General features: G+C 41.6%; 225 protein-coding genes and 1 other annotated feature (2 of these 226 cut by a window edge). Of the genes, 208 read left to right on the plus strand and 17 right to left on the minus strand.

What is annotated here, in order from left to right:
- A protein-coding gene (gene pyc, locus AC0VYV_RS09270) for a pyruvate carboxylase (RefSeq protein ID WP_430247086.1) crosses the window boundary here: on the plus strand, window positions 1-3,069 show its 3' portion. The gene continues 372 nt to the left of window position 1, outside the view; only the last 3,069 of its 3,441 coding nucleotides appear in the window; its start codon lies beyond the left edge, outside the window; it ends in the stop codon at window positions 3,067-3,069.
- Window positions 3,070-3,102: 33 nt separating this feature from the next.
- On the opposite strand, the gene AC0VYV_RS09275 is transcribed toward pyc, so the two are convergent.
- Entirely contained in the window at window positions 3,103-3,996 is an 894-nt protein-coding gene (locus tag AC0VYV_RS09275; protein ID WP_430247087.1) for a COX15/CtaA family protein, read from the minus strand.
- A 386-nt stretch (window positions 3,997-4,382) separates the two neighbouring features.
- Here AC0VYV_RS09275 and cyoE point away from each other — a divergent pair, with 386 nt between their 5' ends.
- The 5 genes from cyoE to AC0VYV_RS09300 all read left to right on the plus strand — a co-directional run bounded on the left by cyoE (window position 4,383) and on the right by AC0VYV_RS09300 (window position 9,286).
- Entirely contained in the window at window positions 4,383-5,324 is a 942-nt protein-coding gene (cyoE, locus tag AC0VYV_RS09280; protein WP_194221298.1) for a heme o synthase, read from the plus strand.
- A 108-nt stretch (window positions 5,325-5,432) separates the two neighbouring features.
- Complete coding sequence (gene coxB / locus AC0VYV_RS09285) at window positions 5,433-6,458, plus strand: cytochrome c oxidase subunit II (RefSeq protein ID WP_194221299.1); 1,026 nt, start codon at window positions 5,433-5,435, stop codon at window positions 6,456-6,458.
- Window positions 6,459-6,484: 26 nt separating this feature from the next.
- Window positions 6,485-8,323 (plus strand): cytochrome c oxidase subunit I, encoded by a 1,839-nt coding sequence (ctaD, locus tag AC0VYV_RS09290; RefSeq protein WP_430247088.1) that lies wholly within the window; start codon window positions 6,485-6,487, stop codon window positions 8,321-8,323.
- A complete protein-coding gene (locus AC0VYV_RS09295; RefSeq protein WP_430247089.1) occupies window positions 8,320-8,937 on the plus strand; it encodes a cytochrome c oxidase subunit 3 in 618 nt (205 codons plus the stop codon). The genes ctaD and AC0VYV_RS09295 overlap by 4 nt, the downstream gene beginning before the upstream one ends.
- A 4-nt stretch (window positions 8,938-8,941) precedes the next feature.
- The gene (locus AC0VYV_RS09300; RefSeq protein WP_194221302.1) at window positions 8,942-9,286 is read left to right on the plus strand and encodes a cytochrome C oxidase subunit IV family protein; all 345 of its coding nucleotides are present in this window, start codon (window positions 8,942-8,944) and stop codon (window positions 9,284-9,286) included.
- Between the two features lie 47 nt (window positions 9,287-9,333).
- On the opposite strand, the gene ytvI is transcribed toward AC0VYV_RS09300, so the two are convergent.
- A complete protein-coding gene (gene ytvI, locus AC0VYV_RS09305; RefSeq protein ID WP_430247091.1) occupies window positions 9,334-10,392 on the minus strand; it encodes a sporulation integral membrane protein YtvI in 1,059 nt (352 codons plus the stop codon).
- A gap of 154 nt (window positions 10,393-10,546) precedes the next feature.
- Between ytvI and AC0VYV_RS09310 the strand changes: the two genes are divergently transcribed.
- Window positions 10,547-10,912, plus strand: coding sequence for an Asp23/Gls24 family envelope stress response protein (locus AC0VYV_RS09310; RefSeq protein ID WP_430247092.1), 366 nt, complete (start codon window positions 10,547-10,549; stop codon window positions 10,910-10,912).
- A 42-nt stretch (window positions 10,913-10,954) separates the two neighbouring features.
- Here AC0VYV_RS09310 and safA read toward each other — a convergent pair whose 3' ends face one another.
- Window positions 10,955-11,584 (minus strand): SafA/ExsA family spore coat assembly protein, encoded by a 630-nt coding sequence (gene safA / locus AC0VYV_RS09315; RefSeq protein WP_475367226.1) that lies wholly within the window; start codon window positions 11,582-11,584, stop codon window positions 10,955-10,957.
- 218 nt (window positions 11,585-11,802) lie between these two features.
- Here safA and AC0VYV_RS09320 point away from each other — a divergent pair, with 218 nt between their 5' ends.
- The gene (locus tag AC0VYV_RS09320) at window positions 11,803-12,534 is read left to right on the plus strand and encodes a YugN family protein (RefSeq protein ID WP_430247094.1); all 732 of its coding nucleotides are present in this window, start codon (window positions 11,803-11,805) and stop codon (window positions 12,532-12,534) included.
- A gap of 130 nt (window positions 12,535-12,664) precedes the next feature.
- Window positions 12,665-13,747: a CAP domain-containing protein gene (locus AC0VYV_RS09325; RefSeq protein ID WP_475367227.1), complete on the plus strand. Its 1,083-nt coding sequence runs from the start codon at window positions 12,665-12,667 to the stop codon at window positions 13,745-13,747.
- Here AC0VYV_RS09325 and AC0VYV_RS09330 read toward each other — a convergent pair.
- Window positions 13,734-14,228, minus strand: coding sequence for a PaaI family thioesterase (locus AC0VYV_RS09330; protein ID WP_430247096.1), 495 nt, complete (start codon window positions 14,226-14,228; stop codon window positions 13,734-13,736). The genes AC0VYV_RS09325 and AC0VYV_RS09330 overlap by 14 nt on opposite strands.
- A gap of 147 nt (window positions 14,229-14,375) precedes the next feature.
- Between AC0VYV_RS09330 and ylbD the strand changes: the two genes are divergently transcribed.
- The 3 genes from ylbD (at window position 14,376) to AC0VYV_RS09345 (ending at window position 15,512) form a co-directional block, all read left to right on the plus strand.
- The gene (gene ylbD, locus AC0VYV_RS09335; RefSeq protein WP_226612721.1) at window positions 14,376-14,765 is read left to right on the plus strand and encodes a YlbD family protein; all 390 of its coding nucleotides are present in this window, start codon (window positions 14,376-14,378) and stop codon (window positions 14,763-14,765) included.
- 11 nt (window positions 14,766-14,776) lie between these two features.
- Complete coding sequence (locus AC0VYV_RS09340; RefSeq protein ID WP_226612723.1) at window positions 14,777-15,010, plus strand: YlbE-like family protein; 234 nt, start codon at window positions 14,777-14,779, stop codon at window positions 15,008-15,010.
- 109 nt (window positions 15,011-15,119) lie between these two features.
- Window positions 15,120-15,512 (plus strand): hypothetical protein, encoded by a 393-nt coding sequence (locus tag AC0VYV_RS09345; protein ID WP_430247097.1) that lies wholly within the window; start codon window positions 15,120-15,122, stop codon window positions 15,510-15,512.
- A 23-nt stretch (window positions 15,513-15,535) separates the two neighbouring features.
- On the opposite strand, the gene AC0VYV_RS09350 is transcribed toward AC0VYV_RS09345, so the two are convergent.
- Window positions 15,536-16,339 carry an ATP-grasp domain-containing protein gene (locus AC0VYV_RS09350; RefSeq protein ID WP_430247098.1) on the minus strand — a complete coding sequence of 268 codons (804 nt, stop codon included), beginning with the start codon at window positions 16,337-16,339 and terminating at the stop codon, window positions 15,536-15,538.
- Between the two features lie 297 nt (window positions 16,340-16,636).
- On the opposite strand from AC0VYV_RS09350, the gene AC0VYV_RS09355 reads away from it, so the two are divergent.
- Window positions 16,637-17,077 carry a YlbF/YmcA family competence regulator gene (locus AC0VYV_RS09355; RefSeq protein ID WP_194221313.1) on the plus strand — a complete coding sequence of 147 codons (441 nt, stop codon included), beginning with the start codon at window positions 16,637-16,639 and terminating at the stop codon, window positions 17,075-17,077.
- Window positions 17,078-17,099: 22 nt separating this feature from the next.
- Here the strand turns inward: AC0VYV_RS09355 and AC0VYV_RS09360 are convergent, their stop codons facing one another.
- Window positions 17,100-17,420: a hypothetical protein gene (locus AC0VYV_RS09360; RefSeq protein ID WP_194221314.1), complete on the minus strand. Its 321-nt coding sequence runs from the start codon at window positions 17,418-17,420 to the stop codon at window positions 17,100-17,102.
- Between the two features lie 115 nt (window positions 17,421-17,535).
- Between AC0VYV_RS09360 and AC0VYV_RS09365 the strand changes: the two genes are divergently transcribed.
- Window positions 17,536-17,811: a YlbG family protein gene (locus tag AC0VYV_RS09365; protein ID WP_098443273.1), complete on the plus strand. Its 276-nt coding sequence runs from the start codon at window positions 17,536-17,538 to the stop codon at window positions 17,809-17,811.
- Window positions 17,812-18,051: 240 nt separating this feature from the next.
- Window positions 18,052-19,281, plus strand: a complete 1,230-nt coding sequence (locus tag AC0VYV_RS09370) for an MFS transporter (protein WP_430247099.1) — start codon at window positions 18,052-18,054, stop codon at window positions 19,279-19,281.
- 44 nt (window positions 19,282-19,325) lie between these two features.
- Here the strand turns inward: AC0VYV_RS09370 and AC0VYV_RS09375 are convergent, their stop codons facing one another.
- The gene (locus tag AC0VYV_RS09375) at window positions 19,326-19,712 is read right to left on the minus strand and encodes a DUF7147 family protein (RefSeq protein ID WP_283152286.1); all 387 of its coding nucleotides are present in this window, start codon (window positions 19,710-19,712) and stop codon (window positions 19,326-19,328) included.
- A gap of 114 nt (window positions 19,713-19,826) precedes the next feature.
- Between AC0VYV_RS09375 and AC0VYV_RS09380 the strand changes: the two genes are divergently transcribed.
- The 3 genes from AC0VYV_RS09380 (at window position 19,827) to coaD (ending at window position 21,525) form a co-directional block, all read left to right on the plus strand.
- On the plus strand, window positions 19,827-20,147 hold the full coding sequence (locus tag AC0VYV_RS09380; RefSeq protein WP_430247101.1) for a hypothetical protein: 321 nt from the start codon (window positions 19,827-19,829) through the stop codon (window positions 20,145-20,147).
- A 293-nt stretch (window positions 20,148-20,440) separates the two neighbouring features.
- A complete protein-coding gene (gene rsmD, locus AC0VYV_RS09385; protein ID WP_276511842.1) occupies window positions 20,441-21,028 on the plus strand; it encodes a 16S rRNA (guanine(966)-N(2))-methyltransferase RsmD in 588 nt (195 codons plus the stop codon).
- 2 nt (window positions 21,029-21,030) lie between these two features.
- Window positions 21,031-21,525 (plus strand): pantetheine-phosphate adenylyltransferase, encoded by a 495-nt coding sequence (coaD, locus tag AC0VYV_RS09390; RefSeq protein ID WP_194221319.1) that lies wholly within the window; start codon window positions 21,031-21,033, stop codon window positions 21,523-21,525.
- Between the two features lie 14 nt (window positions 21,526-21,539).
- On the opposite strand, the gene ylbJ is transcribed toward coaD, so the two are convergent.
- Window positions 21,540-22,769: a sporulation integral membrane protein YlbJ gene (ylbJ, locus tag AC0VYV_RS09395; protein ID WP_430247102.1), complete on the minus strand. Its 1,230-nt coding sequence runs from the start codon at window positions 22,767-22,769 to the stop codon at window positions 21,540-21,542.
- 137 nt (window positions 22,770-22,906) lie between these two features.
- Here ylbJ and AC0VYV_RS09400 point away from each other — a divergent pair, with 137 nt between their 5' ends.
- Both AC0VYV_RS09400 and AC0VYV_RS09405 read left to right on the plus strand, forming a co-directional pair.
- Entirely contained in the window at window positions 22,907-23,695 is a 789-nt protein-coding gene (locus AC0VYV_RS09400; protein ID WP_475374777.1) for a patatin-like phospholipase family protein, read from the plus strand.
- Window positions 23,692-24,720: a SepM family pheromone-processing serine protease gene (locus AC0VYV_RS09405; RefSeq protein ID WP_303531176.1), complete on the plus strand. Its 1,029-nt coding sequence runs from the start codon at window positions 23,692-23,694 to the stop codon at window positions 24,718-24,720. The genes AC0VYV_RS09400 and AC0VYV_RS09405 overlap by 4 nt, the downstream gene beginning before the upstream one ends.
- Before the next feature lie 56 nt (window positions 24,721-24,776).
- Here the strand turns inward: AC0VYV_RS09405 and AC0VYV_RS09410 are convergent, their stop codons facing one another.
- Window positions 24,777-25,994: a nucleotidyltransferase gene (locus AC0VYV_RS09410; RefSeq protein WP_475374778.1), complete on the minus strand. Its 1,218-nt coding sequence runs from the start codon at window positions 25,992-25,994 to the stop codon at window positions 24,777-24,779.
- Between the two features lie 186 nt (window positions 25,995-26,180).
- Between AC0VYV_RS09410 and AC0VYV_RS09415 the strand changes: the two genes are divergently transcribed.
- From AC0VYV_RS09415 to AC0VYV_RS09430, 4 genes are all read left to right on the plus strand, one after another.
- Entirely contained in the window at window positions 26,181-26,717 is a 537-nt protein-coding gene (locus AC0VYV_RS09415) for a YceD family protein (RefSeq protein WP_194221324.1), read from the plus strand.
- Between the two features lie 46 nt (window positions 26,718-26,763).
- Complete coding sequence (gene rpmF, locus AC0VYV_RS09420; protein ID WP_048309912.1) at window positions 26,764-26,937, plus strand: 50S ribosomal protein L32; 174 nt, start codon at window positions 26,764-26,766, stop codon at window positions 26,935-26,937.
- Between the two features lie 134 nt (window positions 26,938-27,071).
- On the plus strand, window positions 27,072-27,842 hold the full coding sequence (locus AC0VYV_RS09425) for an enoyl-CoA hydratase/isomerase family protein (protein ID WP_475373705.1): 771 nt from the start codon (window positions 27,072-27,074) through the stop codon (window positions 27,840-27,842).
- Window positions 27,843-28,033: 191 nt separating this feature from the next.
- The gene (locus tag AC0VYV_RS09430; protein ID WP_475367236.1) at window positions 28,034-28,597 is read left to right on the plus strand and encodes an RsfA family transcriptional regulator; all 564 of its coding nucleotides are present in this window, start codon (window positions 28,034-28,036) and stop codon (window positions 28,595-28,597) included.
- 29 nt (window positions 28,598-28,626) lie between these two features.
- Here AC0VYV_RS09430 and AC0VYV_RS09435 read toward each other — a convergent pair whose 3' ends face one another.
- A complete protein-coding gene (locus AC0VYV_RS09435; RefSeq protein ID WP_194221327.1) occupies window positions 28,627-29,100 on the minus strand; it encodes an N-acetyltransferase in 474 nt (157 codons plus the stop codon).
- Between the two features lie 230 nt (window positions 29,101-29,330).
- On the opposite strand from AC0VYV_RS09435, the gene AC0VYV_RS09440 reads away from it, so the two are divergent.
- The 46 genes from AC0VYV_RS09440 (at window position 29,331) to AC0VYV_RS09665 (ending at window position 80,355) form a co-directional block, all read left to right on the plus strand.
- Window positions 29,331-30,668, plus strand: a complete 1,338-nt coding sequence (locus AC0VYV_RS09440) for an acetyl-CoA carboxylase biotin carboxylase subunit (protein ID WP_475373706.1) — start codon at window positions 29,331-29,333, stop codon at window positions 30,666-30,668.
- Between the two features lie 24 nt (window positions 30,669-30,692).
- A complete protein-coding gene (locus AC0VYV_RS09445) occupies window positions 30,693-30,905 on the plus strand; it encodes a biotin/lipoyl-binding carrier protein (protein WP_194221329.1) in 213 nt (70 codons plus the stop codon).
- A 53-nt stretch (window positions 30,906-30,958) separates the two neighbouring features.
- Window positions 30,959-32,491: an acyl-CoA carboxylase subunit beta gene (locus tag AC0VYV_RS09450; protein ID WP_475373707.1), complete on the plus strand. Its 1,533-nt coding sequence runs from the start codon at window positions 30,959-30,961 to the stop codon at window positions 32,489-32,491.
- 115 nt (window positions 32,492-32,606) lie between these two features.
- Complete coding sequence (locus AC0VYV_RS09455) at window positions 32,607-33,488, plus strand: 2-dehydropantoate 2-reductase (protein ID WP_475373708.1); 882 nt, start codon at window positions 32,607-32,609, stop codon at window positions 33,486-33,488.
- 18 nt (window positions 33,489-33,506) lie between these two features.
- Window positions 33,507-33,890, plus strand: a complete 384-nt coding sequence (locus tag AC0VYV_RS09460) for a DUF3397 domain-containing protein (RefSeq protein WP_194221332.1) — start codon at window positions 33,507-33,509, stop codon at window positions 33,888-33,890.
- A gap of 102 nt (window positions 33,891-33,992) precedes the next feature.
- Window positions 33,993-35,615, plus strand: a complete 1,623-nt coding sequence (gene bshC / locus AC0VYV_RS09465; RefSeq protein ID WP_475368898.1) for a bacillithiol biosynthesis cysteine-adding enzyme BshC — start codon at window positions 33,993-33,995, stop codon at window positions 35,613-35,615.
- A gap of 261 nt (window positions 35,616-35,876) precedes the next feature.
- Entirely contained in the window at window positions 35,877-36,308 is a 432-nt protein-coding gene (gene mraZ, locus AC0VYV_RS09470; RefSeq protein WP_194222283.1) for a division/cell wall cluster transcriptional repressor MraZ, read from the plus strand.
- Between the two features lie 34 nt (window positions 36,309-36,342).
- Window positions 36,343-37,272 (plus strand): 16S rRNA (cytosine(1402)-N(4))-methyltransferase RsmH, encoded by a 930-nt coding sequence (gene rsmH, locus AC0VYV_RS09475; RefSeq protein ID WP_475368899.1) that lies wholly within the window; start codon window positions 36,343-36,345, stop codon window positions 37,270-37,272.
- Between the two features lie 35 nt (window positions 37,273-37,307).
- Window positions 37,308-37,676: a cell division protein FtsL gene (gene ftsL, locus AC0VYV_RS09480; protein ID WP_404682299.1), complete on the plus strand. Its 369-nt coding sequence runs from the start codon at window positions 37,308-37,310 to the stop codon at window positions 37,674-37,676.
- A gap of 20 nt (window positions 37,677-37,696) precedes the next feature.
- On the plus strand, window positions 37,697-39,904 hold the full coding sequence (locus AC0VYV_RS09485; RefSeq protein WP_475373709.1) for a penicillin-binding protein: 2,208 nt from the start codon (window positions 37,697-37,699) through the stop codon (window positions 39,902-39,904).
- Between the two features lie 62 nt (window positions 39,905-39,966).
- Window positions 39,967-41,886 (plus strand): stage V sporulation protein D, encoded by a 1,920-nt coding sequence (locus AC0VYV_RS09490; protein ID WP_430247110.1) that lies wholly within the window; start codon window positions 39,967-39,969, stop codon window positions 41,884-41,886.
- 97 nt (window positions 41,887-41,983) lie between these two features.
- The gene (locus AC0VYV_RS09495; RefSeq protein ID WP_430247109.1) at window positions 41,984-43,447 is read left to right on the plus strand and encodes a UDP-N-acetylmuramoyl-L-alanyl-D-glutamate--2,6-diaminopimelate ligase; all 1,464 of its coding nucleotides are present in this window, start codon (window positions 41,984-41,986) and stop codon (window positions 43,445-43,447) included.
- Window positions 43,444-44,802, plus strand: coding sequence for a UDP-N-acetylmuramoyl-tripeptide--D-alanyl-D-alanine ligase (locus AC0VYV_RS09500; RefSeq protein ID WP_475368903.1), 1,359 nt, complete (start codon window positions 43,444-43,446; stop codon window positions 44,800-44,802). The genes AC0VYV_RS09495 and AC0VYV_RS09500 overlap by 4 nt, the downstream gene beginning before the upstream one ends.
- A 12-nt stretch (window positions 44,803-44,814) precedes the next feature.
- Window positions 44,815-45,789: a phospho-N-acetylmuramoyl-pentapeptide-transferase gene (gene mraY / locus AC0VYV_RS09505; RefSeq protein WP_194221340.1), complete on the plus strand. Its 975-nt coding sequence runs from the start codon at window positions 44,815-44,817 to the stop codon at window positions 45,787-45,789.
- The gene (murD, locus tag AC0VYV_RS09510) at window positions 45,789-47,129 is read left to right on the plus strand and encodes a UDP-N-acetylmuramoyl-L-alanine--D-glutamate ligase (RefSeq protein WP_475368904.1); all 1,341 of its coding nucleotides are present in this window, start codon (window positions 45,789-45,791) and stop codon (window positions 47,127-47,129) included. Before mraY ends, murD begins: the two co-directional genes overlap by 1 nt.
- A gap of 67 nt (window positions 47,130-47,196) precedes the next feature.
- Window positions 47,197-48,297, plus strand: a complete 1,101-nt coding sequence (gene spoVE, locus AC0VYV_RS09515) for a stage V sporulation protein E (protein ID WP_194221342.1) — start codon at window positions 47,197-47,199, stop codon at window positions 48,295-48,297.
- Between the two features lie 376 nt (window positions 48,298-48,673).
- Window positions 48,674-49,456 (plus strand): cell division protein FtsQ/DivIB, encoded by a 783-nt coding sequence (locus tag AC0VYV_RS09520; RefSeq protein WP_475368905.1) that lies wholly within the window; start codon window positions 48,674-48,676, stop codon window positions 49,454-49,456.
- A gap of 479 nt (window positions 49,457-49,935) precedes the next feature.
- Complete coding sequence (ftsA, locus tag AC0VYV_RS09525; protein ID WP_194221344.1) at window positions 49,936-51,216, plus strand: cell division protein FtsA; 1,281 nt, start codon at window positions 49,936-49,938, stop codon at window positions 51,214-51,216.
- A gap of 30 nt (window positions 51,217-51,246) precedes the next feature.
- The gene (ftsZ, locus tag AC0VYV_RS09530) at window positions 51,247-52,389 is read left to right on the plus strand and encodes a cell division protein FtsZ (protein ID WP_194221345.1); all 1,143 of its coding nucleotides are present in this window, start codon (window positions 51,247-51,249) and stop codon (window positions 52,387-52,389) included.
- A 738-nt stretch (window positions 52,390-53,127) separates the two neighbouring features.
- Window positions 53,128-54,420: a homoserine dehydrogenase gene (locus AC0VYV_RS09535; protein ID WP_430242808.1), complete on the plus strand. Its 1,293-nt coding sequence runs from the start codon at window positions 53,128-53,130 to the stop codon at window positions 54,418-54,420.
- Entirely contained in the window at window positions 54,420-55,475 is a 1,056-nt protein-coding gene (gene thrC, locus AC0VYV_RS09540) for a threonine synthase (protein ID WP_430242805.1), read from the plus strand. Before AC0VYV_RS09535 ends, thrC begins: the two co-directional genes overlap by 1 nt.
- Complete coding sequence (gene thrB / locus AC0VYV_RS09545) at window positions 55,472-56,395, plus strand: homoserine kinase (protein WP_475367249.1); 924 nt, start codon at window positions 55,472-55,474, stop codon at window positions 56,393-56,395. Before thrC ends, thrB begins: the two co-directional genes overlap by 4 nt.
- A 175-nt stretch (window positions 56,396-56,570) precedes the next feature.
- Entirely contained in the window at window positions 56,571-57,488 is a 918-nt protein-coding gene (spoIIGA, locus tag AC0VYV_RS09550) for a sigma-E processing peptidase SpoIIGA (protein ID WP_430242800.1), read from the plus strand.
- Between the two features lie 34 nt (window positions 57,489-57,522).
- Window positions 57,523-58,242 carry an RNA polymerase sporulation sigma factor SigE gene (gene sigE, locus AC0VYV_RS09555; protein WP_194221350.1) on the plus strand — a complete coding sequence of 240 codons (720 nt, stop codon included), beginning with the start codon at window positions 57,523-57,525 and terminating at the stop codon, window positions 58,240-58,242.
- Window positions 58,243-58,325: 83 nt separating this feature from the next.
- Window positions 58,326-59,105: an RNA polymerase sporulation sigma factor SigG gene (gene sigG, locus AC0VYV_RS09560; protein WP_194221351.1), complete on the plus strand. Its 780-nt coding sequence runs from the start codon at window positions 58,326-58,328 to the stop codon at window positions 59,103-59,105.
- Between the two features lie 70 nt (window positions 59,106-59,175).
- Window positions 59,176-59,445: a YlmC/YmxH family sporulation protein gene (locus tag AC0VYV_RS09565; protein WP_098443312.1), complete on the plus strand. Its 270-nt coding sequence runs from the start codon at window positions 59,176-59,178 to the stop codon at window positions 59,443-59,445.
- 93 nt (window positions 59,446-59,538) lie between these two features.
- The gene (gene pgeF, locus AC0VYV_RS09570) at window positions 59,539-60,366 is read left to right on the plus strand and encodes a peptidoglycan editing factor PgeF (RefSeq protein ID WP_475374779.1); all 828 of its coding nucleotides are present in this window, start codon (window positions 59,539-59,541) and stop codon (window positions 60,364-60,366) included.
- Window positions 60,367-60,373: 7 nt separating this feature from the next.
- Entirely contained in the window at window positions 60,374-61,051 is a 678-nt protein-coding gene (locus tag AC0VYV_RS09575) for a YggS family pyridoxal phosphate-dependent enzyme (protein WP_430242794.1), read from the plus strand.
- 27 nt (window positions 61,052-61,078) lie between these two features.
- Window positions 61,079-61,513: a cell division protein SepF gene (locus AC0VYV_RS09580; protein ID WP_194221354.1), complete on the plus strand. Its 435-nt coding sequence runs from the start codon at window positions 61,079-61,081 to the stop codon at window positions 61,511-61,513.
- 19 nt (window positions 61,514-61,532) lie between these two features.
- Entirely contained in the window at window positions 61,533-61,796 is a 264-nt protein-coding gene (locus tag AC0VYV_RS09585) for a YggT family protein (protein ID WP_194221355.1), read from the plus strand.
- Window positions 61,796-62,569, plus strand: coding sequence for a YlmH family RNA-binding protein (locus AC0VYV_RS09590; protein ID WP_475368907.1), 774 nt, complete (start codon window positions 61,796-61,798; stop codon window positions 62,567-62,569). Before AC0VYV_RS09585 ends, AC0VYV_RS09590 begins: the two co-directional genes overlap by 1 nt.
- A gap of 91 nt (window positions 62,570-62,660) precedes the next feature.
- The gene (locus AC0VYV_RS09595; protein WP_475367250.1) at window positions 62,661-63,173 is read left to right on the plus strand and encodes a DivIVA domain-containing protein; all 513 of its coding nucleotides are present in this window, start codon (window positions 62,661-62,663) and stop codon (window positions 63,171-63,173) included.
- Between the two features lie 74 nt (window positions 63,174-63,247).
- Window positions 63,248-63,457 (plus strand) — a binding site (T-box leader).
- 109 nt (window positions 63,458-63,566) lie between these two features.
- Complete coding sequence (ileS, locus tag AC0VYV_RS09600) at window positions 63,567-66,323, plus strand: isoleucine--tRNA ligase (protein WP_303531210.1); 2,757 nt, start codon at window positions 63,567-63,569, stop codon at window positions 66,321-66,323.
- Window positions 66,324-66,457: 134 nt separating this feature from the next.
- Window positions 66,458-66,919 carry a signal peptidase II gene (gene lspA / locus AC0VYV_RS09605; protein WP_283152264.1) on the plus strand — a complete coding sequence of 154 codons (462 nt, stop codon included), beginning with the start codon at window positions 66,458-66,460 and terminating at the stop codon, window positions 66,917-66,919.
- Window positions 66,919-67,833, plus strand: coding sequence for an RluA family pseudouridine synthase (locus AC0VYV_RS09610; RefSeq protein ID WP_194221360.1), 915 nt, complete (start codon window positions 66,919-66,921; stop codon window positions 67,831-67,833). Before lspA ends, AC0VYV_RS09610 begins: the two co-directional genes overlap by 1 nt.
- Window positions 67,834-68,025: 192 nt before the next feature.
- The gene (gene pyrR, locus AC0VYV_RS09615) at window positions 68,026-68,568 is read left to right on the plus strand and encodes a bifunctional pyr operon transcriptional regulator/uracil phosphoribosyltransferase PyrR (RefSeq protein ID WP_194221361.1); all 543 of its coding nucleotides are present in this window, start codon (window positions 68,026-68,028) and stop codon (window positions 68,566-68,568) included.
- A gap of 163 nt (window positions 68,569-68,731) precedes the next feature.
- Window positions 68,732-70,048, plus strand: coding sequence for a solute carrier family 23 protein (locus tag AC0VYV_RS09620; protein ID WP_430242781.1), 1,317 nt, complete (start codon window positions 68,732-68,734; stop codon window positions 70,046-70,048).
- Between the two features lie 142 nt (window positions 70,049-70,190).
- Window positions 70,191-71,087 (plus strand): aspartate carbamoyltransferase catalytic subunit, encoded by an 897-nt coding sequence (locus tag AC0VYV_RS09625; protein WP_475367252.1) that lies wholly within the window; start codon window positions 70,191-70,193, stop codon window positions 71,085-71,087.
- Complete coding sequence (locus AC0VYV_RS09630; protein WP_475368908.1) at window positions 71,087-72,367, plus strand: dihydroorotase; 1,281 nt, start codon at window positions 71,087-71,089, stop codon at window positions 72,365-72,367. Before AC0VYV_RS09625 ends, AC0VYV_RS09630 begins: the two co-directional genes overlap by 1 nt.
- A complete protein-coding gene (locus AC0VYV_RS09635) occupies window positions 72,367-73,455 on the plus strand; it encodes a carbamoyl phosphate synthase small subunit (protein ID WP_475374885.1) in 1,089 nt (362 codons plus the stop codon). Before AC0VYV_RS09630 ends, AC0VYV_RS09635 begins: the two co-directional genes overlap by 1 nt.
- Complete coding sequence (gene carB, locus AC0VYV_RS09640; protein ID WP_475367254.1) at window positions 73,448-76,657, plus strand: carbamoyl-phosphate synthase large subunit; 3,210 nt, start codon at window positions 73,448-73,450, stop codon at window positions 76,655-76,657. Before AC0VYV_RS09635 ends, carB begins: the two co-directional genes overlap by 8 nt.
- Complete coding sequence (locus AC0VYV_RS09645; protein ID WP_475368909.1) at window positions 76,654-77,421, plus strand: dihydroorotate dehydrogenase electron transfer subunit; 768 nt, start codon at window positions 76,654-76,656, stop codon at window positions 77,419-77,421. The genes carB and AC0VYV_RS09645 overlap by 4 nt, the downstream gene beginning before the upstream one ends.
- A complete protein-coding gene (locus tag AC0VYV_RS09650) occupies window positions 77,418-78,359 on the plus strand; it encodes a dihydroorotate dehydrogenase (RefSeq protein WP_475368910.1) in 942 nt (313 codons plus the stop codon). The genes AC0VYV_RS09645 and AC0VYV_RS09650 overlap by 4 nt, the downstream gene beginning before the upstream one ends.
- Window positions 78,332-79,057 carry an orotidine-5'-phosphate decarboxylase gene (pyrF, locus tag AC0VYV_RS09655; protein ID WP_283152256.1) on the plus strand — a complete coding sequence of 242 codons (726 nt, stop codon included), beginning with the start codon at window positions 78,332-78,334 and terminating at the stop codon, window positions 79,055-79,057. The genes AC0VYV_RS09650 and pyrF overlap by 28 nt, the downstream gene beginning before the upstream one ends.
- Window positions 79,041-79,688 carry an orotate phosphoribosyltransferase gene (gene pyrE, locus AC0VYV_RS09660; RefSeq protein ID WP_475368911.1) on the plus strand — a complete coding sequence of 216 codons (648 nt, stop codon included), beginning with the start codon at window positions 79,041-79,043 and terminating at the stop codon, window positions 79,686-79,688. Before pyrF ends, pyrE begins: the two co-directional genes overlap by 17 nt.
- A 10-nt stretch (window positions 79,689-79,698) precedes the next feature.
- The gene (locus tag AC0VYV_RS09665) at window positions 79,699-80,355 is read left to right on the plus strand and encodes a class I SAM-dependent methyltransferase (RefSeq protein WP_475368912.1); all 657 of its coding nucleotides are present in this window, start codon (window positions 79,699-79,701) and stop codon (window positions 80,353-80,355) included.
- A gap of 42 nt (window positions 80,356-80,397) precedes the next feature.
- Here AC0VYV_RS09665 and AC0VYV_RS09670 read toward each other — a convergent pair whose 3' ends face one another.
- Window positions 80,398-82,095, minus strand: a complete 1,698-nt coding sequence (locus AC0VYV_RS09670) for an Rqc2 family fibronectin-binding protein (RefSeq protein ID WP_430242760.1) — start codon at window positions 82,093-82,095, stop codon at window positions 80,398-80,400.
- A 115-nt stretch (window positions 82,096-82,210) separates the two neighbouring features.
- Here AC0VYV_RS09670 and AC0VYV_RS09675 point away from each other — a divergent pair, with 115 nt between their 5' ends.
- The 17 genes from AC0VYV_RS09675 (at window position 82,211) to spoVM (ending at window position 99,462) form a co-directional block, all read left to right on the plus strand.
- Complete coding sequence (locus tag AC0VYV_RS09675; RefSeq protein ID WP_475367262.1) at window positions 82,211-84,895, plus strand: calcium-translocating P-type ATPase, SERCA-type; 2,685 nt, start codon at window positions 82,211-82,213, stop codon at window positions 84,893-84,895.
- Window positions 84,896-85,001: 106 nt separating this feature from the next.
- Complete coding sequence (locus AC0VYV_RS09680; RefSeq protein ID WP_475367263.1) at window positions 85,002-85,877, plus strand: YicC/YloC family endoribonuclease; 876 nt, start codon at window positions 85,002-85,004, stop codon at window positions 85,875-85,877.
- 69 nt (window positions 85,878-85,946) lie between these two features.
- Window positions 85,947-86,207, plus strand: a complete 261-nt coding sequence (gene remA, locus AC0VYV_RS09685) for an extracellular matrix/biofilm regulator RemA (protein ID WP_159782328.1) — start codon at window positions 85,947-85,949, stop codon at window positions 86,205-86,207.
- Between the two features lie 22 nt (window positions 86,208-86,229).
- Complete coding sequence (gene gmk, locus AC0VYV_RS09690) at window positions 86,230-86,841, plus strand: guanylate kinase (protein ID WP_194221376.1); 612 nt, start codon at window positions 86,230-86,232, stop codon at window positions 86,839-86,841.
- A gap of 2 nt (window positions 86,842-86,843) precedes the next feature.
- Window positions 86,844-87,050: a DNA-directed RNA polymerase subunit omega gene (gene rpoZ / locus AC0VYV_RS09695; RefSeq protein ID WP_202407214.1), complete on the plus strand. Its 207-nt coding sequence runs from the start codon at window positions 86,844-86,846 to the stop codon at window positions 87,048-87,050.
- Between the two features lie 136 nt (window positions 87,051-87,186).
- Entirely contained in the window at window positions 87,187-88,395 is a 1,209-nt protein-coding gene (gene coaBC / locus AC0VYV_RS09700) for a bifunctional phosphopantothenoylcysteine decarboxylase/phosphopantothenate--cysteine ligase CoaBC (RefSeq protein ID WP_475367264.1), read from the plus strand.
- On the plus strand, window positions 88,392-90,794 hold the full coding sequence (gene priA, locus AC0VYV_RS09705) for a primosomal protein N' (RefSeq protein ID WP_475367265.1): 2,403 nt from the start codon (window positions 88,392-88,394) through the stop codon (window positions 90,792-90,794). Before coaBC ends, priA begins: the two co-directional genes overlap by 4 nt.
- Window positions 90,795-90,815: 21 nt before the next feature.
- Window positions 90,816-91,292 carry a peptide deformylase gene (gene def / locus AC0VYV_RS09710; RefSeq protein ID WP_226612799.1) on the plus strand — a complete coding sequence of 159 codons (477 nt, stop codon included), beginning with the start codon at window positions 90,816-90,818 and terminating at the stop codon, window positions 91,290-91,292.
- Window positions 91,293-91,294: 2 nt separating this feature from the next.
- Window positions 91,295-92,233 (plus strand): methionyl-tRNA formyltransferase, encoded by a 939-nt coding sequence (fmt, locus tag AC0VYV_RS09715; RefSeq protein WP_475367266.1) that lies wholly within the window; start codon window positions 91,295-91,297, stop codon window positions 92,231-92,233.
- A gap of 1 nt (window position 92,234) precedes the next feature.
- A complete protein-coding gene (gene rsmB, locus AC0VYV_RS09720) occupies window positions 92,235-93,569 on the plus strand; it encodes a 16S rRNA (cytosine(967)-C(5))-methyltransferase RsmB (RefSeq protein ID WP_475367267.1) in 1,335 nt (444 codons plus the stop codon).
- 77 nt (window positions 93,570-93,646) lie between these two features.
- A complete protein-coding gene (locus AC0VYV_RS09725; protein WP_430242744.1) occupies window positions 93,647-94,405 on the plus strand; it encodes a Stp1/IreP family PP2C-type Ser/Thr phosphatase in 759 nt (252 codons plus the stop codon).
- Complete coding sequence (gene pknB, locus AC0VYV_RS09730) at window positions 94,399-96,453, plus strand: Stk1 family PASTA domain-containing Ser/Thr kinase (RefSeq protein ID WP_475373715.1); 2,055 nt, start codon at window positions 94,399-94,401, stop codon at window positions 96,451-96,453. The genes AC0VYV_RS09725 and pknB overlap by 7 nt, the downstream gene beginning before the upstream one ends.
- 10 nt (window positions 96,454-96,463) lie before the next feature.
- Window positions 96,464-97,351, plus strand: a complete 888-nt coding sequence (rsgA, locus tag AC0VYV_RS09735) for a ribosome small subunit-dependent GTPase A (RefSeq protein ID WP_430242739.1) — start codon at window positions 96,464-96,466, stop codon at window positions 97,349-97,351.
- 2 nt (window positions 97,352-97,353) lie between these two features.
- Window positions 97,354-98,001 carry a ribulose-phosphate 3-epimerase gene (rpe, locus tag AC0VYV_RS09740; protein ID WP_226612806.1) on the plus strand — a complete coding sequence of 216 codons (648 nt, stop codon included), beginning with the start codon at window positions 97,354-97,356 and terminating at the stop codon, window positions 97,999-98,001.
- A gap of 74 nt (window positions 98,002-98,075) precedes the next feature.
- Entirely contained in the window at window positions 98,076-98,627 is a 552-nt protein-coding gene (gene thiT, locus AC0VYV_RS09745; RefSeq protein WP_226612808.1) for an energy-coupled thiamine transporter ThiT, read from the plus strand.
- Window positions 98,624-99,280, plus strand: a complete 657-nt coding sequence (locus tag AC0VYV_RS09750; protein ID WP_430242733.1) for a thiamine diphosphokinase — start codon at window positions 98,624-98,626, stop codon at window positions 99,278-99,280. Before thiT ends, AC0VYV_RS09750 begins: the two co-directional genes overlap by 4 nt.
- Before the next feature lie 98 nt (window positions 99,281-99,378).
- Entirely contained in the window at window positions 99,379-99,462 is an 84-nt protein-coding gene (spoVM, locus tag AC0VYV_RS09755; protein ID WP_048309835.1) for a stage V sporulation protein SpoVM, read from the plus strand.
- A gap of 47 nt (window positions 99,463-99,509) precedes the next feature.
- On the opposite strand, the gene rpmB is transcribed toward spoVM, so the two are convergent.
- Window positions 99,510-99,695 (minus strand): 50S ribosomal protein L28, encoded by a 186-nt coding sequence (gene rpmB / locus AC0VYV_RS09760; protein WP_098443343.1) that lies wholly within the window; start codon window positions 99,693-99,695, stop codon window positions 99,510-99,512.
- A 396-nt stretch (window positions 99,696-100,091) separates the two neighbouring features.
- Between rpmB and AC0VYV_RS09765 the strand changes: the two genes are divergently transcribed.
- From AC0VYV_RS09765 to rnc, 11 genes are all read left to right on the plus strand, one after another.
- On the plus strand, window positions 100,092-100,457 hold the full coding sequence (locus AC0VYV_RS09765; protein WP_194221387.1) for an Asp23/Gls24 family envelope stress response protein: 366 nt from the start codon (window positions 100,092-100,094) through the stop codon (window positions 100,455-100,457).
- Window positions 100,458-100,479: 22 nt separating this feature from the next.
- A complete protein-coding gene (locus AC0VYV_RS09770; RefSeq protein WP_475367269.1) occupies window positions 100,480-102,156 on the plus strand; it encodes a DAK2 domain-containing protein in 1,677 nt (558 codons plus the stop codon).
- A 107-nt stretch (window positions 102,157-102,263) separates the two neighbouring features.
- Window positions 102,264-102,926, plus strand: a complete 663-nt coding sequence (sdaAB, locus tag AC0VYV_RS09775; protein WP_194221389.1) for an L-serine ammonia-lyase, iron-sulfur-dependent subunit beta — start codon at window positions 102,264-102,266, stop codon at window positions 102,924-102,926.
- Between the two features lie 20 nt (window positions 102,927-102,946).
- A complete protein-coding gene (sdaAA, locus tag AC0VYV_RS09780; protein WP_194221390.1) occupies window positions 102,947-103,834 on the plus strand; it encodes an L-serine ammonia-lyase, iron-sulfur-dependent, subunit alpha in 888 nt (295 codons plus the stop codon).
- Window positions 103,835-103,844: 10 nt separating this feature from the next.
- On the plus strand, window positions 103,845-105,875 hold the full coding sequence (recG, locus tag AC0VYV_RS09785; protein WP_475367270.1) for an ATP-dependent DNA helicase RecG: 2,031 nt from the start codon (window positions 103,845-103,847) through the stop codon (window positions 105,873-105,875).
- A 122-nt stretch (window positions 105,876-105,997) separates the two neighbouring features.
- Window positions 105,998-106,555, plus strand: coding sequence for a transcription factor FapR (gene fapR, locus AC0VYV_RS09790; protein ID WP_430242724.1), 558 nt, complete (start codon window positions 105,998-106,000; stop codon window positions 106,553-106,555).
- 17 nt (window positions 106,556-106,572) lie between these two features.
- Window positions 106,573-107,568: a phosphate acyltransferase PlsX gene (gene plsX / locus AC0VYV_RS09795; RefSeq protein WP_430242722.1), complete on the plus strand. Its 996-nt coding sequence runs from the start codon at window positions 106,573-106,575 to the stop codon at window positions 107,566-107,568.
- A 2-nt stretch (window positions 107,569-107,570) separates the two neighbouring features.
- On the plus strand, window positions 107,571-108,512 hold the full coding sequence (gene fabD, locus AC0VYV_RS09800; protein WP_475374780.1) for an ACP S-malonyltransferase: 942 nt from the start codon (window positions 107,571-107,573) through the stop codon (window positions 108,510-108,512).
- Window positions 108,513-108,515: 3 nt separating this feature from the next.
- Entirely contained in the window at window positions 108,516-109,256 is a 741-nt protein-coding gene (fabG, locus tag AC0VYV_RS09805) for a 3-oxoacyl-[acyl-carrier-protein] reductase (protein WP_194221395.1), read from the plus strand.
- Between the two features lie 67 nt (window positions 109,257-109,323).
- Window positions 109,324-109,557 (plus strand): acyl carrier protein, encoded by a 234-nt coding sequence (gene acpP / locus AC0VYV_RS09810; RefSeq protein WP_048309824.1) that lies wholly within the window; start codon window positions 109,324-109,326, stop codon window positions 109,555-109,557.
- Between the two features lie 115 nt (window positions 109,558-109,672).
- Window positions 109,673-110,464 (plus strand): ribonuclease III, encoded by a 792-nt coding sequence (rnc, locus tag AC0VYV_RS09815; protein ID WP_194221396.1) that lies wholly within the window; start codon window positions 109,673-109,675, stop codon window positions 110,462-110,464.
- A 46-nt stretch (window positions 110,465-110,510) separates the two neighbouring features.
- Here the strand turns inward: rnc and AC0VYV_RS09820 are convergent, their stop codons facing one another.
- Window positions 110,511-110,735 carry a DUF1128 domain-containing protein gene (locus AC0VYV_RS09820; RefSeq protein ID WP_194221397.1) on the minus strand — a complete coding sequence of 75 codons (225 nt, stop codon included), beginning with the start codon at window positions 110,733-110,735 and terminating at the stop codon, window positions 110,511-110,513.
- Between the two features lie 245 nt (window positions 110,736-110,980).
- Here AC0VYV_RS09820 and smc point away from each other — a divergent pair, with 245 nt between their 5' ends.
- The 86 genes from smc to hfq all read left to right on the plus strand — a co-directional run bounded on the left by smc (window position 110,981) and on the right by hfq (window position 204,878).
- A complete protein-coding gene (smc, locus tag AC0VYV_RS09825; RefSeq protein ID WP_475374781.1) occupies window positions 110,981-114,544 on the plus strand; it encodes a chromosome segregation protein SMC in 3,564 nt (1,187 codons plus the stop codon).
- A gap of 18 nt (window positions 114,545-114,562) precedes the next feature.
- Complete coding sequence (gene ftsY / locus AC0VYV_RS09830; RefSeq protein WP_194221399.1) at window positions 114,563-115,558, plus strand: signal recognition particle-docking protein FtsY; 996 nt, start codon at window positions 114,563-114,565, stop codon at window positions 115,556-115,558.
- A 101-nt stretch (window positions 115,559-115,659) separates the two neighbouring features.
- Complete coding sequence (locus AC0VYV_RS09835) at window positions 115,660-115,989, plus strand: putative DNA-binding protein (protein WP_194221400.1); 330 nt, start codon at window positions 115,660-115,662, stop codon at window positions 115,987-115,989.
- A 12-nt stretch (window positions 115,990-116,001) separates the two neighbouring features.
- Window positions 116,002-117,351 carry a signal recognition particle protein gene (gene ffh / locus AC0VYV_RS09840; RefSeq protein WP_194221401.1) on the plus strand — a complete coding sequence of 450 codons (1,350 nt, stop codon included), beginning with the start codon at window positions 116,002-116,004 and terminating at the stop codon, window positions 117,349-117,351.
- 83 nt (window positions 117,352-117,434) lie between these two features.
- Complete coding sequence (gene rpsP / locus AC0VYV_RS09845) at window positions 117,435-117,707, plus strand: 30S ribosomal protein S16 (protein ID WP_098443358.1); 273 nt, start codon at window positions 117,435-117,437, stop codon at window positions 117,705-117,707.
- 82 nt (window positions 117,708-117,789) lie between these two features.
- Window positions 117,790-118,017: a KH domain-containing protein gene (locus AC0VYV_RS09850; protein ID WP_430242706.1), complete on the plus strand. Its 228-nt coding sequence runs from the start codon at window positions 117,790-117,792 to the stop codon at window positions 118,015-118,017.
- 378 nt (window positions 118,018-118,395) lie between these two features.
- Window positions 118,396-118,812, plus strand: coding sequence for a YlqD family protein (locus AC0VYV_RS09855; protein ID WP_475374782.1), 417 nt, complete (start codon window positions 118,396-118,398; stop codon window positions 118,810-118,812).
- A complete protein-coding gene (rimM, locus tag AC0VYV_RS09860; RefSeq protein WP_430242700.1) occupies window positions 118,809-119,324 on the plus strand; it encodes a ribosome maturation factor RimM in 516 nt (171 codons plus the stop codon). Before AC0VYV_RS09855 ends, rimM begins: the two co-directional genes overlap by 4 nt.
- 1 nt (window position 119,325) lies before the next feature.
- Window positions 119,326-120,057, plus strand: a complete 732-nt coding sequence (gene trmD / locus AC0VYV_RS09865; RefSeq protein ID WP_194222285.1) for a tRNA (guanosine(37)-N1)-methyltransferase TrmD — start codon at window positions 119,326-119,328, stop codon at window positions 120,055-120,057.
- A 127-nt stretch (window positions 120,058-120,184) separates the two neighbouring features.
- Window positions 120,185-120,529 (plus strand): 50S ribosomal protein L19, encoded by a 345-nt coding sequence (gene rplS / locus AC0VYV_RS09870; RefSeq protein ID WP_098443362.1) that lies wholly within the window; start codon window positions 120,185-120,187, stop codon window positions 120,527-120,529.
- A 172-nt stretch (window positions 120,530-120,701) separates the two neighbouring features.
- Window positions 120,702-121,265 (plus strand): signal peptidase I, encoded by a 564-nt coding sequence (lepB, locus tag AC0VYV_RS09875; protein WP_430242697.1) that lies wholly within the window; start codon window positions 120,702-120,704, stop codon window positions 121,263-121,265.
- Window positions 121,266-121,315: 50 nt separating this feature from the next.
- Entirely contained in the window at window positions 121,316-122,164 is an 849-nt protein-coding gene (gene ylqF / locus AC0VYV_RS09880) for a ribosome biogenesis GTPase YlqF (RefSeq protein WP_194221406.1), read from the plus strand.
- A gap of 51 nt (window positions 122,165-122,215) precedes the next feature.
- The gene (locus AC0VYV_RS09885) at window positions 122,216-122,995 is read left to right on the plus strand and encodes a ribonuclease HII (RefSeq protein ID WP_475374783.1); all 780 of its coding nucleotides are present in this window, start codon (window positions 122,216-122,218) and stop codon (window positions 122,993-122,995) included.
- 65 nt (window positions 122,996-123,060) lie between these two features.
- Window positions 123,061-123,237 carry a hypothetical protein gene (locus AC0VYV_RS09890; RefSeq protein WP_303531272.1) on the plus strand — a complete coding sequence of 59 codons (177 nt, stop codon included), beginning with the start codon at window positions 123,061-123,063 and terminating at the stop codon, window positions 123,235-123,237.
- 289 nt (window positions 123,238-123,526) lie between these two features.
- The gene (gene sucC, locus AC0VYV_RS09895) at window positions 123,527-124,687 is read left to right on the plus strand and encodes an ADP-forming succinate--CoA ligase subunit beta (protein WP_194221409.1); all 1,161 of its coding nucleotides are present in this window, start codon (window positions 123,527-123,529) and stop codon (window positions 124,685-124,687) included.
- A 16-nt stretch (window positions 124,688-124,703) separates the two neighbouring features.
- Complete coding sequence (gene sucD / locus AC0VYV_RS09900; protein ID WP_194221410.1) at window positions 124,704-125,612, plus strand: succinate--CoA ligase subunit alpha; 909 nt, start codon at window positions 124,704-124,706, stop codon at window positions 125,610-125,612.
- Between the two features lie 84 nt (window positions 125,613-125,696).
- Window positions 125,697-126,593: a DNA-processing protein DprA gene (gene dprA / locus AC0VYV_RS09905; RefSeq protein ID WP_475374784.1), complete on the plus strand. Its 897-nt coding sequence runs from the start codon at window positions 125,697-125,699 to the stop codon at window positions 126,591-126,593.
- A gap of 71 nt (window positions 126,594-126,664) precedes the next feature.
- Window positions 126,665-128,737: a type I DNA topoisomerase gene (gene topA, locus AC0VYV_RS09910; RefSeq protein WP_430242685.1), complete on the plus strand. Its 2,073-nt coding sequence runs from the start codon at window positions 126,665-126,667 to the stop codon at window positions 128,735-128,737.
- Between the two features lie 15 nt (window positions 128,738-128,752).
- Complete coding sequence (trmFO, locus tag AC0VYV_RS09915) at window positions 128,753-130,057, plus strand: FADH(2)-oxidizing methylenetetrahydrofolate--tRNA-(uracil(54)-C(5))-methyltransferase TrmFO (protein WP_427391991.1); 1,305 nt, start codon at window positions 128,753-128,755, stop codon at window positions 130,055-130,057.
- Between the two features lie 61 nt (window positions 130,058-130,118).
- Window positions 130,119-131,024, plus strand: coding sequence for a tyrosine recombinase XerC (xerC, locus tag AC0VYV_RS09920; RefSeq protein ID WP_475367274.1), 906 nt, complete (start codon window positions 130,119-130,121; stop codon window positions 131,022-131,024).
- 20 nt (window positions 131,025-131,044) lie between these two features.
- Window positions 131,045-131,584: an ATP-dependent protease subunit HslV gene (gene hslV, locus AC0VYV_RS09925; RefSeq protein ID WP_098443372.1), complete on the plus strand. Its 540-nt coding sequence runs from the start codon at window positions 131,045-131,047 to the stop codon at window positions 131,582-131,584.
- A gap of 30 nt (window positions 131,585-131,614) precedes the next feature.
- Window positions 131,615-133,009, plus strand: a complete 1,395-nt coding sequence (gene hslU / locus AC0VYV_RS09930; protein ID WP_475367276.1) for an ATP-dependent protease ATPase subunit HslU — start codon at window positions 131,615-131,617, stop codon at window positions 133,007-133,009.
- A gap of 21 nt (window positions 133,010-133,030) precedes the next feature.
- Window positions 133,031-133,807, plus strand: a complete 777-nt coding sequence (gene codY / locus AC0VYV_RS09935; protein ID WP_194221417.1) for a GTP-sensing pleiotropic transcriptional regulator CodY — start codon at window positions 133,031-133,033, stop codon at window positions 133,805-133,807.
- Window positions 133,808-134,104: 297 nt separating this feature from the next.
- Window positions 134,105-134,836: a 30S ribosomal protein S2 gene (gene rpsB / locus AC0VYV_RS09940; protein ID WP_098443375.1), complete on the plus strand. Its 732-nt coding sequence runs from the start codon at window positions 134,105-134,107 to the stop codon at window positions 134,834-134,836.
- A 100-nt stretch (window positions 134,837-134,936) separates the two neighbouring features.
- Window positions 134,937-135,818: a translation elongation factor Ts gene (tsf, locus tag AC0VYV_RS09945; RefSeq protein WP_430242671.1), complete on the plus strand. Its 882-nt coding sequence runs from the start codon at window positions 134,937-134,939 to the stop codon at window positions 135,816-135,818.
- A gap of 73 nt (window positions 135,819-135,891) precedes the next feature.
- On the plus strand, window positions 135,892-136,617 hold the full coding sequence (pyrH, locus tag AC0VYV_RS09950) for a UMP kinase (protein ID WP_194221419.1): 726 nt from the start codon (window positions 135,892-135,894) through the stop codon (window positions 136,615-136,617).
- A gap of 1 nt (window position 136,618) precedes the next feature.
- Entirely contained in the window at window positions 136,619-137,176 is a 558-nt protein-coding gene (frr, locus tag AC0VYV_RS09955) for a ribosome recycling factor (protein ID WP_194221420.1), read from the plus strand.
- A 91-nt stretch (window positions 137,177-137,267) separates the two neighbouring features.
- On the plus strand, window positions 137,268-138,035 hold the full coding sequence (locus AC0VYV_RS09960; RefSeq protein WP_194221421.1) for an isoprenyl transferase: 768 nt from the start codon (window positions 137,268-137,270) through the stop codon (window positions 138,033-138,035).
- A gap of 21 nt (window positions 138,036-138,056) precedes the next feature.
- On the plus strand, window positions 138,057-138,863 hold the full coding sequence (locus tag AC0VYV_RS09965; RefSeq protein ID WP_194221422.1) for a phosphatidate cytidylyltransferase: 807 nt from the start codon (window positions 138,057-138,059) through the stop codon (window positions 138,861-138,863).
- A 31-nt stretch (window positions 138,864-138,894) separates the two neighbouring features.
- Window positions 138,895-140,043, plus strand: a complete 1,149-nt coding sequence (dxr, locus tag AC0VYV_RS09970) for a 1-deoxy-D-xylulose-5-phosphate reductoisomerase (protein ID WP_475374785.1) — start codon at window positions 138,895-138,897, stop codon at window positions 140,041-140,043.
- 15 nt (window positions 140,044-140,058) lie between these two features.
- Window positions 140,059-141,312 (plus strand): RIP metalloprotease RseP, encoded by a 1,254-nt coding sequence (rseP, locus tag AC0VYV_RS09975; protein ID WP_475367277.1) that lies wholly within the window; start codon window positions 140,059-140,061, stop codon window positions 141,310-141,312.
- Window positions 141,313-141,354: 42 nt separating this feature from the next.
- A complete protein-coding gene (locus tag AC0VYV_RS09980; protein ID WP_475368918.1) occupies window positions 141,355-142,974 on the plus strand; it encodes a proline--tRNA ligase in 1,620 nt (539 codons plus the stop codon).
- Window positions 142,975-143,054: 80 nt separating this feature from the next.
- A complete protein-coding gene (locus AC0VYV_RS09985; RefSeq protein ID WP_475374786.1) occupies window positions 143,055-147,344 on the plus strand; it encodes a PolC-type DNA polymerase III in 4,290 nt (1,429 codons plus the stop codon).
- 158 nt (window positions 147,345-147,502) lie between these two features.
- Window positions 147,503-147,973: a ribosome maturation factor RimP gene (rimP, locus tag AC0VYV_RS09990; protein WP_430242657.1), complete on the plus strand. Its 471-nt coding sequence runs from the start codon at window positions 147,503-147,505 to the stop codon at window positions 147,971-147,973.
- Window positions 147,974-147,992: 19 nt separating this feature from the next.
- On the plus strand, window positions 147,993-149,102 hold the full coding sequence (gene nusA, locus AC0VYV_RS09995; protein ID WP_430242654.1) for a transcription termination factor NusA: 1,110 nt from the start codon (window positions 147,993-147,995) through the stop codon (window positions 149,100-149,102).
- 24 nt (window positions 149,103-149,126) lie between these two features.
- The gene (gene rnpM / locus AC0VYV_RS10000; protein WP_475368920.1) at window positions 149,127-149,390 is read left to right on the plus strand and encodes an RNase P modulator RnpM; all 264 of its coding nucleotides are present in this window, start codon (window positions 149,127-149,129) and stop codon (window positions 149,388-149,390) included.
- Window positions 149,391-149,696, plus strand: coding sequence for a YlxQ family RNA-binding protein (locus AC0VYV_RS10005; RefSeq protein ID WP_194221429.1), 306 nt, complete (start codon window positions 149,391-149,393; stop codon window positions 149,694-149,696).
- Between the two features lie 15 nt (window positions 149,697-149,711).
- Window positions 149,712-151,796 (plus strand): translation initiation factor IF-2, encoded by a 2,085-nt coding sequence (gene infB, locus AC0VYV_RS10010; RefSeq protein WP_475368921.1) that lies wholly within the window; start codon window positions 149,712-149,714, stop codon window positions 151,794-151,796.
- A complete protein-coding gene (locus tag AC0VYV_RS10015) occupies window positions 151,793-152,068 on the plus strand; it encodes a DUF503 domain-containing protein (protein ID WP_226612841.1) in 276 nt (91 codons plus the stop codon). Before infB ends, AC0VYV_RS10015 begins: the two co-directional genes overlap by 4 nt.
- 20 nt (window positions 152,069-152,088) lie before the next feature.
- The gene (gene rbfA, locus AC0VYV_RS10020) at window positions 152,089-152,439 is read left to right on the plus strand and encodes a 30S ribosome-binding factor RbfA (RefSeq protein WP_098443391.1); all 351 of its coding nucleotides are present in this window, start codon (window positions 152,089-152,091) and stop codon (window positions 152,437-152,439) included.
- A 65-nt stretch (window positions 152,440-152,504) separates the two neighbouring features.
- Window positions 152,505-153,401 (plus strand): tRNA pseudouridine(55) synthase TruB, encoded by an 897-nt coding sequence (gene truB, locus AC0VYV_RS10025; RefSeq protein WP_475368922.1) that lies wholly within the window; start codon window positions 152,505-152,507, stop codon window positions 153,399-153,401.
- 18 nt (window positions 153,402-153,419) lie between these two features.
- Window positions 153,420-154,352 (plus strand): bifunctional riboflavin kinase/FAD synthetase, encoded by a 933-nt coding sequence (gene ribF / locus AC0VYV_RS10030; RefSeq protein ID WP_475368923.1) that lies wholly within the window; start codon window positions 153,420-153,422, stop codon window positions 154,350-154,352.
- 131 nt (window positions 154,353-154,483) lie between these two features.
- Complete coding sequence (rpsO, locus tag AC0VYV_RS10035; RefSeq protein ID WP_048309782.1) at window positions 154,484-154,753, plus strand: 30S ribosomal protein S15; 270 nt, start codon at window positions 154,484-154,486, stop codon at window positions 154,751-154,753.
- A gap of 138 nt (window positions 154,754-154,891) precedes the next feature.
- On the plus strand, window positions 154,892-157,009 hold the full coding sequence (locus tag AC0VYV_RS10040) for a polyribonucleotide nucleotidyltransferase (RefSeq protein ID WP_303531297.1): 2,118 nt from the start codon (window positions 154,892-154,894) through the stop codon (window positions 157,007-157,009).
- Between the two features lie 194 nt (window positions 157,010-157,203).
- The gene (locus AC0VYV_RS10045; RefSeq protein WP_475367281.1) at window positions 157,204-158,160 is read left to right on the plus strand and encodes a polysaccharide deacetylase family protein; all 957 of its coding nucleotides are present in this window, start codon (window positions 157,204-157,206) and stop codon (window positions 158,158-158,160) included.
- A gap of 83 nt (window positions 158,161-158,243) precedes the next feature.
- Complete coding sequence (locus AC0VYV_RS10050) at window positions 158,244-159,485, plus strand: M16 family metallopeptidase (RefSeq protein ID WP_430242634.1); 1,242 nt, start codon at window positions 158,244-158,246, stop codon at window positions 159,483-159,485.
- 147 nt (window positions 159,486-159,632) lie between these two features.
- Window positions 159,633-159,875, plus strand: a complete 243-nt coding sequence (locus AC0VYV_RS10055) for a YlmC/YmxH family sporulation protein (RefSeq protein WP_194221437.1) — start codon at window positions 159,633-159,635, stop codon at window positions 159,873-159,875.
- Window positions 159,876-159,980: 105 nt separating this feature from the next.
- Entirely contained in the window at window positions 159,981-160,883 is a 903-nt protein-coding gene (gene dpaA, locus AC0VYV_RS10060; RefSeq protein ID WP_475367282.1) for a dipicolinic acid synthetase subunit A, read from the plus strand.
- Window positions 160,880-161,473 carry a dipicolinate synthase subunit B gene (locus AC0VYV_RS10065; RefSeq protein ID WP_194221439.1) on the plus strand — a complete coding sequence of 198 codons (594 nt, stop codon included), beginning with the start codon at window positions 160,880-160,882 and terminating at the stop codon, window positions 161,471-161,473. The genes dpaA and AC0VYV_RS10065 overlap by 4 nt, the downstream gene beginning before the upstream one ends.
- A 132-nt stretch (window positions 161,474-161,605) precedes the next feature.
- A complete protein-coding gene (gene asd / locus AC0VYV_RS10070) occupies window positions 161,606-162,652 on the plus strand; it encodes an aspartate-semialdehyde dehydrogenase (RefSeq protein WP_430242630.1) in 1,047 nt (348 codons plus the stop codon).
- Between the two features lie 19 nt (window positions 162,653-162,671).
- On the plus strand, window positions 162,672-163,925 hold the full coding sequence (gene dapG, locus AC0VYV_RS10075) for an aspartate kinase (protein WP_194221441.1): 1,254 nt from the start codon (window positions 162,672-162,674) through the stop codon (window positions 163,923-163,925).
- Window positions 163,926-163,948: 23 nt separating this feature from the next.
- The gene (gene dapA / locus AC0VYV_RS10080) at window positions 163,949-164,815 is read left to right on the plus strand and encodes a 4-hydroxy-tetrahydrodipicolinate synthase (protein ID WP_475367284.1); all 867 of its coding nucleotides are present in this window, start codon (window positions 163,949-163,951) and stop codon (window positions 164,813-164,815) included.
- A gap of 154 nt (window positions 164,816-164,969) precedes the next feature.
- Complete coding sequence (locus tag AC0VYV_RS10085; protein WP_194221443.1) at window positions 164,970-165,719, plus strand: ClpP family protease; 750 nt, start codon at window positions 164,970-164,972, stop codon at window positions 165,717-165,719.
- On the plus strand, window positions 165,716-165,943 hold the full coding sequence (locus tag AC0VYV_RS10090) for a YlzJ-like family protein (protein ID WP_194221444.1): 228 nt from the start codon (window positions 165,716-165,718) through the stop codon (window positions 165,941-165,943). The genes AC0VYV_RS10085 and AC0VYV_RS10090 overlap by 4 nt, the downstream gene beginning before the upstream one ends.
- Before the next feature lie 111 nt (window positions 165,944-166,054).
- Window positions 166,055-168,406 carry an FtsK/SpoIIIE family DNA translocase gene (locus AC0VYV_RS10095; RefSeq protein WP_475374787.1) on the plus strand — a complete coding sequence of 784 codons (2,352 nt, stop codon included), beginning with the start codon at window positions 166,055-166,057 and terminating at the stop codon, window positions 168,404-168,406.
- A 332-nt stretch (window positions 168,407-168,738) separates the two neighbouring features.
- The gene (locus tag AC0VYV_RS10100; protein ID WP_430242620.1) at window positions 168,739-169,836 is read left to right on the plus strand and encodes a BMP family lipoprotein; all 1,098 of its coding nucleotides are present in this window, start codon (window positions 168,739-168,741) and stop codon (window positions 169,834-169,836) included.
- A gap of 137 nt (window positions 169,837-169,973) precedes the next feature.
- Window positions 169,974-171,503, plus strand: a complete 1,530-nt coding sequence (locus AC0VYV_RS10105) for an ABC transporter ATP-binding protein (RefSeq protein WP_475374788.1) — start codon at window positions 169,974-169,976, stop codon at window positions 171,501-171,503.
- On the plus strand, window positions 171,500-172,558 hold the full coding sequence (locus tag AC0VYV_RS10110) for an ABC transporter permease (protein ID WP_194221447.1): 1,059 nt from the start codon (window positions 171,500-171,502) through the stop codon (window positions 172,556-172,558). The genes AC0VYV_RS10105 and AC0VYV_RS10110 overlap by 4 nt, the downstream gene beginning before the upstream one ends.
- Complete coding sequence (locus tag AC0VYV_RS10115) at window positions 172,558-173,520, plus strand: ABC transporter permease (RefSeq protein WP_194221448.1); 963 nt, start codon at window positions 172,558-172,560, stop codon at window positions 173,518-173,520. The genes AC0VYV_RS10110 and AC0VYV_RS10115 overlap by 1 nt, the downstream gene beginning before the upstream one ends.
- 565 nt (window positions 173,521-174,085) lie before the next feature.
- Window positions 174,086-175,363: an EF-P 5-aminopentanol modification-associated protein YfmF gene (gene yfmF, locus AC0VYV_RS10120; protein WP_475367289.1), complete on the plus strand. Its 1,278-nt coding sequence runs from the start codon at window positions 174,086-174,088 to the stop codon at window positions 175,361-175,363.
- A gap of 2 nt (window positions 175,364-175,365) precedes the next feature.
- On the plus strand, window positions 175,366-176,652 hold the full coding sequence (gene yfmH, locus AC0VYV_RS10125) for an EF-P 5-aminopentanol modification-associated protein YfmH (protein WP_194221450.1): 1,287 nt from the start codon (window positions 175,366-175,368) through the stop codon (window positions 176,650-176,652).
- A gap of 83 nt (window positions 176,653-176,735) precedes the next feature.
- Entirely contained in the window at window positions 176,736-177,446 is a 711-nt protein-coding gene (ymfI, locus tag AC0VYV_RS10130; RefSeq protein ID WP_475373722.1) for an elongation factor P 5-aminopentanone reductase, read from the plus strand.
- 69 nt (window positions 177,447-177,515) lie between these two features.
- Window positions 177,516-177,767: a DUF3243 domain-containing protein gene (locus AC0VYV_RS10135; protein ID WP_430242604.1), complete on the plus strand. Its 252-nt coding sequence runs from the start codon at window positions 177,516-177,518 to the stop codon at window positions 177,765-177,767.
- Window positions 177,768-177,933: 166 nt separating this feature from the next.
- Window positions 177,934-178,716 carry a YmfK family protein gene (locus AC0VYV_RS10140; protein WP_194221453.1) on the plus strand — a complete coding sequence of 261 codons (783 nt, stop codon included), beginning with the start codon at window positions 177,934-177,936 and terminating at the stop codon, window positions 178,714-178,716.
- Window positions 178,717-178,733: 17 nt separating this feature from the next.
- A complete protein-coding gene (locus AC0VYV_RS10145; RefSeq protein ID WP_430242600.1) occupies window positions 178,734-179,663 on the plus strand; it encodes a helix-turn-helix domain-containing protein in 930 nt (309 codons plus the stop codon).
- A gap of 212 nt (window positions 179,664-179,875) precedes the next feature.
- A complete protein-coding gene (pgsA, locus tag AC0VYV_RS10150; RefSeq protein ID WP_194221455.1) occupies window positions 179,876-180,454 on the plus strand; it encodes a CDP-diacylglycerol--glycerol-3-phosphate 3-phosphatidyltransferase in 579 nt (192 codons plus the stop codon).
- A gap of 201 nt (window positions 180,455-180,655) precedes the next feature.
- Window positions 180,656-181,885 carry a competence/damage-inducible protein A gene (locus tag AC0VYV_RS10155; RefSeq protein WP_430242597.1) on the plus strand — a complete coding sequence of 410 codons (1,230 nt, stop codon included), beginning with the start codon at window positions 180,656-180,658 and terminating at the stop codon, window positions 181,883-181,885.
- 11 nt (window positions 181,886-181,896) lie between these two features.
- Window positions 181,897-183,465 (plus strand): DEAD/DEAH box helicase, encoded by a 1,569-nt coding sequence (locus AC0VYV_RS10160; protein ID WP_194221456.1) that lies wholly within the window; start codon window positions 181,897-181,899, stop codon window positions 183,463-183,465.
- Between the two features lie 192 nt (window positions 183,466-183,657).
- The gene (gene recA, locus AC0VYV_RS10165) at window positions 183,658-184,704 is read left to right on the plus strand and encodes a recombinase RecA (RefSeq protein WP_404682215.1); all 1,047 of its coding nucleotides are present in this window, start codon (window positions 183,658-183,660) and stop codon (window positions 184,702-184,704) included.
- Window positions 184,705-185,084: 380 nt separating this feature from the next.
- Window positions 185,085-186,647, plus strand: coding sequence for a ribonuclease Y (rny, locus tag AC0VYV_RS10170; RefSeq protein ID WP_475374789.1), 1,563 nt, complete (start codon window positions 185,085-185,087; stop codon window positions 186,645-186,647).
- A 105-nt stretch (window positions 186,648-186,752) separates the two neighbouring features.
- Window positions 186,753-187,547, plus strand: a complete 795-nt coding sequence (locus tag AC0VYV_RS10175) for a TIGR00282 family metallophosphoesterase (RefSeq protein WP_226612874.1) — start codon at window positions 186,753-186,755, stop codon at window positions 187,545-187,547.
- Between the two features lie 99 nt (window positions 187,548-187,646).
- The gene (gene spoVS / locus AC0VYV_RS10180; RefSeq protein WP_044391806.1) at window positions 187,647-187,907 is read left to right on the plus strand and encodes a stage V sporulation protein SpoVS; all 261 of its coding nucleotides are present in this window, start codon (window positions 187,647-187,649) and stop codon (window positions 187,905-187,907) included.
- Between the two features lie 87 nt (window positions 187,908-187,994).
- Window positions 187,995-188,918: a dipeptidase gene (locus tag AC0VYV_RS10185; RefSeq protein ID WP_194221460.1), complete on the plus strand. Its 924-nt coding sequence runs from the start codon at window positions 187,995-187,997 to the stop codon at window positions 188,916-188,918.
- 109 nt (window positions 188,919-189,027) lie between these two features.
- Window positions 189,028-190,779: a 2-oxoacid:acceptor oxidoreductase subunit alpha gene (locus AC0VYV_RS10190; RefSeq protein ID WP_475368924.1), complete on the plus strand. Its 1,752-nt coding sequence runs from the start codon at window positions 189,028-189,030 to the stop codon at window positions 190,777-190,779.
- The gene (locus tag AC0VYV_RS10195) at window positions 190,766-191,632 is read left to right on the plus strand and encodes a 2-oxoacid:ferredoxin oxidoreductase subunit beta (RefSeq protein ID WP_194221462.1); all 867 of its coding nucleotides are present in this window, start codon (window positions 190,766-190,768) and stop codon (window positions 191,630-191,632) included. Before AC0VYV_RS10190 ends, AC0VYV_RS10195 begins: the two co-directional genes overlap by 14 nt.
- A gap of 187 nt (window positions 191,633-191,819) precedes the next feature.
- Window positions 191,820-192,860: an L-threonine 3-dehydrogenase gene (gene tdh / locus AC0VYV_RS10200; RefSeq protein ID WP_194221463.1), complete on the plus strand. Its 1,041-nt coding sequence runs from the start codon at window positions 191,820-191,822 to the stop codon at window positions 192,858-192,860.
- Window positions 192,861-192,902: 42 nt separating this feature from the next.
- Entirely contained in the window at window positions 192,903-194,078 is a 1,176-nt protein-coding gene (locus AC0VYV_RS10205; RefSeq protein ID WP_475374790.1) for a glycine C-acetyltransferase, read from the plus strand.
- A gap of 303 nt (window positions 194,079-194,381) precedes the next feature.
- The gene (miaB, locus tag AC0VYV_RS10210) at window positions 194,382-195,914 is read left to right on the plus strand and encodes a tRNA (N6-isopentenyl adenosine(37)-C2)-methylthiotransferase MiaB (protein ID WP_283152218.1); all 1,533 of its coding nucleotides are present in this window, start codon (window positions 194,382-194,384) and stop codon (window positions 195,912-195,914) included.
- Window positions 195,914-196,330 (plus strand): YlbF/YmcA family competence regulator, encoded by a 417-nt coding sequence (locus AC0VYV_RS10215; protein ID WP_404682209.1) that lies wholly within the window; start codon window positions 195,914-195,916, stop codon window positions 196,328-196,330. The genes miaB and AC0VYV_RS10215 overlap by 1 nt, the downstream gene beginning before the upstream one ends.
- Window positions 196,331-196,576: 246 nt before the next feature.
- Window positions 196,577-197,095, plus strand: coding sequence for a DUF6886 family protein (locus tag AC0VYV_RS10220; protein ID WP_475373729.1), 519 nt, complete (start codon window positions 196,577-196,579; stop codon window positions 197,093-197,095).
- Window positions 197,096-197,113: 18 nt separating this feature from the next.
- Window positions 197,114-197,863, plus strand: a complete 750-nt coding sequence (locus AC0VYV_RS10225; protein WP_475374791.1) for a phosphotransferase family protein — start codon at window positions 197,114-197,116, stop codon at window positions 197,861-197,863.
- Window positions 197,864-198,114: 251 nt separating this feature from the next.
- Complete coding sequence (locus AC0VYV_RS10230; protein ID WP_194221469.1) at window positions 198,115-198,666, plus strand: outer spore coat protein CotE; 552 nt, start codon at window positions 198,115-198,117, stop codon at window positions 198,664-198,666.
- A 456-nt stretch (window positions 198,667-199,122) separates the two neighbouring features.
- Window positions 199,123-201,720: a DNA mismatch repair protein MutS gene (mutS, locus tag AC0VYV_RS10235; protein WP_475373731.1), complete on the plus strand. Its 2,598-nt coding sequence runs from the start codon at window positions 199,123-199,125 to the stop codon at window positions 201,718-201,720.
- Window positions 201,721-201,736: 16 nt separating this feature from the next.
- A complete protein-coding gene (gene mutL / locus AC0VYV_RS10240) occupies window positions 201,737-203,620 on the plus strand; it encodes a DNA mismatch repair endonuclease MutL (protein WP_430242574.1) in 1,884 nt (627 codons plus the stop codon).
- Between the two features lie 42 nt (window positions 203,621-203,662).
- Window positions 203,663-204,598, plus strand: a complete 936-nt coding sequence (gene miaA / locus AC0VYV_RS10245) for a tRNA (adenosine(37)-N6)-dimethylallyltransferase MiaA (protein ID WP_475367297.1) — start codon at window positions 203,663-203,665, stop codon at window positions 204,596-204,598.
- A gap of 46 nt (window positions 204,599-204,644) precedes the next feature.
- Complete coding sequence (hfq, locus tag AC0VYV_RS10250; protein WP_048309744.1) at window positions 204,645-204,878, plus strand: RNA chaperone Hfq; 234 nt, start codon at window positions 204,645-204,647, stop codon at window positions 204,876-204,878.
- 87 nt (window positions 204,879-204,965) lie between these two features.
- On the opposite strand, the gene AC0VYV_RS10255 is transcribed toward hfq, so the two are convergent.
- Entirely contained in the window at window positions 204,966-205,946 is a 981-nt protein-coding gene (locus tag AC0VYV_RS10255; RefSeq protein WP_226612891.1) for a tyrosine-type recombinase/integrase, read from the minus strand.
- Window positions 205,947-206,074: 128 nt separating this feature from the next.
- On the opposite strand from AC0VYV_RS10255, the gene AC0VYV_RS10260 reads away from it, so the two are divergent.
- The 7 genes from AC0VYV_RS10260 (at window position 206,075) to AC0VYV_RS10290 (ending at window position 212,945) form a co-directional block, all read left to right on the plus strand.
- Window positions 206,075-206,260, plus strand: coding sequence for a cold-shock protein (locus AC0VYV_RS10260; protein ID WP_475367298.1), 186 nt, complete (start codon window positions 206,075-206,077; stop codon window positions 206,258-206,260).
- 15 nt (window positions 206,261-206,275) lie between these two features.
- Window positions 206,276-206,632, plus strand: coding sequence for a hypothetical protein (locus AC0VYV_RS10265; protein WP_226612892.1), 357 nt, complete (start codon window positions 206,276-206,278; stop codon window positions 206,630-206,632).
- Window positions 206,633-206,722: 90 nt separating this feature from the next.
- Window positions 206,723-207,649 (plus strand): stage V sporulation protein K, encoded by a 927-nt coding sequence (gene spoVK, locus AC0VYV_RS10270; protein WP_475374886.1) that lies wholly within the window; start codon window positions 206,723-206,725, stop codon window positions 207,647-207,649.
- Between the two features lie 55 nt (window positions 207,650-207,704).
- Window positions 207,705-208,967 carry a GTPase HflX gene (gene hflX / locus AC0VYV_RS10275; RefSeq protein ID WP_242057377.1) on the plus strand — a complete coding sequence of 421 codons (1,263 nt, stop codon included), beginning with the start codon at window positions 207,705-207,707 and terminating at the stop codon, window positions 208,965-208,967.
- Window positions 208,968-208,979: 12 nt separating this feature from the next.
- A complete protein-coding gene (locus AC0VYV_RS10280) occupies window positions 208,980-210,248 on the plus strand; it encodes a methionine gamma-lyase family protein (RefSeq protein WP_475367299.1) in 1,269 nt (422 codons plus the stop codon).
- A 280-nt stretch (window positions 210,249-210,528) separates the two neighbouring features.
- Entirely contained in the window at window positions 210,529-211,866 is a 1,338-nt protein-coding gene (gene glnA / locus AC0VYV_RS10285; RefSeq protein ID WP_194221477.1) for a type I glutamate--ammonia ligase, read from the plus strand.
- A gap of 308 nt (window positions 211,867-212,174) precedes the next feature.
- Entirely contained in the window at window positions 212,175-212,945 is a 771-nt protein-coding gene (locus tag AC0VYV_RS10290) for a sulfotransferase domain-containing protein (RefSeq protein ID WP_475367300.1), read from the plus strand.
- A gap of 210 nt (window positions 212,946-213,155) precedes the next feature.
- Here AC0VYV_RS10290 and AC0VYV_RS10295 read toward each other — a convergent pair whose 3' ends face one another.
- A complete protein-coding gene (locus tag AC0VYV_RS10295) occupies window positions 213,156-214,829 on the minus strand; it encodes a CoA-disulfide reductase (protein ID WP_475374792.1) in 1,674 nt (557 codons plus the stop codon).
- A 323-nt stretch (window positions 214,830-215,152) separates the two neighbouring features.
- Here AC0VYV_RS10295 and AC0VYV_RS10300 point away from each other — a divergent pair, with 323 nt between their 5' ends.
- The 10 genes from AC0VYV_RS10300 (at window position 215,153) to AC0VYV_RS10345 (ending at window position 222,616) form a co-directional block, all read left to right on the plus strand.
- Complete coding sequence (locus AC0VYV_RS10300) at window positions 215,153-215,911, plus strand: C40 family peptidase (protein WP_475374793.1); 759 nt, start codon at window positions 215,153-215,155, stop codon at window positions 215,909-215,911.
- Window positions 215,912-216,117: 206 nt separating this feature from the next.
- Entirely contained in the window at window positions 216,118-216,555 is a 438-nt protein-coding gene (locus AC0VYV_RS10305; RefSeq protein ID WP_475374794.1) for a hypothetical protein, read from the plus strand.
- 46 nt (window positions 216,556-216,601) lie between these two features.
- Complete coding sequence (locus AC0VYV_RS10310; RefSeq protein WP_475374795.1) at window positions 216,602-217,066, plus strand: NUDIX hydrolase; 465 nt, start codon at window positions 216,602-216,604, stop codon at window positions 217,064-217,066.
- A gap of 132 nt (window positions 217,067-217,198) precedes the next feature.
- Window positions 217,199-217,732 carry a dihydrofolate reductase family protein gene (locus tag AC0VYV_RS10315; protein WP_475374796.1) on the plus strand — a complete coding sequence of 178 codons (534 nt, stop codon included), beginning with the start codon at window positions 217,199-217,201 and terminating at the stop codon, window positions 217,730-217,732.
- A gap of 195 nt (window positions 217,733-217,927) precedes the next feature.
- Window positions 217,928-218,161 (plus strand): hypothetical protein, encoded by a 234-nt coding sequence (locus AC0VYV_RS10320; protein ID WP_475374797.1) that lies wholly within the window; start codon window positions 217,928-217,930, stop codon window positions 218,159-218,161.
- Window positions 218,162-218,216: 55 nt separating this feature from the next.
- Entirely contained in the window at window positions 218,217-218,468 is a 252-nt protein-coding gene (locus AC0VYV_RS10325) for a DUF4083 domain-containing protein (RefSeq protein WP_475374798.1), read from the plus strand.
- A 538-nt stretch (window positions 218,469-219,006) separates the two neighbouring features.
- Window positions 219,007-220,818, plus strand: coding sequence for a dihydroorotate dehydrogenase (locus AC0VYV_RS10330; RefSeq protein ID WP_475374799.1), 1,812 nt, complete (start codon window positions 219,007-219,009; stop codon window positions 220,816-220,818).
- Window positions 220,819-221,050: 232 nt separating this feature from the next.
- Window positions 221,051-221,455: a VOC family protein gene (locus tag AC0VYV_RS10335; RefSeq protein WP_475367308.1), complete on the plus strand. Its 405-nt coding sequence runs from the start codon at window positions 221,051-221,053 to the stop codon at window positions 221,453-221,455.
- 156 nt (window positions 221,456-221,611) lie between these two features.
- A complete protein-coding gene (locus AC0VYV_RS10340; RefSeq protein WP_475367309.1) occupies window positions 221,612-221,875 on the plus strand; it encodes a hypothetical protein in 264 nt (87 codons plus the stop codon).
- Window positions 221,876-222,094: 219 nt separating this feature from the next.
- A complete protein-coding gene (locus AC0VYV_RS10345; protein ID WP_475373735.1) occupies window positions 222,095-222,616 on the plus strand; it encodes a GNAT family N-acetyltransferase in 522 nt (173 codons plus the stop codon).
- Window positions 222,617-222,642: 26 nt separating this feature from the next.
- Here the strand turns inward: AC0VYV_RS10345 and AC0VYV_RS10350 are convergent, their stop codons facing one another.
- Entirely contained in the window at window positions 222,643-222,864 is a 222-nt protein-coding gene (locus AC0VYV_RS10350; RefSeq protein ID WP_475373736.1) for a hypothetical protein, read from the minus strand.
- Window positions 222,865-223,624: 760 nt separating this feature from the next.
- On the opposite strand from AC0VYV_RS10350, the gene AC0VYV_RS10355 reads away from it, so the two are divergent.
- From AC0VYV_RS10355 to AC0VYV_RS10375, 5 genes are all read left to right on the plus strand, one after another.
- Window positions 223,625-225,061, plus strand: coding sequence for a DUF11 domain-containing protein (locus AC0VYV_RS10355; RefSeq protein WP_475368945.1), 1,437 nt, complete (start codon window positions 223,625-223,627; stop codon window positions 225,059-225,061).
- 220 nt (window positions 225,062-225,281) lie between these two features.
- Window positions 225,282-225,836 (plus strand): GNAT family N-acetyltransferase, encoded by a 555-nt coding sequence (locus AC0VYV_RS10360; RefSeq protein WP_430242527.1) that lies wholly within the window; start codon window positions 225,282-225,284, stop codon window positions 225,834-225,836.
- A 57-nt stretch (window positions 225,837-225,893) separates the two neighbouring features.
- A complete protein-coding gene (locus AC0VYV_RS10365) occupies window positions 225,894-226,529 on the plus strand; it encodes a Type 1 glutamine amidotransferase-like domain-containing protein (protein WP_475367312.1) in 636 nt (211 codons plus the stop codon).
- Window positions 226,530-226,592: 63 nt separating this feature from the next.
- Window positions 226,593-226,964, plus strand: a complete 372-nt coding sequence (locus AC0VYV_RS10370) for an iron chaperone (RefSeq protein WP_475373737.1) — start codon at window positions 226,593-226,595, stop codon at window positions 226,962-226,964.
- Between the two features lie 518 nt (window positions 226,965-227,482).
- Complete coding sequence (locus AC0VYV_RS10375) at window positions 227,483-228,772, plus strand: hypothetical protein (protein ID WP_475374800.1); 1,290 nt, start codon at window positions 227,483-227,485, stop codon at window positions 228,770-228,772.
- 250 nt (window positions 228,773-229,022) lie between these two features.
- On the opposite strand, the gene lexA is transcribed toward AC0VYV_RS10375, so the two are convergent.
- Complete coding sequence (gene lexA, locus AC0VYV_RS10380; protein WP_194222291.1) at window positions 229,023-229,646, minus strand: transcriptional repressor LexA; 624 nt, start codon at window positions 229,644-229,646, stop codon at window positions 229,023-229,025.
- Window positions 229,647-229,797: 151 nt separating this feature from the next.
- Between lexA and yneA the strand changes: the two genes are divergently transcribed.
- Together yneA and AC0VYV_RS10390 are read left to right on the plus strand one after the other, a co-directional pair.
- Window positions 229,798-230,118, plus strand: coding sequence for a cell division suppressor protein YneA (gene yneA / locus AC0VYV_RS10385; protein ID WP_194221497.1), 321 nt, complete (start codon window positions 229,798-229,800; stop codon window positions 230,116-230,118).
- Between the two features lie 3 nt (window positions 230,119-230,121).
- Window positions 230,122-230,686, plus strand: partial view of a YneB family resolvase-like protein gene (locus AC0VYV_RS10390; RefSeq protein ID WP_475367315.1) — the 5' portion only. The gene runs 86 nt beyond the window's last position; the window shows 565 of its 651 coding nt (coding positions 1-565); its start codon is at window positions 230,122-230,124; the stop codon falls past the right edge of the window.

The raw sequence follows: 230,686 nt of genomic DNA on the forward strand, positions 1-230,686 counted from the left end.
CAAGCCATATTAGCAGGGCTTCCAGTCATTCCAGGAACGGATGGCCCTGTAGAAGGACTTGATGAGGTTAAGGCGTTTGCAGATGAGAATGGGTACCCTCTTATGATTAAAGCTGCCCTAGGAGGCGGCGGAAGAGGCATGCGAATCGTCCGAAGTGAAGAATCTTTGGCGGAGGCTTATGATCGTGCTAAATCTGAAGCAAAAGCAGCCTTTGGGCGCGATGAAATTTATGTGGAGAAATTTGTAGAAAATCCGAAGCATATCGAAGTTCAAATTCTTGGAGATAAGCATGGTAATACAATTCACCTCTATGAGAGAGACTGCTCGGTGCAGCGTCGTCACCAGAAAGTTGTCGAGGTAGCACCAAGTGTTTCACTGACACAGGAGTCTAGACGAGACATTTGTGAAGCTGCAGTGAAATTGATGGAAAACGTACAGTATGTCAATGCAGGTACTGTTGAATTTCTTGTTAACCAAGAGGGAGAGTTCTATTTTATTGAAGTAAACCCTCGAGTTCAGGTAGAACATACCATTACAGAAATGATCACGGGAATTGATATTGTTCAATCTCAAATTATGATTGCTGAGGGTGAACACATTCATGGTGATCGACTCGGTATACCGAAACAAGATGACATTGACTGTCACGGGTACGCTATTCAATGTCGTGTAACGACGGAAGATCCTGAAAATAATTTTATGCCTGATACAGGGAAGCTAATGGCGTACAGATCAGGTGGCGGATTCGGCGTTCGTCTTGACGCAGGGAATGCTTATCAAGGTGCTGTCATTACTCCTTATTACGATTCACTTCTTGTGAAGCTATCGACATGGGCACTTAATTTTGACCAAGCCTCATCTAAAATGGTCAGAAACTTAAAAGAATTCCGTATTAGAGGAATTAAAACGAATATTGCTTTCCTTGAAAATGTAATGAAACACGAGAACTTCCGATCAGGCGAATATAATACATCTTTCATCGATTCATCACCAGAGCTATTTGTGTTTCCAAAGCGAAAAGATCGTGGAACAAAAATGCTTTCATACATCGGGAACATTACAGTTAACGGTTTCCCGGGTCTTGATATAAAGAAAAAACCTGCGTTTACGAAACGGAGAGTACCGCATTTAAAATACAGTGAGCCTATACCAAAAGGAACGAAACAAATTCTTGATGAACAAGGTGCAGATGGTCTTGTTAAATGGGTGAAAGAACAGAAGAAAACGTTACTTACCGACACGACATTCCGTGACGGTCATCAATCTCTTCTTGCGACAAGAATGAGAACGACTGATTTATTGCATATTGCAGAGCCGACTGCCCGCATGCTACCCGAACTGTTCTCAATGGAAATGTGGGGCGGGGCTACCTTCGATGTCTCATTACGATACTTAAAAGAAGATCCGTGGGATCGCTTAATTAAGCTTAGAGAGCAAGTGCCAAATGTGATGTTCCAGATGTTGTTACGAGCATCAAACGGAGTAGGATATAAGAATTATCCAGATAATCTCATTCGAGAATTTGTTCAAAAGTCTGCTGACGCAGGAATTGATGTATTTAGGATATTTGATAGTTTGAACTGGGTGGACGGCATGACAAAAGCGATTGAAGCGGTTCGTCAAACAGGAAAAATTGCTGAGGCATCAATTTGCTACACAGGTGACATCTCAAATCCGGATAAGTCGAAGTATAACCTTGAATATTATCAACAGCTCGCAAAAGAACTTGAAGACGCCGGTGCTCATATTTTAGGAATTAAGGATATGGCAGGGTTACTCAAGCCTCAAGCGGCATATAAACTTATTTCAACGTTAAAAGAAACTGTCTCTATACCTATTCATCTTCATACGCACGATACGAGCGGTAACGGGATCTATACATACGCGAAAGCCATTGAGGCTGGTGTAGATATCGTAGACGTAGCCGTAAGTTCCATGGCTGGCTTAACATCTCAGCCAAGTGCCAATTCTTTGTATTATGCAATGGATGGTTCAGAGCGACAGCCGGATATTAGTATTAAAGCGTTAGAAGAATTGTCTCATTACTGGGAAGATACACGTAAATACTATAGTGGATTTGAAAGTGGTATGACCGCTCCACACACGGAAGTATATGAGCACGAAATGCCTGGTGGCCAATATAGCAATCTTCAACAGCAGGCAAAAGGCGTCGGTCTTGGAGAGCGCTGGGATGATGTGAAACGCATGTATCGAAGAGTTAATGAAATGTTTGGAGACATTGTAAAGGTTACGCCTTCTTCTAAAGTTGTAGGCGATATGGCTCTTTATATGGTTCAAAATAATTTAACCGAAGATGATGTGTATGAGCGTGGAGAATCTCTAGATTTTCCTGATTCAGTTGTAGAACTCTTCCAGGGATACCTTGGCCAGCCGTATCAGGGCTTTCCTAAAGAACTTCAGCAAATTATTCTTAAAGGTAGAGAGCCGATTACTTCAAGACCTGGAGAGTTTCTAGAACCTGTTAACTTTACGGACTTAAAGGAAACTCTTTATCACAAATTGAATCGTCAAGTAACTAGCCATGATCTGATCTCTTATGCTCTTTACCCGAAAGTCTATCTAGAGTATGCAGAGGTTCAAGAGATGTTTGGGGATGTATCCGTTCTAGATACACCAACCTTCCTTTATGGCATGCGACTTGGAGAAGAAGTTGAGGTCGAGATCGAACAGGGGAAAACGCTTATCGTCAAGCTTGTCTCGGTTGGAGAGCCTAATCTAGAAGGCAAGCGCACCCTTTACTTCGAATTAAATGGTCAGCCGCGTGAAGTTGTGATTAAAGACGAAAATATCAAAACGGCAATTGCGGCTAAACCAAAAGCGGATCGCACTAATCCAAATCATATTGGAGCAACGATGCCGGGAACTGTCATTAAAGTTCTAGTTGAAAAAGGAGAAAGAGTAAACAAAGGTGATCACCTCATGATCACAGAAGCGATGAAAATGGAGACAACCGTCCAGGCACCTCGTAGTGGCACAGTGGAACATATTCATGTGGCTAATGGAGAGGGAATTGAATCGGGAGACTTATTGCTAGAAATGAATGAATAAGAAAAAAGCTGCGCAATTTTGCGCAGCTTTTTTCTATTGCCTGCCACTTCGAAGTGAAAGCATAACAAGGTAGAGAAGAACTGTAAATAAACCAGATATAAAGAGTCCGTGGAAAAGCGCGAGAAACAAATTCAGGTTTGAAACGACTACTAGAATACCGCTCAACGCCTGTAAACAAATGAAAACAAAAGCTAAAATAATACCAGTTCGCATCGTTCCTTTGTTTTTAAACTCTCGTAATCCTATGATGAGAATGTAGAGTAACCATACAAAGATGAGTACGGCTGCCGTTCGGTGTAACATCTGAATCCCCTGTGGTCCAGAGAAAGCGAACAGCTGACCATCGCTACAAAATGGAACTTTGTCACAGGCCATACTGGCGCCTGTATGGCGTACGAGGGCTCCTGTATAAACGACTATATATGAATAGATTGTAATCGCGTATAAATGAAAACGAATACGTTTAGGAACATGAGGCGTTCTTTTATTCCCAGACGCTTCAAAAACGAGTATAGTTAGCAAAACAACACTCGCAAAACTAGCAAGTGAGAAACCAAAATGAGAAGCAAGAATAATATCTGATTGGCCCCATACTACAGCGGCAGCGCCTAACAAACCTTGAAACACGATTAAGAAGACAGAAGCAATCGCTAAAAATTTTGTTTCTCGAATGTGTCCGATTTTTCGCCAAGCCCATATGGCAAGAATAATCACGAGCAGACCGAGGGCTGCTGAAACAATCCGATGACTGACTTCGATGATCGTTTCTATCTCTGGTGCTTCAGGTAGAACCTTTCCATAGCATAAAGGCCAGGAGTTCCCACAGCCATCACCCGACCCTGTTTTCGTTACAACTGCACCCATTAAGAGTACGAGAAGCATTCCAAGTGACGTAATAATCCCGAATAATTTCAACAATTTATTCACAAATAACACCTTCTTATCTAATTGTGTGTAAATCATAGTACAATGAATGTGTGAAGAGGCAAGCACATCTTTGCACGAATGAAAGGATGAGCTCCCATTATGAAACGACGTATACAAAACAATTAGATTCGTTTATAATGGATAAGGATTGCGGATACTGCTTCCTTTCACAAAACCAACATTATCTTACCATAGCTGTTAGCGAGTTTTAATAGCAAGATGTGAAGATTGAATTACATTTTGTTTAACAGCATGTGAGTAACCTGGAGGGGTAGACGTGATACAACATAATGATCAGGGCTTACACAGTCTTCTAATAAGATTGTCTAACATGAACGATAGAATGACTGATTTACTTCAGTCAAATGAAAAAGGAGGTGTGTAGATTGAGTAAAGCTAGAACTGCATACGAAGCATCTAATCGCGTTATGGAGCCAGGCCCGCTATCAGAAGCAAATCCATCTGGTACGTGGAAAGATTTTCTGACACTTACGAAATTAGGCATTGTATTTGATAATTTAATTACAGCTTTTACTGGCTTATGGGTGGCATCAGTTGCTGCAGGATTTGATCTATTCGCTAATCCAATGGTACTCATTCTAACGATGTTGGGAACAGCTTTTGTTGTTGCCGGGGGAACATCTTTGAATAACTACATTGACCGTGATATTGATCAAGTGATGGCGAGAACGAATACGCGTCCCTCAGTTACAGGTAAAATTCCTGCTAACCAGGTATTATTTGTAGGTCTTGGCTTAGCCATTGTAGGTACGATAATGCTATTGATTGTTGAGCCAATGGCTGCTTTATTGGGTCTTTTAGGACTTGTTATATACGTTGTGTTATATACAATGTGGACAAAGCGTACAACTTCTTTAAATACAGTAGTCGGGTCATTTTCAGGTGCACTTCCGCCGCTTATTGGCTGGGCTGCAATTGATCCTAACTTAAGCCCTGTAGCATGGGGAATGTTTTTAATCATGTTTATCTGGCAGCCTCCACACTTCTTAGCACTCGCTATGAAGCGTGTAGATGATTATCGTGATGCTGGAATTCCAATGCTACCTGTTGTAGCAGGTTTTCCAATGACGAAGCGCCAAATCGTTTTATATACGGCTGCTTTAGTACCAGTGTCACTATTGCTATACAGCTTTGGACCAGTGTACATCACTGTCGCAGCAATCCTTGGTTTTGGATGGCTAGCGATAGGAATTGCAGGATTTTTCATGAAGGACGATATTAAGTGGGCGAGAATTATGTTTGTTTATTCGCTTAACTATATAACAATCCTGTTTATTGTTATGATTGCAGTAAATATTAATCCTTAAAAGGATGATTAATGTATGGTCAGACAAGGTGGGTAGGATGCCCTCCTTGTCTTCCTATAACTCAATTTTGAGTAAAAGCTACTAAAGAAAGTGAGGTTTAAGGTGCAAATGAAACGTTGGAAAAATGTTTGGCGTTTTTTACCACTGCTATCGGTAATTGCGTTAGCGCTTACGGGTTGCGGTAACGAACAACTAACAGCTATGCTCCCTAAGGGAGAAGGGGCTGAAATGCAATTTAATCTCATGATGTTAAGCCTTTACATCATGATCGGGGTTTTCGTTGTAGTAGCACTCATTTATACAGTTGTGCTTGTTCGTTTTAGACGACGTGGTGAAAGCGACAATGAAATTCCAGAACAAACGGAAGGTAATGTCGTTCTTGAGATTCTATGGACTGTAGTTCCTATTATCCTTCTTTTGATCCTTGCCGTTCCGACAGTAATGACTACGTTTGCATTAGATGAGGGCACTGAAAAAGTACCTGAAGGTGCAACCGTTGTCAAAGTAACAGCTCATCAGTATTGGTGGGAATTTGAGTATCCTGATCTTGAAGTGAAGACTTCTCAAGATTTACACATTCCAACAGGAGAAAGAGTTTATTTTGAACTCGTTTCTAAAGATGTCACACACTCTTTTTGGGTTCCGACTCTAGGTGGAAAAATGGATACGAATACAGCTACAGAGAATAAAATGTGGCTAAATGCTCAGGAACCAGGTACATATTATGGGAAGTGTGCTGAGCTGTGTGGACCATCACACGCTTTGATGGACTTTAAAGTAATTGCTCAAGAAAAAGAAGATTTTGAAGCATGGGCAGAAAACATGAAAGAAGCTGGTTCACAGGCAGCTTCTGATCAAGCAGCTCAAGGGGAAGAAATCTTCGCAAACAGCTGTATTGGCTGTCACGCCGTCGGCAGTGAAGGCGGTAACACAGGTCCGAACTTAACAAACTTTGGTGACCGCGAGAAAGTAGCGGGCGTTCTCGAGCATACAGATGAGAACATTAAGGGCTGGATTAGCGATCCATCGGAATACAAACCTGGTAATAACATGCCTGCGTTTGGAGATCAGCTAAAAGATGAAGAGCTTGATGCTTTAGTTGTTTACTTGCAAGGACTAAAAGTTGAAGAATAGTCATCGGAAATAAGGAGGTTTAATACGTGTCAGCACATGCTTATAAAAAGAAAAATCCTGTATGGGATTGGCTTACTACCGTTGACCATAAGAAGATCGGGATTCTCTATCTCGCTTCCGGTGCTTTCTTCTTTCTACTCGGTGGTTTAGAAGCAATCTTACTGCGGGTGCAGTTGCTTTATCCAGAATTTGATTTTGTGGGAGCTGAAACATTTAACCAGCTGCTTACGATGCACGGGACGACAATGATCTTCCTGGCAGCCATGCCGCTCATATTTGGGTTTATGAATGCGATCATTCCGCTTCAAATTGGAGCGCGAGACGTAGCGTTTCCATTCGTTAACTCATTAGGCTTTTGGCTATTTACAGCGGGTGGTATCCTACTGAACCTTGGTTGGTTCATGGGTGGAGCACCGGATGCTGGTTGGACCGGTTATGCACCACTATCAACAACAAGTCCAGGGAACGGAGTCGATTTTTACGTTCTAGGGCTTCAGATCTCAGGTATCGGAACGTTAATCGGGGGAATTAACTTCCTAGTTACCATCATAAACATGCGGGCACCGGGTATGACATTTATGCGTATGCCGTTGTTCACATGGTCTAGTTTTATTACTTCTGGTCTTATTCTTTTTGCCTTCCCTGCTCTAACAATTGGTCTAGCGCTACTCATGTTTGACCGTTTGTTCGGATCGCAGTTCTTCGCAGCTGAAGCGGGAGGTAACCCGATTATTTATGAACATCTATTCTGGATCTTCGGGCACCCGGAAGTTTACATTCTAGTTCTACCTGCATTTGGTATGTTCTCTGAAATCATTGCAACATTCGCAAGAAAGCGTCTGTTTGGTTATTCAGCAATGGTTTTCGCAACAGCTCTTATTGGTTTCTTAGGCTTTATGGTATGGGTTCACCATATGTTTACAGTGGGACTAGGACCAATTGCCAACTCTATTTTTGCTGTTGCAACAATGTTAATCGCAGTTCCGACTGGGGTTAAGATCTTTAACTGGCTCTTTACAATGTGGGGAGGAAAAGTGAGCTTCCCAACCGCAAACTTATTTGCAGTAGGATTTATTCCTTCTTTCGTACTTGGTGGTATGACAGGGGTAATGCTAAGCGTTCCACCTGCTGACTATCAGTACCACGATAGCTACTTCGTTGTAGCTCACTTCCACTATGTAATTGTTGGTGGGGTAGTGTTCGGTCTATTTGCCGGTATGTACTACTGGTGGCCGAAGATTTTTGGAACAGTATTGAACGAATTTCTCGGAAAGCTTCATTTCTGGTTATTCTTTATCGGTTTCCATTTAACGTTCTTCCCGATGCACTTCCTCGGACTTATGGGAATGCCGCGTCGAGTTTATACGTATCTTTCTGGTCAAAGTCTTGATGAAGCGAACTTCGCAGCAACGATGGGTGCTTTCTTAATGGGACTTGCAACAATCATTATGGTTTGGAACATTATCCAAACTTCTGTTAAAGGTAAAAAAGCTGGAAATGACCCTTGGGACGGTCGTACGCTTGAATGGGCGATTTCATCACCAGCTCCAGAATATAACTTTGCACAAACACCGCTAATACGTGGTCTTGATGCATGGTGGTTAGAAAAACGAGCAGGTAATAAAGCTATGGTTGCCGCGGAACCTTTAGATGATATCCATATGCCGGATTCTTCTATTCTTCCACTTGTTCTTTCTCTTGGGTTGTTTATTGCGGCTCTTGCAGCGATCTATTCAAACTGGATAATTGCAATAGGTGGACTTGTGATCACGGCATTAGCGATGATCCTTCGCTCTGTCATTGATTATCACGGATACCATATCCATAAGGAAGATCTGCCTGATGAAGGGAGGGAAGGCAAATGAAATCGAACGAAGCAATGACTAAGTTGCCTGCCAATCCAGAACGGGCTACGTTAGATGGTAAAAATAAATTTCTTGGTTTCTGGTTCTTCCTTGGAGGCGAAACCGTGCTTTTCGCCTCGCTTTTTGGGGTATACTTAGGACTAAGGAATGCAACAAACGGTGGCGTTACATCGAATGAACTGTTTGAACTTCCACTTGTTTTTATTGCGACAATGCTTTTATTATCAAGTAGTTTAACATCGGTGTTTGCTACGATGGCACTTAAAACAAATCATTTTAAGCGTATGATTGGCTGGTTTGTGGTGACTGGACTTCTAGGTCTTGCTTTCCTAGGTCTTGAAATTTATGAATTTAATCACTATGTACATGAATACGGTCATACGATTAAAAGCAGTGCATGGGGATCTGCTTTCTACACGCTTGTAGGTACTCACGGAGCTCACGTATTAGTGGGGATTTCCTGGATTACGATTCTTATTATTCGTAATCTAAGAAGAGGAATGGACCTGTATACAGCACCGAAGTTTTATCTCTTTGCTCTTTACTGGCACTTTATTGATGTTGTATGGATCTTCATCTTTACAGTGGTTTACCTAATGGGAAAGGTGGGTTAATTTAATGGCACATCATGAAGGTCACGATACTCTGTCAGAGCACGATCAAAGTCATCTCGACATTCATCACGAGATTGCTCATGAGAAGGAATTTAAGCAACAACTTGTTTCCTTTGCCATGATGATTTTCCTTACGATGATTGCGTTCGTAGCAGTAGCTAGCGATGCGATATCTGATGCTTTTACAGTTGTTTTTATCATGATCCTAGCTGGTATCCAACTCGTATTTCAGCTATACATGTTCATGCATTTAAGCCACAAAGGGCATCAGTATCCTGCATGGGGAATATTCTTTGGAGTATTCGTAGCTGGCACGTGTGTTGTCGCCCTAATGGGTATGATTTGGTAAAATGATCCAAAAGAAGCTGTTTCCATATGGAAACAGCTTCTTTTTCGTTAAACTTTGAAATTAATTTTAATTAGCCCTGCTTCTCTTGCAGAGTTAAAGGCAATGAGAAGGATTGGCCCGATGATGAAGCCCATAATACCGAGGAGTTTCAAACCAATGTACATGGATATTAACGTAGACAACGGAGATAGTCCGATATGTCTTCCCATTACTTTTGGTTCTACTGTTCGACGAATGACTAGAAGCACAACCGCTAGAATCGCCATTTGACTTCCAGTGGCTATATCGCCAGTTATTAAATAATAAATCGCCCAGGGTCCGAGTATAACGATCGAACCAATAATCGGTATAAAATCAATGACCCAAATGATAAACGCCATTAGAAGGGCAACCTTCGGCGTAATGAATAAGAGTCCAATTAAACTAACAAAGAAAATGATGATGCTGACAAGAAACTGAGCTTTAAAAAAACCAAAAATGACGTAGGAAAGGCGCCCGGTCATGAATTGCACTTTTTCTGCCGTTTGTTGTGATAAGTAAGAATAAGATTGCTTCTTCAGTCTCGGAAGATCCATCAAGAATAAGAAGAGGGCAATTAAGTATACAACAATGCTAACTAAATAATTTGGAATTCCTGTGACAATGATGGTAATGATTTTTAAGTAATCAATGCTACTGATGGTATCCTTTGTATTTTCAAGAAATCGATCAACCTGATTGGTGAATTCTTGAACAAATTCAGGAGGAAAACTTTTGGATACGGCCTCCATGTTGGATTCCATACTATCCCACATCTGGGTGATGTTTTGTATGTACAGAGGGGAGTTCTCGACTAGCACTATTCCTTCAGTAATCACTTTTGTAATAAGGAAGTAGCCTAGTAATGAAATGAAAATAACAAATAATGTAAAGACAATAATCACTGGAAAGTACCGTTTTATTTTCGTATTCTTTTGAATCAGTTTAACAGCTGGATCAAGAGCTAGAGCACTGAAAAACGCGAGAATAAGCGGAATGGAGACGGGTAAGATCCAGAAAGCAAGCACTGCTAAAATCGCAATGACAAGTAAAATTAATATAAATCGCTTTGTGAGGAACTTTGGCAATCTTGTTCTCCTTTCTAAGTCAAACCATCTTCTTATATTATAGTACGGACGATTACGCTTTACCAGTAGAGAGAAATGAATTATTAGACGAATATTTCATTTTCAGCTATTCATATAATATTAAGAGTGTATGCAAGAGGGGGGAAGGATCATCATGAGAAAATCATTCCATCAAGGAAGCCTAACCATCTCAGAGAGCGTCATTGACTTTATTTTAGAAGTAGCGATTAATGAAACGCCGGGCGTGAAATTTATTCAAGCACCTGTTAAAAAGACATTGAGAAAGATGGTTGGGAAAGGGAAGAAGTCCTCTTTTCAATTTGATAGTTACCAGGAAGACGCGGGTTTATCACTTAAAGTAGAAGTGGCAATTGGTTTTGGAGAAATCATTCCCTATACATGCTTTGTTCTTCAAGAGAGAATTAAAAATGATATAGAAAAAATGACGGGGTTACACGTGGAAGAAGTGAATGTGCTTGTATCAGCCTTATCTATTACAGACGAGGACCTTAAAGAATAAATCCATATAGAAAAGCCTCTCTAGACAAAGAGGCTTTTCTGATTACTTTGAGGTGAACATTTGTGTCCAGTAATGACCGTATGAACCACCTGAGATGTATCCGACGCCAATCTGTGTATAACCAGAATTTAAAATGTTTTTTCGGTGTCCTTCGCTATTCATCCACGCTTGAACGACTTCTTCAGGTGTTGCTTGTCCAGCGGCAATGTTTTCTCCGGCACTTCGATAGGAAACGCCAAAATTCTCTAGCATAGAGAAGGGAGAACCGTACGTAGGCGACTGATGAGAAAAATAATTTTTATTTCTCATATCTGCTGATTTGTATCTGGCTACTCTAGCCACTTCCCAATTCCACGTTAGTGGCGACAATCCATTTTTCGCACGCTCTGCATTTGTTAAATCCATCACTTGTTGTCCAACGTCTTTAGACTTTCGAATCGATGGATTTGCTGTAGGTACGTTGACACGATCGCCCGGATAAATAAGATCTGGATTATCGAATTGAGGATTTGCACTGATTATCTCAGTAAGTCCGATTTTATAGCGTTTGGAAATTTTCCACAGCGTGTCACCAGATTTTACTGTGTATGTACTCTGTGCATGTGCATAAGTTGGTGCTAATAGTGAAGTTATGAGAAGAAATACCATTAAAAAAGATACTGATTTTCTCATGAAATCATCTCCTTTCTAGCGTAGTTTCACCAGAAGCGACCGATTTCACTCAGATTATTATTATTTGTTTTGATTTCATGTAATTTCTTTTCGATTGGACAGGATAATAATGTATGGATTATCCATGTGAAAACGAAGTAAACATTGCAACCACACTGCCCCTTATACTATTATTAAAGAGTGGACATGTTGTGAATTACAAAGGAGGCAAACGAATTATGAAATTTGACAAGACTGGTCTGGAATCTACGATCGTTCAATTTTCCATTCTAGATCATATTATGCATGAAAACGGTTTAGTTCTTGCTGGTCAATGGGATTATGAACGAGTTACATACGATTATAAATTTGAGGATATGACAAATGGTGACGTTTACTATCTTCGAGTTCCTGGTGTAGCTATCGAGGGAATGGTTGAATCTTCTTATGCCGTGATCAAGCTTGGTAAGCCTTACTTAGGAAAGCACTATTATCCTCACGGTGTGGAGTATGACGAAGAATTTCCTGATACGATTATTAACACATGTAACAAAAAGCTTGAAACCCTTCGTGATCAGCTAGGATCGGCACTTCAACGAAGCATGGTATCTGTTGGAGATATTGCTAAATATGTTACTCCGAGTAAGCCTTCTGATAGCGTTGCCGAAGCGGCTGCGACTATGAAGAATGAAAATGTCACGATTGTTCCCGTTTGTGATGGTGAAAATCTGGTTGGAATTGTGACAGATCGAGCAATTGCGGTTGGTGGTTTTGCTGATAATCAAGCCGGCATGACTAAAGTTGAGGAACTCCTCGAAAAGCCATCTATGACTTTGGCGCCAGATATGAAGCCTGAGCAGGCTGCTGAGTTAATGAATGAATCCCGTCTAACAGAGGTTATTGTAGTCGACGGAGAGCGTTTTGTCGGAATCGTATCTTACTTCCATCTAAAAGAAAAAATAAACGCTTAAATGAGAAGAGCCAGGTGCTCTTCTTTTTTTACTTTTAAGGTGATTAATCTAAGCGCCATAGAGGCTAACCGTTGCGGTGTACAACAGAGATAAGGCATAATAGATACAATGAAATGGAGGCGAACGAATCATGAAAAATATACTTCGCTTCACTTTGCTGATTGTTGTCATCGTGATCGGGATAGATGTTTATGACAAAATTGAGTGGAGTCATTTAGGACAGGAAGTTGAACGTATCATTAATGAAGAAAAGTTTGTTCTTGAAGAAACTACGGAAAAGTCTCCAACTCAACAAGACGAAGTGAAAAAAGATGAGCCGTTGCCAGAGCTTAAAGGACTGGAGAAATGGGTAGGAGAAGGACAAGAAACGATTGAATCTAATTTGGGGAAACCAGACAGAGTGGATCCCTCACCGTTTGGGTATGACTGGTGGATTTATGAGCAGTCCCATTCTGCTTATTTACAGGTTGGTATTGAAAATGAACAGGTAGTGACGATTTTCTTTATGGGGAATGTTGACGCTGGTGAACGATACCCAATGGGTGAGAAAGCGGCTGATATATTTAAAGAAGAGAAGCCTCTAAATGAAATCCCTGTTAAGGTAGATCAATATGATTATCGGTTTCAGCTTACTGAAGAAGAAAAACAGCTTAAGCCTTTAATTAAAATACATGAGGATTTATACGCACAGTATTATTTTGATAAGTTTAACGGTAGTTTACGTGCTGTTAGGATTGCAGAGCCGAGTGTACTAGTAAAGCAAAGACCTTATGCGGTTTCTTATCGTGGCGAACTGCTTGAAACGGAGTCGCTATCACAGGGTGAATGGGATCAAGTCGAAGATGCAATGGAAAAACAAATTTTTTCGATGACAAACGTGTTGAGAAATTTATCTGACAAGCAATCGTTAAGCTATAATAATGAAGTTTCAGAAGTTGCCTTTGGACATAGCAAGGATATGGGAGAAAATGATTACTTTTCTCATACTTCACCATCGGAAGGGGAGCTTTCCGATCGCTTAAAGAAGGGCGACGTTCTCTATAGCTATGCCGGAGAGAACATCGCTGCAAGATATCCAGATGCTGGAGCGGCGATGATTGGCTGGTTAAACAGTAAAGGTCATCGTGAAGCTCTATTGAATGAAGACTTCACTGAAATTGGTGTAGGGGTTTATCGTGAATATTACACACAGAATTTCATTAAACCTTTCTAGGAATAACCATGAAGTTTCCGGTAGCAGTAGCGATTAATTTCAGATCATCACGGTAGACGTTTGCTTTCACAACCCATCTTACGTCACCTTTAAACACTACATGAGATTGGCACCTTAACTCATGACCATCCCCTTTCGCCAGAAAGTGAATGTTCATTTCAGAAGTCACTGCTGCTTTGTCAGAAGGGAGCGATTGGTGAACAAGTGAGCCCATTGCAATATCAATTAATGAAGCGGTTATTCCACCATGAACGATATGCAATGGGTTATGAACAAGTTCTTGATTCGGAATAATACTTTCATAAGTGTCTTCATCAAGTTTTTTACTCCTAATCCCCATGAACCCAGCTAGATAGGTTTTATAATGATCTTGCTGTTTTTTTAGCACACCCTCAAGCAGGAAGCGTAGGGAGTGTTTTTCTTGCTCATTTGCTTCATCTAAAATTTGTGAAATTAACGTATGTATTGATTCGTTTTCCATATAATCTACCTTCCTTTTCCAGTGTGCGATTATTTTTAGTTTACCAGTAATGGTCGAATACACCAATAAATAGGCGCACAATTGTTAAAAGTCTAATTATGATGTAGTAAGACCATTTTGGTTTGTATGGAAATGGAGGTGGCGAATTTGCCTGAAGCAAAAGAAAAAGGAACTCAAAAGGTTCAGGAATTTAAGACATTCGTCAAAGCTCATCCTCATGTGCTAAAAAAAGTGAAGCGAAAGGAAAAAACGCTTCAAGAGCTATTTGAGGAATGGATGCTTTTTGGTGAAGACGATGCTAGCTGGTATGAAGAAGAAATGGATGAAAATCAGGAAGAAGTTACAGAAGAGAAAAGCATTGGTGGCATGTTATCAGCATTAAAACAAATGAATTTTGAAGAAGTTCAAAAAGGGATCGAACAATTTAGTGGAGCTGTTTATTCTATTCAAGAAGTTTTATCACAATTTCGTTCGAAACCAAAACCACAATCTCCGTATTCTCAATCACACTCCCCGTTTCCCTTTCGACATGACTAGGAGGAGATCACATGCGTGAAGAAGTACAGGAGTTTCTCGCTAACCGGCAGGATCTGGTGCTATTTCTACGTAATCAGCCTAGCTGGTATCGGCGTTTAAGTAGAGAACCGTTCGCACTGAAAGAATTTGAAGAAGCCTCTAAAACATTTTATGGTCAGACGTTCCCACAACGGGTTGATCGCTTTCAAAATCAATTAAATATGGTGAATATGATGCTAGCGTTAGTGACCCAATTAAAAAATTAGGGTCTTTTTTTATGGTTGCGTAGGCTGGTTTTCTCAATTGATTTAATCATATCTTCTTATTTTTTATTATTCTTAGGGCACACTTATGTTTAAAGGGGTGTGATTGAAGATGTTGTTGAAGCGTGGTAAAAGACAGCTAATGATCATTGTGTTGATGATTGGCTGTTGTGTTCCGGTAGTTGGATTTAGTCAAGCTTTACAGGATAACGTCGCAGCTAAAGAAAACACTGAGCCTGTTGTCGTTAATCACAGAGTGAAAGATCATAACGTCTTTATTGAATGCTTAATTCCTAATTTTTCATTTGATAAAGAGAATACAGAAAAAGAGTACCATGGACATCTTAATGTATATCTTGACGGTGTGAAGCATCAAACTGTAGAACGTGCAGCTTTTGTTATTCGTAATTTACCGGAAGGCAAGCATACGATTCGTTTAGATATTATGAGAGAAGATGGAGGAAGGTATTTATCCTTGAAAGAAATGAAAGTGGAAATAAAATAAGCCTCTTTTCAGGAGGCTTTTGCTTAGGAGATTTGTTTGAAAGGTGTTGTCGGCGGTACGATAGGTGGAAACTGCTCCTGTAAATAATTAAATATCACGTTCTCTACATGGATACCCTGTTGAACAAGCGCCTGGTTTCCAAACAAACAATTGAATTCAAGAAAGTAGTACTTTCCGTTTGCATACACAACGTCAAATCCTGCGTGGTTGATTCCGAGAGCTTTGGCTGTTCGATCAACGAGCTCGAGTGCTTCGTCAGGAATTTGGTGGAAAGACAGCTTTCCTCCCTGAGCGACGTTATTAAGGAATGACTCTCCTCCAACACGCCAATAGGCCGATACAACTGTATTACCTACATATACAACTCGGAGGTCTTTTTCTATTGGTAAATATTCTTGTACATAGAGAACGTCGTTACGCTCTGCATAAGTTAGAAATTCTTCTTCAGAACGGATAAGGAACACGCCATTTCCCATAGAACTGCGTACTTCCTTTGCAACGAAAGGGAAGGGGAATGTATTTAAAATACGTTCAATTGTGTCTTTAGAGCGACCTGCAATTTCGGTGTAAGGCATTAGATCTGGTGAAAGTGACCAGAAGGCTCTTGTCATTTCCACTTTATCAAATCCAAGTTGAATAGATTGGATGGATGGAAAGATTTTTTTATTTAGACCATAAACAAGAGAGTTCACTTGCCACTTTTCTGGAAATAATAGCACATCAGCTTTTCTAATTTCATCAATTTCTTTAAACATATGATCGGGTTTAACATAAGTAATACCTGACATGCCTAGCGTACGAAACGGATTGAACGTAATAAGTTTCACAGTTTTCTTTTTCTTCCTCTCTAAAATAACCATGCTAGCTTATTGTTGAACTCTCGATTATTAGCATTTTGGAGTGCGAATGAATTTGCTCGAAACGTTAAAAAAGGCATAGATACGCCAATAACGAAGGGATCCACAATCTAACATAGCTAATACGAAAACATATAAATCTAGAAAATTATAGAGCTTACACCAAAAAAAGTCAATAACCAAATCGTGGATATTCACTTTACTAATATAGTAGAGGACTGGTCAGAAGGTTCCATGAAGTGGTAAGATAAGTGTGGAGGTGTATGTATGATTGCTACTCTAGATAGTGTAATGATTTTAGACCAGGCCGAAGAGCTTGGATTTTTGATAAAAGATTCAGAAGTAGCTCATGAATATCATGAGGCAAAGAAGGAATTATCAAAGAATAGGGAAGCGCAGCGTTTGATTAAGCGTTTCACAGAAATGAAGGAACTTTATGATGAGGTTCAACGTTTCGGGCGTTATCATCCGGACTTTATGACGATTACTGTGAAAGTACGTGAAGCGAAGAGAGACATGGATCTTCACGAAGCGGTAGCGGCATTTAAGCAAGCGGAAACGGAGCTCGAAGGCCTTCTAGTAGAGGTTTGCTCTCTATTAGCTGGTGAAGTGTCTCCTTCAATCAAAGTTCCATCTGGAAATCCTTTCTTTGATAATCAATCATGTGGGGGAGGCTGTGGCTCAGGCGGCAGCTGTGGATGTGGATAACCAGAGCTTTTGCTCTGGTTTTTCAATTTCGGTAACGTATACAGTCAGGACATAAGTTTCCGCAGCAAAACATCTTTTCTTGTGGTACAAGAAAGCGGACTCGATAGACAAGAAGATTTCTTTCTTCTCGAACGAATGAATATTCCATTCTCAATTGCTTCCCTCTCATGCATTTTGCCGCCTCTAATTTAATCAAGGTTTCAATCTCAGCTTTTATGATATCCGAATTTACTGTAAGATAAAGAAAGGGAATACCTGTGATTGTTTTTTTTGAAACAGACTTTACGGTATTTGACGTGGCTAGTTGATTTAGAAATGGACTCCAAATTTCATCAAGGTTCATTGAAGAACATCCTTTCATAAACGCAGTCTACTGTTATCCTAACTGAATCATAATAAAATGACCATCACTCTGTTCATCGAACGAGTAGATTTCATAAGTAAAGGGGAAGCGCGTCATGTTTGTAGAACGAGTTGGCCTGGCAGTCTATATTCAGTCATTGAAGCATGCCAAGCAGTTAAGAAGGTTTGGAAATGTTCACTACGTTTCCTCAAAACAAAAGTATGTCGTGATTTATATTAATCTCGATCAATTGGAAACAACGAAAGAGCGCTTGAACTCTCTCCATTTTGTAAAGCGAGTGGAGCCTTCCAAACGTCCAGAAGTGCAGACGGAATATCAAAATGCAAAGCCAGATAAAGCAAAGCAATATGATTACAAGATGGGACTTTAAAAAGCCAATCCTAAAGGATGGCTTTTTTATTTTGGTTCATCACAGCGCGACCTTTCACATGGAAGAGTCAAAAACCAAGCAACGGGACATAAGCCTTAAGAAATCTCTGTTGTTCATCCAGCGCTTTATGGAAAACCTCTTCTTTACCGTACCCTTATCCTATTGAAGAAAATCTAGCTTTAATGGTTGATTATTTCGAAGTCCGAAGGATATAATGGTCGGATTAAAGGAAGTGACAAAATGGATAATTGGAAACGTAATGTCTGGATTTTGTTTGCTAGTCAATTTTTAGTTCTTGGTGCTATGACTATGATTATGCCGTTTCTACCTTTGTACGTTCAGGAACTTGGTGTAGAAGGAGAAAGTCAAATTAGTCTTTGGTCAGGTGTTATTTTTGGTGCGAATTTTTTAACTGCCTTTTTATTTTCACCATTCTGGGGACGTATGGCAGATCGACATGGACGGAAGCTTATGCTACTTCGTTCAGGCTTCGGTATGGCTATCGTGATTATTTTAACCGGATTTGCCACAGGTCCCTGGTCTTTACTTGGCTTACGTTTGTTAAATGGAGTTGTTTCAGGATTTATACCTGCCGCTATTGCACTAGTAGCGACAAACACACCGAAGGAACACGTCGGATACGCGCTCGGAACTTTAAATTCTGGAGCTGTAGCTGGTGCTATTTGTGGTCCGTTATTTGGTGGATTAATGGCTGAAACGCTAGGATTTCGAATGATCTTTAATATTACGGGTGTTGTGATTTTACTGGCGGCATTCGTTGTGTTGTTTCTTGTTAAAGAAGAGACAAAACCAGAACCATCAGCCAAAAAGGAAAAAAGCAATGCGATTAAAGATTTCAAGAAAGTAACTGTTCATTCACCAATGTTATCGTTAATGTTAGTAGGTTTTCTCGTGCAGTTCGCGCTTCTTGGAATGAATCCACTTATTCCACTCTTTGTACAACAGCTTACTTCAGGAGGAAATGTGGCTTTATTTGCAGGGATCGCTGCTTCTGTTATGGGTATTGCCAATATGTTAGCTTCTCCTAAACTCGGAAAAGTGGGAGATCGAAAGGGTTCACACCATGTTCTTTATTATTCATTAATAGGAGCGGCGATTTTCTCTATTCCGCAGGCGTTTGTTCAGGAGCTGTGGCAATTAATAGCTCTGCGCTTTTTGTTAGGGTTGTGTATTGGAGGATTGCTGCCTTCCGTAAATTCACTAGTGAAAACACTGTCACCTGCCGGAATGGAAAGTAGAACGTATAGCTTTTCTAATAGTGCCGTCTATTTGGGTAATTTACTTGGACCAGTAACTGGCGGAGCGATTGTAGCGGTTGTTGGGACAAGAGGTCTCTTTTTATTTGCAGGTATTATATTATTGATAAGTGTAGCCTATGTGAAAAGAAGAGTACTTCCAATTCTTGATCGGAAACGAGCGGTATATGAATCCAAAGAAATAACATCTTAACGTACAAAAGCAGGGGTCATTGGCCCCTGCTTTTGTTAATGAAATTATTGAAGTGGGGGAATCAGGTTATTTAAACGAAGAATACCGATGATGTAATTAAAGTATAGATCCTTCTCATTAAACTCACTTGAAGGCTTAATTTCCATTGGTATGATCGAAACGTCCAATTCCTTGCTTAAGTCTTCGAAGAGCTTTAAACGTTGCACAGAAGGCTCTTTAGAAGGGATTCCTTCTAAAGATATGTACAATGGCTGAAGGTTACCTTCTCCGGCCGGTTTTAAAACGACGACAGGCGATACGACTTGGCGGTCATTTTTGAGTGTTTTTAGTAATAACAAACGGTGAACACGATGGGAATTAGTTCTTGCAAGTTCAACTAATTCATAAATATCAGAATAGCCTTCTCCTAGTTCAATAAAGCGTTGAATCATAATGTTGTTCTCCTTTCAGTCACTTCAGAAATCCATTCATAATGTAGCATGAATTCATTATGATGGAAAGGATAAAGCGTTTGCATTAGAATGATAAGAAAGGAGGTTAACTCTATGGTCTCGATTCTGCTTCTAGTTAGTTTAGTAGGGGGATTGCTCTATTTATACTGGAAAGGACGAAATGCTAAAGAGGAAACCATCGATAAAAAATTGATTCAAGGGCTTATTATTGCGGATATTTTAGCAGCTCTAGTTTTACACGGTGTTATTACAGCTGCAGAGGCTGAAATGCTTTCTAATCAATCACTATCTGACGTTGAAGATTATTTGTTTAGTCACACTAGCATTAATGAAGGAACTTTTGGAGATTGGATTCAGCATGATTGGGATGGCATTCAGGCGATCGACATGCCACTTGATTTAGATCCTGGATAAGAAAGATCTTTCTTCTTAATTGATCGAGCAAAAGAGATTAAATATTACTTCATAAAAAAACCCGCAGGAAATCCTGCGGGTGCCTTAAGCTGTGAAGCCAAGGCAAATGGGAGAGGAGAAACCGGAGGAAGAACTTATGGGGAAACGTAAGTCTTTCTCCGCGGTTGGCAGCACCATTTCGTATGAACGATGCTACTACGTTTAGTATCACCATCACCTTTTCGTTTATACATTGATTTTAGCTTTCCCTTTTTTTGTGGTAGGATAAGTAGGAATATGGAAAGGATAAGGTTGTGAGAGAGATGCGTATTATTGCAGGAGATTGTAAAGGAAGGCATATTAAACCTGTTCCAGGAACCTCTACAAGACCAACGACAGATAAAGTAAGAGAGTCGATTTTTAATATGATTGGCCCTTTTTTTGATGGCGGAATGGCGCTTGATTTATATGGAGGCAGTGGGGCGCTAGGAATTGAAGCGTTAAGCCGTGGGATTGAGAAATGTGTGTTTGTTGATCGCGAGAATAAAGCGATTGAAACGATCAAGTGGAACCTAGAACAAACGAAGTTTACGGAATCCGCGGAAGTTTTTCGAAATGATTCAAAGCGAGCGTTAAAAGCGCTTCAAAAACGAGAAGTAGCTTTTTCACTTGTTCTTTTGGATCCTCCTTATCATAAAGAGCAAATTCTTCACGATCTTGAAAAGTTGACAGCGTATGATTTGTTAGAGGAAAATGCAACAATCGTTGTCGAGCACAAGAAAGAAGTGACATTACCAGAAGAATTTGCGGGTTTACGGATGATTCGTGAGGAAACGTATAGTGGTAAAACGACGATTTCAATTTATACATATGAACAGTCGGGTGTTGAGAAGGAGGAATAGTCATGGGAAAAATTGCAGTGTGTCCAGGCAGTTTTGACCCGGTGACATTTGGTCATCTGGATATTATTAAACGAGGCGCAAGAGTTTTTGACAACATTAAGATTGTTGTTCTAAATAATCAAAGCAAATCAACGCTGTTCTCAGTCGAAGAACGGGTCGAGCTATTGAAAGAAGCGACGAAAGACATTCCAAATGTAACAGTAGATTCGCATAACGGGCTATTAATTGAATATGCGAAACGCGTAGGAGCATCAACGATTTTACGCGGGCTGCGTGCCGTTTCAGATTTTGAATATGAAATGAAAATTGCTTCAATCAATCGCAAGCTTGAAGATGAAATTGAAACTTTCTTTATGATGACAAACAATCAATATTCATTCTTAAGCTCAAGTATAGTGAAAGAGATAGCAAAATACCACGCCCCTGTATCAGACCTTGTTCCTGAGATTGTTGAAAATGCCCTGAGAGAAAAGTATGGAGAATCCCCGTTAGGCTAACGGGGGTCTTTTTTCTACTTAAACCCCTTTCGCTTCGTTTGGTTAAATTGCTGTGTGAATGACACGATGAACGTTAGTAGGAAGAATAGTGTAATCCAGGGACCTGTTTGCTCAAGAAATGAGTAAACTGATTCAATAATGGACGGTGTATCTTCTCGATTCAAAACAGGAAGCGATCCATTTCCTGAAGATAAGTAGTTTAAATAGAGTGGTTTCCAGATGACGAGCGTTAGGAAAGCCGCAAAGAAGCCATGAAGTAATCTGGCGAAAAAAAAGGGCTTAAATCGAATATCGGTATCTGCCAAAATACTTGCAACCTGTGCTTGTACGGAAAGACCGTTAAAAGCAAGAATGAAGCTCGTAATCATAGCCTGCGCAACTAAAGTAGCTGAACTTTCACTTGCGAGCTGGCTACCTAGTGTGATTTCAAACATTCCGGAAAGCAGAGGAACATCAAGCTCTGGTGGAAGCTGAAGGAGAATCAGGATAGACCTAAGTGCTCCAGCAAGTAATGGTGCAAGACCAATGACGGAAAGCAGTTCATTTAATACTGAGAATAGAATGATAAACCCACCAACCATTAATAATGTTTTGATAGAAGAATGAACAGCGTCACCCATCATTTTACCGAATGGACGCTTGTCATTCATTCGTGTGTCATGAAGTGCAGAGAAAGCTAAACTAAGTCTCGACTGATGTGATCGTATGGTAACAGTTGGATGGTGATCTTCCGGGTGATGAAAACGCATGACTAGTCCAACCATGATATTCCCGCCATAGTGAGCTGCAGCAAGAATAACGCCAAGTGCAGGATTATGGAAAAATCCAACCCCAACTGCAGCAAAGATAAAGAGCGGATTCGAACAGTTCGTAAATGAAACGAGCCGCTCGCCTTCGATGGCTGTAATGTCATTGTTTTGGCGAAGGTGTGCTGTGTATTTCGCTCCTGCAGGAAATCCTGAGGCAACTCCCATAGCAAAAACAAAGGCACCTGATCCTGGTACACGAAATAGTGGTCGCATCAAAGGTTCTAATAGAATCCCTATAAATCGCACAACCCCAATACCAATCAACAGTTCAGAAATAATAAAAAAGGGTAATAAAGAGGGGAATACAATATTCCACCACATTGATAATCCACTTTTGGAGGCTTCTAGAGTGTGTTCTGGAAATAAAATAACGGCGAGAGCAACGATCGTAACTGACGTTGCAAGCAATAATGTTTTCACTACTTGAACGTTCACAAGTACATTCCTCCCACTATTTGATCGTCTTAAGTTAATTCAATTATTCATCAAACCTGTCCGATAATTAAAATATACGTATGTGAGGCACAATTAGACCATATGATTAAGCAGGTATAGACAGGGAGGCGTTCTCAATGAACCGTCCTAAAATCGGATTAGCTCTCGGTTCCGGAGGAGCGAGGGGATTCGCTCATTTAGGGGTGCTAAAAGTACTTATTCAAGAAAAAATACCAATTGATTACATTGCAGGAAGCAGCATGGGCTCTTTAGTAGGGGCAATTTATGGATCGGGACACGATGTCAATACAATGGAGAAAATGGCATCGCTTTTTCGACGAAAATATTATTTGGATTTCACCGTACCAAAGATGGGGTTTATTGCCGGTAATAAAGTGAAGAGTTTAATTGAAACACTAACGCAGGGAAAGCAAATTGAGGATATGCATCCTCCACTTGCGATTGTGGCGACGGATATTATTAAAGGAGAGAAAGTAGTCTTTCGTTCTGGTCCTGTTGCACAGGCTGTTAGAGCCAGCATCGCTATTCCGGGAATTCTTGTCCCTGAAAAAATAGGTGATAGGCTTCTTGTTGATGGTGGTGTGATTGATCGTGTTCCCGTATCTGTAGCAAGAGAAATGGGGGCAGATCTTGTGATTGCTGTTGATGTTTCAAACGTAAAGAAAGAGCCTGATGTTACATCAATTATTGACGTGATTATGCAAAGTATTGATATTATGCAAAATGAAATGGTAAGGCTTCATGAAATTAATGCAGATGTCATGATTAAACCTGGCTTAGAATCATTTCAATCAAGAGCATTTACGAATGTGATGGATATTATTAAAATTGGAGAGGAAGAAGCCTACCGCCACCTTGATCAAATTCATCAGGCGGTGAAGGTGTGGAAGGAGAAAAATAAATGAACCGAGGCACAAAGAGATTCACCTATGTGTGGGCGATTATCATTGTATTGGTTGCTGCCGTTACATTCATTGATCTCCCATATTATGTAACGACACCGGGAGAAGCAAGAGTGTTAGATGAAGTAATCAATGTTGAAGGTGGCTCACAAGATGGTGGAGAGTTTATGCTCACGACTGTCCGAGTCGGAGAAGCAAACTTAGTTCAATATATATGGGCGCAATTTAATGAGTATCATGAATTGATCGCAGAAGACTTAATTAAGCGTGAAGGTGAATCGGACGATGAGTATCACCAAAGACAGCTTGATGTGATGGCTAATTCACAAACGAGTGCCACAATCGTTGCTTATGAAGCCGCAAAGAAAGAGATAAAAGTCACGAAAAATGGTGTCCTAGTAACGGGTATAATAGAAGGCATGCCGGCAGATGGGAAATTAGAACTGGGTGATTTGATTGTTGAGGTTGAAGGGAAAAGGATTGAGGAAACGGAACAGCTGCTTGATGAACTAGGGTCCTATGAGGAGTCAGATACGGTTAATATGACGATCAAAAGAGGCGATCAAGAAAAGCAGATAGAGCTAGGTTTCTCGAAATTCCCTGAAGCATATGGAACAGAAGATGATAAAGTTGGCGTTGGTATCACTGGTCCAGTAACAGCAACGTCAATTGAAACAGATCCCTCTATTAATATCAATACAGATGAAATTGGCGGACCATCAGCCGGGCTAATGTTCACGTTAGAAATTTACAATCAGTTAACCAAAGAAGATTGGACAAAAGGGTACGACATTGCCGGAACAGGTACGATTAATGAAAGTGGAGAGGTTGGACCTATCGGCGGGATTAAACAAAAAATCGTGGCAGCTGATGGATCTGGAGCTGAAATATTCTTCGCCCCAGTGGCTCACTCCAACTACGATGATGCTATGGAAGCGGCAGAAGATATCGATACAGATATGAAAATTGTCCCAGTCGAAACATTCCAGGATGCTATTGACTACCTAAAGCAATTAGACGTGAAGTAAAACGTGAGCGTTGGATACTTATAAAAATCACCCTGCCATAATAGCAGGGTGATTTTTTAATCGATCATAATTGGGACGGATTGATGCTCTTTCTGTAGAAACGCTTCTTGATGGAAACCTGAATAGCCGAGCGCATAAACTTGACTAGCGCGTCTCTCAACTGTAAGAAAAGGATGATCAAACTGGTTGATGTTCGATACAAGAGGAACGGGAAGAGAGTTTTTCTTTTCATTAAGGAATGATCTTCCAGCTTTCGTCATACCAAGAATTCGAACGTAAGGAGCATCCTTGTTCTCCAAAGCAGGCAACATATCATTTTTACTTGTTTGTGTTAGAATATGGAGCGCTAAGCGTTGGATTCTTGTCCATGTATACCGTTTCGTTTTCACGAGTTCCATGAAGGATTGAAACGTTTGGGCTTGCTTCGCCATTGTAGCTAGACGATTCTCAAGTCCTTCCTCCGCTTCATAAATGGAGGAAAGGTGAACATTACTAGAAGTAAGCAGCTTATAGCGAAGCAAATGATAAAGGTTATGCCATCCCTGAAAAGAATCATATGTCCGTTGGTAGTTTGTTAATTCAGAATAAGTTGGTTCTGGCACGTAAGCCTGAATTTGATCAAGAGAACTGCCTTTAAATAATTCTCGTCGAATGCCAGTCGCACTTGCTATTCTTTTATCAACGAAGTCTTGATCATGGTAGCCTGCCTTTGTACGAAGTAACGTTAATGGTTCGATGAGGGCATTCTGTGCCTGTATGGCTTTCACATAATGGTAGCCTAATATATTGTTGGGCTGTGATAGGTCAAGAACGTGAGCGTGTCCTTCAAGGCTTTCAAAAGCTAGTGAAGAAGCTTTCGGATAGCTGTTACCTTGTCCCATATAATATTTAATGCGTTCGTTGTAGTCTTTCTCGTGCATTTCGATAAACGATGCAGTCTCTTGAAACTCTTCGATGTCTCCAGATTCACTTCCGAAACAAACGTAATCGACTCCGAGTGAATTTAAGATTGAGATAGCACCCTTCGCAAAAATTTCCGCTTTTTGGGTAGCATATACGTAAGGTAATTCTACTACAAGATCAATTCCGTTTTTTAAGGCCATTTGTGTTCGTGTCCATTTATCAACGAGTGCTGGTTCTCCTCGCTGAAGAAAAGATCCGCTCATGACTGCAACGATTACATCAGCGTTGGCCGCTTTTTTTGTTTCGTTTAAATGATGCAAATGTCCATTGTGAAAAGGGTTATATTCCACAATAACTCCAGCAGATGTCATTCGGCTGCTCCTCTCTGTCCGTTGTATAAGGGACGTACATTTTTATTAGTTGAATTCAAGGTTTTTCCTCTGGTATGATAAACATTATACCAAGATTAACGATGAAACAACTGGTGTAAAGAAAAAATATTGACATTTACGTATTTTGTAGCTATAATACTTTTGTTGCCTTGAGGTGATATACAGATGAAATGGTCAATTGAACAATTGAAGTCCTTTAAACTAAAAGGCCTTACAATTGACGAAGAAGTAAATGTAGAGGAACTGAAGGAACGTAATCCAGATATTCGTGAGATTACACCAGTTCATGTTACCGGAGAAACATCGTTTCATGGTAATAAGGTTACCTTTCATCTTACAGTGAAAGGCAAAATGGTTCTTCCATGTGCCAATACACTAGAGGATGTTGATTTTCCGTTCGTAATTCGCCCAATGGAGACATTTGTGCTTGAAGCAAACACAAGTGGCGTTGATTTTGAGGTGGAAGATGAAGAAATTCATCAAGTTTCGGGAAATACGGTTGACTTAGTTCCGTATATTAAGGAAAATATACTTTTGGAGATTCCGATTCGAGTTGTGAAATACAGCTCTGAATCTGATGAAATGCCAAAAAAATCCGGAAATGGATGGGAAGTCATTACGAAAGAACAACCGAAAGAAAAGGTTGATCCTCGTATGGCCGGTTTAGCTGATTTTTTCAACAAGGAAAATGAAGATAACTAAGCCTTACTTCCGTAAGATCAGTTAACTTTTTAAGGAGGTGGAAACAATGGCAGTACCAGCTAGAAGAACTTCTAAAACGCGTAAAAATAAGCGTCGTACTCATTATAAATTAGAAGTACCAGGAATGGTAAAATGCCCTAATTGCGGCGAATTCAAACTTTCTCACCGTGTTTGTAAAGAGTGTGGAAATTACAAAGGTGAAAACGTAGTAAGCAAGTAATCTTGCGAAGCAGAGAGAGAAATCTCTCTGCTTTTTTTTACGCTTTAATTATTCGATTATTTAAAAATATTTAACTACGAATAGTAAAAAGAATGAGCGCTCAATAATTTGAACTATATAAGGTGGGATGATGGATGACGAGTGTGAGAGTGGAGAGTCGTAACGAAGCAGCAATTCTTACGATTAATCGCCCTGAGCAAAGAAATGCGATTAATTACGAGGTGATGGATCAATTAATGGAAGCAATTGATAAGGCTGAATCAGATCCAAATGTAAAATACCTCGTTGTAACCGGAAGCGCAGATAAGGTATTTTGTAGCGGCGGGGATGTAAGGGCTTTCAAGGAACTTTGCACTGAAGAGCAGGCGTATACGATGCTTCGGAAAATGGGTGATGTGCTAGACCGCTTGTTTTTCTGCAAGAAACCAACTGTGGCTCTATTGAATGGCCATGCTGTTGGAGGTGGGCTTGAACTTGCTATTGCGTGTGACTTTCGGATAGCGAAAAAGAATATTCAAGTAGGTTTCATCCAGGGATCGATCGGGCTAACGACAGGCTGGGGCGGATCGACGTATGCTCTAACAAGAATGAATCATGGGGAAGCGATGAAAATGCTCATGAGTGCTGATCGCTATTCTGACCAAGAAGCCCTTGCAAATGGATGTCTTACATATGTAACCACACACCCTTCTTTTCAAGACGATGCTTATCAATACATAGAAAATCTGTTTAAGCGTTCTCCTTTGATTCTCTCTACTTACAAGTCTTATTGGTTAGCTAGTCTAGATCAAAATCTGATTCGAGATAGAGTTGAGAAAGAAATAAGAAGCTGTGCGATTCTATGGGCGACCGAAGAGCACCATCAAGCTGTGGCAACATTCTTGAATAAAAGTGGTAGTCGTTAACTCCGTAGTATCCTATGCCTTAAAGTTAACACAATTAGCTATCATAGCTCTTTTTATAGACGTTTTAGCGATTAAATTAATCTGAAATTGACCAAATAGATAAGAAAATAGATTCTTTCATGAATAGAAGAGTCTACTACCTCTAGTAAATGCATAAGATGACTGTAAAACGGTTATTGGGGGGATTGCGCTTGGTACCAATTCGCCAGGATGCATGGTCAAAAGACGAAGATGTGTTGTTAGCCGAAGTCGTTTTACGTCATATAAGAGAATTCAGCACACAACTAGCTGCATTTGAGGAAGTAGGGAGAACACTTTCTCGAACGCCGGCTGCGTGCGGTTTCCGATGGAATTCCTTGATTCGAAAACAGTACGAAGCAGCGATAACTTTAGCGAAGAAACAGCGTAAGGAACAGAAAAAGAACCAATCGCAGTCGAAACGTGAATCGGTAGAAGAGGATCGAAGCATTGATTTAATTGACGAAGCGATCAGTTTATTAATCACATCCAAAACGCACCTTGCCGAATCAAATCAACATGAAGCTTCGTTACAAGAAGCTATGGCCGAAAACCTGCAACTCAAACAGCATCTTCATCAACTAGAGAAAGAATATATGTCAGTACAGGAAGATTACCAATCTTTATTAGAGATCATGGAAAAAGCGAGAAAAATGGTTATTTTCCAAGAAGAAGATCAAGGGAATTTACGATTTCAGATGGATGCAAATGGGAATTTAGAGAAAATAAAGAAATAGGAGCAGCCCTGGCTGCTCCTATTTCTTTATTATTCTTGTTCGGAAACGCCTTCTGGGTACCAAACATACGGATTTTCGCCTCGATCACGATCAGGTTGATACGTAACGGCTTCAAACCCCATTTTCTCCCAAAATTCACCTGAACCTTGTCTCGCATTTGTTTTCACTGGAACATTAAATGTTTTTGCGAAATTAACAAGAGTCGAACCATAATCTCGATTATGATACTGCGGAAGCACTTCAAGCTTCCAAAGTTCCAGGTAATCCTGTGGTGGATCGAAGTAACGATCATACTTTCCATCGATTCGATAAAGGCTCATTCTAGCTACTAGTTTGTCAGCGTAGTAGATACCATAGAATGGCGATTCACTATCGTTTTCGATGATATTATCCTGAAGATCCTCCATCATGGAAAGTTCCTGAATGCCGAACTCTTTAAATTTCTTAAACTCCTCAAGAGTTTTGTAATTGATTACAAGTGGACGAACTGTTAAGTCTACCATAGCGGCCCCCTCCGTCAAATGTGCTTATTTAATCTCTAAGATGAATAGAAGTATAAACTCCTTCTCATTTATATTATAACCGAAAACACGAAACTTTTCCTCATTTCAAAAAACAAAGTATAAAAGGAATAATTTGAATATTTATTGAAACGTGAAGCGGAATTAATGATATGATAAATGTAAGGGTTTTCAAAAACCTGGTTCATGATTGTAATGAGAGGGGCGATAGTTTGAAAAAAATCCTAATTGCAAACCGTGGCGAAATTGCTGAACGAATCATTCGAACATGCAGCAGACTAGGAATAGAGACGGTTGCTGTTTATTCTAGCGCTGACAAAGATCTTCCATACGTAAACCAAGCAACAACGGCTCATCACATTGGAGATCCACCAGCAGCTAAATCCTACTTAAATCAGGATGAAATTCTTCGAATCGCGCAAGAAGAGAAGGTGGATGCTGTCCATCCCGGATATGGCTTCTTGTCTGAGAACGCCTCTTTTGTAAGAAAGATTGAAGAGAGAGGGATAACCTTTATCGGACCATCTGCTGATGTGGTTGAGGCAATGGGTGATAAAATCACCGCGAGAAAAACAATGCAAGAAGCAGGGGTACCGGTCGTTCCGGGCAGTGGTGAAATTGAGGATGTGACAGAAGCGATCGCATTTGCAAATGAAATCAACTATCCGATCATGTTAAAAGCAGCTGCAGGCGGAGGCGGGATTGGCATGCAGCGCTGTGAAAATGATCAAGAGCTAGAAAAAGCATTCGTATCAAGTCAGAACCGTGCTAAAGCCTATTTTGGCAATGGAGCGATGTTCGTCGAAAAATTCATTGACGATGCGCGCCATATCGAAGTGCAAATTGTGGGAGATGACAATAACAATATCGTTCATCTGTTTGAAAGAGATTGCTCGATACAGAGGCGTAATCAGAAGGTGCTTGAAGAAACGCCATCACCTTTTTTGTCTGAAAAGACTCGTGTTCAAATAGGTGAAGCCGCTTTATTAGCTGCTAAGCATGTTCATTATACAAATGCTGGGACAGTAGAATTTGTGATGGATCAGAATGAAAACTTTTATTTTCTAGAAATGAACACCAGGTTACAAGTAGAGCATCCGATCACGGAAGAAACTGTTGGAGTAGATTTAGTTGAATGGCAGCTCCTTGTTGCAAAAGGTAAAGACTTACCTTTGAAGCAAGAAGATATTGTGCCAACTGGTCATAGTATTGAATTTAGGCTATATGCAGAAGACCCAACATCGTTCATGCCATCACCTGGCAAAATTGAAACGCTAAAGTTTCCTGAAATAGAAGGGGTTCGGATTGATGCAGGCTACGAAAGTGGTTCAAGCGTTTCCCCGTTCTATGATCCGATGATTGCCAAAATTATTGTGTCAGGCGCTACTCGTAAAGAAGCGATCGACAAAGGAGAGGCTTTCTTTAAGGATTTCTCATTAACTGGGATCAAGCATAATGGTCCGTTGTTTACCCAATTACTAGGTGAGCGTCATTTTCAAGAGGGGAACTATTCGACGTCTTATTTAGCTCGTCATCTTATTAAAAAATAATCAATGAGAAAAGGAATGATGAAAATGCAAGAAATAAAAGCATCAATGGCTGGAACGGTATTAAACGTAATGGTAGGAGAAGGAGATTCAATTACAGCAGGTCAGGAGCTTGTGATGCTTGAATCGATGAAGATGGAAATTCCGATTGAAGGTGTAGAGGAAGGAACGGTCACAGAGGTGAAAGTAAGCGTTGGTGATTTTGTTAACGAAGGTGATGTTCTCGTTACCGTTAAGTAAGGAAGCTAGCTGAACGAGCGCTCGATCTAATCATAAACAAAGGAGGATTCAAAATGAATCATCTTGAAGAACTTTTAGCCACTAAAGCTACAGAAGTAGAAGGTGGTGGATCTGACAAATACCATCAAAAGCTAAAGGAATCGAATAAGCTTTTTGTGCGTGACCGACTTAAGCTTCTATTTGATAACGGTGAATATACGGAAGATGGTAAATTCGCGAACTATCATGCGAAAGATCTTCCTGCAGATGGAGTTGTCACCGCGATTGGCAAAGTGAATGGAGAAAAGGTTTGTGTGATGGCCAATGATTCTACAGTTAAGGCAGGATCTTGGGGTGCGAGAACGGTTGAGAAGATTATTCGCATTCAAGAAACAGCAATGACCTTGAAAGTACCTCTCTTGTATTTGGTCGATTCAGCCGGAGCTAGAATTACAGATCAGCTTGAAATGTTTCCAAATCGACGTGGGGCTGGAAGGATTTTTCATAATCAAGTGAAAATGTCTGGAATGGTACCACAAGTTTGCTTGCTGTTTGGACCTTCAGCTGCCGGCGGCGCATACATACCAGCTTTCTGTGATATTGTCATTATGGTCGATAAAAACGCGTCAATGTATCTTGGTTCACCTAGGATGGCTGAAAAAGTAATAGGGGAAAAAGTAACGTTAGAACAAATGGGTGGTGCACGAATGCACTGCAGTACAAGCGGGTGCGGTGACGTTCTTGCTGCAAACGAGGAGGAAGCGATTGAACTTGGAAGGAACTACCTTAGTTATTTTCCGGGGAATTTCCATAAGCGCACACCTCATCTAGAAGGTAAGCTACCTTCGCTTGAAAAGTCAATCAGTGATATCGTACCTGAAAATCAAAATGCGCCGTTTAACATGTATGACTTAATTGAGGCACTCGTGGATAGTGAAAGCTTTTTTGAAATGAAGAAGCTCTTTGCCCCAGAGTTGATTACTGGTTTTGCTAGAATAGATGGACGAGTAGTTGGATTGATTGCCAATCAACCAAAGGTTAAAGGCGGCGTTCTTTTCGTTGATTCTGCAGATAAGGGTGCGAAATTTATTCAGCTCTGCGATGCCTATCATATTCCTCTCGTGTTTCTTGCGGACGTTCCTGGATTTATGATTGGAACGAAAGTTGAAAGTGCTGGGATTATTCGCCACGGCGCTAAATTGATTGCGGCAATGAGCTCGGCTACGGTACCAAAGATCTCGGTAGTCGTGAGGAAAGCTTATGGAGCGGGGTTGTATGCGATGGCAGGCCCTGCATTTGAACCTGATTGCTGCATAGCTCTTCCGACTGCACAAATTGCCGTAATGGGACCTGAAGCTGCAGTCAATGCTGTTTATGCTAATAAGATAAATGCGATTGAGGATCCTAAGGAACGTATGGAATACGTCAAAGAGAAGCATCAGGAGTATAAAGAACACATTGATATTTACAAACTTGCTTCTGAATTGATTGTGGATGACATAGTTCCCGGAAGTGAGCTGCGTGAAGTTTTAGTGGATCGATTAAGCTACTATGAATCAAAAGAAGTGGCGGCGCCAGATAAGAAACACCCTGTTTATCCTGTATAAAAGTCGTAAAATCCCTTAACTTAACTGTTAAGGGATTTTTTACTCATCATTGACGAGAACCTGTGCTAAACTTTAAGAAGAATATCATGTGTTAGACAAGAGGGTGACGTGAAAGTTGAATATTACGGTTATCGGAGCTGGATCAATCGGTTTACTGTTAGCATCAAAGTTTGCGATGGAAGAGCACGTCGTTACAGTCGTATGTCATCGAAATGAACAAGCTGATCTGCTCAATCGAGGGATTATATATAAACAAGGAGAAAATATACGCGTAGCGCATGTTCGATCCACGCATCTTCTGGCGGGGGGCGAAACGGATTTACTCGTTGTTGCAGTTAAATCTAATCAAGTTCCCTCTGTTATAAAGATGATTCAAAAGGTATACCGGGATAACCATTTACCTGATATCCTTTTTGTACAAAACGGCATGGGGCACCTTTCTCATTTATCATTACTACAGCATAATATTCTAGTTGGAGTTATTGAGCATGGCGCAAAGAAGGTAGATGAGAGAACGGTCGAACACACAGGAAGCGGCGTTATAAGAGTGAGTGCATTTAGTGGCCTGCCTAATCCGCTTGCAAACCTCTCAACCAGGGATTTTCCGATTTATTATGAAAGTGACTGGTACCAGATGCTTGCAAAAAAACTTATTGTGAACTGTGCGATTAATCCTCTCAGCGGAATTTATCACGTAACAAATGGAGAGCTGCTCCAAAATCCAAGGTTTTATAGTGTGATGCGAGAATTAGTTAAGGAGACCTGTCGCGTACTTCAATTAGAGTATGAAGATGCTTGGAATGATACACAGCTTATATGCAGGCGAACGAGCTCGAATACGTCATCTATGCTTGCAGACTTAAAGGCGGGAAGAGTGACAGAGATCGATGCGATCACAGGCTTTATTCTTAAAGAAGCTGAATTAAATGGCCAATACGTTCCTTATTCTAGGTTTGTCTACGACAGTGTGAAGGGTCTTGAGATGTTAAATAGATAGAGAAAGGAGTCTCATGAAATGGAAAACCTCTTATCATGGATTGTAGCAACGGCCGTAACGATTCCGCTGCTTGCCTGGTACCTGGTCTATATTATTACGGTAAAAACGACGCGGAAGAAAAAGTTCTCCTTTCGTCTTGCGGTAGATGTTTCAACGATCTTTTTTATCTTAAGCGTTCACTTTATTCTCGTTGAATTACTTGGTCAATCATTTCTTTGGGTCATTTTACTAATGATTATTGGGGCGGCTGGTGCATTTACCGTGCTTCATTGGAAAATGAAAGATGATGTCGAGATTCACAAAGTGATAAAAGGTGCGTGGCGTTTTAATTTTCTATTGTTTTCTACAGGGTATATTGTTTTAGTGCTTATTGGGTTAGTTCACCGAATTCTATCGGTCTAACTTATAAGCTTTTTTTTTGGTAGCAATGAGGAAGTTTGATATACTAACAAAGGATTAAATAGGCGGAGTTCCGCATTTGTGTCAAGAAAGGAAGAAATATAAATGAAACTCAAAGAAACATTCCTTCCAGGATCAAATGTCATTGCGACAGATTACATTGCTGAGAAAAAAGGAATCTCAGCTTTTTTTGACTATACATATCAGCATGATTCCTCATATGAAAAGCGATACGAAGAGTTAATGGAACGTCATCAAGATCGTGCGAATTTAACGGAACACTTGATGGAGTTTAATGAGCAATTTGAAGCAGAAGGACCGGCGCTTGCAAATATCGAGCGTTTACAACAGCCAGAAGCGGTAACTGTTGTTGCAGGGCAACAGGCTGGGGTGTTAACTGGTCCCCTTTATACGATCAATAAAGCGATATCGGTCATTAAATTAGCAGCAGAGAAAGAACGAAAGCTAGGTGTACCTGTTATACCTATCTTTTGGGTAGCTGGAGAAGATCATGATTATCATGAAGTCAATCATATTTATTCGTATGATGAAGGGCGAGAGCGCAAAGAGGCAGTGCCTCAAAAGCAAATGACAAAGCAGGCATTGTCTGATATATCGCTTGATCATGATGCGATTAACTCTTGGACGCGTGACATGCTCAAACGATTTGGCGAAACCTCTTATACGAAACAGATTCAAGGGTTTCTAGAACGTGTAACTGAGAAATCTAATACGTACGTTGATCATTTTTGTTACATCATGACAAAGCTTTTTTCAAAGCATGGACTTGTGCTCGTAGATTCAGGTAACCGAGATTTTCGCCGTCTACAGACTGACGCGTTTAAACAAATGATTCATCAAAATGAAACAATCAATGAAGGTGTTTTAACCCAGGCGGCTCATCTTCGTGAAGAGAATTATCCAATTGGTGTCGATCTTGATGACCTACAAGCAAATTTATTCGTAAAGGTAAACGGCGAACGGATATTACTAGAACGAATAAACGGAAGATTTGAGGGGAAAACCGCTTCCGTTTCCTACTCAAAAGAAGAGCTGCTTGAATTAGCGGAACATCAGCCGGAAGATTTAAGTAACAATGTTGTGACGCGACCGATCATGCAAGATTTAATGTTTCCTGTGCTAGGTTTTGTGGCTGGACCAGGTGAACTTGCTTACTGGGCTTTACTGAAGCCAGCCTTTCATACTTTCGGAATAAAAATGCCTGTCATCGTGCCGCGACTGACATTTACGTTTGTAGAGCGACATATTCAAAAGTATGTCGATGATCTCTCTTTATCAGATGATGAAATCCTAAAGTCAGGGATTGATCACTCGAAAGAATCCTACGTGCGTCATTTAGATGATGTAGGGATCGGGGCTGCATTTAAAGATGCTAAGTTGAAAGTGGACGACATTCATCAAAATCTTCGCGAATTAACAGAATCCGTTGATCATGGACTTAATCGCTTTGCTGAAAAAAATGGCCAATTTCTTCAAAGACAGCTTGATCTTCTTCAGCAAAAACTTTATCAATCACTCGAGTATCAGCATGAAAATACGCTGGATAAATTCGATGAAGTAGGCTTTGCGTTAAAACCTAACGGGGCGCCTCAAGAGCGGAAGTGGAACGCAGTCTATTATTTAAATTGGCATGGTTTGGATTTTGTGGATCAAGTGATGGAACTTGAGCTTCCGTTTAATGATAAGCATAAGGTGATTTATCTTTAAGGGATAGAAGGAAAGCTGCCGGAGGATTCTGGCAGCTTTTTTGATTTGGCCAATATAACCTCTGTATGGCATGATTTCAAGCGGGTGACAGGCACCCGCGGAATGGCGAGTACCCTTTTTGTTTGAAAACCAAATATTTTTAAATAAAAATCCCGCTGAACAGCAGGATTTTTGTTTTGTGGTACGAATTATTTTTTTAGTGGTGAAAAGTGGGGAGTTGTGGTAACTTAGAGGTAGAAAGTGGGAGAGGTGGAGGAAGCCATGTTTATGGGGGAATATCAGCATACTGTTGATGAAAAAGGCAGAATGATCATTCCCGCTAAGTTTCGTGAAGAACTTGGTGAAACCTTCGTCCTCACTCGCGGGTTAGATAAATGCATCTTCGGCTACCCAATGACAGAATGGGAAGTTCTTGAAGAGAAGATGAAGACACTCCCTTTTACAAAGAAAGATGCTCGTGCTTTTACCCGATTCTTTTTCTCAGGTGCAACTGAATGCCAACTGGATAAACAGGGCAGGGTAAATATTGCCGGAACATTACGCCAGTATGCAGGGCTTGAGAAAGAATGCGTTGTGATTGGTGTTTCAAATCGATTAGAAATTTGGGACAAAGCCGTTTGGGAAGAGTACTTCAATGCATCAGAAGAGTCTTTCTCTGAAATCGCGGAAAGTATGATGGATTTCGATTTGTAGAAGGTCAATATGGAATGAAGGTTAAGGTGTAGCTATGTTTGAACACATTACAGTATTAAAAGAAGAAGCAGTGAACGCACTAAATATTAAAGAAGATGGCATTTATGTTGACTGTACGCTTGGCGGCGGCGGTCATTCAAAAGCAATCCTGGATAAGCTTACCACAGGACACCTCTATGCTTTTGATCAGGATCAATGGGCAATAGATAACGCCAAAACAACACTTGCAGGCTATGAGGACAAGCTGACAGTTATTGAACGAAACTTTAGCTTCATCAAAGAAGCCCTCTCTGAACTTGGTGTTGATGGCGTTGATGGCATTTTATTCGACCTTGGTGTTTCCTCTCCGCAGCTTGATAAAGGTGAGCGGGGGTTTAGTTATCAGCATGATGCTCAGCTCGATATGAGAATGGACCAATCTTCCAGTTTATCGGCGTATGAAGTGGTGAATGAATGGCAGTATGAGCGCCTCGTCTCGATTTTTTTCAAATTTGGTGAAGAAAAGTTTTCAAAACAAATCGCTCGCAAAATTGAAAAAGCAAGAGACTTAAAACCGATTGAAACCACATTTGAACTCGTTGATATTATTAAGGACGCTATTCCAGCACCTGCGAGAAGGAAGGGAGGGCATCCCGCCAAAAGAATTTTTCAGGCTATTCGAATAGCAGTGAATGATGAGCTTAAAGTATTTGAAGAGGCTCTTAAAGATGGGATGTCTATTTTGAACTCTGGTGGCAGAATGAGTGTGATCACGTTCCATTCTCTTGAAGATCGTATTTGCAAAACGACTATGAAGGAAGCGGCTTCTGGTCCAGAACTTCCGCCTGGAATGCCGATTATTCCAGATGCCTACCAGCCTGATATCAAGCTTGTAACAAGAAAGCCGATTCTTCCGTCAGAAGAAGAACAAGAAGCAAACAGACGCGCACGATCCGCAAAGCTTCGTGTAGCAGAGAAAGTGTAAAGATAAAAATATAAAGAGGTGCAAGGGGGAAAATGATGAGTAACCTGGCGTATAAGTATCAGCAGCAGCAAACGCAAAAAAAACAAGTTGAAACAAAACAGCAAGCTGTCCATGTGGAACGTGGACGAATCACTAAAGGAGAGAAGTTGCTCTGGATGATGCTTGTACTAACGTTCGTGGCGGCGTCGATCTTTATGGTTTCTAACTACGCTAAGATTTATAATTTGAATACTGGACTGCAGCAAGCGGAAGCAGACCAACGTGCTCAAGTGAAACAGAATGAAGAGCTTCAGGTTAAAGTGACAGAATTAAGTGCGCCTGGTCGAATTGTGAACATTGCCGAAGAAAAATTAGGCATGGAACTGAATGATCAAAATGTAGAAGTGATCAACAAAGGATCATAATTTCGGAGGTTTGCACTGTCATGAAAGAAACAAACAAGAACTCACATATTAATGTTGGAGCAGCGATTTTAATGTCACTATTTGTCCTGCTCTTTTTTGCTTTTATTGGACGGTTTTTCTACATCGAGTGGACACAGGCGGTATCAGGTTCAGACGGTGAAAAAGTGGACTTAATGGAGCTTGGAAAAGATAAGTGGACTAGAAGCAAAATCCTCGAAGCGGATCGCGGTACGATCTTTGACCGAACAGGTGAGAATGCTCTAGCTACCGATATTCCTTCCTTTACGCTAAGAGCGATTTTGGATAAAGAATATGAGGACCATGTAGAAGACATCGATAAAACAGCTGCTGCGCTTGCACCTATTATCGAGATGGAAGAATCTGATGTAAAAGAAATTTTATCAAGAGACGATCCTTTTCAAGTAGAATTTGGTGCATCGGGTAAAGATTTAAGCTTAACTCAAAAAGAAAAAATAGAAGAAATGGATTTACCAGGAGTTGGATTCATCCCAACGAAAACAAGACTCTATCCGAACGAAGAGTTTGCTTCACATCTTCTTGGTTTTACAAATGAAAACGAAGATGGCGTGCAGGAAGGTCTACTAGGATTAGAAAAGAAATTGAATAAATATCTCGTGCCGCAGGAAGGGAAAGAAACGTATCAAAGTGATCGTGAAGGATTCAGACTTCCTTATGGTAACGAGAATATCACCCCTTCCAAAAGTGGAAACGATGTTTATTTAACAATTGATCAAAAAATCCAAGTGTTAATGGAAAATGCTTTGAACGAGGCACAGGAGAAATTCAACCCTGAACGAATGACGGCGATTGTTGCAGATCCAGATACAGGTAAAATCCTAGCGATGGGCAATCGTCCAACGTTTGATCCAAACTTAAGAAACGTTTCTAATTACACGAATATGGCTCTTACGGCATTTGAGCCAGGTTCGACTATGAAAATTTTCACTGTGGCATCAGCCATTGAAGAAGGTGTATACAATGGAGACGAGCTCTTCCAGTCAGGTCAATATTCAGTGCCTGGTGGTCGAGTGAGTGATCATAATGGTGGTGAAGGATGGGGTGCAATTAGTTTTGATGAAGGTATTCGACAATCCTCTAACGTTGCAGCTTCTATCCTTGTTAAAGAAAAGCTAGGCTATGAGAAGTATAAGGGTTACTTAACTAAATTCGGATTGGATTCGAAAACAGGTATTGATCTCCCGGGGGAGTCTTCTTCAAGAATTACTTATGGCGGAGAGCTTGAACGAATTACGACTGGATTTGGACAAGGATCTACGATAACGCCAATCCAGCAAGTACAAGCTATAACTGCAATAGCTAACGGCGGTAAGATGATGAAGCCATATGTCATAGAAAAAATAGTTGATCCTGAATCAAACGAAGTGAAGCTGAATCACGAACCTGAAGTAGCTGGAGAACCTATTTCTAAAGACACTGCTAAACAAACGCGAGATCTTTTACGTACGGTAGTGACGGATGGCACAGGTACCCCATATAACATTGAAGGTTACGAGATTGCTGGTAAAACCGGTACAGCTCAAATTTCACAAGGTTCAAAGGGCTATATGAGTGGATATGGAAATAACATCTTTTCGTTTATAGGTATGGCACCTGCAGATGATCCGGAATTAGTAGTCTATGTTGCTGTTGACCGCCCACAGCTTGAATATCCTGAACTTGGAAGTGACCCTGTTTCTCTTATCTTTAACACGGTTATGAAAAATAGTCTTCAATATTTAAATATTGATCCGATGGAAAAGAAAGAAGAAACGTCCAAAGAAAGCTCAAAGAAAGAGAGCGGTCAGGTATTAACAGAAGTGACGGGCATGAATGCAGACGAAGCGAAGAAAGAACTTGAAGCGAAAGGCTTATCGGTTACAGTACTTGGTGATGGAGAGGTCACAGGTCAATCTCCTCATGCAGGTACGAAAATACTCGATAATGAACGAATTATTTTGCGGGCAGAAGGTAGTGCGAAAATGCCTGATATTACTGGGTGGTCTCTAGCTGACGTTATGAAGTTAGTCGAGCTAATGGACCTTAAACCGAACGTCATGGGAGCTGGATATGTTACGAAGCAAGGGATTAATAAAGGAAGTAATATCAAAAAAGACGATTATCTAGTCGTTGAGCTGAAGTCTCCTTCTTCTGAAGAAGAACCAGAACAAACGGAAGCTGAGGAAGATGCTGAGCCAATTACAGACTAGCAGGTCTATCTAAACCGTGTTGAACATATAGTGGAACGAGCATAATCAGGGAGGATGAGTTTATGCGCGTTTCCACTGTTACTGTTCGAAGGAGACTTGTGATGGCGCTTGTCATCGGTCTATTTGTATTTGCGGTTGTCGTCGTGAGGCTTGGTTATGTGCAGCTTGTGATGGGAAATTGGCTAAGCGAGAAAGCGAAAGATTCTTGGAGTCGAAATATTCCGTTTGAACCGAGTCGAGGCGAAATCTTGGATCGTAACGGAGTGCCTCTTGCAACGAATATTAGTGCCCCTTCTGTACTAATCGTTCCAAGACAGCTTCAAAATCCTGCGGCTACTGCTGAAGCTCTTGCTGCTTCCCTTAATACGAGTAAAGAAAAGGTTTATGAAACGATCACCCAGAATCAATCAATGGTTTGGATTCGTCCTGAAGGTAAGAAAATGTCGAATGAAAAGGCAAATGAAATTCGGAAATTGAATCTTTCAGGTGTTTACATTGCTGAAGATAACAAACGTCACTATCCAAACGGCGACTTTCTAGCTCACGTGCTAGGGTTCAGTGGTATTGATAATCAAGGTTTGACAGGTATTGAGCTCTATTATGATGAAGAGTTAAGCGGTGAAAAAGGACAGGTTGAGTATTATGCAGATGCGAAAGGTAAGCGGATGCCTTCTCTTGCAGATGATTATACAGAACCTGTAGATGGGCTCGATCTACGCTTAACAATTGATTCAAAAATCCAGACAATTATGGAACGAGAGTTGGATATTGCGGAAGCTACCTACCATCCGGATGGAGCGGCAGCCATTGCAATGGATCCCAATACAGGTGAGATTCTCGGGATGACTTCAAGGCCGGATTTTAATCCAGAAGAATTTCAGCAAGTCTCTCCTGACGTCTGGAATCAAAATAAGCCTGTATGGAGTACGTATGAACCAGGATCAACATTTAAGATTATTACGCTAGCTGCTGCTCTTGAGGAAGGGGAAGTTGATCTTGAGAAAGATCATTTTCACGACCCTGGAAGCATTGAAGTGGCTGGAACAAAATTAAGATGTTGGAAAGCTGGAGGTCATGGAAGCCAAACGTTTTTAGAAGGTGTGCAAAATTCCTGTAACCCTGGTTTCGTTCTTCTCGGGGAGCGTCTGGGCAAAGAAAAGCTCTTTTCATATATTGATAAATTCGGCTTCGGTGACAAAACCGGCATTGACCTACAAGGTGAAGCAAGTGGAATATTATTTGATGTTGATAATGTCGGTCCACTAGAGCTTGCAACAACCGCCTTTGGTCAGGGTGTATCCGTTACGCCTATTCAGCAGGTGACAGCTGTTTCAGCTGCTGTGAACGGAGGGACCCTCTATGAACCATACATTGCAAAAGAATGGTTAGATCCTGAGACGGGAGCAGTTGTAAGTAAAAACTCGCCAACTGCGAAAAGACAAGTCATTTCAAAAGAAACATCAGAAGAAGTAAGGCATGCGCTTGAGACGGTCGTTGCGCTTGGAACTGGAAAAAACGCTTATGTAGATGGCTATAGGGTAGGTGGAAAGACAGGAACGGCTCAAAAAGCGAAAGACGGCGCTTATTTAAAAAATAATCATATCGTCTCTTTTATTGGTTTTGCTCCGGCGGATGATCCTCAAATTGTTGTCTATGTGGCGATTGATAATCCGAAAGATACGCTCCAATTTGGTGGAATCGTAGCCGCTCCAATTGTAGGTAATATTATCCAGGATAGTTTGACGGTTATGGGTGTGGAAAAAAGGGAAGACCAAATTGAGAAAGAAAAGACATGGCAGGATGAAGAGATGATTGAAATGCCGGATTTAGTAGGTTTATCTACTGAAGATATTCATAAAGCAATGTATAATTTGAAAATTGATTCAAGTGGTGAAGGGGATATCGTTGTGGCTCAGGCCCCTGAACCTGGAGTGAAATTACCGGCTGGGTCAGAAATTCGACTTTATATGGGTGACAAATAAGCGACCGGTGAGTACAATAAGTAGTGAACAAGCCAAGGCGTATGCTCTTGGCTTGTTTTCTGAAAATATGTCAGCGAACTAGAAAGGTTTGAAAGAGATGAAATTACAAGAACTTCTCCATGCATTACTTACATATAAGCAAGTTGGAAAAGGGAACCCGGAAATAGCAACGATTGAAAGTGATAGTCGAGCAGTTGAAGCTAATAGTTTATTCGTTTGTATCCCTGGTTACACAGTGGATGGACATGATTTTGCTGAGCAGGCTGTACAACAGGGAGCAGTTGCACTTATATCTGAAAAGGAGCTAGACGTTTCTGTTCCAGTTATTATTGTTAGAGATGCTCATCGTGCGCTTGCAGAGCTAGCTAATTATTTCTATCATAATCCAACGAAATCATTTTCTTTAATTGGTGTAACGGGAACGAATGGCAAAACGACCGTCTCTCATTTAATTGAGCAGATTCATCGTAATGAACAGCAAACGACAGGATTAATCGGCACTATTAATATGAAAATAGCAGATGAAGAATTCGAGACGAAAAACACCACACCTGAACCATTGCTACTTCAAAAGCAATTTGCCAAAATGCAGGAAAGCAATGTTCAAACGGCTGTTATGGAAGTTTCTTCTCACGCGTTAACATTAGGTCGCGTTAGAGGCTGTGATTATGATGTAGCGGTCTTTACGAATTTAACTCAAGATCATCTTGATTATCATGGAACAATGGAGGAATATCGTCAGGCAAAAGGTCTTCTTTTTTCACAGTTAGGTAATACATATGATACAGGGAGAAAAAAGGTAGCCGTTTTAAATGCGGATGATCAAGCGAGTGAGCAATATGAACAAATGACTTCAGCGCACATTTTAAAATATGGGATTGATAATAACGCTGATATTATGGCTAATAACATCTCGTTTTCCGCTAACGGGACAAGTTTCCACCTCGTTACTCCTGAAGAAGAACGAGATGTGAAACTAATGTTAACAGGCAAGTTCAGCGTCTACAATGCGCTTGCAGCTATTGCAGCTTGTCTTTCAAATGGATTATCACTTGATCGTATTTTAGAGAGTCTTGAACAAATTGCAGGTGTTCCGGGACGGTTTGAACTTGTTGATGAAGGACAAGAATTTCCCGTTATCGTTGACTATGCGCATACACCGGATAGCCTTGAGAATGTGCTGTTAACGGTTAAAGAGATGTCAAAAGGGAATGTATTTGCTGTTGTTGGCTGCGGGGGAGATCGAGATCGTACGAAACGACCGCTCATGGCAAAGATTGCGACAGAATTAGCAGATACAGCGGTTCTTACTTCAGATAACCCGAGGAGTGAAGATCCTGAACAGATATTAGATGATATGGTGGAAGGTGTAAGTGGACATTATATCCGCATTACAGATCGAGCAGAAGCTATTCATCATGCTGTTACTCACGCTGTGGAAGGCGATGTTGTCCTTATTGCAGGTAAAGGACATGAAACTTATCAAATCATCGGGGATCAAGTGCTCGATTTTGATGATCGACAAATAGCACGTCAGGCAATAAAGGAGCGGAAGAGATGAACTTTTCATCTAAATTACTAAACAATATTAGTCAGGGACCAGTTGAACATGAACTGGTCTTTGAAGGTGTGGCGACGGATACGAGGAAAGACTGTACGAATAAATTATTTATTCCGATCGTTGGCGAAGTATTCGATGGTCATCGTTTCATTGATGCAGCCATTGCAAATGGGGCAACTGGAACGCTTTGGGATAAAAGTAAGCCATTTCCTCAAGATCTTGTTGGGAAGATAAATGTTTACGAAGTTGACGACACAACCGTTGGATTTCAGGAGCTTGCGAAGCAAGTTCTTAGAGAACAAAATCCATATGTTATCGGTGTAACCGGCAGTAATGGGAAAACAACAGTGAAAGATATGCTTGAAGCGGTTCTCAGTCCTAAATATAAAACGTATAAAACACAGGGCAACTTGAATAATCATTGGGGACTCCCGATGACAGTTCTTGCTATGCCTGAAGAAACAGATGTATTGATCCTTGAAATGGGGATGAGCGGAGCAGGTGAGATTTCCCTTCTTACCCAGATCGCTACACCGGATGTGGCGATCATTACGAACATTGGAGAGTCTCATTTACTTCAACTTGGCAGTCGAGAAAATATCGCCAAAGCGAAAATGGAAATAGCAGAGGGACTTAAGTCAAATGGTCATCTCGTGATTGATGGAGATGAGCCTCTTCTTGCTCCACTTCAGAAGAACGCGATTTCTTGCGGATACGATGAAACAAATGATCTTCAAGTTGATCAAGTAGTAAAGCTGGATAATGGGTATTCGTTTACGTTACTAAATGAAAAAGAGCCGTTCGAAATTGCATTATTAGGTAAACATAATATTAAGAACGCGCTCTACAGCATTGCTGCAGGAAGAAAACTTGGAATGACAGATGACCAAATTCGAAAAGCACTATCTTCCTTAACCCTTACTGGGATGAGACTTGAGAAGTTTAGGAGTTCAACCGGTGCATTAATTATTAATGATGCCTATAATGCCAGCCCAACATCCATGAAAGCTGCGGTTGAAACCCTTGCAGAATTGGAAGGATTTCATAAGAAAATCGCCATTCTTGGTGATATGTATGAGTTAGGTGATCGAGAAGAATCTCTCCACCGTAACATAGCAACGGCGATTCAACCGTCTATTACGGAAGTGATTACAGTTGGAGAAAAAGCAAAGTGGATTTATGATGGGATCGTGGAAGATGAAGCACAGCAAGTGCCTGCTGTTTCCTTTGACAATAAAGAAGATGCCGCATCATATCTATCGGGCCAACTTGATGATAAAACAGCCGTTTTGTTAAAAGCTTCAAGAGGGCTAGGGCTCGAAACCATCGTAAAGGCATTAGAGAATGAATCTTAAGGAGGCAGTACAGTGATTGAAAGATTATTAATTTTTAGCTTATTAACATCATTTATTATTGCGGTGCTAGTATCGCCCGTATTTATTCCATATTTAAGAAGGCTTAAATTTGGACAGAGCATCAGAGAAGAAGGACCTAAGTCACACCAAAAGAAATCTGGCACTCCGACAATGGGCGGACTGATCATTATTCTGTCTATTATTCTCGGGACTATTATTATCGCTCTTAAATATGATGAAATTTCAACCCAAATTTGGCTGCTTTTATTTGTAACAGTTGGATATGGACTGATTGGCTTTTTGGATGATTTTATTAAAGTCGTGAAAAAGCGTAACCTTGGATTAACATCAAAACAAAAACTATTAGGTCAGCTCCTAATTGCGATCCTTGTTTATTTTGGATTAAGAACCGTTGGATTTGATACAGCGATTCATGTTCCAGGGACAGAGTGGAGCTTTGACATTGGCATTGGATATGTCATCTTACTTTTTGTCATGCTAGTTGGCGCGTCAAACGCTGTCAATCTGACAGATGGACTGGACGGGCTTGTAGCAGGAACGTCGGCTATTGCCTTCGGTGCATTTGCCATTCTTGCGGCGTCAGTATACATGTATGATGTGGCTATTTTCTCCGTCAGTGTCGTTGGCGCAGTACTAGGATTTCTTGTTTTTAATGCTCACCCTGCGAAAGTATTTATGGGTGATACTGGATCACTTGCGCTTGGGGGAGCTCTTGCAGCTGTTGCCATTATGACGAAGCTTGAGCTTCTTCTCGTCATTATTGGTGGGGTGTTTGTCATTGAAACCCTATCCGTTATTATTCAGGTAACTTCATTTAAAACGACAGGTAAACGTGTGTTTAAGATGAGTCCTCTTCATCACCACTATGAGCTTTCTGGTTGGACGGAATGGCGTGTTGTCGCTACATTTTGGACAGTTGGTTTACTATGTGCAACGTTTGGAATCTATCTTGAGGTGTGGATGTAATGAAAAAAGTAAATTATGAAAATAAGTCTGTTCTTGTTTTAGGAATAGCGAAAAGTGGATTTGCGGCAGCGAAGCTCCTACGATCTCTTGGCGCTAACGTAAAGGTGAATGATCGCGAAGAAGTGAAAAACAATCCTAAAGCAATGGAACTTCAAGAATTAGGGTTCACCGTTGTAGGCGGTGGGCATCCTCTTGAACTTCTAGATGGCGTCGATTTAATTGTGAAGAATCCCGGGATTCCTTATGAAAATCCACTTTTAGCAGAAGCTCAAAAGAGAGAGATTCCAATTGTGACAGAAGTTGAAATCGCAGGTGAAATATCAGAAGCTCCGTTTGTTGCCATAACAGGTTCGAACGGGAAAACAACGACAACTACTCTGATTGGACAATTATTAAGAGATACAGAGTCTAATCCGATTGTGGCAGGCAATATTGGAACAGTTGTATGTGAGGTAGCTGCGGAAGCTACACCTAATCAAACGCTTGTGACAGAACTCTCTAGTTTTCAGCTTCAAGGAACAATGAACTTCCATCCTCATATTTCAGTACTTCTAAATATTTATGAGGCACACCTTGATTATCATGGAACTAAAGAGGCTTATGCCGCAGCTAAGGCTCGTTTGTTCCAAAATCAAACCGAGGAAGATTTTGCTGTTTATAATGCTGACGATGAACTTGTCACTGGTTTTGCTGAGGATTCTAATGCTTCACTCGTTCCTTTTTCAGCCACAAAAAAACTAGATTCAGGCGTATGTATTGATGAAGAGTGGATCGTGTTTAAAGAGGAAAAAGTGATTAAGATTGAAGATCTATCAATGAAGCAGAACGTGGAAAATACGCTTGCTGCTATAGCTGTAGCGAAGTTGTCAGGTGTTTCAAATGAAAAGATCCATCAAGAACTAACAAACTTTCACGGTGTGAAACATCGTCTACAGTTCGTAGGAGAAGTTAACGAACGAAAATTTTACAATGATTCTAAAGCAACGAATTCAATTGCTACTAAAAAAGCGCTTGATTCCTTCAAAAAGCCCGTGATTCTTCTCGCTGGAGGTCTTGATCGTGGGAACGGGTTTGACGATTTAATTCCGTATTTCCAAACAAAAGTGAAGCACTTAATTACGTTTGGTCAGACTGCCTCTAAATTAGAAAAAACAGCTTCATCAGCAGGACTGGATTCTGTGACAGTTGTCGATAATGTAGAGGAAGCTGTTACAACAGCTTATAATCTTTCCGAAGCGGAGGATGTCGTTCTTCTATCACCAGCTTGTGCAAGCTGGGATCAATTCAAAACGTTTGAAGAACGTGGAGACATCTTTATTGAGGCAATGCATAGACTCTAATGAGAGGTTGTCTTGCTTATCCGGTGAGTTCGGTTAGGTAAAATCGACAAAACGGAGTGTGGGTCTATTGCCGAAAACAAAATCAACGCCAGACCTGGTCTTTTTAACTGCAACACTAGTGCTGTTAGCAATTGGATTAATCATGGTTTACAGTGCCAGCGCTGTATGGGCCTCTTATAAATTTGACGATGCATTTTTCTTTGCAAAAAGACAGCTTCTTTTTGCGGGGGTAGGTGTTGTGGCCATGTTCTTCGTGATGAACGTTGAGTATTGGACATGGCGCACCTGGTCAAAAGTAGGCGTGCTCATCTGCTTCATTCTACTTGTTCTAGTCCTGATCCCAGGAGTTGGACTTGTTCGAGGGGGAGCGAGAAGCTGGCTTGGTGTTGGTGCGTTTTCAATCCAACCATCTGAATTTACAAAACTTGCAATGATTGCTTTTCTTGCTAAATATTTATCCGAAAATCAAAAACGCATTACGTCATTCAAAAAAGGACTAGTGCCGTCGCTTGGTATTGTGTTCATAGCTTTCGGTATGATTATGCTCCAACCGGATCTTGGAACTGGAGCGGTTATGGTTGGTACGTGCGTTGTAATGATTTTTATCTCGGGGGCAAGAATAGCCCACTTTGTTTGGCTTGGTATGCTTGGTTTAGCCGGCTTTGCCGTCCTGATTTTATCAGCGCCCTATCGGATTGCGCGAATCACCTCCTACCTTGATCCGTGGAGTGACCCACTCGGTAGTGGTTTTCAAATCATTCAATCGCTGTATGCCATTGGCCCGGGTGGCCTGATGGGGCTTGGGCTCGGCCAAAGTAGACAGAAATTTTATTATTTACCTGAACCGCAAACAGACTTTATCTTTGCAATTTTATCTGAAGAACTCGGATTTATCGGTGGAAGCTTTGTGATTCTATTATTTTCGCTTCTTCTGTGGCGAGGGATTCGAATTGCACTAAGAGCGCCTGATTTGTTTGGTAGTCTTCTTGCTGTTGGTATCATCGGCATGCTTGCGATTCAAGTAATGATCAATATTGGCGTTGTAACTGGCCTAATGCCTGTAACCGGGATTACCCTTCCTTTCCTTAGCTACGGGGGCTCTTCCTTAACGCTCATGCTTGTAGCAATGGGAGTGTTACTCAATATCAGTCGATACGCAAAATTTTAAGCAGATTATGAAAGAGCGCTCACTAGTGAGCGCTCTTTTTCTATTATTTTCATGATTGATTCAAATTACGAGGGAACCCTTTTCATTTACCTATTTATTATATCGCTTTGTTAGCTTATACTAGTGATTCTTAAGTATTGGCTCATTCTATTTGTCAGCACAGAGCTGAAATAAACAATGTAAAGTAATATAGCTTATTATTAAGAACAATTCTCTGGGATGAATTTCCTTCTAGAGGCTAATAACACCTTAACTTATGCTATAATGATTGAAATGAGGACAAACAGCTGGGTCATGCCGTTCGGTTGCCATGATAAGCGTTAGTAACATCGTAAGTATAGACAGAAGTTCATTTACCGGAGACGGAGGCAAGACAATGGAAGATCGCAAAGTTGTAACAATTGAAGATCGGATTCCCACGTTGAAAGCACAGCGTAAGCAGCGCGCTAACAGAAGATTAATCGTCTATTTATCAATCTTCTTCTTTCTCATTTTGCTGATCATTTACTTCCAATCTTCCTTAAGTCACATTCGGAACGTTGAGGTTTCTGGCAATAATTATGTTTCAGAAAAAGAAATTATTAAGTTAAGTGAGCTTAATAATAGCGTGAGTTTTTGGAATTTAAATGCTAAAAATGTAGAAGAAAAGGTAGAAAAATCAAAAGAAATTAAAGAAGTAACTGTGACTAGACAGTTTCCTGCAACTGCTAAAGTGGATATTGTGGAGAATGCTCGAGTCGCGTATTTAAAAAAGGGAAGTGAATATTTCCCGATTTTGCAATCAGGTGCTATTCTTGATGCACTCCCTAAAGGTGAAACGCCAGTGAGCGCTCCTATTTTGATGCAATGGAACGAAAGTACAGAGCTATCAGAAATGGCAGGCGAGCTCAGGAAAGTAGAATTAAGTATTATTAATCGTATTTCTGAGATTCATTATACGCCGAATGGGGATAAAGCTTTTAACTTAACTCTCTATATGACAGACGGATATGAAGTGAAAACAAGCATTAGCGATTTTTCTGAGAAGGTGAATAGCTACCCGTTAATAGTTGAGAAGCTTAAAGATAAAGCCAAAGGTATTCTTTATCTAAATGAAGGTAGTTGGCTTGAGCCTTATGAGGACGTTTCAACTGAAGAAGAGGAAAAGAAAGAGTCTTGACGATAAAATGCATAGATAATCCCTGTTCTAATGGACAGGGAATGCTCTTTGTTCACGAAGGTTTATGAGCAGGGCAATTTATGTTTAATAACTCATTTTCATGTAAAAATGAAAGAAAACAGCAAAATTCTTTCCAATCACGAAAACAGTGACTTTTCTACTGCTTTCACATGGTGTAGACTAATACTTATGCACTGCTTTGTACATCTCTTCATTAAAAAAGAAATGAACCGAAGAGAGTAGGGGAGTGTTACCCAAAAAAATAAGAGGAAATCTCGTATAAAAGAAGGGAAATAAACGGATTTGTGGAATAGAGTCCTTATATCACATTCTTCCCGGGACTTCATGAAGCGAGCCTTGAGGAAGTTTAATTCAAGAGATTATTGTGTATATAAAGGTGTTGGACATTTTTTCAACCCTATTATAGAGAAACTATTAATACCTGAACATGGTAGCATTTTGAAGGAGGTGCCAGGAGAATGAACAGCAATGAGATTTATGTGAGTCTAGACATCGGTACATCCAATGTGAAAGTAATCATTGGCCAGATGACGAACGATTCTTTAAATATTCTTGGAGTCGGCAGCGCGCCTTCTGATGGAATTCGTAAGGGATCGATTGTGGATATAGATGAAACTGTTCGTTCAATTAAGCAGGCAGTAGAAAACGCAGAAAGAATGGTAGGTTTATCGGTTCGTTCTGTGATTGTGGGGATTAACGGCAATCACGTACAGTTACAACCCTGTCATGGGGTAGTGGCTGTATCGAGTGAGGATCGTGAAATTCATGATGAAGATATTGCTAGAGTAATTGACGCAGCACAGGTTGTTTCTATCCCTCCTGAGCGAGAAATTATTGATGTGATTCCAGGACAGTTCGTAGTTGATGGACTGGACGGCATTACAGATCCACGTGGAATGATTGGTGTTCGCCTTGAAATGGAAGGAACAATCATTACAGGTTCAAAAACAGTATTACATAATTTACTAAGATGCGTTGAAAAAGCGGGTCTTGAAATTGCTGATATTTGTCTACAACCGCTAGCGTGTGGGTCAATGGCTTTATCAAAAGATGAGCGTAATTTAGGTGTAGCACTAGTTAACATGGGCGCTGGATCTACTACGATTTCTATCTTTGAAGAAGGCTCACTGAAAGCCACTTCTGTACTTCAAATCGGTGGCGATCACGTAACCAAAGATATTTCGATTGGTCTTAGAACAACGACTGAAGAAGCTGAGCGAATTAAGATTAAGCACGGCAATGCTTTCGTTGATCTTGCTTCAGAAGAGGAAGCTTTCACAGTATCGACAATAGGAAGTTCGGCTGAACAAGAATTTAATCAGTACGAATTGGCTCATATTATAGAACCTCGGATCGAAGAGATGTTAGAATTGATAGAAGACGAAATTAAGCGAATGGGAATTCGTGAATTGCCGGGCGGATTTGTTCTAACCGGTGGTATGGTCGGAATGGACGGAGTTCTTGAACTTGCTCGTGAAATTCTGCAGCACAATGTACGTGTTGCGGTCCCTGACTATATCGGCGTACGCGAACCGCAATACACAACTGGCATTGGTCTTATCCAGTTCACGTATAAAAACGTGAAGATTCAGGGGAAAGAAGTGGCAGCATCACTCAACCCTGAAGAAGAAGTGAAGCCCAAGCGTAGAACAAAAGCCGAACCTCAACCAGGTGAGAAATCTTCTTCACCAGGTATGAAAGAGAAAGTGAAGAATTTCTTTAATCTATTTGTTGAATAAAGGGCTATTACAAGATTAGGAGGACCTGAGATGTTAGAGTTTGATATGAATATGGAACAATTAGCACAGATAAAAGTAATCGGTGTCGGCGGAGGCGGAAGCAACGCTGTCAATCGTATGATCGAGAATGGTGTCCAAGGTGTTGAATTTATTGCTGTTAACACGGATGCACAGGCATTGAACCTTGCTAAAGCAGAAGTTAAAATGCAAATTGGTGGTAAATTAACAAGAGGTCTTGGTGCAGGAGCTAATCCGGAAATCGGAAAGAAAGCTGCTGAAGAAAGCAAAGAACAGATTCAGGAAGCGCTTAGCGGTGCTGATATGGTATTCGTTACCGCAGGAATGGGTGGCGGAACTGGAACAGGTGCTGCACCTGTCATTGCTGAAATTGCCAAAGAACTTGGTGCACTAACAGTAGGAGTTGTCACACGTCCATTTACCTTTGAAGGTAAGAAGCGTTCGACACAAGCCGTTACTGGGATTGCTATGCTTAAGGAAAAAGTCGATACGTTAATTGTTATCCCGAACGATCGTCTACTAGAAATCGTTGATAAAAACACTCCAATGCTTGAAGCGTTCCGTGAAGCGGATAACGTTCTTCGTCAAGGTGTTCAAGGGATATCAGATCTTATTGCAGTACCGGGTCTTATTAACCTTGACTTCGCAGATGTTAAAACCATTATGACTGAACGTGGTTCTGCATTAATGGGAATTGGTATTGCGACAGGGGAAAATCGCGCTTCTGAGGCTGCCAAAAAAGCTATTTCCAGTCCACTCCTAGAGACATCTATTGATGGTGCAAAAGGTGTGCTTATGAACATTACGGGCGGATCTAATTTGAGCCTGTACGAAGTAAATGAAGCAGCTGACATTGTTTCATCAGCTTCTGATGAGAATGTGAACATGATTTTCGGTTCTGTAATTAACGAAGATTTAAAGGACGAAATTCTTGTTACAGTGATCGCTACTGGCTTTGACGAGAACGAAAATAAGAAGAAGACGGTTCCACGTCCTTCTGCACAATCGAAGCAAAGCGCTCCGATACAACAGCAGAAGCATGAAGAGGAAGAAGTTCAGCCGGAGCCATCTAAATTCGGTACAAGAACGGAAGAGTCTAACGATACGCTAGATATCCCTACGTTCCTTCGTAACCGCAAACGTAATAGAAGATAACTCAGAAAACCAGCTCTTTTTAGAGCTGGTTTTTTTATTTGAGAAATTTCAGTTAGTCGTTTATTTAATCTCTTCATTTCTTCTCTCTCCAGCGCTTGTCGAACCTGGTCACTTCCGCTTTTTGTGTAATCCAGCTCCAGTGGTCAGGTCCTCGAGGCGCTTCACCGTTCGCTTAGAACACAAAGGGCGTGTTCCAATCGAAAGGCTCCAGCGCTTGTCGGAGCTAGTCGACCACTTCCGCTTTTTATAATCCAGCTCCAGTGGTCAGGTCCTCGAGGCGCTTCACCGTTCGCTTAGAACACAAAGGGCGTGTTCCAATCGAAAGTTTCCAGCGCTTGTCGGACCTAGTCGACCACTTCCGCTTTTTGTGTAATCCAGCTCCAGTGGTCAGGTCCTCGAGGCGCTTCACCGTTCGCTTAGAACACAAAGGGCGTGTTCCAATCGAAAGTTTCCAGCGCTTGTCGGACCTAGTCGACCACTTTCGCTTTTTGTGTAATCCAGCTCCAGTGGTCAGGTCCTCGAGCCGCTTCACCGTTCGCTTAGAACACAAAGGGCGTGTTCCAAACGAAAGGTTCCAGCGCTTGTCGGACCTAGTCGACCACTTCCGCTTTTTATGTTAATATAAATAAAATTTATTTATTTCTGAAAACGGTGTTGTGTTCGTGGGCAATCACACGTATAATGTCCATTATATAAAAACAAGTGTCCTCACCAGAAGGACAAAGGAGTGGAGAGTATATGAAGGATTGCGTATCTGTAGGATTGTTAGGACTTGGCACAGTAGGTAGTGGTGTTGTACATATGATTGATTCCCACCAGAAAGAGTTACAGCAGCGAGTGGGTTGTCAGGTGAAAGTGGCAAAGGTGCTTGTAAGAGATATGGATAAAGAAAGAAGCGTTGATCTAGATTCAAGCGTTCTTACTCAAGATCCTGAAGATGTTATCAATAATCCAGAGGTCGATGTTGTGATTGAAGTAATTGGTGGGATTGATCAGGCGAAAGAGTTCATTCTTGCTTCACTTAAGAATCATAAGCATGTTGTAACAGCGAATAAAGACCTGATGGCGATCCATGGAAGAGAACTACTAACTGCTGCAGTTGATCATGAAAGTGATCTTTTCTATGAAGCTAGTGTAGCAGGAGGCATTCCTATTCTTAGAAGTTTAGTAGAGGGATTATCTTCTGACCGCATCACTAAGTTAATGGGAATTGTGAATGGAACAACAAACTACATTTTAACTAAAATGACAAAAAACAATGTCCCATATGAAAGTGTCTTAAAAGAAGCTCAGGACCTTGGATTTGCAGAGTCGGATCCTACTGCTGATGTAGAAGGGTTAGATGCTGCTAGAAAAATGGTGATTCTTGGGACGCTTGGCTTCTCCATGAAGGTTGGATTAGATGATGTAAAAGTAGAAGGCATCACACGTGTTGATGAAGAAGATATCGCTTATAGTAAGAAGCTAGGTTACACAATTAAATTATTAGGCATTGCGAGCTCAACAGACGGATCTATTGAACTTTCGGTTCAGCCAACATTGCTTCCTTCAAGACATCCATTAGCGTCCGTTAACGATGAATATAACGCGGTGTATGTCTATGGTGAAGCGGTAGGAGAAACAATGTTCTATGGCCCTGGTGCTGGTCAATTACCGACTGCCACTGCGGTTGTATCCGATCTCGTAGCTGTTATTAAAAATATGCGGTTAGGTGTGAATGGAAAAAGCGTTATTCTTCCACAGCATGAGCGTAAGTTAACAAGCGATGAGCAAATTAAAAGCAAACATTTTATCAGATTAATTGTAAAAGACGAACCGGGTGCATTTTCAAAAATTTCTCATCTATTCCAAGATCGTGGATTAAGTTTAGAGAAATTGATTCAAGAGCCAGTTGTGAATAATGGTACGGCAGAGCTTGTCATCATTACACATGAAACGAATCAACGAGCATTTGAAGAAGTTCATAATCGTTTAAGAGACTTGGATGTAGTCGTAGAAGTGAAGAGTCGTTACCGAGTGGAGGGAATGTAATGAGCTGGAATGGTTTGATTAAGCAATATAAAGAATATTTACCTCTAACAGAGGAGACACCTCAGCTCACGCTAAATGAGGGGAATACACCGCTGCTAAAGCTTGAGCAACTTTCAAACGAACTAGGTATTTCCCTTTATGTGAAAATTGAAGGAGCAAATCCGACTGGTTCATTTAAAGATCGCGGCATGGTAATGGCTGTAGCTAAGGCGAAGGAAGAAGGCAGTGACGCTATTATATGTGCTTCTACAGGCAACACAGCAGCTGCGGCCGCAGCTTATGGGGCAAGAGCAGGGTTACGCTGCATTATCGTTATACCTAAGGGGAAAGTAGCACTAGGTAAGCTTGCCCAAGCCATGATTTATGGAGCAGAAATTTTTGAGATCGATGGGAATTTTGATGAGGCGCTCAGAATGGTGCGCGATATTGCGGAGACTGAGCCTATTGCTCTTGTTAACTCTGTTAATCCTTACCGATTAGAAGGTCAAAAGACAGCGGCTTTTGAAGTATGTGATCAGCTTGGGGAAGCGCCAGATGTGCTTGCGATTCCAGTTGGGAATGCTGGGAACATTTCTGCATATTGGAAAGGGTTTAAAGAATATGTCTCAGAAGATAGTCGACCGCAAATGCGTGGATTTGAGGCTGAGGGGTCCGCTGCGATCGTTCAAAAGAAAATCATTCCAAATCCAGAGACAATCGCTACAGCCATTCGTATAGGGAATCCAGCGAGTTGGCATCTTGCAGAAGAAGCTGTGATTGAATCGAAAGGTAAAATCGATAGCGTAACAGATGATGAAATTTTGCATGCGTATCAAGAGCTTGCCAAAAAAGAAGGCGTTTTTGCTGAACCAGCTTCGTGTGCTTCGGTAGCTGGAGTAATGAAGCAGGTTGCCTCAGGAGAGATTAAGAAGGGATCAAAGGTTGTTGCCGTATTAACGGGGAATGGATTGAAAGATCCTTCCACTGCAATGGACCTTGTTGTTGCAAAACCACGTGTTGTTGCAGCAGATAAAACACAGTTTCTTGAGGAGCTCAAGGGATGTGTGAGCCAGTGAATAGAGAAGAAGGCCTTTACTTGAAAGTTCCAGGTAGTACTTCAAATCTTGGACCAGGATTTGATTCAGTAGGTCTTGCAATCAATCGCTATTTGCACGTAAAATTAGAACCCTCTTCAGAATGGTCCTTTCATTACGTTGACTTTGATGATGTATTTCCAGCAGGTAAAGATAATATGATTTATCAAACAATCGAGCAAATCGAAAAGAAGTATGGGAATGGAAAGAAACCTTCTCCTTATACTGTGACAATGACGAGTGAACTTCCTTTAGAGAGGGGACTTGGGAGCAGCGCTGCAGCCATTGTCGCTGCTGTCGAAATCGCGGACTTTACAATGGGTCTTCATCTAACGATTGAAGAAAAAGTACAGATTGCTACAACATTTGAAGGCCATGCTGATAATGTTGCCGCGTCCCTTTATGGAGGACTAGTTATTGCAACTGGAGAGGAAGGTATAGGAACGATTTCACATCAAGTAACTGATTTAGAGATGATCGCACTAATTCCACATCGTAAATTGAAAACAACGGATTCTCGATCAGTGTTGCCCGATATGCTCCCTTTTCAAGAAGCTGTAGAGGCAAGCAATATCGCAAATGTTTTTGTAGGCGCTGCTCTTCAAAATGATTGGAAATTGGCGGGTAAGCTAATGGAGCGTGATCTTTTTCATCAACCTTATCGAAAACATCTAGTGCCAGACTTAGAAAAGGTTCGTGCGATTGCTATGGATAATGGAGCGTATGGAGCTGCTTTAAGCGGTGCTGGTCCAACATTAATTGTCTTTCATGCCAAAGCATCGTCGAATGAACTTCGCTTAGCGCTAGAAAAAGCTTTTCCTGAGTATTGTTGTGAATTGCTTATACCTGCGTCAACAGGGATAGAAATAACGTACGGAGCTTATCAAAATCAATCCATTTAATTGAGAAGTCGTCCTCTAGAAGGGCGGCTTTTTTTATGTTTTTGGACGGATGATCGCCTGACAAAACTAGTGATAATTATCCAAAATAACCTCGCTCTAACCGGCACAATCTGACAGTTTTATAAAGAAACTTAGTCTATACTTAGTATCAAAATCGCAAGGGGGGAGGCGTTCGGTGGCAGTATACCTTGATGTGATCTGGTTGCTAAATTTTTGTTTCGATTACATGCTACTTGCGCTAACTGGGATACTGCTGAAGAAACAAGTGAAAAAGAGACGGCTTGTTACTGGTGCATTAATCGCTTCGTGTTATGTGCTTTTTCTTTTTGTTCCTGCCCTAACATTTATGGTAAACCCATTCATGAAGCTGCTCTACTCCTTACTTATTGTTGTGGTAACGTTTGGCTTTACAAGGTTTCGTAGCTTTTTTCAATGTTGGCTTCTCTTCTATTTTGTCACGTTTATGATTGGCGGAGGAATGATGGGGGCGCATTATTTCTTTCAAAAAGATATGACAGTGTATAACGGAGCGGTCGCTACACAAAGTACTGGATTTGGGGACCCCATTAGCTGGCTTTTTGTGATAGTTGGTTTCCCTATTGTTTGGTTTTTTTCAAAAAGAAGAGTGGATCATCTTGAGACAACACGAATTCATTTTGATCAACTAGCAGAAGTTAGTATCCGAATTGATGATGTGACAATTTCAGCTAAAGCACTTGTCGATAGCGGCAACCAGCTACAAGACCCTTTAAGCGGCTCACCTGTTATGATCCTCGATATGACGGTGCATGAAGCGAACTTTCCACCATCGTTTATTCAGAAAGCCAAAAACATCACAGAATTCCAGGAAGAAGGAGAGGAGGATCGTTGGGAACATCGGTTACGTATTGTTCCGTTTCGGGCAGTCGGACAAGATCATCAATTCTTGTGTGCTGTAAAGCCGGATGAAGTATTGATCTCGATGGAGGGGCGTTCATTAACTGTCAAAAAAGTACTTGTTGGATTAAGCTTTCATACGATTTCAGGAGAAAAAGATTATACGTGTATCCTTCATCCGAAAATGCTGACAGGACATAAGGCGACTGCGTCATAGAAGAGAAAACAAGACGACCAAGGAGGAGTTCGAGATGGGGAAAATGAAAATTAAGTTAGTTCTATGGTGGCAGCGGATCCTAATGAAGCTTGGTATTAAACCTGATGAGATCTATTACATAGGAGGGAGCGAAGCATTACCTCCTCCTCTATCGAAAGATGAAGAGGCCCATTTATTAATTCAATTACCTAAGGGAGATAAAGCAGCAAGGTCGATTTTAATTGAGCGTAATCTTCGCCTGGTCGTTTATATTGCACGGAAATTTGAGAATACGGGGATCAACATTGAAGATTTAATTAGTATTGGTACGATTGGTCTCATCAAAGCAGTAAACACATTTAATCCTGAGAAAAAAATCAAGCTTGCAACCTATGCATCAAGGTGTATAGAGAATGAAATATTAATGTTCCTTCGACGGAATAATAAAATACGCTCAGAAGTTTCATTTGATGAGCCGCTTAATGTGGACTGGGATGGGAATGAGCTCCTTTTGTCTGATGTACTAGGGACAGATGAAGATATCATTACGCGCGGGATAGAAGCTCGCGTCGATCGTAGATTACTTGTGAAGGCATTAGAAACACTTAATCCAAGAGAAAAACAAATTATGGAGCTAAGGTTTGGTCTTGCTGGAGAAGAAGAGAAAACGCAAAAAGATGTTGCCGATTTACTTGGCATTTCTCAATCATATATTTCAAGGCTCGAAAAGCGCATCATTAAACGACTTCGAAAAGAGTTCAATAAAATGGTCTGAGCTTCTTAGCATAATAGATGCATAAAATTCCCACTCGCGGAGATACTTTACTTTGACAGCATCTCCGATGAGGAGGGAATGAGTTGACACGAAACAAAGTCGAGATTTGTGGAGTAGATACATCCAAACTTCCAGTACTTAAAAATGAAAAAATGAGAGTACTCTTTAAGCAGATGCAGGAAGGGGATATTTCGGCACGTGAAGAACTAGTGAATGGTAATTTAAGACTTGTTCTAAGCGTGATCCAGCGATTTAATAATCGAGGAGAATACGTGGATGATCTATTTCAGGTGGGCTGCATTGGCCTGATGAAATCCATAGATAACTTTGATTTAGGGCAAAACGTGAAATTCTCTACTTATGCAGTGCCGATGATCATCGGTGAAATCAGAAGATATCTCCGTGACAATAATCCGATCAGAGTGTCACGATCTTTAAGAGATATCGCTTATAAGTCTCTCCAGATTAGAGATAAATTAATGACGAAGAATTCCAAAGAACCAAATCCGACTGAAATTGCCAAAGAGCTTGGGGTGACGAAGGAAGAAGTAGTCTTTGCACTTGATGCGATTCAGGATCCTGTTTCATTATTTGAACCTATTTATAATGATGGAGGCGACCCCATTTTCGTTATGGATCAAATCAGTGATGATAAACAGAAAGACATCCAGTGGCTTGAAGATATTGCTTTAAAGGAAGCCATGACAAGATTAAATCAGCGAGAGAACATGATCTTACAAATGAGATTCTTCCAGGGTAAAACGCAAATGGAAGTAGCAGATGAGATTGGAATTTCGCAGGCACAGGTGTCCCGACTCGAGAAAGCGGCGATACACCAAATGAATAAAAATATCCAAAGTTAGAACGAGACCTGGGAAACAGGTCTTTTCTTTTGCCTTCTTTTCATATAATGAGATGAAAGGTGGGTGCGCGATGATAAAAATATCAGAATTTCAGGTGAAAGATGTTGTGAATGTCTCGAATGGACGTAAGCTTGGTCACATCGCTGATCTGGAAATTAATTTAACGACAGGAAAAATAGAAGCGATTGTGATTCCAGGGGCAGGTAAAATGATGGGATTGTTTGCGCGAGAAAGTGATGTCGTTATTCCATGGCGCAACATAGTGAAAATTGGGTCAGATGTCATTCTAGTAAGACATCATGATACAGCTGATGGCGAATCGTTTCAGAAAGAATCATAAGGAAAGAAAGATCTAACAATCTATATCCCTTAGGCACAACATATTATGATAAAATAAGGTATAAACTGTATCATGGTATAAAGGGGTGCAACTGTGGAAAAAGAACCATTTCAACCATCAACACATAAAACATCACTGGCACTGAAATTTCCAGATCAAGCTGAACGGAACGATAACCTGATAGCAGGTTTTTCAACCCGTAGAAACGGAGTTAGCCAGACTCCGTTTTCTAGCTTGAATCTTGGATTCCACGTACCAGATCGAGCGAGAGATGTACTAATAAATCGCGAAACCCTTGCCTATGATATCGGACAATCCCTTGATCGATGGATCGTTGGTGAGCAAATTCATGGCGCCGACATTGCGAATGTAACAGCAGCGGATAAGGGACGAGGAGCAACGAATCATCAAGATGCCGTTCCGAAAGTGGACGGGCTATATACAGATGATCCCGAAGTTCTTCTAACCGCTCTTTATGCCGATTGCGTACCGCTCTATTTCTATGCGCCATCAGCTAAAAGAGTGGGGATTGCCCACGCAGGCTGGAAAGGAACTACGAAGAATATTGCAGGAGAGATGATTCGTGCGTGGAACAATGATGGAATCCAAACCGACGATATTTATGCTGCAGTCGGCCCTTCAATAGGGAAATGTTGCTACGAGGTTGATGATGGCGTTATCGAACACATTAAAGCGCTAGTAGGAGATCAGGATCTGTTTTTTGATGAAAAAGCAACAGGGAAATACCAGCTTGATTTAAAAGCCGTGAATCGCGAGCTCCTCCTTCGGTCAGGGATTAAGGCGAGTCAACTATCAGTTAGTGACTATTGTACAAGCTGTAGCAATCTGTTTTTCTCTCACCGAAATGAAAATGGAAAAACAGGAAGAATGATGGGATACATAGGACTCGGGGAGGTATAGCGTTATCGTGAATGTAAGAGAAAGTCTAGAAACAATCAAAGGAAAAATTAACGCAGCAGCAGAACGGTCATGTCGTGATCCTCAGCATATTCATGTTGTAGCGGTGACGAAATATGTTAGCGTCGAACGTACAAAAGAAGCATTAGAAGCTGGCGTTACTCACTTCGGTGAAAGTCGTGATGAGGGGCTATTGAAGAAAGTAGAAGCTATTGGCACATTGCCTTCGTGGCACTTTATTGGCACACTACAATCTCGTAAAGTAAAAGACATTCTTCCATTTGTAAATTATATTCACTCCCTCGATCGTATATCTCTAGCTAAAGAAATACAAAAGAGAGCTGATGGTGAAGTAAACTGTTTTGTGCAAGTTAACGTGTCTGGTGAAGAATCTAAGCATGGATTATCGCCAGGTGAGACGCTACCTTTTATTGAGTCACTTAATGAATTCTCATCTATTAAAGTCGTAGGATTAATGGCTATGGCTCCGCATACAGATAATACAAATGAAATTCGAGATGTTTTCAAGAAACTTCGTGAGCTTGGAGAACGTGTCCAAAGCCTTTCACTCCCACATGCTCCATGCAATGAGCTTTCAATGGGGATGTCAAATGATTATGAAATTGCTGTTGAAGAGGGCGCGACATATGTTCGCATTGGATCGTCACTTGTCGGAAATGAAAAATAAAATAAGCTCTCCAGGAGGTGCAGGGAATTGGGTATCAAAACGAAATTCAAGCAGTTCTTTGAACTTGATGATGAAACGATAGAGTTGGATGAGCAGCAGGAGCAAGATTCATATATGGAAGAAGAAGAGCCTGAAGTAACTCGAGCGAATCGTAAGCAGTCTAAACAAAATGTGGTAAGTCTTCAAAGCGTTCATAAGAACTCAAGAGTTGTGCTAGTTGAACCAAGAGTGTATGCTGAAGCTCAGGATATCGCTGATCACGTGAAAAATCGGAAGTCTGTTGTGATGAATCTTCAACGTATTCCACAAGATCAGGCGAGACGCATTGTCGATTTTCTAAGTGGAACAGTCTACGCTGTTGGTGGCGATATTCAGAAACTCGGTCCGGATACGTTTATATGTACACCGGACAATGTTGAAATTTCAGGTAACATTACAGATGAAATTTACGAAGACCAGTAATTAAGAAAGGGTGAAAAGTTTGAACATAGTTTCAATCTTACTTTCAGCAGTACAAATTTATACGTGGATCCTCATCATTTACATCTTTATGTCATGGATTCCAAATGCAAGAGAATCTTCTATTGGACGAATGATTGCTTCTATAGCAGAACCATATCTAGCTCCGTTTCGTAAGATTATTCCTCCAATCGGTGGAATGCTTGATATTTCTCCGATCGTAGCCATTTTCGCACTTCAGTTTGTGCAATATGGAATTATTGCGGTCTTTAGATTCATAGGCTAATGTCTATTTACGAACACTATCGTCCAGAAGAAAGAACATTTGTCGATCGCGTTTTACAATGGCAGGATGAGGTTCAAGAAAGGTATGCTCCCAGGTTAACCGATTTTCTTGATCCAAGAGAACAGGATATGGTGAGGCAAATCATTGGAAATCACTCTGACGTGGGCGTGTTTTTTTCGGGTGGAGTTGAAGGGTCTGAGCGTCAGAGGGCTCTTCTTGTTCCTCCTTACTTTGAACCAACAACGGAAGATTTCGAGATAATCGCTTTTGAAATTACATATCCAGCCAAATTCGTATCACTTACTCATCCAGATTTGCTTGGGGCAATGATGGGTCTTGGAATTAAGCGTGAGAAGTTTGGAGATATCCTTGTGCAGGATAGTGCTGCGCATTTAATCGTAGCGAAGGAAATTGCTGATTTCGTGAAAATGAATTTAACACATGCAGGGAAAGCGTCCATATCTCCTAACGAAATTCCATTAACGAGCGTAAGCGTCGAAGAAGCTTCCTGGCAGGAGCAGTCAGGCACAGTAACAAGCCTTCGTTTGGATACGGTACTTGCTGAAGTATACAATCTATCACGAGGTAAGGTTGCTCCGATGATTGAACATGATCGAGCGAAATTAAATTGGAAGATCGTCAGTCAACCTTCTGCTGAAGTGAAAGAGGGAGACTATTTATCGTTACGAGGTTCAGGTAGAAGTAAGATTATTTCTGTTGATGGCAAAACAAAGCGGGATAAATGGCGAATTACGTATCAAATTCGTAAATAGTTTGTCATAAATAGAAGGAATATCCAAATGATTGTCGAAATACGAGTAAGCCGGGTATATGAAAAAAGAGAGTAAATCGGAGGTGGCTGAATTGCCTTTAACACCATTAGATATTCATAACAAAGAATTTACACGCGGATTCCGCGGTTATGATGAAGATGAGGTCAATGAGTTTCTTGATCAGGTAATCAAAGATTATGAAACGGTAATCAGAGAAAAGAAAGAATTGAATGAGAGAGTGAAGCTTCTAGAAGAACGACTTGGGCACTTCTCAAACCTTGAAGAAACGTTAAATAAGTCGATCCTAGTAGCACAAGAGTCAGCGGAAGAAGTGAGACAAAACGCTAAGAAAGAATCCCAGCTCATCGTAAAAGAAGCTGAGAAAAATGCCGACCGCATTATTAATGATTCGCTTGCTAAAGCGCGTAAAATCTCCATGGATAATGAAGAGCTGAAAAAACAAGCAGCGGTTTATCGCACGCGTTTTCGTATGCTAGTTGAAGCCCAGCTAGAGATGCTAAATAATGAAGACTGGGATGGCTTAGTGGCTCGATTTGATGAGGAAGAAGATCAGCAACAGGAGCAAATCGAAGAAAAAGCATAAAGCACTCATTTATTTTTTGTCATTTCCTTGACTTCTTATTTTTATTTACACTATACTTCTATTAATAGCAATAACGATCGACGAAGATGGGAAGAGTATCTGATTCTTACTTAACAAAGCGAGCCGGGAATGGTGTGAGCCGGTGTTAAGCAATCAGAGAAGATCGCCCCTGAGTCCCGTGCTGAACGATAAGTAAGCCTCGGCGAATCATTCACGTTACGAATGCAAAGTGAGCGCAAAGCTTAATTTGGGTGGTACCACGGGAAAACCTTCTCGTCCCTTTTCGGGGACGAGAAGGTTTTTTTATTTTGTAGCACACTTTGAAGAAACAACTCCCGAGTGGCTGAAGATCGTTACGGTTGTTGCTCGTTATAAGTTGAAGGAGGAAACCTCATGAGCTATAAAGAAACGCTCTTAATGCCAAAAACAAAATTTCCGATGAGAGGAAATTTACCGAATAAAGAGCCCGACATGCAAAAAGAATGGGCAAACATTAATCTCTATGAAAAAGTACAGGAAAGAACGAAGGACCGCCCCCTATTCGTCCTACATGATGGCCCTCCATATGCCAATGGTGACATCCATATGGGTCATGCAGAGAACAAAGTTTTAAAAGATATCATCGTTCGATATAAATCAATGAACGGTTTTAATGCTCCATATGTTCCTGGTTGGGATACGCACGGACTTCCAATCGAGCAGGCGTTAACGAAAAAAGGCGTCGATCGTAAGAAGTTAACGGTTGCTGAATTTAGAAAGAAATGTGAAGAATACGCATTAAAACAAGTTGATCGTCAGCGTGAACAATTCAAGCGACTTGGAGTTCGTGCTGATTGGGATAATCCATATATTACGCTTGATAAAGGCTATGAAGCACAGCAAATTAAAGTGTTCGGAGAAATGGCAAAACGCGGTTATATTTATAAAGATAAAAAAACCGTTTATTGGTCTCCGACATCTGAATCAGCATTAGCAGAAGCTGAGATCGAGTATCAAGATAAGCGCTCTGCATCGATTTACGTTGCGTTTGATGTAAAAGATGGAAAAGGTGTTCTTGATGGCGATGAGAAATTTATCATCTGGACAACAACACCGTGGACAATTCCTTCAAACCTTGCCATTGCGTTGAATGAGAAGTTTGAATACAGCGTCATTGAAGCGGATGGTACGAAATATGTTGTAGCAACAGAGCTTGTTGATCAATTAAAAGAAGAATTTGAGTGGAACAACGTAAGTGAAGTGAAGCGCGTAAAAGGTAGCGAACTTGAATACGTGACGGCTCAGCATCCAATCTACGATCGTGAATCTCTTGTGATCCTTGGTGACCACGTAACGCTTGACGCAGGTACAGGTTGCGTTCATACAGCCCCGGGACACGGTGAAGATGACTATATGATCGGAAGAAAGTATAAGCTAGACATCCTTTGCCCTGTAGATGAGAAAGGTGTTTTCACTGACGAAGCTCCTGGCTTTGAAGGTATGTTCTATGACAAAGCAAATAAACCAATTACTGAAAAACTTGAAGAAGTTGGCGCGCTAGTGAAGCTTACATTCTTCACTCACTCTTACCCACACGATTGGCGTACGAAGAAACCAATCATTTTCCGTGCAACAGAGCAGTGGTTTGCGTCGATCAAAGAGTTCCGCCCTGAACTTCTTCAAGCTGTAGCAGATGTGAAATGGTTCCCATCATGGGGTGAAATTCGCCTTCATAATATGGTGAAGGATCGTGAAGATTGGTGTATTTCTCGTCAACGTGCATGGGGCGTTCCAATCCCAGTGTTCTATGGCGAAAATAATGAGCCAATCATTACAGATGAGACAATTGCTCATGTATCAGAATTGTTCCGTAAGCATGGATCAAACATTTGGTTTGAGTGGGATGCAAAAGAACTTCTACCTGAAGGATTTACTTCAGAGCATAGTCCAAACGGTGAATTCCGCAAAGAAATGGATATCATGGATGTTTGGTTTGACTCAGGTTCTTCTCACCAAGCTGTTCTGGAAGAAAGAAGCGACCTTGCAAGACCTGCTGATTTGTATCTAGAAGGTTCTGATCAGTACCGTGGCTGGTTTAACTCGTCCCTTTCAACAGCTGTAGCCGTAACAGGGAAAGCACCTTATAAAGCGGTTCTCAGTCATGGATTTATTCTTGACGGTGAAGGAAAGAAAATGAGTAAGTCACTTGGAAATACAATGGTACCGAATGATGTTATGAAACAATTGGGTGCGGATATTCTTCGTCTATGGGTATCATCGGCGGATTATCAAGCTGACGTTCGCGTATCGAATGATATTTTAAAACAAGTAGCTGAAGTGTACCGAAAGATTCGCAACACGTTCCGCTTTATGCTTGGGAACCTTGAAGGATTTGACCCAACAGAGCATCAAGTGGCGTATAAGGATTTAGGTGAACTTGATCAGTATATGCTTGTGAAGCTAAATAATCTCGTATCGAAAGTGAAAAAAGCTTATGATGAGTATCAGTTCTTAACGGTTTATAATACGATCCATAACTTCTTTACAATTGAAATGAGCTCGTTCTATCTCGATATCGCGAAAGACACGCTTTATATTGAACATGCAGATCACCCGAACCGTCGTGCGATCCAAACGGTTCTTTATCAGACAGCTGTTGCGCTTACGAAACTTCTTTCGCCTATCATTCCGCACACTGCTGAAGAAGTATGGCAGTTTGTCCCTGGTGAGAAGGAAGAGTATGTACAGCTTTCCGATATGCCAGAAGTGAAGAATTTTGAAGGTACAGCTGATCTTGAAGAAAAATGGGATCATGTGATGGAGCTTCGTGACGAAGTTCTAAAAGCACTAGAAGAAGCGCGTAACGAGAAGAAAATTGGTAAATCGTTAACCGCTCAGCTTCATATTTATGCTGATAATGGTACGAAGGATTTGCTTGAAGGCGTAGCAAATCTTGAGAAGCTCTTTATCGTATCAGGTGCTACAGTGGCCGGTACGAAGGCTGAAGCACCAGCAGAAGCGAAAGTATATGAAGAACTAGCGATCTCCGTTTCACCTGCTGAGGGAGAAACGTGTGAGCGCTGCTGGCAAGTGAAAAAAGACGTTGGCGCTAATAGCGAATACCCAACTCTTTGCGCTAGCTGTGCTGAAACAGTTAAAAATCATTACTAATTAATGAAATATATCGAAAAGACGCTTTGCGATGCGAAGCGTCTTTTCTTTGTTGTTAGCTCAGTTTCGATTGTCTGCTGAAGCAAGCTGTGCTAAACTTTCATAGGAAGTAACATTTGATCGGAGGAGCGCTCGTGTGGAAATATCTCATAGCCATAGGCATCATTGTTCTAGATCAGTGGACGAAATGGCTTGTTGTGAAGTACATGGAATATGGTGAAAACATTACATTAATCAATGATTTTCTTTATCTAACTTCTCATCGAAACCGGGGCGCCGCCTTCGGAATCCTTCAAGGACAGATGATTTTCTTTTATATCATTACCATTTTCGTCATTGGAGCGGTTATTTATTATATGAGACAATATAAACATAGCCGTTTCGTTAGCGTCACCCTAGCACTCATACTTGGTGGTGCAATAGGGAACTTTATAGATCGAGTCCTTCGTGGAGAAGTAGTAGATTTTGTGAACACATTTATCTTCTCTTATGATTTTCCGATCTTTAACGTTGCCGATGCCTCCCTTGTTGTAGGTGTTATTCTTATCTTTATCGGAACCATTTTTGAAAGTAAGCAGGCTAAAGGGGAAAACTAATGGAAAAATTCACATTTAAAGTAGCAGAAGAAGAGAAAGGTGAGCGAATCGATAAGCTCATTACTTCTTATGAAAATGACTGGTCGCGTAGCCAGGTTCAAGCTTGGATTAAAGATAAAAATATTCAAGTGAACGGCGAAGACGTGAAAGGCAATTATAAAGCAACAGCAGGCGATGAGATCGAAGTAACCGTTCCTGAGCCTGAAGAATTAGAAATTGTAGCAGAAAATCTGAACCTTGAGATTGTTTACGAGGATGCGGATGTTCTTGTCGTGAACAAACCACGAGGAATGGTTGTTCACCCAGCTCCAGGACATGCTAGCGGAACGCTTGTTAATGGGTTAATGTATCAAGTTAACGATCTAAGCGGTATTAACGGTGTTGTCCGTCCTGGTATCGTCCATCGGATTGATAAAGATACTTCAGGATTATTAATGGTCGCAAAGAACGACAAAGCCCATGAATCACTTGTAAAGCAGCTTCAAGCTAAAACCGTTAACCGACGTTATACTGCCATCGTTCATGGCAACATCCAGCATGACGTAGGGACAATTGATGCACCAATCGGGCGAGATAAGCAAGATCGTCAGAAGATGACGGTAACGGATGAAAATAGCCGAGATGCGGTTACGCATTTTCATGTTCTAGAACGTTATAAGCAGTTTACTTATGTTGAGTGTAAGCTTGAAACTGGTCGTACGCATCAAATTCGAGTTCATATGAAATATATCGATCATCCCGTTGCAGGTGATCCTAAATATGGCCCAAGAAGAAAGTCGCTTCCGATTGATGGTCAGGCTCTTCATGCCGGTGTTCTAGGCTTCAGTCACCCTGTAACAGAAGAGTGGCTTGAATTCTCTGCTCCTATTCCAGAGGATATTGAACGTTTATTAAAGCGACTTAGACAAGATTAAGGTTGACTTGAGAAGAGATCTTTGCGATACTCTTTATAGACAATAGCATACCCTTTAAAGACAGTCCCGTGAGGCTGCAAAGGAAAAACGGCTATGTACGATCGGTACATTTGTATGCCCAAAACCCTTTTGCCCTCATGGCAAAAGGGTTTTTTAATGCCACAGACCGATAAAGAGAGAGGGGCGATCATCATGGAAAACAAACGCATTTTGCTCGATGATCAAGCGATTCGAAGAGCGCTTACGCGAATTGCACATGAAATCCTAGAGCGTAATAAAGGCATTGATAATACAATGCTTGTTGGGATTAAAACAAGAGGCATTTATTTAGCTGAGAGATTAGCTGAACGAATCGAACAAATTGAAGGATCAGCGATTTCAGTAGGAGAAGTTGATATCACCATGTATCGCGATGACCTTACTCACAAAAACGAAGATCAGGATCCCCTAATAAAAGGCACAAGCATTTCAAAGGATGTAACAGATCAAAAAGTGATACTTATTGACGATGTCCTTTATACAGGCAGAACCGTTCGTGCTGCAATGGATGCCTTAATGGATCTTGGACGTCCATCACAAATTCAACTGGCGGTGCTAGTTGATCGTGGACACAGAGAATTACCAATTCGTCCCGATTATGTAGGGAAGAACGTACCAACAGCAAAAGAAGAAATCATTGAAGTTGCTCTTACAGAAGTAGATGACTTTGACCAAGTTAGCTTATCACAATCATAAATCGTGCTCCCTTTAAATCCGTCCAGAGAGACGGCCAAGGGAGGAGACGCGTTCCGTTTAAGGACACGCGTGTACCTCCTTGCGGCCATGCAAGGAGTTTTTTTATACCTTAGGGTTAAGAAAAACGATGGCCGGGACACGCACAACCAAGGAGGAATACATCATGAAAAAAGTATTAGGAATTCGAGAGGTACCCAAACCTTCAAGCTGGCTCACATTAAGCTTACAGCATTTATTCGCCATGTTTGGCGCAACGATATTAGTTCCATTTCTCGTCGGACTTGATCCGGCGGTCGCCCTTGTCTCAAGTGGACTTGGGACGCTAGCTTATCTTGCCATAACGAAAGGTCGCATCCCAGCATACCTGGGGTCGTCATTCGCCTTTATTGCACCAATCATTTCAGCCGTCTCTTTACACGGACCTGAGGGAGCCATGATCGGAAGCTTTTTTGCCGGGATTGTCTACGGTCTTGTCGCAATTGGGATTCGAGCGCTTGGGTTAAACTGGCTGTTAAAACTTCTTCCACCGATCGTAGTTGGCCCCGTGATCATGGTCATCGGACTAGGTCTTGCAGGAACGGCGATTGACATGGCGATGAATAACCCTGCTACGGAAGCCTATAGCGGCACGCACTTTACTGTCGCGCTTGTTACGCTAGGGATTACCATTCTCGCTTCCATGTTTTTAAGAGGATTTTTCAGCCTGATTCCGATTTTAATCGGCATTGTATCTGGATACACATTTGCTTACTTCATGGGTATTGTTGACCTTACTCCAATTAAAGAAGCTTCATTCTTTCAAATGCCGGATTTCATCATCCCGTTTGCGGATTACAACCCGGTTGATGTCTTCTCATGGGAAATCTTATTCATCATGGTACCAATTGCAGTTGTCACGATTGCAGAGCACATTGGCGATCAGATGGTTTTAAGTAAAGTTGCCGGCAAGAATTTCTTGAAAACTCCAGGTCTCCATCGTTCCATTCTTGGAGACGGAGTAGCCACAATGATCGCATCTTGCCTTGGTGGACCGCCGAATACGACATATGGGGAAAACATCGGTGTGCTTGCGATAACACGAGTATTCAGCGTATTCGTCATCGGAGGGGCTGCTGTCCTTGCCCTTATGTTCGGCTTCATTGGAAAAGTAACAGCTCTTATCTCAACGATTCCAACAGCTGTCATGGGCGGCGTGTCGATCCTTCTCTTCGGAATTATTGCATCATCTGGCTTGCGCATGCTGATTGATAACAAAATTGATCTTGGTGAAAAGCGCAACTTGATTATCTCCTCCGTAATCCTAGTCATCGGTGTAGGTGGGGCATTCATCCAGGTTAGTGACAACTTGCAAATTGCAGGAATGGCGCTTGCGACCGTCATTGGTATTACGCTGAACCTCATTTTGCCTGGCGGAAGCTCACAGCAATCGGTTGAGAAAATGTTTGAAGAAGATCTTGAAAATAACGAACCAGCTGCATAGCATCATCCTTTAAAAAGGTACAGAGAGACCTAAAAGGGTGGGAAAGAGATGCGTTTACTTAAACGCGTCTATCCTTCTGCACCCTGACAACCCTCAGGGTGCTTTTTTTCGAGAAAAATATTAACGAAACGGAGTGAGTGATGTGAAGCATTTACTTGATATGACCTCTCTTACATTAGATGAAATTCATGAAATTTTACTGCAGGCTGAACGTTTTAGAAATGGAAAAAGTATTCAAAGACAGGAGCCAGTGTTTATAGCGAATCTTTTCTTCGAACCGTCAACCCGAACAAGGTTTAGCTTCGAGGTAGCAGAGAAGCGACTCGGATATGAGGTGTTGAATTTTGAAACGTCATCATCAAGCGTTCAAAAAGGGGAGACGCTATACGACACCATTAAAACCCTTGAATCTATAGGGGCAAGTGCTGTAGTCGTAAGGCACAAAGATGAGAAGTATTTCGAACCGCTACTTGAGAAAACGTCCATGTCCATCATTAATGCAGGCGATGGATGCGGGCATCACCCAACCCAATCGCTGCTAGATCTCCTCACGATTCGTCAAGAGTTCAAGCGATTTGAAGGTCTTAACGTTGTGATCGCTGGTGATATAAAGCACAGCAGGGTAGCACGGTCAAATGCGAACGTATTAAGTAGGCTTGGCGCAAAAGTGAGTTTTTCGGGCCCACGTGAATGGCAAGATGAAACAATGAATGAATACCCATACGTCACAATGGATGAAGCGGTTGAACAGGCGGATGTCCTCATGCTACTCCGCATTCAAAATGAACGCCATGCAAGAAGAAGCGATACTGATTCCTACCTTCAGTCATTCGGCCTAACTGTAGAGCGAGAAAGACGTATGAAGAAACACAGCATTATCATGCATCCTGCGCCGGTCAATCGAGGCGTTGAAATTGAGACATCATTAGTGGAATGTGAACGCTCAAGAATTTTTAAGCAAATGGAAAACGGTGTTTATGTACGAATGGCCTGCTTGAACTTGGTCCTACAACCTACTAAGAAAGGAATGGTCGTGTAATGCTAATCCAAAACGCGAAACTACTTAATGAATCTGGAGAATTGATGGAGCGCGATGTTCTTATCAATCAAGAAGGTGAAATTGAAACAATCGCACAGAGCATTGAAAAGGGGGAGTACGAAACCTTTGATGCGAAAGGGAACCTCCTAGTTCCAGGGCTCGTTGATCTGCACGTGCACTTAAGAGAACCGGGAGGAGAGCATAAAGAAACGATTGAAACAGGTACTAAAGCAGCGGCGAAAGGCGGATTTACAACAATCGCAGCGATGCCGAATACAAGACCTGTCCCAGACAATGAAGAAACGATGCAAACGTTAATGAATCGAATCAAAGAAACGGCAAGTGTTCGCGTCCTACCATACGGAGCGATTACAACGAGACAGCTAGGTCAAGAGCTTACGAATTTTGAAGGGTTGAAAACAAACGGTGCGTTTGCTTTAACAGATGATGGCGTTGGTGTTCAAGATGCTGGAATGATGCTAGAAGCGATGAAGCGCGCGGCAGCTAGTAACCTAGCAATTGTTGCCCACTGTGAAGAAAATACGTTGATCAACGGAGGAAGCGTTCATGAAGGTCATTTCTCAAAAGAGAATGGACTAAATGGTATTCCATCGGTTTGTGAAGCGGTACATATTGCAAGAGACGTTCTGCTCGCTGAAGCAGCAGGCGTTCATTATCATGTTTGCCACATTAGTACGAAGGAGTCCGTTCGTACCGTACGCGATGCGAAGAGGGCTGGCATTAACGTAACAGCTGAAGTAACACCACATCATCTCCTTTTATCAGAAGATGATATACCGGGACTTGATACGCATTACAAAATGAACCCACCTCTTCGATCAAAAGAAGATCGAGAAGCCCTTATTGAAGGCCTGCTCGACGGTACAATTGACTTTATTGCAACGGATCATGCCCCTCATTCAGAAGGTGAAAAAGCACAGTCAATGGAAAAAGCGCCATTCGGCATAGTAGGACTGGAAACGGCTTTTCCGCTGTTATACACCCATTTTGTTGAGAAAGGGACCTTCACACTTAAGCAACTTGTGGATTGGTTAACGGTGAAACCTGCCCGTGCATTTGGACTTGAATACGGCACTCTAGAAATAGGCGCACTTGCAGATATGACAATCATCGATTTAACAGAGCAAATGGACATTAATCCAGAGTCATTTGTTTCGAAAGGAAAGAATACCCCATTTAATGGATGGACTTGTAAAGGATGGCCAACGGCAACAGTTGTAAATGGCAAAATCGTGTTTGAAAAGGGGAGCGATCAATGATGAAAAGACAGCTGATATTAGAAGATGGATCCGTTTTTGTAGGGAAAGCATTCGGTAGTGACATTGAGAAAAGTGGTGAGGTTGTTTTCAACACAGGCATGACGGGCTATCAGGAAATTTTGTCCGATCCATCCTATTGTGCTCAAATCGTAACGCTCACGTACCCGCTAATTGGAAACTATGGCATTAACCGCGATGATTTCGAATCGATTAATCCTTCTGTACACGGTCTTATTGTGAAAGAAGCAACAGAAGTACCGAGCTACTGGAGAAATGAAATGACGCTTGATGAATTGCTTCGTGTGAAAGGCATTCCTGGACTTGAAGGAATTGACACAAGGAAGCTGACAAAGCTGATTCGCTCGAATGGAACGTTAAAAGGAAAAATGTGTAGCATGGATGTTGATCCAGAGAAGATTGCGCGTGATCTAAGAGATACGCCATTGAAAAGGGACCAGGTACAGCAGGTATCCATTAAAGCACCTTATGCAAGTCCAGGTCGTGGATTCCGCATCGTTCTTGTCGATTTTGGAATGAAGCACGGCATTTTAAGAGAACTAACAAAACGGAAATGTGATGTTGTTGTTGTCCCATACAATACGTCGGCAGAAGAAATTCTGCGCCTAAACCCTGATGGCGTAATGCTAAGTAATGGCCCTGGCGATCCAAAAGATGTTAATGAAGCAGTGGACATGATTAACGGCATTCTTGGTAAAATTCCGCTCTTTGGCATTTGCCTAGGTCACCAACTATTTGCCCTTGCTTGCGGAGCGGATTCAGAGAAAATGAAATTTGGTCATAGAGGATCCAATCACCCCGTAATGGATTTAACAACAAAACGCGTCGCGATTACTTCGCAAAATCATGGCTATACGATTGCGGCTGAAACGTTAGAGAATACGGACCTTGAAGTCACACATGTTGCCGTAAACGATGGTTCCATTGAAGGCGTCAAGCATAAGAATGAACCAGCTTTTAGTGTGCAATACCATCCAGAAGCATCACCTGGACCAGAAGATTCCAATGAACTTTTTGACGACTTTATCTCGATGATTACAACATTCAAGGGGGGAAAAACATATGCCTAAACGTACAGATATTAAGAAAATCCTTGTGATCGGATCTGGACCAATTGTCATCGGGCAAGCAGCAGAATTTGACTACGCAGGAACGCAGGCGTGTCAGGCGTTAAAAGAAGAGGGCTATGAAGTTATTCTAGTAAACTCAAATCCTGCAACAATTATGACGGATACCACAATCGCGGACGAAGTATACATCGAGCCACTAACGCTTGATTTTGTTAGCCGTATTATTCGAAAAGAACGACCAGATGCTCTTCTTGCAACACTTGGAGGGCAAACTGGACTGAATATGGCAATGGAATTATCAGAAGCGGGCGTTTTAAAAGACTATGAAGTAGAACTCTTGGGTACGAAACTTGATGCGATTCAGCAGGCAGAGGATCGTGATTTGTTTCGTACGCTCATGAATGAGTTAAACGAGCCAGTACCGGAAAGTGATATTATTCATAATCTCGAAGAAGCTTATCGATTTGTGAAGAGAATTGGATACCCGGTTATCGTACGTCCTGCCTATACGCTCGGTGGTACAGGCGGTGGAATCGTAAACAACGATGAAGAATTAGAAGAAATTGTTTCAAGTGGTCTAAAATACAGCCCGGTTACGCAGTGTCTTCTCGAAAAAAGTATTGCTGGGTTTAAAGAAGTCGAGTATGAAGTGATGCGAGATGGTCAAGATCAAGCGATCGTTGTATGTAACATGGAGAACATCGATCCTGTTGGAATCCATACAGGTGACTCCATCGTCGTAGCGCCGAGTCAGACCCTTTCTGACCGAGACTATCAAATGCTACGTAACGTAGCGCTAAAAGTCATTCGCGCACTAAAAATTGAGGGTGGCTGTAACATTCAGCTTGCGCTTGACCCATACAGCTTCCAATATTACATCATAGAAGTAAATCCCAGAGTTAGTCGTTCCTCCGCTCTTGCATCTAAAGCAACTGGCTATCCAATTGCCAAGCTTGCAGCGAAAATCGCGGTGGGGCTCTCTCTTTCGGAAATGAAAAACCCTGTTACAGGCAAAACATATGCAAGCTTCGAACCAGCTTTAGACTATGTTGTATCCAAGATTCCAAGATGGCCATTTGATAAATTCGAAAGTGCGAATCGTAAGCTAGGAACGCAAATGAAGGCAACAGGTGAAGTGATGGCAATTGGTCGTACGCTTGAAGAATCACTACTAAAAGCGGTTCGCTCTCTGGAATCGAACGTTAGTCATCTTACTATTCCTGAACTAGCTGACCTTGATGAAGAAACGATGGAGAAAAGAATTCGCTTTGCGGATGATGAGCGCATCTTCGTTGTTGCAGAAGCATTCAGAAGAGGAAAAACGATAAAAGAAATTCATGATTGGAGCAAAATTGATCATTATTTCCTCGTCAAAATGCAAGGGATCATTGAGCTTGAAAACAAGTTGAAAGAGAACAAAGGAAATCTCGATCTTTTGCTTGAAGCAAAGCAAAAAGGCTTCTCAGATCACATCATTGCAGCACTATGGGATCAAACGGAGCTTGAAATCTATGAACTACGAACGCGAGAAGCCATCCGTCCCGTTTACAAAATGGTTGATACGTGTGCGGGCGAATTTGAATCTGAAACGCCTTATTACTACTCCACTTATGAAGATGAGAATGAATCACTTGAAACACCAAAAGAGAGTGTGCTCGTCCTAGGTTCGGGGCCAATTCGAATCGGCCAGGGGATTGAATTTGATTACGCAACGGTGCACAGTGTTTGGGCCATTCGTGAAGCGGGTTATGAAGCCATTATCATTAATAATAACCCGGAGACTGTATCTACTGATTTCAGCATCTCAGATAAGCTTTATTTTGAACCATTAACTGTTGAAGACGTGATGCATGTGATTGATCTTGAGAAGCCTAAAGGCGTAGTCGTTCAGTTCGGAGGTCAGACGGCTATAAATCTAGCAGACGAACTATCAGCTCGAGGCGTGAAAATCCTTGGAACATCTTTAGAAGATATGGATCGAGCGGAGAATCGCGATAAATTCGAAATGGCTATGGCAGAGCTGAACATACCTCAACCAGAAGGGAAGACAGCTACTTCCGTTGATCAAGCAGTGGCCATTGCTGAGCGAATTGGTTATCCTGTCCTCGTTCGCCCATCCTATGTACTCGGCGGAAGAGCAATGGAAATTGTGTATAAGGAAAGCGAACTGCTTCATTACATGGAAAATGCCGTTAAGGTTAATCCGCAGCACCCAGTCTTAATCGATCGGTATTTGATGGGGAAAGAAATTGAAGTTGATGCGATCTCTGACGGAGAAACCGTATTTATTCCAGGTATTATGGAACACATCGAGCGTGCTGGGATTCACTCTGGGGATTCGATTGCAGTATACCCTCCGCAGAGCTTATCTAGTGAAGTGAAACAAACGCTCATTGATCAGACAATCGCTCTTGCGAGAGGTTTGAAGATCAAAGGTCTCCTTAATATCCAATATGTTATTCAAAATGAACAGGTGTATGTACTTGAAGTAAATCCCCGCTCAAGTCGGACGGTACCATTCTTAAGTAAAATTACTGGGGTACCAATGGCGAATCTAGCAACAAAAGTGATTCTAGGAGCATCGCTTGAATCACTTGGTTACGAAACAGGGTATGGAACAGAGCGAGACGATGTATATGTAAAAGTGCCGGTCTTCTCGTTTGCTAAACTGCGCCGCGTTGATATTACGCTCGGGCCTGAAATGAAATCAACAGGCGAAGTGATGGGTCGCGATTACACACTGGAGAAAGCTCTATATAAAGGGCTAGTTGCTTCCGGTATGAAGATTCCAACTCACGGCTCAGTGTTATTCACAATCGCGGACAAAGATAAAGAAGAAGCGATCGATCTTGTGAAGCGTTTCAATGCGATCGGCTATCACATTCTTGCGACAGAAGGAACAGCTCACATCATACGTGATCTTGGGATCCCAGTGACAGTCGTCAATAAAATTGGGGCAGAAAAGCCGAATTTACTACACGTCATTCGTGAAGGTCAGGCACAATTTGTTATTAATACGCTCACTAGAGGAAAGCAGCCGGCTCGTGACGGCTTCCGCATTCGAAGAGAGTCAGTTGAAAACGGAGTTGTGTGCTTTACATCTCTTGATACAGCAAGAGCTCTGCTTCGCGTTATTGAAACAATGACCTTTACAAGCACAAGCATGCCGAAGTTTCACGAAAAAGAAGTGGTTCGTTCATGAGGCAGTTAAAAACAGAGCTCGTGTCTCAAAAAGAAATTGCAGCTTCGATTTATGAAGCAGTTGTTTTCCATAAGGAAATTGATGAAAGCTTCCAACCTGGACAATTTGTTCATGTAAAAGCTGGCTTCGGGTCAGATCCACTTCTCAGAAGGCCGATTAGCATTTGTCATATTGATCCTAAAAGGCATGAGTTGACGATGATCTATCGTGCAGAAGGAAAAGGAACGAAAGTTTTATCTGAAATGGTGCCGGGTGTTGAAGTTGACCTCCTCGGCCCGCTCGGTAAAGGGTTTCCGGTTGAGAAAACAATGGAGGGAGATACGGCTTTGCTTGTAGGAGGCGGTATCGGCGTGCCTCCCCTTTATTATCTTTCGCAGGAATTAACGAAGCGCGGTGTCAATGTGAAGCACATAAATGGCTTTCAAACGAGTTCAGTTGTTTTTTATGAAGAGAAGTTTAAAACGTTAGGTCCTGTCACGATTACAACAGCGGATGGAACTCATGGGGAAGCAGGGTTTGTAACAAATCAGCTTGATATGGAAGCAGATTATCTCTTTGCCTGTGGGCCATCTCCAATGTTAAAAGCGCTAGAAAACTATCGCGCGAAAAAGGGTGTGTACCTCTCCCTTGAACAGCGAATGGGCTGTGGAATTGGTGCCTGTCTTGCATGCGTTTGTCATGTACAGGGGGATGAAACAGGCTTTGCTTATCGAAAAGTATGTAGCGACGGTCCGGTATTTCAAGCAGGGGAGGTTGTCCTATGAGCCGATTAGGAATTCAGCTGCCAGGCCTTGACTTAAAGAATCCGATTATGCCAGCTTCTGGGTGCTTTGGATTTGGTAGAGAATACAGTCAATTCTATAAACTGGATCAGCTTGGAGCCATTATGGTAAAAGCGACCACCAATGAGCCTAGATTCGGAAACCCTACACCTCGTGTAGCAGAAACGACGTCAGGCATGTTAAACGCTATTGGTCTCCAGAACCCGGGCCTTGAGCGTGTCATGGCAGAAGAATTACCATGGTTATCACAATTTGATGTGCCAATTATTGCGAATGTCGCAGGATCTACAATTGAAGATTATGTGGCCGTAGCTAAACGAATTTCTAAAGCACCGAACGTTCACGCGCTAGAGTTAAACATTTCTTGCCCCAATGTGAAGGAAGGCGGACTTGCATTTGGAACGGTACCAGAAACAGCATATGACGTAACCAAAGCTGTAAAAGACGTATCGTCAGTTCCTGTTTACGTCAAGCTCTCACCGAACGTGACAGATATTGTACAAATGGCAAAAGTAGTTGAACGTGCTGGAGCGGATGGGTTGACGATGATCAACACGCTTCTCGGAATGCGAATTGACTTGAAAACCGGTAAGTCAATCCTTGCGAATGGGGCTGGTGGCTTATCTGGTCCTGCTATTAAGCCTGTTGCCATTCGTATGATTCATCAAGTAAGTCAACAGGTGAATATCCCGATTATCGGAATGGGCGGGGTCCAGACGCCTGAAGATGTGATGGAATATTTTCTTGCTGGAGCGAGCGCTGTGGCGGTTGGAACAGCAAACTTCGTTGACCCATTCACATGCCCTAACATTATTGACTCTTTACCACCATTGCTGGATGAGTTAGGTGTTCACCATATTTCAGAGCTTACGGGAAGGAGTTGGAAAACGGAATGGAATCTTCAATCATCCTCGCATTAGATTTTTCTAGAAAAGATGAGCTAGATGATTTCCTTGCGCTATTTGAGCAGGAAAAGCTTTTCGTTAAAGTTGGTATGGAAGCTTACTATCAACATGGACCTAAGCTAGTAGATGAATTAAAACAGCATGGTCATGATGTTTTTCTTGATTTGAAACTTCATGATATTCCAAATACCGTCCAAAAGGCGATGAAAGGATTAGCCGGTCTTGGTGTTGATTTGATCAATGTTCATGCTAGTGGGGGATCGCGTATGATGAAGGCGGCAATAGAAGGGCTTGAATCAGGTACGAGCTCAGGGCAAAAGCGCCCGCTTTGCATCGGCGTTACGCAATTAACAAGTACGTCAGAAGAGATGCTTCGAAAAGAATTGCAAATCACTGGAAATATGAAGAATAGCGTTGTTTCTCTCGCCAATCTTGCAAGAGAAAGTGGGCTTGATGGTGTTGTGAGCTCAGCTCTCGAGGTTCCGATGATAAAAGAAGCTTGTGGCGATCGTTTTCTAACTGTAACTCCTGGAATTAGACTCGAAGGGGATATGGCTGGTGATCAAAACCGCGTCTGCTCACCAAAGAAGGCACGGTCTCTAGGAAGTGATTTCATTGTCGTAGGACGCAGCGTAACTGGAGCGAAGAATCCATTAGCGGCATATGACATACTAAAATCTGAATGGAGGAATTCATATGAAATCAATCGCTAAAGCCTTATTGGAAATTGAGGCAGTGAGTCTACAGCCGAATAATCCTTTTACGTGGTCCTCAGGCTTATTGTCACCAATTTACTGTGATAACCGTTTAACACTTTCATATCCAAAGGTAAGAAAAGAAATTGCCCAGGGGCTTGCTACTATGGTGAAGGAAAAATACCCTGATGCAGAAGTGATTGCTGGAACAGCAACAGCTGGGATTCCTCATGCTGCGTGGGTAAGCGACGTATTAGATTTACCAATGGTTTACGTTCGGGGAAGCGCAAAGGGGCATGGAAAAGGGAATGTTATTGAAGGAAAAGTAGATGAAGGCCAAAAAGTTGTGGTAATTGAAGATTTGGTTTCAACTGGTGGCAGTGCCATTGATGCTGTGAAGCAATTACAATCTTCCGGAGCGAATGTTCTTGGTGTGGCCGCGATCTTTACATATGGGATGAAAAAAGGGGCAGAGCAGTTCGCTGCTGAAGGAATTGCCTGGGATACCCTTACCAATTTCGATGAATTGTTAACAAGCGCCGTTGAAACAGGTATGATTGAGGAAAGAGAGGTTCAATCACTGCTTCACTGGCGCGACAATCCATCTTCAACAGAATGGTTGGAGCAGTTGAAAGATCTCTCCGTTTAGGAGGGGTAAGATGAGAAAAATGCAAGGAGAAGAGTTCGATTCGCTCGTATCCTTTTTTGATGATATGGCTCGAACAAAATGGCTTGGAGCTGTTCACGATGAATTAAAACAAGCTTCAGGATCATGGGAAGGGAAGTCCGTTCTAGATGTAGGGTGTGGAACAGGAAGACTCCTTCTTCGTGGCGTCGAGGAAGCGAGTATGCTGACAGGTGTTGATTTATCATCGGAAATGGTGAAGGCAAGCAAACAGAATTTCTTCTTTTTAAATCGAGCGAATAAAAGTCACTTTTCAGAAGATGACGCATGCAATCTTTCGTTTGACGATGACACGTTTGATTTGTCTCTATCAACGTGCGTTATGTTCCTTTTACCAGAGCCAGAAGCAGGTATGAAAGAAATGATGCGGGTTACAAAAGAAAGCGGTAGGATTGTTATGTTAAATCCATCTCTTCAAATGAACCAAATGGCTGCATTCGAGTATGCAAAAAAGCATGGAATGAGCGGTTTTGAACAAACATCACTGTTAAAGTGGTCGAACGTTTCAACGAAAAGACATCGCTATACACCAGAACAACTAAGCGAGAAGCTGAAAGGACTTGGTGCGAAGGAAACGAAGCATGTAGAAGTGCTTGATGGGCTAGCGATTATTACGGTTGCAAAATTATAATAAAAAGGTTCCCGCTCGTTATATGAGCGGGAACCTTTTTTGTTACTTCTTCATCCTAAATATCAAATCCTGATCTGGTGTTACATAAAGAGTGTTTTGTTGATCATACGTCACAAACCCTGGCTTGGCGCCATTTGGTTTTTTGACATGACGTACTTCGGTATAATCAACCGGCACTGAACCAGATTCGCGTGCTTTACTGAAATAGGCGGCAAGGTTGGCGGCTTCAAGGAGCGTTTCCTCCGTGTATTCTTTACTTCGAATCACCACGTGAGATCCCGGAATATCCTTCGTATGAAGCCACGTTTCTCCTCGAGCAGCAAGCTTATTCGTTAAATACTCATTTTGCTTGTTGTTCTTCCCAACGAGTATTTCCGTACCATCTGACGAGACGTAAGCGTCAAGCTGAGGTTTCGTTGGTTTGGATTTCTTCTTTTTACGACGTTTCTTAATGTATCCTTCTTCTTCAAGCTCTTCACGTATCTCCTCTATGTCACGTGGGGAGGCCGAGGTTAATTGTTGAATCAGCTGTTCCAGATACGCAATTTCTTGATGGGCCATGCTGATTTGTTCTTCAAGAACAGATATCGAATTCTTCGCTTTGCTGTATCTTTTGAAATAGGCTTGAGCGTTTTCAGATGGCGTTTTCTGAGGATTCAACTCAATGAGAACTGTTCCACCATCTTCATCATAATAATTGATCACTTCTACCTTTTTATCCCCGCGCTTCACCATATGCATGTTTGCTGTCAACAGTTCGCCAAGTAGTTGATACGTATCGGCTTCCTGTGCCTGCTGAATCGTACGAGTGATCTTTTGAATTTTCTTCTCGTTTTTCTTTAATTCATTTGAAAGAAAACGCTCTAGATCATTCGACTGCTGCTTTACGCGATCTCTGTCAGCTTTTCCATAGTAGAAGCGGTCGAGCAGTTCGCTAGCAGATTCAAATTCTCTTTTTTCTCCTGATAAGTGAGACAGCTCAACAACAGAGAAGAATTCTTTCGCTTCTGTTACCATTTGTGGCTTGTAGTGATGCTGCTCTAGCTCTTGGAAGACATCAAAGAAAGCTTCCGGTAGAGTTGTACGGTTAGCTAGTCCTGCCCTGTGAATCACTTCTTTTGCGATCAGTGGTGAAAGTCCACCGAAAGCTTGAACGAGCTGCTGGCTTAGTTTACCTGCATTGAAATCAATTTGTCTTAGAAAATCGTCTCTCGTTAAGCCGAACGGAGAAATTTTGTTCTGTGCAGGAGGTGCAATATAATCCTGCCCTGGAAGAACCGTTCGGTGTCTGTTTACAGACGGTGAAAGATGCTTAATGCTATCTAAAATCATATTTGATTCGTTAAGTAAAATAACGTTACTATGACGCCCCATAATTTCAGCTACTAACGTTCTTGTTGTTAAGTCACCAAGATCATTACGTGCTTTAAATGTGACGTGAATGATGCGTTCATTTTCGATTTGTTTAATCTCTTCTACAATACTACCTTCTAAGTGCTTACGAAGAAGCATGCAGAACATTGGAGGCTCCTTTGGATTTGCATAGGATTCCTGTGTTGTTTGAATTCTTGCATAAGATGGATTCGCCGATAATAACAGCTGATGATTTTTACCACCTGAACGAATAACAAGTAATAAATCAGTTGCATAAGGCTGATAGATCTTCGTAACTCGTCCACCTTTTAACAATTCATTTGTTTCGTGTGCAACGGCTCTCATTACCATACCGTCAAAAGACATATTGTTCACCTACATTCCTATCAATAGACATTATTCTTAGTATAGCATTTTTTTGAGCTTGTCTGAATATAGATGAATTATTAGGGAGATTACGTGCAGGATCGGGGTGGGGAAAATGAACTGGTATAACATGACAAAAGCGGAAGTGAAAGAGGAATTAGAGACAAGCGATGAAGGGATTAGCTCAAAAGAAGCGGTGCAAAGAAGAAAGACATTTGGATTAAATCAGCTCGATGAAGTAGAAAGGCCATCAATGATTTTAATCTTCTTAGCCCAATTTAAAGATTTTATGGTCGTTGTGCTTCTTGCAGCTACGTTGATTTCCGGTTTACTTGGAGAGTATCTCGATGCCATTGCTATTATCCTAATCATTTTAATGAATGGGATACTCGGCTTTGTTCAAGAGCGAAAGGCAGAGAAGTCTCTCCAAGCATTAAAACAGTTGTCATCTCCAAAGATGAGGGTCCTTCGTGATGGAGAATGGACAACAATTCAAGCTTCAGAAGTTGTTATCGGAGATATGGTACGAATGGAAAGTGGAGATCGAATTGGAGCAGATGTGCGATTCTTTTCTTGTCAGGGCTTGCTTATTGAAGAATCCGCCTTGACGGGGGAGTCATTGCCAGTGAACAAGCATCCAGAGCCGATCCCGGATGAACATCCAGGGCTAGGGGATCAGCACAATATGGGATTCATGGGCACGCTCGTTACAAAGGGAAAAGGGATTGGCATTGTAACAGCAACAGGAATGAAGACCGAAATGGGAAAGATCGCTCACTTAATTCAATCAGCGGATACGATGGAAACGCCTCTTCAACATCGACTCGAACAGCTGGGTAAAATTTTAATCGCAGCAGCGCTTATGCTTACAGCGTTAGTCGTGGTCCTTGGGATCATTCAAGGACGCGATGTGTATAGCATGTTTTTAGCTGGTGTATCGCTTGCTGTGGCAGCAATTCCTGAGGGATTGCCAGCGATTGTGACCATTGCGCTTGCGATCGGCATGCAGAGAATGAGTAAACGGAAAGCGATTGTTCGTAAACTACCGTCTGTTGAAACACTTGGATGTGCGACAGTCATTTGTTCTGATAAGACAGGAACACTTACACAAAATAAAATGATGGTTACAAAACTGTGGGCTGGAGGGGAAACGTGGGATGTGACCGGATCGGGTTATTCTCCTTACGGTGACTTTTTTAAAGGAAATACGCGTGTTTACTCAGATGATGAGCGGTCTTTAAAGCAACTTCTGACGTTTGGTCTTCTCTGTAGTAATGCAAGAGTGATAGAGAAAAAGGGTGAATATGTACTTGATGGAGACCCAACTGAAGGAGCGCTTGTTGCTGCTGCGATGAAGGCTGGGTTAACAGAGGATGTAAGAGAAGAAGAGTTTACCATCATTCAAGAGTTTCCATTTGATTCTAATCGGAAAATGATGAGTATGATTGTGGAAGATTCTTCTGGTAAACGCTATGTTATTGCCAAAGGGGCACCAGATATTGTTTTAAAGCAATGTGAATCAGTTCTATGGAGTGAGAAGAAAGCGCCATTACGCAAAAGCTATGAGAAACAAATTCAAGAGCAGCTTGATACGTTTGGTAGTTTAGCTCTAAGAACGATTGCAGTTGCTTTTAAACCGATACAAAATGAAGAGAATATGCTACATAGCGTTCAGGCTGAATCTCGTTTAACATTTGTCGGTTTAGAAGGTATGATTGATCCTCCACGGGAAGAAGTAAAGCAAGCTGTTGCAGATTGTAAAACAGCAGGCATCAAAACGATCATGATCACAGGGGACCATGTGACAACCGCAAAAGCGATTGCTCTTAACCTGGGGATTCTACCAGAGCGTGGCAAAGTAATGGAAGGAAGTAAGCTATCGACATTGACAGTAGAAGAACTCGAAAATCAAGTTGAAGACATCTATGTTTTTGCTCGTGTGTCGCCTGAACATAAATTAAAGATTGTAAAAGCCCTCCAAAATAAAGGGCATGTTGTCGCAATGACAGGGGATGGAGTAAATGATGCTCCGGCTATTAAGGCATCTAATATCGGCATTGCAATGGGACAAACAGGAACGGATGTTGCAAAAGAATCGTCATCGCTCATTTTAAGTGATGATAATTTTGCTACGATACGAGACGCAGTTGAAGAAGGAAGAAACATATACGAGAATATTAGAAAATTCATTCGCTATTTATTAGCATCTAATGTAGGCGAAATTCTCGTCATGCTATTTGCTATCTTGCTCATGCTGCCGCTTCCTCTCGTACCCATTCAAATACTATGGGTGAACCTCGTCACAGACGGGTTGCCAGCAATGGCTCTTGGACTTGATCCTGCAGAGGGTAACGTCATGAAGCGAGACCCACGCAAGCCGAAAGAAGGCGTATTTGCAAGGGGGTTAGGTTGGAAAATCATTTCTAGAGGGATTATGATCGGAGCATGTACATTAGCAGCGTTTATGATCTGTTACAATGAAAATCCAAATGACCTCGTTCAAGCGCAAACTGTAGCTTTTTCAACGCTCGTTCTTGCGCAATTAATCCATGTTTTTGACTGTCGAAGCGAACGGTCGATTTTTCACCGAAATCCATTTGAGAATAAAGCGTTGGTTCTTGCTGTCCTATCTTCCGTTGGCTTGCTTCTGGCAGTAATCTACTATGAACCATTACAACCGATTTTCCATACAACTTATTTATCAATGAGAGAATGGATGTTAATATTAGTCTTCTCAAGCATTCCAACATTTCTTCTGGCTGGAACAACACTCTTTAGAAGAAAACATAGCAGAGGGTAGCCCCCTCTGTTTTTCTGTTGTAGCACGTATAGTCGAGAGAGATATCCCTTTGTTTCGGTTTGATGAAGTGGTACAATTGGTTAGAATAGCTAATGGATGTGATAATATGGTTAAGAGCATGACCGGGTTTGGCAGAGCGTCAAATGTATATGAGGGTGTTCAAGTAACAATCGAAATGAAGTCTGTGAATCACCGCTACTTTGATGGAACATTTCGCATGCCAAAAGCAGTCTTTCATCTAGAGGGTAGGATGAAGCAGGCGATTCAGAGCTATGTCAGTCGTGGCAAAATCGAACTTTATTTAACCATCGATGGAGCTGATTTCCAATCATCTAATGTTCAAGTAGATTGGCACTTGCTAGATCAATACATAACGATTTTGAAACAAGCTACAGAACGCTATCATTTGAAAGAAGATTTGTCAGCTTCTACCATGATGAATCTGAATGTTTTTCAAGTGAATGAAAAGGAGCATAACATCGATCAGCTTGAGGAATCGATTTTTTATACGCTAAATCAAGCTATTCATAAGCTCGTTGAGATGCGTCAGATCGAAGGAAAGGCACTTGATCAAGATATACGCCAAAAACTTGCGAACATGAATGATCAAATGACTTCTATTTCACACCTTTCTCATGAAGTAACAACAGTTTTTAAGAACAGGATCCGCACAAAGCTTGAAAGTTTTAAAGAATTAGATGAAGTGGATGAAGCCCGGATATTATCTGAAGTAGCTTTTCTTGCAGATAAAGCGAGTATAGATGAAGAAATCATCAGGCTCCGTAGTCATCTGGCCCAATTCCATGATATTCTTAGTAGTGATGGTGTCGTTGGAAGGAAACTTGATTTCTTAGTACAGGAAATCAATAGGGAGCTGAATACGATCGGTTCCAAGTCTCAACACCATAAGATCAGCCAGCATATTGTTGATCTTAAGAGCGAAGTGGAAAAGGTTCGTGAACAGGTTCAAAATATTGAATAGCCTGAACGCTTTGTTTAAAATCACCTTACTGGTGTAAAAATAGAATCGTGATTCCTGGGAGGAACGACCATGAGTATTAAATTAATCAATATCGGATTCGGAAACATTGTGAATGCGAATCGAATTGTCTCAATTGTTAGTCCAGAATCGGCACCAATCAAACGAATCATTACTGTTGCAAGGGACCGCAATATGCTTGTGGATGCAACATACGGACGAAGAACACGAGCTGTTATTATCTCTGATAGCGACCATGTTATTCTTTCGGCAGTCCAGCCTGAAACAGTAGCTCAGCGTCTAGTAAACAAAGACGAGCTTTCAGACGAGTAGCATCAATTAAGTGGAGGTAAGTATGGAAAAAGAACGTGGATTGTTAATTGTTCTATCAGGCCCATCTGGTGTCGGAAAAGGAACAGTCAGAAAAGCATTCATGCAAAATGCGGCTGAAGTACAGTATTCGATTTCTGTTACAACCCGTAAACCGCGTGAAGGTGAAGTGAACGGCGTCGATTATTTCTTTAAATCTCATGAAGAATTTGAAGAGATGATCGAAAATAATAAGCTACTCGAATATGCCCATTACGTTGGCAATTATTACGGTACGCCTGTTGACTATGTGGAAGAGACATTGCAGTCAGGTAGAGATGTGCTACTTGAAATTGAAGTTCAGGGAGCAAAGCAAGTACGAAAGCATTTTCCTGAAGGAGCTTTCATTTTCTTAATGCCTCCTAGTTTGACAGAACTTAGAAATCGCATCGTAAACCGCGGTACGGAATCAAATGATTTAATTGATAACCGTATGGGCGTAGCGAAAGAGGAAATCGAATTGATTGATGAATACGATTATATCGTTGAAAATGATCAAGTTGAATTAGCTTGCGAGCGAATTCGTGCTATTATTACAGCAGAGCACCTTAGACGTGATCGTCTTGCACATAAATATAAGAATGTAACGGAGGTTTAATTATGATTTTATACCCATCGATTGACTCACTAATGGATCGCATTGATTCAAAGTACACACTTGCAACACTTTCAGCTAAGCGTGCACGCACGATTCAACAAACTGGTAATGTTTATGTTGATCGTCCAAAGTCCGTTAAGGCTGTTGGCAAAGCGCTTGAAGAAGTGCTTGATGGCAAACTACTTGCTGATGGAATGATAGAAGACTGATTAAGAAGTAACAACCTATGAGAATAGGTTGTTATTTTTTTCTTGATTCTATAGAGAGAATTCCATTACGATCGCTATAATTATCAAGGTTGCGATATTTATATTATGTTAACTAATAAGATGGAAGGTGAATCTGGTGAGTTTCAAAGGGAAGAAAATTTTGCTTTGTGTGAGCGGTGGAATTGCGGTGTTTAAAGCAGCGGCACTTACGAGCAAGCTGTATCAAACAGGCGCAGAAGTAAAAGTGTTAATGACAGATTCAGCGACTGAATTCGTAACGCCGTTAACATTCCAAACGTTATCACGAAATGATGTGTATCGAGATACGTTCGAAGAAAAAGATCCAGCTTCAGTTGCTCATATTGATCTGGCAGATTGGGCCGATCTCGTCTTGATTGCCCCTGCAACAGCGAACATGATTGGTAAGCTAGCTAATGGAATTGCAGATGACATGATGTCCACCACATTACTTGCTACAGAGGCACCTATCTTTGTAGCCCCTGCCATGAACGTTCATATGTACGATCATCCAGCGGTGAAAAAGAATATGGATGTACTTCGCTCCTTCAACTGTCATTTTCTTGAGCCAGGAGAAGGTTTACTCGCGTGCGGTTACGTTGGCAAAGGTCGGATGGCGGAACCAGAAGACATTCTCTCAACGCTCGAAACATATTTTCAAGAGGATGTAGGGGACTTGTCTGGAAAGAAAGTTATCGTTACAGCAGGCCCAACTCGTGAAGCGGTTGACCCCGTTCGTTACTTTACAAATTATTCATCCGGGAAAATGGGCTTTGCTCTAGCCGAGCAGGCCGCGAAACGTGGCGCAGATGTCACGCTTGTAGCAGGTCCTGTTACGTTAACGACTCCTGAACGAGTTGAACGTATAGATGTGATAACAGCTGAAGAAATGTACCAATCTGTCCTGTCAGCTTCTGCGGATGCTAATGTGATCATTAAGGCAGCTGCAGTTGCTGATTACCGTCCTTCTATGGTCTCTACTGAGAAAATGAAGAAGTCAGATGATGATATGGTCATTGAAATGGAGCGAACAAAAGATATTTTATGGACCCTTGGACAGCAGAAAAAGGATCAAATACTCGTCGGCTTTGCTGCTGAGTCAGAGCGGTTAGATGAATATGCTCTAAAGAAGCTAGAAAAGAAAAACCTTGATCTTATCTGCGCGAATAACATTAAAGCGGTGGGAGCAGGTTTTGACAAAGATACAAACGTGATGACGCTCCTTAGAAAAGATGGTGAGCGAGTAGATCTTCCATTACAGTCAAAACATGAAGCGGCAAATCGTATATTGGATGAAGTGATACGTCTGGACGTGACACATTCATGATCGCTAAAGTTATCGTTGACGTACCAGCAAATCAAACTGATCGCATGTTTGATTATGCTATTCCTGAAGAATGGGAGGAAATGATCGAGCCTGGAATGAGGGTTGTCGTTCCTTTTGGACCAAGAAAAATTCAGGGGTTCGTTATCTCTGTCGTAAGTGAATCAGAACATGCAAAATTGAAGGAAATAAGTGAAGTGAAAGATGTTACACCAGTGTTGACAAAAGAATTACTTGATCTTGGATTCTGGCTAACTGAAAAAGCACTTTGCTATGCCGTATCGGCTCTTCAAGTTATGTTACCTGCAGCGATGAAAGCGAATGTAACGAAATCAGTTGTGCTCGGAAGCCGTTCGAATGAAGCGGCACCATGGCATCGTATGCTCACTTCTTCAAACGTTGTGAAGTGGGAAGACTTTCTTTCCCACTTTAGCCATAAGGAGTTAAATCGAGCTATCAAAAATGATGAGCTCGAAGTACGATATGATGTGAAAGAGAAAACGGCACCGAAAACAATCCTTTCTGTTTCCGCGGCTCTTAGTGAGGCTCAACTTCAAAGCGAAAAAGAACAAATGGGTAACCGTGCGTTGAAACAGCAGGAAATTATTCAGCACTTTATTCAATATGAAGGCGCGGTTTCTTATAAAGAGCTCATGGATATGCTCGATACTACCCGGTCTACAATCAAATCGCTTGTATCAAAAGGGATATTAAAGGAAGAAGAAGTGGAGCTTTATCGTGATCCTTATAAGGGTCGAGAGTTTACACCTTCAACTGCTCTGGAGCTAACTGATCTCCAAGAACAAGCGATTACGCCAATTCTTCATAGCATTGAAAATCGTCATCACGAGACGTTTCTCATTCATGGCGTAACAGGGAGCGGGAAAACAGAGATCTATTTGCAATCGATTCATCGTGTGCTCGAACAAGGTAAAGAGGCAATTGTCCTCGTCCCTGAAATCTCATTAACACCACAAATGGTGACCAGATTCAAAAGTCGATTCGGTTCAGAAGTCGCTGTTTTACATAGCGGTCTTTCTCGAGGAGAAAAGTACGATGAATGGCGTAAGATTCATCGGAAAGAAGTGAAAGTAGTTGTTGGAGCACGTTCGGCGGTTTTTGCGCCTTTTACGAATCTTGGCATCATTATTATTGATGAGGAGCATGAGAGTAGCTACAAACAGGAAGAAAACCCAAGGTATCATGCGAGAGATGTAGCTATTAAGCGCGGAGACCACTACGCGTGTCCCGTCGTACTAGGCAGTGCTACACCGTCACTCGAATCTTATGCAAGAGCGTCCAAAGGTGTCTATACTCTCCTTGAATTATTAGAAAGGGTAAACAAGCAGGCAATGCCTGCTGTGTCTATTGTCGATATGAGAGAAGAATTGCGAGCCGGCAACAGGTCGATGTTTTCGAATGATCTTTATGACAAATTGAAAGACCGCCTGGAAAAAAAGGAGCAAACGGTTCTCTTTTTAAATCGAAGAGGATATTCAACATTCATCATGTGTCGGGACTGTGGGTATGTGGCGGAATGTCCTCATTGCGATATTAGCTTAACGTATCACAAAATCAATGGAACAATGCGATGCCACTATTGTGGCCATGAAGAACCCTTTCCAAGCCGCTGTCCTGAATGTGAAAGCGAGCATATTCGCTTCTTTGGGACAGGCACTCAGCGAGTGGAAGAAGAACTAACGAAAATTCTTCCGGAAGCTCGGGTAGTTAGAATGGACGTTGATACGACAAGGAGAAAAGGAGCGCATGAGAAGCTCCTGAACCAATTTGGAGAAGGAAAAGCCGATATTCTACTTGGTACTCAAATGATCGCAAAAGGTCTTGATTTTCCGAACGTAACGCTCGTTGGTGTTTTAGCGGGTGATGCAATGCTCCATCTACCTGATTTTCGTGCTTCTGAGAAAACGTTCCAACTTCTCACGCAAGTTAGTGGTCGTGCCGGGCGTCACTTGCTTCCGGGAGAGGTAATCGTTCAATCATACACGCCCGAACATTACAGTATTGAAATGGCAGCTGATCATGACTACCAGTCGTTTTATAAGCGTGAGATGCTAACAAGAAAACAATTTGGCTATCCGCCGTTTTACTTTCTTGCCATGGTGAACGTCTCACACGAAGAGCTAACGAAAACGGTTGATGTGACTGAGAAAATTGCGGGCTATTTAAAGGATCATTTATCCAAAGCTAGTGTGGTTCTCGGTCCTGTTGCTTCACCTATCCCGCGGATCAAAGATAGATATCGTTATCAATGCATGATAAAATACAAAACTGAACCGAACTTACATCATCATTTAAAAGAAATCCAAAAGCACTTTTCGAAGGAAATTAGCCGCGGAGGACTGCAGCTGTCCATTGATACCCAGCCTTATATGATGATGTAGAATGTGAAAGGGAGTATATGAGTGGCTATTAGAGATATTGTATTGCACCCGAATGAGGTGCTTGAAGTGGAATGCGCGCCTGTCGAGCATTTCGATAAAGAATTGCATCAGTTGCTTGATGATATGTTTGAGACAATGTATCAAGCAGATGGAGTGGGTCTAGCTGCTCCGCAAATTGGCATTAAACAGCAAGTCGCAGTTGTTGATACGAGAGAAGAAGAAGCATTAGAATTAATCAATCCTAAGGTCGTGAAGGCTTCTGGTAAAGAGGTGGATCTTGAAGGTTGTTTAAGTTTTCCTGGACTGTTTGGAGAAGTAGAACGCCCGTATACGATCACACTAAAAGCCCAAAATCGTTTTGGACGTGAATTCAAACTGAAAGCAGAGGGGTTCTTTGCGAGAGCGATTCAGCATGAAATCGACCATCTTCATGGCGTGCTCTTTACTGAGAAAGTTATTCGGTATGTCGATCCTGAACAGGAAGGAGAGAGTGAGTAACGATGACGAAAATTGTATTTATGGGTACACCGGATTTTTCAGTTCCTGTCCTTGATATGCTTGTAGAGGAAGGTTATAGCATTGTTGGCGTAGTGACACAACCAGATCGTCCAAAAGGCAGAAAAAGAGTGCTTACACCTCCTCCTGTTAAGGTGGCTGCAGAAAAGCATGGACTTCCGGTGTTACAACCTGAGAAAGTGAAAGACCCTGCACAGCTTCAGCCTATTCTAGAATTAGAACCTGATTTGATTGTAACGGCTGCATTTGGACAAATTCTACCAAAACAGCTGCTTGATGCTCCGAAGTACGGTTGTATTAATGTTCATGCGTCATTGCTACCTGAGCTTCGCGGAGGCGCACCGATTCATTACTCCATCCTTCAGGGGAAAAAAGAAACAGGCATTACGATCATGTATATGGTTGAGAAATTGGACGCAGGCGATATCCTAACACAGTCCGTTGTCCCTATTGAAGAACGTGACAATACTGGAACACTTCATGATAAATTAAGTGCTTCAGGCTCTGAGCTTTTGAAAGAAACGTTGCCACAGCTTCTAAACGGTGAATTAACTCCTGTAAAGCAAAACGATGAAGAGGCTACTTTTGCCCCTAACATTAAACGAGAGCAGGAGAAGATCGACTGGACGAAGACTGGTGAAGAAATTTATAACCAGGTACGTGGATTGCATCCATGGCCAGTCGCGTTTACAGAGTATGATGGAAAAGTGATGAAGATTTGGTGGGCTGAGAAAGTAGAGAGTGCTGAGAAGGCAGATCCAGGTTCTGTTTTATATACGGATGCAGATGGTCCGGTCGTAGCAACAGGCAACTCAACAGCAATCAAGTTAACGGAGATTCAACCATCAGGCAAAAAACGTATGACATCCGCACAGTATTTACAAGCAAGAACATTCGAGAAAAATGAGAGATTTGGTGAATAGTATGACAAATGTAAGAGAAGCAGCACTTGATGTAATTGAAAAGATTAACAAAAACCAGGCATACAGCAATTTATTGCTGAATGAAACGATTAAGAAGCATAAGCTAAGCCGGAAAGATACAGGCTTATTAACAGAAATCGTATACGGTACGATCCAGCGAAAGAATACACTGGATTTCTACTTAGATGATTTTCTAACAAATCGTAAGAGAATCCAGACGTGGGTCATTTCTCTCTTGCAACTTTCTCTTTATCAAATGGTTTATCTTGATCGTGTACCAGATCGCGCCATCATCCATGAGGCAGTTGAAATAGCAAAAAAACGTGGACACAAAGGTATTAGTGGAATGGTGAATGGGGTACTTCGCAATACCCAAAGAAAAGGACTGAAGAATCCTGAAGATATTGAAGATGTTGCGGAACGCATTTCCATTGCGAAAAGTCATCCGCTATGGCTCGTCAAACGCTGGATTGATCAGCTTGGTGTTGAATCGACAGAGGCGATGTGTGAAGAAAATCTCCTTTCTCCATATGTGACAGCGCGTGTGAATATGGTACGAACTTCTGTTGATCAAGTTATCGAAGACTTGAAAAAAGAGGGTGTGGAAGCTGTAGAAGGTAGTCTTTCAGTAGATGCCATCAAGGTGATCCAGGGGAAAGTGCTTGATACTGAAGTGTATAAGCGCGGTGATTTAACCATTCAAGATGAAAGTTCGATGCTTGTTGCAAGAGCGCTTGGAATTGAGCCAGGTCAAAAAGTCCTCGACGCATGTGCGGCACCAGGTGGTAAATCTACTCATATTGCAGAAAGATTAAATGGATCAGGACATGTGAATTCGCTTGATTTGCATCCTCATAAAGTTAAATTAATTAAAAAACAGGCACAGCGTCTTAATCTCCGCGCTATTGAAGCAGAAGCCCTCGACAGTAGAAACGTTGCAGATCGCTTCAAGGCAAAGTCATTTGATCGTATTCTTGTTGATGCGCCGTGCACAGGCTTCGGAGTGCTAAGAAGAAAACCAGACATTAAGTGGTCAAAGAAAGAAGATGACATTGAGCGGATTACAAGTGTTCAGAAAGGCATCCTTGCCTCTCAAGCTTCTCTTTTAAAACCAGGTGGAAAATTGGTTTACAGTACGTGTACAATAGAAAGTGTAGAAAACCAGGAAGTGGTAAAACAGTTCCTTGAAGAGCATCCTGATTTTTCACTAGATGAATCATTCTCAAACCGCTTACCAGAAAAAGTAAGAACATATTGTGAAGATGGACAGCTACAGCTACTACCACAGTATTTTGGTACGGATGGATTTTATATCGCGTGTTTAGTTAAAAAATAATGCTGAGTGCTGGTGAATCGTCTTGTAATAGGCGATTCTTCCCGCATTCTTGTGATAAGAGGAGACGGGGTAATCACATGCAAGCAATAGCATTAACTGATCAAGGACAAGTAAGGGCATACAATGAAGATAGCACGAAGGTTGTGCACAATAGTCTAAATGAGTATCTTGTAATTGTTGCAGATGGGATGGGCGGTCATCAGGCAGGTGACGTTGCCAGTGCTCTAGCAGTTGAATCGATGGAGATGAGTTGGGAAGAAGAGAAAGCTGGATTTCGCCCGGGAAGAGCGGAAGCATGGCTATTACATACCATTCGTAAAGCGAATGAAACAATCCTAGCTTTTTCTAAAGAAAAACCTGAATATTCCGGAATGGGAACGACTCTTGTAGCAGCTGTGTGTACGAATGAGTTTATTACAATTGGTCATGTAGGCGATAGCCGCGCATATTTATTCGGCGATCGTGTTCTTGATCAAAAAACAAGTGATCATTCACTTGTGAATGAACTCGTAAAAAGTGGTCAGCTCTCAGAAGAAGAAGCAGAAGATCATCCTCGTAAAAATGTACTATTACGTGCGATTGGAACAGATGAAAACGTTAAGGTAGATGTGCATACCTTTGAATGGGATGAGAATCAATCAGCCCTTTTTTGCTCAGATGGTTTAACGAACAAAGTTTCTGATCGTGAATTAGAGGAAGTTATGAACTCTGACCGATCTCTTCATGAGAAGGGAACAGAACTCATTCGCTTAGCAAATGAAGCAGGCGGAGAAGATAATATCACAGTTGCGATTATTGAGAATTCCTCTAATTCTGGAAGTGAAGGCTCATGCTAGGAAAGCACATAAATGGACGTTACAAACTGCTTGAAGTCATTGGTGACGGCGGAATGGCAATCGTCTATCGAGCTTTAGATTTAATTTTGGATCGTACAGTTGCTGTCAAGCTGCTTCGGCCCGAATTTTCTCAAGATGATGATTTTATAAAGCGATTTCGAAGAGAAGCAGAATCTGCAACGAGTCTAGCTCATCCTAATATCGTTTCCATCTATGATGTAGGGGAGGAAGAAGACTTCTACTATATCGTCATGGAATATGTACCGGGAACAACGCTTAAGCAAAAAATTCGCAACCGTGGAGCACTGCCGATTGAGGAAGCCATTGATATTATGAAGCAAATGACGTCCGCAATTGAGCATGCACATGAGAATCACATCATCCATCGAGATATCAAACCTCATAATATTCTAATAAACGACTACGGAGAAGCAAAAGTAACGGATTTTGGAATTGCGATGGCCGTGACATCTGCAACAATCACGCATACTAACTCCGTTCTTGGTTCTGTGCATTACTTCTCACCTGAGCAGGCGCGTGGCGCTGTAGCAAATGAACGGTCAGATATTTATTCTCTTGGTGTCGTTCTTTATGAAATGGTCACGGGTGTTCTTCCCTTTTCGGGTGATTCCCCCGTATCTGTTGCCCTAAAGCACTTACAAGATCGTTTTCCTAAACCAAGCCTAATTAACACTTCTCTTCCGAAAAACGTGGAACATATTATTATGAAAGCTATGGCAAAAGATCCTGTTCAACGCTACCAAAACGCTGAAGAGCTTTATGAAGCGCTTGAGATGTCGCTAAGTCCAACTAAAATTTACGATAAAGCACCTGAGCAGGATGATGCAGATGCTACAAAAGTGTTGGCACCAGTTACTCCTGGCCGCCTTGGTGACAAAATGCAGGAGACAAGGCCTCAAGAACCTGTACAAAAGACAGAGTCTGATGATCCGCCACCTAAAAAGAAGAAGAAGGCCGGTAAGATTGCTGTTATTGTTTTAGTGATTCTCCTCCTCTTAGGTGGTGCAGCCGCGCTTGCATTTACTTTTATCCCTGATCTCTTCTCAGTAAGTGATGTGGAAGTTCCTGACGTATCTGGAATGACTTATGAAGAAGCAAGATCTGCCCTAATCGAACAAAAGCTGGATGTAAAAAAAGAAGAGCAATTTAGCGAAGACGTAGAGGAAGACGATGTTATTAAACAGGATCCTACATCAGGTACGATGGTGAAGGAAGATAGCGCCGTTACTTTATATGTCAGTGAAGGTGCTGAAAAAACAGAGCTTGATGATTTTATCGGTAGATCAAAAGATGAGGTTGAACCGTTATTGAAAGAGCAAGGCTTTAAAGGTGTGAAGTATGAAGGTGAATACCGAGATGACCCTGAAGGTGAGATCTATGATCAAAATCCTGAGGCTGGGAAGCTGGTGTTACCAACAGAAGATCGAATTATCATATGGTATAGTTTAGGGCCCGAACCATTTCCATTAGAGGATTTAAAGGAAAAGACAAAAGCAGAAGTGGAAAGCTATGCAGATGATAAAAAGCTAAATCTCTCTTATAATGACCCTGAATTTAGTGAACTTGTTGAAGAAGGTAAAGTCGTCTCTCATTCACCAGGCACTGCTGCGGAAGTGAAAGCTGGAGATGAGATTACAATTACTTTATCAAAAGGTCCAGAACCAGAACCTGAGCCAGAACCCGAACCAGAACCCGAGCCTGATCCAGAACCGGAACCAGAGCCAGAGCCGGAGCCGGAACCGGAACCTTCGCCGGAAGATGAGGCAATCGTTGTTCCAAATTCGTTTAAAATCGATGTGAAAAAGGGAGAAGAGCATTTAATTGAGATTCTCTACAAGGATTCAACGACAGAAGGAGAAGAAATCTCTGAAACGATCACAGAAACGAAAGAGATTAAGTTTGATTTAACCATTTACCCCGGTGAGGAAGCATCATATAAAACATATGTCGATGGGAAAGAAAAAAAGGGAAATTCAAAGACCATTACGTATGACGAAGCGAAACAAAAATATGGAAAAAATGAGTAAGGAGTCCTACATGGCAGATGGAAGAATAATTAAAGCGCTTAGTGGCTTTTATTACGTGCAGGATGAAGAGAATAAGGAAATTTATCAGTGCAGAGGAAGAGGGAATTTTCGGAAGCGAAAAATCACGCCACTTGTTGGTGATTTTGTAAGGTATGAAGCCGAGAACAAAACGGATGGCTATGTATTGGAAATAAAGGAGAGAGAAAACGAATTGGTTCGACCTCCTATTGCTAATGTTGATCAGGCATTTCTTGTTTTCTCAGCAACACAACCTACGTTTAACACACAGCTTCTTGATAAATTTCTTGTGCACATTGAAGCTAGTGATATTCAGCCGATCATCTGTATTACTAAGATTGATTTGGTTGCAGAGGTGGAAGAAAGTGAGATCATGGCCTATGCTGATGATTATCGTGAGATTGGGTATGACGTCATCGTTTCTTCTGCTCAAAGCCTTTCAGGCGTTTCAGAAATCGAGCCTTATTTCCAAGAAAAGGTAACGGTGTTTGCAGGACAGTCAGGAGTAGGGAAGTCTTCCTTATTAAACGCTATTAATCCTGACCTTGAACTAGATACAAGCGATATATCGACTCACCTTGGTCGAGGAAAACATACGACGCGACATGTAGAACTTATTCCTTTCGGCTCAGGCCTTGTTGCAGATACTCCTGGATTTAGCTCATTGGATTTTAGAGGAATTGAAGCCGATGATCTTTGGCTCTACTTCCCTGAGATCAGAATGAAAAGCAGTGAGTGTAAATTTCGCGCTTGCACCCACCAATCAGAGCCGGGGTGTGCAGTAAAAGTAGCCGTCGAAAAAGAAGAAATTCAAGCGTATCGCTATGACCATTATTCTTCTTTCTTCCAGGAAATTAAGGACCAAAAACGGAGGTATTAATTATGATAAAAATCGCCCCTTCTATTTTGGCATCAGACTTTGCCAGATTAGGTGAAGAAGTAAAAGACGTAGAAGCAGCTGGTGCTGACTATATTCACGTAGATGTGATGGACGGTCATTTTGTTCCGAACATTACGATTGGTGCACCAATCGTACGAGCTCTTCGTCCAGTGACATCACTACCGCTTGATGTTCATCTTATGATAGAAAATCCTGACCAATATATCGAAGAGTTTGCTGAAGCTGGAGCGGATATTTTGACCGTTCATGCAGAGGCTTGTCCGCATCTCCACCGCACTATTCAGCTCATTAAAAGTAAAGGTGTGAAGGCGGGTGTTGTTATTAATCCTGCGACGCCTGTTGATTCCATTAAGCACGTGATTGAGGATGTAGATCTAGTCCTATTAATGACGGTCAATCCAGGCTTTGGAGGTCAAGCTTTTATTGAGAGAGTTCTTGCGAAGATTACGGAAACGAAGCAGCTAGCAGATTCTCTTGGTGTAGCTCCAGAAATCGAAGTAGACGGTGGTGTGAACGCGGAGACGGCTCGTGCATGTATTGAAGCGGGTGCCACTGTTCTCGTAGCAGGTTCAGCCATTTATAATCAATCTGATCGGAAAGCAGCCATTGATCAGATACGTCAATCATAAAACAGCGGGGCTTCTCCCGCTGTTTTTTAATAAGACTTTATACAAAAGTTTAGGTTATGGAGGAATTATGATTCATGAAGAAAGATAATCGACTTCTTTTGCTTGTAGAAATAGCTTTAATGGCTGCGGTTGGAGTGATTTTAGATTTATTATCACTCAGGCTCTGGCCAAATGGCGGCTCTGTGTCGCTAGCTATGGTACCTATTTTTCTAATTGCTTATCGAAGAGGACTTGGTGCCGGTTTAACGACAGGGCTTTTAGTTGGTATTTTACAACCTCTAATCGTGCCGCCTTTTTATGTGCATCCTATTCAATTTCTACTAGATTATCCAATTGCATTTATGGTTGTCGGTATGGCGGGGATTTTTAGTGTTAAAGTTGACGAGCCGAAACGGAAGCGAATCACAATGATCATTCTTGGCTGTTTAACCGGATCATTACTTCGACTTGTGAGTCATTTTATATCTGGTGTGATCTGGTTCGGCGAAATGGCACCAGAAGGTACCCCTGTGGCCTTATACTCCTTTCTTTATAATGCATCTTATTTGTTACCAACTGCCGCTGTATCAATTGTCGTCTTGGCTCTGCTCTCACATCAAGCACCTAAGCTGGTGCATGAGCAATGAGGAAGCCTATTTATATTGTTGCGGGAGGACCGGAAGAAGACCTTCCAACCCATCTTCTGACTGAAAGAAATGTAAGGTGGATTGGGGTCGACCGAGGCGTCTATACGCTTCTGAAAAATAACATTATTCCTGAACATGGATTTGGGGATTTTGACTCGGTAACCAATGAAGAAAGAGAATGGATGGAGTCACACGATTTAGCGTTTACCGTCTATCCTTCTGAAAAGGACCACACAGATTTAGAAATCGCTCTTGATTGGGCCATCGATGAAGGTCCTGAAGAGGTTACAATGTTTGGGGTAACAGGTGGCAGGCTTGATCATAGCTGGATGAACGTTCAGATGTTAATTAAGGGCGTGAAGTCAGACGTGAAGCTTGCCATTGAGGATAAATTAAATCGAATGGAAATGAAAGAGCCAGGCACATATACTGTCCAAAAGGATCATCGTTTTCCCTATATGTCTTTTCTCTCCTTTACTCCTGAAGTCAAAGGCTTAACGCTAATTGGATATCGTTATCCCCTTACGAATAGACATATTTCATGGGGGTCAAGTTTATGTATTAGCAATGAACTGATCGAGGAAAATGGGTCTTATTCATTTAATCAGGGCATACTATTGGTGGTAAGAAGTTCGGACGCCGAGCAGGTTTAGGTACTATTTTAATTTCGGCGAATATAATAGTAATGCATCTTATATTCTCATATTGTTCATCCTGGGGTCCATCTTTGACTTTCTGAGGAGGGGGAAATATGAAGTTCTATACGATTAAATTACCAAAGTTTCTCGGTGGTTTTGTGAGAGCAGTGCTAGGGTCTTTCAAAAAAAATGAATAGTTTAGAAACAAAAAAAAGCACCCGTTTGGGTGCTTTTTTGCATGTTACTATGCGCGTTCGATTTTGCCTGATTTAAGAGCACGAGCAGATACATAAACTTTCTTAGGTTTACCATCTACCATGATGCGTACCTTTTGAAGGTTAGCACCAAATTTACGTTTAGTTGTATTCAACGCGTGAGAACGTTTGTTACCAAACGAAGTTTTGCGTCCAGTGATTGCACATTTAGCCATTGTTTCTACCTCCTTACTGTCCTACATTGCACAAGAAGTGCAGGATAAATCCTCCACTATAGTATCATGTAGGTGTAGTGAATGCAAGATGTTTAACACGTCTTATCAAGAAAAAAACTTAACAGTAAAAGCTTATCATATTAGAGGTTTTATACGATGAACTTTTATTATGACTAATAGTGTAGTAAAATAACGGTAGCTGTGCATAGGATTTATTTTATTTATTATTTTGGCTATGTAAGCTTATAGTGTTGAATTCTCGATTTTGGCTCATTTGCGTGAAACACTCATTTTACTCATCGTTCAGTAACTCAGCCATTATTTTATGAACAGAATCTATACGAGGATAGAAGTAGTCAAAAGATCAGTACCCAAATCGCTAAGGGAGGAAATATAATGGCAATTGAAATGAAAACCCAATACGGACAGATTGATATTTCGACGGAAGTAGTCGCTGCGATTGCAGGTGGCGCTGCGATTGATTGTTATGGTATCGTTGGAATGGCTTCACAAAAGCAATTGAAAGATGGTATTACAGAACTATTGGGAAAAGATAACTTTAGCAGAGGGATTGTCGTTCGCAAAGAAGAAGACGACGACCTTAACATTGACATGTATATTATCGTGAGCTATGGTACTAAAATTTCTGAAGTAGCCCACAATGTGCAAACAAAAGTGAAATATCAACTTGATCAAATGCTTGGGCTATCAATTGATTCAGTAAACATATACGTCCAAGGGGTTAGAGTAACGAACCCTTAAACGGAGTTAGGAGGAAAAGTCTGTGACGATTCAAAAGATTGATGGGAAGCGTTTTGCGCAAATGGTCCTTGAAGGAGCAAACAACCTTTCAAAGAATGCCAAGATGGTAGATGCGCTTAATGTTTTTCCAGTGCCGGATGGAGATACTGGTACAAACATGAACTTAACAATTACGTCTGGAGCAGCTGAAGTAAGATCGAGCAGCTCAGATAAAGTAGGAGATGTCGCATCTCTTTTTGCAAGAGGATTATTAATGGGCGCACGGGGAAACTCTGGCGTAATTCTTTCTCAGCTATTTCGAGGATTTTCGAAATCGATCGAAGGAAAGTCTGAGATCACAAGTGTTGAACTAGCCGCTGCTCTTGAAAACGGGGTGGATTCTGCCTATAAAGCCGTTATGAAACCAGTGGAAGGTACAATTCTTACAGTAGCTAAAGACGCTGCTCGAAAAGCAGTGAAGTCTTCAAAGAAAATATCAGACGTGGTTGAATTAATGCAGGTAGTAGTTAAAGAGGGGAAAGAATCCCTCAATCGTACTCCTGATCTTCTTCCAGTTCTGAAAGAAGTCGGTGTCGTTGACTCAGGTGGCCAGGGACTTTTACTTATTTATGAAGGGTTTCTAGCGGTTCTAGAAGGAAAAGAAACGCCCGATTCATCCGTTGATCAAGAGAAAATGGACGAACTCGTTAGAGCTGAGCACCACAAAAGTGCGCAGGGTCATATGAAAACGGAAGACATTGAATTTGGTTACTGTACAGAGTTCATGGTTCAATTCGAAAATGAGAAGCTTGCGAAATCGCCATATGATGAGGAAGCATTCCGAAACGAACTCGATAAACATGGGGATTCGCTTTTGGTTGTATCTGACGAAGATCTCGTTAAAGTACATATGCATACAGAGTACCCGGGAAATATTATGACGTATGCACAGAATTACGGGAGCTTAATTAAAATTAAGATTGAGAATATGCGTGAGCAGCATTCTACAATCTTAAAAGAAGAACGCCCCGAGCCTGTTAAGCAGGAGAAGCCGGCTGAACGAAAAAAATACGGAATTATTACGGTTTCCATGGGAGACGGGATCGCTACTTTGTTTGAAAGCTTAGGTGCGAACTATGTGATTCCAGGTGGCCAGACGATGAACCCAAGTACTGAAGATATCATTAAAGCGATTGAAGAAGTTTATGCTGAGAATATTATTATCTTACCGAATAATAGTAATATTGTGATGACTGCACAGCAGGCAGCTTCAGTTGTAGATGAGAATGTCATCGTGATTCCTTCTAAAACAGTTCCTCAGGGTATTTCTAGTCTTCTTGGCTTCAATCCATCGGTTGATCCTGAAGCTAATGCGGAAACAATGAAAGAAAGCCTGTCAGCTGTTAAGTCAGGACAAGTTACGTTTGCGGTTAGAGATACTAAGATTGATGGTATCGATATTACGAAGGATGATTTCATGGGAATCGCAGATGGCAAAATTATTGTTTCTGAAAAGGAACGTCTTGAAGTCGCGAAGTCGCTTCTGTCTTCTATGATTACCGAAGATGATGAAATCGTTACGATCATATATGGTGAAGATACAGATCAAGAAGAAGCTGAAAGTATTGTTGCTTATATTGAAGAGCAGTTTGATGAAGTAGAAGTAGAACTTCACGAAGGTAAACAGCCGATATATAGCTATATCATGGCAGTGGAATAAATGTTTCATATTTGCAGAAAAAGAAACGTGGCTTGAGCCAGGTTTTCTTTTTCTGTAAAGAACATCTTTTGTGAGATAAAGTGTATATGGTGAAAGGTGGCATCAATGTGAAGTTTCGCAGTGTTTTTGACATTATTGGTCCTGTTATGATTGGTCCTTCAAGCTCCCATACGGCTGGAGCAGCAAGAATTGGTCGAGTTGCTAGACATTTGTTTGGTCGTGAGCCAAAGACGATTACAATTTCTCTTTATGGTTCATTTGCAAGAACGTACAAAGGACACGGTACGGATGTTGCCCTAGTCGGTGGCGTGCTTGATTTTGATACTTACGATGAGCGAATAGTGAATGCGCTTACAATTGCAAAAGAGAAGAAAATCAAAGTTCGTTTTACTGAAGAGGATGCCTTAACAGATCACCCTAATACTGCTCGAATTCATCTCACTGATGAGAAGGGTGAACTTGAGCTTGTCGGGATCTCGATAGGTGGAGGTAAAATTGAAGTCATTGAGTTAAATGGGTTTGCGCTCGGTCTTTCAGGGAACAGTCCAGCTATTCTTGTAGTCCATAATGATCGTTTCGGTGCCATTGCAGGTGTATCTAATACGTTAGCAAAGCATGAAATTAATATCGGTCATATGAACGTTTCACGAAAAGAAAAGGGCAAGGAAGCATTGATGACGATTGAAGTGGATCAAAATATCCCTCAAGTTGTATTAGATGAGGTTGAGTTGTTACCGAATATTATTCAAGTCGCAAAAATTAGCGATTAAGATATAGAGGAGGAATGGGTATGTTTCGTAACGTAGCAGAACTAGTAGAATTAGCGCAATCGAAAAATAAACCAATTTCTGAAATTATGATTGAACAGGAAATGGACTTCAGAGGAAATACCCGAGAAGAAGTTTATGCTCAAATGAAAAATAACCTTGTTGTTATGGAGCAAGCGGTTGAACGGGGAATTAATGAGGATGTTCGCTCTCATTCAGGATTAACTGGCGGAGATGCAGTGCTGCTTCAAAATTATATGAAGACAGGGAATTCACTATCCGGACAAACAATGCTTGATGCGGTAAGTAAAGCGATCGCTACGAATGAAGTGAATGCAGCGATGGGAACCATTTGTGCGACGCCAACAGCAGGGTCTGCAGGAGTGGTACCTGGGACACTCTTCGCAATTCGGGAGAAAGTGAATCCTACAGAAGAGCAGATGGTGAGATACCTCTTTACTTCAGGAGCATTTGGGTTTGTTGTAGCTAATAATGCTTCCATTTCAGGTGCTGCAGGTGGCTGTCAGGCTGAAGTAGGATCAGCAACTGGGATGGCTGCGGCAGCGATTGTAGAATTAATGGGTGGTACTCCTGAACAATCTTCTCATGCGTTTGCGATTGCACTTAAGAACATGCTTGGTCTTGTATGTGACCCTGTAGCTGGACTTGTCGAGGTTCCTTGCGTTAAGCGAAATGCCATGGGCGCTTCCAACGCACTAGTTGCAGCAGATATGTCTCTTGCGGGCATTACAAGTCGCATTCCTTGTGATGAAGTGATTGATGCAATGTACAAAATTGGGCAATCTATGCCTTCTACTCTTCGAGAAACGGCTCAAGGAGGACTTGCAGCAACGCCAACTGGCCGAGAGTTAGAAGCGAAAATATTTGGAGTATCCCTTGATAGGAAATGAGTGAAGATCAATGGACGATCGGATTACACAGATAAAAGGAATTGGTGATGAGAAAGCAGCGTCTCTTTCATCAATCGGTATAAACAGAATACAAGATTTAATTGAATATTTTCCATTTCGCTATGAAGATTATGAGTTGAAAGATCTCGCTGATGTGAAACATGAAGAGCGAGCTACACTTGAAGGGAAAGTTCATAGTGAACCGGTAGTTCGCTTTTATGGAAAGAAAAAATCACGATTGTCCGTAAGGCTGTTAGTAGGGAAATTCCTCATAACAGCCGTTTTTTTTAATCGTGCTTTTCTAAAAAAGCAGTTTACGTTAGGACAGATTGTTACCGTTACTGGCAAATGGGATCAACATAAAATGACGCTTTCAGCAAATGAAATCACGTTCTCCAGTCATAACCCAGACGGTACAATTGAGCCGATCTATCCTGTAGGTGGAGACGTGACGGTGAAGGCAATGAAGCGATATATCCAGCTTGCTTTGAATCAGTTTGGAGAACAAATTGAAGAAAACCTTCCACCTCAAATGCTTGAAAGGTATAAGTTGATGCCAAGGAAGGATGCCATCTTAATGATGCATTCGCCTCCTTCTCATGAAGGACTTAAGCAAGCGAGACGTCGTTTTGTTTATGAAGAACTACTCCAATTTCAGTTAAAAATGCAGATTTTCCGAAAAAGGGAACGTGAAAGCACTGAAGGAGCTTCTCAAGTTTTTGAAAAAGAAAAATTAGAGGAGTTTGTTCAAAGCCTTCCTTTTCCATTAACAGGCGCACAAAATCGCGTAGTAGGAGAGATATTGAAGGATATGGAAAGCTCCTATCGCATGAATCGCCTGCTCCAAGGTGATGTAGGTTCTGGTAAAACTGTAGTAGCGGCTATTGGCTTATATGCATCTTACTTAGCTGGTCACCAGGGGGCGTTAATGGTTCCGACGGAAATTCTAGCAGAACAGCATTACGAATCATTTCAGGATCTCCTAGGTAACAGACTAAAGGTGGAACTATTAACTGGGTCTGTGAAAGGTAAGAAGCGTAGAGAGATACTTGAACGACTCGCGGTTGGAGAAGTGGATCTATTAATTGGGACACATGCGTTAATACAAGATGAAGTGGTATTTCAAAATCTTGGCCTGGTTATTACGGATGAACAGCATCGGTTTGGAGTAGGACAGCGCAGAGTGCTAAGAGAAAAGGGATTAAGTCCGGATGTTCTTTATATGACGGCAACACCTATCCCAAGGACGCTTGCTATTTCGGTATTTGGTGATATGGATGTTTCGACGATAGATGAAATGCCTGCAGGGCGTAAACCAATTGAGACATATTGGGCAAAGCCAGGAATGCTACCGCGTGTAATCGATTTTGTGAAAAAAGAATTAGATCAAGGCAGACAGGGCTATGTGATCTGCCCGCTTATTGAAGAATCAGAGAAGTTGGATGTACAAAATGCGATTGATGTTCATTTTCAAATGCAAACAGCATTGCCTGACTATCAAGTAGGTTTAATGCATGGACGTCTAAGCTCAGATGAAAAGGAAGCCGTAATGGAGGAATTCAGTACGAATGACGTCCAGCTTCTTGTATCTACAACGGTTGTTGAGGTTGGGGTAAACGTCCCAAATGCGACAATTATGGTAATCTATGATGCAGAACGATTTGGCCTTGCTCAACTTCATCAACTGAGAGGTCGAGTAGGTCGTGGAAGTGAGCAATCTTATTGCATATTACTAGCAGATCCGAAATCTGAAGTAGGCAAAGAGCGAATGCAAATTATGACAGAATCGAATGATGGCTTTGTTCTTTCTCAGCGTGATTTAGAACTTCGAGGACCTGGAGACTTTTTTGGACGTAAACAAAGTGGTTTGCCTGAATTTAAAGTAGCCGACCTGGTGCATGATTATCGCGTGCTAGAAGTAGCTCGAAATGATGCAGCTGCTCTCGTAGAGTCCACCGCATTTTGGGAAGATGGGACATACCGCAGTTTACGAGACTATCTGACAGAGCAGGGCGTTTTAAGTGGAGAAAAATTGGATTAGCTTGCATAATCAACATGCTCGGTATATACTACCTTTTAGGACCTAGTCATAAGACTGAGATAAAGAGGATCAACTTGATCCTCTTTATCCGTTTATTAATGCTAGATAGGCGGCGGTAGTATATGAAGAGGAGTAAGAAAGATCGGCAAAGTCAGCTAAAGGATACGATTGAGAGCACTCCCTTTATCACAGATGAGGAGCTTGCTGATAAATTTAATGTAAGCATTCAAACCATCAGACTAGATCGTCTTGAGCTCTCCATTCCAGAATTAAGAGAGCGAATTAAGTATGTAGCACAACAGCAGCTTGATGAGGTGAAAGCACTTCCGATTGATGAAGTAATCGGTCAGGTGGTCGATTTACAGCTTGATGAAAGTGCGATTTCCATATTGGACATTCGCCCTGAACACGTTTTTTCAAGAAACAAAATCGCAAGAGGACATCACCTTTTTGCGCAGGCGAATTCACTTGCTGTTGCTATAATTGATGATGAGCTTGCACTGACAGCAAAAGCAAATATTCGCTTTTCAAGTCAGGTGAATGAAGGAGAGCGAGTTGTTGCGAAAGCTGTAGTGACAGATCAACGGAAAGACCGGACAACGGTTGAAGTGAATAGCTTCGTCCAGAATGAGAATGTCTTTTCTGGTGAATTTGTCATGTATCGCTCGACTAAATCCTGAAGGGAAGTTGTTTGAAAATGAGACTTGCAATTGACGCAATGGGTGGAGACAACGCACCTGATGCCATTATAGATGGTGTATATGAAGCGATTGAGGCATTCAATGATTTGTCAGTAACGATTGTGGGTGATGAAACTAAAATCAACCCGCTATTAAAAGGAAATAAGGATCGAATAACGGTATTACATACGGAAGAATACATCTCATCAGACGATCAACCAGTAAAAGCTGTTCGACGAAAGAAAAACGCTTCGATGGTTTTAGCCGTGAACGAAGTAAAGGAAGGTCGGGCAGATGCCGCTATATCAGCTGGTAATACTGGTGCGTTAATGGCAGCAGGATTGCTCTACGTTGGCCGTATTAAGGGGATTGATCGTCCAGGATTAGCTCCTACGCTCCCAACAATTGACGAAGCTGGTTTTGTGCTACTTGATGTTGGCGCCAATATGGATGCGAAACCAGAACACCTTCTCCAATATGCTCATATGGGCTCGGTTTATGCAGAGAAAGTGCGAGGTATCGAGAACCCTCGCATAGGTCTTTTGAACATTGGAACAGAAGAAGGTAAAGGGAATGAGCTAAGCAAACAGGCCTTTTCCCTGCTTCAAGAAAGTGGATTGAACTTTGTTGGAAACGTAGAGTCAAGGGACATTCTTGGTAATGAAGCGGATGTCGTCGTCTGTGATGGGTTCTCAGGGAATCTAGTATTAAAGACGATTGAAGGAACGGCTCTCACAATGTTTAAGATGCTAAAAGAAGAGCTTACAAGCTCATTTACAAGTAAATTAGCAGCGGGAGTATTAAAACCGAAGCTGAAGAATTTAAGCACGAAGCTAGATTATTCAGAGTACGGTGGCGCAGGCTTATTTGGTCTGAACGCTCCTGTGATTAAAGCGCATGGATCTTCTAATGGAAGAGCTGTTTTCAGTGCGATTAAGCAAGCTAGAACGATGGTCACTGGAAATGTTGTGACCGCCATTCAATCATCTCTTGTTAAAGAGGAAGGAGAGTAATTATGGGAAAAACAGCCTTTTTATTCCCCGGCCAAGGTTCACAGGCAGTCGGGATGGGACAGGATTTTATGGAAGCTTATTCTGTATCAAAAGATGTATTTACAGAAGCGGATCATCGCTTAAACTTTGAATTAACTAAATTGATTATGAACGGTCCAATTGAGACGCTAACGAGAACGGAAAATGCACAGCCCGCTCTTGTGACAACGAGCGTAGCAGTTCTTGAAGCTCTTCGCGAAAAAGGCATTACAGCTGATTATACGGCTGGTCATAGTCTTGGGGAATATTCTGCCCTCGTCGCTTCAGGTGCTCTATCCTTTTCCGATGCCGTTTTTGCGGTTAGAAACCGGGGGCTTTATATGGAAGAAGCAGTTCCTTCAGGTGAAGGGGCAATGGCAGCGATTATGGGAATGGAGCGAGAAGAGTTACAACAAGTAGTTGACGAGGTATCGGCTTCTACTGATACTGTGCAGCTTGCAAACCTAAATAGTCCTGGACAAATTGTCATTTCAGGCGCAAAAGCGGGTGTTGAGAAAGCTTCAGAAGTAGCAAAAGAGAAGGGCGCTAGGCGGGTGATTCCACTTCAAGTAAGTGGGCCGTTCCACTCTAGTCTTATGAAGCCTGCTGCCGATCAGCTATCTGGCATACTTGAAACAATTGATATAAAGGATGCATCGATTCCAGTCATTGCTAACGTTACGGCTGAACCATCTACTTCTGCTGAAGAGATTCAGAACCACTTAGTGGAGCAAATCTATTCACCCGTTCTATGGGAAGATACGGTAAGAAAACTAATGGACCTTGGTGTTGATACGTTTATTGAAATTGGTCCAGGTAATGTCCTTTCCGGTCTTGTCAAAAAGGTTAACCGTCGTGCATCTGTTCATGCAGTCGGAACTCCAGAACAACTTGATCAACTCATTGCTAAGTTAGGAGAGGAATAAACGATGGCTGAAAATAAAACGGCTCTAGTAACAGGAGCCTCCCGGGGTATCGGACGCGCAATTGCATTAGAACTTGCTAAAGAGGGCATGAACATAGCTGTCAATTATGCAGGAAGTGAAGCGAAAGCAAATAGCGTTGTAGACGAGATTAAAGCAGCTGGTGGAAATGCGATTGCGATTAAAGCAAACGTAGCAAGCATGGAAGAAGTTCAGGGCATGATTAAGGAAGTTGTTTCAACTTTCGGAAGTCTTGAGGTGCTTGTGAATAATGCCGGCATTACACGTGATAATCTCATTATGCGCATGAAGGAAGAAGAGTGGGATTCCGTTATCGACACAAACTTAAAAGGTGTCTTTAACTGTACGAAGTCCGTTACTCGTCAAATGATGAAACAGCGCTATGGTCGCATTGTAAACGTAGCATCTGTCGTGGGTGTAGCTGGGAATGCAGGTCAAGCTAACTATGTAGCAGCGAAAGCAGGCGTAATCGGTTTAACGAAAACAACTGCTAAAGAGCTTGCTAGTCGCAACATTACGGTTAATGCGCTTGCGCCTGGTTTCATCGAAACTGATATGACAGACGAACTTTCTGATGAAGTGAAAAGCGGAATGAAAGGTCAAATTCCACTTGGAAGACTCGGTGCAGCTGAGGACATCGCTAAAGCAACGAAATTTCTCGTTTCTGACGATGCCAATTATATTACAGGTCAAACGCTTCATATTGACGGCGGCATGATCATGTAACTTTTTCAACAACATCTAGTTTTTTTGTTTTATATATCCTATAATAGCTTGAGGGGAGGTGAGTCTAATGGCAGATACACTAGAGCGTGTAACAAAAATTATTGTTGATCGTCTTGGAGTTGAAGAATCTGAAATTAAACCAGAAGCTTCTTTCAAAGACGACCTTGGTGCCGATTCCCTTGATGTAGTGGAATTAGTCATGGAACTTGAAGATGAATTTGATCTTGAAATTTCCGATGAAGATGCTGAGAAAATTGTAACAGTTGGCGATGTAATTGATTACATAAACAGCCATCAATAATCTTCAGGATCACCCTGAAGTTGTGGAATAAACCTCGCTAGCCTGGGGGTTTATTCCTATTAATCTTTAAAGCTCCAGAGTACAAAGAGGATAGTGATAAGTCGTGGAGGTATCTATGTCCAAATCAAAACATTCACCAAAAACGAGAGCCAGACGTTTCAAACCTAAGCATTCACGACAACTCGTGGTTGGAGAGGCAATCAGATCGCAATTCACTGCTTTTCAAAAGGAAATTGGTGTATCGTTCGAAAATGAACAGCTTCTTTTTCAAGCTTTTACCCATTCATCCTATGTGAATGAGCATCGACTGCATCCGCAGATGGATAATGAACGTCTTGAATTTCTTGGAGATGCCGTACTTGAGCTTACGATATCAAGATACTTATATGAAAAGTACCCGAATATGAGTGAAGGCCAGCTAACTAAGCTAAGAGCCGCAATTGTTTGTGAACCATCACTTGTTCAGTTTGCAAATGACATGAATTTTGGACATCTCGTGCTTCTTGGCAAAGGAGAAGAGATGACGGGTGGTAGAATGCGCCCTGCCCTTCTTGCTGATGTATTCGAGTCATTCGTCTGTGCTTTGTATCTTGATCAAGGTCTTGAAGTCGTCTTTGAATTTCTTGAGAAGTTTGTTTATCCCAAAATTAACGCCGGTGCTTTTTCTCATGTGATGGATTATAAAAGCCAGCTTCAGGAAGTTATTCAGCGTGAAAGCCTTGGCGTGATTGATTACGTTATTACCGATGAAAAAGGACCCGCACATAACAGAGAGTTCTCCTCGAAAGTTATGTTAAATGGAAGTGATCTTGGTGTTGGGGTCGGACGCTCAAAGAAAGAAGCCGAACAAATGGCCGCTCAAAAAGCACTTATAAACTTAAAAGATCGTAATGAAAAAGAATCCTGATCCCAGGATTCTTTTTCATTAGATTCATTCTCTTTTAACTAACGATTTAGGATGCGCGCAATTTGCCTAGTTCAGCTAAGATTGCCTGCATTTCTGCAACACTAAGTGATTGTTTTTTGTTTAACATCACATAGATTTCATGAATATCTTCATAAGAAGATAAATCGAATGATTCTGGCTTAATCATGCCAGAATTGATCACCTGCATTTTTTCTTTAATGCTCTCGACCATAAATGCTAGATTTTCTTCTGATTTAATGGAAAGATCCATTCGTAACACCTGCCTTATTCATTTGACTTAATTAATGACGACATGTCGCCATGCTATGTACCATTTCCCAATCAAGTAACAATGAGAGCATCATTGTCTTGCTTTAGGGTTTTCCTTATTGTAACATGTCTCAGCTCAGTATCGTAGAGGTCATTGTTTTATGATAAAATAAGACAGTTAGTGATGAAAGTAAACCAAACGTTTTGATTCGCATACATAGATGAAACAGATGAGGGGGAAAGATGATGTTCCTCAAACGATTAGATGTAGTCGGCTTTAAGTCATTCGCCGATCGTATTTCAGTTGAGTTTGTCCCAGGAGTAACATCAGTTGTCGGCCCGAACGGGAGCGGCAAAAGTAATATAAATGACGCCATTCGCTGGGTACTTGGTGAACAATCAGCCAAGTCACTTAGAGGCGCTAAAATGGAAGATATCATTTTCGCAGGTAGCGATACGAGAAAGGCGGTAAACTTAGCAGAAGTAACGCTTACGCTTGATAATACAAATCAATATCTACCGATTGACTATAATGAGGTTAGTGTCACGAGGCGTGTATATCGATCGGGAGATAGCGAGTATTTATTAAATAACCAGACATGTCGTTTAAAAGATATCATTGAGCTCTTCATGGATTCTGGGCTAGGGAAAGAATCATTTTCCATTATTGGTCAAGGTAGAATTGAAGAGATTCTTAGTAGCAAATCTGAAGAACGTCGCAAGATTTTTGAAGAAGCTGCGGGCGTGTTGAAATATAAAACCCGCAAGACGAAGGCGGAAACTCGTTTAAAAGAGACAGAAGATAACCTCCATCGCGTCGAGGATATTCTTTATGAGCTGGAGGATCAAGTTGAACCACTCCGCATGCAGGCATCGATCGCCAAAGATTACTTGCAAAAGCGAGAAGACTTGGAAAAGATTGAAGCGGCACTAACGGTTCATGAAATTGAAGAGTATCATCAATCATGGAAGCAAAAGAAAGCTGAATTGGATTCGTTAAAGCAGAGAGAAAGCAGTCTCGGCGATTCCATTAAGGTTAAGAAAGAAGAGCTAACGAATATTAGATTAAAGCTTGATCAGTCTGAGAGTAATTTAGAAGCTTATCAGCAGCAGCTCCTTGATACGAGTGAAGAGTTAGAGAAGCTTGAAGGAAAGAAAGAAGTGCTTAAGGAACGGAAAAAAAATGCGCATCAAAATCGCACTAATTTGAGTGAGCGTATGACGTTTTTACAAGAGAAAAAAAGTTATTATGAGAAAGAAATTGAGCATCACTATAAACGCTTTGATCAGCAAAAGAAAGAATTAAGTGACTTAAAGGCCAGTCTTAGAAAAGAAACAGAGCTTCTTTCTGATATTGAGCAAGACATTGAACAAGAACTTGATCGTATGAAATCGGATTACTTCGAGCTACTTAACGAACAAGCGTCGATTCGAAACGAAAACCGCTATCTTCAAGATCAGCTTTCTGTTCTTAATCAGCGTAAGGAGCGACTGGATGGAGATAATCATAAATACATTGAAGAACGAAGCGCTGTGGACGAAAAGAAGGAGGAACGTTCTGCAAAATTAGCCGAATCCAAGAAGCTACTTGAAGCTCACGTGTCTCGGTTCTATAAAAGCAAGCATGACGTGGAAGAGAAAAAGAAAGAGCTTGGTGAGAAAGAATCTAAGCTTTATCAAGCTTATCAATATATTCAACAATACAAGTCTAAGAAAGAAATGTTAGAAGAAATGCAGGATGATTATGCTGGTTTCTTCCAGGGTGTTAAAGAAGTACTCAAAGCTCGCGAAGACCTTACTGGGATTGAAGGGGCAGTTGCGGAACTAATAACAGTACCTAAAGATGTAGAAACAGCGCTTGAAACGGCCCTTGGCGGTGCGATGCAGAATGTCGTTGTTCGTGATGAGGCTGCAGGAAGACAGGCGATCTCATTCTTGAAGAAGAACCGTTCCGGAAGAGCCACTTTCCTTCCGCTGTCAGTCGTGAAATCAAGAAAAATTTCGAACTATGATTTAGATCGTGCTAAGGAAAATGAAGCTTTCGTAGGCGTGGCTTCCGAACTCATCACATACGATCCGAAGTATCAGGCCGTGATGGAGAACTTATTAGGCTCTGTTCTCGTAGCTAAAGACCTAAAGGGTGCAAACGAACTTGCAAAAATCATGCAATATCGAACGCGCGTCGTAACCCTTGAAGGTGATGTTGTTAATCCAGGTGGCTCTATGAGCGGAGGTAGTGTGAAGCAAAAATCATCATCGCTTCTAAGTCGTCAGCGAGATCTTGAACTACTGATCAACAAACTTGACGATATGCAGAAGAAGACCGCTGTAGCCGAGCAGGAGATCAAGCAGGATAAAGCAATATTAGCGGATCTTGAAGAGAACCTTGATGAAATGCGCGAACGAGGAGAGAATCTTAGACTTGAAGAACAGTCTCTTCTTGGTGATTTGAGAGCAATTGAAGGAGACGAACGGAACACAAACGAACGTCTGCAGCTGTACGATCGAGAGAAGAAAGCGATCGATGAGGAAGTAGAAACTCATCAGAAGCGGCACGTTTATTTGACCGAACGTCTTGAGGTGATTACTCAACAAGCAGAAGAACTTGAAGGTAAGATCGAGAACCTGACTGCTAAGAAACAAACGCAGCAAACGTCTCGTGAGACAATACAAACTGAGATCACAGACCTTAAAGTGAAAGTGGCGGAGCACCAGCAATCATTCCAGAATCAGAAAGAGACGCTGGACCGCTTAACGTCTGAACAAAATGAAACGAATGCTCAGCTAACCGAAACAACCGAAGAATTTACGCTCCTATCAGAAGCTATGTCTTCCAATTCTAATGGTGAGGAGAAGCTTGACCAAAATATCGTCTCATTCCGATCTGAGAAAGAGAAGCTTCTTACAACACTACAGAATGAACGTGAAGTGAAGTTATCTTTACAACAGGAGATTGAATCTGTCAGTAGCAAGCTCGATCTATTAATCGCAGAGGAAAAGCAGCTTTCAGGATTAATGCAGGCCGTTGAGGTGCGGATTAACAGACTTGATGTAGAACTTGAGAACAGGTTAGCTATTTTAAGTGAAGAGTATGGACTGACTTATGAAGCGGCGAAAGAAAAGCACATTCTTACACTGGAACCTGAAGATGCTAAGCGTAAGCTAAAGCTCATTAAGCTAGAAATTGATGAGCTTGGTACCGTTAATCTTGGTGCGATAGATGAGTATGAACGAGTGAATGATCGCTATACGTTTCTTAGTGAACAGCAAGCGGATCTTCTTCAAGCGAAAAAAACATTGTATGATGTGATCGAGGAAATGGATCAAGAAATGAAAAAGCGCTTTGAAGATACATTTACTAAAATACGAGCGCAGTTCCAAATTGTCTTTAAGGAATTGTTTGGTGGAGGTAAAGCAGATCTCGTACTAACAGATCCGGATAATCTTCTTTCAACAGGCGTGGATATATTAGCACAACCGCCAGGGAAGAAACTTCAACATTTAGCGCTTCTATCGGGAGGAGAACGAGCTTTCACGGCCATCGCTCTCTTATTCTCGATTTTAAAAGTTCGACCTGTTCCGTTTTGCGTCCTGGATGAAGTAGAAGCAGCGCTAGACGATGCGAACGTCAATCGATTTGCGAAATATTTAAAGCAATTTAGTGAAAAAACGCAGTTTATTGTGATTACACACAGAAAAGGTACAATGGAAGAGTCTGATGTTCTATATGGCGTTACAATGCAAGAGTCAGGTGTATCCCGACTCGTTTCCGTTAGACTTGAAGAATCGAAGCAATTAATATCGCAATAATGAGTAGGGGGATTAAACGTGAGTTTTTTTAAAAAGTTAAAAGACAAGTTCACAACACAAACAGATGAAGTAAGCGGAAAATTTAAAGACGGTCTTGAGAAAACAAGAACGTCTTTCTCAACAAAAATGAATAACCTCGTAAAAAACTATCGCAAAGTTGATGAAGATTTTTTTGAAGAGCTAGAGGAGCTTCTTATCAGTGCCGATGTGGGTGTTGCGACTGTAATGGATCTCATTGACGTATTAAAAGATGAAGCGAGAACGCGTAACATTAAAGATACGAAGGAACTGCAAAGCGTTATTTCAGAAAAGTTAGCAGAACTTCTTCATAAGTCTGATGAAGATGGCTCTCTTAATGTACAAGAAGAAGGTTTAACGGTTTTCTTGTTCGTTGGAGTTAATGGGGTAGGAAAGACAACTACTATTGGAAAGCTCGCACATAAGTTTAAACAAGAAGGAAAGAAAGTGGTTCTTGCAGCGGGGGATACGTTCCGAGCAGGAGCAATTGAGCAATTAGAAGTATGGGGTGAACGAGCTGAAGTTGATGTGATTAAACACCAAGCAGGCTCAGATCCAGCAGCAGTTGTATTCGATGCTGTTCAATCTGCTAAATCACGAAACGCAGATATATTGCTTTGTGATACAGCGGGGCGTCTTCAGAACAAAGTAAACCTTATGAATGAGCTAGAAAAAGTAAAACGTGTGATTCAACGTGAAGTGCCATCAGGTCCACATGAGGTGATTCTCGTTCTAGATGCCACTACAGGACAAAATGCGATGAGTCAGGCGAAGCAATTTGGACAATCAACAGACGTGTCTGGCATTGCGTTAACCAAGCTTGATGGAACAGCAAAAGGTGGAATCGTGCTTGCCATTCGACACGAACTTGATATCCCTGTTAAACTCGTAGGCCTAGGGGAGAAAATGGATGATTTGCAGGAGTTTGATCCTGATACATTCGTATACGGACTCTTCTCCTCTATCATTGAAGAAGAGGAAGAAAACGAAGAATAAATTCTAAATTATTTGTGTTAAGAAAAAATCTTGACAAATAAAATGACGCATAGTAATATAATTAACGTAAAGGTGATTACCTTAACAAGGGGCTGTTAACAATGCTAGAGAAAACGATGAGAATTAACTCGTTATTCGACTTTTATCAGTCGCTTTTAACACCGAAACAGCGTAATTATATGGCATTGTATTACCTTGATGATTATTCACTTGGTGAAATCGCAGAAGAATTTCAAGTTAGCCGTCAGGCTGTCTATGATAACATTAAGCGAACTGAACAAATGATAGAAGAATATGAAGCAAAACTGTTGCTATTCGAGCGTTATATCAAAAGGCAAGAGCTGTTAGAAAAGCTTAGAGAAGCGATCGCGAGTGAGAATGAACACTCGAAGGCGCTGCCGTTGATTACATCGCTTGAAAAACTGGATTAGGAGGCGGCGAACATGGCATTTGAAGGGTTAGCCGACCGACTGCAAGACACCCTGCAGAAGATACGCGGTAAAGGGAAAGTAACGGAAGCTGACGTCAAAGAAATGATGCGCGAAGTAAGGTTAGCCTTGCTTGAAGCCGATGTTAACTTTAAAGTCGTAAAACAGTTTATCAATAAGGTCAAAGAGCGCGCCGTCGGACAGGAAGTTATGAAAAGCCTGACGCCAGGGCAGCAGGTCATTAAAGTCGTTAATGAAGAGCTGACAGCGCTAATGGGTGGCGAACAGAGCAAAATTGCTGTTTCAAGTCGCCCGCCGACTGTTATTATGATGGCCGGACTACAGGGTGCAGGTAAGACGACTACTGTCGGGAAGCTTGCAAACCATTTACGTAAAAATCACAACCGTAAACCACTATTAGTAGCGGCGGATATCTATCGTCCTGCTGCGATTAACCAGCTTGAAACGCTTGGTAAACAACTTAGTATGCCGGTGTTCTCGATGGGCGATCAGGTTAGTCCGGTTGAGATTGCTACTAAAGCAATCGAAAAAGCAAAAGAAGAGCATCTTGACTATGTCATTATTGACACAGCCGGTCGATTGCATATTGATGAAAATCTAATGCAAGAGCTAAAAGATGTTAAAGAAGCTGTTACGCCTGACGAAGTTTTCCTTGTCGTTGATTCAATGACAGGACAGGACGCTGTGAATGTAGCCGAAAGCTTTAATGATGCGCTTGATATAACAGGTGTCATTCTAACAAAGCTTGATGGTGACACGCGCGGTGGTGCTGCACTTTCGATCAAGTCTGTAACAGATAAACCGATCAAGTTTGCTGGTATGGGTGAGAAGCTCGATGCACTTGAACCGTTTCATCCTGAGAGAATGGCATCGCGAATTCTCGGAATGGGAGACGTTTTAACGCTCATTGAAAAAGCCCAGACTTCAGTAGATGAAGACAAAGCAAAAGAACTTGAGAAAAAGATGCGAACGATGAGCTTTACGTTCGATGATTTCCTTGATCAGCTTGGTCAGGTTCGAAGCATGGGACCGCTTGATGAATTGATGGACATGATTCCTGGAATGAATAAAAAAGCCATGAAAAATGTCAGTGTTGATGAGAAGCAAATTGGCCGAGTTGAAGCCATTATTCAATCCATGACAACTCGCGAGAAAGAAGAGCCTGATCTCATCAATGCGAGTCGCAAAAAAAGAATTGCCGTCGGTAGTGGAACATCTGTGCAAGATGTCAATCGTCTCTTGAAACAATTTGACGAGATGAAGAAGATGATGAAACAGATGACCAACATGTCTAAAGGCGGTAAGAAAAAAGGTAAGGGCATGAATTTCCCATTCATGCAATAAAAATGAAGTAAATTTTCTCTTTACAAGAGTATAAATTTATGATATTATATTTATTTATGTGAATATTTTTGGAGGTGAAACACATGGCAGTTAAAATTCGTTTAAAGCGTATGGGTGCTAAAAGAGCTCCTTACTATCGCGTAGTTGTTGCTGATTCACGTGCACCACGTGACGGACGCTTCATCGAGGAAATCGGTACTTACAATCCGGTTGCTAATCCAGTTGAAGTGAAAATCAACGAAGAGAAAGCTCTTGATTGGATGCTTAAAGGCGCTAAGCCTTCTGATACAGTACGTAACTTATTCTCCACTGCAGGTCTTATGGAGAAGCTTCACAACGCAAAAAACACAAAGTAATTTAACACCTTAGAGGAGGCTTTCTTGAAAGCCTCCTTTGGTGTATCTAGGTCCATCATTTTTAAAAAGGTGGTAGAGTATAATGGAAGCCCTGGTTGAAACAATTGTAAAAGCTCTTGTCGATTATCCTGATGATGTTCGTGTTGAAAAAGAAGAGACAAGCAGTTTGGATATATACAAGCTTCACGTTCATGCAGAGGACACAGGAAAAGTGATTGGGAAGCAGGGAAAGGTCGCTCGATCAATTCGTACGGTGATGAACGCCGCTGCTGTTCAGTCCAATAAACGTGTACAGTTGGAGATACTTTAGGGGGAGATGAAACTCCTCTTTTTTTGTTTTGGCTCACTCGAATGAACCTTTCAATTCACGTGCCTTTCACCAGATTCATAATCCATATCTAACGTTTATAAAAACTCTCATTGTTCGTAAGGGTTCTTTTTTTATGATAAGCTATATTATCTTATAGTGATGATATCTCGATTTTTGGCTCAATTGAATGAAATATCTGTTTCACTTGCCTTAGCCAAAAATCAATAACATTTATTAACATAGCCTTATGAGAACGTGGATTTAACATCAAATACGAAGGCTTTCCCTTTCAAAAGACTTGGCCAGAAGCCAGGTTTTTCTATTGCATCTATTTATCATGTGAAAATCAGGTCCTATTTACATATGGAGGGCAGCGAGATGAAAATCATTGTAACGTATGATGTGAAACAAATTTTAACTGAAGAAAGCCGGGCTTCCTATCTAGATGAATGGCAAAAAGAACATGCCTCTCTTCTGCGGGAATGTGATCATCTTCAATTTGAAATGAAGCGCCTGCAAAAAAAACGCCCTTCTGATCAAAAGTGGATAGCTGATCAATTCGATAAAGAAATTCGGACAAGATCTGAACGAATGTCATTCCTTGATTTCAAAATGGATCAACTTGATCAGTTGACTTTAGGTTCTGAAATTCACGATGGTGAAATTCAATCCATTCAGGAAGTTCAAATTGGTGACGAGTGGCATGGAAGAGAGCAAAAAGGTAAAATAGTCGTAAAAGATGGGGTTGTGCAAAGCATCTTCCCTGACTCAAAAGGAAAGGATATTATGATATGACAGAATGGCTTAATGTAGGAAAGATCGTGAATACACATGGCGTGCGAGGTGAAGTACGCGTTATTTCTAGAACTGATTTTCCAGAGGAGCGTTATGCAATAGGCAACAAGCTGTACTTGTTTAAGGATGATGAGCCTGTATCTTTAACAGTTTCATCACATAGAAAGCATAAGCAGTTTGATTTGCTTACATTTGAAGGGTTTCACAATATAAACGAAGTACAGCACATGAAAGAAGGTATTCTGAAAGTAAAGGAAGATCAAGGCGGCAAGCTATCAAAAGAAGAATTCTACTACCGTGATATTATCGGGCTTGAAGTTCATACTGAAGATGGCGAATATCTTGGTAAGGTAAAAGAAATTCTTTCACCAGGAGCAAATGATGTTTGGGTTGTTCAAACTGCTGGCGGGGGTAAGGATCTTTTGTTACCATACATCGAGCAAGTGGTGAAACGGGTCGATTTAAGTGAAGGGAAAATTACCGTTCATTTAATGGAAGGACTTCGTGATTAGCATGAAGATTGATGTGCTTTCGCTGTTTCCTGAAATGTTCTCAGGTGTATTTAATCATTCGATTCTAAAGCGTGCTCAGGATAATGGGGCTGTGACTTATAATGTGACCAATTTTCGTGACTATAGTTCGAATAAGCACAAAAACGTTGATGATTATCCTTACGGCGGGGGAGCGGGTATGGTGTTGACGCCTCAACCGGTTTTTGATGCTGTCGCCGATCTTTCAGCAGGAAAGCATCCGCGCGTCATTCTGATGTGTCCTCAGGGAGAAAGGTTTACACAAAAGAAAGCGGAAGAGCTTGCGAAGGAAGATCATCTTATTTTCATTTGCGGTCATTATGAAGGATATGATGAGCGTATTCGAGAAAATCTAGTAACGGATGAGATCTCCATTGGTGACTTTGTCTTAACAGGAGGAGAGCTTGGAAGCATGGTCGTTATTGACAGTGTTACAAGGCTTCTCCCTGGAGTACTAGGTAATGATACATCAGCTCCTATGGATTCGTTTAGTAGTGGTTTACTAGAGCACCCTCACTACACACGCCCTGCTGAGTATGCTGGGTTAAACGTGCCTGATGTGCTTCTATCAGGAAATCATGAGGCTATTCGTAAGTGGCGTCTTAAGGAATCGTTAAGGCGCACGTGGAATAGAAGACCGGATCTTCTTAGAGAGAAAGACTTGACGAAGGAAGAAGAGAAATTTCTTCAAGATATTAAGCGAGAAAAAGAGTGAATTCATTCTTGTAATCTAAAAAGTGCTATGCTATGATAACAGTTGTGGCATTAGTCACGTTATTACGATGTTCCGCTGTAATGAAAGATTATTTATATGAGCATCTGTGTGGAAGGAGGGTTACTTGATGCACAAGTTAATCCAGGATATCACAAAAGACCAACTTAAGTCGGATCTTCCTAATTTCCGACCAGGAGATACTGTGAAAGTTCACGTTAAAGTTGTCGAAGGTACTCGTGAGCGTATCCAGTTATTCGAAGGTGTTGTGATTAAACGACGTGGTGGCGGAATCAGTGAAACATTTACAGTTCGTAAGATTTCTTACGGAGTAGGTGTTGAGCGTACATTCCCTGTACATTCACCGAAAGTTGCTAAGCTTGAAGTTGCTCGTCGCGGTAAAGTTCGCCGTGCTAAGCTATACTACTTGCGTGCACTTCGTGGTAAAGCCGCTCGTATTAAAGAAATTCGATAAAGTTAGACGCGAAAGGGAGCTTGCATTGTCAGGCTCCTTTTTTCTATTGAAAAAAACTCATGTGAAATAAGTAACTTTCTATGATAAAATAAAGCGGGTTATAAAGGTTTGTAGGAAAGGCTAGAGGGGAAAGAAATAGGTAAAAAAGACCCTTTCATTAGGAGGAACGAGCATGAAAAGCACCAAATCAGCAGAGAAGAAAGATTCCTGGGAGTGGATACGTGCGCTCATCATTGCTTTTATACTAGCAGGAGCCGTTCGCTATTTTATTTTTGCTCCCATTGTTGTTGATGGCGAAAGCATGATGCCGACATTACAGGATCGTGATCGGATGATCGTGAACAAAATCAGCTATAATATTGGTGATGCTGAACGTTTCGATATCATTGTATTCGAGGCACCTGAAGGTAAAGATTATATTAAACGAGTGATTGGTCTGCCTGGAGATAAAGTGGAATACAAAGGTGATATGCTTTACGTAAATGGTGAAGCGGTTAAGGAGCCCTATCTAGAACCATATAAAGATGATTTGTTAGAAGGGAACTTAACGTACGATTTTGATTTAACTGGTGTAACTGGTGAAGCTACAGTTCCAGAAGGACAATTGTTTGTGATGGGGGACAATCGCCAGCATAGTAAAGATAGTCGTTCCATTGGCTTCGTTCCTGTTGAAAAAGTTGTCGGAGAAGCAAACGTTATTTTTTGGCCCTTAAATGATATACAAGTAATGGAGTGAGGATCTAGAATTTTTTGATACCTCATGATTTGAGAATAGGTGGAGATGGCATGACGATTCAATGGTTTCCCGGACATATGGCAAAAGCACGCCGGGAGATTACCGAGAAGCTTAAAATGATTGATGTTGTAATTGAACTAGTGGATGCACGCATCCCGCTTGCTTCAAGGAATCCGATGATTGATGAAATAGTTTCTTCAAAGCCAAGACTAATTTTGCTTAATAAAGCAGATATGGCGGATGATCAGAAAACAACTGAATGGAAACACTATTTTCAATCGCAAGGACATAAAGCATTGGCAATTGATTCGCAAACCGGTAAAGGCGTGAAAAGTATTCCTGCAGCAGCAAGAGAGCTAATGAGTGATAAGATTGATCGGATGATCGAGAAGGGCATGAAGCCGCGTGCGGTTCGGGCCTTAATCTTAGGAATTCCTAACGTTGGGAAATCTACCTTGATCAACCGTTTAGCGGGGAAGAAGATTGCTAAAACAGGAGATCGACCAGGTATTACGAAAAAGCAGCAGTGGATCAAAGTAGGCGATGAAATGGACCTTCTCGACACGCCAGGTATTTTATGGCCTAAGTTTGAAGATCAGATAACCGGATATAAACTGGCTGCTACCGGAGCGATTAAAGATGAAATCCTGGATTTTCAGGATATTTCGGTATATGTGCTCAAATTCATGAGTGAATATTATCCTAATCGCTTGAAGGATCGCTACCACCTTGAGGATATACCTGAAGATGTTGTAGAGTTGTTTGATGAAATTGGGAAAAAACGTGGCTTTTTAATGAGTGGCGGCTGGATTGATTACGATAAAACAGCTGAGACCGTGCTTCGTGAGCTTCGAAGTGGTAAATTGGGCGATGTGACACTTGAAACGCCAGAAAGGTAAGGCCATGAGCCTTACCTTTTTTAAATGAACTGAAGAGAAAGAGGAGATTCAATGAGTGAAAAACTAAAGTCAATTAAAGAAATTACCCAGATGTTGAAGCAAGGGCAATATACTAACGATGATTGGGAAGCATGGAAACAGGATACACGCAAAGGTGTGATGAGCTTAATTGCTAGAGAAGGAAAGAAAGAGCAAGAAAAAATAAAAATACTTCAAATGCATGAAGAGATGAGCGTCTTAGAAGCTCATTACAGAGAACAAGGTCGTCTTGCTATAGCGGGAGTCGATGAGGTAGGAAGAGGCCCTTTAGCAGGCCCTGTGGTTGCTTCAGCGGTCATATTAAACCCTGATGTACCTATTCTTGGGCTGCAGGATTCAAAAAAACTGTCTCATGCGAAACTCAATGACTTGTTTGATCAGATACATAAGGATGCTATTTCAATTGGAATTGGCGTTGTTAGTTCAAGTGAAATTGATGAATTAAATATTTATCAAGCAACCAAAAAAGCAATGCAACAAGCCGTTGAGGGATTGAACGTCCAAGCTGATTTCTTACTAGTGGATGCCATGCACATCCCACTACAAATCGATCAGGAATCGCTCATTAAAGGTGACGCGAGAAGTGTTAGTATTGCAGCAGCCTCAATCGTTGCGAAGGTGACACGTGACCGCATGATGGTAAAATTAGCAGAAACTTATCCTCAATATGGATTTGAGCGACATGTGGGGTATGGAACGAAAGAACATCTCGCTGCTCTTGATCAATATGGTGTCACGGATGCACATCGAAAATCATTTGCTCCTGTAAGAGATCGCTTAGGCTTGGTATAAATGGTGTATGAATAGGCTGAAACAGTTGATACTATACCTATTCTAGTGTGAAGGAGCAATCATTTGTGAAAGATCCAGGACGTCCAGACAAAAACGACTCGTTTTATGAAGAAGCCGGAGAGGAATTTGGAGTTTACACACCTGCGGCCGCAAGAGAATTAACGATTACGGATCATAAAAAAAGAGAGCAAGAGAACTCACCTAAAAAAGCAGGAAGAGACGAACGGGAAGAGGGGAGATAGCCCCTCTTCTTTTTTTGTAATTTTAGTCATCAATCTTGTTTCATCAATAAAAAGTTGAAAGTTTCGAGTATCGGTGAGACTCACGCAGCGTTTTTTGCGAAAAGTGGCAATTTTTACATCTAAGAAAGAGCGAAACAATCGCCATACAGCTACTTTCCTGTATAAATTGGAACAATATTTGCAAGAAAGAACAGAGACTTTATGCAAAAGGGTAGACAATCGGTGTGAATTTTCTATACAATGAAAACGTCGTCAAAGATTTGATTGACTAGGATAGGAGGATGAGAGAATGAATATCCATGAATATCAAGGAAAAGAAGTCCTAAGAAGCTACGGGGTATCAGTCCCTAATGGACAAGTCGCATACTCCGCGAAAGAAGCTGTGGACGTTGCAAAACAATTAGACAGCAAAGTTTACGTTGTAAAAGCACAAATCCACGCAGGTGGTCGAGGAAAAGCTGGCGGTGTTAAAATTGCCAAGAACCTTGAGGAAGTTCGTACATACGCTGAGGAGATCCTCGGAAAAACACTAGTTACTCATCAAACGGGACCAGAAGGCAAGGAAGTAAAGCGCTTACTTATTGAAGAAGGTTGCGATATTAAACAGGAATATTACGTTGGTCTAGTACTTGACCGTGTAACGTCAAGAGTGGTCATGATGGCATCTGAAGAAGGCGGAACTGAAATTGAAGAAGTGGCTGAACACAGCCCAGAGAAAATCTTCAAAGAAGTGATCGATCCAGCTGTAGGTCTTCAGGGTTACCAGGCTAGAAGACTAGCATTTAATATTAATATCCCGAAAGAACAAATCAATAAAGCAGTGAAGTTTATGCTTGGTTTATACAAAGTTTTTGTAGAAAAAGATGCTTCAATTGCGGAAATCAATCCTCTTGTAACAACTGGGGATGGGAACGTAATGGCTCTTGATGCTAAATTAAACTTTGATCCAAATGCGCTCTATCGCCATAAAGATATCCTTGAACTTCGTGATCTTGATGAAGAGGATTCAAAGGAAATCGAAGCATCAAAATATGAGCTTAGCTACATTGCTCTTGATGGTAATATCGGCTGCATGGTTAACGGTGCAGGGCTTGCAATGTCTACGATGGATATTATCAAGCATTACGGCGGCGACCCCGCTAACTTCCTTGACGTTGGGGGCGGCGCAACAGCTGAGAAAGTGACGGAAGCCTTCAAAATCATCCTATCAGACAAAAATGTTAAAGGTATTTATGTAAACATTTTTGGTGGGATCATGAAGTGTGACGTTATTGCTGAAGGTGTTGTAGAAGCTACGAAGCAAGTAGGTCTTGAAATTCCGCTTGTTGTTCGTCTTGAAGGCACAAATGTTGATCTTGGAAAGCAAATCCTGAAAGATTCTGGATTAAATATTACCGCTGCTGAGTCTATGGCTGACGGCGCGGAAAAAATCGTTTCATTAGTGAAGTAGAAAGGCGGGACTAGGAATGAGCGTATACATTAATCAAGATACAAAAGTCATCGTTCAAGGAATTACAGGATCAGTTGGTTTATTTCATACACAGCAAATGCTTGAGTATGGTACGAAAATTGTTGGTGGTGTAACGCCAGGTAAGGGCGGTACTGAAGTGGAAGGCGTTCCCGTATTTGATACAGTTGAGCAAGCTGTTCAAAAAACTGGTGCTAATGCTTCTGTCATCTATGTTCCGCCTGCTTTTGCAGCAGATGCGATCATGGAAGCGGTAGACGCTGAAATGGACCTTGCGATTTGTATTACGGAAGGTATTCCTGTCATCGATATGGTGAAAGTAAAGCGTTATATGGAAGGAAAGAAAACACGTCTTGTAGGACCGAACTGTCCTGGTGTGATTACTCCTGATGAATGTAAAATTGGTATTATGCCTGGATACATTCACAAAAAAGGTCACGTAGGAGTGGTTTCTCGTTCTGGTACATTAACGTATGAAGCTGTTCATCAGCTTTCTGAATCAGGAATCGGTCAATCCACTGCTGTTGGAATCGGCGGAGATCCTGTTAACGGAACGAACTTTATCGATGTCTTGCAAGCTTTCAACGAAGATGAAGATACGTACGCCGTCATTATGATCGGCGAAATCGGTGGTACGGCAGAAGAAGAAGCGGCAGAATGGGTGAAAGCAAACATGACAAAGCCTGTCGTTGGATTTATCGGTGGCCAAACGGCGCCTCCAGGAAAGCGCATGGGTCATGCCGGTGCAATTATTTCTGGCGGTAAAGGGACAGCTGACGAGAAGATCAAAACAATGGAGTCGTGCGGAATTAAAGTCGCACCTACACCTGCTGTAATGGGCGAAACGCTCATCTCTGTTCTTGAAGATAAAGGATTACTAGAGAAGTGCACAACACATAAGGCTTAATGGTAATAGCTCCCGTTCGGGAGCTATTTCTCTTATACATAACGAGAAATAATACATTTTAATGCTGATAGGGGAGAGGCATGGTTGAGAACGTTTAGAAGCCGGTTAATTCAGTTACATCAGTGCCGAGGAACTGACTGGAAAGTGCTGCGTTCATTTCTTACATTTGACCCAACGCTTCAAAGCATATATGATATGTCTGCTACTCAGTTAAGACAATTTCACATACCAGGAGAGCATGCGAGCTTATTATATGAAGATCTTCATATGAAAAAACCATGGAGGTTTTCTCATATTAAAGCAGGGGAAATTCGGGCTATTACGAGATTTGACGAAGCATACCCTGAAAGGCTTTCGCATATTTATGATGCACCGTGGGTTATATATTGTATCGGTAACACCGCGCTTCTTAATGAACAACGAGCCCTTAGTGTCGTCGGATCAAGAAATCATTCGCGTGATGCGGAAGCGATGATGAAACTTATTTTAACGCCAATCGTAACGAAAGGTTGGACGATCGTAAGTGGTCTTGCTCTCGGTGTTGATACTCTTGCACACCGGATCGCGCTTGATCACGATGCAGAAACGATTGCCGTCCTTGGAAGCGGGTTTAAGCATATCTACCCTAAAGAAAATCAGCTGCTTGCTTCAATAATTGCCAAAAACGGTCTTCTGCTTTCAGAATATCCACCAGATAGGGGACCAGAAAAACATCAGTTTCCTGAGCGGAATCGAATTATTAGCGGATTATCGCTTGGAACGTTTATTGTAGAAGCAAGAAAACGAAGTGGTTCGTTGATTACTGCTGATCAAGCGATGGATCAGGGACGAGAAGTTTTTTGCTTACCAGGCAGGATGACTGACTCGTACTTTGAAGGAACAAATCGACTTATTCAGCAGGGGGCTAAGCTAGTATTAGAGGCAAAAGATATACTTGATGAATTACCGAATTTTCATGAAAATGAAACTAGCACTATTTGACAAACGAGTTTTGACTATTTAATAATAAGGAAGATTTTAAAATTTACCTCAATGGGGGGAGGAAACGTATTGTGGCAGATTATCTAGTTATTGTTGAATCTCCCGCTAAAGCAAAAACAATTGAAAAATATTTAGGAAAGAAATATCAGGTGAAAGCCTCATTAGGTCATGTCATTGACCTGCCAAGAAGTCAGATGGGCGTTGATGTGGAAAACAACTATGCTCCTAAATATATAACAATACGCGGGAAAGGCCCTGTCCTTAAGGAAATTAAAGATGCAGCCAAAAAAGCGAAGAAAGTCTATCTCGCAGCTGACCCCGATCGCGAAGGGGAAGCGATTGCGTGGCATCTAGCTCACAGTTTGAAGATTGATGAGCAAACTGAATGCCGGGTCGTATTTAACGAAATTACAAAAGATGCGGTAAAGGATGCTTTCAAGCAGCCGAGACCAATTAACATGGATTTAGTGGATGCACAGCAAGCGCGTCGAGTACTTGACCGTCTTGTTGGGTATAACATCAGTCCATTATTATGGAAAAAAGTGAAGAAAGGCCTAAGTGCTGGACGAGTTCAATCCGTTGCAGTTCGCCTTATCATTGAAAGAGAGAAAGAGATTCAGAATTTCCAGGCAGAAGAATATTGGAAAATCAAAGCTTCTTTCGAAAAAGATGGAGAGCAATTCGAAGCTGGGTTTTACGGAGTGGATGGAAAGAAAACAGATCTTCAATCACGTGAAGACGTCGACAACGTGTTAAAGCGCATTGAAGGAGATCAGTTTGAGATCCAATCCGTTCAAAAGAAAGAACGTAAGCGAAACCCAGCCCTTCCATTTACAACATCTTCTCTTCAACAGGAAGCAGCAAGAAAGTTAAACTTCAGAGCGAAGAAAACAATGATGCTTGCTCAGCAGCTTTACGAGGGGATTGCGATTGGTAAACAAGGTACAGTCGGTTTAATTACGTACATGAGAACTGACTCAACACGCATCTCTGAAACAGCGAAGGATGAAGCGAAGGAATACATTCAAGGTAAATATGGAGACACATACTTATCAGCTAAAAAGCCTGCTAAGAAACAATCAGGTAAATCCCAAGATGCTCACGAAGCGGTTCGACCGACATCGGTTATGCGTGATCCATCTGAGATGAAGGCTTACTTAAAGCGCGATCAGCTCCGTTTATACAAGCTCATCTGGGAGCGTTTTGTAGCCAGTCAGATGGCACCGGCTATTATGGACACGATGAGTGTTGATCTTGAGAACAACGGAACGATCTTCCGTGCGACTGGTTCTAAAGTGAAATTCAAAGGGTTTATGAAGGTGTACGTTGAAGGAAACGACGACAATAAAAAGGAAGAAGATAAAATGCTTCCTGACCTTGAAGAAGGCATGGATGTTTCTACGTCAGAAATTGATCCTTCTCAGCACTTCACACAGCCACCGCCGAGATATTCAGAAGCTCGCCTTGTTAAAACAATGGAAGAACTCGGTATAGGCCGCCCTTCTACTTACGCTCCTACGCTTGATACGATTCAACGTCGAGGGTATGTGGCGTTAGAAGATAAGAAATTTGTGCCAACTGAGCTCGGTGAAATTGTATTAGAACTGATTTTGGAGTTCTTCCAGGATATCATCAATATTGAATTCACTGCTGGATTAGAAAATGATCTTGACAAAATTGAGGATGGCGATGCAGAATGGATTTCTGTCATCAATGAATTTTATCAAAACTTCGAAAAGCGGCTGAAAGTAGCCGAGGAAGAAATGAAGGAAGTCGAGATTAAAGATGAACCCGCTGGAGAAGATTGTGAGAAGTGTGGTTCACCTATGGTCATCAAGATGGGACGCTATGGGAAATTCATGGCTTGCTCAAACTTTCCTGATTGCCGTAATACAAAACCAATCCTTAAAGAAGTTGGCGTTACCTGTCCGAAGTGTAAAGAAGGTAATGTTGTAGAGCGAAAAAGTAAAAAGAACCGTCTTTTCTATGGTTGCGATCGTTTTCCTGAATGTGATTTTCTTTCATGGGATAAACCAATCAAGAGACCATGTCCTAAATGCGGTGATTTACTTGTCGAGAAGAAAACGAAGAAAAAGAAAGAAATCAAATGCGTAAACTGCGATTTCGTTGAAGAAGAAAACTAGTAAGGGGTTATGGCAATGAGTAAACATGTGACGGTAATCGGTGCCGGACTTGCTGGAAGTGAAGCAGCGTGGCAACTTGCAAAGCAAGGAGTGGACGTTCATCTCTATGAGATGCGTCCTAAGAAGCAAACGCCTGCTCACCATACCGATAAATTTGCTGAGCTAGTATGTAGTAATTCACTAAGAGCGAATACGTTAACAAATGCAGTCGGCGTTTTAAAGGAAGAAATGCGTCGAATGGATTCAGTTATCATTAAGTCTGCTGACGAATGTGCCGTTCCGGCTGGTGGTGCACTGGCTGTGGATCGTCATGAATTCGCTGCGAAGGTAACGGAGAATGTTAAAAACCATCCAAACGTAACGGTTTTTTCGGAAGAGTGTACAAAAATCCCTGAAGGGCCAACAATTATAGCGACAGGCCCGCTAACTTCTAAGGATCTCTCAGATCAGTTAAAGGCTTTAAGCGGAGAAGAGTACCTATACTTTTATGATGCTGCTGCTCCTATTATCGAAACGGAAAGCATTGATATGGAGAAAGTGTATAAGAAGTCACGCTATGATAAGGGAGAGGCAGCTTACTTAAACTGTCCAATGACGGAAGAAGAATTTAATACGTTCTATGAAGCACTTATTTCAGCTGAAACGGTTCCGCTTAAAGAATTTGAGAAGGAAATTTTCTTCGAAGGATGTATGCCAATTGAAGTAATGGCCCAGCGCGGGCAGAAGACGATGACGTTTGGTCCTCTTAAACCTGTGGGTCTTGAGGATCCTAGAACAGGAAAGCGTCCTTACGCTGTCGTTCAACTAAGGCAGGATAATGCTTCTGGTACCCTATATAATATTGTTGGATTCCAAACGCATCTCAAATGGGGACCGCAAAAAGAAGTGATTCGCTTAATTCCTGGACTTGAGAACGCGGACATCGTACGTTATGGCGTAATGCATCGAAATACGTTTATTAACTCTCCGAACTTATTGAAAGCTACTTACCAATACAAAGATCGCGAGAATCTATTCTTTGCAGGTCAAATGACAGGTGTGGAAGGGTACGTAGAATCAGCGGCATCTGGACTAATCGCTGGATTTAACGCTGCTCGACTAATGAAGGATGAAGAGCCGCTAGTGTTTCCTGAAGAAACTGCGCTTGGTAGTCTAGCGAATTATATTACGACGGCTAATCCGGATAACTTCCAACCGATGAATGCTAACTTTGGTTTGTTCCCACCGCTTGAAACGCGAATTAAAGGCAAGAAAGAGCGTAATGAAACGATCGCTAATCGAGCGTTAGAAACAATTCAGAATTTTGTAAAAAGATTGTAAATTCCTATTGCTAAGGCTTCTAAATTGTGATACGATTTAGAAGCCTTTTGAGGTGATAACGATGAATAACAACCAACAAGCTCATATTCAATCATTTTCTGAGTATCTTCAGATTGAGAAGAATTGTTCACCACATACGATCTCAGGTTACTTACAGGACATTGAACATTTCAAGTCTTTTATGAAGCAGCAGACTATCGATGTCTTTGCTGCTGTTTCTTATGCAGATGTCAGAATATATTTGACTGAGCTTCACGAGCGAGGTTACGCAAGAAAAACAGCAGCGAGAAAAATTTCAACGTTACGAAGCTTATATCGATTCCTTTTACGCGAAAACATTGTTGAGATTAATCCATTTACAATGAGCTCACTACCGAAGCAAGAGAAGCGCCTTCCGCAATTTTTGTATGAAAAAGAGCTCAATGTATTGTTTGATACGCCCGATACGTCGAAGCCGCTTGGTCAAAGAGACAGAGCTTTGCTCGAAGTATTGTACGGGTGTGGCATTCGCGTTAGTGAATGCGTTGCGCTTAATTTAGAAGACATTGATTTTGCGATTGGTACCATTTTTGTAATCGGTAAGGGGCGTAAGGAAAGATATGTACCAATTGGTAGTTTCGCTATAGATGCAATAAAAGAGTATTTAGAGGATGGACGAGTAAAACTCGGTTCGTCCGGAAAAGAGCCGACAAAAGCCCTGTTTTTAAACTTTAGAGGTAGTCGCGTGACAGCAAGAGGCGTACGAACAATTTTAGATAAGATTGTGAAAGACGCTTCGCTGCATGTACATATAAGTCCCCATGTGATGAGACACACATTCGCAACACATTTACTGAATGAAGGGGCAGACTTACGATCTGTTCAGGAGCTTTTAGGACATTCCGATTTATCATCTACTCAGATCTATACCCATGTGACGGGAGATCGATTGCGAAATATATACATGAACCATCACCCAAGAGCTTAATAGCTCGGGAGGAGGAACTTATGGGAGACTTTCATTCAACGACGATATTTGCAGTACAGCATAATGGAGAGTGCGCAATGGCCGGTGATGGCCAGGTGACATTTGGCAATGCCGTAGTCATGAAACATACGGCTAAGAAAGTAAGAAGGTTATTTCATGGGAAGGTGGTTGCTGGATTTGCAGGATCAGTTGCGGACGCATTCACTCTTTTTGAGAAATTCGAAAGCAAACTGGAAGAATTCGGCGGTAACCTACAGCGTGCTGCTGTTGAACTCGCAAAAGAGTGGCGCAGTGACCGTGTACTAAGAAAGCTTGAAGCCATGTTAATCGTTATGAATAAGGATGAGCTTCTGCTTATCTCAGGTACTGGTGAAGTGATCGAACCTGATGATGGCATTCTTTCCATTGGTTCAGGTTCTAACTACGCACTTTCAGCAGGTAGAGCTCTTAAGCGATACAGTGATAACAAAACCGCTGAAGAAATTGCGCGGGCCTCTATGGAAATTGCATCAGAAATTTGCGTGTACACAAATGATCAAATTATCGTAGAAACCATTTAGTATATAAACTGTATCTTTGGAGGAGATCGTATGTCTAATCCATTAACACCGAGACAAATTGTTGAAAAGCTTGATCAGTATATAGTTGGTCAGAATGACGCGAAAAAGGCTGTTGCCGTGGCATTGAGAAATCGTTACCGTCGGGGTCTTTTAAGCGATAAACTGAAGGATGAAGTGAATCCAAAAAATATTTTAATGATTGGGCCAACAGGCGTTGGTAAAACTGAAATTGCGCGACGACTGGCTCGTCTTGTCAATGCTCCTTTCATTAAAGTAGAAGCAACGAAATTTACTGAAGTGGGTTATGTAGGCCGAGATGTGGAATCAATGGTTCGCGATCTCGTTGAAACATCAATCAGACTTGTCAAAGAAGACCGAATGGAACAGGTGAAGGGCAGAGCGGAAGAAAATGCGAATAAACGCATTGTGGAACTGCTCGTACCGTCTAATAAGAAGCAGACACAATACAAGAATCCGCTTGAAATGTTATTTGGTAATCAGGGGCAAGAAGAAACAAATACCCAGGCTAGTTCAGAAGATCAGTCGATTGCTTCAAGACGAAAGCAAATAGCTCAACAGCTTGCGCTAGGTGAACTCGAAGATCGGATGATTACTGTTGAAGTGGAAGAACAAAACAATTCCATGATGGACATGTTCCAGGGAGCTGGCATGGAGCAAATGGGTATGAACATGCAGGATATGCTCGGAAATATCATGCCTAAAAAGAAGAAAAAACGTAAGCTTCCGGTGTCAGAAGCACGAAAGGTCTTAACGCAGGATGAAGCAGCAAAACTTGTGGATATGGATGAAGTCGCACAGGATGCAGTTTCAAAGACGGAACAAACGGGTATCATCTTCATTGATGAAATTGACAAGGTCGCGGGGAAAAGTCAGCAGTCAGCTGATGTATCCAGAGAGGGCGTTCAAAGAGACATATTGCCAATCGTAGAAGGTTCAACGGTAACAACGAAGTACGGTCCAGTAAAAACAGACCATATTTTGTTTATGGCCGCGGGGGCGTTTCACATGTCGAAACCATCTGATCTAATTCCTGAACTGCAAGGCCGATTCCCAATCCGCGTTGAGTTATCAAGTTTAACCGTAGACGATTTTAAACGTATATTAACAGAGCCTGATAATGCTCTTGTGAAGCAATACACAGCTTTATTAGAAACAGAAGGTATTAAAGTTGAATTTTCTGACGATGCTATTCTTAAAATTGCTACGATTGCAACCGAAGTGAATCAGGACACTGACAACATTGGCGCAAGAAGACTGCACACAATTTTAGAAAAGCTTCTTGAAGATCTTTCATTTGAAGCACCGGACATTAATCTAGACAGCATCACGATTACACCAGAGTATGTTGAGGAAAAGTTAGCTTCTATTGCGAAGAACCGTGACCTCAGCCAATACATCCTATAATACATGCAGGAGGACAAAACTATGAATTTACTTGAAAAAACAAGAAAAATTAATGGAATGCTACAAAAATCTGAGGGGCCAGTTAACTTTACAGACATGGCTGAAACACTACGAGACGTCATTATGGCAAACGTATATGTCGTAAGCCGCAGAGGTAAGCTACTTGGAATCGCAATTAACCAAGAAATCGAAAACGAACGCATGAAGAAAATGTTTTCTGAGCGTCAGTTCCCTGAAGAATATACACAAAACCTGTTCAACATTGCAGAAACTTCTTCGAATCTGGATATCACAAGCGAGTACACAGCTTTCCCAGTAGAAAACCGTGACCTCTTTGAAAAAGGTCTTACAACAATTGTACCGATCGTTGGTGGTGGAAGCCGTCTTGGTACGCTCATCCTGTCACGTCTAAGCGACTCATTCTCAGATGATGATCTTCTATTAGCTGAATATGGTGCAACAGTAGTAGGAATGGAAATTCTTCATGAAAAAGCGGAAGAAATTGAAGAAGAAGCAAGAAACAAAGCGGTTGTACAAATGGCGATTTCTTCTCTTTCTTATAGTGAACTTGAAGCAATCGAGCACATCTTTGAAGAACTTGAAGGTAATGAAGGACTTCTAGTTGCAAGTAAAATTGCTGACCGCGTAGGCATCACTCGCTCTGTTATCGTAAACGCTCTTCGTAAGCTTGAGAGTGCTGGTGTTATTGAGTCTCGTTCTCTAGGAATGAAAGGAACTTACATTAAAGTTCTTAACGATAAATTCCTTGTAGAGCTTTCAAAACTTAAGACACAGTAATTCGTCTAAAGCTCCGAGATCTCTCGGAGCTTTTTTAATAGAATGTTGCCGATTTCAACAGTCCTTTTGCAAACGATGGAGTTGAATCCTAACCGTTTAAGCGTACTGTGAGAGTGAGTTTGTGTAGGTATTCATGGAATTTAAGATTTAAACTTGCGACTTGTCACTTGATATGATATATTAATCAACGGTGTTAATCACACACGCTTGTTGATTTGGAAAGTGGTGCTGCAGACGCAGTTTTTTCCGAAATAGATGCAAGCGGAGGATAAAAAAACCATTAGGAGGAACACAATCATGGCAGTAATCTCTATGAAACAGCTTCTTGAAGCTGGGGTACACTTCGGTCATCAGACTCGTCGTTGGAACCCGAAAATGAAACCTTATATCTTCACTGAAAGAAACGGTATCTACATTATCGATCTTCAAAAAACAGTGAAGAAAGTCGAAGAAGCTTATAACTTCGTTCGTGACATCGCTCAGGACGGTGGTAAAGTTCTTTTCGTAGGTACAAAAAAGCAAGCGCAAGATTCCGTTAAGGATGAAGCGATCCGTGCTGGTCAATACTACATCAACCAACGCTGGTTGGGTGGAACGCTTACGAACTTTGAAACTATTCAAAAGCGTATTAACCGCCTGAAGAGCCTTGAGAAGATGCAAGAAGACGGTACTTTTGAAGTATTACCTAAGAAAGAAGTTATGCTTCTTAAAAAAGAAATGGATCGCCTTGAAAGATTCCTTGGTGGTATTAAAGATATGAACGGCGTTCCAGACGCAATGTTCGTAATCGACCCTCGTAAAGAGCGTATTGCTATTGCTGAGGCTCGTAAGCTTAATATCCCAATCGTTGCGATCGTGGATACAAACTGTGATCCAGATGAGATCGACTATATTATCCCTGGTAACGACGATGCAATCCGCGCTGTGAAACTTCTTACTGCTAAAATGGCTGACGCTGTTATCGAAGTTAGCAAAGTAGAAGAAGAAGCAGAAGTTGAAGCGGTAGAAACTGAAGAAACATCTGTATAAGAACACAAAGGGGTGATAAAGGGGAACTCTAACCCCTTTATCACCTTTTTTTAACCCAAAAGGGTATGATTACATATCATAATTCAAGGAGGAATTACTAATGGCAGTAACAGCTCAAATGGTAAAAGAATTGCGTGCACAAACTGGTGCAGGTATGATGGATTGCAAAAAAGCTCTAACAGAAAACGACGGTGACATGGACAAAGCAATCGACTGGCTTCGTGAGAAAGGTATTTCTAAAGCAGCTAAGAAAGCTGACCGCGTAGCAGCTGAAGGTCTTGCAACGATCGCTGTTGAAGGTAACAAAGCAGTAATTGCTGAAATTAACTCTGAAACTGACTTCGTTTCAAAGAACGAAAGCTTTATTTCACTAATCAATGATATTTCGCATCACCTCCTTAGTACGAATCCTGAGTCTGTGGACGCAGCTCTTGAAAGCAAAATGGAAAACGGACAAACCGTTACTGAATTCATTAACGACAAAATTGCTAAAATCGGCGAGAAGATTTCTCTTCGTCGTTTCCAAATCATTGAGAAAACTGACGCTGACGCATTCGGCGCATACCTACACATGGGTGGACGCATTGGTGTTCTAACACTTCTTGAAGGCACAACTGACGAAGAAGTTGCGAAAGACGTTGCTATGCACACTGCAGCAGTTAACCCTCGTTTCGTATCTCGTGATGCTGTTCCAACTGAAGAAGTTGAACGCGAGCGCGAAGTATTGAAGCAACAGGCTCTTAACGAAGGTAAGCCAGAGAAAATTGTTGAGAAAATGGTAGAAGGCCGTATCAACAAATTCTTCGAAGAAATTTCTCTAGTTGATCAGCCGTTTGTTAAAGACACTGATCAAAAAGTTGGTAAGTACGTTGAATCTAAAGGCGCTACTGTAAAAGGCTTCATCCGCTACGAAGTTGGCGAAGGCATGGAGAAACGTGAAGATAACTTCGCTGAAGAAGTTATGTCTCAAGTGAAGAAGTAAAACAATGATAGGGAACACGTTGTGTTCCCTATTTTTCAAGAACAAATACTGATAAACATGCTGGAGGGTTAAAATGAGCGGAGCCAAGTATGAACGCGTTGTGTTAAAATTAAGCGGAGAAGCTTTGTCGGGTGGAGAAGGTCAAGGGATTTCACCGACAATCGTACAGTCAATCGCATCTCAAGTGAAAGAAATTCACGAAATGGGTGTGGAAGTGGCTGTCGTCGTTGGCGGAGGAAACATCTGGCGTGGTAAAGTAGGCAGTGAGATGGGAATGGACCGTGCTACTGCTGATTATATGGGGATGCTTGCAACAGTTATGAATTCACTAGCTATGCAGGATAGCCTTGAGAATATTGGAGTTGAAACACGTGTTCAAACTTCAATCGAAATGAGACAGGTAGCTGAGCCATATATTCGTCGTAAAGCGATTCGACACCTTGAGAAAAAACGCGTTGTCATTTTTGCGGCTGGTACGGGTAATCCATACTTCTCAACAGATACGACTGCTGCATTGCGTGCGGCAGAAATTGAAGCAGATGTTATTTTAATGGCGAAGAACAACGTAGACGGAGTTTACACAGCCGATCCTACAGTTGACGCTACTGCGAAGAAGTATGATACCCTTTCTTACCTTGATGTACTTAAGGAAGGCTTAGCTGTAATGGACTCCACAGCTTCTTCACTTTGTATGGATAATGACATTCCACTTGTTGTCTTTTCCATTATGGAAGAAGGAAACATTAAGCGCGCCATTTGCGGCGAAGAAATTGGAACAGTTGTAAAGGGGAGAAATTAAGATGACGAAAGAAATCTTGAAAAACGCTGAAGAACGTATGCAGAATGGAATTTCAAGCTTGAAGCGTGAGCTAGCAACACTAAGAGCTGGAAGAGCAAATGCTTCTCTACTTGATAAAATTCAAGTTGACTACTACGGTGCTCCAACACCAGTTAACCAGCTTGCTGGTATTTCTGTTCCGGAAGCACGTATGCTACTAATCCAACCTTATGATAAGACTTCAATCGGCGAGATCGAAAAAGCAATTCTTAAATCAGATCTTGGCTTAACACCTTCAAATGATGGGAATGTTATTCGTCTAACGATTCCAGCTCTAACAGAAGAGCGTCGTAAAGATCTTGTGAAACTCGTTAAGAAGTATGCGGAAGAAGGCAAAGTCGTGCTTCGCAACATTCGCCGCGATGCAAATGATGAGTTAAAGAAACAAGAAAAAGATGGCGATATTACAGAAGACGAGCTTCGCCGTGGCAACGACGATGTCCAAAAGCTTACTGACAAGTATGTAGCTGAAGCTGACAGTGTTGCGACTGATAAAGAAAAAGAAATCATGGAAGTCTAATTCAATAACATGTAAAATAAGATAATAAAAGGACCCTCTTTTCCCACAGGGGGTTTTTTTGTTAAGTAAGTGACACAATGGAGGATTTGCAATGCTTGGGAAGTTCTCGAACTGGATGAGAAAGAATGAAGATGAGGAACATTTAGAAATTAACACATCTGCAAATATCCCAGGACATATTGCGATCATTATGGATGGCAATGGACGCTGGGCGAAGAAGCGAGGTCTCCCGCGTGTGGCTGGCCACCGTGAAGGCGTTAAGGTTGTAAAGAAAATCGTAAGAAAGGCGAATGATCTGGGTGTTCAATATTTAACCCTGTATGCCTTTTCGACCGAGAATTGGAAACGACCAAAGGAAGAAGTAGACTTTTTAATGAAGCTCCCTGAGCAATTTCTACTTAGCCACCTGCCAGAATTGATCGAGCAGAACGTTCAAGTTAGAATTATGGGAGAACGAGAACAGCTGCCCCCCCATACGTTCAAAGCCATAAGCAAGGCAGTGAAAGAGACGAAAGACAATACCGGACTCATTCTTAACTTCGCGCTTAACTATGGTAGTCGTCATGAAATGAAAACAGCGATGCAGCGGTTATTAAGTGATGTAAGAAAGGGGATACTGACGGAAGAAGAGATTACGGAAGAGAAGATTTCTTCGTATTTACTCAGTAGCCAGTACCCGGACCCGGATTTATTAATAAGGACAAGCGGAGAAATTCGCTTAAGTAACTTTATGCTCTGGCAGTTAGCTTATACTGAACTTTGGTTTACGGAAGTTCTTTGGCCTGATTTTACAGAGCACCATTTTATTGAGGCCGTACAGGAATACCAGCGAAGAGGAAGACGTTACGGCGGGGTGTAAGTGTAGGAGGACATTAACGTAATGAAACAACGTGTTATTACGGGTGTGATTTTTGGCGCCCTTTTGTTAGGAATGATTATTGTAGGAGACTGGCCATTTATCATTTTGATGGCGCTTGTTGCCACTGTTGGAATGGTCGAACTGTTACTAATGAAGAAAATCACATTGGTTTCACTTCCTGGATTACTTGCTATCGTCGGAACGTGGATTCTTGTTATGCCTGACGACTGGATTGCGTCATTGACGTCGTCTGTATTCACCAAGATTGACCTCTTGTTCTTCGGCTTGCTTATTTTGCTTGCTATGACTGTCCTTACGAAGAATAAGTATAGTTTTGATGAAAGTTCATTTATTATGATGGCTTCGTTATATGTCGGTCTAGGTTTCTATTATTTTACAGCGACACGGTACCTGGGAGAAAATAATTTAGATGGTATGATTCATTTATTTTTCATTATTTTTCTTATATGGGCGTCTGACTCTGGCGCATATTTTGTAGGACGATCGCTCGGAAGGAAAAAGCTATGGCCTCATATATCTCCGAACAAAACGGTTGAAGGTGCAGTTGGCGGCGTTGTAATGGCAGTTCTTGTTGGCGTTGTTTTTCAATTGATTTATCCGGTGTATGATTCCATGATAGTTGTTTTGATCGTCTCCGTTCTAACTTCTGTTTTTGGACAGATAGGTGACCTTGTTGAATCAGCATTCAAGCGTCATTACGGAGTGAAGGATTCAGGCAGTATCTTGCCAGGGCACGGAGGGATACTTGATCGATTTGATAGTCTAATATTCGTTCTCCCTCTTCTGCATTTACTTAACCTGGTTTGATGAAACAGAGTAGATTGGAGGAACGGGTCGTTTGAAGAAAATAAGCTTATTGGGAGCATCTGGTTCTATCGGTATTCAGACTCTCGACATTGTGAGAATGCACCCTGACATGTTTTCTCTTGTAGCTGTTTCAGTAGGGAAAAATGTTCAAAAAGCGGTGGAAATAGCAGAGGAATTTAAGCCAAAGCTATTATCTGTTCAAAAGAAAGAAGATGCTGACTCGCTCAGAAGAACAATTTCAAGAAAGACAAAGATTGTCTATGGAGATGAAGGATTGCTAGAAGTAGCCTGTCATCACGATTCAACCGTTCTTGTAAATGCTATTCTCGGCAGTATCGGACTTTCTCCGACCCTTTCAGCGATTGAACAGGGAAAAACGATTGCTATTGCAAATAAAGAAACGCTTGTAACTGCTGGGCATCTCGTAACAGAGGCAGCCAAACGACATGGATCTGCCCTTCTGCCAGTAGATAGCGAACATTCAGCATTGTTTCAATGCTTGAATGGTGAAAAACAAGATCAAATGGAGCGCCTCATTCTTACAGCATCAGGTGGAAGCTTCCGTGATAAAACACGTGAAGAACTTGTAGGAGTTAGTGTGAATGATGCCTTAAATCATCCGAACTGGTCCATGGGTGCTAAGATTACCATTGATTCAGCTACAATGATGAACAAAGGCCTTGAAGTGATTGAAGCGCACTGGCTGTTTGGAACACCTTATGATCAGATTGATGTATTGCTTCATAAAGAAAGTATTATTCACTCGATGGTAGAGTACATAGACGGTAGTGTCATGGCCCATCTAGGTACTCCGGATATGCGAATTCCAATTCAGTATGCACTTAGCTATCCTGATCGACTTGAAATCAGAAATGCAAAACGGTTAAACTTATGGGAAGTTGGTAAGTTACATTTTGACAAGGTTGATTACGACCGCTTCCGCGCATTAAAGTTAGCTTATGAAGCTGGCCGCGCCGGTGGTTCACTCCCAGCCGTCATGAATGCGGCAAACGAAACGGCCGTTGCAGCATTTCTGGAGGGAAAGATCGATTTCTTAACGATCGAAGAGCTCGTAGAACAGGCGATGGAAAACCACAGTATCGTTCAAAATGCATCGCTTGAAGAAATTCTTGCTGTAGATTCTGAAACAAGATTACGAGTTCAGTCATTAATTAAATAAAGGTGGTAAGTGGATATGAATACTGTGATTTCGATCATTATCATATTCGGAGCACTTGTCTTTTTCCATGAATTGGGTCACTTGCTCCTGGCAAAACGTGCAGGAATCTTGTGCCGAGAATTCGCCATAGGCTTCGGACCGAAAATTTTCACAATCAAGAAAGGTGAGACGGTTTACACGATCAGACTTCTGCCGCTCGGTGGATTTGTTCGAATGGCCGGCGAAGATCCTGAAATGATTGAATTGAAACCTGGACAGCGTGTTGGGCTTCTGTTTAATGATCAGAATAAAGTTGAAAAGATTGTTATCAATCAAAAATCAGCTTACCCTAATTTAAAAGAAGTAACGGTTGAAGAAGCCGACCTTGAGCGTGGGCTTTATATTAAAGGATACGAAGACGAAGATGAACCAGCTACGGTATTCTCAATTGATGAAACATCTCATTATGTGATGGATGGATCTGAGTTTCAGATTGCGCCGTTTGATCGTCAATTCGGTTCAAAGTCGCTTTGGGACCGTTTCCTGGCCATTTTTGCTGGCCCAGTTATGAACTTTTTACTTGCGATTGTTATTTTCATCACGCTAGGCTTATTACAAGGGACGCCAACGAGCCAGGTTAACGAAGTCGTTGAAGGCAGTCCAGCTGAGCAAGCCGGTATGATGAATGGTGATGTTATTACTGAAATTAATGGGACTGAAATAACAGGCTGGAATAAGATGACGTCTATTATTCAGGATAACGCAAATAATCAACTAGGATTTAAAGTAGATCGTGAAGGTGAATCGGTCTCTTTATCCATTACTCCAGAAAAACAAGAGCTTTCTGAAAATCAATCTGTTGGTCGTATTGGGGTTTCCCCAGAATATCAAGTGGATTTCTTAGACTCTATCGTTTTTGGTTTTACATCAACGTATGAATTCGGAAAGGCCATATTCGTAGGACTTGGCCAGCTTGTAACGGGGCAGCTTTCCATCGATGCTTTCTCAGGACCTGTAGGAATTTATAGTTACACAGAAGAAGCTGCATCTGGAGGGCTCTATGTTCTCATGAGATGGGCTGGTTTCTTAAGTATTAACCTTGGTATTTTTAACTTATTGCCACTTCCTGCACTTGATGGAGGAAGACTACTATTCATCGGTGTGGAAGCGTTACGTGGCAAGCCAATTGATCCGCAAAAGGAAAGCTTAGTTCACTTTATTGGCTTTTCGTTTCTCATGTTACTCATGCTAGTAGTGACATGGAATGATATCCAACGCTTCTTCCTATAGGAGCCACGGGACCCGTTTTAAGAATGAAATGAGGTGCAGTAGATGAAACAATCTAAATATTTTAATCCAACCCTTCGAGATAATCCAGCTGATGCCGAAATTAAAAGTCATCAGCTCCTTGTCAGAGCGGGTTTTATACGTCAAAATGCTTCAGGTATTTATTCATACCTACCATTAGGAAAGAAAGTACTAATGAAAATTGAAGAAGTCATTCGAAAAGAGCTTGATGAAACTGGTGCACAGGAATTATTAATGCCAGCGATTCAACCTGCTGAGCTATGGCAGGAAACGGGGCGATGGGACGTTTACGGTCCTGAGCTAATGAGACTAAAGGATCGCCACGGTAGACCTTTTGCTCTCGGTGCTACTCACGAGGAGTTAATTACAAGTCTTGTTCGCGATGAGTTGAAATCATACAAGCAATTGCCGGTGACTCTTTATCAGATTCAAACAAAGTATCGTGATGAGCGTCGTCCACGCTTTGGTTTGCTTCGAGGAAGAGAGTTTATTATGAAAGATGCCTACTCTTTCCATTCTTCTGAAGAACAGCTTGATGAAGCCTACAATAATATGCATAGTGCTTATAGTCGAATCTTTAGTACCCTGGGCTTGAATTTTCGTCCTGTTGTGGCTGATTCGGGTGCAATGGGTGGTAAAGATACAGAAGAATTTATGGCATTATCTAGCGTTGGGGAAGATACGATCGCATATAGTGATTCTTCAGATTACGCTGCCAATATTGAAATGGCAGAAGTTCATGTAGCGTATGAGAAATCGGACGAGCCAGAGGCACCTTTAACTAAAGGGGAAGGCGAGGCTTCGTTAGAACGCCATATCCGTACTTCTCTTATCAAGGTAGAAGATGAGACCGTTCTTGTTCTTGTAAGAGGGGATCATGAATTAAATGACATCAAGGTTAAGCACCTATTCGCAACGGACATCGTAGAAGTCTTGAATGAAGAAGTTGATGTGAAAGAATTTAACGGCAAGGTTATTGCAGACAATGCAGTTAAAGCCATCGTCAACGGATCAATTAGTGGTAAACATGCTTATCAGAATGTTAATCCAGATCGAGACCTTTCCATTACAAGTTATGAAGACCTTCGTTTTATTCAAGAAGGAGATCCTTCTCCAGATGGCAATGGAACGATTGTTTTTGCGGAAGGCATTGAAATTGGCCAGGTGTTTAAGTTAGGAACAAAATATAGTGAAACAATGGGCGCTTCTTATCTTGATGAAGGCGGGAAAGCTAAGCCTATTATGATGGGTTGTTATGGGATCGGCGTTTCACGAACGCTTGCCGCGATCGCTGAGCAAAATGCAGATGACAATGGGCTGAAATGGCCTCTTGCTGTAACACCATTTCATGTTCACTTGATTACAATCAACGTGAAAGATGCTGATCAAACAGCTCTATCAGATCGTCTATATGAATCTCTACAGAATGAGCGTTATGATGTTCTTTACGATGATCGAAAAGAGCGTGCAGGTGTGAAGTTTAAAGATGCGGATCTCGTCGGTCTTCCATTACGCGTAATCGTTGGTAAGAAAGCAAACGATGAGATCGTGGAAGTGAAGCGAAGAGATACTGGAGAGTCAATTGAAGTATCAGTTGATAACTTGAACGAGACAATCCAGCAGCTTTTAACACAAATGAACTAAAATTGTGGATAGGTGCCAGTGGTACCTTCCACCTTTTTTTTCGTTACCTTTACGCATTTTTAAGAAGGAGGAACAATTGAATGGACCAGGATTTAAACATAAGAAAAGAACGTCTCCAACTGCTCCTTCAACAAATATCGATTCCTGATAAATTCGTTGATTATTTTAGAGATGGGTACATTTCGAAATTAACTGTATACAAAGAAACGAGAAAATGGCATTTTGATTTTCATTTTCCAGACGTTCTTCCGTTTCATGTATATGAACTATTTCGCAGTCGTCTGCAAGATGGATTAAAGCACATCGCTACAGTGACTTACGGAATCTCCACAGATAGTGGAGGAAATGAAGAATTAGCAATGGCATACTGGGACAATGTCGCTGAACTGATGAAAGAGCATTCGGCATCCCTAACAGCTGTATTGAAAAGTCAAACGCCTAAAATAAGTGGAAATAAGCTTATTGTATCGGTTCGTAATGAAACGGAAGCTGCAATCGCAAGACGAAAGCTATCTGGTCCTTTGTCAGAATGTTATACGCACGCTGGATTTCCGAAGTACATGCTTGAAGTAGAAGTTAAGGCTTCTGAACAGGATTATCAAAAATTTGTTGAACAAAAACAACAAGAAGATCAATCTAAAATGATGGAAGCCTTGATCGAAAAAGAAAAGGCAGATAAATCTTCAAGTAAAAACGTTCCAGATTCTCTTGTCATTGGTTACAAGATCAAAGAAGATCCAGTACCAATCGAAACTATTCAGGACGAAGAACGACGCATTGCTGTTCAAGGTTATGTCTTCCATGCTGAAACGAAAGAGCTTAGAAGTGGACGAACGCTATTAACGTTTAAAATAACGGACTACACGGATTCAATCCTTGTGAAAATGTTCTCCCGCGATAAAGAAGATGTTCCGATTTTAGAAGCAGTAAGAAAAGGAATCTGGGTGAAAGTACGCGGTGGGATCCAGAATGATACGTTTGTACGCGATCTTGTTATGATCGGAAACGACTTAACTGAAATCAAACCTGATTTACGAGTAGATGAGGCGCCTGAGGATGAAAAGCGTATCGAGCTACATGCTCACACGCAAATGAGTCAAATGGACTCCGTCAGTTCAACAGGGGAACTGATTACACAAGCAGCTAAATGGGGACATCCCGCTATCGCCATTACGGATCATAATGTTGTACAGTCATTTCCCGATGCATATGCAGCAGGACAAAAGAACGGTATAAAGGTTATCTATGGTTTAGAAGCAGACCTTGTGGATGATGGGGTACCGATGGCATACAATGAAGCTGATCGTGACCTTGAAACGGGTACTTACATTGTTTTTGACGTGGAAACAACCGGACTTTCGGCTGTTTATAATAAAATTATCGAGTTAGCAGCAGTGAAATTGAAAGATGGAGAAATCGTTGATAAGTTTGAGCGATTTGCTAATCCGCATCATCCTCTTTCCTCAACAACCATTGAACTAACGGGGATTACGGACGATATGGTCATGAACGCCCCTGAAATTGAAGACGTCTTAAAAGACTTCCACGAATTCATGGGAGATGACATTCTTGTTGCTCACAATGCTAGCTTTGATATGGGCTTCTTGAATGTAGGGTTACGTAATATTGGGTTAGGAGAAGCAACAAATCCAGTAATTGATACCCTTGAGCTTGCTCGTTTTCTATATCCGGAAATGCGAAACCATCGCTTAAATACGCTTTGTAAAAAGTTTGATATCGACCTTACTCAGCACCACAGAGCGATTTATGATGCGGAAGCAACAGGGTATTTATTGTGGAAATTGGTGAAAGATGCACTTGAGCGTGAAATTACAAACCATAATATGCTGAATGATAATATGGGGCAAACTGGTTTCCAACGTACGCGTCCATCGCACACGATCATATTGGCGCAAAATGACGTAGGTTTAAAAAACTTGTTCAAGCTCGTTTCCCTTTCTCACATTGATTATTTCTACCGAACTGCACGTATTCCTCGTTCTAAGCTTGAGAAATACCGCGAAGGTCTGCTGATCGGTTCAGGCTGTGACAAGGGTGAAGTTTTTGAAGGGATGATGCAAAAGTCACCTGAAGAAGTAGAGGACATCGCGAAGTTTTATGACTATCTGGAAGTGCAGCCGCCACAAAATTACATGCATTTAATCGAGAAAGAACTTGTTCAAGATGAAATGGCGTTGCGTGAAATTATTGGTAAGATTGTAAAGCTTGGTGAGAAGTTAAATAAGCCAGTCGTCGCTACTGGTAACGTTCATTATCTCGAGCCAGAGGATCATATTTATCGTAAAATTCTTATTAAAGCACAGGCGGGTAACCCATTAAATCGCCAAACGTTACCTCAGGTTCATTTTAGAACGACGAACGAAATGCTTGATTGCTTCCATTTTCTTGGGGCAGATAAAGCGAAGGAAATTGTCGTACAAAAACCACAGCAAGTAGCCGACATGATCGATGACATTAAACCGATCAAAGATGATCTATTCACACCTCGTATTGAAGGTGCCGATGAAGAAATGCGTGAGATGAGCTATAATATGGCTCGAAGCATTTATGGTGATGAACTGCCAACAATAGTGGAAGAGAGACTTGAAAAAGAGCTAAAAAGTATTATTGGTCATGGATTCGCCGTTATCTACTTGATTTCTCATAAGCTAGTTAAGAAGTCACTAAACGACGGCTATCTCGTTGGTTCACGTGGGTCTGTAGGTTCTTCATTTGTTGCCACTATGACTGAAATTACTGAAGTGAACCCATTACCACCTCATTATGTTTGTCCATCTTGTAAGAAGTCACAGTTCTTTGATGACGGTTCTGTAGGATCAGGGTTCGATCTTCCAGACAAATCATGCGAAGATTGCGATGTACCTCTTACAAAAGACGGACATGATATACCGTTTGAGACGTTTCTTGGGTTTAAAGGTGATAAAGTACCCGATATTGATTTGAACTTCTCCGGGGAATATCAGCCGCGTGCCCATAATTATACGAAGGAACTGTTTGGAGAAGACAATGTATTCCGAGCAGGAACAATCGGTACAGTCGCTGAGAAGACGGCGTACGGTTATGTAAAAGGATATATGGGAGACCATGACCTTCACTATCGAGGGGCTGAAATTGATCGTCTCGTGTCGGGGTGCACAGGAGTAAAGCGTACCTCTGGTCAGCATCCGGGTGGTATTATCGTAGTACCTGATTATATGGACATCTACGATTTTTCACCTATTCAGTTCCCAGCAGATGATAAAACATCCGCATGGAAAACAACCCATTTTGATTTCCATTCGATCCACGATAATCTGTTGAAGCTTGATATACTTGGGCACGATGATCCTACGGTTATTCGTATGCTTCAAGATTTAAGTGGAATTGATCCGAAAACCATCCCAACAGATGACGCTGAAGTGATGAAGCTCTTTAGTGGAACGGAATCTCTTGGAGTGACACAGGATCAAATTATGTGTAAAACAGGAACTTACGGAATCCCAGAATTCGGAACACGATTCGTTCGTCAAATGCTAGAAGATACGAAACCTAGTACATTTTCTGAGCTCGTTCAGATTTCAGGTCTTTCCCACGGTACTGATGTGTGGTTAGGTAATGCACAGGAATTGATTCAAGCTGGTACTTGTAACCTTAGTGAAGTAATTGGTTGTCGTGATGATATTATGGTTTATTTGATCTACAAAGGCCTTGACCCGTCCCTCGCATTTAAAATTATGGAGTTTGTGCGAAAAGGGAAAGGATTGCAAGAAGAGTGGGTAGCTGAAATGAAGAAACATGATGTGCCAGACTGGTACATTGATTCGTGCTTGAAGATCAAGTATATGTTCCCGAAAGCTCACGCAGCAGCATATGTGTTAATGGCTGTTCGGATCGCTTACTTCAAAGTTCACCATCCAATTCTTTTCTATGCAGCATACTTTACCGTAAGAGCCGATGACTTTGACATTGATACGATGGCGAAAGGATCCAACGCGATTCGCGCAAAAATCGAAGAAATCAATGAAAAGGGACTTGATGCTTCACCGAAAGAGAAAAACCTATTAACCGTGATGGAGATTGCGCTTGAAATGTCAGAACGTGGCCTCCGCATGCAGAAAGTAGATCTTTATCGATCAAAAGCGGCTGAATTCGTAGTCGATGGAGATTCGCTCATTCCTCCATTTAACTCTCTTCCGGGAGTAGGGACGAATGCAGCGATCAATATTGAAAACTCCAAAGAAGCCGGTGAATTTTTATCAAAAGAAGATTTACAGCAGCGAAGCAAGATTTCAAAGACTGTACTTGAGTACTTGGATGATCATGGATGTCTTGAAGGACTTCCAGATGCGAATCAACTCAGCTTATTCTAATGAGGCGCCTTCGCTTCTCTGTTGAATTGGTTATATGAGTATGGTATAGTAATTGTGGAAATACTAGTGAATACACACGCGACGGAAGAGTGGGGCTATCCCACTCTTTCGTTTTCGATTGGGACCCTGCTGTACAGGATCAGAAAGGAGGACAACCAATGAACGAAAATGTGATTACGGTTACTGAAGAACTAGTAAAACCAATAGTAGATGAAATGAACTTGGAACTTGTAGATATAGAATTCACACAAGAAGGCAAGAATTGGTTTCTCCGTGTCTATATCGATTCTCCTCGAGGCGTTGATATTGAGGAGTGCGGGATAATTAGCGAAAAGCTAAGTGAACAGCTTGATAAACAAGATCCAATTACACAACCATACTTCCTTGAAGTTTCTTCACCTGGTGCAGAACGTCCGCTCAAAAAACGTACGGACTTTGAGAAGGCAGTTGGCAAGCAAGTCTATGTTACAACCTATGAACCATTTAATGGTGAAAAGAGCTTTGAAGGTGTACTTTCGGACTTCGATGGAGAAATGGTTGTTATTGATCAGCGAGTGAAAACAAGAATTAAAAAGGTAGAATTACCTTATGAAAAAGTAGCAAGCGCAAGGCTTGCGGTTGTTTTTTAATTAAAGGGGAGAATGAAAAATGAAGAGTAGTGAGTTATTAGATGCGCTAAATATTCTTGAAAAAGAAAAGGGCATCAGCAAGGATATTATCGTTGAGGCGATTGAAGCAGCGCTTATCTCAGCATATAAGCGAAACTTCCATCAGGCGCAAAACGTTAGAGTTGACTTTAATCAGGATACAGGTTCGATCCGAGTATTCGCTCGAAAAGATGTCGTAGAAGAAGTGGAAGATTCTCGTCTTGAGATTTCACTTGAAGATGCGAAAGACATTGATCGCCAATATGAATTAGAAGATATCGTAGAAATTGAAGTAACGCCTCGTAATTTCGGTCGTATCGCAGCTCAAACAGCGAAGCAAGTTGTTACTCAGCGTGTCCGTGAAGCAGAACGTGGGATCATATTTAGCGAATTTATTGAACGCGAAGACGATATCATGACAGGAATTGTTCAGCGTCAGGATCATCGTTTTATTTATGTTGACCTCGGTCGTATCGAAGCACTTCTCCCTGCAGGTGAACAAATGCCGAACGAAACGTATCATTCCCATGATCGTATCAAGGTATATGTGACAAAAGTTGAAAAAACAACCAAAGGGCCACAGGTGATGGTTTCGAGAACTCATCCTGGTCTTCTTAAGCGTTTATTTGAACTTGAAGTACCGGAAATATTCGATGGAACGGTTGAAGTAAAGTCCATTTCTCGAGAAGCCGGGGATCGTTCAAAGATTGCGGTTCACGCAGAAGATCCTGAAGTTGATCCGGTTGGCTCATGTGTAGGACAGCGTGGTCAGCGTGTACAAGCGATTGTCAATGAGCTTAAAGGTGAGAAAATTGATATCGTAAGCTGGTCTGAAGACATAGTTGCATACGTAGCAAATGCACTAAGCCCTTCAAAAGTACTTAAAGTAAATGTAGACGAAGAAAATAAAATGACTCAAGTTATCGTACCTGACTATCAGCTTTCACTTGCAATCGGGAAGCGTGGCCAAAACGCACGTCTTGCTGCGAAGCTGACTGGATGGAAAATCGATATTAAGAGTCAATCTGAAGCGGAAGAGCTTGGCATCTATAGTGCTGATGAAGCTCCTCTATTCGAAGAGAATGACGCGGAAGATTCTGAGCTAGATTAAGCAAGATCAGGAGAGGTGTCCATCGTGCAAAAACGTAAAATTCCGATGCGGAAATGTGTCGCCTGTCAAGAAATGAAGCCTAAAAAAGAGCTTGTTCGAATCGTTCGTTCGCCTGAAGGGGTTATATCGATCGATCAAACGGGTAAAAAGAATGGACGGGGCGCATACCTTTGCAATAAAGAAGAGTGTTTCGTACTTGCTAAGAAGCGAGATTCTTTAGCGGCTCATCTAAAAGCAGAAGTGACGGAAGATATTTATGCTGACCTCGCAGAATCGCGGTCAAATTAAATGAAGAATAAGAATTGGGAGTCACTGTTAGGACTCGCTCAGCGCGCTGGCAAAGTCGTGTCTGGAGAAGAACTTGTGGTGAAGGAAATTCAGCGCAAGAGCGCAAGACTCGTATTAGTTGCGAGCGACGCATCTGATAACACAAGAAAGAAAATAACGGATAAAGCAACTACTTATAAAGTCCCAGTATGTTTTGTAACAGGGCGCTATGAGCTTGGACATGCAATTGGCAAAGTTCAACGAGTCACGATAGCCGTTACTGATGCAGGGTTTGCGAAGAAGCTCCACGCAATGCTCGATCAATAACTCGGGGGTGATCGTATGAGTAAGATGCGAATTCATGAATATGCAAAAGAACATAATACTACTAGTAAGGATGTTATCGAAAAGTTAAAAAGCATGAATATTACGGTAAACAATCATATGTCTGTGATTGATGATCAGGCCATTGATAAGCTTAATAACGATTCGAAACAATCCAAAAAGGGAAGCGACAAAAACAGTATGGAAAATAAAAACAATCGAAACAACCCAAAAGCAAATGCAAATCAAAAGAATAGCAAAAGCGCACCAAATAACCGTCGCGGTGGACGTCGTCCAAACCGCCGTGGAAAAGGACAGCCGCCTAAAAACACGGCTGCTCCAAGAAGACTGCCTTCTAAAGTAACTTTCATTGGTTCATTAACAGTTGGACAGCTTGCTGAAAAGCTAGGTAAAGATGCTTCTGAACTGATCAAGAAGTTAATGGGTCTTGGTGTTATGGCAACCATTAATCAGGAACTAGATAAAGATACAATGGAACTTATCTGTGATGATTATGGTGTAAAAGTGGAAGAAGAAGAGCTATTTGAAGTAACGGATCTTGATAATTACACTAGTGAAGATGAGGACGGAAAGCTTATTGAACGTCCTGCAGTTGTTACAATCATGGGGCACGTTGACCATGGTAAAACAACGCTACTAGACGGAATCCGTGATACAAAAGTAACGCAGGGTGAAGCTGGTGGTATTACGCAGCACATCGGTGCTTACCAGATCGAAGAAAATAACAAAAAAATTACGTTCCTTGATACTCCTGGACACGCTGCATTTACAACTATGCGTGCACGTGGTGCAAAAGTAACAGATATCACGGTTCTAGTTGTAGCAGCTGACGATGGCGTTATGCCACAAACGGTTGAAGCTATTAACCATGCGAAGGCAGCGGAAGTGCCAATTATCGTTGCTGTTAATAAGATGGATAAAGAAGGAGCAAATCCTGATCGCGTGATGCAGGAACTAACAGAGTATGAACTTGTTTCTGAAGCATGGGGCGGAGATACAATTTTCGTTAACCTTTCTGCCATTAAGCGTGAAGGAATTGATAATCTTCTTGAAACGATTCTATTGATATCTGAAGTAGAAGAATTTAAAGCGAACCCTAATAAGCTTGCTACAGGTACAGTAATTGAAGCACAGCTAGATAAAGGACGCGGGCCAGTTGCAACACTTCTTGTTCAAGAAGGAACGCTTAAAGTCGGTGACCCAGTTGTAGTCGGTAACACATTTGGTCGTGTTCGTGCTATGGTCAACGATCTTGGTAAGCGTGTTGAAACAGCTGCACCTTCTACTCCTGTAGAAGTGACTGGTTTAAGTGATGTACCAAATGCTGGAGATCGCTTTGTAGCATTTGAAGACGAGAAGACAGCACGCCAAGTTGGTGAAGCACGTAATCAGCAGCAAATTGAAGCACAGCGTAAAGAATCTTCTAAAATGAATTTGGATGATTTATTTGAAAAGATTCAGCAGGGCGATGTGAAAGATATCAACATTATCGTGAAAGCTGACGTACAGGGATCTGTTGAAGCACTTGCTGGCTCACTTCAGAAGATTGAAGTAGAAGGTGTTAAGATCAACATTATTCACACAGCTGTTGGTGCGATCACAGAGTCAGATATTATCCTTGCATCTGCTTCTAATGCGATCATTATCGGATTTAACGTACGTCCAGATTCAAATGCGAAGAAAGTAGCTGATTCTGAGCAAGTAGAAATTCGCTTGCATCGCGTGATCTATACAGCGATTGAAGAGATTGAATCTGCAATGAAAGGAATGCTTGATCCAGTTTATGAAGAAAAAGTGATTGGTCAAGCTGAAGTACGTGAAACGTTTAAAGTTTCTAAAGTAGGTACAATTGCAGGATCTTACGTAACAGAAGGTAAAATCACTCGTAATTCGGGCGTTCGTGTCATCCGTGACGGAATTGTCGTATTCGAAGGTGAAGTGGATACATTGAAACGCTTCAAAGACGATGCGAAAGAAGTGGCAAAAGGGTACGAATGTGGTATTACGCTTGCAAAATTCAATGACGTTAAAGAAGGCGACATCATTGAAGCGTATATTATGGTTGAAGTAAAGCCTAAGTGATTGGATATGTAGAATGTGAATGCATCATTTATGATGCGCAATCCTTGAAGGAAAAAAGATCTGTGCTTCAGTCGGTTATAAGCCGTCTGAAGCATTATAATCTCTCTGTTTCTGAGCTTGACAGCCAGGATTTATGGCAACATACCGTTATTGGTATTGTTACAACGGCTTCAAGCAAAACGGCATGCGAGCGTGAGCTCCAGCGTGCCGTCTCATTGATTGATTCACGTCCTGATATCGAACTCACTCGAGCAACTTATGAGTGGCTTTAGGAAAGAAACGAGGTGTAACGATGAGTAATGTTCGCGCAAATCGTGTTGGTGAACAGATGAAGAAAGAACTTGGTGATATAATCAGCAGGAAGATTAAAGACCCGCGCGTAGGTTTCGTTACAGTAACAGCTGTTGAAGTTACGAATGATCTACAGCAAGCAACGGTATTTATTACTGTCCTTGGTGATGAAGAGAAGAAGGAAGCTACCCTGAATGGTCTTGCGAAAGCAACTGGATTTATTCGTTCTGAAATAGGGAAACGCATTCGTCTTCGCAAAACACCGGAAATCTATTTTGAATTTGATGAATCGATCGATTATGGTAACAAAATTGAACGACTTCTTGCAGATTTAAATCAAGCGGATGAGTAGAAACGAAGGGATAGGCAGGAATGTCTATCCTTTCTCTATGTCATCAGATTGAAAGGAGGAAAACAATGAACGGCATATTACCACTAAAGAAACCAGCTGGAATGACGTCTCATGATTGTGTGGCGGTTACTAGAAAGCTATTAATGACAAAAAAAGTTGGTCATACAGGAACTTTGGATCCAGATGTAACAGGCGTTTTACCACTATGTATCGGCAGAGCAACTAAAGTGGCCCAGTATATGACGGATTTTTCTAAAACGTATGAAGCAGTGATTACACTAGGGTTTTCAACGACGACGGAAGATGCGTCTGGAGAGAAAGTGGAAGAAAAGAAAGTAGACAAACTGCCTTCAACTAACGATATAGAAGAAGCACTTGCTGCGTTTCGAGGTGAGATCGAGCAAGTTCCCCCAATGTATTCTGCTGTCAAAATTAACGGCAAACGACTTTATGAGTATGCTTTTAAAGGAGAAGTGGTGGATCGTCCATCTAGAAAGGTAACGATTCATGACCTAGAGTTAATTGGAGAGGTAACGCTTGAAGACGGAGCGGTCTCTATCCCTGTACGTGCCACGTGTAGTAAGGGGACATATATTCGAACACTTGCGGTTGATATTGGAGAAAAGCTAGGTTTTCCAGCTCACATGTCGTCTCTAATTCGGACAGCGTCCGGCCCATTTAAACTAGAAGAATGTTTGACATTTGATGAGATAAAACAGATGATAGAAGAGGAAACGCTATCTCTTTTTCCTATGGAATACGCTCTTTCTGCTATGCCATCCTTTACTGTTGATTCTGCGCTAGAAGAGAAGCTCCAAAATGGCGCTGTGCTTCCTCAGTTGGAAGAGATGACAGAGAATAGACTTGTTATGTACAATAGGGACGGAGAAGCAATTGCAATCTATCAAAAACATCCTGAGAAGCCGGGCTTAATGAAGCCTGAAAAAGTGTTTTCGAGATGAAGTTAGAAGGTGAAACCGTTGAAAACAATTTATTTATCGCATCCTCATCAGTTAAAATCTGAACATCCTGCCGTCATGGCGCTTGGATATTTTGATGGCATTCATCGCGGCCATCAGAAAGTAATTTCGACTGCGAAAGAAATCGCTGATGATAAAGGCGTAAAATCAGCAGTTATGACGTTTTATCCCCATCCATCAGTCGTTTTGGGGAAGTCTACACCTCAAACAGAGGCCATTACACCACTTGATGATAAAATTGAGCTTATTGAGCAGCTTGGAATTGACGTTCTTTATATCGTGAAATTTGATACAACGATTGCGGGATTAACACCTCAGCAATTTGTTGATGATTATATTATTGCCTTATCAGTTGTTCACGTTGTAGCAGGGTTTGATTTTACATATGGAAGTAAAGGAAGAGGAACGATGGACTCCCTTCCATTTCATGCCCGTAACCAGTTTAGTCAAACGGTGATTGATAAAGTATCTCAACATGACGAGAAAGTAAGCTCTACTTTAATTCGCTCATATATTCGTGAAGGGGCTGTCGAGAACGTGAAAGCCGTTCTTGGTCGGAACTACACGGTGAAGGGCACTGTTGTTCAAGGAGATCAGCGCGGCCGCACAATTGGCTTCCCAACGGCCAACGTCGATCTTAAAGACGAGTATCTCGTGCCAGCTACAGGTGTTTATGCAGTGCGCATGAAAACGGAAGGTAGCTGGATGAGTGGTGTATGCAATGTTGGATACAAACCAACCTTCTATGATGAAAAACCCGATCAGCCGTCACTGGAAGTTCACGTATTTGATTACAGTGGCAATTTGTATGGATCGTCCGTAGAGGTTGAATTCCATCAAAAGATTCGTGGAGAGGTTAAATTCTCTTCTGTTGATGACTTAATTGCCCAAATAGGTCAGGATGCGAAAGATGCAAGAGAAATACTGAAATAGATTTCCCTTGCATTTTAGAACAAAAACCTGTAATCTAATATCTGTACGACAAGTACACAACCTATACTGGGCTATCGAGTCACCGACGTTTGCGCGGTATCAGGGGATTAGAAATTAAGGAGGTGAAACGGATGGCAATCACACAAGAACGTAAGCAAGAGCTTATCACTAAGTTCAAAACTCACGAGAATGATACTGGTTCTCCAGAGGTTCAAATCGCTGTCCTTACTGAGGAAATCAACAATTTGAACGATCATCTACGTTTCCACAAGAAAGACCACCACTCTCGTCGCGGTCTTCTTAAGATGGTTGGTAAACGCCGTAATCTTTTAACGTATCTTCGTAACAAAGACGTTACTCGTTACCGCGAACTTATCAAAGAACTTGGTCTACGTCGATAATGATTCAGAAAAGCGGGATGTTTCCCGCTTTTTTATTAGGTTAAAAATACATAGATTTCTTCCTTTCTTTTTAGAAGCAAAAAGGTTAGGGTATAATAAAAGAAATGATTTTATTGGATGAGAGGAGTTCTCACATTAATGGCACAAGATAAGCAAGTGTTTTCAATCGATTGGGCTGGTCGCGAGTTGTCAGTTGAAATTGGTCAACTGGCTAAACAGGCGAGCGGTGCAGCATTGATCCGTTACGGCGATACAGCCGTACTAGCAACGGTTACAGGCTCTAAAGAGCCGAAAGACCTTCCGTTTTTCCCACTAACGGTTAATTATGAAGAACGATTATATGCAGTAGGTAAAATTCCTGGAGGATTCATCAAGCGTGAAGGACGTCCGAGTGAAAAAGCGATTCTTGCTAGTCGTTTAATTGATCGCCCGATCCGTCCATTATTCCCTGATGGTTTCCGTAATGAAGTTCAAGTTGTCAGCACAGTGATGAGCGTTGATCAAAACTGCTCTTCTGAGATGGCAGCTATGTTCGGTTCATCTCTAGCGCTTGGAATTAGTGATCTTCCATTTGATGGTCCAATTGCTGGCGTTATCGTTGGACGCGTTGATGGGGAGTTTATTGCAAACCCTAACGTTGAGCAGCTTGAACAGAGTGATATTCACCTAACTGTTGCAGGTACTAAAGATGCAATTAACATGGTTGAAGCTGGAGCTGAAGAAGTTCCTGAAGAAATCATGCTTGAAGGTATTCTTTTTGGTCACCAAGAAATTAAGCGCCTGATTTCATTCCAGGAAGAGATCATTGAAGCTACTGGAAAAGAAAAGCGCGAAGTTGTTCTTAAGACTGCAGATAAAACGCTTGAAGCAGCTCTTAGTGAACAGTACTTATCTGACATTAAAGAAGCTGTAAAAGTGATTGAAAAGCATGCTAGGCAGGAAGCAATTGATGCTGTAATGACGCGTGCAACTGAAGCATATGAAGAAAACGAAGAGTATAGTGCCGATGAAGTGAAATCAATTCTAAATAGCTTCGTTAAGCAAGAAGTTCGTCGTTTAATTCTAAAAGATAAAGTAAGACCTGATGGTCGTGGCGTTGATGAGATTCGTCCACTTGATTCTGAAGTAGGAATTCTACCAAGAACACACGGATCTGGATTGTTTACTCGTGGACAAACCCAGGCACTTAGCATTTGTACTCTTGGTGCACTAGGAGACGTTCAGATTCTCGATGGTCTTGGTACAGAAGAATCTAAGCGATTCATGCATCACTATAACTTCCCGAAATACAGCGTCGGCGAAACTGGACCAATGCGTGGACCTGGTCGTCGTGAGATTGGTCACGGTGCCCTTGGTGAGCGTGCACTTGAGAAGGTTATTCCAACTGAGAAGGATTTCCCATATACGATTCGTCTTGTATCTGAAGTTCTTGAATCAAATGGCTCTACTTCACAAGCAAGTATTTGTGCTAGTACGCTAGCGATGATGGATGCAGGTGTGCCGATTAAAGCACCAGTTGCAGGTATTGCAATGGGACTTGTAAGTGATGGCGAGGATGTAACAGTTCTTACAGATATTCAAGGCATGGAAGATGCTCTTGGTGACATGGACTTTAAAGTTGCTGGAACAAAGCAAGGTGTAACAGCTCTTCAAATGGATATTAAAATTTCTGGAATTAACGAAGACATCCTTCGTCAGGCTCTTGAGCAGGCGAAAAACGGTCGTCTCGCCATTCTTGAAAACATGATGAGTGCGATCAACGAACCTCGTACTGAGCTTTCTGCATACGCACCTAAGATTCTTACAATGTCAATTAAACCAGATAAAATCCGCGACGTTATTGGACCAAGCGGTAAAATCATCAATAAGATCATTGAAGAAACTGGCGTAAAAATTGATATTGAGCAGGATGGTTCGGTCTTTATTTCTTCTACTGAGCAAGAAATGAACGCAAAAGCGAAGAAAATGATCGAAGATCTTGTTAGAGAAGTGGAAGTAGGCACAACTTATCTTGGTAAAGTGAAACGAGTTGAGAAATTTGGAGCATTCGTTGAGCTATTTGCTGGGAAAGAAGGTCTGGTTCACATTTCTGAACTAGCTGAAGAGCGTACAAACAAAGTAGAAGACGTTGTTTCAATCGGTGATGAAATCATGGTTAAAGTGAAAGAAATCGATAAGCAAGGACGCGTTAACCTTTCTCGTAAAGAGATTTTGAAAGAACAGCGTGAACGTGAAGAACAAAGTCAAAAGAGCTAATGAATTCGGCTGAGGCCGAATTCATTTTTTTTTGCTGATTTTTGTTAGCTTATTCTGTTTCCTCTCATTTGGATAAATGTGACCGGCGTTGATTTCATCTAATGCAAACCTTTGTTTTTTGGTAACGAATTGTTTCACGTAAGTTCTAGAGCTTGCCCATCAAACATACCTTTTTTACAAAAGGGGGCAGATGAATGAAGAAATCCTGGATCCAATTTATTGTGTTTATCATGATCTTAGGCGTAGCAGCAGGTTCACTTCAGAACCCCTACACATCAATGTATTTAAGTGATTTGAAAGAACAAGCTACCTTGAACGTGAATGGAAGTCCACTATATGACGAGATTGCTGATGCGAAGGAAAGCATGGATATACCTCCAATTAATGCTGTAATTGATCGTGTTTGGAAAGGAATCCCAGGCTATAATGGTCTGATAATTGATGCAGAAGCTTCCTATGAAAAAATGAAGGGGAAGGCGTTTGATGAGAATCTACTTGTAAAAAAAGAAGTGAAGCCTGATGTTCAGTTAAATGATCTTGAGCCCACTGCAGTCTATAAGGGTAATCCTAAGAAGCCGATGGTCGCCTTTATGATAAATGTCGCTTGGGGAGAGGAATATTTACCTGATATGTTGCAACAGCTTAAGAAATATAGTGTTCATGCTACTTTTTTTCTTGATGGCTCATGGGCGAAGAAAAACCCTGATATCGTTCGTATGCTTGATGAAGAAGGACATGAAATCGGAAATCACGCCTATTCTCATCCTGATTTGAAACAGCTAAGCGACGCCGCTATCCGTAAAGAGCTTGAAGATACAAATCAAGTTATTGAAGCAACAATTGATAAACAACCTGTCGTTTTCGCACCACCAAGCGGAAGCTACGCGAATAACGCCGTTCAAATTGCTGATCAGCTTGGAATGCAAACAGTGCTCTGGTCTGTTGATACCGTGGACTGGAAAAAACCTGCACCACAAGTACTGACAGAGAGGGTGCTCCAAAATGTACACGCGGGTGCTCTTATACTCATGCATCCAACAGAACCGACAGAAAAAAGTCTTGAAGCGTTAATTCGCGGCGTAGAAAAGAGAGGATACCAGCTTGGGACAGTTTCACAAGTGTTAGATTCTAAACGACTTGAGAAAAGATGATAAAATTGTGTCCTTTCTTCATTAATGATATAGTGTTTTTGGAGTATGACGAAACATAATGGCTCGATACAGGAGGAACAGGTTTGATAAATAAAGTAACTTGTAAAAATGGTGTCAGAGTAGTACTAGAAAATATTCCAACAGTCCGTTCAGTTGCTATCGGAATTTGGATTGGAACTGGTTCTCGTTTTGAACCGAAAGAATTAAATGGCGTTTCACATTTCCTTGAACATATGTTTTTTAAAGGAACGGATAAGCGCAGTGCCAAAGATATTGCGGAATCCTTTGATAGCATTGGCGGTCAAGTTAATGCGTTTACATCAAAAGAGTACACGTGTTACTATGCAAAAGTTCTTGATGAGCACGCAGATTATGCTCTTGATGTATTAACTGATATGTTTTTCCATTCAACATTTGAAGCTGGAGAGCTTGCGAAAGAAAAGAATGTTGTACACGAAGAAATCAAAATGTATGAAGATACGCCAGATGATATTGTCCATGACATGCTGAGTCAGGCAAGTTATGGGGATCATGAGCTTGCGATGCCGATCCTTGGAACAGAAGAGACGTTAAAAGGATTCTCAGGTGACACGCTTCGTGATTACATGCAAACTCATTACACACCGGATAATATTGTGGTTTCGATTGCAGGAAATATTGATGAATCGTTCATGCATAAAGTAGAGAATGCATTTGAACACTGGGAAACTCCTGCTGGAAAACCTGAAGTACTCGCTCCGAAATTTCATTCAGGACAAATCGCTCGCCAGAAGGAAACAGAGCAAGCCCATTTATGTCTTGGGTACGCTGGACTTCCGTTTGGTACAGATGATATTTATAGTCTCATTGTGATGAACAATGTGCTCGGTGGAAGCATGAGCAGTCGTCTTTTCCAGGATGTTCGTGAAGATCAAGGACTTGCTTACTCAGTCTTTTCTTATCATTCTGCTTATCAGGATAGCGGGTTATTAACGATCTATGCAGGTACAGCTCAAAACCAGCTGGATCGCTTATATGAGACTATCCAGAAGACTTTAACGGAATTTAAGCGTGATGGCATTACAACGAAAGAGTTGAAGAATTGCAAAGAGCAGCTAAAAGGTAACTTGATGCTCAGTCTTGAAAGTACAAACAGCCGTATGAGCCGAAATGGTAAGAATGAATTGCTATTAAACCAACATCGTTCACTCGATGACATTATTACGAATATTGAGAGCGTTAATCATGAGAACGTAAACAGTATGATCCATTCGATGTTTACTGATGAATTTTCATGCTCGCTTATTAGTCCAAACGGTCAATTACCAGGTGGTATGAAATCCTAAGGACGCTTACCCGTCGAATTATAAGGCGGGTTTTTTCATGTCTTCCTTTAATAAACTACTCATAGACTATGGTATATAACGTGAACGTATTATTAGATAGTGGTTTACGATAGGACTTTCATCAATTTGTTTAAAGGGGGACATATGATGAGATTAAGTCAGCTTAGCGGTAAGGAGCTTATCGATATAGAAAAAGGGCGGAAGCTTGGTGTGCTTGGGCAAACTGATCTATTGTTTGATGAGAAAACAGGGTTATTAAAAGAATTGATCATTCCGAAATCGTCGTGGATGGGGTTAAAACGCAAAGAACAAGAAATTACGATTCCATGGGAGCACATAGAAACGATTGGAAGAGATATGATCATTTTGCAAAATCATCAAAAGGGTTAAAACTGGTACACCTCTTGATTCACCAAGCGGGCATACACCACATAGAATGTTGAGAAATTACAATAATCCCCGTAGTAAGACGTGGAAAAGGAAAGGGGAGGAACGATGCTAACGAATCAACATATCGCTGTTATTGGCGGTGATGCCCGCCAGCTTGAAATTATTCGAAAGTTAACCGAATTGAATGCCGATTTATATTTAATCGGATTCGATCAGCTTGATCATGGCTTTACAGGTGCAACGAAATGCACATTGGATGAAGTGAAGCTAACGACCCTTGATGCAATTGTCCTTCCAGTCAGTGGAACAACGATCGAAGGAGAAGTTGAAACGATCTTCTCAAATGAAAAAGTAGTGTTAACAGCAGATCAACTTAAACAAACGCCAGCCCATTGTACGGTATATAGCGGAATCAGTAACAGCTGTCTAAATGAGATGGTGGCTGAAGCATCCAGAACGTTAGTTCGCTTATTCGAACGAGATGATGTGGCCATTTATAATTCTATTCCGACTGTTGAAGGTACTGTTATGATGGTTATTCAGCATACGGATATTACCATTCATCAATCAAATATTGCGGTTCTAGGTCTTGGTCGAGTCGGGATGTCAGTTGCCAGAACATTTAATGCATTAGGGGCAAATGTTAGTGTTGGGGCTAGAAAACCAGAGCATATCGCGAGAATTGCGGAGATGGGATTAAAACCGTTTCATTTATCTGATCTCGTGAACCAAGTATCCCATTTAGATGTATGTATTAATACAATCCCAGCACAAATCGTCACATCTCAAGTTATTGCTAAAATGCCGTCTCATACGCTCGTGATTGACCTTGCTTCTAAGCCCGGAGGTACTGATTTTCGATACGCCGAAAAAAGAGGAATTAAAGCTCTTCTTGCGCCAGGCCTGCCTGGTATTGTGGCTCCAAAAACGGCCGGAAAAATCATCGCTAATGTTCTGACACAGCTGTTAATTGAGCGGTCTCAGAATGGAAAGGAGAACACTCCATGAGTTTGAAAGGTATGCACATTGGTTTTGGATTAACTGGTTCCCACTGTACGTATGATGCGGTCGTTCCACAAATAGAAGAACTTGTTCAACTAGGTGCTAAGGTGACGCCATTTGTTTCACATACGGTCATGAATACAAATACTCGCTTTGGCGATGGAGAAAACTGGATCGCTCGTATTGAGGAAATAACAGGTAATGAAGCAGTTAATTCGATCGTAAAGGCTGAGCCATTTGGTCCCAAAACACCACTTGATTGTATGGTTATCGCTCCAATAACAGGGAATTCTATTAGTAAATTTGCGAATGCGATGACAGAGTCTCCTGTATTGATGGGGGCAAAAGCAACTTTGCGTAATGAAAAACCAGTTGTGTTAGGCATTTCTACTAACGATGGGCTAGGATTAAATGGTACAAATATCTTAAGATTAATGTCGACGAAGAATATTTATTTCATTCCATTTGGTCAAGATGATCCAGTTAAAAAACCAAATTCACTCGTTGCACGGATGCCATCTTTAAGGGAAACTGTTGAAAAAGCACTTCTTGGCAGACAGCTTCAGCCGGTTTTAATCGAAAGGTATTTGGATTAGCCAATTGATTTATCTTTCTTTAAGATAGGTTTATGATAGAATAGAGAATAAAATCACCAGGAATGGGGAGAAACCTCGGTTTCTCCTTCTGTTGTGATGGATTTTGAATGGAATATGGGAGGAGAATAAGTCATGAGCGGGAAAAAATATCATGTAGCAGTAGTTGGAGCAACAGGCGCAGTCGGACAACAAATGATCAAAACACTAGAGGAAAGAGATTTTCCGATATCGACCTTAACGCTCCTTTCATCATCACGTTCTGCTGGTAAAAAAGTAACGTTTAAGGGTCAGGAAGTAACGGTGAAAGAAGCCACTCCTGAAGCATTTGAAGGGGTTCAGCTTGCGTTATTTAGCGCTGGTGGCAGTGTATCAAAAGCTCTTGCTCCAGAAGCAGTTAAACACGGAGCGATTGTTGTAGATAACACAAGTGCATTCCGTATGGATCCAGAAGTACCTCTTGTTGTACCAGAAGTGAACGAAGGGGATTTGAATGATCACAAAGGGATTATTGCGAACCCAAACTGCTCAACCATTCAAATGGTCGCAGCTCTTGAGCCGCTGAAACAAACATATGGCCTTACTAAAATTATTGTTTCTACTTATCAAGCTGTTTCAGGTGCAGGTGCAAATGCGGTTACTGAAATGAAAGAGCAGTCTAAAGCGGTGCTAAATGGTGAGGACTACGAGCCACAAATTTTGCCTGTTAAAGGTGATAAACAGCACTATCCGATCGCTTTCAATGCCATCCCACAAATCGATGTATTTGAAGACAACGGATTTACTTATGAAGAAATGAAAATGATAAATGAAACGAAGAAAATCATGCATGATGCAGAGCTTCATGTTGCAGCTACTTGTGTGCGACTACCAATTGAAACAGGTCATGCTGAATCAGTCTATGTTGAAATTGGTCATGATGATGTAACAGTAGAAGATATGAAAGAACTATTGAGTAACGCACCAGGTGTAACGCTCAAAGACGACCCTGCAAACCAGGTTTATCCGATGCCCGTTGATGCTGTTGGGAAATCGGACGTTTTTGTCGGTCGTATTCGAAAAGATCTAAATCAAAAAAATGGCTTCCATATGTGGATTGTCTCTGATAATCTACTGAAGGGGGCAGCGTGGAATTCTGTTCAAATTGCTGAAAGCCTTGCAGCCCTAAATATATTGAAATAGACATAAGAAGGTGTTCTAAATGAAAGTCATCGTGCAGAAGTTTGGCGGTACTTCATTGAAAAGTGAAGACGGCAGACTGAGAGCTGTAAACCATATTAAAGATGCAGTGAGCGATGGATATAAAGTTGTCGTCGTCGTTTCAGCAATGGGTCGTAAAGGTGATCCATACGCGACTGACACTCTTCTTGGCCTCATTGGCGATCGAGAACGGAAGGTCACTTCAAGAGAATATGATCTACTTGTATCTTGTGGTGAGAGTATTTCTTCTGTCATATTCTCAAATCTCCTCTTAGGCGAAGGATTGAGAGCCACAGCTTACACCGGAGGTCAGGCAGGTTTCATGACAACGGCTGAGCATAGCAAAGCAAGAATTCTTGAAATGAAGTCAGAAAGACTACTGGAAGAGCTGAAAATGATGGATGTTGTCGTTGTGACAGGCTTCCAGGGCGTCACAAAAGACGGCGATGTAACGACTCTTGGTCGAGGTGGAAGCGATACGTCAGCAGCTGCGCTTGGTGCTGCCCTTTCAGCTGAATGGGTAGACATCTTTACGGATGTAGAAGGTATTATGACAGCTGATCCAAGAATTGTTGAGAAAGCACGTCCTCTCTCCATCGTGACATATAACGAAGTTTGTAATATGGCTTATCAAGGTGCGAAGGTTATTCACCCTCGCGCAGTTGAAATTGCTATGCAGGCGAAGATACCGCTCCGAATTAGGTCAACTTATTCTTCTTCGACAGGTACGCTCGTCACGTCTGCTACAGGAAAAACGACTGGTGAACAGGTGATAGATCGTTTAATTACGGGTATAGCTCATGTAAACGGCGTAACCCAAATTAAAGTGTATGCGAAAGAAGGACAATATGATCTTCAGTCACGCGTTTTTAAAGCTATGGCGCGTGAGGGGATCAGCGTTGATTTCATCAACATCAGCTTAACGGGTGTTGTTTATACGGTTATGGAGGAAATGACCGACAGAGCCGTTGCAACGCTAAATGAAATGGGCTACGAGCCTGAAGTCATCGAGAATTGTGCGAAAGTATCTGCAGTTGGAGCTGGAATGAGTGGTGTTCCTGGCGTAACAGCAAAGATTGTGGAATCACTTGCGCGAGAAAACATTGATATTTTACAGTCAGCTGATTCTCATACAACGATTTGGGTTCTTGTGAGACAGACTGACCTTTCAGCAGCAGTTAATGCGCTGCACGAAACGTTTTATCTTCATCTGGAGCCGGGGCAAGAAATGGAACAGATGATGGATCAGCTTTAAGTGATAGGCAAGGAGTGAAAGAAATGAATTTTGGAAAAGTACTAACCGCAATGGTCACCCCTTTCGATCGCAAAGGGTACGTGGATTTTGCGAAGACAGAGCAATTGGTCAACTATTTAATTAATAATGGAACAGAAGGTCTTGTTGTAGCGGGTACAACTGGCGAATCGCCAACGCTTTCTTCAGAAGAAAAAGTGGCGCTCTTTAAGCATTCTGTTAAAATCGCTGATGGCCGCGTACCGATTATTGCAGGAACAGGCAGTAATAACACGCACGCATCGATCGAGTTAACAAAAAAGGCAGAAGCTGCAGGCGTGGATGCGATTATGATCGTAGCCCCTTATTACAGCAAGCCTGGTCAAAAAGGTCTTTATGAGCATTTCAAAGCGATCGCAGAATCAACAAAGCTTCCAGTAATGATTTATAACATTCCTGGTCGTTCTGTTGTGAATATGACGGCAGACACAATTGTTGAGCTTTCTAAGATCAACAACATTGTTTCTGTTAAAGAAGCAAGTGGAGATCTTGACCAAATTACAGATATTATTACGCGCACAGAAGAGTCTTTCTCTGTTTATAGTGGAGATGACGGCTTAACTTTACCGATTCTTTCTATCGGTGGTGATGGCGTTATTTCTGTTGCGTCACACGTTCTTGGGAATGAAATGCAACAGATGATCTCAGCTTATCAATCTGGGGAAGTTAAGGAAGCGGCAGCGGTTCATCAAAAAATCCTGCCAATTATGAATGAGCTCTTTAAAGCACCAAGCCCATCCCCTGTTAAAACAGCTCTTCAGCTAAAGGGTATGGATGTAGGAAGTGTACGTCTACCGATGATTCCTCTAACAGCAGAGGAGCGCTCATCACTAGCCGCTGCGCTTAATAAATAATGTTAGAACGGATGCTTATGCATCCGTTTTTTTTTTGCACGGATTTTTTTTAAGAGTAAGCACTTTTAAGTTCGTTTTTTTCAGACTATCTCATGAATGGTAAAATCGCCACTCGTTCATACTACTAGTACCAGAGTAAGGAAGGGGTACCAGTATGAACAGTGAATATCGCAATGAAAACCCAGGTCAGGATCCTGAACCTAAAAAAGACGACCAATCAAAATCTTCGCTAGTTGATAAAATTCAGCAGCTTGGCCAAACAAACGTGCCAACGATGGATCAATCTAATATTCATTGTTTAACTATTATCGGACAAATTGAAGGACATGTGCAGCTGCCACCACAAAATAAAACAACAAAATATGAGCATCTTATCCCACAAATTGTGGCAATCGAACAAAACCCTAAGATTGAAGGTGTGCTGATCCTTCTTAATACAGTAGGGGGAGACGTAGAAGCAGGACTTGCTATATCTGAAATGATTGCTTCCCTTTCGAAACCTTCTGTTTCGATTGTCCTTGGTGGTGGACATTCAATTGGAGTGCCAATAGCGGTTGCTGCAAATTATTCGTTTGTCGCAGAAACGGCAACAATGACGATTCATCCTGTTCGACTAACAGGTCTTGTTATCGGCGTGCCGCAAACGTTTGAATATCTCGATAAAATGCAGGAGCGAGTTGTTAGTTTTGTGACAAGGCACTCAAATATTACAGAAGATAAGTTTAAAGAGCTTATGTTTTCAAGAGGAAATTTAACGAGAGATATCGGAACAAACGTAGTGGGTGAAGATGCTGTGAGCTATGGTTTGATCGATGAAGTTGGGGCTGTTGGTCCAGCAATGAAGAAGCTAAATGAATTAATGGAGGAATATAAGGGAGAGCAGGAAGGAGATCTTGTCCAATGATTCTTTATACCATCCTACCAAATGAAGCAGTATTCCCTCCTGATCAGAGTGTTTATGAGCAGCAGAAGATCATCGAATGGAACGGAGTCCAACTTCTTGTCGAGCGAACGTCTCTGACAGAGTGTAGGGTAGTGCAGGTACTTAGCACAGATCCCATGGACTATCTCAATGATGCAACACAGCCTGGTCAAATGTTAACGCTATCCACTTCTCCATTGAAATAGAGCCTATAGGACCACGGGAAGATGTGGTATACTAGGAATAGATTGGTGAACAAAAAGCAGCCTGAAATGGCTGCTTTTTTCACCAGCTATGGCTTGTATAGAGGTGAGATAATGGCAAAACGAAAAAGAAAAAAGACAACAAAGAAACAGGCCGCCTGGCAATCCCAAGTCAAAGTTGAATTTATCGGTTTAACGGTTCTGGCTTTTACCGTTTTAGGTGTTTTGAAAATGGGAGTAGTTGGACGAGCGATTTACCATATGTTTCGCTTTTTTGCAGGCCAATGGTATGGACTAATTATCGCAGGCCTTGTGATATTCGCAGGTTATTTAATTGTGAAGAGGAAGCTCCCAGCCTTTTGGACAAGAAGATTAGCAGGATTTTATTTACTAGGCATTTCATTTCTGTTATTAAGTCACGTCGGCTTATTTGAAACACTTTCTCGTCAGGGCCAATGGGATAGTCCATCGGTTATTGCTAATACATATGAACTCTTCCGAATGGACGTTAGCGATCCATCAGAAACTAGCCCGCTTGGCGGGGGCATGATCGGTGCGCTTCTCTTCGCCTTTTGCTACAGACTTTTTGATGCAACAGGAACGCAGCTAATGGCCTTTCTATTGATTTTACTATCTTTTGTCTTGATTACGGGTAAATCGTTTAGTGATGTACTAGGTAAAGCCCTTGCTTGGATTAAAGGTTTTGTATTAAACACATATGATGAAGCGAAATCACTTCTATCAGAAAGTAAAAATTCAAGAAGAGAAAAGAGAGAACAGCGGGCTGCATTAAGAGAACAAGAAGCATCCATGGAGCCTGAGGAAACGTATGACGTCTCTCAAACAAGTAAGGATGAATCAGAAGAAGAGGCGCCATTTGAGCCTGAGATTCGAACCTTTACTGAAAGTGCATATCCAACACAGTCAGAAACGCCTGTGGAGAAAGAGACAGAAGAAAGTAAAGATGGTGAACCTGTTAAGGAAGCAGCAGATGGAACCCCAATTCAGTCGCTAACAGTTGGCGAGCTAGAAAACAAAGATTATCGTCTTCCATCTTTATCTTTACTGCAGCCTCCAAAGAAGGTGTCGCAGGATAATGAACGTCAGCAAATTTCCGCAAACGCTCGTAAATTAGAAAAGACGTTTGAGAGCTTTGGTGTAAAAGCCAAAGTAATGAAGGTTCATCTTGGTCCAGCGGTAACGAAATATGAGGTATATCCTGATACAGGTGTGAAAGTAAGTAAAATTGTAAACTTAACAGATGACCTGGCACTAGCTCTTGCTGCACGGGACCTACGTATTGAAGCACCGATCCCAGGTAAATCTGCGATAGGGATCGAAGTACCGAATTCTGAAGTCGCGATGGTTACATTGAGGGAAGTATTGGAATCAAAAGAATACCAATCGCACGAATCGAAAGTATCTATTGGTTTCGGAAGAGATATTTCAGGTGAAGCAGTTGTTTCCGATTTATCTAAGATGCCCCATCTACTAGTTGCAGGAGCAACAGGAAGCGGTAAAAGTGTGTGTATCAACGGTATTATTGCAAGCATTATGATGAAGGCCAAGCCTCATGAAGTTAAAATGATGATGATTGATCCTAAGATGGTTGAACTTAACGTATACAATGGTATACCTCATCTTCTAGCACCAGTCGTAACGGATCCGAAGAAAGCTTCACAGGCTTTGAAAAAGGTTGTGAGTGAAATGGAGCGTCGTTATGAGCTATTCTCACATACTGGTACGCGGAATATCGAAGGGTATAACAATCATATTAAGCGTCATAATGAAACGTCAGAGGCGAAGCAGCCTTCACTACCGTATATTGTTGTTATTGTGGATGAGCTAGCTGATTTAATGATGGTAGCGTCAAGCGATGTAGAGGATGCGATTACAAGACTCGCACAGATGGCACGAGCAGCGGGAATACATTTAATCATTGCGACACAGCGTCCGTCAGTTGACGTTATCACAGGGGTGATTAAAGCTAATATTCCATCCCGTATTGCCTTTAGCGTTTCGTCCATGACAGACTCAAGAACAATTCTTGATATGGGTGGAGCAGAGAAATTGCTAGGTAAAGGGGATATGCTATTCCTTCCTGTAGGGGCGAATAAACCCAAACGAGTTCAGGGTGCCTTCTTATCTGATGAGGAAGTAGAAGAACTCGTTGACTTTGTCATTGCCCAGCAAAAAGCTCAGTATCAGGAAGAAATGATACCAACAGATAAGCCTGAGGAAGCTCAGCCGGAAGTAGATGATGATTTATATGATGACGCTGTTCAATTGATAACCGAGATGCAAACAGCTTCGGTATCAATGCTACAACGACGATTTCGAATAGGTTACACCCGAGCAGCAAGATTAATCGATGCTATGGAAGCTCGAGGTATCGTAGGACCTTATGAGGGCAGTAAACCTCGTGAAGTTCTCGTTAGTAAAGGGGAAGAAGCACAATCCAGTTAAGGGTTGTGCTTCTTTTTTATGTGTTTTTATCCTAGTGACGACAAATCGGAATGAGAAAAACGAAAAGAATTGGCCATTTGTGTTAGAAATTCTATCATTTTAAATATTGGTAATCGGGCTTTTTTTCAAAAAACTATTCCTTTATCTCCTTGAAAATGGTATAGTTATTGTCGAAATATGACTATTTTTTCAAAAATATTTCATGCGTGTTTCAGAGCCGTTTCTCATGCATATTATTTTTTATTGGGCAATGAAAACGCGACCAAACAAAGCATAGCTCGATAGAGAGAAGAGAGAGCGGGCGGCGTTTAAAAAACATTAGGGGGATTAAGATGAAGAAGAAGTACGGATTTATGTTGTCAGCTGTATTAGCTGCAGGTACGCTTTTGTCAGCTTGTGGAACGGGAGATACGAATAATGAAAGTTCTGGCGGCGGAGGCAGTGAAGGCGAAAGCAGCGACTTTAAAGTTGCGATGGTAACTGATACAGGCGGTGTGGATGATAAATCATTTAACCAATCTGCTTGGGAAGGTCTTCAGCAGTTTGGAAAAGATAATGGACTTGAGAAAGACAAAGGTTTTAAATATGTTCAGTCAACTGCAGCAAGTGACTACCAACCAAACCTTTCAGGCTTAATTCGTGAAGATTATAATTTGATCTTCGGAATCGGATTCCTTATGCAACAAGATATTCAAACAATTGCAACACAAAAGCCAGATTCTCAGCTTGCTCTTGTTGATAGTGTAGCTGTAACGGAAGATGGCGAGCCAATGGAGAACGTAGCAAGTATTACTTTCAAAGAGCACCAGGGTTCATTCTTAGTAGGAGTTATCGCTGGAATGCAATCTGAAACTGACAAAGTTGGTTTTATCGGTGGTGTTGATTCTGAATTAATCAAGAAGTTTGAGAGTGGATTTAAAGCCGGAGTGAAATCCGTTAATCCTGATGCTGAGATCTTCACACAATATGCGGATGATTTCAACGCAGCAGAAGTAGGACAGGCTATTGCAGGTACTCTTTATGATAAAGGCGCGGATATCATTTATCATGCTGCTGGCGGAACAGGAAATGGCGTATTCACTGAAGCGAAGAACCGTGCGAAAAACGGTGAAAAAGTTTGGGTTATCGGTGTTGACCGTGATCAGCATGAAGAAGGAATGCCTGAGAACGTAACGCTAACTTCTATGGTGAAGCGTGTGGATACAGCTGTTATTGAAGTTTCCAAGCAAACAATGGACGGCGACTTCCCAGGAGGAAAAGTTACAGAGTTTGGTCTTGAAGAAGATGGCGTAGGTATTGCTGAATCACAAGAAAATGTATCTGAAGAAGCACTACAAAAAGTAGAAGAGTATAAAGAGAAAATTCAGAGCGGCGAATTGGAAGTTCCAAGTACTGACGATGAGTACAAAGAATTCGAAAGCTCTCTATAAGAGATCGTCCATTACGTTTTCTGAGCGTGATGGATTTCTAGAAATCTCACCTACATTATAGCCAAATATGGGACGAAGGCTAGTATTTTCATAGACTAGCCTTTGTTTCATGCTTTGGATAAGGGAGTGGCATCTACATGGAATACGTCATTGAAATGAGAAATATCCGTAAAGAATTTCCTGGGATTGTGGCAAATGACAATATTACGTTACAGCTAAGAAAAGGGGAAATCCATGCCCTTCTTGGTGAAAATGGCGCAGGGAAATCAACCTTGATGAATGTTTTGTTTGGTCTTTATCAGCCTGAAAAAGGCGAAATACACGTTCGCGGTAAGAAGGTTAATATTACAGATCCAAATGTAGCGAATGAACTCGGAATTGGAATGGTTCACCAGCACTTTATGCTTGTTGAAAAATTTACCGTAACGGAGAATATTATTCTTGGGAATGAGCCAACTGCTAAAGGTCAGGTTAATCTAAAGCAGGCTGCTAAAGATGTAGAAGCTATTTCAAAGCAATATGGTCTTGCAGTCGATCCAAATGCGAAGATTGAAGAAATATCCGTAGGTATGCAGCAGCGTGTGGAAATTCTAAAAACGCTATACCGTGGAGCAGACATCTTAATTTTTGACGAGCCTACTGCAGTGTTAACTCCTCAGGAGATTAAAGAACTTATCACAATTATGAAAAAGCTGATTTCTGAAGGGAAATCAATCATTCTGATTACACACAAACTGAAAGAAATTATGGAAGTAAGTGATCGTTGTACTGTTATTCGTCGAGGTGTCGGGATCGGTACTGTTGATGTTGCGAATACGAATCAGGATGAATTAGCTTCTATGATGGTCGGACGTGAAGTGAATTTTTCAATTCAGAAAAAGCCTTCAGAGCCTTCTAATGCAACGCTTGAGATCAGTAACCTTGTAGTAGAAGATGCACGTAAAGTACCAGTTGTAAACGGTATGAACTTAACTGTCCGTGCAGGAGAAATTGTCGGGATTGCAGGAGTAGATGGTAATGGACAATCAGAATTAATTGAGTCGATTACAGGATTACGTAGATCAAAATCTGGAAGTATCAATCTTAGCGGAAAAAACATAACAAATTGGAAACCGCGTCGTGTAACGGAAAGCGGTATTGCTCATATTCCACAGGATAGGCATAAGCATGGGCTTGTGTTAGATTTTTCGATTGGCGAAAATATGGTTCTTCAGACCTATTATAAAAGACCCTTCTCTAGAAATGGCATTTTAAATCTTTCAACCATTATGGATAAGGCGAAATCATTAATTAAAGAGTATGATGTGCGGACCCCAAGTGAGATGACGCCTGCTCGTGCGCTTTCTGGTGGGAACCAGCAGAAGGCCATTATCGCACGTGAAATCGATCGAAGTCCTAATCTATTGATTGCGGCACAGCCTACACGTGGACTTGATGTAGGTGCGATTGAATTTATTCACTCTAAATTAATAGAAGAACGTGACAATGGAAAAGCAGTTCTTCTTATTTCCTTCGAACTTGAAGAAATTATGAATGTGAGTGACCGTATTGCGGTTATTTATGAAGGGAAAATAGTGGCGATCGTCAAGCCAGAAGAAACAACTGAGCAAGAGCTTGGACTTTTGATGGCTGGTGCAAAGAGCAAAAAGGCTGGTGAGACTTCATGAAGTTATTAAAAGGGAAATGGTCTGGCATTACAGTGCCGTTGCTTTCAGTAGCTCTAGGATTACTCGTTGGCGGTATTATTATGCTTGTTAGTGGATACAACCCGATTGTTGCTTACGCAGCATTGTTTAACGGGATATTCTCCAATACGTATGTAATGGGTGAAACCGTTCGGCAAATGACGCCGCTTATTTTGTCTGGTCTAGCGGTTGCGTTTGCTTTCCGTACAGGGCTGTTTAATATCGGAGTAGAAGGCCAACTATTAGTTGGGTGGCTTGCATCGGTTTATATTGGTTTACAATTTGAAGGACTAAGTCCTATTGTTCACATTCCACTCGCTATTTTAGCGGCAGGTCTTGCCGGAGCTCTCTGGGCATTTGTACCTGGTTTCTTGAAAGCAAAATATCACGTACATGAAGTTATTACGACGATCATGATGAACTATGTAGCCCTTCATGTTGTGAACGCGATTATTCGTACGTATTTACTTGCTCCTGGCGAGCGAACGGATCAAATAAATGCATCGGCTTCGTTGCAATCTCCGTTTCTAGAATCGATTACGGATTTTTCACGTCTTCATTATGGTTTTGTAGTGGCGATTATCGGAGCAATTATTATGTGGTTCCTTCTTTGGAAAACGACGACAGGGTACGAACTTCGCTCGGTTGGTTTTAATAAATATGCTTCAGAATATGCAGGAATTAATGTTCAACGCAACATTGTCCTTTCTATGGTTATCTCCGGAGCTTTTGCAGGAGCAGCTGGGGCAATGGAAGGGCTTGGCACATACGGCTATATGACCGTTATGGCTGACTTTACAGGAGTTGGATTTGACGGAATCGCAGTTGCGCTTCTTGGTGCAAATGGTGCACTAGGTGTTGTTCTTGCTTCAGCGTTATTTGGGGGACTGAAAATTGGAGCTCTCAACATGCAGTCTGTGGCACAGGTACCAACACAGTTAGTTGAAATCGTGATTGCGATGATTATTTTCTTTGTCGCATCCAGTTACTTGATTCACTGGATCAGCAACAGGGTGAGCAAAAGGGGGAAAATTTAATGGATTTCATGCAGATTCTTCAGCTCATTATTCCTGCCGCTATTTTTTCAGCAGCTCCCCTGATTTTCACTGCTCTTGGTGGAGTATTCAGTGAACGGTCAGGTGTTGTTAACATTGGACTAGAAGGCTTAATGTTAATGGGGGCTTTCACGGGTGCGTTATTTACAATTCTAGGCGAACAGTGGGGAATGGGGGCAGCTTCACCTTGGTTTTCACTTGTTGTAGCGATTATCGTTGGAATGCTGTTCTCCTTGCTTCACGCTGTTGCAAGTATTTCGCTTAAAGCTGATCAGGTTGTAAGTGGTGTAGCCCTTAACTTCCTAGCTGCTGGTCTTGCAATCTTCCTTGTGAAGAAAATCTTTGACGCTGGTCAAACTCCAATTATTCAGGAACGTATTTATAAAACGGATGTGCCTTTCTTAAGTGACATTCCGTTTATTGGACCATTGTTTTTCTCAAGTGCGTATTATACGTCATACATTGCGATCGTGCTAGCATTCGTCGTATGGTGGGTTCTCTATAAAACGCCGTTTGGTCTTCGTCTTCGCTCTGTTGGGGAGCACCCGATGGCTGCTGATACGATGGGAATCAACGTGACAAAAATGCGCTATGTAGCGGTTATGCTAAGTGGTGGGTTTGCTGGTCTTGGTGGTGCAGTTTATGCGACATCGATTGCCGGTAACTTTAGCCACGCAACGATTTCTGGACAAGGTTTTATGGCACTTGCTGCTATGATCTTTGGGAAGTGGCATCCGCTTGGCGCAATGGGAGCAGCCCTTTTCTTCGGTCTTGCTCAGTCGCTCAGTATTACTGGACAGCAGATTCCTGGTTTAAAAGAAATTCCAGAAGTTTATCTTCTAATCTCTCCTTATGTTTTAACTATTCTTGCCCTTGCAGGTCTAGTTGGACGAGCGGATGCGCCAAAAGCGATTGGCGAGCCGTATGAGAAAGGAAAGCGATAACGTCGGGGCGAAGCTCTTCGTGAAAACGGAGAGCTTTTTCGTATGAGTAGTTTTTTTGGGGGGGGGGATGGTTCTAGGATTTTAATCTTTGTTTTTAAGCGTTCCTAGCTGCATCGCCCAGCCTCTCGATCGCTTCAGCCAAAAAAATGAACACAAAAAGCGTGTTCTAGTTCAAGAGCTCCAATATCTCCGTTTCTAAACGCTCGTCTTCGCTTTTCGGGTCTAGCTGCAGTGAGCAGACACTTGGTCACTTCGCCCTATAACTCGAACACAAAGACCGTGTTCAATTTATAGGGCTCCAGTGCCTGTCGTGTCTAACCGCTCACTTCCGCTTTTCTTGATCCAGCTACGACTCGCAGAAACTGCGATATTTCACTCTTTCACCAGAACACAAAAAGCGTGTTCTAGTTCAAGAGCTCCAATATCTCCGTTTCTAAACGCTCGTCTTCGCTTTTCTTTTAAAAAGTACTAATTGCTTACACTATTACACATACTATGGTATAAAGGGGGTAAGTTTCAGTTTCCTCTGATGGTAGTTAATGGATTTTAAAAAGGAGTGAGGTCAATGGCTATTATCCCTCATGAGAAAACCTCGTGCGGCGGTTTGACGCTACATAGGATACAAACGGATAAATATAAAACAACAACAGTAGTGGTTCAATTTAAGGCGCGTTTGACTGAAGAGACGGTAACGGAGAGGGCTCTTTTGCCTCATGTGTTGCAAAGCGGGACGGAGAATTATCCTTCCTCTAAAGCAGTGAGGACTGAGCTTGAGAAGCTTTATGGTGCAACGCTTGGTGTGGATCTTGCTAAGAAGGGCGATTTTCATATTATGACGTTCCGGATGGATTTTGCGAATGAGAAGTTCCTTTCGGAAGATGAGCCGTTGTTCAAAAAAGCTCTTTCTCTCCTTTCAGAAGTAATCATGAATCCAAAAACGGATGGAACTAGTTTTGATTCTTCTATTGTGGATAAAGAAAAGCGTACGATGAAACAGCGCATTCAGTCTATTTATGATGATAAGATGCGTTTTGCTAATATGAGACTTACGCAAGAAATGTTTCCAAACGAAGCGTTTGGACTTCATGTATATGGGGAGAAAGAAGAAGTCGATCGCGTAACGGCTAAATCTCTTTATGATTTCTACAAAAAAGTGTGTGCTGAAGATGAGATTGATCTTTATTTAGTTGGCAATTTAGAGGGAGTTCATGCTGAAGAGGTCGTTAAGGAACTATTTCCTTTTAAAGAACGAACCGATCGTGGCTCTGAGGCGACACAAAAAGCGTCACTTGATGTAGAAGAGAAAGAAATTTTAGAAACACAGGAAATTAAGCAAGGAAAGCTTCACATGGGCTTTCGTTCAGGCGTTGGGTATGCTGACGATGAATATTTTGCTCTTCAAGTGTTTAACGGTATGTTTGGTGGTTTCTCGCATTCTAAGCTGTTCCGAAACGTACGTGAGAAAGAAAGTCTCGCTTATTATGCAGCTTCACGTTATGAAAGCCACAAAGGTTTAATTATCGTGATGTCAGGAATTGAATTTAAAAACTATAAGAAAACGGTTGATATCATTAAAGAACAGCTTACAGCGATGAGAAATGGCGAATTTAATGAAGAAGAAATGAAGCAAACGAAAACAATGATTCGTAATCAGCTGCTTGAAACCGTCGATGATGCGAAGGGCATGGTGGAACTTCTTTACCATGGTGTCGTTTCTCAAAAGCTACGCACCATTGAGGAGTGGCTCGACGGAGTCGAAGCTGTAACTAAAGAGGACATTTTAGCAGTTGCGGATAAGGTTAAGCTTGATACCGTTTATTTCTTAAAAGGCGAGGAGGCTTAATCATGAAAACTATTCCATTTAACCAACTACAGGAGACTCTTTACCACCAAACGATGGACAACGGACTTGATGTGTATGTCCTTCCGAAAAAAGGTTTTAACAAAACTTATGCAACGTTTACGACAAAATATGGTTCGGTTGATAATCATTTCGTACCATTAAACGGTTCGGAGAATGTTCAAGTTCCCGATGGCATTGCTCACTTCCTTGAGCACAAAATGTTTGAGAAGGAAGATCGGGATGTGTTTCAAGATTTTAGTAAACAAGGTGCCTCATCAAATGCCTTTACGTCGTTTACACGCACGGCCTACTTGTTTTCAACAACACAGAACGTGATGCAAAACCTTGAAACACTTGTTAATTTTGTTCAAGATCCGTACTTTAGTGACCAAAGTGTTGAAAAGGAAAAGGGGATTATCGGTCAGGAAATTGAAATGTATAATGACAATTCCGACTGGCGAGCGTATTTTGGTGTGATTGAAAATATGTTCCACCATCATCCTGTTAAAATTGATATTGCTGGGACGATCGAATCCATCGCCAAAATCACGAAGGAATCTTTATATACGTGCTATGAAACATTCTATCATCCATCAAATATGGTGCTATTTGTTGTTGGTGCCGTGGAACCGAATGAAATCATGTCCTTTGTAGAGAAAAATCAGGCGGCGAAATCTTACAAAGATCAGCCACCGATTGAACGATTTTTTGATGAGGAACCTCAAAAGGTGGCAGAGAAGAAGAAAGTTCTTCCGATGTCTGTACAAGTGGCGAAGTGCCTCGTTGGATTTAAAGAACCAAATCCAGGGCGTCAGGGGGAGGACCTTCTGAAGCACGAGCTTTCCATTAATCTTGCGCTTGATTTGATGTTCGGACAGAGCTCGGAGAATTACGAGAAGCTTTATAATGAAGGACTTATTGATCAGAGCTTTTCGTATGATTTTACAGAAGAAGAGAAATTCGGTTTCTCCATCTTAGGAAGCAATACAAGCTCACCAGATGAGCTAGCAGATCGTTTGTTTTCAATGATACAATCGTTTAAGAATGAGTCAGTTGATACAGATCAGCTCGAGCGAATTCGTAAGAAAAAGATCGGTAGTTTCTTACGAGCATTAAATTCTCCAGAGTTTATTGCGAATCAGTTCACACGCTATCGCTTTAATGACATGGATTTATTTGAAGTTGTTCCAATGCTTGAGTCAATTACAGCGAAAGACATTGAAGAGGCGGTTAAGGGACACTTTGCTGAAGAATCATTTACAGTATGTCAGGTCGTCCCAAAATCCTAGAAAGCACCCAACTGGGTGCTTTTTCACTGATCATTAAATTAAAAATTAGTGATGAGATGAGTTTAAAGAAAGGGAGATACTTAGTGAAAGATGTTTTAATAACCGGGGCGAGCGGCGGGGTTGGCAAGGCCATTGCTGCTGCATATATTCATAAAGGGGAGCGGGTATACGCTCATTATCACAAAAATGAACGTTCTCTTTTTGAATTAAAGGCAGCTTATCCCGAGGCGAATTTATTTCCAGTACAGGCGGATTTAGCTAGTAAGGATGGAGCGCGTCACTTAACAGAGCAAGTACAGGGCATCGACACCCTTATTCTAAACGCTGGCAACAGTTTTTTTGGTTTATTAACTGATATGTCCGATACAGAAATTGAAGCAATGATTCAGCTGCAATTAACCTCGTCCATTAAGCTTGCAAAGCACTATATCAATGAAATGGTTCGAAAGAAAAGCGGTTCAATTATTATTGTTTCTTCTGTGTTTGGATTATCAGGCGCTTCATGTGAAGTTGTTTATTCTTCTGTTAAAGGCGGACTAAATGCGTTTGTAAAGGGTCTTGCGAAGGAGTTAGGTCCAAGCGGAATACGAGTGAACGCTGTGGCACCAGGCTATATTGCAACGAAAATGAATGCCCGTTTGACAGGAGAGGACGAACAATTGTTAATCGATGACATTCCAATGGGACGACCTGGACAACCTGAGGAAGTGGCATCGCTTATTACCTTTTTAGATTCCGATCAAGCTTCTTACATAAGCGGTCAAATTATTTCAGTTGATGGTGCCTGGCTGTAAAAAACGATGCATAATGTCCTTTCCTTCGAGACAACATATAGGTGATGACTTGATAAAGGAGGGATATAGATGTCTGTACTAGATAATTTTGATTCGTGGAAAGGGTTCTTGCACGATCGCTTAAATCAGGGCGAACAGCAAGGACTTTCTCAGGAAGTTGTCTCAGATGTTGCTTACCAGATCGGCGGATACCTTGCTGATGGAGTAAAAGCGAAAAATGATCAAGAACAGCTTCTTGCTGACTTATGGCATGTAGCTAGCGAAGAAGAACAGCATGCGATCGCAAATATGATGGTTAAGCTCGTTCAAAACGAAAGATAAATAATTTTTTACAGAAGGAGGGTGTCTAAACACCCTTCTTTTTCTATGAAATGGAACAAATGATGTAAGAAAAGTAAATAAAATCCCGATTCATCTCTTTTAACCTTTATGAAAATCATTTATGATTAAAGGAACATAGGAAATTTGTGGCTAAAGGAGTTGGCATATGGAGAAGAAAGAATGGTATCTTGAATATGAAATTCATAAAAACAGACCGGGTCTTCTTGGAGACGTGGCGTCCTTATTAGGAATGCTAGGCATTAACATTATTACGATTAATGGTGTCGATGATATGCGAAGAGGCTTGCTTCTTCTGGTTGATGAAATTCAGCAAATTGAGCGTTTGGAATCTATTTTAAATACAATGGACAATATTACTGTAACAAAGATGCGAGAACCGAAATTGCGAGATCGTCTTGCTGTTCGGCATGGTAGGTACATACAGCGTGATGCGGATGACAAGAAAACGTTTCGTTTTATTCGAGACGAGCTTGGACTACTTGTTGATTTTCTAGCAGAAATTTTTAAACAAGATGGTCATAAGCTTGTTGGAATAAGAGGGATGCCGCGTGTTGGCAAAACTGAGTCGATCGTTGCTTCAAGTGTTTGTGCGAACAAGCGTTGGGTGTTTTTATCTTCAACGATGTTGAAACAAACGGTTCGAACGCAAGTCGCTGACGATGAACTTAACAGTGATCATATCTTTTTAATTGATGGGATTGTATCTGCGAGACGAGCATCTGAACGGCATTGGCAGGTGCTTCGTGATATTATGAGGCTCCCAGCAACAAAGGTTGTCGAGCATCCTGATATATTTGTTCAAGAAACAGAGTATACGATGAACGATTTTGATTATATAATTGAATTGCGAGACGATCCGGAACAAGAAATTACATATCAGGTAATTGAAAATCAATCTTCTGGATTTTCAAGCTTAGACTTTAACTAATTGGTAGGTGTTTTTCATTGACAGAGCTAGGTCAACGTCTGAAAGAGGCTCGAAGCGATAAGGGATTATCAATCGAGGAAATTCAGTCCATTACAAAGATTCAGAAACGCTATCTTCATGCGATTGAAGAAGGAAATTACGAACTGCTTCCAGGTAATTTTTATACGCGTGCATTTATTAAAAACTATGCGGAAGCAGTTGGCTTTAACGGAGAGGAATTTCTTGAGGAATATGCTTCAGAGATCCCTAAAGCAAGTGCAGATGTGCCGGAGAGTTTACCACCAAGGAAAATGAGAAGGCCATCTCAGCCAAGCAAATCTTCATCAGCTTCTTCCAAATGGTCTTCCGTATTTCCGTCTATACTTGTCATTTTGTTGATAGTAGGCGTGGCAGCATTGATCTGGTATGTCGTCCAAAGCGGTGATCAAACGACAAACCAGAATGCTACAACAAACCAGGCGGAGGAACAAATTTCTAGCGATGAGAACAGCGGCAGTGCACCTGATTCAGATGAAGTGAGCGACTCTGAAAACGATGCATCTTCTGAGAAACCTGAAGAGGAACCGAAAGAAGATGAAGAAAAGGAAAAAGAAGAGCCTGCTGAAGAACCTGAAGAAGAGCCTGCCCCTGAAATGGAAATTAAGAAGGTAGACAGCAGCGCTGATCGTTCTACGTATGAGATTACGAATGCAGAGAAGTTTGAAGTGAAGTTAGAAGCATCAGGCAGTAGTTGGGTCGCTCTAACTGGCGCTAGTGATAAGAAGTACGTATATGAAAGTCTTGCCAAAGGGAAAGACGTGACGGAAGACTTATCAAGTGAAGCTTCAGCAACACTTCGTTTAGGGAGTTCGCCAAATGTCGCTGTGTTTGTAAACGGGGAAAAGATTAAGATTCCAAAAGAACCTGTTGTTCAAAATGTGACGTTCAATTTCAAAAAAGCCGAGTAAGTTAAAGGAGTCATCTTGATTAGATGACTCCTTTTCTTACGATTGGTAATGGTGAAGTTTTCCTTTCTGCATGAAAGAAACAGTGTTAGAATAGAATACGATTTAGTGAGGGGAATTGGTACGCATCTTACAGCTAATGAAAACTGTTGAAGAAAGTGGCTACCCCTTATCACATGATCTGATAGGTTAAATGACATTTAGGAGGAACACACTTGAATTTGCCTAATAAAATTACAGTATCACGCATTTTTTTAATTCCTGTATTTCTAATTTTTCTTCTAGCGCCCTTACCGCTTGGTGAAACAGAAATAGCGGGAGCTGTCTTGCTAAATTCCCATTTAGTTGCTACAGCGATCTTTATTTTCGCCTCAGTAACCGATTGGATTGACGGCTACATAGCTAGAAAGCATAACCTTGTCACGAATCTTGGGAAATTCCTGGATCCTCTGGCTGATAAACTGCTCGTTACGTCAGCCTTTGTCTCGCTTGTTGAGCTCGGTGCTGCGCCAGCATGGATTGTTGTCGTTATTCTTAGTCGTGAATTTGCGGTCACAGGGCTTAGGCTAGTTGCTTCTTCAGAAGGAGAAGTACTAGCGGCAAGCAACCTTGGTAAGTTAAAAACATGGATCCAAATTATCGCGATCATTGCTTTGTTAATTGAAAATGTGCCATTCGAAGCGATTGGTTTTCCTTTTGCAACGATTTCGCTATGGGCAGCACTTATTATTACAGTTTATTCTGGGTGGGATTACTTTTCTAAAAATCGTCAGGTACTACTTAAATCACGTTAACACCCTAGGGGAACAGATTAATCTGTTCCCTTTTGAAACCTCTTTAATAAGCGAATAAGCGATCGAATAGGTAAATTTCCCATTGTTTTCAAGGCGCTTCCTTATACGTTAAAGGTAAACCAATGTATAATAGGTGTAGAGAAATTATGAGCTATGGAAACAAGGAAACACCTTGCTTCGGATAGAAGGGATGGTTACAAAATGAATGCAGAAATTATTGGAATCGGTTCAGAGTTACTACTTGGACAAATCGCCAACACAAATGCAAAATTCATCTCAACTCGTTTGGCTGATCTTGGTATTAATGTTTTTTACCATACAGCCGTCGGTGATAACAGTGAACGATTAAAACAAGTTATTGAAGTTGCAGAGTCTCGCTCTGATTTGTTGATTTTCACAGGTGGCCTTGGACCTACTAAAGATGATCTAACGAAAGAGACGATTGCTAGTACTTTAAATAAAAAATTAGTCTATAACGAAGAAGCAATGGAAAACATCCAGGATTACTATAAAAAAACGGGCGCTCCCATGTCAGAGAATAATCGCAAGCAAGCGCTCGTGTTAGACGGAGCTACAGTACTTCGTAACGACAATGGTATGGCCCCGGGTATGGCTGTTACGGCTAACAACCACACATATATGCTTTTTCCAGGACCACCTAAAGAGCTCTATCCAATGTTCACGAACTATGCTGAACCCTATTTACTTGGTCAGTTGAAGCAAGGTGATACGATTGTATCCCGCGTGCTTCGATTCTTTGGCATTGGAGAGTCAAGGCTTGAAGCAGAGCTAGAAGATCTGATTGATCAGCAAACGAACCCGACGATTGCCCCGCTAGCTGGGGAATGGGAAGTTACGCTTCGATTGACAGCTAAAGCCGACACTAAACAAGAAGCGGATAAGTTAATTGATGAAACAGAAAAATTAATTGATGCACGTGTAGGCTCCTATTTATATGGCTATGGAGAGACAACACTCGCAAAAGAAGTCTTCTCACTTCTTAGCGACCGTGATTGGTCTATATCAACAGCAGAAAGCCTTACAGGCGGTATGTTTAGTCAGGAAATAACGGATCTCCCTGGAGCGTCATCACTTTTCTATGGTGGGGTTGTGTGTTACTCTAACGAAGTAAAGCGCGAGATCGGCGTATCAAATGAGACACTAGAAGCATACGGTGCCGTAAGCGAACAATGTGCAATTGAACTCGCTAGAAGCGTAAAAGAGAGATATAAAACCGATGTCGGCATCAGTTTCACAGGTGTTGCAGGTCCAGATCCTAGTGAAGGGAAAGAACCTGGAACAGTGTTTATTGGTGTTGCAGCACCATCTGGTGAGAAAGTGGTCGCCCTCAATCTTGCAGGGAACCGTCATGCCATCCGTAAACGCACTGTGAATCATGGATTGAATACATTATTGAAGTTAGAAAGGTGAATAACGTACGTATGAAGAATTTTGAAGACTTTGCATTGTCAAATGAAGTTAGAAAAGCTGTGCTCGAACTTGGTTTCAAAGAAGCGACCCCGATTCAGGAGAAAGCACTTGAACCAATTTTAGAAGGTAGAGATATGATCGGTCAGGCACAGACCGGTACAGGAAAAACAGCTGCTTTTGGTATTCCTGTTATTGAAAAAGTGAAAAAAATCGGAGGACCTGAAGCCATCATTCTCACACCAACACGTGAGCTTGCTATGCAGGTTGCGACTGAGCTTCAGAAGCTTTCTAAATACAAAGGGTTAAATGTTCTTGCCGTTTACGGTGGGGAGCCAATCTATCATCAAATCCGTGCATTAAAGAGAGGCGTTAACATAGTTGTAGGAACACCAGGACGCATGCTCGATCACTTGAAACGTAAAACACTTCGCACAGATAACGTTCATACAGCTATTTTAGATGAAGCAGATGAAATGCTTGATATGGGCTTTATTGATGATATTGAACTTATTTTCAAGCAGCTGCCGGCTAATCGCCAGTCGCTCTTATTCTCAGCTACAATTCCTGCACCAATCCGTAAGCTCTCCAGCAAATATTTGAAGAATCCACTTACGATTTCCGTTTCTAAAGGAGATATAACAGCGGATACGGTAGAGCAGGTTTATTACAGAACATTTGAAAGTGATAAATTCGATACGCTTTGTCGCGTCATCGAAAGTGAAGACATTCGCCTCGGCATTATTTTTACCAAAACAAAAAAAGGGGCAGCTCAAGTAACAGAGTCATTGAAAAAGCGTGGCTATCGAGCAGAAGAACTTCACGGAGATTTAACGCAACAGCAGCGTTCGAAGGTAATGAATCTCTTTAGAAAATCTCAAGTGAATTTCCTTGTTGCAACAGATATCGCAGCTCGTGGAATTGACGTTGCTCACGTTAGTCACGTGATCAACTATGATATACCTGAGGACCCAGAACGCTATGTTCACCGTATTGGACGTACAGGTCGCGCTGGGAACAAAGGAATTGCGTTAACGCTCGTAACGCCTAAAGACATGCGTTTCCTTCAATCCATTGAATCAAAAATCAAATTGAACCTATCTGCTGAGCCGCTTCAGGATGAAACGGTTGATCTTGATAACATTGTAAAATCTGTTGAAAAGCAGTTGAAAAAGCAAAAGTCTGATTCGACTGCTCGTGAAACAACCGAGCTTCTTTTAGCTAAATATAACGCAGAAGATCTTGTTCAAGCTTTCCTTGAGAACGCCATTCAGCAGAAGCAGAACACGACTCCTTCCGAATATAACTTTGGTGAAACAGGCGGTCAGAATGGAATGGTTCGTTTCTTCTTAAATGTAGGACGTAATATTGATCTTCATCCAAAGAAACTTTTAAGTGAGCTTTCTGTGATGGCTGGCGTTGATACAGAGTCTGTTGGCCGCATTGATATTTTTGAGAAATTCTCATTCTTTGAAGTGCACGAAGACGTTGCACCATTCGTCTATGAAGCGCTTCGAGCTGGCGGTATTGATGGTAAATCAATCCACCTTGAACCAGCTAAACCACAAAAAAGCAGAGTATAAAATAGAACGATCAGCTTCACTACCGGGGCTGATCGTTCTTCTTTCTTTTTTTATCAAGTTATAATAATCGGGACGTGAAAAGTCAATAGGGTAGAAAATAAAAAAAGACGAATAAATGTTCGGTTTTCTATTGGCAAATCACCTAAAAAGAGATATGATAGTGATAGTTTAATAACGAGGAGGAATTCATTCGTGAGTGATCGTAAAGCTGCCTTAGATATGGCACTTAGACAAATAGAAAAACAATTCGGTAAAGGTTCAATCATGAAACTCGGCGAACAAGCTGAGCAAAGAGTCTCTACAGTATCAACTGGTTCACTGGCTCTTGATATTGCTCTTGGTGTGGGCGGTTATCCAAGAGGTCGTGTTATCGAAGTATACGGCCCGGAATCTTCTGGTAAAACAACAGTTGCCCTTCACGCTATCGCAGAAGTACAGCGTAACGGTGGCCAGGCTGCTTTTATTGATGCTGAGCACGCTCTGGATCCGGTTTATGCAGAAAAGCTTGGTGTTAACATCGATGAGCTACTACTTTCTCAACCTGATACAGGAGAACAAGCCCTAGAAATTGCTGAAGCTCTCGTACGAAGCGGTGCAGTTGATATGGTTGTAGTTGACTCCGTAGCTGCTCTTGTACCAAAGGCAGAAATCGAAGGTGAAATGGGAGATGCACACGTTGGTTTGCAGGCGCGTCTAATGTCTCAAGCGCTTCGTAAGCTTTCAGGTGCGATTAATAAATCCAAAACTACCGCGGTCTTTATTAACCAGATTCGCGAGAAAGTTGGGGTTATGTTCGGGAACCCAGAAACAACTCCAGGCGGACGTGCGCTGAAGTTCTATTCATCTGTTCGATTAGAAGTTCGTCGTGCTGAAACGCTGAAGCAGGGTAACGACATGGTCGGTAACAAAACGCGTATTAAAGTTGTCAAGAACAAGGTCGCTCCGCCGTTTAAACAAGCAGAAGTTGACATTATGTACGGAGAAGGGATTTCTAAGCAAGGTGAGATCCTTGACATTGGTTCAAACCTTGAAATTGTTCAGAAGAGCGGCGCATGGTTCTCTTTCGAAGGCGAACGTCTTGGGCAGGGCCGTGAAAATGCAAAGCAATTCTTGAAAGAAAACCCAGCAATGGAAGCTGAAATTGAAGGGCGTATTCGCGCTCATCACAATCTTGATGCAGATAAGCAGCTAGATGAATCAGCTGCAGGTAAAGATACGCTTCTACCTGAAGAAGAATAAGACGCTTGATAGAAAGTCGGTCATAATGGCCGGCTTTTTATCTACTTACATAGTCTGTCGATACGAAACGTTGTACTGACATAGAGAGCTGAATTTCCATGATCAGGCAGTGAATGACCGCTCAATCAAGGCAATTTCACTAAGAGTTCAAGGCGAAAAAAAGAGCAATAATGAGTTATTTGAAGGGATTTTGCCCTGATGTGCTCTCTTGACAACCTTTACTCTGAAAGATACAATATTAATTGTATAATTATAATTTTCTAGTAGAATTATACTTTATTCTTAACAGATGAAATGTGCTGGATTGAAATTTTGCAAGTGGTACTAAGAATTAACATGACAGCAAACCAACAAGTTGATAGCAGGAGGAGGTGAGTTCGATGGATATAGTGATCATCATCTCCACTATGCTGGTCTCTGCAGTCGTCGGAGCAGTTGTTGGATTTCTTGTTCGCAAAACGATTGCTGAAGCGAAAATCTCCAGTGCAGAAATGGAAGCGCAACGGATTATCAAAGAAGGTAAAAACGACGCTGAAGCTTTGAAGAAGGAAGCTATGCTTGAAGCGAAGGACGAGAATCATAATCTTCGTGTTGAAGCTGAGCGTGAAATTCGTGAACGCAGAAATGAGTTACAAAAACAAGAGAATCGTTTGGTACAAAAAGAAGAGGTCCTTGATCGCAAAAGTGAGACTCTTGACAAAAAAGAGGATTCCCTCGAAAGAAGAGAGGACTCTCTCACCAAAAAACAACGGCAAATTGAAGAGATGGAAGGCAAAGTGGAGGAGTTGCTTCAAGAGCAACAACACGAGCTTCAGCGAATTTCCGGTTTAACAAGGGAAGAAGCGAAGCAAATCATCTTCCGTGAAAGTGAGCAGGAGCTTGAGCATGAGCTGGCGCAGATGGTGAAAGAGCGCGAGAACTATGCGAAAGAAGAAGCTGATAAGAAAGCGAGAGAAGTACTTTCGCTTGCGATTCAGCGCTGTGCAGCGGATCATGTTGCAGAAACAACGGTTTCCGTTGTAAACCTGCCTAATGATGAGATGAAAGGTCGAATCATCGGTCGTGAAGGCCGAAACATTCGAACTCTTGAAACGTTAACGGGAATTGACTTGATTATCGATGATACACCTGAGGCAGTTATTCTGTCCGGTTTTGATCCGATACGAAGAGAAATTGCTCGTAATGCCCTGGATAATCTCGTACAGGATGGAAGAATTCACCCTGCACGAATTGAAGAAATGGTTGAGAAATCACGCAGGGAAGTGGATGAATACATTCGCGAAGTTGGAGAACAATCCACATTTGAAATTGGAGTTCACGGACTCCACCCGGATCTCATTAAGATCCTGGGCCGTTTGAAATTCCGTACAAGTTATGGACAGAATGTCTTGAAGCATTCCATGGAAGTTGCTTATCTAACGGGCCTTATGGCCGCAGAGCTTGGAGAAGACGTACAGTTAGCACGTCGCGCTGGTCTCCTTCATGACCTTGGTAAAGCGATTGACCACGAAGTCGAAGGTAGCCACGTTGAAATTGGCGTAGAGCTTGCGACGAAGTATAAAGAGCATCCGGTTGTTATTAATGCAATCGCATCTCACCATGGTGATACGGAAGCAACATCAGTAATTTCAACGCTTGTGGCAGCAGCCGATGCATTGTCAGCTGCACGTCCGGGAGCGCGTCGTGAAACACTTGAGACGTATATTCGTCGTCTTGAGAAACTTGAGGAAATTTCAGAGTCGTTTGAAGGCGTTGAGAAATCATTCGCGATTCAAGCTGGCCGAGAAATCAGGATCATGGTTAAGCCTGATCTTGTTGATGACGTTTCATCATATCGTCTCGCACGAGAAATTACGAAGAAAATTGAAAATGAACTGGACTACCCTGGGCACATTAAGGTCACGGTCATCCGTGAAACAAGGGCAGTTGAGTATGCAAAATAAAGCGATGCCGCGTGCATCGCTTTATTTAATTTCACCTAAAACTTACGAATCATACTTTCTTTTGATAAACTGATAAAGAATGAACTAAGAGATTGGAGCATTATAATGAATATACTTTTTATTGGAGACGTTGTTGGCTCTCCCGGACGCAATATGATTTCTACTTATTTACCTCGCTTAAAGAAAAAATACAAACCTACTTTTACGATTGTGAATGGCGAGAATGCGGCAAGTGGTCGCGGCATTACAGAGAAGATCTACCGTGGCTTTCTTGAGTCAGGCGCTCAAGTCATTACGATGGGTAATCATACATGGGACAACCGAGAAATTTTTGAATTTATCGATCGTGCTCCTAAACTCGTTAGACCAGCTAACTTCCCAGAAGGAACGCCAGGAAACGGTTCAACGATTGTGAACATTAATGGTGTTGAAGTAGGTGTCATTAACTTGCAGGGAAGAACGTTTCTTCCTGCGATGGATGATCCGTTCCGTAAAGCGGATGAACTGATTGAAGAGATGAGAGAGAGAACACCGGTCATTTTTGTTGATTTTCATGCAGAAACAACGAGTGAAAAACAGGCGATGGGCTGGTATCTTGATGGAAGAGTGACGGCAGTCGTTGGAACACATACTCACGTTCAAACAGCTGATGAGCGCATCTTGCCAGGTGGAACGGCTTATATGACAGATGCAGGAATGACAGGTCCTTACGATGGTATTCTTGGTATGGAGCGTGAAGCGGTAATTAAGAAGTTCCTTACGACAATGCCTGTAAGGTTTGAAGTAACAAAAGGTCGGGAACAACTTAGTGGGGTCTTTTTAACACTAGATCCAAAAACTGGTAAGGCAACAAAGATTCAACGGATTGCGATCAATGACGACCATCCATTCTATGATTAAAACGTTTTGAAAAGATGACGGAAACAGCAGGAATACAAGCTTCTTACAAGGAATATAGTCTAGAGTGGTAATGGATGATCAAATTAAGGAGGGGCTATAATGGATATATTAAAAGTTTCAGCAAAATCCAATCCTAATTCTGTAGCTGGTGCACTTGCGGGCGTCCTTAGGGAACGCGGTAATGCCGAGATTCAAGCGATTGGAGCAGGTGCATTAAATCAAGCTGTTAAAGCAGTAGCCATCGCAAGAGGGTTTGTAGCACCTAGTGGCGTTGACCTCATTTGTATCCCTGCTTTCACCGATATTTTAATTGATGGTGAAGAGCGTACCGCAATTAAGCTCATTGTAGAGCCTCGCTAAATCATTCCGTCAGAAAAACCTGTTTGTTTTTACAAACAGGTTTTTTATACTTTAATTTGAAACGCAGAAGAATGAAGGGGGATCTTAATGAATATAGTAGATGCACACTGTGACGTATTATGTAAAATGTGGTTAAATCCATCGCTTTCCTTTGAAAATGGGGAAGGACTTCATACAAACCTTGAGCAAATGAGAAGGGCAGGAGCAAAGCTACAGCTCTTTGCGATCTATGTTCCAGAAAGCGTGCCAGCTTCCGCTAAATTTGATTGTGCTCTTGAAATGGTTGAGATTTTCCATGAGAAGGTTATCAAGCCATATGAGGATGTTGTTGCGGTTTATTCCAAAAAAGAGGCAGAGCAGCTTCCTGATGGGAAAATAGGAGCGATGCTCACGCTAGAAGGCGTAGATGCAATAGGGAGTGAAGCAACAAGGCTTAAAACGCTCATTCGACTTGGTGTGCGATCGGTTGGATTAACGTGGAATTATGGGAATGCAACGGCAGACGGTATTCTTGAATCAAGGGGCGCAGGGTTAACTGATTTTGGAAGAAGCGTTGTCGATTTACATAACCAGCATCGAGTGTGGACGGATGTTTCGCATCTTTCAGTACGAGCATTTTGGGATGTGTTAGAGCAAGGGCGCTACGTCATCGCTTCTCACTCGAATGCCAAAGCCATTTGCACCCATCCAAGAAACTTGGATAATCAACAGTTATCGGCGCTAATTGAAAAGAATTCCTTGATCGGCGTGACGTTTGTGCCTAAGTTTCTACGAAATGACCGGAATGCAAGTGTTTCGGATATTATCCATCATATTGAACACATCTGTAGCCTCGGTGGCGCGGAAAATATCGGACTTGGCTCTGATTTTGATGGAATTGATCAAGTTCCGAAAGATTTAACATGCTACAGCGACTATCCTCGACTTATTGAGGAGCTACATCGTTATTACAATGATGACCAAGTAAATGGGTTTTTAGGTGAAAACTTTATGGCTAGAATGCCTGAGTAAGTAAGAATTTAGTAATTGTGAGCTTCGTGAGCAGGGAATTATCATCCTATTTCGAACTAGTAATATAAGCAAGCGGTTTCAGGTACTAGATTAGAAAGGGTGGGACGTTATGATCGAACAACTTTCGTGGAAAGTTGGAGGACAGCAGGGTGAAGGAATAGATAGTACAGGAGAAATATTTGCGATCGCATTAAATCGACTTGGCTACTACTTGTATGGTTACCGGCATTTCTCGTCCCGTATCAAAGGCGGGCATACGAATAATAAGATCCGTGTTAGTACGAAAGAAGTTCGAGCGGTCTCAGATGACCTTGACATGCTTATTGCGTTTGATCAGGAAACAATTGATGTGAATGCTCATGAGCTTCATAGTAAAGGAATTATTATCGGTGATGCCAAATTCAAGCCAGTGAAGCCTGAGAAATGTCAGGCGACGCTCGTGATCATTCCCTTTACTGAAATCGCAACTGAGCTAGGGACATCACTGATGAAGAATATGGTGGCAATTGGCGCAACAAGCGCGGCGTTAGGAATTGATACTGCGACGTATCAAGCTGTCGTGGAAGAGATATTTGGCCGTAAAGGCGAAAAAGTTGTGAACAATAACATGGAGGCGATTCAGCGTGGCGCTGATGCTTACAATGAATCCGCGGGTAATCGTGTTCAAACGCTTTCGTTAAAAAAAGCGGATGGAAAGCACCGTATGTTCATGATTGGAAATGATGCGATCGCGCTTGGTGCCCTGGCGGGAGGGGCAAGGTTAATGGCTGCATACCCAATTACGCCAGCATCAGAAATCATGGAATACTTAATTAAGAAGCTGCCAGAGTTTGGTGGGACGGTCGTGCAGACGGAAGATGAAATTGCGGCTGCAACGATGGCCATTGGCTCAAATTACGCAGGCGTTCGAACGTTAACCGCATCCGCAGGGCCAGGTTTATCCCTTATGATGGAGGCTATAGGCTTATCTGGTATTACTGAAACGCCTCTTGTGATCGTTGATACGCAGCGTGGGGGACCGAGTACGGGACTTCCTACTAAACAAGAACAGTCTGATTTACTGGCGATGATTTACGGCACACATGGAGAGATTCCTAAGATAGTGATTGCACCAAGTACCGTGGAAGAAGCATTTTATGATGCGATTGAAGCATTCAATCTTGCTGAGGAATATCAGTGTCCGGTCATTCTACTATCTGATCTTCAATTATCATTAGGAAAACAAAGTGTTGAACCGCTCGATTACAATAAAATCAAGATTCGTCGAGGGAAGTTAAATGATGACGCAATCGCTGAGCGAGAAGATAAATCATATTTTAAACGCTTTGAAGTTACTGATGATGGGATATCGAATCGCGTGATTCCTGGAACGAAAAATGGTATTTTTCATGTCACAGGAGTAGAACATGATGAGACAGGAAAGCCATCTGAGGTTCCGCAGAATCGAAAAGATCAGATGGAGAAGAGGCTTCGTAAAATCAGCAATTTATCATTTCCACAGCCTATTTTTAAAGTGGAGCAGCATGAAGAGCCAGATGTGCTTCTGATTGGTTTTAATTCGACGAGAGGAAGTATTGAAGAAGTAATGCCAAGACTTGAAGCAGATGGATTAAAAGTAAACCACGCGCAAATCCGACTTGTCCATCCTTTCCCTGCAGATGAGCTTAGGCCAATGTTACAGGCTGCAAAGAAAGTGATTGTCATTGAACACAATGCGACTGGTCAGCTTGCAAGTCTCGTAAAAATGAATGTAGGTTATGGGGAGAAAATTGAAAGTCTATTGAAATACGATGGAAATCCATTTCTACCTGGAGACATCCACCAACAATGCAAGGAGATGTTAGCGAATGGCCACATTTAAAGATTTTCGGAATCAGGTAAAACCTAACTGGTGTCCTGGCTGTGGAGATTTCTCGGTTCAAGCGGCCATTCAGCGCGCGGCAGCAAATGTAGGTCTTGAACCAGATGATCTTGCTGTAATTTCCGGCATTGGTTGCTCTGGTCGTATAAGTGGGTATATTAACGCGTATGGCTTTCATGGGATACATGGCAGGTCCCTTCCTATTGCACAGGGCGTGAAGATGGCAAACCGAGAATTAACGGTTATTGCATCAGGCGGAGATGGGGACGGCTTCGCAATCGGTATGGGGCATACGATTCATGCGATGCGACGAAATATTGATATTACCTATATCGTGATGGACAATCAAATTTATGGTCTAACGAAAGGACAGACTTCTCCAACGAGTGCAGAAGGCTTTAAAACAAAAAGTACGCCTACAGGTTCCATTGAGTCGTCTTTATCGATTATGGAACTTGCGCTCTCAAGCGGCTGTGGCTTTGTGGCCCAAAGCTTTTCAACAGATTTAAAGGACCTTGTAGCGATCATAGAGCAAGGAATTCAACATAAAGGCTTCTCTTTAATTAATGTGTTTAGCCCGTGCGTTACGTTTAACAAAGTAAATACGTATGACTGGTTTAAACAGAACCTCATTAGCTTGAATGATATCGAAGGATATGATCCGAAAAATCGAATGATGGCGATGCAAACATTAATGGAACACGACGGATTGGTAAAAGGTCTTATATATCACAACCCTAATCGCCCTTCTTATCAAGAGTCCGTAAGAGGATATAGTGCAGATGCCTTATCGAAGCAGGAGCTATCGCTTCCAGAGGAGAAGTTCTCGGAATTAATGGCTGAATTTATGTAATACTAACATGAACCCTTCTGTGTAGAAGGGTTTTTTTATGGGGATTTTGTCGTTATCCCATTCCATAAATAAAACTATAACTGTCCGCGTGTGGAGGACAGTTCACCTTTACGTGATAAATAATAAATGATAGTATAGTTGTGATAACAGTGATTAGAGAATGTTTTGAAAAAGTGAGGTGTACGCTGTGGAAGGAAAAATGAAGGCGATTGTAAAGCATGAACGTGCAAAGGGTGCTCAGCTACAAACCGTTGATATTCCACAAATTAATGATAATGAAGTATTAATTCAAGTAAAAGCAACATCGATTTGCGGAACAGATGTACATATTTATACGTGGGATGAATGGTCTCAGAGCCGCGTAAACCCTCCATATGTTTTCGGTCATGAATTTGCTGGAGTGGTTGTAGAAAAAGGTAAGAACGTAACTAACCTTGAGGTTGGAGATCATGTTTCAGCTGAAACTCATATTGTCTGCAATCAATGTCCACAATGTTTAACAGGGAAGTTTCATATTTGCGAAAATACGAAAATCATCGGTGTTGATACGGACGGCTGTTTTGCGGAATATGTGGCTCTTCCATCACAAAACATATGGAAAAATCCTGAGTCTCTTTCATTCGATGTCGCTTCTGTTCAAGAGCCAATGGGGAACGCAGTACATACTGTACTCGCTGGAGATGTAGCAGGAAAGACCGTAGCGATCATTGGCTGTGGACCAATCGGTATTATGGCTGTAGGTGTAGCGAAAGCAGCTGGCGCATCACAGGTCATTGCACTTGATCTAAATGACTATCGTCTTGATCTTGCGAAAGAGATGGGTGCAACAACCGTCATTAATTCACGAAATGAAGACCCTCTTCAAGTTGTGAAGGAGCTAACAAATGGTCATGGCGTTGACGTTGTATGCGAGATGTCAGGACATCCGATTGCAATGAACCAGGGCTTCAAAATGGTGACAAACGGTGGCCGCGTTTCTATTCTAAGTTTACCGGTGCGACCAGTTGAAATTGATGTGACAAATGACATTGTTTTCAAAGGGATTACCGTTCAAGGAATTACTGGAAGAAAAATGTTTGAAACATGGCGCCAGGTTTCTGGATTATTGCAGTCAGGTCAGGTAGATGTGGAGCCAATGATTACGCATCACTTCCCGCTTGAAGACTTTGAAAAAGGCTTCGAATTAATGATCGAGGGTAAATGTGGTAAGGTAGTATTACATCCATAAGGCTCAAATTGAGCCATTACATAATAATGAGGAGGCCGATCAATGAAAGGTTTTGAATATCTCCAAGAAGAGCTCGATCAAATGCAAGAGGAAGGCGTGTTTCGTAATTTAATTCCGCTTGAATCCGCTCAAGGGTCACGCGTTACGATTAAAGGAAAAAACGTCATTCAGCTGTCATCAAACAACTATCTCGGACTGACGGACCATCCGAAAATGAAACAAGCAGCGATTGAAGCAGTTGAAAAATACGGTGCAGGAACAGGTTCTGTTCGAACGATTGCAGGAACGCTTTCAATGCACGAACAGTTTGAAGAAAAGCTTGCTGAGTTCAAGCACACAGAAGCGGCGCTCGTTCTTCAATCAGGATTTGCAACGAATCAAGCAGTCCTTTCAGCGATCCTATCGAAAGAAGACGTCGTGATTTCTGATGAACTAAACCACGCTTCGATCATTGACGGCATTCGCTTAACAAAAGCGGGACGTCGTATTTACAAGCATACGGACATGGAAGACCTTGAGAACGCACTGAAAGAAACACAAGATTATCGTACACGTCTTGTTGTAACGGATGGTGTTTTCTCAATGGACGGAAACATTGCACCGCTAACTGAAATTGTCGAGCTTTGTGAAAAGTATGATGCGCTTGTGATGGTTGATGACGCGCACGCGAGTGGTGTACTTGGGGAGAACGGTCGCGGTACGGTTGACCACTTCGGCTTAAACGGACGCGTTCACATCCAAGTTGGTACGCTTAGTAAAGCAATTGGCGTTCTAGGTGGTTACATTGCAAGTACAAAAACACTTCGCGATTACCTGATCCATAAAGGTCGTCCATTCTTGTTTAGTACTTCTCATCCTCCAGCTGTAACAGCGGCTTGCTCAGCGGCAATCGACGTTCTTGTGGAAGAGCCAAAGTTGATCGAGAAGCTTTGGGATAACACGAAGTTCTTTAAAGCCGGCTTGAAAGAACTTGGTTTTGACACAGGCATTAGTGAGACACCAGTAACACCTGTCATCATTGGTGACGAAGCGCTCACACATAAATTCTCTGATAAACTATTTGAGAACGGCGTTTTTGCGCAGGGCATAGCGTTCCCTACCGTTGCTAAAGGAAAAGGCCGCGTTCGTACGATCGTAACGGCTCAACATTCAAAAGAAGATCTTCAAGAAGCACTAGATGCATTTGAAAAGTCTGGAAAAGAGCTTGGAATTTTATAAATGAAAGACGGAGGGGGAGCGATCCCTCTCTTTTTTTAGGATAATTTTGTACCCACATCTGCTTTATTTCATCTATCCTGGGCTTACTCCTTTTCCAGGTTTTATTGATTAAATACTCTGAACCCCTTATAATAAAGGAATGTCCATTAGTTACACATTTCTTAATTGACAATAAAGGATAACGTATAAAACGAAGCTTTTATAGAAGTGATTTCTATTAGCGAGGTTTTTTCTAAGTTTAGGAGCATTATGCTCTTTTTCATAGCAGGGTCATCCTTTTTAATTAGAAAGGAGTCGAACGACATGAACGAACAACAGCGTCTGGATTCGCAAATCAATGTAAAGAAAACAGAGAAAACAACGGAAGATTTCGCGAAATATTTCCAGACAACGTACCAGGCACCTAACTTAAAAGATGCCAAGCGCAGAGGGAAAGAAAATGTAAACGTTCATTACGATTTTGAGATTCCAGAGAATATTAAAAACCTTGGGAAAGATAAAAAGTTTTTGATTCGTACGTACGGATGTCAAATGAATGAACACGATACAGAAGTAATGGCAGGAATTTTTGAAGAAATGGGATTTGAAGCTACAACGGAGGTCACAGAGGCGGATGTTGTTCTCCTAAATACGTGTGCGATTCGTGAAAACGCGGAGAACAAAGTATTTGGTGAGCTCGGTCATCTAAAACCGTTGAAAATGGAAAATCCCGATTTAATCATTGGCGTATGTGGGTGTATGTCACAGGAAGAATCTGTCGTAAACCGTATTATGCAGAAGCATCAATTTGTTGATTTAATCTTTGGAACACATAACATTCACCGTCTTCCAGAACTGATGGAGCAAGCTGTCTTCGGTAAAGAAATGGTCATGGAAGTATGGTCTAAAGAAGGCGACATTATTGAGAACCTTCCTAGAACGAGAAAAGGTGAAATCAAAGCATGGGTTAATATCATGTACGGCTGTGATAAATTCTGTACATATTGCATTGTTCCTTATACACGAGGGAAAGAAAGAAGCCGACGCCCTGAAGATATTATTCAAGAAGTACGCCATTTAGCTGCTAAAGGCTATAAAGAAGTGACGCTTCTCGGACAGAATGTAAACGCCTACGGGAAAGATTTAGAAGACATCGAGTATGGACTTGGTGATCTTATGAACGAGATTCATAAGATTGATATTCCTAGAGTTCGCTTCACGACGAGCCATCCACGTGACTTTGATGATCGTCTTGTGGAAGTGCTCGGTCAGGGCGGTAACTTAGTTGATCATATTCACCTTCCTGTGCAAAGTGGAAGCAATGAAGTTCTGAAATTAATGAACCGTCGCTACACACGTGAAACGTATTTAGAACTAGTTAGTAAGATTAAAAAGGTTATGCCTAACGCAACCTTTACAACAGATATCATCGTAGGGTTCCCTAATGAAACGGATGAGCAATTCGAAGAAACGATGGAGCTTGTGAAGGAAGTAGAGTATGACAGTGCGTATACGTTCATTTACTCCCAGCGTGATGGTACACCAGCTGCTAAAATGAAAGATAACGTCCCAATGGAAGTGAAGAAAGAACGCCTTCAGCGGTTGAATGCCCTTGTGAATGAAATGGCTGCCAAAAACAACGCTGTTTTTGAAGGACAGATCGTAGAAGTGCTTGTTGAAGGGGAAAGTAAGAAAAACGCAGACGTTCTTTCTGGCTATACAAGCAAGAACAAAGTTGTGAACTTTAGAGGTCCTAAATCGTTAGTTGGTCAAATTGTTCAGGTGAAAATCACAAAAGCAAAAACGTGGTCACTTGATGGGGAATACATCGAAAAAACGGCTGAGGTGAATGCATAATGATATCAAGAATGGAAGTAATTTCAAAAGCGAAAGATCTTGCGAAGCTCGTATCTGAAACAGAAGAAGTTGATTTCTTCAAACGTGCAGAAGAAAAGATTAACGAAAACAAAAAGGTTCAAAGTCTGATTGCTCGTATTAAACTAGAGCAAAAAGAAGCGGTTAATCTTCAGCACTACAGCAAGCATGAAGCATTGAAGGAGAAGGATGAGCGTATTGATAAACTCATGCAGCAGCTTGATGAAATTCCTGTCGTACAGGAATTCAAGCGCTCGCAGTCGGATGTGAATGACCTGCTTCAACTTGTGGCAAACACGATTTCTAACACGGTAACAGATGAAATTATCGAATCAACTGGTGGAAACGTACTTGAAGGAACTACTGGCTCAAGTCAGCAGGGACCTGGTTGTAAGTAATAGCTTCCATATCTTCATCATTTAACTTGAATACGAAAGCCTTCCAATGGTTTATTGGAAGGCTTTTTTTGATTGGATGCAAACTGTTTTTTGAAATAGTCACTTATTATATTGGATAATTATGTTAAAGTGAACAAAGAGACTACATAAGCTATTTCTTCAAACGGAAGAGTTTCTATGTATTTTAATAGCGAAAGGTTAATGGCGTTATAGCCTGAATAGCGTAATCCTGGAGGAGGCAATGGTGTGCGTATTTTTCATGTAAGTGAAGAAGACGATATTCAAGAATTTCACCCAAGGATTCCTACGCGTAAAGATCTTGACCAATCAATAGGACTTGTTTGGGGCGTTAACGAAATTTGTTTACCTAACTTTTTAACACCTCGAAATTGTCCGCGCGTTTGCTTTCACGTCGGGCGAAATACTTCAGATGCAGATAAGCAAACATATCTATCTTCGAGTTGTCAGCATGTGATCGTCCTTGAAAATAGCTGGTTTGAAACGATGACTCGAACTAAACTCTATTTGTATGAGTTTAATGCGATGCATTTTAAGCTCCAAGACGAGAATGCTGGCTATTATGTAAGCGAAACCACCCAAGTTCCAATGGATAAGATTGAAATAGATCACCCCATTCAGGAGCTATTCCGTCGTCAGGTAGAAGTAAGGTTTGTTGATCAGCTGTGGGATATCTATGATGAGATCCAACATACAACGCTTCAGTGGTCCATGTGCCGAATGAGGTTTGCTCGTTCAAGAAATTAAAAAGAGAGGAGTAGTCAGATGGAGCTTGGTCATCCAATCGCTGCTGGAAATACAGCGAAAGTTTACATCGTTCAAGATAAAATTGTGAAAGTGTTTCGTGAAGACCTTCCAGAAGGAATCTCTTTCTATGAAGCTGAGAAGCAACGTTACGCTTTATCAAAAGGACTTCCGGTACCGAAAGTCATTGAGGTAACGAAAAAAGATGGTAGACAGGCGATCATGATGGAAAAAATCAGCGGTCGCACGTTAGGTGAGCTACTTTTAGAAAATAGAAATCTAGCACAGCACTATATGGAGATGTCCATTGACATTCAACAAAGGATTCATCAAATTAGCGCCGACTCGTTTGAACCGATGACCGAAAAGCTAACACGCCAAATAGGTGCAGCGGAGCGATTAAGTCAATCTCAAAAAACAGCGTTACTCCTCAAATTGAGTGAAATGCCAGTTAAGAAGCAGCTTTGTCACGGTGATTTTCATCTATTTAATCTGATTATGGACGATCAAGTAACGATTATTGATTGGGTCGATGCTAGCGCTGGGGATAGCCGAGCAGATGTTTACAGAACGTATCTATTGTATACGCAATTTTCAAGCGCATTAGCGGAACTGTATTTACAGCTCTATTGCATAAAAAGTGGCTTATCAAAAGATGAAATCATGGATTGGGCTCCGATTATTGCGGGGGCACGGTTATCAGAAGGAGTATTATCAGAAGACAGCGATCGTCTATTAGAGATTGTAGATAAGTTAAGCCTGAGAGGATAAAACGCCTCTCAGGCTTAACTTATTTCTATATATAATTTTCACATACCATACTTTTTTAAGAAAAATACGAAAAGGTTGTAAAGCATTGGACATTCGAGACATAGACTGATAGTGGAACAGCCTTTATATATAAGAAAACATTTATTTTATGGTGTTGGTCATGTTATTTCATGTTGAAGTAAAAAAAGAGGAACACTGGTCGTTTGTCTTGCATAGGATGAGAATGAAGATTGGAAGAGGAGGTATGATCGATGTCAGAGGAATATAATTACAGAGAGATATTCGCCAAAGCTGTTTGCGGAAAAGGGCGTAAATTCACACAGGATACAAACACAGTAACACCAAACCATAAGCCTTCTAGTATTTTGGGTTGCTGGATTATTAACAATCAATTCACTGCGAAGAAGCGTGGTGACGTTGTACAGGTGGAAGGCTCTTATGACATTAATATCTGGTACTCTTACAGCCATAATACGAAAACAGAAGTCGTAACAGAAACAGTCAAATATCATGAAGAAATTCCTCTTCGCTACAAAGACAAAGACTGTGTTGCTGAAGAAGTGGTTGCAAAAGCGATACAGGAGCCTAACTGTCTCGAAGCTACTATTGCACCGAGCGGTCATAAGGTCATTGTTCAAGTGGAAAGAGAGTTTCTTGTAGAAGTGATTGGCGAAACGAAAATTTGCGTATACGTTAATCCGGATGGCTGCGGAGACGATGATGACGATTGGGATTATGATGTAGACGATGAAGAGTTTGAAGATTTGGATCCGAACTTTTTAATTGGTGATCTAGAGGAATAGTGCGTCCAGGGAGAAGCAATCCTTCTTCCTGGTTTTTATTTTGTCATTAAGAGCTTGTAGAGTCTAACCGCCAATTTGTCGTTTCACCCCTTCGATTGAGACATAAAACGTCTCATTCTCAGGGATTCCAACATCCTACGGATTTAAACAGGCACACTCCGCTTTTCTTGTCTAGCTGCGTGTGCCAAATCCTTCGGTCGTTTCACCCCTTCGATTGAGACATAAAACGTCTCATTCTCAGGGGTTCCAACGTCCTACGGATTTAAACAGGCACACTCCGCTTTTCTTGTCTAGCTGCGTGTGCCAAATCCTTCGGTCGTTTCACCCCTTCGATTGAGACATAAAACGTCTCATTCTCAGGGGTTCCAACGTCCTACGGATTTAAACAGGCACACTCCGCTTTTCTGATATGCTATACTGTTATTTGAATAGATTTAAGATTGGTGGAGAAGAAACATGGCTCGATATACCCCGATGATGGAACAATATTTACGGATTAAGGCAGAGTACCAGGATGCCTTTTTATTTTTTCGTTTAGGCGACTTTTATGAGATGTTTTTCGAGGATGCGATGCGCGCTTCGAAGGAATTGGAGATTACATTAACGAGCAGAGATGGTGGGGGAGAAGACCGCATTCCGATGTGTGGTGTGCCTTATCATGCTGCTGAAAACTATATATCACAGCTAGTGACAAAAGGTTATAAGATTGCGATTTGTGAACAAACAGAAGATCCGAAACAGGCGAAAGGCGTCGTTCGAAGAGAAGTCGTTCAGCTTATTACGCCAGGTACGGTGATGTCGGACCATTTAATTAAAGAAAAGGAAAATAACTACATTGTGGCTATCTCCGCATTTGATGATGAGACTTATGCGCTTGCGGCGAATGATTTAACGACAGGTGAATCGATGGCAACAATTTTAGCTGGCGATCATCATGAAGTAATCGGTGAGCTTTCGAATCTGGCCCCGCGCGAAGTCATTCTTGCGAGTGATAGTGAGGCACTTTCTACAGCGATTCAAGAGCGAATGACCGTTACCGTATCGATTGAAGATGATGTGACGATTCCAGAATCGCTGCAGAAGTTAAGTGACCATATCGATCAGCCGAAGCTTCTTCAGGTGTTTGGACGACTTCTTCAGTATTTGATTCGTACACAAAAGCGGTCAATGGATCATCTTCAGCCGCTTCGCCACTATCACGTTTCACAATATATGAAACTTGATGTGAATTCCAAACGAAACCTCGAGCTAGTGGAGACGATCCGGGATAAAAAGCGGACAGGCTCTCTCGTCTGGTTCCTTGATAGTTCGGTAACAGCAATGGGCGGACGATTACTAAAGCAGTGGGTTGAGCGCCCGCTCTTACAGCAGCGAGAAATCGAGAAGCGTCAGGAGCTTGTCGAGACGTTAATGAAGCAGTTCTTTGAACGTGAGACGATTCGTGAACAGCTTCAGGGCGTCTATGACCTTGAGCGACTTGCAGGGAAAGTGGCGTTTGGAAACCTAAACGCTCGTGATCTGGTACAGTTGCGAAAATCGCTAGAGAAGATTCCAGAAATCAAGCAGGCAGTGGGATCACTTGATAACCCATATGCGAATGAGCTTGCGGGGGAAATCCTCCCATGTGATGATCTCGTTCAGCTTCTACAGGCAGCTATTGAAGATAACCCGCCTCTTTCTGTGAAAGAAGGGCAAATGATTCGAGACGGCTATCATGCGGATCTCGATAAATACCGCGATGCGAGTCGGAACGGCAAAGACTGGATTGCGGCCCTCCAAATGCAAGAGCGAGAGCGTACGGGGATTAAATCTCTTAAAATTGGCTACAACAAAGTATTTGGTTATTATATCGAAGTAACAAGATCAAACCTTCCGAACCTTCCAGAAGGTCGTTATGAGCGGAAACAGACGCTTTCTAATGCAGAGCGTTTTATTACCCCTGAACTAAAAGAGAAGGAAACGCTCATTTTGGAAGCGGAAGAAAAGATTGTTGATCTCGAATATAGCTTGTTTGCGAACTTACGTGAAGAAGTGAAGACTTACATTCCTGAGCTTCAGCAGCTTGCGAGAAAAATTAGTGAGCTCGACGTGCTTCAATCGTTCGCGGTTGTAAGTGAAGAAAATCGCTTCACTAAGCCAGTCTTCTCCAAAGAACGTAAAGTGGCTGTTGAAGGCGGACGTCATCCAGTCGTTGAGAAAATGTTAAAAGGCCGAGAGTATGTGGCAAACGACGTGATGATGGATCGCGATCGTGAAATCCTCTTAATTACAGGTCCTAACATGAGTGGTAAAAGTACGTACATGCGCCAGCTCGCCCTGATTTCGATCCTTGGGCAGATCGGATGTTTTGTACCAGCGGAATCCGCTGTGCTCCCTGTGTTTGATCAAATCTTTACGCGAATCGGTGCGGCAGATGACCTTGCAGCTGGGCAAAGTACGTTTATGGTGGAAATGCTTGAAGCGAATTACGCCATTACGCGTGCTACGCAAGATAGCTTGATATTACTTGATGAGATTGGTCGCGGAACGTCAACGTATGACGGCATGGCGCTTGCGCAGTCAATTATTGAATATGTGCATAGTGAAGTAAGAGCAAAGACACTCTTCTCAACGCACTATCATGAGCTAACAACGCTTGAGGAAGACCTTGATCGCGTGAAAAATGTTCACGTTAAAGCGGTTGAAGAGAAGGGCAGAGTTGTTTTCCTTCATCGCGTTCATGATGGATCTGCTGATAAAAGTTACGGTATTCACGTGGCGCAGCTTGCCAATTTACCTGATGCGCTCATTCAGCGTGCAGAAGCGATATTAGCTGAGTTTGAGGCAGAGCCTGGCGCTCCAACTACACCTGTAGAGAAAAAAGAAACGGTCGAAGTCAAAGAAGATGATGCGCAGCTTGCTTTCTTTGATCAAGCAGAGGAAAAGAAGAAGCCAGCACGATCGTCTGGTGAGAAAGCGATTCTAGATCGCTTGAAGTCAGTGGATATTATGGAAATGACGCCGATGGACGCGATCAATACACTATATGAATTAAAGAAGCAGTTAAAGTCGTAGAGAAAGGGTGAGGAAGATGGGAAAGATCGTACAGCTTGATGATCAGCTTTCAAACAAAATAGCTGCCGGTGAAGTGGTGGAAAGACCGGCCTCTGTTGTGAAGGAACTAGTGGAGAATGCCATTGATGCAGAAAGCAGTGAAATCACAATTGAAATTGAAGAGGGCGGTCTTTCCAAAATTCGCATCGTAGATAACGGAAATGGAATGGATGAGGAAGATTGCAAGCTCGCTTTCTTCCGTCATGCGACGAGTAAAATCAAAAATGAACGAGACTTGTTTCACATTGAAACGCTCGGCTTCCGCGGGGAAGCTCTTCCGAGTATCGCAGCGGTTTCTCACTTAGAATTAAAAACCTCAACAGGAGAAGCGGCTGGAACGTACGTCAAAATTGAAGCGGGCAAAGTAGCGGAATTTAAAGCAACGGATAGTCGAAAAGGAACGGAAATGACCATCACGGGCTTATTCTACAATACACCAGCTCGCTTAAAACACATGAAAACCGTTCATACGGAGCTTGCGAATGTGGCTGACGTGATTAACCGTCAGGCAATGGCTCATCCGGATATTGCGTTTCGCTTCTTTCATAATGGAAAAAAACTTCTGTCCACGACAGGAAACGGTGATCTGCTTCAAGTAATCGCAGCGATATATGGCTATAACACAGCGCGTAAAATGCTTCCACTACAGGCAGAAACAATTGATTTTTCTGTCAGTGGCTATGCAGCGAAGCCAGAGTTAACACGTGCTTCCCGTCAGTATATTTCTCTCATCATTAACGGGCGTTACATTAAAAATTTTCCGATATCAAAAGGGATTCAGCAGGGCTACCATACCCTTCTTCCTATCGGTCGTTACCCTATTGTCGTTCTTCATATTAAAATGAATCCAACGCTCATTGATGTAAACGTCCATCCATCCAAATTGGAAGCGCGCATTAGTAAGGAACAGGATCTCGCACTCGCGATTGAAAATGCGATTAAAGGCATCTTCAAGAAGATTGAACTCATCCCGGAGCAAGCTCCACCGAAGCAAAAGGAGCCTGAGACTGAGCAGCCAGCATTTCATTTTCAACATGAGGTTCGGAATAAAGAGCCTGAGGACGTGCCGATTAGACGTGAATGGACTCCTGATAGAAAAGTGGAGCATTCGGATGAACAGACCGAATCGTTTCCTCAACCTTTTAGCGTGAAGGAAGAGATCCAAACAGAGCAATATGAGCCGAGACCAAGTGACGCTTCAACACATTCTAGAGAACGGGAAACGCGGGACGAGCTAGAGATGGCGATGGACTACGTGAAGGAAACGAACAGTGATTCACGCATTCCTCCGCTTTATCCGATTGGTCAAATGCACGGAACGTATATCCTTGCACAGAATGAGAATGGGCTGTATATTATCGATCAGCATGCAGCACAGGAGCGAATAAAGTATGAATTTTATCGTGAGAAAGTCGGCGAGATTGATCCGGTTGTACAGGAGCTTCTCGTTCCGATTACACTAGAATACAACACATCCGAGTCGGCGATTATTGATAGTCGAATTGATGACCTTGCGAAGGTTGGCGTTTTCTTAGAATCATTTGGACCGAATAGCTATATGGTCAGCGCTCATCCCGTTTGGTTCCCCAAAGGAGCTGAACAAAATACGATTGAAGAATTGATTCAGGAGGTCGTTGATAATCGTCGGATCGACGTTAAGAAGCTGCGTGAGGAAGCGGCGATTATGATGTCGTGTAAGAAATCCATTAAAGCGAACCGTCATTTACGTGATGATGAAGTGTTCACGCTTCTTGAAACGCTGAGGCAGTCGATTGATCCATACACGTGTCCACACGGTCGTCCGATTATCATTCATTACTCCACGTATGAGATGGAGAAAATGTTTAAGAGAGTGATGTAACGAGCACAATGAGAAAAGAATGCAGGAAAGTGCGTGAGAATCATGAATAAAGAAAAACTAGTGACCGTTCTTGGTCCGACAGCCGTAGGGAAAACAAAGACGAGCATTGAGCTTGCGAAAGCGCTCGACGGTGAAATCATTAGCGGCGACTCGATGCAAATATACCGCGGTATGGATATCGGAACGGCGAAAGTAACAGAAGATGAAATGGAGGGCATCCCTCATTATCTCATTGATATCAAGCAGCCTACAGAAAGCTTTTCGGCAGCGGAATTTCAGAAGCTTGCAACGGAGCTTGTGACGGATATTAATCGTCGGGGGAAGGTGCCGATTATCGCTGGTGGTACAGGTCTTTATGTGAAATCCGTTACTCACCAGTATGCTTTTTCCGAAGCTAAAGAAGATCCTGAGTATCGCGAACAGCTAGAACAGATGGCTGATAAAGAAGGACCTATCACATTCCATGCGCGCTTAAAAGACGTTGATCCTGTTAGCTATGAAACGATTCACCCAAACAATGTGAGAAGAGTGGTACGAGCATTAGAAGTCTATCACGTGACGGGTGAACCAGTCTCTGCTTCTAAAGATGCATTACCTGAACAGTCTCCTTACAATCTTGTGAATGTGGGTCTTATGATGGATCGGGATGTCCTATATGAACGCATTAATCAACGTGTCGATCTGATGGTAGAAGCAGGACTGCTTGAAGAAGCGCAACGTCTCTATGATGAAGGTGTGCGGAACTGTCAATCTGTGCAGGCGATTGGTTACAAAGAAATTTATCGTTATTTGGAAGATCGCGTTTCGTTAGAAGATGCGATCATGGAGTTAAAACAGAATTCAAGAAGGTATGCGAAGCGTCAATTAACGTGGTTTCGTCACCAAATGGCGATGGACTGGTACGATATGACAGAACTTCGCGAAGAAAAAATTCAAGAAATCTTGAAAGTTGTTGCAGGAAAGTTAGCAGATAGCTAGAAATGTAGTTAGGGAATGCCTTTAGAGAAAAAGAGGAGGACTGACAATGAAGCAGCAAATTAACATCCAGGATCAATTTCTAAACCAATTAAGAAAAGACAACGTTTTTGTAACGGTGTACCTGCTTAACGGATTCCAGCTGAAAGGGACGATCAAAGGATTTGATAATTTTACGATTATCCTTGAGTCCGATGGCAAGCAACAGTTGATTTACAAACATGCGATTTCTACTTTCGCTCCACAGCGATCAGTTGAAATAAATTTTGAATCTGACAAGTAAACACAAAGGCCCTCGTTCTGATTGATGCAGGATGGGGGACTTTTTCATATTTAAAGGCTCTGTTAATTGAGCTAACAGAGCCTTTCATTAAGAGGAGATTTGCTTTTTCTCGATATAATCGAAGTACCGCTTCAGTGTCAAATCTGCCTTTAACCCAAACTGCATGCGAAGCTGATCAACTGAAAGATCGTTTTCAATGGCTTTAATGACGCACGTTCGTCGCATATGCTGTGCGGATACGCCCTTACGAAGTCCGGCTCTCTGTACTTCAAGGCGAATCATTTTCTGAACGGCGATTTCCGTTAACCGTTTAGGACGATCGACTTCATAACTCCAGCGGTACGTTTGTCGCTGAAAGTCAAATGAGACGAAGAGTGGATCATCGCTATGTAGCCTCGGTCTCACAGGCGCTGGAATCGTGTGATAGTAATCGAATAAAATTTTCTTATGCTCCGGAGTAAGGTTGACGGTTCTTTTTCCTGAAGCGGAAGTGACAAAGAGCTCATTTTGCTCAAAAGAGATGTCTTTCATCGATAGCGCACATAGCTCTTGAAGCGTGAGACCATAGTTTAGAAAAAGGCGTGCAATGATTAAGTTGCGGTCGATCAGGAATTCACGTGCTCTAAGCTGATTGTCTGTTAAATCAGTGAGAGATACAATCGTATCAAGGAGCTTTTGTGATTCTTCCTCCTGAAGAAAGTCGGTCTCGATATAGCCTGCGTCACCATTCGTTGGCAGGACGACTTCTTTCATAGGATTGGTCTTAGTTCGATTTAATGACATATAATAGCGATATACTTGATTCAATACAGTCATGATTCTTTTTAACGTTCGTTCGGAATAGTGGCGTTCCAGATGCAGGTAGCGAATGTATTCCTGTAGCTGTTCCGTCGTCAAATTGCGAAAGTTTTCGAAATCTACCTTGCGATGAATGGTGCGATACCAGACGGTGAAATCGACAAGGTCATAGCGATAGCGCTTTAGCGTAGACGCCTTGCGTCCTTTCCGTTCGAGTGACTGAAGATACTCTTCCAAGAAGTCTGGAAGTGGCTGATTGAAAAGCTCCATTCGATAATCACCTCTCATTTTGTTCCATTATAACAAAATCTTTGAACATTCTGTTTTACAAAGGGTTACATGTTTTTGGGATTATTGGAAATACTATTGATAACCAAATCGAAAAGGAGCGGTTAGACATGGCCTTTTTTTCAAAACAGCAGCAAGAGCCTATTCCAGAAGTAGATACAGACGTCTGGTCTTGTTCGGGTGGGGATTGTGCTGGCTGGATGCGAGCTGATTACTCGTTCTCTGATACACCAGCATGTCCGTTATGTGGCGCTGAAATGATGAGTGAAATTCGAAACCTCCCAGAAATCAAATGACAATGGAGGCAGCACATGAATAAAATTGTCGAGAAAATCATGGATAAAGCAGAGCAGATTGTTAGTGTGACGAAAGCGGCAGGAAAAGGAAAACACGTTGCTTCCATGCAGCGCTTTTATGAAGTCTTTACTGATCTTCCGGAAGTGCAGAAGAAGGAGATCACTTATTTACGAAGTCGTTTTGTTTTATATACGCTAAGTGAAGGCGATATATTCATGAAGATGCTCGAACGCTCAGATCGCCACGTGCTTGAAATCGATGTCGTGGAGAACGGTGAAGTCCTTACACACTATAGATCCTATGACGCGAAGAAGGGCGAACCGAAAATTAATATACCTGAATCCTTTGTTGAACGGATCGGGATTAGTTAAACACTCGAAAAGAGTGTTTTTCTTTTGGGCGTTTGTCACGGATTTGGGCTCAGTGCGTATACTATCGTGTGAGATTAAAGCGAGGTGAGCATCGTGCAGCAATCCGTAACGCAGCGTAAAGGTCAAATAAATATCGTCCTCCGTCAATCGGAAGTTCTTCAGGAGACGGCGGATGCCGCGCTTAGTAAAGCAACGAAAAAGCATATGCCGCTTGAACGGATTCAACAGGAGATGGAACAGTTAATCGGGTTAAAGGAAATGAAGTATTTATTAAAAGAAGTCTACGCGTGGCTCTATGTAAACAAGTGTAGAGAGGAAAACGGGTTAAAACAAAATACGCAGGCCCTTCACATGATGTTCAAAGGAAACCCGGGGACTGGGAAAACAACGGTGGCCCGCCTGTTAGGAACGCTTTTCCTTGAGATGAACGTTCTTTCAAAGGGGCACCTGATCGAAGTAGAGCGAGCGGATCTTGTCGGAGAATATATTGGCCATACCGCACAAAAAACGAGAGAGCTTGTCAAAAAAGCAAAAGGTGGCATTCTTTTTATTGATGAAGCGTATTCGCTTGCCCGTGGGGGCGAAAAGGACTTTGGTAAAGAAGCGATTGATACGCTTGTGAAGGCGATGGAAGATCATCATAAAGATTTTATCCTCATTCTTGCTGGCTATTCAGATGAAATGGAGCACTTCCTTTCGCTAAACCCAGGGCTTCCGTCTCGTTTTCCACTTGTGATTGATTTTCCGGATTATTCAAATGAACAGCTTCTTGAGATCGCAAAGAAGATGGCGGCAGAAAGGCAGTATCGGTTCTCAAGAGAGACAGAGTGGAAATTAAAGCAGAGCTTTATAAAAAAGCGTGAGCGGGAAACAAATGCGTTTAGCAACGGTCGGTTTGTTCGAAATATCATTGAAAAAGCGATTCGAAAACAGGCGGTTCGTTTGCTACAAGCAGACGTCATTGATCGATCGGCACTTGAGCTTCTTTTACCAGAAGACATCCCTATAGAAGATTAAATGCGCATCTGGTATGATGAGAACAGACTGATTGATAAAGGCAGGGAACGTACATTTGAATAAAGAAAGAATTGAAGCAGCTGAACCAGCGATTCTAATCGGGATTCAGCTTCAAAACCAAACAGATGAACAGTTTGCATATACGATGGATGAACTGGCGGCATTAACTAAAACCGCAGGCGGTGTCGTGGAAGGCACGCTCTCACAAAAGCGGGAGCGCATTCATTCGGCGACCTTTATAGGGAAAGGGAAAGTCGAGGAGCTAGCTTCCCTAATTGAAGAAAAAGAAGCAACAATCGTTATTTTCAATAGTGAGCTCTCACCAAGTCAGCTTCGGAATTTATCAGAAGCGTTGGATGCACGTGTGATTGATCGAACACAGCTCATCTTAGATATTTTCGCACAGCGAGCGAGATCACGAGAAGGTATGCTTCAGGTTGAGCTCGCTCAGCTTCAATACATGCTGCCGCGCCTTGCAGGACAGGGAACGTCCTTATCAAGGCTTGGAGGCGGTATCGGGACAAGAGGTCCAGGTGAAACGAAGCTTGAGACAGATCGTCGTTACATCCGGAACCGCATCACGGATCTGAAGCGTCAGCTCGACAATACAGTTAAACACCGTGATCAGTACCGTGCGCGACGAAAGCGCAATGAAACGCTACAAGTGGCGCTAGTTGGATATACGAACGCAGGGAAATCGACCATTTTCAATCGCCTAACAAATGCCGATTCATATGAAGAGGACAAGCTTTTCGCAACGCTTGATCCGATGACGAGGCAATTGAAGCTTCCGAATGGTTACAACGTCCTTCTAACAGACACGGTAGGATTTATTCAGGATCTTCCGACAACGCTTGTTGCTTCGTTTAAATCAACGCTTGAAGAAGCAACAGAAGCGGATTTGATTCTTCACGTCATTGATGCCTCGCATCCTGACAGGGAGCGTCATGAAGAAATCGTGTTAAAGCTATTAAAGGATCTGAAAGCATCTCACATTCCAGTGCTCACTGTATTTAATAAAATTGATCGCGCGGATCCGTCTGTTCAAAGCAGCGTCAATGAGCAAATTCTCATCTCAGCTCTGAAGCAAGCTGATTTGAAGCGATTGAACGACCGTTTGCAGAGCGAAGTCTTAAAGCAAATGGAATACTTCTCGATTTCGATTAACGCCGATCAAGGTGACAAACTAGCTTACTTGCAGCGAAACACCGTTTTAATCGAACGAGAGTGGGATGAAGAGAAGGATCATTACAGATGTAAGGGATATGCCCCAGCCCATTTATACGAACGTATCATTAACGAGTGGAACAACGATTAGGAGTAGAAGACTATGTTTATGAATTTTACACATCAAGAAGAACTAAAATCGCTATCGCAGAAAGCGGAAGAGAAAATCCAGCCAGCATTAAAAGAAATCGATGAGCGCGTTGAAGCGAACCAATACCGCGTTCTCGAGGCCTTTCACAAAAATCGTATTAGCGACTTTCATTTTACTCCATCTACAGGCTACGGCTATGACGATGATGGTAGAGATACGCTTGAAAAGCTTTATGCCGATGTTTTCGGAGGAGAAGCGGGGCTCGTTCGCCCGCAAATCGTCTCTGGTACGCATGCGATTTCAACTGCCTTATTTGGCATACTGCGACCAAACGATGAGCTTCTCTATATAACAGGTGCACCGTACGATACGTTAGAAGAAATCGTTGGCACACGTGGAGAAGGTAATGGTTCATTGAAAGACTTTCACATTGGCTATCAAGCGATTCCATTATTGGATGAAGCAGTGGATTTTGAAGCTGTTCGAAATGCGATCACAGCCCAAACAAAAATGATTGGCATTCAGCGCTCGAAAGGCTATGCGAACCGACCATCGTTTACGATCTCTGAAATCGAAGAGATGATTGATTTTGTAAAATCAATCAAGGAAGACGTCATCGTTTTCGTTGATAACTGCTACGGCGAGTTCGTGGAAGAGCAGGAGCCTTGTCACATTGGGGCAGATCTCATTGCAGGATCATTAATTAAAAACCCTGGCGCAGGTATCGTCAAAACCGGTGGTTACCTTGTAGGGAGAGAAGACTTGATTGAGCTGTGCGGCTATCGCTTAACGTCCCCTGGGATCGGGAGAGAAGTTGGCGCTTCGCTTTATTCTCTTCAAGAAATGTACCAGGGGATTTTCCTTGCTCCGCACACGGTTGGACAAGCGGTAAAAGGGGCTGTGTATAGCTCAGCCCTACTTGAAGAAGCTGGATTTAATACAACGCCACACTGGAACAGCAAACGAACGGACCTCATTCAATCGGTTCAGTTTGATGATAGAGAGCGAATGATCGCATTCTGTCAGGCGATTCAGGCGGCTTCTCCGGTGAATGCGCACGTTCGTCCGGAACCCGCTTATATGCCAGGATATGAGGATGACGTGATTATGGCAGCGGGTACGTTTATTCAAGGGGCTAGTCTTGAATTGTCAGCTGACGGACCACTCAGAGCTCCGTACGTTGCGTACGTTCAAGGTGGGCTCACCTTTGAACATGTGAAAATTAGCGTGCTTCGTGCCGTAGATGATTTATTGAATAAAGGTTTGATTACTGTCTCATAGGGTATTTAGGTAGGGATTTATTCCCTGCCTTTTTTTGTTCTAAAAAGCATGTGAGATTACCTCACGCACTTTAACACGATAACGTGAATGTTCGTGTATGATGAGTGTAAGTGAAGAAGGGAGTGGCAATTTCGAATGTTAATGCGATTCTGAATTTTTGGATTGCTTCGAAATGTACTCATTTGACGAGTCGAGCATAATGAAAGCACACATAAACTCGTACAGGTATTCTAGCGGATTCACTAAAATCTTTTTATTTCTTAAGGAGGATTCATTTTACATGTCGAACAAATTTACAGCAGACGATATTAAGAAAATGGCGCAGGACGAGAACGTTAAGTTCATTCGCTTGCAGTTTACTGACCTACTAGGAATTATTAAGAACGTTGAAATTCCGGTTGATCAGCTTGAGAAAGCTCTTGATAATAAAATGATGTTTGACGGTTCTTCAATCGAAGGCTTTGTACGTATTGAAGAGTCTGATATGTATCTTTACCCGGATCTAGATTCATGGGTAGTCTTCCCATGGTCATCTGAAAAAGGAAGAGTAGCTCGTCTTATTTGTGACATCTACAGCCCGGATGGTACGCCATTCGAAGGGGATCCTCGTTCAGTTCTAAAACGCGTTCTAAAAGAAATGGAAGAGCTTGGTTTCTCTGACTTCAACATTGGACCAGAGCCAGAATTCTTCCTATTCAAAATGGACGAAAACGGTGAACCAACGCTTGAACTAAACGACAAAGGCGGATACTTCGACCTTGCGCCAACAGACCTTGGTGAAAACTGCCGTCGTGATATCGTTCTTGAGCTTGAAGACATGGGCTTTGAAATTGAAGCATCTCACCATGAAGTAGCTCCTGGACAGCACGAAATTGATTTTAAATACGCAGATGCACTAACAACGTGTGACAACATCCAGACGTTCAAGCTAGCGGTTAAAACGATCGCTCGTCAGCACGGCCTTCACGCAACGTTCATGCCGAAGCCACTATTCGGTGTTAACGGATCGGGTATGCATGCCAACATGTCCCTCTTTAAAGACGGAGTAAATGCATTCTACGAGCCGAAAGATGAGCTTGGCCTAAGCGAAACAGCACGTCAATTTATCGCTGGAACTATGAAGCACGCTGAAGCGTTCACAGCAATCACGAACCCGACGATCAACTCTTACAAGCGTCTAGTTCCTGGATACGAAGCTCCTTGCTACGTAGCATGGTCTCTTCGTAACCGTAGCCCGCTTATCCGTGTTCCTGCTTCCCGCGGAATCAGCACACGTATCGAAGTACGTAGCGTAGATCCATCTGCGAACCCGTACCTTGCAATGGCAGCACTACTTGCAGCTGGACTTGACGGCATCAAGAACAAAATGACGCCACCAGCTCCAACAGAGCGCAACATCTACGTGATGGATAAGCAAGAACGCGTTGAAGAAGGCATCACAGACCTTCCAGCAACACTACACGATGCGCTTGAACTTCTTAAGAAAGACGAAGTGATGATGAAAGCACTAGGCGAGCACGCAGCCGAGCACTTCATCGAAGCAAAAGAGATCGAATGGGATATGTTCCGTACGCAAGTACACCCTTGGGAACGCGAACAGTATATGACGACTTACTAAAAGATAGAGTGAGAGAACCCCCTTAACACGGTTGTGTTGAGGGGGTTTTTGGTGTGTATATTCATGGAGAAGGTTTCTACTTATGTTGGTAATGAAATGTACAAATTAGGAATGGGTAGGCTTCTAAACAAGCAAACAATGCAATTCGAAATAAAGTATATAATGACTCAAAATAGAGGGATTTAGTTAATAATTGAGCTGATTGTAAATGAAAGCAAATAATGATGTGTGGGATGTAACCAAAATCCTTCTAACACTTTAATGGGAAATATAATGTAAGTTTTGAATTGAAAAGGAGAGAAGAGGAATTGAAGAAAGATTTGCAACCTTTTATATTGAATACCGTTCCTAAAAGCGGCACCCATTTATTGAAACAATTATTACTTGGAATGAATCCCAATGTGATAACAAATAACCCTAAGCATGTTTTATACGGTGCCCCCAATTTTAACAAAAGTGAAGATATTGATCGATTAAATCATATGAATGACAATCAATTCATCCATGGTCATTTTTACTTTTTGCCCTCTTGGAAAGAAATATTTGATAGAAATGATCTTAAGCAAATTTTTTTAGTTAGGGATTTGAGAGACGTGGTCGTATCGTATGGTTATTTTATTGATAAATTACCAAACCATGCCCTTTATCAATACTTCCAAGAAAATGAAATATCCATGAAAGATCGTTGCCTTACATTAATTGAGGGAATCAATGATACCGATCGAAATTTAGTTTATCCTTCTATAGACACTTGGTTTAGAAGTTTTCAACCATGGATGGAGCAGGAAAATGTGCTCACTGTAAAATATGAAGATCTTCATATATCAAATTCAGCATGCGTTGAAACCTTGGAAAAAATCATTACTTTTCTTTGGGGGGATGGAGTGACTCCAATAAATAAAGAAACGATGATAAAACAAATGATCAATAATATAAACACTAAAACTTCTCCTACTTTTAGAAAAGGGCAATCAGGGGGATGGTTGACAGAGTTTAATGGACCATGTAAAAAAGCATTTAAAGAGAGAGCTGGACAGCTTCTCATCGATTTAGGATATGAAAAAAAATTTGATTGGTAGAAAGTAAGGAATGATTCATTCGCTTCTTAAGAAATCTATCGGTTTTAAATATGTTTAAGGATTAGATATAAATGGAAGCGACGTACCTTTTTGAATTGATTAGGGTATGCCGCTTTTTATTTTCAATGTATTATTTCAGATAGTTTTACGAGATTAAATCATTGGACGATCCTACTATTGACGTTATGAAAATAGTAGATTATTTGAAATTCATTCCAAATAATTCCTGTGCAATTGTTTTTCTCTAACTAGCTCATAAGTCCGATACCCACCATCAAGATTAACCGCTTCAAACCCATTCTCCAGAAGAATACGTGTCGCAATATATCCCCGTAACCCAACCTGACAATGCACATAAATCGCTTCATCCTGCGGCAGTTCATGAAGCTTACTCCGTAATTCATCCACTGGAAGATTAATAGCTCCTTTAATAAATCCATTCTTGAATTCTGATGGAGTTCGTACGTCAATAAGTGTACCGCCGTTTTCCACGATCGTATCAATCTCATGCCACTGAACGGTTTCAATCATACCTTCAACGATGTTACTTGCTACATATCCCGCCATATTCACCGGATCTTTCGCTGAAGAGTAAGGAGGGGCGTAGGCGAGTTCTAAGTCAGGGAGATCGAGAACGGTTAGGCCTCCTTTAATCGCGGTGGCGATGACATCGATTCGCTTATCTACGCCATCTTTGCCGACTGCTTGTGCGCCGAAGATCTTTCCTGTTTTTTTATCGAAAATGAGCTTTAAGGCAATAGGGAAGGCGTTTGGGTAATATCCGGCGTGAGAACCTGGATGAACGTGCACAACTTCATAAGCAATGCCAAGGCTTTTTAAGGTTTTCTCATTATTACCTGTCGTAGCAACGGTGTAGTCAAACACTTTGGCAATGGATGTTCCGAGTGTCCCTTTATAAGGTGTTTTTTTGCCGTAAATGTTATCAGCTACGAGTCTTCCCTGTCTGTTTGCTGGCCATGCTAAAGGAATCATGGTTGGTTCCTTATTAATGTAACACTTTACTTCAATGGCATCACCAATTGCATAGATGGAAGGATCACTCGTTTGGAGGTATTCGTTTACTTGAATCCCGCCTCGTTTTCCTACAGATAAACCGGCATGGACAGCTAGTTCATTTTCTGGGCGGACGCCGATTGACAAAATGATCAGGTCCGTAGCGATTTCTTTTCCGCTTAAGCTGAGCACTTTCGTTCCATTGCTTTCGAACGCCTTTACTCCGTCATTTAAAATCAAATTAATGCCTTTATTCCTAAGGTGCTGGTGAACGATTGCGGCCATTTCATAATCGAGTGGTGGCATAATTTGATTCGCCATTTCAATTAGCGTGACGTTCATGCCAAGGTCGCTCAAGTTTTCAGCCATTTCAACCCCGATAAAGCCACCGCCTATAACAACAGCTTGTGATGGTTTCTCTTCATCAACATATGATTTGATCCGATCGGTATCAGGAATATTTCGAAGAGTAAAGAGTGCCTTTGCTTCATTGAGCCCAGGGATCGGTGGCACAATCGGACGTGCTCCTGGTGAAAGAATTAGTTGATCATACGTTTCTTCGTAAGTTTGACCGGATTTTAAATCGTGCACAAAGATGGATTTTTTTGCACGATCAATTCGTGTAACTTCGCTTAATGTACGAATATCAAAGTTATACCTTGCTGTCATGCCTTCTGGTGTTTGGACGAGTAGTTTCTTGCGGTCTTCAATCGTTCCACCTATATAGTAAGGGAGCCCACAGTTGGCGTAAGAAATATACTCACCTTTATCAAACATAACAATTTCTGCGGTTTCATCTAATCTCCTTAAACGAGCTGCCGCTGTTGAGCCACCAGCTACGCCACCAACAATGGCAATTTTCTTACTCATATGATCGTCTCCTTTTTAATTACCTATAGGGGTATTTGTCTCTTTTATTATATTTCATTATTGTAGGGAAGAATGTGATGGTTCTCACATTTAATTGAATGATGACACATCTAGTAACACTGGAAATGCTTTTTGTAAAAGTTATCATCCAGGCTTAATCACAGTGAAACCTCGTGATCGAACTTTTCTGTTAGACTAGGTGAATCGGCTCGAAGAAGTGTGACAATCACACGGCATATAGGTTGCTAGTAGTTACATATCTTAAATTTTTATTTATCTATCAAGTTGCTAAACTTCAGCTAGAATCGGTAGGAGGAATTTACATGAACAAATCTAGATTAACCGCACGAAAATATATTGCTTCATCTACTTTGGTGGCCGCGATGGTCTTTTCTCCAGTCTTAAGTGAAGGAGCATTTGCTAAGGTCGATTCAAATGACGTGAAGCAAAGTGATTCAGTTAATTCATCAATCAATGTTCTGAGCGGGGATCGTGGCGAGGCTGTTACGGCACTACAAACAGAACTGGAATCTCTCGGTTATTATCCATATAACTTGGATGGTATTTATGGTCAGATCACAGAAGATGCCGTTGAAGAATTTCAAGAAGACGAGGGACTTACTGTAGACGGTATAGCTGGACCTGAGGTTATGGGTGCACTATCCTCAAGTGAATCCGAAGCGACTGAAACGTCAGATGACGCTCCTACTGAGTCCGTTTCCGAATCCGAAGTGGTTTCCATTGCGGAAAGCTTAATTGGAACACCATATGTATGGGGCGGCACAACTCCAGACGGGTTTGACAGCAGTGGGTTCATCCAATATGTGTTTAACGAAGCTGGAGTCGACTTATCAAGAACGGAACGTGATATGTGGAAATATGACGGGACAGAAGTAGAGTCTCCAGCGATCGGGGATGTTGTCTTTTTTGAAGGCACTTATGATGTAGAAGGAGCTTCACATAGCGGAATCTATATCGGCGACAACCAAATTATCCACGCAGGTAGCGGCGGAGTGGAAGTCACTGATCTTAGCTACGACTTTTGGCAAGACCATTATTTAGGCGTTAAGTCATTCAAATAACCATCATATAAGGCCAGCGTGATTTCTAAATAATCGCGTGGCTAGTTCAAGAGGGATGCTAATCATTTCATAAGATGATTAGCATCTTTTTTTCGCGGTTCATTGAGCGCTGCATTAAATCTTCTCATTCATTTACAATCGTCATCTGTATGGATATCATTGATATTGAGAAAAGATATCTTGTGTTATGAAAGTGAGATTCAATCATGTCAAAACATCACGCACTACAAAACATCTATCAAAGAAAGTTAGCGGTAAGCGTTGCTTATATTGTGTTATTGTCACTGCTTGCTTCAAAGCTGTTTTACCCGGAAATGTCATATTTTAATGGTGTGAACCATCTGTTCCTTGAAATATTTTTAGCTATTTACATTTATGGCATTTGGGCTTCGTTGTTAAGTGACGTCTTAGCCTCGATTCTATCGGATCGAACTAGAATACGAGAGGTGTATGGATCAGCGTTCTTTCATATCGGGGCTGGAGCACTCTTTGGCCTTGGGGCCATGGCTATCGCTTTTTCGTTTTTCTTATTGGATCGCTTTTTCATGAAATACATAAAAGTAAATTGGACGATCCCTTTCATATGTTTTGGAATTCTAGTTCTCATTTTTATTCTAAACTTGAATAACTATTTTCCGTCTTAGTTAAAAGATCAGTAGAATAATCATAAAACAACTATGGAGGTTAGTTATGGACTACATACAGCACCTACGTTCTATGGTAGGTCATGAGAAAGTCATTATGGTCGTAGCGGGGGCGATGGTTTTTGATGATGAGAATCGATTGCTGTTACAGCTTCGCACTGATAGCGAGTCATGGGGACTGCCAGGTGGATTTATGGATTTGAATGAATCGGTTCAGGAAACGGCAAGACGAGAAGTATTTGAAGAGGCGGGTCTTGTGCTGAAAGACATGTCGCTGTTTGGGATCTATTCAGGCCCCGATAAAGAAAAAACGTTTGGTAATGGCGATCAGGTGTCTCCGGTTCAAATTCTATTCCGATGTCATGATTTTGAAGGTAAGCTACGAGGAAGTGACGAGTCGTTCGAGACAGCATTCTTTTCACTAGGTGATCTTCCGGAAAACCTCTTCAGTGAGCACAGACTTATGATTAATGATCTTGTAAGTGATAAGGATCAGCCTATCATTGGGTAATAGAAATGATTCAAGTAAGGCAACATATTAGAGGTTAAATGTGAGATAGTAAGAGAGATTCGCCGTCTTTTTATTATTTGATATAGTGATCTTCCAACAAATCACTTCAATGAGTATATAGGAGGGAATTCAATGCCAAAGCGGAAAGTATCCGTATACATCGCAACTAGCGTTGACGGCTACGTTGCAACGGAAGATGACTCACTCGACTGGCTTTTTAAAGTTGATCCAGAAGGTGACGCGGGTTATGGGGAGTTCATGAAAGATGTTGACACACTCATCATGGGGCGACGTACATATGACTGGATAATGGAACAAGAGAACGGGGTTAACCCGTATGAGGGAAAAGCTTCCTATGTGTATACGACTCAATCACGAGAAAACACAGACGATGTTACATTTACATCGGAAGACCCTTCTTCATTATTGAGTAGATTAAATGAGCAGGGTGGAGGGACAGTCTGGCTGATCGGTGGCAGTGTATTGTTTCATGAGTTTCTTGAGAAGAATTTGATTGATGAATTCATTATCTCGCTTGCACCAGCGTTAATTGGTAAAGGAATTCCACTATTTCAACACAGTGAGATCAAGCATGACCTGGAGTTAACCGATGTGCGCCAGTATGGTCAGTTTGCACAGCTTCATTACTTAGTTAAAAAAGGATAATGTAAGATATTGAAAAAGCCGTTCAATCAAATTGTCCAAAAATGGTTTGGGCACATTGATGAACCGCTTTTTTTTATGCGATTTTGATAAGGAAATGCTTGAAGGACGCAGTTTGTTGGTAAAAATATGGTATTGTTTAATAGTAGATGAATGGGATTATGAAAGTGGTTAGAAAAAAGTTATTGGAGGGTTTTTTTGTATTTACTATTATCGATCTTTTTAGCCTCTATTTTAGGATTCATTTTGATGATGACTGTGCCACTAGTAGGTGGAATTGTAGCGTTTGGCATCGTTGCTGGTTGCCTTTTCCGTGGACTGTATCTCCTTCATGACATCCATCACAGAGTTTCTAAGATTACCCCAGAAAGAGATAAAGTGAAAGAAGCTTATCAAAAGTACCTAAATGAGCGTGAAAGCTCTTCCTCTTAAAGAAATTGATGAGTGCACAGCTTTAAGTATTGGGCAAGTAGGATAAAGATTAGAAATGGAAGATAAGGTAAAATTACATTGTATTTCATCTAAGAATATTGAAGAATGGAGTAGTGGTAGTTTGGATAATGGACCTTCTTTGTTGATCTTTTTGATGACAATCATATTGTTGGGCATCACTGTAGGATCTTTCGTATTATTTATAAGACGGCTGCTGATTAATTCAAAAGTTAATCATAAGCGAACGAAAAATGTTGAAGACAAGCTCGATAGAATTATCGAGTTGCTAGAAGAAAAGAAACGATGAAAGAGTTAAAATATGACCTTATGAAGAAGTGGAAGCTTGAGTAAATCTGATTGTGGCGTGTATGCGCGCAGTCTTTTTTCTATTTCTGTTAACGGTAATCGAAAAGGAAAGAGAAATTCCTAGTTCCTTCAAATAAACAAGAAAAACAGTCCCGCTATTTAGTTAAAGAACGATGCATTAGAAAGGCGTGATTTCTTTGACTCATTTACGAAAAGTGAATTTATTGTTGGCATTCGTAGCAATAGGAATGGCTTTTACTCATTTTTTTATTTTGCCTAACGCGATTTCTAGTCAAGTCTTTATCTCATTTTTGTTTGTCATGTTTCTGCTGTTTGGAATCGAAAAAATAAGAGAAGAAGAACAAAATAAAAAAATAGCCAATACATACATTGTTACAGCGGTTATACTTTTCATTCTGTTAATGACTGATTTATTATAAAAAATATAAACTAATGGAAACGACTACGACTCAGCACACACATTATTTAGCAAATTAGTAAACTATAATTAAATTATGTAAACTAGAAGGGGTGATTATATGCCGGACTGGTCCTATCATGTCATGTTTAAACCTTTTCTATCAAAATGGAGTCCCGAAGCTTCAAGAGAGTTTATTCATCAATCCATGAATCGTATCGCTTCACTTCCAGGTGGACAGCATCTCATTCATTTTTTAGGAAGAGAAGAGGTAGCGGATGAGCTGATGGTTAAGATCGAAGACATTACTTTTCCAGGCTGTGTGGGGCTATCAGGCAAAATTGATCCCAGACTCTCTGGTTTAAAAGGATTTAGTCATTTAGGGTTTGGCTGTATTGAAATTGGTCCGATTACGAAGGAGCCATTTGAAGAATACACGAAACCAACGAGGCTACAAAATAGAAGTATTGCTTTTTCTGAACACAGAGAGAGAGCGGGGCTTGCAAAGACGATTCAACGATTAGATCAAGCCAAGTTGGTTCAGCCCGCTATGTTCCAGTTAAGCGGTACAAACGTTGAGTTAATTGAGATTGCTAGAGCTTTAAAACCTTATAACGGTGTTTATGAAATTGATTATAACGAAATCGATTTTACTCATATGGAAGTGCTGAGGTCCATTCGAGAATGGAAAAGCATTTATGTTCGAGTGCCAGGTAATCAAATTGAAAAGGCTGACTTGGATTCTATTTCTCCATACATAACGGGTGTTGTGATTGATGAAGTGCAAGGTTTGGATACGTTGGCAAACCTTGCGATACATAAGGAAGCGATTGCCTATTGTCAAAAAGAATATCCTTCATTACGATTGGTGACCGTGGGTGGAGTGAAGGAACCTGATGATGCTCTACAGCCAGTGAATCACGGTGCTGATTTGTTGTTCCTATCTGGTGAATATGTCGAAGCTGGGCCAGGGTTGCCTAAGAGAATTTATGAAGCGATGAACGACAGCGTTTTACAAGAAGAAAGTCGTGGATGGAAAGACTACTTTTTGTTTGGATTATTCATCATGATCGGTGGCATGATTGCTTTAATGTTAAGTCTTACTTCGATCGTTTTACCATATGATGAAAGGTTTATGCAGCTAACTCGTGAGGAGCTGTTTCTCTTTAATGAACGACTCTTATGGTTTATGGCACATGACCGAATGACGTTAGCAGGAACGATGATTTCTGGTGGGATTGTTTATATGACGTTGTCTTATAACGGAGTTAAGTACGGTTTGCTGTGGGCGAAGCAGGCGATTGATATTGCGGCAATTATCGGTTTTCTAGGCATCTTGCTTTTCATTGGCTATGGATACTTCGACTGGTTACACTTGCTGTTTTGGATTGTGTTATTACCCTTTTACTTTAGAGGATACGTGAAAACGAAAGGCATTAAGAAAACGCCAAAATCACGCAACCGTCGGAATGACCTGGCATGGCGTAAAGGCGTTATTGGGCAATTTTGTTTTGTTATGCTTGGCTTTTCATTTGTTCTGGGTGGAGTGATTATTGCAGGAATTGGTGTGACAGGGGTTTTTGTGCCAACGGATTTACAATACATCTGCATGCCAGCGGATCTCATTCAGTCCTTCAATGATCGATTGATCTCAGTCATCGCCCATGACCGTGCTGGATTCGGAGGAGCGATGATTAGCGTTGGATTGTTAGTGCTAATGTCTGCTCTTTGGGGCTTCCAATCGGGGAATGCCTGGCTATGGTGGATGTTTCTTATAGGAGGATTGCCTGCATTTGTAGCAGGAATTTATGTACACAATATGATTGGCTATACGACGTTTATTCACTTGCTACCGGCCTATATCGCTCTTGCACTATACTTTGGAGGCTTGTATTTTTCAAAACGTTACTTGATGGGGAAGTATTCATCTTGAAGAATAAGAAAAGGTTTTGCAATTGTTTAATGCGGATTTAATTTTAATAAAAGCTGAAGTTGACTTTAAGGTACTTCAGCTTTTTTATATGAATAATTCTTTTATTTCATCCTAAAGTTGTAGAAAAGTTCATTCATTATTCCACTGCTATGACGCTGAAGAAATTTTAAAATATTAGTATATAACAAATATCTATTTGTATTATTGAGATCATAAATTGGAGGGAACGACGATGAAATTTCAAGATTTTAACGCAGTGCAAGTTCGAATAGCTAGGCCGACCGATCAATTGAATAAGATTATTCAGTTTTATGAACATGGATTAGGCTTGCAGCGAGTGGCTGAATTTACTGGACATGCAGGATATACGGGAGTGGTATATGGATTACCTCATCTATCTTATCAGCTAGAGTTCACGTCACATGAAGAAGGTAGCCCTTGCCCTGCTCCTACTGCTGATAACTTGATCGTTTTCTATATTCCAAATGGAGAAGAGCTGAAGAGCGTAGCAAAAAGACTTAATGAAATGGGGCATAGGGAAGTAGAACCTGAAAATGTGTATTGGAAAGAGAAAGGGATAACGATTGAAGATCCTGATGGCTGGAGAGTTGTACTAATGAATACAGAAGGGATTTAAACTTAATAGATACGTAACTTTTATACTTGTAGTTGGAATTGAGTGTGGAATAATATGTTAAAATCAACGGTAAGGATAAAAAGGATTTATTATTTTGAAACTGCTCACACCAATATTACGTAAAGCGTCACCACGTTGAAAAGGAGGAGGGGACAAATGACACCTGTTCTCTTAACAATTATCACGGTTATAGCCTTAATTGTAGCTACATTTATCGTTTTTCGTAAAAGAAAAGCGGCTGATTTGACCGGTATAAAGAGTGCTTTAACGCCAGTGTTTCTCTTTCTTATTGCGATCGTGAACCTTTTAGCTTACTGGTTTGATTTCATGGGAATGATTAACTGGGTTGCGATGATGGTTTTTCTCTTACTCGGTGCTTATTTCACTAAGTACTCCTTGAAAACCGAAAACAAGGCTTAATCTGTTGTTTTGACTGAAAGAGTGTAAACGATGGTTGTTCGGATTGCGTTGTTAGCGGCGATGATGCTTTCGATACTTTTTTATATCTACCGTCACGCACTCTTCATTAGGCCAAAAACATTAAACTGGCTCAGTCCTTGTAGGAATTTTGGGCGTTGCATGAATTGATTCATGATCGGTAAAGTTCTACTATGATTGATTTAGCGGGGGGAGAACATGATGGAAGTTAAAATACATAGACTTCAAAAAAGTGATGCGGAATCATTGTTTCACTTTGAAGTCGCAAACAGAATTTATTTCAATAAGATGGTCCCAGATCGTGGAGAGGATTATTATAAATTTGAGACGTTTAACGACAAGCTCGTACAATTAGTAACAGAACAATCTCTGGGTTTATCGACCTTTTATCTTATAAAAGATGAAAATGGCACGATCTTAGGAAGAATTAATTTAGTAGATTTCAATCCCTCCAATAATACCGTCGAGCTTGGTTATAGAATTGGTGAAGATAATACCGGCAATGGAATAGCGACAAAAGCGATCAAGCTTTTATTAGAAAAGACAACCAATCTCGAAGTCATTCAATGCATTATAGCTAGAACAACTCAAGATAATGTCGCCTCACAGAAAGTACTTGCGAAAAATGGTTTTACATATACCTATACGAATCAAGATGAAGTCTTATTGAACGGCAAGTTTGTATCGTTGCTTCATTACATATGGAAAAGGGAAGCCCGTTGATCATTGTGATTAGCGGGCCTTTATTATTATCCAGCTTGCTTTTGAGCAAGCTCTTGATCAATTAAGAGAAGAGCGGATGTATTATCACCTGCTAACTTTAATCTCTCTACGATCGTAAGCGCTTGTGCTTCTTCATCAATTTGTTCTCGTAAGAATTCCTGTCCAATAACTGCTGTTTGCGGGTTGATTTTTTTAATAAAGTTATAGGCCTGATGGTAGGAATTAGTGATATTCTGTTCGTGCTCCAATACTTGTTGGAACGTTTGAAGTGGAGTTCAAAAATTGGTCGATTGCTCAGGGAGAGCGCCTAATTCTACTACACCATCTTTTCCTGCTAAGCTTAAGCAAATGGGTACGTTCTTCGTCTGACTGAATTCGTAACCAACTAGCCATACCTGTGTAATTTTTTCGATCTATATACGCTAACATTGTCAACTACAACGTTGTAGAAATGCGTTCGATTTGAATCAATCTGTTTAACAGGGCTTGAACTTCCTTTTATACTATTGCATCTACCTCGTCATCTTCATATAACTCACTGTATTAAGTAGTTGTTTGTCTCGTTACAGCATAAAAAGTTTAAGAGAAACAGCCTCTTGTTTGAATTCGTATGAACGAGTTCAAAGGTGTTTTTTGCTTTTTTCATAAGAGTAAGCCGTCTCATTCGCCGTTTCATCATGTTCATGATCTTCATATATTAACGTAGGATTAGTTGATGCTAAGAAAACTGCGTCTATATTTACAATAGAGATCGTCTATCGAAATTAAAGAAAAGTGAAATACCTCTGATAGCTAGCAATAACATAATGTAGTAGTGACGGATTTAGGCATCGACGTAGGGAAGTGTAATTTACAATGAATTGTCGAACTAGACGAGCATGCACACCCTGTCCTAACGCGATGCATACAATAGATAAGAAATATTAAACAAATGGTAACTTGAAGAAGTTGAAGAATTCAGCTTCTCATGCTTCGAGTTTACTACATTGTTAGAAAGGATAACTGATTATGGCTTTTATAAATCGATTTGCAACAAATAACTGTGGTGCCATAACATTTACAGGAAATACACTCGGGCTTAGTGGAATTAGTAATATACCAAACACCGCAGGAACAGATGGTACAATCGGTGCATTTATTACGCTTGATAGTGGTTCAACTGTCGATGCCTTTCCACCACCAACAATCGTCGGATCAGCAGGCACAACGACAATCTATACTGAGAATGAATCTCAAGCTGTTCTCGTCTTACCTGTCGGAAGTACAGTGCTCTATGCTGAATTGATTTGGGGAGGACTGTATTTAGGTGGTGGAGAAGACCTTTCGGGGTTAATAGATGATGATATTTTATTTTCTACTCCGATTATCGGTGATACCCCGATTACACCTGATCCTATCACAGCAAATGAATTTAACGGTTTTTATATGCGTTCAGCAGATGTGACCACCCTAGTACAGTCTGCGGGAGCAGGAACTTATAGTGCAGGAAGTGTGCCAGCGATTGTCGATGCTCCAGGGTTTGTTAACCATGCGGGGTGGACTCTTGCAGTTGTCTATGCAAATACAGCTTTGAATAACCGTAATATGAACCTTTATGTTGGTGCAGATGGACAAGTAAGTAACGGTAACCCGATTGACGTCCCGATAGCGGGTTTTTTAACTCCACCTAGTGGTGACGTAGAAGCAAGAGTGCTCTTGAGTGCACAAGAGGGTGACGCGAATATTACTGGGGACCAGGCAGAATTTGGGGTAGATGCATTTACGCTAACGAATCTGTCAGGGCCACGTAATCCAGCATTAAATTTCTTTGGTTCACAGATAACGGACGATTCAGGAAACATTGATATTAGTGGTTCTTATGGAGACCGCAATCATATACCAGGTACTCCAGGTACAAACATATTTGCTGGAAGACAGGGATGGGACATCAGTAATGTGGATGCGACCAACTATTTACCTAACAACCAGGCCTCTGCGTTATTTCGATTTAGTTCCACAGGTGATCTTTATATGCCGAATGCGCTAGGCGTCCAGATTGACTTTGGGGAAGCAGATTTAGAATTGGATAAAGAAGTGAGTAAAACAATCTCCTACGCTGGAGACGTTTTAACATACACCGTTACAATAACAAACGATGGCGTGGTAGAAGCTGACAATGCTTTTTTTGAGGATCTTCTTTCTGATGGTTCAGAGTTTATTCCAGATACGGTGAAGATAGACGGCATTACCCAACCAGGTTTTGACCCGGCGGTGGGCTTCCCATTAGATCCAATTCCGGCGGGAGATTCCCGTGTAATTACCTATAAGATACGTGTTGGTAGTAAGTGCTTTATTATTAATGAAGCAACTCTTACGTATAGCTGCGGTAAAGTAGCAACTAGTAATTCAGTGATTACAACAGCTTGTCAGCGGTGTTGCGGGGATGACGGTGGGTGTTGCTGTTAATGAAAGGGTGCTGTATTCATGCTCAGCATCCTTTTTTACGTTCGCTAAAATTATAGAGATTTACTACCCTATCGGTGATTGTAAACAAACTGATTGCTAGATAGAAATATTTTTGAGAAACAGAATGAATAAAAGATGGCATTATTCTAAATTTTTTGAAATAATTGGTATTAATTAGCTTTCTATATATTTATGAATAAGGAAAAGGTGGGGGTATCGTATGTTTAGTTTAAAAGTGAATGAAGAGGTCTCCTTAAAGTTACTTCAAATGGAAGATGCGCAAGAGCTATTTGAATTGGTTGACCATTCAAGAGATTATTTAAGGGAGTGGCTTCCCTGGGTGGACAATATGAAAGAAAAAGAGGATTATATGCCAGTGATTGAAATGTGGCTAAAACAGTTTTCTTCACATGATGGATTTCAAGCAGGTATTGTGTACAATGAAAGATTAGCAGGCGTGGTAGGATTCCATGGCATCGATTGGTCTAACAAGAAAACGAGTATTGGCTATTGGCTATCAGATAAGTTCCAGGGTAAGGGGATTATGACAGCTGCCGTTAATGAACTAATTGTCCAGGCATTTGAAGTATACAAATTGAACCGAATTGAAATACAGTGCGGGATAGAGAATAAAAAAAGTCAGGGAATTCCGAGACGTCTTGGTTTTAAACCCGATGGAATCATAAAAGACGCTGAATATTTGTACGATCACTTTCATGACACCATCCTGTACAGTCTTCTCGCGAAAGAATGGAATGAATATCGTGAGAGTTAATAAACGCACAGAATTTAAATTGACTATAGCGTATAGGGGTATGAATGAGGTGTATTAATGGGAAAGTTGTATTTTTATAGCGATCAAGTAAATGAAACACCCGGCAACCGTAGATTAGATGGATTACTGTTTAGTGGTGGAAACAAAAAGATTAGCTACATACCTTCAACGGAGGATAAAGAAAAGCATTATTTTGGAGCTAAAGTGAATTATTATCGAAACTATGGAATCGAGAATATCATGTTTTTCGATTTATACAGTGAATTTGAACCTATGAAAATAGATGAATTATTGAGTTCAGATATAATCCATCTCTCAGCAGGTAATCCGCTAGAATTTAGTAAGGCTCTCAATCATCGGCATATGGATCATGTTCTTTTAGATTTCTATAATCGCGGAGGAATTCTTGTTGGGGTGAGCGGAGGAGCGGTTCAACTCGGTAGATCTACAAAGCTATTTCAGATGTATACAGAAAAAACTAGCGAGGCGGTGCACCAAACTATGGGTCTTGTCGATTTCGAGTTTTTACCTCACTACAATCGCTGGAGTTCAGATTATAAGAGTAAAGTTTGGGAGTACGCTAAGAGAACAGGAACAACTGTTTATGCAGCTAATGACGGCGATGGAATTATTTTTGAAGAGGGTAAACTACAAATGATTGGTGATATAGTAGTGATGAATAGTGAGTTGTAATGGCACTATCTCAGTGAGATATGGTACATCACTACAATTGCTTGTTTTATAGGAGGACTAAAAATGGATGTATTTGAAGAATATCTAGCAAAGATAGAGAACCTGCAGCACCGAGAGCGAACGGAACAAATTTTGACCTGGGTACAAAATGAATTTCCAAACCTGGTGCCGAAAATTGCCTGGAATCAGCCAATGTTTACAGATCACGGAACATTTATTATTGCCTTTAGCGTAGCAAAACATCATTTGGCTGTTGCCCCTGAAAAGACTGGAATTGTTCATTTTTCTGAAGAAATGAAACTTGCTGGCTATGATCACACTAAACAACTAATGCGTATTCCGTGGGGTAGTTCAGTTGAATTTTCATTACTTAAAAAAATGATCGAATTCAATATTCATGATAAGGCAGACTGTTCAACTTTCTGGCGCAAGTGAATAAATAGACGGGACAGGCTTCTATTTGGACCAACCGCTTGGTAGTCGCTATGTGAGATTAACGTTTAAAACTAAATGAGGTTCATATATGGTCAACGGGAACCCTTCTATTTATTTTTGCCCATATTGGCATCATTATGTGACTCATCGGGATAGCGGCTTCTGTTATGAAATTACAGGTAAGTGAAAAAATACACGTGTATAAATTAAGTAATAATAAATTACGGCGTAGGGCAAGTTCCATCAGCGAGCTTGCTCCTTTTTAGTACAAATTAATTCAGTCTGGAAAAATCGAAAAAGGCTAGAAATGCAGTTCATTAAATGATAGGTAAGCTTATCTATATGTCGAAAGATGCAGAGAAAACGTCACGGTTTTCTTTAACATAAGTATGTTATCCATACATGATCCACTTCGAATGATTCATTTTTGATCAGAATACTTGTAATAGTTTGAAAAATACAACCTCATATCTCTAAAATAGAAGATAGTTCAACTAGAAGAGGAGGAAAAAAGACATATGAAATCCAGGAAATGGAAATATGGAATTGCGCTTTTTATTGTAGGGATATTAACTTTCGGTTTCTTACCGTTAACTGGAAGTGCCAAAGGTGATTGCTTTAACACTGATGCGGCGCTAACACCAGAGGAGCAGCGAATGGAAGACGGTGCCCCAATCCCACAGCAAATTATGGATAAGGCGGAGTTTACAGTTTTTGCGGATGAATTTAAGGAGGATTTGTGCAAAGCGAAAAGTGTAAAAAAAGCAGAGAAAGTGATCGAAAAGCATGGTGAGAAGCTGTGGGAGACGGCTGTTGCTCGAGCTCAGGGAGAACGAAATGATTTAGGGGAACTAGATCGTTATGATGATCGCCCGCTTTATTGGACTCGATTACATATGACTGCTGCCCTCAGGCAATGGGAACCTTCATATACAGTAACGGAGAAAAAGCAAGAAGAACTGATGAAGAAACTAGAGTACACGTCAAGGGGAATTACTTCTATTGATTTTCCAAAAGGGAAGAAAGTTAAGCGTATTTTAGTAAGCGGATTTGATCCATACCGTTTAGAACAGGAATTTAGGAGATCAAACCCTTCTGGCGCTGCAGCGCTTCAGATGGATGGGAAAGTCGTTTTGACGGAAGAAGGTCCAGCTTTTATTCAAGCAGCGAATTTTCCGGTACGATGGGATGATTTTGATGAAGGAATCGTTGAAGATACTTTTGGACCTTACCTGGTTAATAGTAAAGAGCAGGTGGATCTCATGATGACAATCAGTCAAGGTGGTCCAAAAGCTATGACCATCGAAGGGTTTGCCGGGAGATGGCGCACAGGGGTTGGAAACACTCTTGAAGATCGCTCAGAAGTTATTCCGACAGTGAGCAATTGGCCGATGCCTGAAAAACTGCCGGAATTTATTGAAACAACGCTTCCTTACAAGGAAATGATTGCAGCCAATACTGGACCATGGCCGGTAGAAAGAGGCGATGAAGTATGCGAATGGCTCGCACCAGAATATCGTGATAAACCGTATGAGTGCTATGAAGGGGGTCCGACTGAAGGATCAAAAGCTCGTAAAGGAGGAGGCGGAAGCTACTTATCGAATGAAAGTCAGTACCGATCCAATCGCGTGCGAATTGGGATAGGAGCTTATGATATTCCGGGTGGACACCTTCACGTAGCCGCTCAGGAGTACTATCCTGAAGATCCTTCCGTTTATATCACTGATGAGTTCCAAAAGTTCCGTCAGGCGACAGTAGATCAAACAGTTGAATTAGTTATAGCGGCTTCAGAGGCTGCTGAAAAGTAACCGTTTAAGAATTATGTTAGAAGTATACAAAACCGCCCTTTATTTAAATGAAGGGCGGTTTTGTATAGCCTTTAAGAGTTAAAAGTAGGTAGGTGAGGTTGGTTGTAATGTAAAGCTACACCCCTATGCTCTTCAAACTGCGATCATTTACACAGACGGAGGGGTTAATAAATAAAAGAAGAGAAGAAGCTCGTATTGATATAGCCCAGAAAGCTTATATAACATAAAAAAAGAAGCGCACGCAGCGCTTCTAGTGAATGGAGCGAAAGACCCCAATTACTTTACCAAGAATAGAAACGGAATCAAGAATGATCGGTTCCATCGATGAGTTTTCCGGTTGAAGTCGGAAGTAGTTGCTTTCTTTAAAGAATCGTTTAACAGTTGCTTCAGCTTCATCTGTCATCGCGACAACAATATCACCGTTATTTGCAGTTGGTTGTTGCTTCACAATAACCATATCACCGTTATAAATACCAGCTTCGATCATACTATCCCCTTCAATCACTAGAATAAAGGTATGTTCTTCATCCTGTGCAAACTGTTCTGGAAGCGGGAAGTATTCTTCTACATTTTCAATGGCAGTGATGGGTTGACCAGCAGTTACTTTACCAATGACGGGAACGTTTACAGTATGTTGCCGAGGAATATCGATCGTTTCATCAAGACCAAGCACTTCGATGGCTCTTGGTTTTGTTGGGTCTCGTCTGATATACCCTTTTTTCTCGAGTCTTGCCAGGTGGCCATGGACAGTGGAGCTTGAAGCAAGTCCAACAGCTTCGCCAATTTCTCTTACGGAGGGTGGATAACCCTTTTGCTTAACTTCGACTTTAATAAAGTCCAGAATGTCCTGCTGACGCTTTGATAGTTTCATAATATCTGGCACCTCGTTCCAATCTATCTATTTGTTAGTAGTATACCAGAATTTTTGTTCGCATACAAACATAAGTTCGAAGAAATTAGTTGACACGAACAGAGGTTCTGATATACTAAAAACAGAACAAATATTCGCATATGGGGTGATTGGGATGAGAAAGCAAGCTGGGGGCTTGTCTGGAGTTGATTTTCTTGTCATTATATCTTTTGTAGCTGTGTTAATTATTGTGTTTCTATCTTTGCGAACAGCTGCAGCTGAGGAGTATGATCGTTATACAACGGTACAATTGGAGCAGGGAGATACTGTTTTAGAAATTGCGGAAGAATACCGTACTGCTCATGAGTTGTCTGATCGGAAGTTCGTCAGTTGGGTTGAAGAAGTGAATAGCATTGATGCAAACCGAATTACAGCAGGAGATACTCTCATCATCCCTGTTGAAGCGAACGCTACCGCACTTGGGGGTAAAGAATAAAGTATGAACGCCGTTATTTATTGTCGGGTAAGCACAAAGAAAGAAGCACAGGAGTCTTCTCTTGCCAGGCAAAAAGAAGAACTACAACGATTTGCATCACAGTCAGGTTTTATTATACAGCGCTTGATAGAAGAAAAGCACAGCGGGTATGACATTGATCGTGATGGCATACTTGAGGTGCTTGACTTATTGAAAGAGGGGCATGTTGAGGCATTGCTCATTCAAGATGAAACAAGACTTGGGAGAGGGAATGCAAAGATCGCTCTTCTACATGCCGTCCATAAATATGGAGGGACGATTTATACAGTGAATCAAAACGGAGAACTTCAATTGTCGGAATCTGATTCGATGGTTCTTGAGATCGTTAGTATCGTTGAAGAATTTCAGCGCAAGCTTCATAATCTGAAAATTAAACGTGGAATGGACAAGGCGGTTAAAGAAGGCTATCGACCACAGCGAAACCTCAGCCATCAAAATCAAGGTGGGCGTGAGCGGGTGGAAGTTCCAATCGAAGAAATTGTTAATCTACGAAACCGTGGTCTTACGTTTAATGAGATAGCTGCAACGC

This window comes from Anaerobacillus sp. QJM3NY_17 (assembly GCF_056173665.1).

Bases quoted from the DNA above. Each gene is read 5' to 3' on its own strand.
- coxB (WP_194221299.1), top strand. From the start codon at position 5,433: ATGAAACGTTGGAAAAATGTTTGGCGTTTTTTACCACTGCTATCGGTA.
- AC0VYV_RS09295 (WP_430247089.1), top strand. From the start codon at position 8,320: ATGAAATCGAACGAAGCAATGACTAAGTTGCCTGCCAATCCAGAACGG.
- AC0VYV_RS09300 (WP_194221302.1), top strand. From the start codon at position 8,942: ATGGCACATCATGAAGGTCACGATACTCTGTCAGAGCACGATCAAAGT.
- AC0VYV_RS09310 (WP_430247092.1), top strand. From the start codon at position 10,547: ATGAGAAAATCATTCCATCAAGGAAGCCTAACCATCTCAGAGAGCGTC.
- safA (WP_475367226.1), bottom strand. From the start codon at position 11,584: ATGAGAAAATCAGTATCTTTTTTAATGGTATTTCTTCTCATAACTTCA.
- AC0VYV_RS09320 (WP_430247094.1), top strand. From the start codon at position 11,803: ATGAAATTTGACAAGACTGGTCTGGAATCTACGATCGTTCAATTTTCC.
- AC0VYV_RS09325 (WP_475367227.1), top strand. From the start codon at position 12,665: ATGAAAAATATACTTCGCTTCACTTTGCTGATTGTTGTCATCGTGATC.
- AC0VYV_RS09330 (WP_430247096.1), bottom strand. From the start codon at position 14,228: ATGGAAAACGAATCAATACATACGTTAATTTCACAAATTTTAGATGAA.
- AC0VYV_RS09340 (WP_226612723.1), top strand. From the start codon at position 14,777: ATGCGTGAAGAAGTACAGGAGTTTCTCGCTAACCGGCAGGATCTGGTG.
- AC0VYV_RS09345 (WP_430247097.1), top strand. From the start codon at position 15,120: ATGTTGTTGAAGCGTGGTAAAAGACAGCTAATGATCATTGTGTTGATG.
- AC0VYV_RS09355 (WP_194221313.1), top strand. From the start codon at position 16,637: ATGATTGCTACTCTAGATAGTGTAATGATTTTAGACCAGGCCGAAGAG.
- AC0VYV_RS09360 (WP_194221314.1), bottom strand. From the start codon at position 17,420: ATGAACCTTGATGAAATTTGGAGTCCATTTCTAAATCAACTAGCCACG.
- AC0VYV_RS09365 (WP_098443273.1), top strand. From the start codon at position 17,536: ATGTTTGTAGAACGAGTTGGCCTGGCAGTCTATATTCAGTCATTGAAG.
- AC0VYV_RS09370 (WP_430247099.1), top strand. From the start codon at position 18,052: ATGGATAATTGGAAACGTAATGTCTGGATTTTGTTTGCTAGTCAATTT.
- AC0VYV_RS09375 (WP_283152286.1), bottom strand. From the start codon at position 19,712: ATGATTCAACGCTTTATTGAACTAGGAGAAGGCTATTCTGATATTTAT.
- AC0VYV_RS09380 (WP_430247101.1), top strand. From the start codon at position 19,827: ATGGTCTCGATTCTGCTTCTAGTTAGTTTAGTAGGGGGATTGCTCTAT.
- coaD (WP_194221319.1), top strand. From the start codon at position 21,031: ATGGGAAAAATTGCAGTGTGTCCAGGCAGTTTTGACCCGGTGACATTT.
- AC0VYV_RS09400 (WP_475374777.1), top strand. From the start codon at position 22,907: ATGAACCGTCCTAAAATCGGATTAGCTCTCGGTTCCGGAGGAGCGAGG.
- AC0VYV_RS09405 (WP_303531176.1), top strand. From the start codon at position 23,692: ATGAACCGAGGCACAAAGAGATTCACCTATGTGTGGGCGATTATCATT.
- AC0VYV_RS09410 (WP_475374778.1), bottom strand. From the start codon at position 25,994: ATGACATCTGCTGGAGTTATTGTGGAATATAACCCTTTTCACAATGGA.
- AC0VYV_RS09415 (WP_194221324.1), top strand. From the start codon at position 26,181: ATGAAATGGTCAATTGAACAATTGAAGTCCTTTAAACTAAAAGGCCTT.
- rpmF (WP_048309912.1), top strand. From the start codon at position 26,764: ATGGCAGTACCAGCTAGAAGAACTTCTAAAACGCGTAAAAATAAGCGT.
- AC0VYV_RS09425 (WP_475373705.1), top strand. From the start codon at position 27,072: ATGACGAGTGTGAGAGTGGAGAGTCGTAACGAAGCAGCAATTCTTACG.
- AC0VYV_RS09435 (WP_194221327.1), bottom strand. From the start codon at position 29,100: ATGGTAGACTTAACAGTTCGTCCACTTGTAATCAATTACAAAACTCTT.
- AC0VYV_RS09445 (WP_194221329.1), top strand. From the start codon at position 30,693: ATGCAAGAAATAAAAGCATCAATGGCTGGAACGGTATTAAACGTAATG.
- AC0VYV_RS09450 (WP_475373707.1), top strand. From the start codon at position 30,959: ATGAATCATCTTGAAGAACTTTTAGCCACTAAAGCTACAGAAGTAGAA.
- AC0VYV_RS09460 (WP_194221332.1), top strand. From the start codon at position 33,507: ATGGAAAACCTCTTATCATGGATTGTAGCAACGGCCGTAACGATTCCG.
- bshC (WP_475368898.1), top strand. From the start codon at position 33,993: ATGAAACTCAAAGAAACATTCCTTCCAGGATCAAATGTCATTGCGACA.
- mraZ (WP_194222283.1), top strand. From the start codon at position 35,877: ATGTTTATGGGGGAATATCAGCATACTGTTGATGAAAAAGGCAGAATG.
- rsmH (WP_475368899.1), top strand. From the start codon at position 36,343: ATGTTTGAACACATTACAGTATTAAAAGAAGAAGCAGTGAACGCACTA.
- ftsL (WP_404682299.1), top strand. From the start codon at position 37,308: ATGAGTAACCTGGCGTATAAGTATCAGCAGCAGCAAACGCAAAAAAAA.
- AC0VYV_RS09485 (WP_475373709.1), top strand. From the start codon at position 37,697: ATGAAAGAAACAAACAAGAACTCACATATTAATGTTGGAGCAGCGATT.
- AC0VYV_RS09490 (WP_430247110.1), top strand. From the start codon at position 39,967: ATGCGCGTTTCCACTGTTACTGTTCGAAGGAGACTTGTGATGGCGCTT.
- AC0VYV_RS09495 (WP_430247109.1), top strand. From the start codon at position 41,984: ATGAAATTACAAGAACTTCTCCATGCATTACTTACATATAAGCAAGTT.
- AC0VYV_RS09500 (WP_475368903.1), top strand. From the start codon at position 43,444: ATGAACTTTTCATCTAAATTACTAAACAATATTAGTCAGGGACCAGTT.
- murD (WP_475368904.1), top strand. From the start codon at position 45,789: ATGAAAAAAGTAAATTATGAAAATAAGTCTGTTCTTGTTTTAGGAATA.
- AC0VYV_RS09520 (WP_475368905.1), top strand. From the start codon at position 48,674: ATGGAAGATCGCAAAGTTGTAACAATTGAAGATCGGATTCCCACGTTG.
- ftsA (WP_194221344.1), top strand. From the start codon at position 49,936: ATGAACAGCAATGAGATTTATGTGAGTCTAGACATCGGTACATCCAAT.
- ftsZ (WP_194221345.1), top strand. From the start codon at position 51,247: ATGTTAGAGTTTGATATGAATATGGAACAATTAGCACAGATAAAAGTA.
- AC0VYV_RS09535 (WP_430242808.1), top strand. From the start codon at position 53,128: ATGAAGGATTGCGTATCTGTAGGATTGTTAGGACTTGGCACAGTAGGT.
- thrC (WP_430242805.1), top strand. From the start codon at position 54,420: ATGAGCTGGAATGGTTTGATTAAGCAATATAAAGAATATTTACCTCTA.
- sigE (WP_194221350.1), top strand. From the start codon at position 57,523: ATGGGGAAAATGAAAATTAAGTTAGTTCTATGGTGGCAGCGGATCCTA.
- AC0VYV_RS09565 (WP_098443312.1), top strand. From the start codon at position 59,176: ATGATAAAAATATCAGAATTTCAGGTGAAAGATGTTGTGAATGTCTCG.
- AC0VYV_RS09590 (WP_475368907.1), top strand. From the start codon at position 61,796: ATGTCTATTTACGAACACTATCGTCCAGAAGAAAGAACATTTGTCGAT.
- ileS (WP_303531210.1), top strand. From the start codon at position 63,567: ATGAGCTATAAAGAAACGCTCTTAATGCCAAAAACAAAATTTCCGATG.
- AC0VYV_RS09610 (WP_194221360.1), top strand. From the start codon at position 66,919: ATGGAAAAATTCACATTTAAAGTAGCAGAAGAAGAGAAAGGTGAGCGA.
- pyrR (WP_194221361.1), top strand. From the start codon at position 68,026: ATGGAAAACAAACGCATTTTGCTCGATGATCAAGCGATTCGAAGAGCG.
- AC0VYV_RS09620 (WP_430242781.1), top strand. From the start codon at position 68,732: ATGAAAAAAGTATTAGGAATTCGAGAGGTACCCAAACCTTCAAGCTGG.
- AC0VYV_RS09630 (WP_475368908.1), top strand. From the start codon at position 71,087: ATGCTAATCCAAAACGCGAAACTACTTAATGAATCTGGAGAATTGATG.
- AC0VYV_RS09635 (WP_475374885.1), top strand. From the start codon at position 72,367: ATGAAAAGACAGCTGATATTAGAAGATGGATCCGTTTTTGTAGGGAAA.
- carB (WP_475367254.1), top strand. From the start codon at position 73,448: ATGCCTAAACGTACAGATATTAAGAAAATCCTTGTGATCGGATCTGGA.
- AC0VYV_RS09645 (WP_475368909.1), top strand. From the start codon at position 76,654: ATGAGGCAGTTAAAAACAGAGCTCGTGTCTCAAAAAGAAATTGCAGCT.
- AC0VYV_RS09650 (WP_475368910.1), top strand. From the start codon at position 77,418: ATGAGCCGATTAGGAATTCAGCTGCCAGGCCTTGACTTAAAGAATCCG.
- pyrF (WP_283152256.1), top strand. From the start codon at position 78,332: ATGGAATCTTCAATCATCCTCGCATTAGATTTTTCTAGAAAAGATGAG.
- pyrE (WP_475368911.1), top strand. From the start codon at position 79,041: ATGAAATCAATCGCTAAAGCCTTATTGGAAATTGAGGCAGTGAGTCTA.
- AC0VYV_RS09665 (WP_475368912.1), top strand. From the start codon at position 79,699: ATGAGAAAAATGCAAGGAGAAGAGTTCGATTCGCTCGTATCCTTTTTT.
- AC0VYV_RS09670 (WP_430242760.1), bottom strand. From the start codon at position 82,095: ATGTCTTTTGACGGTATGGTAATGAGAGCCGTTGCACACGAAACAAAT.
- AC0VYV_RS09675 (WP_475367262.1), top strand. From the start codon at position 82,211: ATGAACTGGTATAACATGACAAAAGCGGAAGTGAAAGAGGAATTAGAG.
- AC0VYV_RS09680 (WP_475367263.1), top strand. From the start codon at position 85,002: ATGGTTAAGAGCATGACCGGGTTTGGCAGAGCGTCAAATGTATATGAG.
- remA (WP_159782328.1), top strand. From the start codon at position 85,947: ATGAGTATTAAATTAATCAATATCGGATTCGGAAACATTGTGAATGCG.
- gmk (WP_194221376.1), top strand. From the start codon at position 86,230: ATGGAAAAAGAACGTGGATTGTTAATTGTTCTATCAGGCCCATCTGGT.
- rpoZ (WP_202407214.1), top strand. From the start codon at position 86,844: ATGATTTTATACCCATCGATTGACTCACTAATGGATCGCATTGATTCA.
- priA (WP_475367265.1), top strand. From the start codon at position 88,392: ATGATCGCTAAAGTTATCGTTGACGTACCAGCAAATCAAACTGATCGC.
- fmt (WP_475367266.1), top strand. From the start codon at position 91,295: ATGACGAAAATTGTATTTATGGGTACACCGGATTTTTCAGTTCCTGTC.
- rsmB (WP_475367267.1), top strand. From the start codon at position 92,235: ATGACAAATGTAAGAGAAGCAGCACTTGATGTAATTGAAAAGATTAAC.
- AC0VYV_RS09725 (WP_430242744.1), top strand. From the start codon at position 93,647: ATGCAAGCAATAGCATTAACTGATCAAGGACAAGTAAGGGCATACAAT.
- pknB (WP_475373715.1), top strand. From the start codon at position 94,399: ATGCTAGGAAAGCACATAAATGGACGTTACAAACTGCTTGAAGTCATT.
- rsgA (WP_430242739.1), top strand. From the start codon at position 96,464: ATGGCAGATGGAAGAATAATTAAAGCGCTTAGTGGCTTTTATTACGTG.
- rpe (WP_226612806.1), top strand. From the start codon at position 97,354: ATGATAAAAATCGCCCCTTCTATTTTGGCATCAGACTTTGCCAGATTA.
- thiT (WP_226612808.1), top strand. From the start codon at position 98,076: ATGAAGAAAGATAATCGACTTCTTTTGCTTGTAGAAATAGCTTTAATG.
- AC0VYV_RS09750 (WP_430242733.1), top strand. From the start codon at position 98,624: ATGAGGAAGCCTATTTATATTGTTGCGGGAGGACCGGAAGAAGACCTT.
- spoVM (WP_048309835.1), top strand. From the start codon at position 99,379: ATGAAGTTCTATACGATTAAATTACCAAAGTTTCTCGGTGGTTTTGTG.
- rpmB (WP_098443343.1), bottom strand. From the start codon at position 99,695: ATGGCTAAATGTGCAATCACTGGACGCAAAACTTCGTTTGGTAACAAA.
- AC0VYV_RS09765 (WP_194221387.1), top strand. From the start codon at position 100,092: ATGGCAATTGAAATGAAAACCCAATACGGACAGATTGATATTTCGACG.
- sdaAA (WP_194221390.1), top strand. From the start codon at position 102,947: ATGTTTCGTAACGTAGCAGAACTAGTAGAATTAGCGCAATCGAAAAAT.
- recG (WP_475367270.1), top strand. From the start codon at position 103,845: ATGGACGATCGGATTACACAGATAAAAGGAATTGGTGATGAGAAAGCA.
- fapR (WP_430242724.1), top strand. From the start codon at position 105,998: ATGAAGAGGAGTAAGAAAGATCGGCAAAGTCAGCTAAAGGATACGATT.
- plsX (WP_430242722.1), top strand. From the start codon at position 106,573: ATGAGACTTGCAATTGACGCAATGGGTGGAGACAACGCACCTGATGCC.
- fabD (WP_475374780.1), top strand. From the start codon at position 107,571: ATGGGAAAAACAGCCTTTTTATTCCCCGGCCAAGGTTCACAGGCAGTC.
- fabG (WP_194221395.1), top strand. From the start codon at position 108,516: ATGGCTGAAAATAAAACGGCTCTAGTAACAGGAGCCTCCCGGGGTATC.
- acpP (WP_048309824.1), top strand. From the start codon at position 109,324: ATGGCAGATACACTAGAGCGTGTAACAAAAATTATTGTTGATCGTCTT.
- rnc (WP_194221396.1), top strand. From the start codon at position 109,673: ATGTCCAAATCAAAACATTCACCAAAAACGAGAGCCAGACGTTTCAAA.
- AC0VYV_RS09820 (WP_194221397.1), bottom strand. From the start codon at position 110,735: ATGGATCTTTCCATTAAATCAGAAGAAAATCTAGCATTTATGGTCGAG.
- smc (WP_475374781.1), top strand. From the start codon at position 110,981: ATGTTCCTCAAACGATTAGATGTAGTCGGCTTTAAGTCATTCGCCGAT.
- AC0VYV_RS09835 (WP_194221400.1), top strand. From the start codon at position 115,660: ATGCTAGAGAAAACGATGAGAATTAACTCGTTATTCGACTTTTATCAG.
- ffh (WP_194221401.1), top strand. From the start codon at position 116,002: ATGGCATTTGAAGGGTTAGCCGACCGACTGCAAGACACCCTGCAGAAG.
- rpsP (WP_098443358.1), top strand. From the start codon at position 117,435: ATGGCAGTTAAAATTCGTTTAAAGCGTATGGGTGCTAAAAGAGCTCCT.
- AC0VYV_RS09850 (WP_430242706.1), top strand. From the start codon at position 117,790: ATGGAAGCCCTGGTTGAAACAATTGTAAAAGCTCTTGTCGATTATCCT.
- AC0VYV_RS09855 (WP_475374782.1), top strand. From the start codon at position 118,396: ATGAAAATCATTGTAACGTATGATGTGAAACAAATTTTAACTGAAGAA.
- rimM (WP_430242700.1), top strand. From the start codon at position 118,809: ATGACAGAATGGCTTAATGTAGGAAAGATCGTGAATACACATGGCGTG.
- trmD (WP_194222285.1), top strand. From the start codon at position 119,326: ATGAAGATTGATGTGCTTTCGCTGTTTCCTGAAATGTTCTCAGGTGTA.
- rplS (WP_098443362.1), top strand. From the start codon at position 120,185: ATGCACAAGTTAATCCAGGATATCACAAAAGACCAACTTAAGTCGGAT.
- lepB (WP_430242697.1), top strand. From the start codon at position 120,702: ATGAAAAGCACCAAATCAGCAGAGAAGAAAGATTCCTGGGAGTGGATA.
- ylqF (WP_194221406.1), top strand. From the start codon at position 121,316: ATGACGATTCAATGGTTTCCCGGACATATGGCAAAAGCACGCCGGGAG.
- AC0VYV_RS09885 (WP_475374783.1), top strand. From the start codon at position 122,216: ATGAGTGAAAAACTAAAGTCAATTAAAGAAATTACCCAGATGTTGAAG.
- sucC (WP_194221409.1), top strand. From the start codon at position 123,527: ATGAATATCCATGAATATCAAGGAAAAGAAGTCCTAAGAAGCTACGGG.
- sucD (WP_194221410.1), top strand. From the start codon at position 124,704: ATGAGCGTATACATTAATCAAGATACAAAAGTCATCGTTCAAGGAATT.
- trmFO (WP_427391991.1), top strand. From the start codon at position 128,753: ATGAGTAAACATGTGACGGTAATCGGTGCCGGACTTGCTGGAAGTGAA.
- xerC (WP_475367274.1), top strand. From the start codon at position 130,119: ATGAATAACAACCAACAAGCTCATATTCAATCATTTTCTGAGTATCTT.
- hslV (WP_098443372.1), top strand. From the start codon at position 131,045: ATGGGAGACTTTCATTCAACGACGATATTTGCAGTACAGCATAATGGA.
- hslU (WP_475367276.1), top strand. From the start codon at position 131,615: ATGTCTAATCCATTAACACCGAGACAAATTGTTGAAAAGCTTGATCAG.
- codY (WP_194221417.1), top strand. From the start codon at position 133,031: ATGAATTTACTTGAAAAAACAAGAAAAATTAATGGAATGCTACAAAAA.
- rpsB (WP_098443375.1), top strand. From the start codon at position 134,105: ATGGCAGTAATCTCTATGAAACAGCTTCTTGAAGCTGGGGTACACTTC.
- tsf (WP_430242671.1), top strand. From the start codon at position 134,937: ATGGCAGTAACAGCTCAAATGGTAAAAGAATTGCGTGCACAAACTGGT.
- pyrH (WP_194221419.1), top strand. From the start codon at position 135,892: ATGAGCGGAGCCAAGTATGAACGCGTTGTGTTAAAATTAAGCGGAGAA.
- frr (WP_194221420.1), top strand. From the start codon at position 136,619: ATGACGAAAGAAATCTTGAAAAACGCTGAAGAACGTATGCAGAATGGA.
- AC0VYV_RS09960 (WP_194221421.1), top strand. From the start codon at position 137,268: ATGCTTGGGAAGTTCTCGAACTGGATGAGAAAGAATGAAGATGAGGAA.
- AC0VYV_RS09965 (WP_194221422.1), top strand. From the start codon at position 138,057: ATGAAACAACGTGTTATTACGGGTGTGATTTTTGGCGCCCTTTTGTTA.
- rseP (WP_475367277.1), top strand. From the start codon at position 140,059: ATGAATACTGTGATTTCGATCATTATCATATTCGGAGCACTTGTCTTT.
- AC0VYV_RS09980 (WP_475368918.1), top strand. From the start codon at position 141,355: ATGAAACAATCTAAATATTTTAATCCAACCCTTCGAGATAATCCAGCT.
- AC0VYV_RS09985 (WP_475374786.1), top strand. From the start codon at position 143,055: ATGGACCAGGATTTAAACATAAGAAAAGAACGTCTCCAACTGCTCCTT.
- rimP (WP_430242657.1), top strand. From the start codon at position 147,503: ATGAACGAAAATGTGATTACGGTTACTGAAGAACTAGTAAAACCAATA.
- nusA (WP_430242654.1), top strand. From the start codon at position 147,993: ATGAAGAGTAGTGAGTTATTAGATGCGCTAAATATTCTTGAAAAAGAA.
- AC0VYV_RS10005 (WP_194221429.1), top strand. From the start codon at position 149,391: ATGAAGAATAAGAATTGGGAGTCACTGTTAGGACTCGCTCAGCGCGCT.
- infB (WP_475368921.1), top strand. From the start codon at position 149,712: ATGAGTAAGATGCGAATTCATGAATATGCAAAAGAACATAATACTACT.
- rbfA (WP_098443391.1), top strand. From the start codon at position 152,089: ATGAGTAATGTTCGCGCAAATCGTGTTGGTGAACAGATGAAGAAAGAA.
- truB (WP_475368922.1), top strand. From the start codon at position 152,505: ATGAACGGCATATTACCACTAAAGAAACCAGCTGGAATGACGTCTCAT.
- rpsO (WP_048309782.1), top strand. From the start codon at position 154,484: ATGGCAATCACACAAGAACGTAAGCAAGAGCTTATCACTAAGTTCAAA.
- AC0VYV_RS10040 (WP_303531297.1), top strand. From the start codon at position 154,892: ATGGCACAAGATAAGCAAGTGTTTTCAATCGATTGGGCTGGTCGCGAG.
- AC0VYV_RS10045 (WP_475367281.1), top strand. From the start codon at position 157,204: ATGAAGAAATCCTGGATCCAATTTATTGTGTTTATCATGATCTTAGGC.
- AC0VYV_RS10055 (WP_194221437.1), top strand. From the start codon at position 159,633: ATGAGATTAAGTCAGCTTAGCGGTAAGGAGCTTATCGATATAGAAAAA.
- dpaA (WP_475367282.1), top strand. From the start codon at position 159,981: ATGCTAACGAATCAACATATCGCTGTTATTGGCGGTGATGCCCGCCAG.
- AC0VYV_RS10065 (WP_194221439.1), top strand. From the start codon at position 160,880: ATGAGTTTGAAAGGTATGCACATTGGTTTTGGATTAACTGGTTCCCAC.
- asd (WP_430242630.1), top strand. From the start codon at position 161,606: ATGAGCGGGAAAAAATATCATGTAGCAGTAGTTGGAGCAACAGGCGCA.
- dapG (WP_194221441.1), top strand. From the start codon at position 162,672: ATGAAAGTCATCGTGCAGAAGTTTGGCGGTACTTCATTGAAAAGTGAA.
- dapA (WP_475367284.1), top strand. From the start codon at position 163,949: ATGAATTTTGGAAAAGTACTAACCGCAATGGTCACCCCTTTCGATCGC.
- AC0VYV_RS10085 (WP_194221443.1), top strand. From the start codon at position 164,970: ATGAACAGTGAATATCGCAATGAAAACCCAGGTCAGGATCCTGAACCT.
- AC0VYV_RS10090 (WP_194221444.1), top strand. From the start codon at position 165,716: ATGATTCTTTATACCATCCTACCAAATGAAGCAGTATTCCCTCCTGAT.
- AC0VYV_RS10095 (WP_475374787.1), top strand. From the start codon at position 166,055: ATGGCAAAACGAAAAAGAAAAAAGACAACAAAGAAACAGGCCGCCTGG.
- AC0VYV_RS10100 (WP_430242620.1), top strand. From the start codon at position 168,739: ATGAAGAAGAAGTACGGATTTATGTTGTCAGCTGTATTAGCTGCAGGT.
- AC0VYV_RS10105 (WP_475374788.1), top strand. From the start codon at position 169,974: ATGGAATACGTCATTGAAATGAGAAATATCCGTAAAGAATTTCCTGGG.
- AC0VYV_RS10110 (WP_194221447.1), top strand. From the start codon at position 171,500: ATGAAGTTATTAAAAGGGAAATGGTCTGGCATTACAGTGCCGTTGCTT.
- AC0VYV_RS10115 (WP_194221448.1), top strand. From the start codon at position 172,558: ATGGATTTCATGCAGATTCTTCAGCTCATTATTCCTGCCGCTATTTTT.
- yfmF (WP_475367289.1), top strand. From the start codon at position 174,086: ATGGCTATTATCCCTCATGAGAAAACCTCGTGCGGCGGTTTGACGCTA.
- yfmH (WP_194221450.1), top strand. From the start codon at position 175,366: ATGAAAACTATTCCATTTAACCAACTACAGGAGACTCTTTACCACCAA.
- AC0VYV_RS10135 (WP_430242604.1), top strand. From the start codon at position 177,516: ATGTCTGTACTAGATAATTTTGATTCGTGGAAAGGGTTCTTGCACGAT.
- AC0VYV_RS10140 (WP_194221453.1), top strand. From the start codon at position 177,934: ATGGAGAAGAAAGAATGGTATCTTGAATATGAAATTCATAAAAACAGA.
- AC0VYV_RS10155 (WP_430242597.1), top strand. From the start codon at position 180,656: ATGAATGCAGAAATTATTGGAATCGGTTCAGAGTTACTACTTGGACAA.
- AC0VYV_RS10160 (WP_194221456.1), top strand. From the start codon at position 181,897: ATGAAGAATTTTGAAGACTTTGCATTGTCAAATGAAGTTAGAAAAGCT.
- rny (WP_475374789.1), top strand. From the start codon at position 185,085: ATGGATATAGTGATCATCATCTCCACTATGCTGGTCTCTGCAGTCGTC.
- AC0VYV_RS10175 (WP_226612874.1), top strand. From the start codon at position 186,753: ATGAATATACTTTTTATTGGAGACGTTGTTGGCTCTCCCGGACGCAAT.
- spoVS (WP_044391806.1), top strand. From the start codon at position 187,647: ATGGATATATTAAAAGTTTCAGCAAAATCCAATCCTAATTCTGTAGCT.
- AC0VYV_RS10185 (WP_194221460.1), top strand. From the start codon at position 187,995: ATGAATATAGTAGATGCACACTGTGACGTATTATGTAAAATGTGGTTA.
- AC0VYV_RS10190 (WP_475368924.1), top strand. From the start codon at position 189,028: ATGATCGAACAACTTTCGTGGAAAGTTGGAGGACAGCAGGGTGAAGGA.
- AC0VYV_RS10195 (WP_194221462.1), top strand. From the start codon at position 190,766: ATGGCCACATTTAAAGATTTTCGGAATCAGGTAAAACCTAACTGGTGT.
- AC0VYV_RS10205 (WP_475374790.1), top strand. From the start codon at position 192,903: ATGAAAGGTTTTGAATATCTCCAAGAAGAGCTCGATCAAATGCAAGAG.
- miaB (WP_283152218.1), top strand. From the start codon at position 194,382: ATGAACGAACAACAGCGTCTGGATTCGCAAATCAATGTAAAGAAAACA.
- AC0VYV_RS10215 (WP_404682209.1), top strand. From the start codon at position 195,914: ATGATATCAAGAATGGAAGTAATTTCAAAAGCGAAAGATCTTGCGAAG.
- AC0VYV_RS10225 (WP_475374791.1), top strand. From the start codon at position 197,114: ATGGAGCTTGGTCATCCAATCGCTGCTGGAAATACAGCGAAAGTTTAC.
- AC0VYV_RS10230 (WP_194221469.1), top strand. From the start codon at position 198,115: ATGTCAGAGGAATATAATTACAGAGAGATATTCGCCAAAGCTGTTTGC.
- mutS (WP_475373731.1), top strand. From the start codon at position 199,123: ATGGCTCGATATACCCCGATGATGGAACAATATTTACGGATTAAGGCA.
- mutL (WP_430242574.1), top strand. From the start codon at position 201,737: ATGGGAAAGATCGTACAGCTTGATGATCAGCTTTCAAACAAAATAGCT.
- miaA (WP_475367297.1), top strand. From the start codon at position 203,663: ATGAATAAAGAAAAACTAGTGACCGTTCTTGGTCCGACAGCCGTAGGG.
- hfq (WP_048309744.1), top strand. From the start codon at position 204,645: ATGAAGCAGCAAATTAACATCCAGGATCAATTTCTAAACCAATTAAGA.
- AC0VYV_RS10255 (WP_226612891.1), bottom strand. From the start codon at position 205,946: ATGGAGCTTTTCAATCAGCCACTTCCAGACTTCTTGGAAGAGTATCTT.
- AC0VYV_RS10260 (WP_475367298.1), top strand. From the start codon at position 206,075: ATGGCCTTTTTTTCAAAACAGCAGCAAGAGCCTATTCCAGAAGTAGAT.
- AC0VYV_RS10265 (WP_226612892.1), top strand. From the start codon at position 206,276: ATGAATAAAATTGTCGAGAAAATCATGGATAAAGCAGAGCAGATTGTT.
- AC0VYV_RS10280 (WP_475367299.1), top strand. From the start codon at position 208,980: ATGTTTATGAATTTTACACATCAAGAAGAACTAAAATCGCTATCGCAG.
- glnA (WP_194221477.1), top strand. From the start codon at position 210,529: ATGTCGAACAAATTTACAGCAGACGATATTAAGAAAATGGCGCAGGAC.
- AC0VYV_RS10295 (WP_475374792.1), bottom strand. From the start codon at position 214,829: ATGAGTAAGAAAATTGCCATTGTTGGTGGCGTAGCTGGTGGCTCAACA.
- AC0VYV_RS10300 (WP_475374793.1), top strand. From the start codon at position 215,153: ATGAACAAATCTAGATTAACCGCACGAAAATATATTGCTTCATCTACT.
- AC0VYV_RS10305 (WP_475374794.1), top strand. From the start codon at position 216,118: ATGTCAAAACATCACGCACTACAAAACATCTATCAAAGAAAGTTAGCG.
- AC0VYV_RS10310 (WP_475374795.1), top strand. From the start codon at position 216,602: ATGGACTACATACAGCACCTACGTTCTATGGTAGGTCATGAGAAAGTC.
- AC0VYV_RS10315 (WP_475374796.1), top strand. From the start codon at position 217,199: ATGCCAAAGCGGAAAGTATCCGTATACATCGCAACTAGCGTTGACGGC.
- AC0VYV_RS10325 (WP_475374798.1), top strand. From the start codon at position 218,217: ATGGAAGATAAGGTAAAATTACATTGTATTTCATCTAAGAATATTGAA.
- AC0VYV_RS10330 (WP_475374799.1), top strand. From the start codon at position 219,007: ATGCCGGACTGGTCCTATCATGTCATGTTTAAACCTTTTCTATCAAAA.
- AC0VYV_RS10335 (WP_475367308.1), top strand. From the start codon at position 221,051: ATGAAATTTCAAGATTTTAACGCAGTGCAAGTTCGAATAGCTAGGCCG.
- AC0VYV_RS10340 (WP_475367309.1), top strand. From the start codon at position 221,612: ATGACACCTGTTCTCTTAACAATTATCACGGTTATAGCCTTAATTGTA.
- AC0VYV_RS10345 (WP_475373735.1), top strand. From the start codon at position 222,095: ATGGAAGTTAAAATACATAGACTTCAAAAAAGTGATGCGGAATCATTG.
- AC0VYV_RS10355 (WP_475368945.1), top strand. From the start codon at position 223,625: ATGGCTTTTATAAATCGATTTGCAACAAATAACTGTGGTGCCATAACA.
- AC0VYV_RS10360 (WP_430242527.1), top strand. From the start codon at position 225,282: ATGTTTAGTTTAAAAGTGAATGAAGAGGTCTCCTTAAAGTTACTTCAA.
- AC0VYV_RS10365 (WP_475367312.1), top strand. From the start codon at position 225,894: ATGGGAAAGTTGTATTTTTATAGCGATCAAGTAAATGAAACACCCGGC.
- AC0VYV_RS10370 (WP_475373737.1), top strand. From the start codon at position 226,593: ATGGATGTATTTGAAGAATATCTAGCAAAGATAGAGAACCTGCAGCAC.
- AC0VYV_RS10375 (WP_475374800.1), top strand. From the start codon at position 227,483: ATGAAATCCAGGAAATGGAAATATGGAATTGCGCTTTTTATTGTAGGG.
- yneA (WP_194221497.1), top strand. From the start codon at position 229,798: ATGAGAAAGCAAGCTGGGGGCTTGTCTGGAGTTGATTTTCTTGTCATT.